At 38.5% G+C, this 230686-nt stretch carries 167 protein-coding genes, 4 tRNA genes and 1 riboswitch (2 of these 172 cut by a window edge); of the genes, 116 read left to right on the top strand and 55 right to left on the bottom strand.

Annotation, left to right across the window (positions count from 1 at the left end):
- The 22 genes from LQ201_RS02325 to LQ201_RS02220 form a co-directional block, all read left to right on the top strand.
- Positions 1–2701 carry the 3' portion of a SusC/RagA family TonB-linked outer membrane protein gene (locus LQ201_RS02325; RefSeq protein ID WP_230146589.1) on the top strand. The gene continues 620 nt to the left of window position 1, outside the view, so only the last 2701 of its 3321 coding nucleotides appear in the window; its start codon lies off the left edge, out of view; the stop codon is at positions 2699–2701.
- A gap of 25 nt (positions 2702–2726) precedes the next feature.
- Positions 2727–4160 carry a RagB/SusD family nutrient uptake outer membrane protein gene (locus tag LQ201_RS02320; RefSeq protein ID WP_230143806.1) on the top strand — a complete coding sequence of 478 codons (1434 nt, stop codon included), beginning with the start codon at positions 2727–2729 and terminating at the stop codon, positions 4158–4160.
- Between the two features lie 13 nt (positions 4161–4173).
- Positions 4174–4911: a DUF4843 domain-containing protein gene (locus LQ201_RS02315; protein ID WP_230143807.1), complete on the top strand. Its 738-nt coding sequence runs from the start codon at positions 4174–4176 to the stop codon at positions 4909–4911.
- An 11-nt stretch (positions 4912–4922) separates the two neighbouring features.
- Entirely contained in the window at positions 4923–6347 is a 1425-nt protein-coding gene (locus LQ201_RS02310; protein WP_230143808.1) for a PKD-like family lipoprotein, read from the top strand.
- Positions 6348–6356: 9 nt separating this feature from the next.
- Positions 6357–7565: a redoxin domain-containing protein gene (locus LQ201_RS02305; protein WP_230143809.1), complete on the top strand. Its 1209-nt coding sequence runs from the start codon at positions 6357–6359 to the stop codon at positions 7563–7565.
- 39 nt (positions 7566–7604) lie between these two features.
- The gene (locus LQ201_RS02300; RefSeq protein ID WP_230143810.1) at positions 7605–8822 is read left to right on the top strand and encodes a thioredoxin fold domain-containing protein; all 1218 of its coding nucleotides are present in this window, start codon (positions 7605–7607) and stop codon (positions 8820–8822) included.
- A gap of 475 nt (positions 8823–9297) precedes the next feature.
- Positions 9298–16134: a cellulose binding domain-containing protein gene (locus LQ201_RS02295; protein WP_230143811.1), complete on the top strand. Its 6837-nt coding sequence runs from the start codon at positions 9298–9300 to the stop codon at positions 16132–16134.
- Between the two features lie 198 nt (positions 16135–16332).
- Positions 16333–17508, top strand: a complete 1176-nt coding sequence (gene porV, locus LQ201_RS02290) for a type IX secretion system outer membrane channel protein PorV (protein ID WP_230143812.1) — start codon at positions 16333–16335, stop codon at positions 17506–17508.
- Between the two features lie 290 nt (positions 17509–17798).
- Positions 17799–20384: a helix-turn-helix domain-containing protein gene (locus LQ201_RS02285; protein ID WP_230143814.1), complete on the top strand. Its 2586-nt coding sequence runs from the start codon at positions 17799–17801 to the stop codon at positions 20382–20384.
- Between the two features lie 83 nt (positions 20385–20467).
- Positions 20468–22816: a TIM-barrel domain-containing protein gene (locus LQ201_RS02280; RefSeq protein ID WP_230146588.1), complete on the top strand. Its 2349-nt coding sequence runs from the start codon at positions 20468–20470 to the stop codon at positions 22814–22816.
- 116 nt (positions 22817–22932) lie between these two features.
- Positions 22933–24492 carry a glycoside hydrolase 43 family protein gene (locus LQ201_RS02275; RefSeq protein ID WP_230143818.1) on the top strand — a complete coding sequence of 520 codons (1560 nt, stop codon included), beginning with the start codon at positions 22933–22935 and terminating at the stop codon, positions 24490–24492.
- A gap of 575 nt (positions 24493–25067) precedes the next feature.
- Positions 25068–27068: an alpha-L-arabinofuranosidase C-terminal domain-containing protein gene (locus LQ201_RS02270; RefSeq protein WP_230143820.1), complete on the top strand. Its 2001-nt coding sequence runs from the start codon at positions 25068–25070 to the stop codon at positions 27066–27068.
- A 518-nt stretch (positions 27069–27586) separates the two neighbouring features.
- Complete coding sequence (locus LQ201_RS02265; RefSeq protein WP_230143824.1) at positions 27587–30550, top strand: SusC/RagA family TonB-linked outer membrane protein; 2964 nt, start codon at positions 27587–27589, stop codon at positions 30548–30550.
- A gap of 34 nt (positions 30551–30584) precedes the next feature.
- Positions 30585–32153 carry a RagB/SusD family nutrient uptake outer membrane protein gene (locus LQ201_RS02260; RefSeq protein ID WP_230143826.1) on the top strand — a complete coding sequence of 523 codons (1569 nt, stop codon included), beginning with the start codon at positions 30585–30587 and terminating at the stop codon, positions 32151–32153.
- 9 nt (positions 32154–32162) lie between these two features.
- Entirely contained in the window at positions 32163–33380 is a 1218-nt protein-coding gene (locus tag LQ201_RS02255; protein ID WP_230143828.1) for a carbohydrate-binding protein, read from the top strand.
- Between the two features lie 11 nt (positions 33381–33391).
- The gene (locus tag LQ201_RS02250; protein ID WP_230143830.1) at positions 33392–34435 is read left to right on the top strand and encodes a DUF5007 domain-containing protein; all 1044 of its coding nucleotides are present in this window, start codon (positions 33392–33394) and stop codon (positions 34433–34435) included.
- A gap of 23 nt (positions 34436–34458) precedes the next feature.
- A complete protein-coding gene (locus LQ201_RS02245) occupies positions 34459–37614 on the top strand; it encodes a SusC/RagA family TonB-linked outer membrane protein (protein ID WP_230143831.1) in 3156 nt (1051 codons plus the stop codon).
- A 25-nt stretch (positions 37615–37639) separates the two neighbouring features.
- Positions 37640–39172, top strand: a complete 1533-nt coding sequence (locus LQ201_RS02240; protein WP_230143833.1) for a RagB/SusD family nutrient uptake outer membrane protein — start codon at positions 37640–37642, stop codon at positions 39170–39172.
- A gap of 15 nt (positions 39173–39187) precedes the next feature.
- On the top strand, positions 39188–39892 hold the full coding sequence (locus LQ201_RS02235) for a fasciclin domain-containing protein (RefSeq protein WP_230143834.1): 705 nt from the start codon (positions 39188–39190) through the stop codon (positions 39890–39892).
- Between the two features lie 46 nt (positions 39893–39938).
- Positions 39939–41600: a DUF5008 domain-containing protein gene (locus LQ201_RS02230; protein ID WP_230143835.1), complete on the top strand. Its 1662-nt coding sequence runs from the start codon at positions 39939–39941 to the stop codon at positions 41598–41600.
- A 28-nt stretch (positions 41601–41628) separates the two neighbouring features.
- Positions 41629–43377 carry a LamG-like jellyroll fold domain-containing protein gene (locus LQ201_RS02225; RefSeq protein WP_230143836.1) on the top strand — a complete coding sequence of 583 codons (1749 nt, stop codon included), beginning with the start codon at positions 41629–41631 and terminating at the stop codon, positions 43375–43377.
- A gap of 122 nt (positions 43378–43499) precedes the next feature.
- Positions 43500–45965: a glycoside hydrolase N-terminal domain-containing protein gene (locus tag LQ201_RS02220; protein WP_230143837.1), complete on the top strand. Its 2466-nt coding sequence runs from the start codon at positions 43500–43502 to the stop codon at positions 45963–45965.
- Positions 45966–46111: 146 nt separating this feature from the next.
- Here the strand turns inward: LQ201_RS02220 and LQ201_RS02215 are convergent, their stop codons facing one another.
- Positions 46112–47086 carry an AraC family transcriptional regulator gene (locus tag LQ201_RS02215; RefSeq protein WP_230143838.1) on the bottom strand — a complete coding sequence of 325 codons (975 nt, stop codon included), beginning with the start codon at positions 47084–47086 and terminating at the stop codon, positions 46112–46114.
- Positions 47087–47382: 296 nt separating this feature from the next.
- Between LQ201_RS02215 and LQ201_RS02210 the strand changes: the two genes are divergently transcribed.
- Together LQ201_RS02210 and LQ201_RS02205 are read left to right on the top strand one after the other, a co-directional pair.
- On the top strand, positions 47383–47880 hold the full coding sequence (locus LQ201_RS02210) for a hypothetical protein (RefSeq protein ID WP_230032684.1): 498 nt from the start codon (positions 47383–47385) through the stop codon (positions 47878–47880).
- Complete coding sequence (locus tag LQ201_RS02205; protein ID WP_230143839.1) at positions 47873–49057, top strand: NAD(P)/FAD-dependent oxidoreductase; 1185 nt, start codon at positions 47873–47875, stop codon at positions 49055–49057. The genes LQ201_RS02210 and LQ201_RS02205 overlap by 8 nt, the downstream gene beginning before the upstream one ends.
- A 132-nt stretch (positions 49058–49189) precedes the next feature.
- On the opposite strand, the gene LQ201_RS02200 is transcribed toward LQ201_RS02205, so the two are convergent.
- Positions 49190–50080: a winged helix-turn-helix domain-containing protein gene (locus LQ201_RS02200; RefSeq protein WP_230143840.1), complete on the bottom strand. Its 891-nt coding sequence runs from the start codon at positions 50078–50080 to the stop codon at positions 49190–49192.
- 251 nt (positions 50081–50331) lie between these two features.
- On the opposite strand from LQ201_RS02200, the gene LQ201_RS02195 reads away from it, so the two are divergent.
- The 3 genes from LQ201_RS02195 to LQ201_RS02185 all read left to right on the top strand — a co-directional run bounded on the left by LQ201_RS02195 (position 50332) and on the right by LQ201_RS02185 (position 53015).
- Positions 50332–51180, top strand: coding sequence for a helix-turn-helix domain-containing protein (locus LQ201_RS02195; RefSeq protein WP_230143842.1), 849 nt, complete (start codon positions 50332–50334; stop codon positions 51178–51180).
- A gap of 128 nt (positions 51181–51308) precedes the next feature.
- Entirely contained in the window at positions 51309–52634 is a 1326-nt protein-coding gene (locus LQ201_RS02190) for an amidohydrolase (protein WP_230143844.1), read from the top strand.
- Positions 52635–52739: 105 nt separating this feature from the next.
- Positions 52740–53015, top strand: coding sequence for a hypothetical protein (locus tag LQ201_RS02185; protein ID WP_230143846.1), 276 nt, complete (start codon positions 52740–52742; stop codon positions 53013–53015).
- 478 nt (positions 53016–53493) lie between these two features.
- On the opposite strand, the gene LQ201_RS02180 is transcribed toward LQ201_RS02185, so the two are convergent.
- The 3 genes from LQ201_RS02180 to LQ201_RS02170 all read right to left on the bottom strand — a co-directional run bounded on the left by LQ201_RS02180 (position 53494) and on the right by LQ201_RS02170 (position 54558).
- Positions 53494–53928: a DUF4833 domain-containing protein gene (locus LQ201_RS02180; protein ID WP_230143848.1), complete on the bottom strand. Its 435-nt coding sequence runs from the start codon at positions 53926–53928 to the stop codon at positions 53494–53496.
- A 197-nt stretch (positions 53929–54125) separates the two neighbouring features.
- Positions 54126–54305 carry a hypothetical protein gene (locus LQ201_RS02175; protein ID WP_230143850.1) on the bottom strand — a complete coding sequence of 60 codons (180 nt, stop codon included), beginning with the start codon at positions 54303–54305 and terminating at the stop codon, positions 54126–54128.
- A 79-nt stretch (positions 54306–54384) separates the two neighbouring features.
- Positions 54385–54483: riboswitch (SAM riboswitch) on the bottom strand.
- A 4-nt stretch (positions 54484–54487) separates the two neighbouring features.
- Positions 54488–54558: transfer RNA gene (locus LQ201_RS02170), tRNA-Cys, on the bottom strand.
- Between the two features lie 1481 nt (positions 54559–56039).
- Here LQ201_RS02170 and LQ201_RS02165 point away from each other — a divergent pair.
- The gene (locus LQ201_RS02165; RefSeq protein WP_230143852.1) at positions 56040–56951 is read left to right on the top strand and encodes a hypothetical protein; all 912 of its coding nucleotides are present in this window, start codon (positions 56040–56042) and stop codon (positions 56949–56951) included.
- A 50-nt stretch (positions 56952–57001) separates the two neighbouring features.
- The gene (locus LQ201_RS02160) at positions 57002–57388 is read left to right on the top strand and encodes a luciferase family protein (RefSeq protein ID WP_230143854.1); all 387 of its coding nucleotides are present in this window, start codon (positions 57002–57004) and stop codon (positions 57386–57388) included.
- On the opposite strand, the gene LQ201_RS02155 is transcribed toward LQ201_RS02160, so the two are convergent.
- From LQ201_RS02155 to LQ201_RS02120, 8 genes are all read right to left on the bottom strand, one after another.
- Entirely contained in the window at positions 57389–59029 is a 1641-nt protein-coding gene (locus LQ201_RS02155; RefSeq protein WP_230143855.1) for a TldD/PmbA family protein, read from the bottom strand. It abuts the gene before it with no gap.
- 156 nt (positions 59030–59185) lie between these two features.
- Positions 59186–60502 (bottom strand): TldD/PmbA family protein, encoded by a 1317-nt coding sequence (locus LQ201_RS02150; RefSeq protein ID WP_230143857.1) that lies wholly within the window; start codon positions 60500–60502, stop codon positions 59186–59188.
- A 2-nt stretch (positions 60503–60504) separates the two neighbouring features.
- The gene (locus LQ201_RS02145; protein ID WP_230143859.1) at positions 60505–62139 is read right to left on the bottom strand and encodes a TldD/PmbA family protein; all 1635 of its coding nucleotides are present in this window, start codon (positions 62137–62139) and stop codon (positions 60505–60507) included.
- 377 nt (positions 62140–62516) lie between these two features.
- The gene (locus LQ201_RS02140; protein ID WP_230143860.1) at positions 62517–64304 is read right to left on the bottom strand and encodes a hypothetical protein; all 1788 of its coding nucleotides are present in this window, start codon (positions 64302–64304) and stop codon (positions 62517–62519) included.
- A gap of 2 nt (positions 64305–64306) precedes the next feature.
- The gene (locus LQ201_RS02135) at positions 64307–66439 is read right to left on the bottom strand and encodes a DUF4175 family protein (RefSeq protein ID WP_230143862.1); all 2133 of its coding nucleotides are present in this window, start codon (positions 66437–66439) and stop codon (positions 64307–64309) included.
- Positions 66426–67793, bottom strand: a complete 1368-nt coding sequence (locus LQ201_RS02130; protein ID WP_230143863.1) for a BatA domain-containing protein — start codon at positions 67791–67793, stop codon at positions 66426–66428. Before LQ201_RS02130 ends, LQ201_RS02135 begins: the two co-directional genes overlap by 14 nt.
- A 3-nt stretch (positions 67794–67796) precedes the next feature.
- Positions 67797–68684 carry a DUF58 domain-containing protein gene (locus tag LQ201_RS02125; protein ID WP_230143864.1) on the bottom strand — a complete coding sequence of 296 codons (888 nt, stop codon included), beginning with the start codon at positions 68682–68684 and terminating at the stop codon, positions 67797–67799.
- Positions 68684–69730, bottom strand: a complete 1047-nt coding sequence (locus tag LQ201_RS02120; RefSeq protein WP_230143865.1) for a MoxR family ATPase — start codon at positions 69728–69730, stop codon at positions 68684–68686. The genes LQ201_RS02125 and LQ201_RS02120 overlap by 1 nt, the downstream gene beginning before the upstream one ends.
- Positions 69731–69833: 103 nt before the next feature.
- Here LQ201_RS02120 and LQ201_RS02115 point away from each other — a divergent pair, with 103 nt between their 5' ends.
- Positions 69834–70463 carry a DUF4159 domain-containing protein gene (locus tag LQ201_RS02115; RefSeq protein WP_086545324.1) on the top strand — a complete coding sequence of 210 codons (630 nt, stop codon included), beginning with the start codon at positions 69834–69836 and terminating at the stop codon, positions 70461–70463.
- Between the two features lie 68 nt (positions 70464–70531).
- Here LQ201_RS02115 and LQ201_RS02110 read toward each other — a convergent pair whose 3' ends face one another.
- A complete protein-coding gene (locus LQ201_RS02110) occupies positions 70532–70777 on the bottom strand; it encodes a hypothetical protein (protein WP_230143866.1) in 246 nt (81 codons plus the stop codon).
- 116 nt (positions 70778–70893) lie between these two features.
- Between LQ201_RS02110 and LQ201_RS02105 the strand changes: the two genes are divergently transcribed.
- Together LQ201_RS02105 and LQ201_RS02100 are read left to right on the top strand one after the other, a co-directional pair.
- Entirely contained in the window at positions 70894–71439 is a 546-nt protein-coding gene (locus LQ201_RS02105; RefSeq protein ID WP_230143867.1) for a TetR/AcrR family transcriptional regulator, read from the top strand.
- Positions 71440–71482: 43 nt separating this feature from the next.
- A complete protein-coding gene (locus LQ201_RS02100; RefSeq protein WP_230143868.1) occupies positions 71483–72070 on the top strand; it encodes a pentapeptide repeat-containing protein in 588 nt (195 codons plus the stop codon).
- A gap of 36 nt (positions 72071–72106) precedes the next feature.
- Here the strand turns inward: LQ201_RS02100 and LQ201_RS02095 are convergent, their stop codons facing one another.
- Positions 72107–72574, bottom strand: coding sequence for an Lrp/AsnC family transcriptional regulator (locus LQ201_RS02095; RefSeq protein ID WP_230143869.1), 468 nt, complete (start codon positions 72572–72574; stop codon positions 72107–72109).
- Positions 72575–72898: 324 nt separating this feature from the next.
- Between LQ201_RS02095 and serC the strand changes: the two genes are divergently transcribed.
- The 4 genes from serC to LQ201_RS02075 all read left to right on the top strand — a co-directional run bounded on the left by serC (position 72899) and on the right by LQ201_RS02075 (position 76274).
- Entirely contained in the window at positions 72899–73996 is a 1098-nt protein-coding gene (gene serC, locus LQ201_RS02090) for a 3-phosphoserine/phosphohydroxythreonine transaminase (RefSeq protein ID WP_230143870.1), read from the top strand.
- A gap of 11 nt (positions 73997–74007) precedes the next feature.
- A complete protein-coding gene (locus LQ201_RS02085) occupies positions 74008–75129 on the top strand; it encodes a DUF1015 family protein (RefSeq protein WP_230143871.1) in 1122 nt (373 codons plus the stop codon).
- A 25-nt stretch (positions 75130–75154) separates the two neighbouring features.
- Positions 75155–75301 carry a hypothetical protein gene (locus LQ201_RS02080; protein ID WP_165456383.1) on the top strand — a complete coding sequence of 49 codons (147 nt, stop codon included), beginning with the start codon at positions 75155–75157 and terminating at the stop codon, positions 75299–75301.
- A gap of 187 nt (positions 75302–75488) precedes the next feature.
- Complete coding sequence (locus LQ201_RS02075; RefSeq protein WP_230143872.1) at positions 75489–76274, top strand: lacto-N-biose phosphorylase central domain-containing protein; 786 nt, start codon at positions 75489–75491, stop codon at positions 76272–76274.
- Positions 76275–76279: 5 nt separating this feature from the next.
- Here LQ201_RS02075 and LQ201_RS02070 read toward each other — a convergent pair whose 3' ends face one another.
- Positions 76280–76849, bottom strand: a complete 570-nt coding sequence (locus LQ201_RS02070; protein WP_230143874.1) for a DUF1543 domain-containing protein — start codon at positions 76847–76849, stop codon at positions 76280–76282.
- 370 nt (positions 76850–77219) lie between these two features.
- Here LQ201_RS02070 and LQ201_RS02065 point away from each other — a divergent pair, with 370 nt between their 5' ends.
- From LQ201_RS02065 to LQ201_RS01990, 16 genes are all read left to right on the top strand, one after another.
- The gene (locus LQ201_RS02065) at positions 77220–78938 is read left to right on the top strand and encodes an FAD/NAD(P)-binding protein (protein ID WP_230143877.1); all 1719 of its coding nucleotides are present in this window, start codon (positions 77220–77222) and stop codon (positions 78936–78938) included.
- Positions 78939–79901: 963 nt separating this feature from the next.
- Entirely contained in the window at positions 79902–82904 is a 3003-nt protein-coding gene (locus LQ201_RS02060) for a TonB-dependent receptor plug domain-containing protein (protein WP_230143879.1), read from the top strand.
- A gap of 30 nt (positions 82905–82934) precedes the next feature.
- Complete coding sequence (locus LQ201_RS02055; protein WP_230143881.1) at positions 82935–84518, top strand: RagB/SusD family nutrient uptake outer membrane protein; 1584 nt, start codon at positions 82935–82937, stop codon at positions 84516–84518.
- Between the two features lie 20 nt (positions 84519–84538).
- A complete protein-coding gene (locus LQ201_RS02050) occupies positions 84539–85216 on the top strand; it encodes a hypothetical protein (protein WP_230143882.1) in 678 nt (225 codons plus the stop codon).
- Between the two features lie 9 nt (positions 85217–85225).
- A complete protein-coding gene (locus LQ201_RS02045; RefSeq protein WP_230146587.1) occupies positions 85226–86248 on the top strand; it encodes a DUF5007 domain-containing protein in 1023 nt (340 codons plus the stop codon).
- 35 nt (positions 86249–86283) lie between these two features.
- Positions 86284–89439, top strand: coding sequence for a SusC/RagA family TonB-linked outer membrane protein (locus tag LQ201_RS02040; RefSeq protein ID WP_230143884.1), 3156 nt, complete (start codon positions 86284–86286; stop codon positions 89437–89439).
- Between the two features lie 10 nt (positions 89440–89449).
- Complete coding sequence (locus LQ201_RS02035) at positions 89450–90973, top strand: RagB/SusD family nutrient uptake outer membrane protein (protein WP_230146586.1); 1524 nt, start codon at positions 89450–89452, stop codon at positions 90971–90973.
- Positions 90974–90977: 4 nt separating this feature from the next.
- The gene (locus LQ201_RS02030) at positions 90978–91697 is read left to right on the top strand and encodes a fasciclin domain-containing protein (RefSeq protein ID WP_230143886.1); all 720 of its coding nucleotides are present in this window, start codon (positions 90978–90980) and stop codon (positions 91695–91697) included.
- A gap of 32 nt (positions 91698–91729) precedes the next feature.
- Positions 91730–93433: a DUF5008 domain-containing protein gene (locus LQ201_RS02025; protein ID WP_230143887.1), complete on the top strand. Its 1704-nt coding sequence runs from the start codon at positions 91730–91732 to the stop codon at positions 93431–93433.
- 23 nt (positions 93434–93456) lie between these two features.
- Positions 93457–95217 (top strand): DUF4983 domain-containing protein, encoded by a 1761-nt coding sequence (locus LQ201_RS02020; protein WP_230143889.1) that lies wholly within the window; start codon positions 93457–93459, stop codon positions 95215–95217.
- Between the two features lie 15 nt (positions 95218–95232).
- Complete coding sequence (locus LQ201_RS02015) at positions 95233–97164, top strand: M60 family metallopeptidase (RefSeq protein ID WP_230143891.1); 1932 nt, start codon at positions 95233–95235, stop codon at positions 97162–97164.
- Positions 97165–97175: 11 nt separating this feature from the next.
- Positions 97176–98870 carry an alkaline phosphatase family protein gene (locus tag LQ201_RS02010; protein WP_230143893.1) on the top strand — a complete coding sequence of 565 codons (1695 nt, stop codon included), beginning with the start codon at positions 97176–97178 and terminating at the stop codon, positions 98868–98870.
- 215 nt (positions 98871–99085) lie between these two features.
- Positions 99086–102250 carry a glycoside hydrolase family 2 TIM barrel-domain containing protein gene (locus LQ201_RS02005; protein ID WP_230143895.1) on the top strand — a complete coding sequence of 1055 codons (3165 nt, stop codon included), beginning with the start codon at positions 99086–99088 and terminating at the stop codon, positions 102248–102250.
- A gap of 160 nt (positions 102251–102410) precedes the next feature.
- On the top strand, positions 102411–103613 hold the full coding sequence (locus tag LQ201_RS02000) for a glycoside hydrolase family 27 protein (RefSeq protein ID WP_230143896.1): 1203 nt from the start codon (positions 102411–102413) through the stop codon (positions 103611–103613).
- A 28-nt stretch (positions 103614–103641) separates the two neighbouring features.
- The gene (locus LQ201_RS01995; RefSeq protein ID WP_230143897.1) at positions 103642–105150 is read left to right on the top strand and encodes a M60 family metallopeptidase; all 1509 of its coding nucleotides are present in this window, start codon (positions 103642–103644) and stop codon (positions 105148–105150) included.
- Positions 105151–105276: 126 nt separating this feature from the next.
- Positions 105277–105669 (top strand): hypothetical protein, encoded by a 393-nt coding sequence (locus tag LQ201_RS01990; RefSeq protein WP_230143898.1) that lies wholly within the window; start codon positions 105277–105279, stop codon positions 105667–105669.
- 120 nt (positions 105670–105789) lie between these two features.
- Here the strand turns inward: LQ201_RS01990 and LQ201_RS01985 are convergent, their stop codons facing one another.
- The 5 genes from LQ201_RS01985 to LQ201_RS01965 form a co-directional block, all read right to left on the bottom strand.
- A complete protein-coding gene (locus tag LQ201_RS01985; RefSeq protein WP_230143899.1) occupies positions 105790–106416 on the bottom strand; it encodes a M23 family metallopeptidase in 627 nt (208 codons plus the stop codon).
- Between the two features lie 272 nt (positions 106417–106688).
- Complete coding sequence (locus LQ201_RS01980) at positions 106689–108500, bottom strand: IucA/IucC family siderophore biosynthesis protein (protein WP_230143900.1); 1812 nt, start codon at positions 108498–108500, stop codon at positions 106689–106691.
- Between the two features lie 222 nt (positions 108501–108722).
- Entirely contained in the window at positions 108723–110063 is a 1341-nt protein-coding gene (locus tag LQ201_RS01975; protein WP_230143901.1) for a lysine N(6)-hydroxylase/L-ornithine N(5)-oxygenase family protein, read from the bottom strand.
- Complete coding sequence (locus LQ201_RS01970; RefSeq protein ID WP_230143902.1) at positions 110064–112523, bottom strand: GNAT family N-acetyltransferase; 2460 nt, start codon at positions 112521–112523, stop codon at positions 110064–110066.
- A complete protein-coding gene (locus LQ201_RS01965; protein WP_230143903.1) occupies positions 112468–114009 on the bottom strand; it encodes an aspartate aminotransferase family protein in 1542 nt (513 codons plus the stop codon). The genes LQ201_RS01970 and LQ201_RS01965 overlap by 56 nt, the downstream gene beginning before the upstream one ends.
- A 316-nt stretch (positions 114010–114325) precedes the next feature.
- On the opposite strand from LQ201_RS01965, the gene LQ201_RS01960 reads away from it, so the two are divergent.
- The gene (locus tag LQ201_RS01960; protein ID WP_230143905.1) at positions 114326–116761 is read left to right on the top strand and encodes a TonB-dependent receptor; all 2436 of its coding nucleotides are present in this window, start codon (positions 114326–114328) and stop codon (positions 116759–116761) included.
- Between the two features lie 124 nt (positions 116762–116885).
- On the opposite strand, the gene LQ201_RS01955 is transcribed toward LQ201_RS01960, so the two are convergent.
- Positions 116886–118106 (bottom strand): metallophosphoesterase, encoded by a 1221-nt coding sequence (locus LQ201_RS01955; RefSeq protein WP_230143906.1) that lies wholly within the window; start codon positions 118104–118106, stop codon positions 116886–116888.
- A 214-nt stretch (positions 118107–118320) separates the two neighbouring features.
- On the opposite strand from LQ201_RS01955, the gene LQ201_RS01950 reads away from it, so the two are divergent.
- The 13 genes from LQ201_RS01950 (at position 118321) to LQ201_RS01890 (ending at position 135747) form a co-directional block, all read left to right on the top strand.
- On the top strand, positions 118321–118767 hold the full coding sequence (locus LQ201_RS01950) for an Rrf2 family transcriptional regulator (RefSeq protein WP_029275042.1): 447 nt from the start codon (positions 118321–118323) through the stop codon (positions 118765–118767).
- Between the two features lie 831 nt (positions 118768–119598).
- Complete coding sequence (locus LQ201_RS01945; protein ID WP_230143908.1) at positions 119599–121689, top strand: HEPN domain-containing protein; 2091 nt, start codon at positions 119599–119601, stop codon at positions 121687–121689.
- Positions 121690–121792: 103 nt separating this feature from the next.
- Positions 121793–122563, top strand: coding sequence for a uroporphyrinogen-III C-methyltransferase (gene cobA, locus LQ201_RS01940; protein WP_086545364.1), 771 nt, complete (start codon positions 121793–121795; stop codon positions 122561–122563).
- Positions 122547–124058: a TSUP family transporter gene (locus LQ201_RS01935; protein WP_230143910.1), complete on the top strand. Its 1512-nt coding sequence runs from the start codon at positions 122547–122549 to the stop codon at positions 124056–124058. Before cobA (LQ201_RS01940) ends, LQ201_RS01935 begins: the two co-directional genes overlap by 17 nt.
- A 2-nt stretch (positions 124059–124060) precedes the next feature.
- Complete coding sequence (locus LQ201_RS01930; RefSeq protein ID WP_230143912.1) at positions 124061–124759, top strand: phosphoadenylyl-sulfate reductase; 699 nt, start codon at positions 124061–124063, stop codon at positions 124757–124759.
- Between the two features lie 129 nt (positions 124760–124888).
- Positions 124889–125794 (top strand): sulfate adenylyltransferase subunit CysD, encoded by a 906-nt coding sequence (gene cysD, locus LQ201_RS01925; RefSeq protein ID WP_057932867.1) that lies wholly within the window; start codon positions 124889–124891, stop codon positions 125792–125794.
- Between the two features lie 147 nt (positions 125795–125941).
- Entirely contained in the window at positions 125942–127192 is a 1251-nt protein-coding gene (locus tag LQ201_RS01920) for a sulfate adenylyltransferase subunit 1 (RefSeq protein WP_029275049.1), read from the top strand.
- A 380-nt stretch (positions 127193–127572) separates the two neighbouring features.
- Positions 127573–128583, top strand: coding sequence for a bestrophin family protein (locus tag LQ201_RS01915; RefSeq protein WP_230143914.1), 1011 nt, complete (start codon positions 127573–127575; stop codon positions 128581–128583).
- A 75-nt stretch (positions 128584–128658) separates the two neighbouring features.
- Positions 128659–129126: a hypothetical protein gene (locus tag LQ201_RS01910; protein WP_230143915.1), complete on the top strand. Its 468-nt coding sequence runs from the start codon at positions 128659–128661 to the stop codon at positions 129124–129126.
- A gap of 396 nt (positions 129127–129522) precedes the next feature.
- Positions 129523–130317: a uroporphyrinogen-III C-methyltransferase gene (gene cobA / locus LQ201_RS01905; RefSeq protein WP_029275052.1), complete on the top strand. Its 795-nt coding sequence runs from the start codon at positions 129523–129525 to the stop codon at positions 130315–130317.
- Positions 130318–130692: 375 nt separating this feature from the next.
- On the top strand, positions 130693–132105 hold the full coding sequence (locus tag LQ201_RS01900) for a glycogen synthase (RefSeq protein ID WP_230143916.1): 1413 nt from the start codon (positions 130693–130695) through the stop codon (positions 132103–132105).
- A gap of 8 nt (positions 132106–132113) precedes the next feature.
- Positions 132114–133382 (top strand): glucose-1-phosphate adenylyltransferase, encoded by a 1269-nt coding sequence (locus LQ201_RS01895; protein ID WP_230143917.1) that lies wholly within the window; start codon positions 132114–132116, stop codon positions 133380–133382.
- 580 nt (positions 133383–133962) lie between these two features.
- Complete coding sequence (locus LQ201_RS01890) at positions 133963–135747, top strand: glycoside hydrolase family 15 protein (RefSeq protein ID WP_230143918.1); 1785 nt, start codon at positions 133963–133965, stop codon at positions 135745–135747.
- Between the two features lie 241 nt (positions 135748–135988).
- Here the strand turns inward: LQ201_RS01890 and LQ201_RS01885 are convergent, their stop codons facing one another.
- The 3 genes from LQ201_RS01885 to LQ201_RS01875 all read right to left on the bottom strand — a co-directional run bounded on the left by LQ201_RS01885 (position 135989) and on the right by LQ201_RS01875 (position 141057).
- Entirely contained in the window at positions 135989–138178 is a 2190-nt protein-coding gene (locus LQ201_RS01885; protein WP_230143919.1) for a bifunctional alpha,alpha-trehalose-phosphate synthase (UDP-forming)/trehalose-phosphatase, read from the bottom strand.
- A gap of 85 nt (positions 138179–138263) precedes the next feature.
- Entirely contained in the window at positions 138264–139619 is a 1356-nt protein-coding gene (locus LQ201_RS01880; protein ID WP_230143920.1) for a PAS domain-containing sensor histidine kinase, read from the bottom strand.
- A gap of 67 nt (positions 139620–139686) precedes the next feature.
- Positions 139687–141057 carry a sigma-54 dependent transcriptional regulator gene (locus tag LQ201_RS01875; protein WP_167293586.1) on the bottom strand — a complete coding sequence of 457 codons (1371 nt, stop codon included), beginning with the start codon at positions 141055–141057 and terminating at the stop codon, positions 139687–139689.
- 181 nt (positions 141058–141238) lie between these two features.
- Between LQ201_RS01875 and LQ201_RS01870 the strand changes: the two genes are divergently transcribed.
- The 10 genes from LQ201_RS01870 to LQ201_RS01825 all read left to right on the top strand — a co-directional run bounded on the left by LQ201_RS01870 (position 141239) and on the right by LQ201_RS01825 (position 161620).
- Entirely contained in the window at positions 141239–142483 is a 1245-nt protein-coding gene (locus tag LQ201_RS01870; RefSeq protein ID WP_230143921.1) for an efflux RND transporter periplasmic adaptor subunit, read from the top strand.
- A gap of 120 nt (positions 142484–142603) precedes the next feature.
- On the top strand, positions 142604–143302 hold the full coding sequence (locus LQ201_RS01865; protein ID WP_230143923.1) for an ABC transporter ATP-binding protein: 699 nt from the start codon (positions 142604–142606) through the stop codon (positions 143300–143302).
- Between the two features lie 214 nt (positions 143303–143516).
- Positions 143517–145886 (top strand): ABC transporter permease, encoded by a 2370-nt coding sequence (locus tag LQ201_RS01860; protein ID WP_230143925.1) that lies wholly within the window; start codon positions 143517–143519, stop codon positions 145884–145886.
- A 77-nt stretch (positions 145887–145963) separates the two neighbouring features.
- Entirely contained in the window at positions 145964–148324 is a 2361-nt protein-coding gene (locus LQ201_RS01855) for an ABC transporter permease (RefSeq protein ID WP_230143927.1), read from the top strand.
- 77 nt (positions 148325–148401) lie between these two features.
- Complete coding sequence (locus LQ201_RS01850) at positions 148402–150774, top strand: ABC transporter permease (RefSeq protein WP_230143929.1); 2373 nt, start codon at positions 148402–148404, stop codon at positions 150772–150774.
- 147 nt (positions 150775–150921) lie between these two features.
- Positions 150922–153303: an ABC transporter permease gene (locus tag LQ201_RS01845; protein ID WP_230143930.1), complete on the top strand. Its 2382-nt coding sequence runs from the start codon at positions 150922–150924 to the stop codon at positions 153301–153303.
- A gap of 60 nt (positions 153304–153363) precedes the next feature.
- Positions 153364–155739 (top strand): ABC transporter permease, encoded by a 2376-nt coding sequence (locus tag LQ201_RS01840; protein WP_230143931.1) that lies wholly within the window; start codon positions 153364–153366, stop codon positions 155737–155739.
- A gap of 220 nt (positions 155740–155959) precedes the next feature.
- Positions 155960–158359, top strand: coding sequence for an ABC transporter permease (locus LQ201_RS01835; RefSeq protein WP_230143932.1), 2400 nt, complete (start codon positions 155960–155962; stop codon positions 158357–158359).
- A gap of 77 nt (positions 158360–158436) precedes the next feature.
- Positions 158437–160860 (top strand): ABC transporter permease, encoded by a 2424-nt coding sequence (locus LQ201_RS01830; RefSeq protein WP_230143933.1) that lies wholly within the window; start codon positions 158437–158439, stop codon positions 160858–160860.
- A 79-nt stretch (positions 160861–160939) separates the two neighbouring features.
- Positions 160940–161620 (top strand): ABC transporter ATP-binding protein, encoded by a 681-nt coding sequence (locus LQ201_RS01825; protein ID WP_215128636.1) that lies wholly within the window; start codon positions 160940–160942, stop codon positions 161618–161620.
- 98 nt (positions 161621–161718) lie between these two features.
- Here LQ201_RS01825 and LQ201_RS01820 read toward each other — a convergent pair whose 3' ends face one another.
- The 5 genes from LQ201_RS01820 to LQ201_RS01800 form a co-directional block, all read right to left on the bottom strand.
- Positions 161719–162156, bottom strand: a complete 438-nt coding sequence (locus LQ201_RS01820) for an L-rhamnose mutarotase (protein ID WP_230143934.1) — start codon at positions 162154–162156, stop codon at positions 161719–161721.
- 487 nt (positions 162157–162643) lie between these two features.
- A complete protein-coding gene (locus LQ201_RS01815; protein WP_230143935.1) occupies positions 162644–163942 on the bottom strand; it encodes an alpha-L-fucosidase in 1299 nt (432 codons plus the stop codon).
- Between the two features lie 13 nt (positions 163943–163955).
- Positions 163956–165608: a sodium:solute symporter gene (locus tag LQ201_RS01810; protein ID WP_230143936.1), complete on the bottom strand. Its 1653-nt coding sequence runs from the start codon at positions 165606–165608 to the stop codon at positions 163956–163958.
- 18 nt (positions 165609–165626) lie between these two features.
- Positions 165627–166847 carry an enolase C-terminal domain-like protein gene (locus LQ201_RS01805; protein WP_230143938.1) on the bottom strand — a complete coding sequence of 407 codons (1221 nt, stop codon included), beginning with the start codon at positions 166845–166847 and terminating at the stop codon, positions 165627–165629.
- Positions 166848–166861: 14 nt separating this feature from the next.
- The gene (locus LQ201_RS01800; RefSeq protein WP_230143940.1) at positions 166862–167626 is read right to left on the bottom strand and encodes an SDR family NAD(P)-dependent oxidoreductase; all 765 of its coding nucleotides are present in this window, start codon (positions 167624–167626) and stop codon (positions 166862–166864) included.
- A 209-nt stretch (positions 167627–167835) separates the two neighbouring features.
- Between LQ201_RS01800 and LQ201_RS01795 the strand changes: the two genes are divergently transcribed.
- The 10 genes from LQ201_RS01795 (at position 167836) to LQ201_RS01750 (ending at position 175704) form a co-directional block, all read left to right on the top strand.
- Complete coding sequence (locus tag LQ201_RS01795; protein WP_230143942.1) at positions 167836–168714, top strand: AraC family transcriptional regulator; 879 nt, start codon at positions 167836–167838, stop codon at positions 168712–168714.
- A gap of 87 nt (positions 168715–168801) precedes the next feature.
- The gene (locus LQ201_RS01790; protein WP_230143944.1) at positions 168802–169605 is read left to right on the top strand and encodes a helical backbone metal receptor; all 804 of its coding nucleotides are present in this window, start codon (positions 168802–168804) and stop codon (positions 169603–169605) included.
- Between the two features lie 76 nt (positions 169606–169681).
- Positions 169682–169984 carry a hypothetical protein gene (locus LQ201_RS01785; protein WP_215128623.1) on the top strand — a complete coding sequence of 101 codons (303 nt, stop codon included), beginning with the start codon at positions 169682–169684 and terminating at the stop codon, positions 169982–169984.
- 247 nt (positions 169985–170231) lie between these two features.
- Positions 170232–170313 (top strand) — tRNA-Leu (locus LQ201_RS01780).
- A 433-nt stretch (positions 170314–170746) separates the two neighbouring features.
- A tRNA-Leu gene (locus LQ201_RS01775) sits at positions 170747–170828 on the top strand.
- 168 nt (positions 170829–170996) lie between these two features.
- Entirely contained in the window at positions 170997–172346 is a 1350-nt protein-coding gene (gene tig, locus LQ201_RS01770; protein ID WP_230143946.1) for a trigger factor, read from the top strand.
- 53 nt (positions 172347–172399) lie between these two features.
- Positions 172400–172759: a four helix bundle protein gene (locus tag LQ201_RS01765; RefSeq protein WP_230143949.1), complete on the top strand. Its 360-nt coding sequence runs from the start codon at positions 172400–172402 to the stop codon at positions 172757–172759.
- 57 nt (positions 172760–172816) lie between these two features.
- Entirely contained in the window at positions 172817–173524 is a 708-nt protein-coding gene (gene clpP / locus LQ201_RS01760; protein WP_057932889.1) for an ATP-dependent Clp endopeptidase proteolytic subunit ClpP, read from the top strand.
- Complete coding sequence (gene clpX / locus LQ201_RS01755) at positions 173478–174746, top strand: ATP-dependent Clp protease ATP-binding subunit ClpX (RefSeq protein WP_371823028.1); 1269 nt, start codon at positions 173478–173480, stop codon at positions 174744–174746. The genes clpP and clpX overlap by 47 nt, the downstream gene beginning before the upstream one ends.
- A 94-nt stretch (positions 174747–174840) precedes the next feature.
- The gene (locus tag LQ201_RS01750) at positions 174841–175704 is read left to right on the top strand and encodes an AMP nucleosidase (protein ID WP_230143951.1); all 864 of its coding nucleotides are present in this window, start codon (positions 174841–174843) and stop codon (positions 175702–175704) included.
- Between the two features lie 92 nt (positions 175705–175796).
- Here LQ201_RS01750 and LQ201_RS01745 read toward each other — a convergent pair whose 3' ends face one another.
- Positions 175797–176456, bottom strand: coding sequence for an ATP-binding cassette domain-containing protein (locus LQ201_RS01745; protein ID WP_230143953.1), 660 nt, complete (start codon positions 176454–176456; stop codon positions 175797–175799).
- A gap of 485 nt (positions 176457–176941) precedes the next feature.
- Positions 176942–177802: an RNA polymerase sigma factor RpoD/SigA gene (locus LQ201_RS01740; RefSeq protein WP_010601359.1), complete on the bottom strand. Its 861-nt coding sequence runs from the start codon at positions 177800–177802 to the stop codon at positions 176942–176944.
- 424 nt (positions 177803–178226) lie between these two features.
- On the opposite strand from LQ201_RS01740, the gene LQ201_RS01735 reads away from it, so the two are divergent.
- Positions 178227–178433: a helix-turn-helix transcriptional regulator gene (locus LQ201_RS01735; RefSeq protein ID WP_029277191.1), complete on the top strand. Its 207-nt coding sequence runs from the start codon at positions 178227–178229 to the stop codon at positions 178431–178433.
- A 476-nt stretch (positions 178434–178909) separates the two neighbouring features.
- Here LQ201_RS01735 and sucC read toward each other — a convergent pair whose 3' ends face one another.
- The 9 genes from sucC to LQ201_RS01690 all read right to left on the bottom strand — a co-directional run bounded on the left by sucC (position 178910) and on the right by LQ201_RS01690 (position 185572).
- Positions 178910–180109: an ADP-forming succinate--CoA ligase subunit beta gene (gene sucC / locus LQ201_RS01730; protein WP_025142947.1), complete on the bottom strand. Its 1200-nt coding sequence runs from the start codon at positions 180107–180109 to the stop codon at positions 178910–178912.
- 163 nt (positions 180110–180272) lie between these two features.
- Positions 180273–180968, bottom strand: a complete 696-nt coding sequence (locus tag LQ201_RS01725; RefSeq protein ID WP_230143955.1) for a hypothetical protein — start codon at positions 180966–180968, stop codon at positions 180273–180275.
- A gap of 114 nt (positions 180969–181082) precedes the next feature.
- On the bottom strand, positions 181083–181391 hold the full coding sequence (locus LQ201_RS01720; RefSeq protein ID WP_230143957.1) for a hypothetical protein: 309 nt from the start codon (positions 181389–181391) through the stop codon (positions 181083–181085).
- Between the two features lie 126 nt (positions 181392–181517).
- A complete protein-coding gene (locus tag LQ201_RS01715) occupies positions 181518–182060 on the bottom strand; it encodes a hypothetical protein (RefSeq protein WP_230143959.1) in 543 nt (180 codons plus the stop codon).
- Positions 182061–182071: 11 nt separating this feature from the next.
- Positions 182072–182680: a hypothetical protein gene (locus LQ201_RS01710; RefSeq protein ID WP_230143960.1), complete on the bottom strand. Its 609-nt coding sequence runs from the start codon at positions 182678–182680 to the stop codon at positions 182072–182074.
- A 12-nt stretch (positions 182681–182692) separates the two neighbouring features.
- A complete protein-coding gene (locus LQ201_RS01705) occupies positions 182693–184261 on the bottom strand; it encodes a DUF4173 domain-containing protein (protein WP_230143961.1) in 1569 nt (522 codons plus the stop codon).
- A gap of 12 nt (positions 184262–184273) precedes the next feature.
- Positions 184274–184579, bottom strand: coding sequence for a hypothetical protein (locus LQ201_RS01700; RefSeq protein WP_230143962.1), 306 nt, complete (start codon positions 184577–184579; stop codon positions 184274–184276).
- A gap of 58 nt (positions 184580–184637) precedes the next feature.
- A complete protein-coding gene (locus LQ201_RS01695; protein WP_029277182.1) occupies positions 184638–184934 on the bottom strand; it encodes a transcriptional regulator in 297 nt (98 codons plus the stop codon).
- A 2-nt stretch (positions 184935–184936) separates the two neighbouring features.
- On the bottom strand, positions 184937–185572 hold the full coding sequence (locus LQ201_RS01690; protein WP_230143963.1) for a hypothetical protein: 636 nt from the start codon (positions 185570–185572) through the stop codon (positions 184937–184939).
- A gap of 227 nt (positions 185573–185799) precedes the next feature.
- On the opposite strand from LQ201_RS01690, the gene LQ201_RS01685 reads away from it, so the two are divergent.
- The 7 genes from LQ201_RS01685 to LQ201_RS01655 all read left to right on the top strand — a co-directional run bounded on the left by LQ201_RS01685 (position 185800) and on the right by LQ201_RS01655 (position 192238).
- On the top strand, positions 185800–186450 hold the full coding sequence (locus tag LQ201_RS01685) for an ABC transporter ATP-binding protein (protein WP_230143964.1): 651 nt from the start codon (positions 185800–185802) through the stop codon (positions 186448–186450).
- Positions 186451–186523: 73 nt separating this feature from the next.
- Positions 186524–187003, top strand: a complete 480-nt coding sequence (locus tag LQ201_RS01680) for a hypothetical protein (protein ID WP_230143965.1) — start codon at positions 186524–186526, stop codon at positions 187001–187003.
- A gap of 1 nt (position 187004) precedes the next feature.
- Entirely contained in the window at positions 187005–187613 is a 609-nt protein-coding gene (locus LQ201_RS01675; RefSeq protein ID WP_230143967.1) for an HAD family hydrolase, read from the top strand.
- A gap of 2 nt (positions 187614–187615) precedes the next feature.
- Positions 187616–189103: a S41 family peptidase gene (locus LQ201_RS01670; RefSeq protein WP_230143968.1), complete on the top strand. Its 1488-nt coding sequence runs from the start codon at positions 187616–187618 to the stop codon at positions 189101–189103.
- A 146-nt stretch (positions 189104–189249) separates the two neighbouring features.
- Positions 189250–189516 (top strand): hypothetical protein, encoded by a 267-nt coding sequence (locus LQ201_RS01665; RefSeq protein WP_029277171.1) that lies wholly within the window; start codon positions 189250–189252, stop codon positions 189514–189516.
- 51 nt (positions 189517–189567) lie between these two features.
- Positions 189568–190662 carry a DNA-processing protein DprA gene (gene dprA / locus LQ201_RS01660; RefSeq protein ID WP_230143970.1) on the top strand — a complete coding sequence of 365 codons (1095 nt, stop codon included), beginning with the start codon at positions 189568–189570 and terminating at the stop codon, positions 190660–190662.
- 214 nt (positions 190663–190876) lie between these two features.
- Positions 190877–192238: a pyridoxal-phosphate dependent enzyme gene (locus LQ201_RS01655; protein ID WP_029277167.1), complete on the top strand. Its 1362-nt coding sequence runs from the start codon at positions 190877–190879 to the stop codon at positions 192236–192238.
- A gap of 255 nt (positions 192239–192493) precedes the next feature.
- Here LQ201_RS01655 and murA read toward each other — a convergent pair whose 3' ends face one another.
- The 6 genes from murA to LQ201_RS01625 all read right to left on the bottom strand — a co-directional run bounded on the left by murA (position 192494) and on the right by LQ201_RS01625 (position 199020).
- Positions 192494–193819, bottom strand: coding sequence for a UDP-N-acetylglucosamine 1-carboxyvinyltransferase (gene murA, locus LQ201_RS01650; protein WP_230143971.1), 1326 nt, complete (start codon positions 193817–193819; stop codon positions 192494–192496).
- An 87-nt stretch (positions 193820–193906) separates the two neighbouring features.
- Positions 193907–194596 (bottom strand): DUF4290 domain-containing protein, encoded by a 690-nt coding sequence (locus tag LQ201_RS01645; RefSeq protein ID WP_230143972.1) that lies wholly within the window; start codon positions 194594–194596, stop codon positions 193907–193909.
- Between the two features lie 462 nt (positions 194597–195058).
- Positions 195059–195556, bottom strand: a complete 498-nt coding sequence (locus LQ201_RS01640) for a histidine phosphatase family protein (protein ID WP_230143973.1) — start codon at positions 195554–195556, stop codon at positions 195059–195061.
- A complete protein-coding gene (locus tag LQ201_RS01635) occupies positions 195549–196580 on the bottom strand; it encodes a glycosyltransferase family 9 protein (protein ID WP_230143974.1) in 1032 nt (343 codons plus the stop codon). Before LQ201_RS01635 ends, LQ201_RS01640 begins: the two co-directional genes overlap by 8 nt.
- 73 nt (positions 196581–196653) lie before the next feature.
- Positions 196654–197256, bottom strand: a complete 603-nt coding sequence (locus LQ201_RS01630) for a DUF4254 domain-containing protein (RefSeq protein WP_230143975.1) — start codon at positions 197254–197256, stop codon at positions 196654–196656.
- Between the two features lie 75 nt (positions 197257–197331).
- Positions 197332–199020 carry a helix-hairpin-helix domain-containing protein gene (locus tag LQ201_RS01625; RefSeq protein ID WP_230143976.1) on the bottom strand — a complete coding sequence of 563 codons (1689 nt, stop codon included), beginning with the start codon at positions 199018–199020 and terminating at the stop codon, positions 197332–197334.
- Between the two features lie 88 nt (positions 199021–199108).
- Here LQ201_RS01625 and LQ201_RS01620 point away from each other — a divergent pair, with 88 nt between their 5' ends.
- The gene (locus tag LQ201_RS01620; RefSeq protein ID WP_230143977.1) at positions 199109–199735 is read left to right on the top strand and encodes a hypothetical protein; all 627 of its coding nucleotides are present in this window, start codon (positions 199109–199111) and stop codon (positions 199733–199735) included.
- 260 nt (positions 199736–199995) lie between these two features.
- Here LQ201_RS01620 and sppA read toward each other — a convergent pair whose 3' ends face one another.
- Positions 199996–201762, bottom strand: coding sequence for a signal peptide peptidase SppA (gene sppA / locus LQ201_RS01615; RefSeq protein ID WP_230143979.1), 1767 nt, complete (start codon positions 201760–201762; stop codon positions 199996–199998).
- A gap of 40 nt (positions 201763–201802) precedes the next feature.
- On the opposite strand from sppA, the gene folK reads away from it, so the two are divergent.
- A complete protein-coding gene (folK, locus tag LQ201_RS01610) occupies positions 201803–202309 on the top strand; it encodes a 2-amino-4-hydroxy-6-hydroxymethyldihydropteridine diphosphokinase (RefSeq protein ID WP_230143981.1) in 507 nt (168 codons plus the stop codon).
- A gap of 106 nt (positions 202310–202415) precedes the next feature.
- Here folK and pssA read toward each other — a convergent pair whose 3' ends face one another.
- Both pssA and rho read right to left on the bottom strand, forming a co-directional pair.
- The gene (gene pssA, locus LQ201_RS01605) at positions 202416–203108 is read right to left on the bottom strand and encodes a CDP-diacylglycerol--serine O-phosphatidyltransferase (RefSeq protein ID WP_230143982.1); all 693 of its coding nucleotides are present in this window, start codon (positions 203106–203108) and stop codon (positions 202416–202418) included.
- A gap of 65 nt (positions 203109–203173) precedes the next feature.
- Positions 203174–204910 carry a transcription termination factor Rho gene (rho, locus tag LQ201_RS01600; RefSeq protein ID WP_230143983.1) on the bottom strand — a complete coding sequence of 579 codons (1737 nt, stop codon included), beginning with the start codon at positions 204908–204910 and terminating at the stop codon, positions 203174–203176.
- Between the two features lie 424 nt (positions 204911–205334).
- On the opposite strand from rho, the gene pyrF reads away from it, so the two are divergent.
- The 6 genes from pyrF (at position 205335) to LQ201_RS01570 (ending at position 209578) form a co-directional block, all read left to right on the top strand.
- Positions 205335–206174, top strand: coding sequence for an orotidine-5'-phosphate decarboxylase (gene pyrF, locus LQ201_RS01595; protein ID WP_230143985.1), 840 nt, complete (start codon positions 205335–205337; stop codon positions 206172–206174).
- 65 nt (positions 206175–206239) lie between these two features.
- A complete protein-coding gene (locus LQ201_RS01590; RefSeq protein ID WP_230143987.1) occupies positions 206240–206617 on the top strand; it encodes a GxxExxY protein in 378 nt (125 codons plus the stop codon).
- A gap of 48 nt (positions 206618–206665) precedes the next feature.
- Positions 206666–207574, top strand: coding sequence for a DMT family transporter (locus tag LQ201_RS01585; protein ID WP_230143989.1), 909 nt, complete (start codon positions 206666–206668; stop codon positions 207572–207574).
- 99 nt (positions 207575–207673) lie between these two features.
- Positions 207674–208957 (top strand): DUF2851 family protein, encoded by a 1284-nt coding sequence (locus LQ201_RS01580; protein ID WP_230143990.1) that lies wholly within the window; start codon positions 207674–207676, stop codon positions 208955–208957.
- A 52-nt stretch (positions 208958–209009) separates the two neighbouring features.
- Positions 209010–209225 carry a hypothetical protein gene (locus LQ201_RS01575; protein ID WP_230143992.1) on the top strand — a complete coding sequence of 72 codons (216 nt, stop codon included), beginning with the start codon at positions 209010–209012 and terminating at the stop codon, positions 209223–209225.
- A gap of 134 nt (positions 209226–209359) precedes the next feature.
- Positions 209360–209578, top strand: coding sequence for a PspC domain-containing protein (locus tag LQ201_RS01570; protein ID WP_047799560.1), 219 nt, complete (start codon positions 209360–209362; stop codon positions 209576–209578).
- A 78-nt stretch (positions 209579–209656) separates the two neighbouring features.
- On the opposite strand, the gene LQ201_RS01565 is transcribed toward LQ201_RS01570, so the two are convergent.
- Positions 209657–210313 (bottom strand): ankyrin repeat domain-containing protein, encoded by a 657-nt coding sequence (locus LQ201_RS01565; RefSeq protein ID WP_230143994.1) that lies wholly within the window; start codon positions 210311–210313, stop codon positions 209657–209659.
- Between the two features lie 896 nt (positions 210314–211209).
- On the opposite strand from LQ201_RS01565, the gene LQ201_RS01560 reads away from it, so the two are divergent.
- The 4 genes from LQ201_RS01560 to LQ201_RS01545 all read left to right on the top strand — a co-directional run bounded on the left by LQ201_RS01560 (position 211210) and on the right by LQ201_RS01545 (position 216377).
- Positions 211210–213801 (top strand): DNA translocase FtsK, encoded by a 2592-nt coding sequence (locus tag LQ201_RS01560; protein WP_230143996.1) that lies wholly within the window; start codon positions 211210–211212, stop codon positions 213799–213801.
- Between the two features lie 62 nt (positions 213802–213863).
- Entirely contained in the window at positions 213864–214514 is a 651-nt protein-coding gene (locus LQ201_RS01555) for an outer membrane lipoprotein carrier protein LolA (RefSeq protein ID WP_230143997.1), read from the top strand.
- A gap of 776 nt (positions 214515–215290) precedes the next feature.
- A complete protein-coding gene (locus LQ201_RS01550) occupies positions 215291–215563 on the top strand; it encodes a hypothetical protein (protein ID WP_057933024.1) in 273 nt (90 codons plus the stop codon).
- A 49-nt stretch (positions 215564–215612) separates the two neighbouring features.
- Entirely contained in the window at positions 215613–216377 is a 765-nt protein-coding gene (locus tag LQ201_RS01545; protein ID WP_230144000.1) for an MBL fold metallo-hydrolase, read from the top strand.
- Between the two features lie 34 nt (positions 216378–216411).
- Here LQ201_RS01545 and LQ201_RS01540 read toward each other — a convergent pair whose 3' ends face one another.
- Positions 216412–217050, bottom strand: coding sequence for a DUF6266 family protein (locus LQ201_RS01540; RefSeq protein ID WP_230144002.1), 639 nt, complete (start codon positions 217048–217050; stop codon positions 216412–216414).
- A 339-nt stretch (positions 217051–217389) separates the two neighbouring features.
- On the opposite strand from LQ201_RS01540, the gene LQ201_RS01535 reads away from it, so the two are divergent.
- From LQ201_RS01535 to LQ201_RS01515, 5 genes are all read left to right on the top strand, one after another.
- Positions 217390–217473 (top strand) — tRNA-Leu (locus LQ201_RS01535).
- Positions 217474–217899: 426 nt separating this feature from the next.
- Positions 217900–219459 (top strand): type I restriction-modification system subunit M, encoded by a 1560-nt coding sequence (locus LQ201_RS01530; protein ID WP_230144004.1) that lies wholly within the window; start codon positions 217900–217902, stop codon positions 219457–219459.
- A 1-nt stretch (position 219460) separates the two neighbouring features.
- Complete coding sequence (locus LQ201_RS01525; RefSeq protein ID WP_230144006.1) at positions 219461–221149, top strand: restriction endonuclease subunit S; 1689 nt, start codon at positions 219461–219463, stop codon at positions 221147–221149.
- A complete protein-coding gene (locus LQ201_RS01520; protein WP_230144007.1) occupies positions 221146–222846 on the top strand; it encodes a restriction system-associated AAA family ATPase in 1701 nt (566 codons plus the stop codon). Before LQ201_RS01525 ends, LQ201_RS01520 begins: the two co-directional genes overlap by 4 nt.
- 62 nt (positions 222847–222908) lie before the next feature.
- The gene (locus tag LQ201_RS01515) at positions 222909–223964 is read left to right on the top strand and encodes a hypothetical protein (protein WP_230144009.1); all 1056 of its coding nucleotides are present in this window, start codon (positions 222909–222911) and stop codon (positions 223962–223964) included.
- Between the two features lie 430 nt (positions 223965–224394).
- On the opposite strand, the gene LQ201_RS01510 is transcribed toward LQ201_RS01515, so the two are convergent.
- Positions 224395–225033 (bottom strand): hypothetical protein, encoded by a 639-nt coding sequence (locus LQ201_RS01510; RefSeq protein WP_230144010.1) that lies wholly within the window; start codon positions 225031–225033, stop codon positions 224395–224397.
- Between the two features lie 476 nt (positions 225034–225509).
- On the bottom strand, positions 225510–225833 hold the full coding sequence (locus LQ201_RS01505; RefSeq protein WP_230144012.1) for a nuclear transport factor 2 family protein: 324 nt from the start codon (positions 225831–225833) through the stop codon (positions 225510–225512).
- 139 nt (positions 225834–225972) lie between these two features.
- Here LQ201_RS01505 and LQ201_RS01500 point away from each other — a divergent pair, with 139 nt between their 5' ends.
- On the top strand, positions 225973–226338 hold the full coding sequence (locus LQ201_RS01500) for a helix-turn-helix domain-containing protein (RefSeq protein ID WP_230144013.1): 366 nt from the start codon (positions 225973–225975) through the stop codon (positions 226336–226338).
- 99 nt (positions 226339–226437) lie between these two features.
- Here the strand turns inward: LQ201_RS01500 and LQ201_RS01495 are convergent, their stop codons facing one another.
- Positions 226438–227232 carry an SDR family oxidoreductase gene (locus LQ201_RS01495; protein ID WP_230144014.1) on the bottom strand — a complete coding sequence of 265 codons (795 nt, stop codon included), beginning with the start codon at positions 227230–227232 and terminating at the stop codon, positions 226438–226440.
- A gap of 347 nt (positions 227233–227579) precedes the next feature.
- Between LQ201_RS01495 and LQ201_RS01490 the strand changes: the two genes are divergently transcribed.
- The 4 genes from LQ201_RS01490 to LQ201_RS01475 all read left to right on the top strand — a co-directional run.
- Positions 227580–228488 carry an alpha/beta fold hydrolase gene (locus tag LQ201_RS01490; protein ID WP_230144015.1) on the top strand — a complete coding sequence of 303 codons (909 nt, stop codon included), beginning with the start codon at positions 227580–227582 and terminating at the stop codon, positions 228486–228488.
- Between the two features lie 120 nt (positions 228489–228608).
- Positions 228609–229481 (top strand): helix-turn-helix domain-containing protein, encoded by an 873-nt coding sequence (locus tag LQ201_RS01485; RefSeq protein ID WP_230144016.1) that lies wholly within the window; start codon positions 228609–228611, stop codon positions 229479–229481.
- A gap of 93 nt (positions 229482–229574) precedes the next feature.
- A complete protein-coding gene (locus LQ201_RS01480; RefSeq protein ID WP_230144017.1) occupies positions 229575–230324 on the top strand; it encodes a hypothetical protein in 750 nt (249 codons plus the stop codon).
- Positions 230325–230452: 128 nt separating this feature from the next.
- A protein-coding gene (locus tag LQ201_RS01475; protein WP_230144018.1) for a response regulator transcription factor crosses the window boundary here: on the top strand, positions 230453–230686 show its 5' end (the start). The gene runs 390 nt beyond the window's last position; 234 of the gene's 624 nt are visible here — the first part of the coding sequence; its start codon is at positions 230453–230455; the stop codon falls past the right edge of the window.

The following is a 230686-nucleotide window of genomic DNA, read 5'->3' as shown; positions in this document are numbered from 1 at the left end:
AATTACAGGGATGGTTGACCGGAAGGTAAGTACCTACACCGGAGCTGCCAAAACCATAACTGCTGCCGAGCTTAAGGCGGTGAGTCCCGTAAATATCTTTGCCGGCATTGCTGCCCTTGATCCATCTTTCAGAATGATCCCCAATAACAAGATAGGCGGGAATATCAACGCGCTTCCGGAAGTGACCATGCGTGGGCAAACGTCTTATCCAACCCTGGGTTCGGAGCTTGTTGGCAACCCAAATACGCCATTATTCATTCTTGACGGATTTCAGGTTTCTTTACAGGCAATTGTAGACCTGGACATGAATCAGATTGCCTCGGTAACTTTATTAAAGGATGCTTCGGCCACTGCAATGTATGGCTCTCGTGGCGGTAACGGTGTGATGGTCGTTACAACAATTCTTCCTCCGAGAGGAAAAGTAGAAGTTTCCATTACCAATAACTTCACTTTATCATCTCCTGATCTTTCCGTTTACCATATGCTGAATGCGGAAGAAAAATTGGATTTCGAACGTCGTGTCGGTTTTCTCAACAGTTATAGAGGGCAAGCCATTAATGCCGAACGATATAAAGCAGTGGTGAGCGGTGTTAATACAGACTGGAAATCTATTCCTGTTCAAACAGGAATCAACAACAGAACCAACCTTTCATTACGTGGGGGCGACCAGTCTCTAACTTTCAACCTTACTTTTAGTGGGAATTTTTTACAGGGCGTAATGAAGGAACAGGACAGGAAAAATTATTCGGGAAGTTTTACGCTGAGTTATAAAACCAATAAATTAACGTTCCAAAACAATACGATTGCAACTCAGGTCATTTCTAATGATTCGCCTTATGGGGAATTTAGTCAGTACCTGGATCTGAATCCGTACTGGAAACCTTACGATGAAAACGGTAATGTAAACAAGTACTTGGAAAACATCGATTTGGGCTTCGGTGTAGGAAGTTCTGTAGTCTTAAACCCGTTAATGGATATTAATTATAACACCATTAACAACAGAAATAAGAACTTTAATTTAAGAAACAATACCACTGTACGTTACGACTTTAGTAAATCACTATGGTTCAATGGCGCACTTGGAATCACAAAAGTGAACGGAACAATAGATAATTTCTATTCCGCATTAGATAGCCGTTTCAATGGAATCGCAGATTTAAGTGCACGAGGTACCTATTCGAAAGATAACAGTGATGCCTTTACCATGGACGGAACAGGCTCTGTGAACTACAACAAGAATTTTGGAAAACATGGTATTACTGTATATGCAGGATTCAGGCTGGCCAGTACAAGCTTAAATTCATATAATGTATCTACGCAGGGTTTCCCATTCGATCGTCTGGACAATATCTTGTTTGCTGCACAATATTTGAACAGCAGGCCTACCGGAACTGAAAGTACAATTAACAATCTTTCTTATACAGGAACTGCAAACTACTCTTATGATAACCGGTATTTTACCGATTTTACTTATACAAGAGATGGCTCTTCTGCTTATGGAGAGAATAATAAATTTGGTAATTTTTGGTCTGCAGGTTTAGGATGGAACATACATAATGAACAATTCCTTAAGGATAGCAGAATAATTAACTTGTTGAGGATTCGCGGTAGTTACGGTTCTACAGGTACATCTGTACAAGATCCTTACGCCGCACAATTCAGGTACAATCTGGGTACGTCCACCGGTTATTTCGGCGAGGTAGGAGCTTTTCCCGGTGCACTTGGCAATCCCAATCTGAGCTGGCAGCAAGTACTGAAGTCGAACATTGGTATTGCTTCATCATTTCTGGACAACCGTTTGACTTTTAATGCAGAATTTTATAATGAAGTAACTCAGAATGCGTTAACTACAGTTTCGCTGGCACCTAGTACCGGTTTCCCTTCATATACCGAAAATTTAGGTAAAATTCAAAATAGGGGATTGCAATTTGACCTCGGCTATACTATACTGTCTGAACCTCGCAAAGGCTTAAAGTGGAATGTTTCTGTAAACGCCGCCACTAACAAATCTGTATTGAAAGAACTTTCTGGTAAACTTAAAGCCTTCAATGCCGCATTAAATACAAATAACGCCAATCAGACTTCCGAAAATGCACAGTTCATTGAAGGTCAGTCGACCACGGCTATTTATGCGGTAAGGTCGCTAGGCATTGATCCCGTTACCGGCCAGGAAGTTTACCTGAAAGCAGATGGTACCCCAACTTTTGTGTGGGACGTTAATGACAAGACCTATGTTGGTGATACCCGCCCCAAGTGGACAGGTGCCATCAATTCAAACTTCCTATATGCAGGTTTTGCCTTAAATTTTAGCTTCAATTATAATTATGGTGCTGATCTGTATAATAGTACGTTATTAAACCGGGTAGAGGCCGTTGATGCACGCAACAACGTAGACCGAAGAGCGTACGACCTAGGTTGGACGGGACCTGGAAGTTTGAGCCCATACCGCAGGATTACCACCTTCCCGACACCAACAAAGCTTACTTCACGCTTCGTTCAACGCGATAATAACATTCAGCTCAGCTCAATTAATTTGAGTTATCAATTTAAAACCGCATTGGTAAAAAAATTAGGCTTGCAAAACCTTAGTGTTAGTGCCACTACGAACAACCTGGGCACCTTTAGTTCCATTGAAATTGAACGTGGTACAGATAATCCTTTTGCCAGAGAATATACATTCGGCTTAAGTGCAAGATTTTAAATTCAAAAGATAAATTCATATCCCAATGAAAAGAACAATATTAATTATAGGAATTCTGGCAATAGGTGCGGTGTTTTCCGGTTGTAAGAAATTTTTGGATGTACAGCCCAAAACGAGTCTATCTGAAGAACAGCTGTTTACTTCAGAAGTTGGTTTTCAACAGGCTTTATCAGGCGTATACGGCCAATTGGCTGGTAGCAATCTTTACGGAGATAACCTTTCTATGGGCTTCGTTTCTGCCCTGGCACAAAATTATTCAACACTCAATACCAGTGCAGGTGTTTCGCTGCAACAAACACAACTCCTAAACTATGCTTCAACGGAAGTAGTAGGATACACCAATGCCATCTGGTCTTCGAGTTACAGTGCAATTGCTGCAGCAAATAAAATAATTGCAAATACGGAAATAAACCGTTCTGTACTAAGCAATAATTCATATGCACAGCTGCGCGGTGAAGCCTTAGCTTTAAGGGCGTTTATACATTTTGATTTATTACGGATGTTCGGTCCTGAATATACTGCGGGTGCTAATTTAAAAGCCATCCCTTATAAAAAAGATGTAAACGAAAACGCAATTATACCTGCTACAACTGCTGACTTGGTCAAATTTGCTTTAGCCGATCTGAAAGAGGCTGCAGATCTGTTGCTAGCGGTTGACCCGATTGTAACCAGCGATTTGAGGAGCAGACGGAATAAGTTAAATTACTACGGCGTAAAAGCACTGGAAGCAAGAATAAGATTATACAGTGGGGATAAAGCTGGTGCTGCTGCCGCTGCAAATGTAGTAATCAGTTCGGGTAAATATACGTTCGTAACTCAAGCTGCGGCAAGTGCCATTAGCTCAGGATTGGTGGTACGCGACCGCCTATATTTCAATGAGCAGGTATTCATGATCAGGGTTAGGGATATATTGCCAACTGTACAGCGTTACTTCAGATTTAGAGGTGCTGTAGATCAAACCCTTACGCGTACTCCTGCTAATTTTGCTACGCTGTACGAAACTTCATCCGGTGGTGGTACAGACATCAGGTTCGTTTACCGTTTAGAGCAGGATGGAGGAGGCTTGTTCCCATCTAAGTTCTGGCAAGCCTCAACCGCTACCACTACAATTACCGATAATTTATTAGATCAGTATGTACCGGGTATACGTCTTTCAGAAATGTACTACATCCTGGCTGAAACTGCAGAAACACCAGCTGCAGGCGTGGGGTATTTAAATACGGTGCGCCAAAACAGGGGGCTTTCCAATCTGGCAACAACGCTCACAGCCACCGATCTTACAGCTGCAATCACCAAGGAATACCAGAAGGAATTTTATGCAGAAGGCCAGTTGTTTTTTTACTATAAGCGCATTAAAGCACTAAGAATGCAATTCCGCAACATCAACATGACCCCAGCGGACTACAAACTCCCAATTCCAGATGCTGAACTTCAATTTAATCCGAATTATGGAAACTAATCAAACTCGTATTATGAAATACTTATCATATATATTGATAGTAACCTGTCTTTTTTCCTGCAAGAAAGAAGCAGTCGAAACCTATCAGGGAAAGGATGGCATCAGTTTCTTTGCCTACACTTACGAACTTTTGCATACCACTGCAGTAAGAAGCTACTCATTTGCGCTGCAAGCGACTCAAAAGCAAAGAGACACCTTATTTATACCAATGCGCATCACAGGTAAGTTAACCGATAAACCGCGCACGGTACTACTCAAAACAGCTCAGGGAACAACCGCGACTGCAGGCGTAGATTTTGAGCTGAAAGAATTTACCATTCCAGCAGGAGTATCGAAATTTAATTATCCGTTAATATTGCTCAATTCTGCCGGAATGGCCAAAAATGTGTACAGAATTGTGCTGGAGCCCGCAGAAACTAAAGACTTTATTTTGGGTACTTTAGGACAGACACCTGCTACGATCATCAATCTTGGTACAGAAGAAAACTTCAGGTATCTGAAGGTAGATGTAACCAGCCAATATATTGAGCCTGCTTATTGGATCTATCTCCAGGCGGATTTTGGAGAATTCAGTGCCGTAAAATACAAGTTTATGGTGAAGACATTGGGTATAACCGATTTTTCTTACGATAAGATTGGTTCTGATGGTTTACTGAACTTTCCGGTTACCCTAAGGAATGCACTGGCCGCTTATGAGGCTGCAAATGGTCCATTGTTAGATGAGAACGGTCAACAGATATCGTTCCCTTAATTTAAAATATTATGCATTTAAAATACTTTTTAAAGCTCAGCCCAGTTTTTATTCTAATTATGCTGGCATTTGCTGCCTGCAAAAAAGACAATCAATCGTTTAAATATGATCAAATCAACGACATTAAGATTACAGATGCTATAACCGCTTTCACGGTTCCACAACTGGATTCGCTGATCATTACACCAACATTGGCCCAAACAATGCCCGAAGGTGATTCATTTACATATAGCTGGACAATTGATTCGACAACGATTGCCAAAACTAAAAATTTACGCATTAAAGTAACCTTAAGTCCAGGCACTTATTCCATAATTTACAGAGTAACGAGTAATAAAAATGGTATTTACACGCTGAAGCGTTATACCATCACAGTAAATGGTGTTTACCCGGATGGCTGGTATGTGCTCAACAGCAGGGATGGAAAGGGTAAAGCTTCTTTGATCCGGACGGATGACGTGATTTTTGATAACCCTATGGAGGTGGCCAACAATAAAACCTATCCGGGAAAACCCTTGGCCTTATACAATTTTGGAAAAGGTGGTTTCTTTTATTATTTCACTGATCAAAATGTGTATCGCTTTAACATGAACGATTGGTTAGAACTTGGTGATAGAAGTTCGATACTTCCAGGATTGGCAACACCGCTTCCATTTAAAACTGCACCGGCATTTATCATGAATACCTCAAAATTTGAACAGTATATTGTTGCTGATGGTAGTCTGTATGTTGGTGTTTCGGGAACAAATTCTGAAAATCTGAAACCCTTATCACAACGCATCCCCGGCAATTATGATTTATTCCCAGGCGTTTTCCCAGGCAATTTTAACACGACCTATTTTTACAATAATGCAACGATGAGTTTTATGCAGATGGGAATTTTGTCTAGAGTCCTTGAGCAATCGCCTGCAACACCATCGAGACCTTTCGATATGGCAAATGTAGGTAAGAAAATGATTGCCTATGATCGTGGCGTAACTACGTTATCCCAGGAAGGTATTGAGTGGTATTACATTATGGAAGACAATAATGGTCGTTACCTGATGTCGTTAACAGGCGACTCAGACAACAGTTTCCCTGGCGTTAACCAAAAAATGACGAACAGTCCGGAAATAGGAAGCGCAACTAACTTCGCAACCTCATCAATTTTAAAACAACTTTACTACACTGTTGGCAACAAGGTTTATTTGTACGATATGCTTGCAAACGCCGCACGTTTGATTTACACTTTTCCATCAGGATACGTAATTAAAGACATTGAAATGTTGCGTAGCACCAGTAAACAATTGCTGATCGGCGTTAATAATGGTGCAGCGGGTGAAGTTTATTATTTCAGTATCAATGGTCAGGGGGAATTTAGTAATGGTACCTATACCAAGAAATTTACCGGCTTTGGTGAAATTATACAAATTGCTCCTGCCAGACAAAACCTATAAACAACCCAATTGAATTATATTAATTATTTAACATATACGATCATGAAAAAAATAGTCCTGCTCATTGCAATCCTGGCTATAGGAAAGTCTGCGTTTACCCAGCAGGCACAACCGGCTTATAAAGCAAGTCTCGATTCTATGAAGCTATTTATTGATCTTTCAAAGAAAGAAGCCATTGTTAATCGCCTTGTCAAAGCCCATCCAAACGAAAGCTTTGACCAATACAGAGCTATACTCGTAGATAATTTTATAGTAGCAAAAAATTCTGAGAAGGCTTTATACTATTTTAACCAGATTCAGGAAACTGCAAGAATTATGTATGTTGAAAATGTTACTACCGGTTTAATGACTTATGATTTGAAAGCAGCTGAAACTTTGGTTAAGCAAGAATTAAACAACTCAACAAACGCAAAAGAAGAGCGGTTGTATTTATTACAGCTATATAGTCAGGTGGCGGATAAACTGGGCGATCATGAGAAAGCTTTCGCTGCTATAAAAGAGTGTTATGAGCAGGCTAACAAAAAAAGTGCAGGATTGACTGCACAGTATTATTATTTGATGAGCAAAACCGGCAGGTACCAGGAAGCGCTTCCTGAACTGGAGAAAGCAGTTTTGTTAGGCTTGGCCGATGATGACTTTAAGAATGAACTGAAAAAAGCCTATATAAGTGAGCATCCGGGGAAAGATTCAAATGCTTACCTGGCTACTTTAACCAAGCAGTTTAACGACAAATATAAAGCAGAAATAGCAGCCAAAATGATGTCGGAGCAGGCACCTGAATTTAAAGTCAAAGACATAAATGGTAAAGAAGTATCCTTGTCAGACTTTAAAGGAAAAACCATTGTTCTTGATTTTTGGGCAACCTGGTGTGGACCCTGTAAGAAATCACTGCCGGCAATGCAAATGATGGTTAATAAATATAAAAACGACCCGACGGTGAAATTTTTGTTTATACACACTTGGGAAACGGTTCCAAACCCCAAGCCTGATGCGGTGAACTATTTGTTAACGCATAACCTGGATTTACCATTGTATATGGATGCTAAAGATTCCGTTACAAAAAAGAACCCTGCAGTATCGTCATTTGGCGTCTCAGGAATCCCCGCAAAGTTTATTATTGATGGCAATGGTAAAATACGTTTCAAGGAGCTGGGATTACTTTGGCCAAATGAGGTTGCCGTTAGGCAACTTTCAACCATGATAGAATTGTCCCGTTAAAATGTAATCACCCAAAGAAACTCATAGAAAACAAACTGTATGAAAAAATTATTTTTAATATTCCTGTTGCTGCCTTTTATTGGTACGGCTCAGGTTAAAGGCACACATTTTGAACATGGACTTTCCTGGCAGGAGGTAAAAGATAAAGCTAAAAAAGAGAACAAATACCTTTTGGTAGACTGCTTTACAACCTGGTGCGGGCCTTGCAAATACATGGCCAGTACCATTTTTCCGCAGGAAAAGGTCGGTGAATTCTTCAACAAAAACTTTGTAAATGTTAAGGTACAGTTCGACCAGACCAAAAATGACAGCGAAGAAGTTAAAAGCTGGTATGCAGATGCCCAATCGATGAGCAAAGCGTTCAAGATAAATGCCTATCCTACTTTTCTGATCTTTTCTCCGCAGGGCAATCTTGTACACCGTATTGTGGGTGGCGGTGAGGCAGATGAATTTATCGCCAAAGCGAAGATGGCGCTGAATCCGGAAACCCAATATTACACGCTACTGAAAAAAAGCGAGTCTGGAAATGCTGCTCCTGAGACCCTGAAACAGTTGGCAATTAGTGCCGAGGCCGCCTATGATGAGGAAAACTCCGAAAAGTTTGCCAGTGCTTACATCGCTACACAAAAAGACCTGTATACCAAAGAGAACCTGGAGTTTGTGAGCAAATACACCAAAAGCAGCCAAAGCAAGGGATTTGAACTGATGCTAAAAGATCCTGAAAAAGCAGATGCCGTTCTGGGAAAAGGAAAATCAAATGAAATCCTGAGCGCCGTTGTTCTGGAGGAAAACATTTATCCCGGACTTCGAAAGCCCAATGCTAATGTAGATTCACTGGTTGCCGCCGTACAGGCGAAATACCCAACAGTAGACATCAGCAAGGCTACCGAACTGATAAAGATTCAGGTTTTCCATGCCGACAAAAAATGGGATAAATTTCAGCCGGCCTTACTAAGTTATATGAAAAAATACGGTGCCGAAGTAACCGCTGATAGGTTGAATTTCTTTGCATGGGCGGTTTTTGAAAACTGTAAGGATACTGACTGTATTACTGAGGCGTTGAGTTGGAGTAAACGCAGCGTGGATGAGACCCAAGCCAAGGAGCCTGCCTACCTCGACACCTATGCCAACCTGCTGTATAAGCTGGGCAAAAAGGACCAGGCGATTGCCATGCAGCAGAAAGCGGTAGACCTGGTTGCAGCCGAAAATAAAGCGAAATACCAGGTTACGCTCGACAAAATGAAAAAAGGCGAATAAACCTTTAAGATTAAGTAAAAGGGATGCAGTTCATGACACTGCATCCCTTTTTTATTGTGTCCTGACATAAGCCTCAGCAATAGGCTTGTTCTGTAAGCAAGCATTTCCATACGGAAATAACGCGCCCGATTTACCATATATAGAATATGCTGCATTAAAAATAGTGCGCTGTTACCGAGGCATAACATGGTTGTGCGGTATTATAATGTAAAACTGCAATGGTATATTCTGGCGACAGTAAGTGCAGCTATCATAGTTTTATGCTTTGTCGTACGTGTTGTATGTTATTTAACATACATTAGTCGAATAATAAATACAAAGCCATCACGCGTCACAAATAGAATACTTTAGAACACTAATTATAGTTATTTCTAAAAATATTTTTTAAATACCTAAGTATCAAAGTTAATATCATGTGTCCTTATGGAAATCAGCGCTCAAAAATCTGATCTATAATCAACTAAATTACATCCTTATGAAAAAACTTTTACTTTATCAGCTAAAACTGATGGCAAAAAAGAACCTGTTTTTTTTCTTTTTTGCCGTTCTGACATTTATCGGCGCTCAGCAATCAAAAGCCCAGGTTCAGACCTTAGTCCACCCGGGTATCGCTTTAAACCAGGCTGACCTGAATCAGTTAAAAGCCAACATTACCCAGGAACCATGGTTATCGGCTTACAATGCATTTAAAAATGACGGCAAGTCTAAGTTGAACTACGTGATGGCAGGGCCATATGCTACGGTAAGCCGTGCCCCGCACTTGAATAACAATGCGTGGATAAACGATATGGTTGCTATCCGCAATCTGACCTTTATGTATGTTTTTACTGCGGATAGTGCCTATGCCCGAAAAGCAACCAACATGCTGGATGCCTGGGCAGTTACCAATACCTATTGGGGCGGTATTGAAAATAATCTGGACATTGGCGACCATGCCCAGGATTGGGGCGTAGCGGCTGAAATACTCCGTTATACGTTTCCCGGCTGGACCGCAGCCAATACTCAGCATGTTGAAAACTATTTCGCTAATATCTTATTTCCGACATCCTTTGTACCTAATCCATTACGCGACCAGAACAAAGGTGCTATTCAGCTAAAAACAGCCCTCGCAGCATCGATTTTCTGTAATGATGTAACCCGGTTTAACCAGGCGCTTGAAGTGTACAGGATGGATGCCGGCGGAGGCATGCGTAACTCGTTGCCCAATGGCGAAACAGGTGATACAGGCCGCGATGATCACTGGGGAGTGCAGGCTACTGCCCTGGTATGGGGTGCAGAAGTTGCCTGGAAGCAAAGGGTTGATATGTTTTCCGAGTTAAACAACCGGGTATTGGCTATCGCTGAGCTGTATCATAAATTTGCTTTTGATGGGGATACCATGACTTATATCCCTTTTGGGGGCTATGCCAGTTATTGGACCAACTGGGGAATTAAGCCTGGAGGAAGACCATGGGGGATGACCAATATTATTCATAACGCATATAACAGGCGTAAGGGAATACCTACTCCTCAAACCGATAGGATGCGGGCCGCTTTGGGTGGTACCCAAGGGGAGTTCTTATATCTAAAATCATCCGATACTTCTACTGCGGTTAGTTTGCCCCCTGTATTTTATCCTTCCGAGCATGTGCAGCCAGTAAGTAACCTGACCAATATTGACATCGGTAACCCCGGACTCGCAGGCAGCGCATCCTTCAATAATGGAATCTGGACCCTTAAGGGCGCCGGAAATTCCACCAGTAATGCCTTCACTTTCAACTTTAAAAAAATTAGTGGTGATGCTGGCCTTGTAATAAAAATTGAAAATATGTCGCTTACTACCGGAAGCTCGGGTGTTATGTTTCGCGAATCATTAGCGCCCGGTTCCCGTTTTTGGGATCTTGCGCTCGGGGCAAATGGCGGTGTAGGAAGGCATGGACAGCCGAAAGCCCCGTGGTGGTTAAAAATTGAACGTGTAAACACCCGCATATTTGCTTACCACTCGCAGGATGGCGTTAACTGGACGAATCTTAGTTGCTGGTATTCAGCAACCGGTTTCCCGGCAGAGTTGTACCTCGGTTTTTACACCATCTCTAATAATACATCGTTACATAATACAACCACGTTCAGTAATGTAGGCTATAGCCAATCTGCACCGGCGGGATCTCCGGTAATTAGCAGTGCTACCACTGCCACAACTACCATTGGCCAACCTTTCAGTTATAACATCAGTGCCAGTGCCAGTCCTACTGCTTATAGTACCAGCGGTTTGCCTGCAGGGCTTAGCCTGAATGCGGCTACCGGTATTATTTCCGGCACGCCTACCGGATTAGGACAAAGCGAAGTAACACTAACAGCTACCAATGCCATAGGCAGCGGCACTGCAACTTTGATCCTGAAAGTGCTCAATAACCAGGCTCCTGCAGCGATCACTTCTGTTGTGGCATCAGTTGTTAATAATACACAGATCAAACTGAGCTGGCCAGCTTCAGCGACCGCTACCGGTTATTCGGTAAAACGTTCATTAGCAGCAGGAGGCCCATATAGCACTATTCAGGCAGCTATTACCCTCAACAGTTTTACAGATCCTGCTCCTGTACCTGAAGTAAATAACTATTATGTGATTACGGCATTTACAGGTGATATGGAAAGTGCTAATTCGAACGTAGTTTTTGCTAACGTTCCTCCAGGTATTCCGGGGCGCCCTGTAATAACCAATCAAAGCGACCGGATCAATCTTCTATGGGATGCTGCCAACGGTGCTTCTTCGTATAAAGTAAAACGAGGTACTGTAAGTGGTGGTCCGTATACTACGGTCGCAACGGTAAGTACGACGAGCTATACCGACACAAATGTTACCAGTGGCAATCCATACTTCTATGTACTTTCGTCATTAGGGGCTACAAAGGAAAGTGCTAATTCGTTAGAAGCCTTTGGCTCACCGGGTGCGAATTCGGCAATATGGAGCCCAACACCACTTACCGATTCATTGAACCTGGCCGCTAACTGGACGGGAAATATGCTTCCTGCGAATCCGGCCATATTAACGTTTGGCTCGACTACGGATTCGTTACTAACGAATGACCTAACCGGTCTGGTAGCCTCAAGGATTCAATTTGCACCTGATGCGAATTCCTATACTATTGCAGGGAATGGGTTAACACTGAAAAACGACCTGGTTAACAACTCGTCAGGAATTCAGACATTTACGACTGCTTTACAATTGACTGATCAGGTAAGTGTGAGTACAGGTGGCGGCGTTGTTTTGAATGGGATAATAAGCGGTACGGGTTCTTTAAGGATGAACTCTTGGGGAAATTTTTATATTAAAGGAAACAATAATACTTATTCAGGAAATACGACGATTATTAGTGGTAAGGTAATTGCATCGGGCTACGGAACCGGAACGCCCAGCCATCCTACAGCAGGGCCATTGGGCACAGGCAAGATCATAATGAACGGAGGGCTGCTACAGGCTCCGCCCGATGCGGGACTATCGTTATATAACGACATAGAAGTGTTGCCCGGAACCAGGAGTAGTTTGTATGAAGATTACGCTGCAATAAACCTTTACGGAAAACTATTAGGTTCTGGTAACATAGCGCATGATGGAAATTACTATGCCGGTTTGAATTTGTATGGAGATAATAGCGAGTATACCGGTACCTTTACCTCGATATTTAGAAGCGGGGCCCAGCGGATTCGCTTCATGGTCCCCGAATCTGGAAGTGCAAAGGCAGACTGGTTACTTGATGCCAATGCGCCTGATTGCCAGAATCTAAGTTTTAAAACCGGAACGATCCATTTTGGAGCCCTTAGGGGACGTGGTTATATTCGTACCGCCGGGAGTAATTCGCCGGTTATCAGCATTGGCGCACTAAATACATATTGCGACTATGGAGGAACCATTGACGCTCTTGGTGGTAATCTGACGGTTGAAAAAGTAGGTACAGGTACTTTGCGAATGTACGGTAACCAGCTCTACAACGGAACCACTACTGTAAAAAAGGGAAGACTATTAATAGCTAATGATGCAGCCAGTGGAGTTTTCAACAGCCCGATAATTGTACAAGAAGGTACTTTGGCAGGCACGGGAGTAATTCAATCATCGGCTACCATTGGAACCGGAAGCGGACCAGGTGCGATATTGGAACCTGGAGCGTCAGCGATCGGTACGCTTAAAGTAGGAGCACTTACCATGAAGGCTGATGCCACTTACACTGCAGAAATTAACCTGGGAAATGGCACTGGCGATAAAATTACAGCAACAAGTGTTATTTTGTTAAACAGTCCGAAACTTGTGTTAATTCCGATTGCGGGAGTACTTCCTTCTGGAACTTCATATACCATCGTTAACAATACCGGAACCTTACCTATAAATGGTACTTTCAAAGATCTGCCTGAATTATCTCTTATTTCGGCAGGCGGTTACAATTTTCGTGTTACGTACAGAGGTGGAACTGGTAATGACGTGGTATTGCTTGACGATCGTACTATAGGTGTAACCATCACCAGTGCATTAACTGATACTGCAATCATTGGCAAGAATTTTTCTTATACAATTACAGCTATCAAATCACCGACCAGCTTTAATGCTTCTGGTCTTCCTGCCGGATTGAGTGTAAATGCCACTACAGGTGTAATATCTGGAATGCCGGCCGAATTTGGGCTTTTCCCAGTTACGTTAACCGCTTCAAACGGTGCCGGAGCAGATACAGCCGCTCTTTCTTTAAAGATTTCAAGCAATATTGTAGGTGGCTTGATCGCTGCCCCTGGTGATGCTCAAATCATCCTTCAATGGGACTCGGTTATAAACGCTAATTATTCGTATCGTATCAAACGTTCTGAAACACCGGGTGGCCCTTATGCAACCGTTGCAACCATCAAAGGTTCAGAATATTTAGATACGGGTTTAACCAATGGTGTTACCTATTATTATACAATCGCAACAATAGATGGTATAATTGAAAATCCCAACAGTGCAGAGATCAGTGCAAAGCCATCTGTAAGTAAATACAGTTACTGGCCTTTTGACGAAGCCAATGGCATAACCGCTACAGATGTTTGGGGTAGCCGTACAGGTACACTGAAAACCGCAGCAACCTGGACTGCGGGAAAGATTAACAATGGACTTCGTTTTGATGGCACGGCCAATGGTTATGCGACGCTTCCTACATCTGTAGTAAGCACCTTAAATGATTTTACTATTGCCACCTGGGTTAAAATGGATGGTATATCTAACTGGGCACGTATTTTTGACTTTGGTACAGGAACTACGAATTATATGTTCCTTACACCGAAAAGCAGCGCCGGGAACCCTCGTTATGCCATTAAAGCCGGTGGTGGAGAGCTGATTTTAAACAGTAATATTGCCATTGCAACGGGTGTATGGACACATATTGCCGTAACGCAATCAGGTAATGAGGCTATTATGTATATTAATGGGACGGAAGTTGGGCGCAACAACGCGATGACATTAAAGCCTTTAAGTTTGGGAAATACTACCCTGAACTATCTTGGCAAGTCTCAATGGCCTGACCCTATGTTAAATGGAACCCTGGATGATTTCAGGATCTACAGCAAAGCACTGACGGCAACGGAAATAAAGATGCTGAACGTAGTGCTTAGTCAAACCATCACGTTTAACGCCCTGGCTCAAAAAACGGTTGGTGAAGCTGATTTTGATGCAGGCGCAACAGCAAGCTCGGGTTTAACCGTAAGCTATAGCAGCTCAGACCCTAATGTTGCAACAATAGTGAATGGACAACTTCACATTCTAACTGCGGGTACTACAACAATCACAGCTTCACAGGCCGGAAATGCCCAGTACATGGCTGCAACCCCTGTATCACAGGTATTGACCGTTAAAAATGTACAGACCATAAACTTCGCTGCCATTGCGCCGAAAGTTCTTGGCGATGCAGATTTTACCCTTGAGGCTTCCGCTTCTTCTGGTATTCCTGTAAGTTTTAGCAGTTCTGACGAAAGCGTAGCTACGGTTACAAATGGCGTGGCGCGAATCTTAAAAGCCGGAACCACAGTATTTACAGCCAGTCAGCCCGGAAATGAAACATACAATGCTGCCAGTGCTACTCAAAACCTAACTATACTGCCTTTAAATTTAAAGGTTTTATCGGCTGATGGTGACAACGGACAGCAATCGAACAATGTAATCAGGCCAAAGTTAAAGATCGTAAATGAGGATACCACTTCAACCAGTTACAGCATGCTTACAGCCCGGTACTGGCTTACAGCAGAAAATTTTGCAGGCATTAATACTTGGATAGATTATGCGCAGATAGGCAACAGCAAGGTTAAAACCAAATATGTTGCGTTACCTCAGCCAAGGAACGATGCATATGGCTATATCGAATACAGCTTTGATGCTACCGCAGGAACACTTAGCGCTGGGGGCAGTTCGGGCATTATCGAATCGGGCCTTGCCAACTCAAACTGGGCAAACTTAACCGAAAATAACGACTTTTCTTATCGTACAGGTTCTACCTACGCCGACAATAGCAAAATTACTTTATACCGTAACGGAACCCTGATATGGGGAGGTGAGCCAGCGTTGATAACGGAAACCAAAAGCCTTAAAGTACTTACAGAGGGTAAAAATGCTGGAAGCAGCACAATCAGTACCTATTTAAAGCTAGAGAACACAGGCAATACTCCAGTAGATTACAAAGATATTTCCATCAGGTATTTCTTTACCCCTGAAAGTGCAGCAAGCCTGAACTTCTGGGCAGACTATGCCAATTTGGGAGCGTCTAAAATCCAGGGGCAGTTTGTGGCTATAAGTCCATCAATAGGCACTAATGGTGGTGCATACCTGGAACTGAAAGTAGATTCGAGTGCTGGTAAACTACATCCCTTAAGTGGAACAGGAAACATTCAGTACCGGATTGCCAAGTCAGACTGGTCAGCGTTTAATCAGTTAAATGACCATTCTTACCAACCTGGTAGTTTTGCTGAAAATAACCATGTGTGTGTTTACTACAGGGGAGACTTGATTTATGGCACTTTGCCTACCGGTACAAATAACCAGTTGGCCATTGCAGCACCAAAAGAATCCAGCATTAATTTAGCCAGCAGTACGGTAATTTATCCAAACCCGGTAACAAACAACAGGTTTAATATTACCACAACTGCAAACCTGTTAAAGAAGGATGTGGAAGTGAAGTTAGTAGATTTAACCGGACGCACCGTGTATTCAAAATCTGCGCTTAACAATTCTGGTAATATAGAAGTGCAGTTGCAGCGACAGGTGTCTGCGGGGCTTTATATTTTGCTTCTCAATAAACAGTATGCAGGCAAAGTGCTTATCAATTAGTCTTTGATTTTAATTTATATCCGTTCAGGAAGGGCGTTTTTAATTAATGTCCTTCCTGTTTTAAGTATGGCCAGTGGTATCTTAACTTACCTGTTAAAACCGGTTTGGTAAAGGTAATTCAGTAAAAAATGCTTTAACGATAATAAACGCTCATCAAAACTTAATGTGCAATCGATCCACATTTATATATCTAACACTATGAAAATACGATCAAACAAGGTGTCTACGAAAAAGTGGACTTTATTAATTCTGATTCTTTTGCATCAAACAGTATCTGCGCAGTCCATAAACGGCATCCAGACAGATGCCAGCGTGAGGAACAATATTTACACTGCGGTACCATTCCTGTTGATTACGCCACAGCCAAGGTCAGGAGCGATGGGAAATGCCGGCGTTGCCCTTGATCCTGATGCCAATTCTACTGTGATGAATACATCTGCGTTGGCATTTCTCACAGAGGGAGATTTCGGTATCTCCTGCTCTTATAGCCCTTGGCTCAAGCAGCTAGCCCCTGATATGAGTATTTCATATCTTAGTGGCTACTATAGGGTGAACCAGCGGAATACAGTATCTGCATCCATTAGGTATTTTTCTATGGGGGATATTAATTTCAGCGACGAAAATTTTCAGAATCTCGGCGTTTATAGTCCCAGTGAAGCTGCATTCGATCTTGGCTATTCGCTCAGGCTTGGTCCGGATTTCGCTCTCGGCGGAAATGTAAGGTATATCAGCAGTAATCTTTTCGGCGGAGGAACAGTTAATGGAAACAGAGGCTCGGGAAAAGCCCTGGCTGTAGATATTTCTGCTTTTCAGAAATCGGAAATAACGCTGGCAGGCACTCCTGCGGTTTTAAGCTTTGGCCTTAACCTGTCCAATATCGGTACAAAAATGACCTATCGCAATACCGCCCAGTCTTACTTCCTTCCTGCCAGTATGAAGTTAGGATCTGCGCTTAAAATAGGCGAAGGGCAGAACAAGCTTACCTTATTGCTTGATTTTAATAAACTGATGGCTCCAACGCAGCCGGTTTACGGTCCGGATGGGAATATAGTAAAGGGACGGGATCCTGACCGTTCGGTACCATCTGGGATTTTAGGCTCTTTTAGTGACGCCCCCGGAGGCTTTCGCGAAGAATTAAAAGAGGTTGGCATATCAACGGGCGCAGAAATGAGCTTCAAAGAGACGCTGTACCTCAGAGCCGGCTACTTGTACCAGCACCCTGAGAAGGCAAATACTTCTTATTTCACCCTCGGCCTTGGTGTTCATTACAGTAGCCTTTCCCTTGATTTTTCATACCTGGTAGGATCGGGCTATAATCCACTTCGGAATACCCTGCGGTTTGGCATACAAACAAAATTCAGGAAATTTAAGTAAGCCCAGATTTTTTAAGGGCATTTTCGGGATTCGCATATCTTAGAACTGTAGTGGCCTGTTGATTGGGATAACCAAAAGCTAATTGGGAGACTATTTGTTCAATTTCGACATGAGTAGCGTTAACTAAAATATTTTTGCGCAATCGATTGCTTAAATCGATTATTTTGCGAAATTCGTGTAACCAAATGTGTAAATAAAAGATGCTGTTGTCAGTATTGAAGTGGCAGCCTCATCTTCAACTAAATCTGTTCATAATTGCACCGATATTTTATGAGAACTCTGAAGCCAGAATGAAGCGAACAATCTTCCTTATTTCCATCTTTCTTTTCTTGTTCTCTTGTGCAAAATCACAAGAATTTGTATTTACACCACTTAATGTTCTTCACGGACTGAGTGACAACCAGGTTCGTTACATGCTTCAGTTACCCGACGGACGTATGGTTTTCAAAACAACCGGTAATATCAATATCTATGATGGGGCGGGGTTTAAGTATATTCACCGGGATTCGCAGCGAAAATATCCGTTAAAAACATACGATGGTTTTTACAGGATTTATCTGAGTGGCGATTCCATACTTTGGATAAAGGACTATAAGGAACTTTTGCGGGTTGATCTGCGCAAGGAGAAGTATACACAAGATTTAGCGGGCTATTTCAAAAAGATAGGTTTCCCTAAGCCAATAGATAATTTCTTCATGGATACAAAGCAACGGCTGTGGTTGCTAATTGGTGATAAACTTGTGCTTAGCGATCATACTCAAGAATTCGATCTCTCGCAGAATCAGGGGAGACTTCAGGATGTGAGCGCTGATGAAGAAAAGCTGCATCTTTTCTACAGTACAGGAAAGGTAATCTGTTACGATCTGAATTCGAAACGTAAGTTGTACAGTGCAGCTGCATATCCGGATACGCATTACGCTAGGTTTGGCAGTACTTCCCTAGTGGTCAAAGGGCGCAATGGTTTTTATCAGTTGAGAAATGGGACCCACGGCGGATTCTTTTTCTTTGATCTTCAAAAACAGGCCTGGAGAAAAATCCTTGAGACAGCATATACCTTAAATACCTTAGTGGTGGATGCAAAAGGTAAAGCATCTATCAGTTGCGCCAAGGGGATTTGGATAATTGATTGTTTTAGTAACGAAAAACGATATTGGCCGCTGCTAAACAAAACCGACGGAAGTAAACTTAATACAGAGATCAGTACACTGCTTTATGATAAGCAGGGCGGATTCTGGTTGGGGACCGTAAATCAAGGAATCCTTTACGATCATCCAGAGAGATATATTTTTAAGCATATCGGCGCATCGTATTTTTCAGGTGCCTTACTGGGCGATATCATCGTGAAAACATTTGCTGAGGACGCATCGGGCAACATTTACCTGAAATGTAAATCGGGCTTTTATCGTTACAAAGCCGCTTTAAGTAATGGTAATGTACTTGAGAAAGTTGATGTTTTTTCGATCCCCTCACCAGTACGTCGTAAATTGGAATATCCTCAAACGTTGATGGATTATAACATAGACCATACTGCAGAACTTACTGATTCGAGAGGCTGGAAATGGATAGGAACTGGAGACGGACTAAAATTATTTAAACCTTCCGGAGAACAGCATGTGTTTTATACTAAGGATGGGCTGTCAAACAATTTTATACAGGCGATATTACAAGACCGCCATAACAATATCTGGATCACCACCAGTTATGGAATCAACAAGCTTCAGATTGATTCAATCAGTGAAAATATTCATTTTACCAGTTTCGATTCGAATGCTGGCACATTAGACGGTGAATATACAAATCAGGCCGTTTACGAAAGTTTGAGTGGTGACCTTTATTTTGGAGGAATAAATGGATTCAGCATTTTGAAACCCAGTCGCCTTTTGCAACGTAAGCTGCCGTTTAAGCCTGTTTTTACTAATCTGTTCTTAAGGGGAGAAAAGGTTGAGCCGGGCAAAAGTTACGGTGATCGTGTAATTTTAATCAATAGTGCGCCGTATGTTAAGCAGATACAGCTTGATTATGATCAAAACTTTCTCACTTTTCAGTTTTCAGCGCTTAACTATCAGAATCCATCCCAAACCTTTTATCGATATCAGTTGATGGGGATAGACAAGTCCTGGCGTGAAACCTTCAGTCGCAGGGAAGATGGCGTAAATGGGCATGGTGTTCTCGAAATATCATATACCAATCTGCCTCACGGTAATTATAAGCTAAGGGTGATGGCTGCTAACAACAATAAAGAATGGAATGGGCCAATTTCTGAAATTGATCTAACCATTAATGCACCCTGGTGGCAGACATTGCCCGCAATTATCTGTTTCGGAGTATTGGCTTCAGTCTTGATATCGGCAGCAATATTTGCTTATATTTCTCACACCAGAAAATCATTGGAACGCAAGCATCGGGAAGAGCTTTTATTACTCAGGATCCGTAACTTAATTGATCAACAAAATGTTCTTCTCGCCGAAAAAGAAAACCTCCCTGCAACAGCTGAGGAGCATAGTAATGCTTCAGAATCCAAAACCGGTCTCAACCAGGCCGAATCTGAATTTTTAGAAAAGGCGATGAAGCTCGTAGAAATGAATATTGAGGTTACAGATTATTCAGTCGAGCAGCTCAGCCGTGATCTTAATATGGACCGTACCGGACTTTACCGGAAACTCATCACACTCCTTGATAAATCGCCATCACTGTTCATCCGCAATGTTCGCCTGGAAAAAGCGACGCAATTAATTTTAGAAGGCAAACTCAATATTTCAGAGATCACTGAAAGGGTGGGATTCAGCAGCTCAAGCTACCTGGGTAAATGTTTTTTTGAACAGTATGGCTGCAGGCCTTCGGAGTATGCCCGCAAGGTGAAAAATCAACGCCATTGATACTTTTTGCAACATGGTTGTTGTCTTAACATCACCGCTCAGCGCTATGTTTGTTATGATCAAATAAAAACTTTATGATGCTTATGAAATTTTACAACAAAGCCGGCGGTGTGTTTATGCTTTTTGCATTTTTGCTGACCATGAACGGATGGGCACAATCCATACAAAAGACTACAAAAGGGCTAAAGTTTGCAGCCCGGCAAATGGATATCTCAGTTGAGTTCTATACAGAAAATACGGTAAGGGTTTACAAAACACCCATTGGCAAACCTTATCCTAAAACCAGTCTTTCAGTTGTGGCGGCACCTAGTAAAGTAGCTGTGAGGTATGCAAAAAAAGGGCAGAATCTGGTGGTAAAAAGCAGTAAAATTCAGGTAGAGGTAAATGTGGAAACTGGAGGGGTTTACTTCTACGATGCTTCTGGTAAGGAACTCCTTCAGGATAAGGATGGAGGCACACTGTTTTCGCCTGTAAATGATGCCGGAACCCCATCATTCAAGGTCAGAAATGCTTTTTCGCTGGATAAAGACGAAGCCATATACGGTGTAGGTCAGATCATGGATAATAAATTTAACCGGCGCAATTCCTCACATCTGATGAAAAATGAAAATATGTCAACTTATTCGCCATATTTTCTTTCTGTAAAGGGTTATGCGGTATTCTGGGACAATTACTCGATTTCTAAGTTTGAGGATAAACCTGAAGAACTATCTTTTGAAAGCCTGGGTCACTGTGCTGATTATTATTTCATGTTTGGTTCCAATACGGATGGCGTAATTTCAGAACTGCGTGGACTAACCGGTAAAGCTCCAATGCTTCCGCTATGGGCTTATGGATTCTTTCAGAGCAAAGAACGTTATCATACACAGGATGAAAGTCTGAATGTGGTTAAAAAGTACCGGGACTTGAAAGTTCCACTGGATGTAATCATTCAGGATTGGCGCTATTGGCCGGAATATAATAAAACGGATAGCGCCTGGAATTCACAAACCTTTGATAAAGAACATTTTCCAGATCCAAAAAAATGGGTTGATGAGATTCATAGTTTGAATGCGAAGCTCCTGATTGTAACATGGCCGGGCTTTGGTCCGAAAACACCTCAGCGCAAGGAGTTCGACAGTAAGAATATGATCATTAATTTTGATACCTGGCCCCCGAAAAGTGGCGCAAGACCTTATGATGTATTCAATCCAAAAGCACTTGATATCTATTGGAAATACCTCAATAAGGGAATATTCAGCTATATTGGTAACGATGGGTGGTGGCTTGATTCAACAGAACCTGATCACATAAACGTTAAAGAATCTGATTTTGACCTCCCTACCCATTTAGGTAGCTACAGAAGTGTAAAAAACGGGTTCAGTCTGATGCACAATAAAGGGATTGCAACTAATCAGCGTGCTTCAAATCATGACAAGCGTGTGGTGATCCTTACCAGATCAGGCTTCATCGGCCAGCAGCGTTTTGGATCCAACACCTGGAGCGGAGATGTTACATCGAGCTGGGAGATGCTTCAAAAGCAGGTACCGGCGGCTTTAAACTATACCTTGATGGGAATCCCTAACTGGAATAGCGATATCGGTGGCTTTTTTGCCGGGCGCTGGCGAAATAATGGTGGGAATAAAAATCCTGAATTTCAGGAATTATATGTTCGCTGGATGCAATTCGGGGCTTTTAGTCCAATGATGCGTTCTCATGGAACCGACCTGCCACGGGAGATCTGGAATTTCGGTGAACGTGGTTCATGGTGTTTTGATGCTCAGGAGAAATCCATAAAACTGCGTTATAAGTTGTTGCCTTACATATATGGTACATCATGGGATGTAAGCGAAAATAACGGAACCTTTATGCGCCCATTGATTATGGATTTTATCGCCGACCAACGTACGCATGAAATCGGCACTGAATATATGTTTGGCCGCTCGATCCTGGTTGCGCCGGTAACAAAATATCAGGTAAGAAAATCTCCGGTTTATTTACCTAAAGGAAGTGGCTGGTATAACTTTTGGACAAATGAGTATAGCGTAGGAGGGCAGACTATTGAAACAGATGCTCCTGTTGACATCATTCCATTATATATGAAGACTGGCGCTATCATTCCATTCGGTCCTGATGTACAGTATTCTACCGAGAAAAAATGGGAGAATCTTGATATTCGGGTTTATGAAGGTGCAAATGGAAATTTTACACTTTATGAGGATGAAAATGATAATTATAACTATGAAAAAGGGGCTTACACTACCATTGTGTTGAAATGGGATCAAAAATCAAGGACATTAAATATTTCCGATCGAAAAGGAAGTTATACCGGAATGTTGGCAAAGAGAAACTTCAATGTTGAGCTTATCACTTTGAATGCTAATAAAACCGGCGCCAAAACAAATACCCGATCGGTTGAATATAAAGGGAAAAGTATTGCTATTAAATTCTAGTTGAAGCTTTTTATGTGCTCACGGAGTATATCAATTGGTATTTATTGTCAATAAGCTACATGCATTAGGTTAAAATGAGCGCGCTATTAAGAACACTGAATTTTTGGATAATTATAATGCTGGTTTCACTAGGTGTTTTTGCCCAGGATGGGCTTGAAAAAGTAAAATGGGGAGCATGGGATAAATGGGGAGATATGGGAGATGGAACTTATAGAAACCCCTTGCTGCCTGGTGATTATAGCGATATTGATTGTATCAGGGTTGGAGCTGATTATTATGCCATTTCTTCTACTTTTCAATTTTCTCCAGGGGTGGTCATTCTCCATTCAAAAGATCTGGTAAACTGGACGATAGCCGGCCATGCGGTAAATGATCTTACACAGATTTCTGAGAAACTCGGATGGGAGCGAATGGACAGTTACGGAAGAGGGATCTGGGCAGGGGCCATCAGGCATCACTTAGGGAAATTCTGGATTTATTTCGGCACACCGGATGATGGATATTTCATGACCTCCGCTAAAAGTATAAATGGGCCTTGGGCACCCTTGGTGAAGGTTTTGGCCGCAAAAGGCTGGGATGACTGCTGTCCCTTTTGGGACGATAATGGCCAGGGTTACCTGGTTGGAACAAATTTCGCAGACGGCTATAAGATACACCTGTTTAAACTAACTGCTGATGGAAAAGAAATTATTACCGGATCAGATCAGGTAATCTATCAATCAAAAGGGAGCGAGGCAAGTAAACTCTATAAAATCAACGGTATGTACTACCACTTTTTTAGTGAGGTAAAGGATGATGGGCGGGTAGTGATGATCAGGAAGGCGAAAACCATAGCAGGGCCATACGGACCCGCGAAACAGATCGGGCATGCACAAAAGGATTTTCACGAACCCAACCAGGGCGGTATCGTAGAGGCTCCTTGCCGGAAATGGTATTTTCTAACCCACCACGGTTCGGGCGACTGGTCTGGCCGGAATATGAGTCTCTTACCGGTTAACTGGGTTGATGGCTGGCCTATACTTGGTAAAGCAGGTGCAGATACCATTGGTACTATGGTGTGGGCTGATAAAAAGCCCATTCGATCTTTAAATAAAATTTTACCGCAATCCAGCGATGAATTTAATCAGGGCAAAATCCAGCCCCAATGGGAATGGAACTATCAGCCGCGCATAGAAAAAATATCGCTAAAAGAAAGGAAGGGCTGGTTAAGGTTAAGGGCTTTCAGTCCACTGGAGAAAGATAATTTACTTAAGGCCGGAAACACCCTTACGCAACGTTCCATGCGTACTGTAAAAAATGAATCAGTCGTTAAACTCGATCTGAGCGGGATGAGTGATGGCCAAAAGTGTGGCTTAGCCCATTTTGGATCTCCCTTGTACGCTGCATTTGGTGTGGGCCAAAAAAACGGTAAAAAGGTGCTCGAACTGAATTTAAAAAAGATTATTTCTACCGGCCCAGAAATTAAGGGCAATATGCTTTGGCTAAAATCTACCTGGGGTTTGGATGGGTTAAGCCAATATTACTATAGTACAGATGGGCTGCAGTTTATCGCCTTTGGTGCACTATACCAGTTAAGCTGGGGAAGTTATAGGGGCGACCGTATCGGTTTGTACAACTATAATAACGATAGCGACTCGGGGTATGTTGATATCGATTATTTCAGATATACTTACTAATCTATCAGGTCTGATTGGAACAGACTGAGGAGGCTGTATCATAAAATATAAGATTCTCATTCGAGGGATGATTTATTGTGTAAAAATCAATATAAATGACATGAGGATTTTTAGTGCATTTAGGTCGTGTGGAATCGTCATTGCGAGAAGGCTTTTTCAGCCGACGAAGCAATCTTACAACTATCGCTAGTAGCGAGTGCTTTAAGATTATTCATTTTTGCAGTTGTTTTTAAAGGCATTCATGAGCTTACTGTCGTTCGGTTATCTTCGTTCCTCGCAATGACGACCTTTCTTAAGAGATCTGTCATTGATAGCCTTGAAGAACCTGCCATAACACCGTCTAAGTCGTTTCGACAGGCTCTCCGAAGTAGTCCTTTGCAAAATTATATTTTTTGCCACAGGGATAGAAACGGTGAGTTATGAAAGTATAAATTGGATTTTCATGTTGATAAAATGGAGTCTACAGAGTATTAAATAGAGATTTGTATGTCTATAAAATATAACAAAACTATCCCCGAACAAACAAATGTTGCGGCGATATTTATTATGGTATATACCCTTACAAATTAAACCCTATGAAATTAAATTACCCTGTAAAAAGTGTGTTTTCTGCATGCATGGCTTATACAGCGATTGCAATCGGATACACTTCCGAAGTACAGGCACAAACTGCAAAAGTGATCAAAGTTAAAACAGACCATTCCATTGCCAAGGTACAGCCTAACATGTGGGGCGTTTTTTTTGAAGACATCAACTTTGGCGCCGATGGTGGCATTTATGCCGAACTGATCAAAAACCGCTCTTTCGAATTTACAAAACCGCTGATGGGCTGGACTTTCCAACCCAAAAAACCACAGGAAGGCGAGATATTGGTGGTAAACCGAAAAGAGGTGAACACCGCCAATCCCCGATATTTACAGGTGAAAAAACAAACCGGCGATTTTGAACTCGTAAACGAAGGTTTTAAAGGCATGGGCGTAAAAAAGGGCCTCCGTTACGATTTTTCAGTGATGTACCGTCAATCGAAGCCAGGTATTAAACTCGTGCTATTACTAAAAGATGCGAACAATAAAATTATCGGACAGGGAAGTTTAATACCTGATCAAGCCGGTAGCGACTGGAAAAAGCAATCAGCAAGTTTTACCGCGACAGAAACCGATCCAAAAGCCAGATTTTCAATTGTGTTTCAGGGAAAAGGAAATATCGATCTGGATATGATTTCTCTATTCCCAGGCGACACCTGGAAAAACCGTCCGCAGGGATTAAGGGCCGATATGGTACAGTTACTGGCTGATATGAAACCCGGTTTTATCCGTTTCCCTGGTGGCTGCATTGTAGAAGGCACCGACCTGGCCAACCGTTATCAGTGGAAAAAAACCATCGGCCCGATCGAAAACAGGCAACTGTTGATGAACCGCTGGAATATTGAATTTGCACACCGCCCCGCACCTGATTATTACCAGAGTTTTGGTTTGGGTTTTTTTGAATATTTCCAACTGGCAGAAGATATAGGCTCTGATGCCCTTCCGATATTAAACTGCGGCATGGCCTGTCAGTATAATTCGGCAGAAGTAGCTTCACTTGATGAACTCGATCCTTATATTCAGGATGCGCTGGACCTGATCGAATTTGCCAATGGCGATATAAATACCAAGTGGGGGAAAATGAGGGCAGATCTTGGTCATCCAAAACCTTTCAATTTAAAAATGATGGGGGTTGGAAACGAAAACTGGGGGCCACAGTATTTGGAAAGGCTAGCCATTTTCACCAAGGCCATAAAAGCCAAATATCCTGATTTTAAACTGATCAACAGTTCTGGTACCGGTCCGGATGGCGACCGTTTTGACTTATTGAATACTACTTTAAGAAACAATAATGCCGATTTTATCGATGAGCACTATTACCGCCCTGCTGATTGGTTTTTAAAAAATGCCGGCCGTTACGATAACTACCCGAGAAACGGATCGAAGGTTTTTGTTGGCGAATATGCGGTCCACGCAGACAATAGTATAGTTGGAAGCAACCGCAACAACTGGCAAAGTGCTTTAGCTTCAGCTTCGTTGATGACCGGTTTGGAGCGCAATGCCGATGTGGTACAGATGGCTTCATATGCGCCGCTTTTTGCCCATATCGATGCCTGGCAATGGGCACCCGATATGATCTGGGTAGATAACCTAAAATCGTACGGAACACCTGATTATTATGTACAGAAACAGTTTTCTACAAATAAAGGGACCGATGTGGTTTCGGTTACGCTTGATGAAAAGAATATTATCGGCCAGGATGGCCTTTATGCTTCTGCGGTAACCGATCAGGCAAAAAAAGAACTGATCATTAAAATTGCCAACAACTCCGATCAGGCACAGAATATTGATTTCGACCTGGAAGGAAAAATGAAACTAAAAAGTAAGGCCACCAATGAGGAAATAGCGAACAGTAACCTAAATCAACTCAACTCTTTCGAAAATCCTGAAGCGGTAAGCCCACAAAAAAGTATAATCAACCTAAAAGGCAAAAAACTCAACATCACTTTAAAACCTTATTCTTTTAACGTTATCAAAATTCCATTTAATTAATAGATTAACGATCATAATAAATCATATTATGATCTGATCGGATCTTTGGAAAGATGTTCAAAAGAAAATAAACCCATTTATCAGGTTAGTATTTAGTTAGCAAAGGGATATCCCGGATGAGGATGTCCCTTTATGTTAATTTCCCCTTCTCCGCTAACCAAAGTACAATATGTGAAGCCATAACTGAGCACATATTCATCCTGAAATATTAGACAGGAATAAATTTTCAGAAATAACTGGATCAGGAGAGTATAAGTTATACTGCATTGTGTCTTAACATAAACTAACCAACTATAAACTAAATTTTATGAAGCTTTTATACCTTAGAAACCCCGTTTTTGGGTTTTTAAACGTCTTTGTGACGTTTAAATGTTTTCTGGTTCAGGTAGAAATCCATCGGCGTTTTGAACTGTAATTTTAAAATCGATGTGGCTTCTTCCCAAGATTTTCTGATCGGCCCCAACTGTTCCATTAAAGGAACATTCATTTGAATCAATTGCACTTATAACACATTTATTATGCGTTTTGTATTTTTTTTATGCCTTTGCATTTCTTCAGTTTCAGTGTCTGCAATGGGGATTAACCATTATGGGTGGATCAGACAGGATACCACAGTAATCCAGAGGAGCTCAGCTCATATTTCCGCTAAAGATTCGCTCCAAAAGAAGGTAGCCAATATTGGGGGACTAAATAAGAGTGTGGTGAAATCTGCCCGGATATCTTCATTTCCCGGGGTTTCCCTACAACAATATTTAAAAGGACAGGCTGCCGGGGTAACTATTCAGGAACCAAGCGGTGAACCTGGAACAGAACAGCATATTTTTATACATGGCACACCTGTTCCACTCTTTTCGGCGAAAGATATTTCTTCATCGCAACCTTTGATCGTCTTGGATGGCGTACCATTGATTTCCAAGGATCATCCTTTTGCTTACGATATTCAACAATATGATTACAACCGCATCGGTCCAGCTACTAATCTGCTTGCCGGAGTTGATCCAGAGAATATCGAATCTATAGAAGTGATTAAAGACCTGAGCGAGGTAGCCAGATATGGCCCAAGGGCAGCGAATGGCCTTATTCTTATCCGTTCTAAAAAACCGCAGGCGAAGAAGACCATTAGCTTCAACTCCTATATTGGTCTGGCAACACGTGATGGCGTTAGCACCCTCAACGGAGCATCCGAGAGTAATTTCAGAAAACCGTTTTATAGCCAATATGCAACCGAAGAGCAAAAACAGAATACTCCGGCTTATCTGCGCGATTCTCTGTACAGCATTTATTACGGGCCAGCCAACTGGACGGATCTATATTATAAAAATGCCTTAATATATTCGGCAAATGCAAGTCTTGCCGGAGGCTCTGATAAAACTAATTTTCGGGCATCACTGGGAAATCAGAGGAATAACGGGGTGGCAGACGGAACCGGACTGAGCCGTTATAGCATTGGCTTTGTAATTAGTATGAAACCCCTGTCCTGGTTAAATATAACCACTTCAATTAATGGCAGCCAATTGGTACGCGATAGAAACAGGTACCAGCGTGACCGTTTTGCTGAAGAAAGGTATCTCCCGAATTTAACCAATCCAATTTCGCCGAACAAAGATTTCTATGCCAACTACTTAAGTGAATATGATAAATCATTTGATAAGAACAAAACCAATATTTTTGACGGTTATACAGAATTTGATTTCAGTTTTGGTAAACTAAATATCACTTCCAGGTTTTCGGCCGACTATAATGAAGGTTATCGCGATATATTTTATCCCAGTACACTGCTTGAAACGAATAGTTATGTATCCAACTACTTCGGATATAACCAGCGCCTGACGGCAGAAAATACAATAAGCTATTCATTTGATTGGAATAACGTTCATAAGCTTGATTTACAGGCAGGCCAGACATTGCAGTGGGATACTTACCATTACAACTATGGGTATGCTTACAGAGGTTCCAGTGATTACATTAAGATCAATTTACTTAATGATCCTAAAAATCCGCTTACCGCTTTCTTTTCGTATAACCCCAATACCGGATTTCTTAATACATTGATGTACAGGTTTTTGGATAATATTCAAAACAACTTGATATCCTTTTATGGAAAAGGTACTTATAGTTTTAAAGATAAATACAGTCTATCACTAATGCTTAGAACAGACGGTTCTTCAGCAGCTCAGCCTACAAGCCGCTGGTTCTTTTCGCCGGTGGTTTCTGCCGGATGGAACCTGAAGAATGATCTGTCACTTCAGGGCAGCAAAATATCTGAACTGAAATTACACGCAAGTTATGGCCGTATAGGCAGGGTGCAACTGGACGATCGTTATGCCGCAGGCCCTCAATATACGGTGGATATCGGTTATACCGGCGAACCCCGTGTAGGAACATACTCTGGTGTAGCAACGCTAAACAGGCCTTATAGTTCAGGATGGGTTGGATATAACATTCCATGGGCTTACAGCGAACAGATCGATATTGGAGCAAACATTGGTTTTTGGGACAATAGGTTAATGATTGCTGCCGATGTATACAGCAGATCAGATAAAGATCAGCTGATCGGTGTGCCTGCCTTTGCAGAATATGGTTATACGCAATCTTACCAGGCAGGAATGAATATCAACAATTCTGGGATTGATGCTAGCATCAACGCCAATATATTCCCCAATTCCAAAAAACTTCAATGGAATTCATCATTAAATATCAATTATAACAGAAACAGACTAAAATCATTACCGGGTGGACTTCGTGAACTTGTAGTGGGAAACCGATTGCTACAGGTGGGAAAGGCTGTAGATCAATATTGGCTGCTGGATAACGGCGGCATTTACAAGAGCGATGCCGAAGTTCCTGTAAATCCTAAAACCGGCCTGCCCCTTAATTTTCAAGGGATTCCGCTTAAGGCTGGCGATGCCATATGGAACGATCGCAATGGCGATTATACCATTGATGATGCTGACCGCATACTAACAGGACATTCTCTTCCATTAGTATCGGGTGGGTTTAACAATGATTTTAAATACGGTAACTGGACACTTGGGCTGAACCTTTATTATAATCTTGGTCGGAATATCATCAATCAGGACATGGCAAAAAGATTCGATTTCATCAATCAGGAAAGTGCCAACGATATAAATTCGGTCAAAGAAGTTACATTTTGGGAAAAACGCGGTGATTATAACAAATACCCGGTTTACAATCCCTGGAGTAGCGCAGTACCCTACCGAAGCGATCAAAATCTTTTTCTCGAAAACGCAGCTTTCCTGAAACTACGCGCTGTATCTGTAGGCTATGACCTGAAAGACCTGCTGAAACGTAAACGCTCGAAAATTGACAGGTTATATGTTTATGCTACGGCCAATAACCTATTCACCCTTACCCCTTATACAGGACGAGATCCCGAACTGACAGACTATGCAGGCTACGATACTGGCTACGGACTGCCTATTCCAAGAACCTTTACACTTGGAGTGAAAATGGAATTATAGCAACTGGAACTAATAAAGACTTAAAATTAAAGAAATGAAAATTCGCATTTTAATCGTATTGATTGCCACCTTAACGATATTCAGTGCCTGTAAAAAGATGCTTGATGTTCAATCGAGCAGATTGGTTGGCGAGGCCAATATGTACAGGACAGTTGAGGATGCCCGTGCAGGCCTGATGGGTGCATACGGACTGGCCAGAGCAGCGTTGTGTGACAATGACAGGCACTGGCTTTATGGCGATCTTAGGGCTGTAAACGGAGCCGGGGGTGATTTTAGGAGTGCTAACCGTTTGGATATGAAGTCTATAGCAGACAATAATCTTCAGGCGACTTTTCCGGTCGTACAGGCCTTGTCAAACTGGAGAAGATTTTATGCTGTAATCAATGCAGCCAATATATTTCTTGAAAGGGCACCGGCAATCGTTGAGTCGGATAAACGCTATTTACCGCAGGATCTTAAACTAGATGTAGCCCATGCAAGATTTCTCAGGGCTTTCATGTATTTCTACATGGTCAGGATCTGGGGAGATGTACCTTTCATCATCAGTTCGCATGACGGACAATTTGAAAACAAACCCAGAGAAAACCAACAGAAAATACTTGCTTTTGCTGAATCAGAGCTGTTGCTTTCGGCACCAGATTTACCCGTAGCCTACAACAAGAACCAACCCGAGCAGACCCGGACTCCCTACTATACTATTGAGGAAGAGATGGCTAAAAAGCATACTGTTTATGCTGTTCTGGCGCATGTATATGCCTGGCAGGGTAAATACGCAGAGTCAGCCAAATGGGCTAAATGGGTATTGGATAATATGGGCCTTGCAGAGATGGGAAATGAAAGGATGTTCTTTATGAATGTAGATCAGACCCGGCAGATGTTTAGGGGTGAATTTGGTAATAATCAATACAATATTATTGCCGGATTTAGCCATATGTTCCTAAATGCGGAGAGTGGTACTTCAGGTTTTATGGAAGAGCTTACGCTTGCTGCTCCTTATGTCATCAACAAAAGCTTACCAGCAATTTACGTTCCCAAAGATTCGATCCTATCCATATTCAGCCAGGAAAACGACGCGCGGTTCGGTATCGATAAGATTACCTCTACACCAACTTCCGATCGTTATTTTGGTGTTTTTGACAGACCTTTCCCTGTTTTTACCAAAGTATTTATCATCCGTGATAATAATCCGCCTTTAAATACCATAAACGGTGCCGGGTCTGACGGATCGATGACCCAATATGCAAGTTCTCTTGTTTTTACCAGACCAGAAGAAGTTGCGCTCTTACTTGCCGAAGCCAAAGCAGTGCTCGGCGATGTTTCCGGTGCAATCGATCTGTTAAATGCAAGGCGGATCAATCGTGGTCTTCTCGCATTTGATCAGACTAAAGATGGGAGCCTGATCGATGCCATATTCCTCGAGCGGAGAAAAGAACTGATGGGAGAGGGATGGAGATGGTACGACCTGATCAGATACAAAAAAATCAAAAATAACGATCCTGCGTTCAATGCGCTCATTCAAAACGGAGGTATTTATTGGCCCATAGCAAAATCTCTGCTTACCCAGAATTCATTATTAACTCAAACGACGTATTGGAACAGATAATTTATGGTTATGAAACGTATACAAATGATATCTAAATACATGAGTGTGCTCCTGCTGGGATCGATGCTTGTTGCCGGCTGTTCAAAGGATAAAGGCGATTACAATTACATCAACAGTACAGTAGCCTTTCCGGGAACTACATACGATTATTTGAAAAGTAAGAAAGGGATGTTTGATTCGCTCTTATTTGTAATCGATCGCCTAAAATTAACCGATACGCTAAGGAACAACAATGTAACCTTATTTGCAGTTACCAATCAGAGCTTTAAACAGGTAGTCGATAAACTGAATACCACGAGAAAATTACGGGGAAAGGCTCCGGTTTATCTTAAAGATATGGCAGAGGAGTCGCTCGACAGTATGATCTGCAGGTATGTAATCAGGGGAAGTTATACAGCCGATTCGCTGACACAGACTGATGGAAAAATGCTTAAGGCCGTTAGGTATGCTTATCCCATGAACGGTAAACTCGCCACTGCCAATGCGAGTGGATACAAGGGTGGCGGGCCAGCGGTAATTAAATACTTCTTTACCAAAAAAAGCAGCTTCGTTAAAGACTGGGTTTTAGCTACTGCTGATGCAATTAACATCCGTACTTCTAACGGTATCGTGCACGTACTGGAAACTACCCATCCTTTTGGATTCGGCGAATATACCAAACCTAAGGTCGAACCCTATGATAAAAGTACATTCAGGCCGGCAGGTTACAATGGACCGTTCATTTTGCCTTCAGTGGTCGGCGAAACTGTATTGATCGAAGCGGAAGATTATGACCTGGGTGGAGAAGGTGTTGCCTATCACGATGACTTAACTAAAAACGGGGGCAATTACAGGCCCGCTGAATATGTGGATATTGATGTCGCATTCGGGAGCCTTGGTCAGATGTATACCGATGCCGCTGGTACTTATACAGCCAGTTATTCCCTGGGATGGACAGTTGCCGGCGAATGGACTGTTTACTCTGTAAATGTACCGGTAGAAGGAGATTATAAAATTACTTCAAGGCTAGGTAACGGCAATGCTTCAACGCCTTTAAAGTTTCACATAGAATTTGATTACAAAGACGTAACAGGATCCCTGACTTTCCCAAACAATAAAGGCTGGTGGGTTTGGCAGTTGGTCGAGAGCCCTGTATTTCACTTGAAGGCAGGTAATCATGTGATGCGGTTTTTTCATGAAACCAAAGATATACAGGTGAACAATTTTGTCATCAAACGGGTCAACTAAACTATACGGATATGAAATTTAGAACAATATATATATATCTTGCTTTTGCAGCAGTTATAATAAGTACAGCAACGGGCTGTAAAAAATGGCTGGATATCCCTGCTGATGTCGATTATTTCAGCGAAAAAGTAGATTATACCACGAAAACTTTTTCGCCGGTATTGGGGCGTACAACTGTAATAACCAATATTTTTAACTACGATAATTCAAGTTTACCCTTAACTTTTCAGCTGCTGAACGTCAGAAAAGCAGATGGTACCCCTGCCGATAACCTCACAAAAATGCAGCCGGTCTGGGTATGGTCTACCGCTTATGATGGCAAAGAAACCAGCCTGCAGCAAATTCTCGATAAAAGAAAAAAAGAGGACCACCCCCTGTGGGAACTGAGAAAATCGGGTGATCTGATTCTCTGGCAGAGCGCAACCAATGCGTTGGTGCCTGCATATCAGGGTTCTACTAATCCCGGTGGCTATCTTTTCGATGTCAAAGTTTCCAATTCCGGAGGAGAGAGAACCATTAAGGATCTGTTACTTAATCCACTTAGGGAAATGCCCTATGAGCCTACCAATATGGACGTGATTTCAAGTCTGCCAAAAGATTCTATACTACCTTCTGAACTAAGTGGAATGATCGGCCAAAATACCAGAAAAGCACTTTCTAACGATAATAAAGATGTTTACATCTATTTTAAAAGAACGGGTAACGGCAATTCTTTAACCTTTAAGTTTCTCGACAAAAATAAAAACCCGATGAATGTAGATGCTTTTAAAGATACGAAATGGGGCGGATTGATACACGGCTTTAACATGCAAAAAACGGGTGATTATGTACGGTATGATGTGGCTTACCCGATTCCCCTGGTTAAACTTCCAACAAAATATACCAATGGTGATGGTTCCAGGGCCATGGTAGAGTTTAGTTACAGTCGGATCGGGTTTAATGGGATAAGGGAAACCGGAAAGCTGAAATTCAATTTCAGCATCTTCCGCGAGGGGGATTGGGAAATAGATTTTCATTTCCGCAATGACACGCCTAGGTTTCAGGACGAATATTAATGTGTAGGCTTAATATGATACAAATGACAAAGAGAATATTATTGCTCACGGTTTTTATAGCCGGCCTGTTGGTTCCGGGCTACCTGGCAGCACAGGTACAAAAAGTAATTGTTAAAGGAACTGTTATGGACAGGGAAACCAGACAGGGCATACCAGATGTAACAATTTTATTGGACGGTAAGCCACCAAAACCAACTTCTTTTACAGATCGTGATGGCAGATACACCATTGCAGTAGCTCCAGAATCAACCCTTATTTTTAGGTATATCGGCTATAACGAGAACCGGGTTAAAATTAAATCCGGACAGACTTTGTTGAACATTACCTTAGGCGCAAGTTCTTCTGATATGGAAGAGGTGGTTGTTCGGGGTTATCAGAAACGGTTAAAAGAAACCAGTACGGGATCTTCCTACGTGATCAGCGGAAAAGAAATCCAGGATATTCCTGTTTCCAATGCAGAGCAGCTGCTACAGGGTAAAGTTCCCGGCCTTAATATACAGGTAAATACCGGGGCACCCGGTTATCGTGGATCTGTAGCAATACGCGGTGTATCCGGAATTGACATTTCGGGTTCGGGAACCAGTTCGTTTTTAACGCCTACTTCTCCGCTTTATGTAATAGATGGCGTACCTGTAGAGGCTGATGCAAATTTCGAATACGGCTTCAATTCTGCAGGTCCAGGCGTTAGTCCGCTCTCGCTGATCCCGCCTGAGGATATTGGCAGTATTGAAGTGCTGAAAGATGCGCAGGCCACCTCACTTTATGGTTCAAGGGGCGCTTTTGGTGTTATCCTGATTACCACAAGGCGTGGTAATTCTAAAGTGCCAAGAATCCGCTATACCGCTAATTTTTTCGTTAACAAAAGTCCAAAACTCCGTGAAACCCTTGGAGGTAAATCTGAACGGGATGCCAAGATCAATGAAATTTTAACCATGGGGAATTATGTAGATGTGATGAAAATTTCCACTACACCAATCCTGGCCGACAGTTTAAATCCATATTATAACAATTCTACAGACTGGCAGGCGGTATTTTATCGCACAACCTATAATACCACACAGAACCTGAACATCGATGGAGGTAATGATAAATTCAATTACAAAACCAACTTTGGATATTATGGAGAAAAGGGAATTATAGAAAATACAGGGTATAAACGCTACAACCTAACCACAAATATGAACTATAAGCCAAATGATAAGTTTGGTGTATTTATAAATCTTGCCGGTGGTTTGGGAAAAAAGAATAAAGGCGATGGACAGGGGCTTTTTCAAACAGGCGTAGCAACCAATGCTTCGGTCTCCTCCTTGCTTCCGGGGCCATCATTATTTCAGACAACTAGCGGGGTACTATCGGCGCTGACCGTCAAAAATGACAATGTTGCCAAAAACCTGCGCTCCAATGTTGATGTGAACTTTATGGTGTTTCCTGGCTTTAGGGTTTCTTCAAGCGGTAGTTATGATTATGCGGTAGGAACAGAAGAAACATTTACACCAGCTGCTGCCAATTATTTGTACTCAGGTATTTATTCCTATAACGAACGGAATTCGACCTTGTATAACAGGAGCGGGTTCACTTATGCTAAGAGTTTCAAAGACGGTACGCATAATTTCTTTGTAAACTCGTTCGGTGAGGTGTACCTCAAAGATTATCAGGCGTCGTTTATTATACAGCAGCGTACACCGAACGATCAGTTTCAGGGCCCTTTGGGTGCGAGTAGTTTCGCTTCCAGGGGAGGAGGGGTGCTCGGAAATTACAAAAACGAACATGTGGTATCTTTCGCCAGTGCTTTTTCTTACGATTATAAGAAAAAGTATGTACTCGATCTTACCTACCGGCTTGATGCGTCATCTGTTTCTGGTTTTGATAATCCTTTTGCTAAAAATCCTTCTATTGGATTTAGATGGAATTTTAACAAAGAAAACTTTTTGGCTAATTCCAAATGGTTGTCATCCGGTGATATCCGCATGAGCTGGGGCAGGAATATCCAGCCTACTGGAAATATTTATTCCCTGTACGGAACATACGCACCAAACGGCAATTATGTAGGTGTTCCCCGTATCGGTATAAATTATGGCAGTTTACCCAATAGTGTTTTACAGCCATCAACCAATACTACGTATAATTTTGGTGTAGATATGGGCTTCTTCGATAGCAAAATAGAGTTTATGTTCGATGCCTACTATAAAAAAGTGACCAATCTAAAACGCGACATGACGCTTTCGAGTATGACCGGTTTTGGAAGTGTATCTAGTAATGATGCCGGCCTGATCGATTATGGTTATGAGCTGTCAGTGGTGCTGCGGCCTCTACCTAAAAATAGTCCCGTAAATTGGAGTATTTCTGTAAATGGTGCCATAAACCATGATGTGTTAACCCGCCTGCCTGGTAATATAAACCAGATCGTAATCGATGGAGACCCGACAAAAAACAACCCTGCAACCGTACTGCGAGTTGGCCGGAATACCCTGTCAAATTTTCTGTTGAACAATCAGGGGGTTTATGGCAGCAATACTGCGGTTCCTGTTGACCCTGCCACAGGGCTTTTGTACCGCACAGATAACAGTTCTACTGCATTTTTTAGGGCCGGAGACCCGATCTGGCAAGATTTAGACGGAGATTATGTATTAACGAATAAAGACCGGATGGTGTTGGGTAACTCACAGCCAATTGTAACCGGAGGATTAAATACCTATCTGTCCTACAAAAATTTCTCGCTGAATGTGAATGGTTCATTTACCTTAAAAAGAGATATCATTAACGATGCATTAGCCTCCAGGTTAAGGTTGGTTAGCAATCCTTTTGGATCGAGTGTATACTTACCACTTACTGATGTCAATTACTACGGTTCCTCTAGCGCAGGGGCGGCTTATCCAAACCCGTTTGACTATACCCGATCGGGCATAATTAACCCTTTCCGGTCTAACCAGTCACTCTTTCAAGAGGATGGCAGTTATTTTAAGTTGAACAATGTAACCTTTGGTTTTACCCTGGGAAAACAACTTGCAAAAAGAATGGGCCTTAATATGGCCAGGGTTTACCTCTCGGCAAATAATGTGGTTACTTTTTCTTCATATTCAGGGCCGAATCCGGAGAATGTTACCGCTTTAGGTTATGATTCTTCTGCAGGATATCCCGTTTCCCGCACCTATAACCTGGGTGTCAATGTAGAATTTTAATGATTTAACCCACAATCAAAAGAAAATGAAAACACACTCCTTTTATATACTACTTCTGGCAGTCTGCATCTCAAATTCTGCCTGTAAGAAATTTCTGGATGTAAAGCCCCTGGATAAATTAAGCGGCAATGTCTTTTGGCAGTCACGGTCTGATGTCGAATCATTTACCAGTGATCAATACGCTAACCTTAGAAACAAGTTTACCAGCACTTCTTTTATTCCCGCTACAGGCGAACTGCGTTCGGGATACATCCTGCCAGCTATATTAAATAATTCCAATTCTGTAGGGGAAAAAAATATCCGCCTGGTTTATACACAGTTTGCAACGAATAACCTGAAAACAAATACAGGTGTACTGTCATCTACCCAGGCCTGGAACGGGCTTGGCTTTGACTCAATCACCAAGTGGTATGAGTTTTATTCTGTTATACAGGGAGCCAACATCCTGTACGAACGGGTTAATAATGGCGTCCCTGGCCTCTCAGGTGATGATAAGAAAAGGTATCAGGCAGAGGCTGTGTTTCTGCGCTGCCTGACTTATTTTTTCATGGTCAGGTTATACGGCGATGTGCCATATTATACAAAAGCCTATCAGCAGGCCCCGTTGCCCAGGGAAAAAGCCGTATCTGTGATCAACCAATGTATCGCTGATCTTAAGGCAAACCTGGATGATTTACCATTGGTTTACCCTGATCCGGCATTAAGGGCTGTTAGGGCAACGAAAGGGGCGGCACTTGATCTGCTGATGAATATGAATATGTGGAATGCAGGCTTTGATAGTGGTAATAAGTTGAAATATTATCAGCAGACAGCAGATTTGGGCAGTGAATTAATAGGCAGCAACGTATACCAGTTACTTCCCCTTGATAACTTTAGTGAGGTAATGAAAGGCAGGAGCAATGAAGGGATCTTTGAATTCAACCAAAGTATAAATTATGAGTCTGCACCTAATTTTCGAGCTTTTTTTGGAGAGATGATGCTTAGATATCCGAATAAAAATAGCGGAACAGACAACAGCTCAAGCCACGCTTATTTTAGGGCAGATTACCTGCTGCGTTTGTATCCGGCAGGTATAGCAGATAAGCGTAAGGATCTTTGGTTTGACAACAGTATGTTCAGCCAGGATGGGAATTTTCAACTGCTCAAATTTAAAGGCAACCTGGCATCTAACCAGAGTAGCCCGGAATGGGGCCTGATCATTTTTAGATTCGCCGAAGCAATTTTGCTCAGGGCTGAAGCGCTTGCAGAGCTGGGCGGACAGGATGCAGAAGCAATAAAAATGCTGAATATGATAAGACGCAGGGCCGTGGCACCTGAGTATGTAGGAATTGGTGGACAAGACCTGAAAAATGCAATCTTCAATGAGCGCTGTAAGGAACTGATGGGTGAAGGACACCTGTATTTCGACCTGATCAGGACCGGACGGATCTTAAACCCGCAATGGACACTCAATCCGCTTTCAGCTGATCAGTTTGCCAGGGGCGGATGGACCTGGCCGATAGACGTTTCCGCACTATACAACAATCCATACATGAAATTAAACGAGTACTGGCAATAATAAATGCTAAGCGATATGAGAAATTATTTTAAAAAAATAAGATGGGGGCTGGGATTATTTTCTTTGATCCTGTTATTATTGGCTTCCTGTAAAAAAGATAAATATTATTTTGACGGTGGTAAATCTGATCCCAATTTCAAAGGGACTATGCTTCAATACTTGCAGTCAAAGCCTCTGCAGTTCGATACAATTGCACAGATTATAAAAATTGCTGGTCTTGAAAAGGAGTTTCAGCAGGATGAGCTGACATTTTTTGCACCAACAGATCTGTCGGTCAGGTCGGCTTTAAAAAATGTCAATAACTACCTCTACCAAACCGGTAAAGACACGCTTAAAGTGCTGACTGACATTCAGCCACAGATCTGGCGTAAGTACCTGATGATGTATATGTTCAAAGGTGCAAACAGCATGAAAGATTATTACCAGCTGGATATCAATCTTAAATCGGTTTATCCCGGACAGAACTATTATTCTTATAACAATGTGATTTTTAACATCGGGGTGATATTTGAAGACATCAACGGGATCAAATATGCAGGTTACAGGCATCTTACGATCGGTTATATCACAGATCTCAATAAACCTACTGATAGCTGGGTTAGTGCCGATATTTCATCATCAGATATTAAACCGCTTAATGGTGTGGTACATACATTGAATACCAATCATATTTTCGGATTTGATTACGGATTTGTTTATGATGTTTATGCCGGTAAATGATGAGGATATTCAAATTTTATAAAGCGGATTATTTAAAATTAAGATAATGAATTCAAAATATATCAGTTTAACACTGGCTTTTTTAACCATACTTTTTATTACGGCCTGTAAGAAAAGTGAAGTTTATGAAAATCCCTATGAGGGTGGAAAGCAACCCTTGGGGATTAGTCTCAGTCTCAGCACGGCTCCTGTGCCTCAGGAAGCAACTGGCGGAAGTACGGTTACATTTGCGGCAACAGGTTTATTGCCGTATAAAGACCTGGCTGTATTTTCCTTCAATGGGCAGAAGGCTGAAATACTCAGTATTACGGCAACGGGCATTACCGTCAAAGTGCCTGAAGATGCCAGTACGGGCGTTGCTACCCTATCTATAAACGATCAGGTGTTTTTTGGACCAAGGTTTAAGGTCGGTGGAAAGATTAGTATCGATCCGGAGTTTAGGGTTAGCGGTGGCGCAAACAGAGACATTTTTGCTTATTACCCATTAACAGATGACCGCTTTATTTTTCTTGGCGCATTTACCGATTATGATGGCAAAGGCATCATCACTCCGGTAAACCGCATTGTACGCGCATTTAAAAATGGGGGTGCCGATATTTCTTTCCGTTCGGGCGGCGCAGACGGCTCATTGTACGGCATTGCTCCCCTGGGGGATAAATATATAACCGCAGGCAGTTTTTCGGGCTTTTACTTTAACGGCGGAAGATCCATTTTGACAAATATTAACAATATTACCCAGCTTAGCGCCAGTGGCGAAATAGATTCGGTGCTTGTAGACACCTATAGTACCAACCATAGCTTGGCTCCGGGCATTCCGGCTACAGGAAAGAAAAAGGCCGTTCCTGCTTTTAATGGAGGGACTAATTCTACCATTGGAAAAATTTATAATTACCAGAATAAATTAACAGCAACCGGTAATTTCAAATATTATATCAGCAAACGATATGATATTTCCAGGAAGCCTGTCGTAATCTCTGGCGTCACCCTTTATGCCGATAGTATTGTTATCGACAGTGTGGAGACCCCTCAGGTTGTCCGTTTCAATGCCGATGGATCACTGGACAAAACGTTCAGGTTCAATAGTACAAATAATATGGGCTTGCCTGCCGGAAACGGGTTTGTATCCAGCTCCTATATGCAGGCTGACGGAAAGCTGATTGTGGTTGGATCTTTCAATAAGTTTGATGAGCTTCCTGCCGGGCGCATCGTCCGGTTGAATTTAAATGGAACAGTAGATCCCGTTTTTAACTCCGGTACAGGCGCAGATCAGTCCATAGGTTCGATAACCTACAATCCGCTTAACCGGAAGTATTTAATTACTGGTTCTTTTACCAGCTACAACGGCGTTCCAGCCAAAGGAATCGCCTTGCTTGATGAAGATGGTTCCATCGATCAGTCATTTGTAGCAAAAGGGTTCTCTGCTGATGGCGGTGCCAATTTTGCCAAACAACTCTCAAACGGTATGATCGTAGTGAGCGGTGTCTTTTCCACTTATAATGGAATCAGGCGATCAGGCTTTATGGTGTTAACACCTACGGGAGATCTGGCTAGGGGGTACAATGCGATCGGAAGCATCAAGGGATATGTGAATGATCTTTATGAAACAACCAATTCAACCGGGCAGATGGCTGTTATGCTTATCGGATCTTTTAGCCAGATCGATGGTACGGGAGCAAACAATATTACCCGCTTAGTATTTGAAAAATAGACCTGAAAATCTTTTAATAGTTAAGAAAATGAAGAATTATAGATTGATAACAGGCATGATAGCACTTTTTACCCTGGGTATTGTGGTATTATCATGCAATAGTGGATTTGATAAGCTGCTGCCTTCAAAGGAGTACAGCGATTCGACATCAGCGGTAGCAAAAAGCAGGAAAGTTTTATACCTGATTGTGGATGGGGCAAGAGGCTGGTCGGTACGGGATGCGCAGGCTCCTAATATTACTGCATTGACTAAAAATGCGACCTATTCGTGGAATTCGCTAAGCGATAGTCTGTCAAATAATGGCAATGGCTGGGCAGATTTACTTACGGGTGTTAATAAAGCAAAACATAAAATTATTGACGATTCTTTTACCGGAAATAAACTGGATCAGTATCCGGAAATCTTCCAGCGGGTTAAATCTATAAAACCAGATACAAGAACAGCCGCATTTGCTGCCTCGGCATTGTTTAAAGATAAATTAACTACAGGTGCCGATATCAGTCAATCCTACAGTACTGATGCAGAAGTTAAAACCGCAATTATTTCTGAACTTGGAAACGATGCCTCTGCTCTGATAGTAGGGCAGTTTGGAGCGGTTAATGCAGCGGGAATCCAATTTGGGTACGACAATTCTTTTCCGGCTTATAAAAGTGCCATTTTACAGTTTGATCAATATCTTGGAGAAATCCTCATGGCATTGAAATCCAGAAAGAACTATGTAAAAGAGGATTGGCTGATCGTGCTGACTTCCAATCACGGCGGACAAGCAGTAATCCCGGTTGAGCAGGATGACAAAACCATTTTTAGCTATCCTAAAGCCAATACATTTACAGTTATAGCCAACATCAGTTATAAGCCGTATCTGGTTGATAAACCGTTCACCGGTAATAAGTATACGGGTAAATTTTTGCGCTTGTATTCCAATCCCGCCAGTTCAGCTGCAACTCCGGCGACCTCGGTCCGGGCTGAAGTCAAGAACAACAATAACATTTATAATTTCGGAGATACCATATCTTTTACGATCGAATTAAAGGTCAAAAAAAATATTCGCGGTACCAGTTATCGATATGAATGGCCGGTATTTTTCTCTAAAAGATTTGATAAGACCAAAAAGGTCGGAAACGGATGGGCATTTGGTTGGGAGTCGGATAAATGGCGGTTTTTTATGGGAACACCCGGCCAGGATCATCAAGCGGCCGACGATCCAACGAATCTTATCGATGGAAATTGGCATAGTCTTGCTGTTGTGGTTCTGAACCGCGATTTTAAAAGAGTAATCCGCTATTTCCGCGATGGCAAATATGTGGCAGAGAAAATATTGCCAGACAATTTCGGAACAATGAATAACTCCGCACCCTTACAAATGGGCCTCATTCCCGTTGATCTTAATAATCCTTTTGATGGTTACCTTAGTGATATCCGCATCTGGAAAGCGGCACTACCGGATGCTGTGATTTTCCAATTTTCCTGCGATACAAGGGTCAATCAATCGCACCCGTACTGGAACCGCCTAATTGGTTACTGGCCGGCAAATGATGGCAGTGGCCTAATTATTAAAGATGAAAGCCCAGCCAAGAACGATTTTTATATTTCCGTTGGTACCGGTACTACTTTACAGTGGGATACTTTAAATGATATCATCTGTCCGCCTCCCACAGGCGATTTGGCCTTACTGGTTCCTAAAACAACAGATCTTACACGCCAGATCCTGAGCTGGCTGGCCATTGCGCCACCTGATAGCTGGAAACTGGATGGAAGGGTCTGGTTAAATCAATAGAATCTTTATCTGCTTTGATGAGAACGAAGAAATTCCGTTCATCCATCAAAACAGATTTTTAAATACATTTAAAATCAACTTGGCCAGTCCTGATAATGGCCGTGAATTAATTTAATCACAATATGAAGTATTTATTGACCTGCTTTTTGTCTTTTTTCTCTCTCTATGGTTTTTCTCAACATAACAATAGTTTAAAATTGTGGTATAACAAACCGGCAGAGAAATGGGTAGAGGCTTTACCGGTTGGGAATGGAAGAATCGGGGCCATGGTTTTTGGAGGAATAGAACAAGAACTTTTGCAGCTTAATGAAAGCACATTGTGGAGCGGTGGCCCCGTAAAAAAGGGTGTAAACCCCGAAGCTAAAAATTACCTTCCCATATTGCGCGAAGCATTATTGAAAAATGAAGATTATACACAGGCAAACCAGCTTTCAAAAAAAATGCAGGGACTGTATTCAACGTTCTATTTGCCAATGGGCGATATAATGATCAAACACGATTTTGGAAGCTCGAAAGCCGATAATTATTACCGGGATTTGAATCTGACAAACGGACTGTCTACTACGCAGTTTACTGTTAATGGTGTAGAATATACGCGGGAGATTTTTACTTCTGCCCCAGATAACATAATGGTAGTCAGAATCAGGGCAAATCAGGTTGGTAAACTCAAATTTACGGTAGCTGTAAATAGCTTGCTTAATTACCGGTTATCCACGCAGCTTAATAACGAACTAATTGTAAGCGGCAAGGCACCGGTCAATGTAAATCCGTCTAATCCTAAAGGTGTAGAGCCGCTTATTTACGGAGATACGGGCCGATGCAACGGGATGCGGTTTCAATATCGGATAAAAGCAATAAGCAAAGATGGAAGTGTGAATACGCAAAACGATCATTTGCTCATATCTGGTGCTACAGAAGTCTGGTTATATGTAGCTGCGGCGACAAGCTATAATGGCTTTGATAAATGTCCGGATAAAGAGGGGAAAGATGAAAAAAAACTGGTTTCCGATTTGATTGATAAAGCCTCCAAAAAGACTTATCTAAATGTTTTTAATGCACATGTTGCCGATTTTAAAAAATATTTTGATCGGGTGTCTTTCCATGTTAAAGATACTTTGGTTAATAATCCTAATGCTAATCTGCCCTCTAATGAAAGGTTGAAGGGGTATGCTTCTGGAATTTATGATCCAGGCCTGGAAACGTTATATTTTCAATATGGAAGATACCTGCTGATGTCCTCATCCCGCCCGGGCGGACCGCCGGCTAATCTTCAGGGAATCTGGAACAAGGAGCTGCTGGCACCATGGAGATCAAATTATACCATTAATATCAATACCGAGATGAATTACTGGCCTGCAGAAATAACCAATCTTTCAGAAATGCATATGCCGCTTTTGAACTGGATACAAAGTTTGTCAAAAACAGGAAAGGTAACTGCAAGGGAATTTTACAACGCAAACGGTTGGGTTGCACACCACAATTCAGATTTGTGGGCTTTAAGCAATCCTGTAGGAGACAAAGGTGCCGGCGATCCCTCTTGGGCAAACTGGGCAATGGGTGGAAACTGGCTTTGCCAGCATTTGTATGAACATTACCGGTACACAGGAGATAAGAAATTCCTTGCAGAAAAAGCCTACCCCGTGATGAAGGAAGCTGCACTTTTTACATTAGACTGGCTGGTTGAAGACAAGGATGGTTATCTGGTTACAGCGCCTGCAACCTCTCCTGAAAATAAGTTTAAAGACATGGCAGGAAATCAACAGTCGGTGTCTGTAGCAACCACAATGGATATGTCCATCATCAGGGATCTTTTTGCAAACGTGATTGACGCTGCAAATGTTATAGGTACTGATCATACTTTCCATGATTTACTGATTTCAAAACAAAAGAAACTCTATCCGCTAAAGATCGGAAGTAAAGGACAGATCCAGGAGTGGTATAAGGATTTTACTGAAACAGATATCCATCACAGGCATGTTTCTCACCTTTTTGGTTTATATCCAGGCAGCGAGATCTCACCCTTAACACCAGGGTATTTTGCGGCAGCACGAAAATCCCTTGAAATACGGGGAGACGATGGTACCGGCTGGAGTAAAGGCTGGAAGATTAATTGGTGGGCAAGACTACAGGATGGAGACCATGCTTATAGCCTGATCCGGCAATTGTTAAACTATGTTGAAACCACTGGAGGCAGTGTTAAGGGCGGTGGTACCTATCCGAATTTTTTTGATGCACATCCGCCCTTTCAGATTGATGGCAATTTTGCCGGTACTGCCGGAATGGCTGAAATGCTGATGCAGAGTCACCTTGGCTTTATCCAGTTATTGCCAGCATTACCAAAAGCCTGGAATGAAGGTGAAATAAAAGGCCTTAAAGCCCGGGGAGGATTTGAGATAGCGATTACCTGGAAAAATATGAAGTTGCAGGCCGGGTCAATAAAATCAATAAATGGAAACGAATGTATTTTGCAGACAGATCTGCCAATAAGGATAAATGGAGCAAAGGCCAGCTCCAAAAAAAATACCGGAGGTTACGAGACTAAGTTTAAAACCAGTAAAAATAAAACCTATCAATTTACCGCTTTATAGCAAAATTTGCGATAGGTGCGGCCTTAGCTTTAATTTGAAGACGAGCGCAATAGACTGCTGGCTAAATTAGGCCATTTGCCATATGGTTTTTTGGAATTTAACAGCCTATTTTATTTAGAACATTTTTATCTGGTAGTTCTTTGTCTTTAACGTCTCACCCGGCTTGGAGGGATAGCGAACTTTCTCTTGAATGCACTACTAAAATGCTGCAATGAACAGTAGCCCAGTTCAAAAGCGATTTCGGTAGCTTGTTTTTTACCTTCGAGCAGATCATTTTTTGCAAGATCCAAACGTAAGTCGGATAAATAAGAAAAAGCCGTCTGATTAAACATTTCTTTAAATCCCCGCTTGAGTTTATATTCATTTATCCCCACTATTTTTGCCAATTCTACCAGCGTTGGTGGCGATTCAATGTTTTTAACCAAATAATCACGGGCAAATACAATCCGTTCTTTGTCGTAATCATGTTTTATGTATTCAGATTTTGAATTTTGAAAGTTATTAAACGATTCGGCTTGCAAAACAAGTAGTTCAATCGTTTTCGAAAGAAGAAACAACCGCTTTAACCCACTTGTATAATCACAGTTCAAAATTGAATTAATACAGGTCTGTAAGGGTAGATCAATATTTAGATTAGCATTTGAAAAAGCTATAGGTGTTCCCGAAACTATTTTCTCCGCAAACTGCTTAAGGGAATCATTCCCATCTTTTGACATCGTTAAAAAAGAATCCTTTGCAAATTGAATCATAAATGATTTCATCCGCAACTCATCAAACTTCATTTTACCTTCAGCACTGGTGCCATAGAATAAATTATGCTGATTCCCGTTCAACTCAAAAGAATTGCTCATCCCATCCTGTTTTATTGAAGTTCTTCCCTGCAAATTAAAGTGCATGGTTACCAATTCCGTATCTCCTCTCCAATCCAGTTCGGTTGGTTTATCCAGCTCGGTTTCGGAATATATAATCTTGATACCATCAAAAAGCCACTGTTTTGCCGTCAAACGTCCAAAAGGGATATTTATTTTAAAGGCATCTTCTTTAAAACCGTGATTATTAAAGTCATTTTCATCAAAGACCGTTTTGAATGTCTTTTTATCATTTCTTAATTCAAATCCCATTGCTCCCTAATATATCAGTTTAACTCCTTTTTTTACAAGCTTATCTTTTGATCGTGCGATAATTTTGCATCATAAGGTATGTATGGAATATACAAAAATCGAAGTTAGAAAAAAATCACTGGCCTAATGACTACCCCAAATGATAAAATGGAAACATAAGTATATGCCAACAAAACAATTGAAATTAATCAATTGGGAGATGGGCCTATTTATTACTCCGTAAATGCTGTGCTGTATGATATAAATAAAAGAGGAGAAGGTAAAGTCGAACACATTTAGCAACGATAATTTTAAACATGGAAAATACACAACAATATTCGAAATCCACCCAATGGTTATTTTATTCCATCTGTGCTTACTTTATAATGAACGGCGCTCAGGTGTGGGAAACTGCGCTAATGGTTCCTGCGTGGACAGCAGCCCCGCCTTCCTCCTTAATCTTTTTTCAAAAACCCTATGGCTTGGATTTTAAAGTGTTCTGGATAATTGTACATGGGATACATGAAATAATATTTGTTGCAGCTTTAATTTTTAACTGGAAGATAAAGAAACGCAGAAGGATGATTGCATTGGTTCTTATCGGACATATTGCAGTCAGGGCATGGACATTAATGTATTTCGCGCCAACTATCATGGAGTTCCAGCGAATACCCTATAGCGATACTGTTAATATATTCCTGCAAGAAAAAGCAGCACAATGGCGCAATTTAAACTATGTGAGGGTGGCGATATTTTTTACACTAAACTTTTTACTGATACCAGGATTAAAAATAAAAGAGAAAAACAATGAATAAAAAAGCAATAATAATTGGTGCAGGTGTTGCAGGACCAATACTGGCTTTACAACTGAAAAAAATAGGCTTTAATGCTGAAATATTTGAATCGAGATCAGAAGACAATACAAAAGAGGGAGCCTTTTTGGGACTTACCCCCAATGGCTTGAATGTATTGAAAGAATTTATTGATTTGAGGATGCTCAAAGATGACTATACGCCTGGCGCAATGAGATTTTTCAATTCCAAAGGAAAACAGATAGCAGAACTGGGTACAGCTTATCAGAAAAAGCAATACGGTGTAGAAACATTGCAGTTAAAACGGGCAAATCTTAATAAATATGCCCAGATAGCAGCTGCTGACGCTGGCATAAAAATAGGATATGATAAGAAATTTGTCCGTTATGATGAAACAAATGACCAGGTAACAGCGTATTTTGCTGATGGAACTATGGCGACTGGTGATATTATGATCGGCTGTGATGGAATGTTTTCTGAAGTTAGAAACCAGTTGTTTCCGGAAGTTTCTGCAATCAAATACACAAAGCTTATCTCTACCGGTGGTTATGCCAAGATACCCGAACTTTCAGCACCCCTGGATACCATACGAATGGCTTTTGGAGAAAGGGGATTTTTTGCCTATTCGGTTTCTGATAAAGGGGAAGTCTGGTGGTTCAATAATTATTTTAGAGCGCAGCAGCCAAAGCCACAGGAAATAGAGAAAACATTAAAAACTGAAATTCAGGACCATTTAATAAATGTCCATAAAAATGATGATCCTTTATTCTCCAAAATAATCAGAAACAGCCACGAGATTATTGCCTACCCTATTTATGATGTACCCAAACTTTCGCATTGGTATAAAGGCAGGGTCTGTCTTATTGGAGACGCTGCACATGGTATTTCTCCACATATTGGCCAAGGAGCATCACTGGCATTAGAAGATACTGTTGTAATTGCGGAGCTGTTAAAATTACATGAAGACTATAGAACTGTATTTCAGATTTTCCAATCCAAACGCCAGCCCAGGGTAGAAAAAGTGATAAAAAGTGCTAGAAAATTAGGCGATACTAAAACAAAAACTAACCCGATAGCAGCATGGTTCCGCGACTGCTTAATTGGGTTCTTTATTGGTAAACAAATTCAACAGCTTGATTGGATTTATGGCTGGACTTATTCAGACAAGAATAACAGTTAGTACAAGAGCATCAGATAGAATTTAAATTTAAAAAGTATAGACTCTTTTTAATGATAAATCATATTAGTAGTTCCCAATAAAGTTTAAAAATGCCAAATTGAATGCTAAAATATCACATCAGGAAGATTCTTCTTAAGTGTTAATTTCAAGCTTATATCCTTTGCCGCGTACAACGACAATATTGATATTCGGATCATCTTCAAGCTTTTTTCTAAGTTTTGATATGAACATATCCAAACTTCGGCCCACAATAACACCATCATCTTCCCATATCTCTTTTTGTAACCGGCTTCTGTCTATAGTTTCATTGGGTGACAATGCGAAAATAAGCAATACACGGGTTTCCGTTCCGGTTAGTTCTATTGTTTTTCCATTTATTGTAAGCTTCCGATTTTTCGCATCGAACAATACCGAGCCCAAAGTGAATAGGCCAGTATACTCGCCGTTAGGTAAAGTTTTTCGCCGCTTAACAGCGCTCAAGAAAATAAATCCAACAAAGGCTAAAAGTGGCAGGCCAACCAGAAGATATCTATTTTTGGCTGTATTTATGCCGGTCGGTTTGAACTTAATGTTGATCATGTAACATGCCTTAGGCTGTTTTCTTCCTCTGCAGGTTACAATGTCATCTTTTTTGTTTTTGGATATGGCATATCCATAAGCTACACTGGCATTGCCACAGTTTAGTACATTAACAACATAATCACTTGTGAGCGGATCTTTGGTAAACAAACGCTGAGTGGTATTCACCAGGGAGTCGGGTTGAAAAGTCAGCTCATTCTCAAACGCGATCTGGTATTCATTTTCAGCGATCTTTTTTATGGGAAGAACCCTCGATATACTGTCGCCCGATTGGAGGAGTAGTTCATGTCCTATCCGGCGGAGCAAAACTTCCCTTCTGGCGATATCAAAGTCGTTACAGCCAGCCATACTGAAAGCTACACAGATTGCAGCGATAAACAAAAGTATTATCGATCCAAACAAGTATTTGCGTTTCTCGAAGAGGAGATTTCGGCTAAGATGCATGGTGTCAGGTTTTTATTTACAAAGGTTGCATTTTTATTTACAATCCTTGTTCTTCAGCCGGAAAGATATCAAAGTAATTTCGATGAATCAATTTTATCCGATATGAAACCATCATGATTTTGCCGAAGCTACAGGATATAAAATTTAAATCATGATCCTTCATCTCCATAAAACCTGCGTAATAATACTCCTTCATTCACTTTCCATCTTCTTTTTTCGTAACTTCTATACAAAAATGGTATTTTTCGCCGATGGATGTGATTGCAAATTTTCCTATACTCGATATCAGTGAATTCTGGCCCGAGCAAGATTCGGGAAATAACTTGCTGTATCATGAAATAATTGGAAAAAGGCATATCGAAAAACCACATAAACATGATTTTTTCCTTTTTATGCTTTTTGAGGAGGGAAGCGGCATACACACCATCGATTTTGTAGATCACCAGGTCACTGGGAATCAGTTGCACTTATTGTTTCCCGAGCAGATCCATAAATGGGAGCTCGGCGAAGAAACCCTTGCCCATCAACTTATGATCAGTAGGAGCATATTCGAAACGCTGGCCAATTCTTTACGCTTTTCATTAATCTTATACCAAAATTATCCGGTAATAAACTTAAGTACCGAAGCTTATGGAAAAATCCTGTATGAATTTCAGCGCATCAGATCCGAACTCGCAAAGCCTGCCATACTTTGGGAAATTATCAATGCCAGGATCAGGCTTATTGCGCTGATGGTTAGTGAAGAAGCAGAAACATTGTTCAATAACCAAACGGTTTACCAAACCAAACCGATGCTTTTTAAATATCGCTCGCTGATCGATATGCATTTTAAGAAGGAAAAACTTGTTGGATTTTACGCCGATCAGTTAAATATTTCGGCAAACTATCTGAACATGCTCTGTAAAAAGCATTTTCATGTATCAGCCACTGCACTCATTCACGAACGTTTAATCCTCGAAGCAAAACGGATTTTATTAACGACCGAAAGACCCATTAAAGCGATTGCCTTCGATCTTGGGTTTTATGACGTCGCTTATTTTTCTAAATTCTTTAAAAATCAAACCCGAATTACCCCACGTGCATTTCGCGAACAGTTATGAATTGAGCAAGATATAAGCTGTAAATTCGATAAATAAGTATGGATAGTTATAAATGATACAAGTTTTAATATAAATCCTACTATTCATAAACATAACAGAAGGTTATTTTTGTAACAAATAATCCTGTTATGATAAACCCAAATTCGATCTCGAGAAAAGACTTTATTAAAAGCTCATCTATTTTGCTTGCAAGCACTTGTTTACTCTCAGCAGAACAGGCCATTGCAAATGAAAATGTAAACCGTTTTTCAGGAAAAACCTTGACCTTAAAAAATGTTAGGCTCGAAACGGGATTCGAATATGATCAGGACGAGGTAGTCAAAACAAAAACCGAACTTTTCATTATTGAGATTGAAGACGGTAAGGTGAAGCATGTTCTTCCTAATAAGCCTGATGCAAAAGCAATCGACGCAAAGGGATTGTTAATGCTCCCGGCTTTCAGGGATATGCACATCCATCTGGATAAAACCTATTATGGATTGCCGTGGCAGGCGCATTTGAAGAAGAATAGATCTGTAAAGGATATGATTGCTTTTGAGCAACAGATAATTCCTGAGCTGTTAAAAACTTCTATACCACGTAGTGAAAAATTAATTGAGTTACTTCAATCTTATGGAACAAGTTATGCAAGGTCGCATGTAAATATCGATCCTACCTCTGGATTAGACTCGCTGAAACATTTAGAAACAGCACTATTGCATAAAAATAAATCTTTTCGGGCCGAGTTGGTGGCTTTCCCACAGCATGGCATATATTATACTAAATCTGCAGAACTGCTGAAAGAAGCAGCCAAAATGGATATAGACTTTATTGGTGGCCTTGATCCAACTTCAATTGATGGCGGTATTGAAAAACACATGGATTTTGTGGTACAACTGGCATTGGACAATGGAAAGGGGATTGATATCCACCTCCACGAATCAGGCGAATCTGGTTTGAAAACAATCGAATACCTGATTGATAAAGTAATGGAAAACCCATCGCTGAAAGGAAAAACCTATGTAAGCCATGCTTTTGCATTGAGGTATCTCGATAAGGCCAAAACCGAAGAAATTGCTGAAAAACTTGGCGCTGCAAAAATGGGAATAGCTTCAACGATTCCGCTTTCTGGTAATCCAATGCCCATCCCTGCACTGTACAAGTATGGTGTAGAAGTGGTAGCGGGGAATGATTGTATCGTTGACCATTGGAATACTTTTGGTACAGGAAGCATTTTGCAAAAGGCCAATATAGCTGCTCAAATTTATGGCTATCGTACAGAATTTGAACTTTCAAGGATCTTGAAACTGGCTACAGGTAATATTCTTCCCTTAGATGATAAGGGAAATAGACAATGGCCTAACACAGGCGATAAAGCCAATCTGGTGCTGGTTGATGCCAGTTGCTCTGCAGAAGCCGTATCAAGGGTATCACCTGTTAAATCACTCATCCATGCTGGAAACCTGGTTTTCTGATTAAATGAAGATGGATTGAAATATTTCTGATAGAATAAGCTTATGACCTGTGTTTTTTGTAAAAAAATCTTATCTTGATTTTACACACAAATAAATCTTAAGGATATGAAAATCACATTAGACACAAAATCCCTTTTATTAGGATTCTTGGGCGCAGGCTTAATGTTTACGGCCATCAGTTTTAAAAACGGACAAGATCAAACCGGTGGAAGGTACCGCACCGAAGTAAACGCCAACAATCTTGTCGTTATCCTCGATACTGAAACCGGAAATTATATCATTGGCTCGGGCATGCAGTCGTTTGGAAAAGTACAATGGATAAAGGGAGAGTTTGACAAAACATTTAGTACAGCGTTAGACAATAAAAAAGAGCCGAAATAATCAACTGTATCATAAACGAGATGAATCCATGGTCTGTGTCTCACAGACCATCTTTGTTTTTTACCATAAGAAAAGTCTCATAAGGTTGTCATCCTGAGAGGGTAATTTATTTCATAATGATCAAAATAAATGACGTTGAAATATCAGGCGGTATATAATTCCCCTCTTTTAGAGGGGTGTCCGCAGGACGGGGTGTTTATTCGTCCTGGCCGGACAGGCCTTTTTCTTTTGGCACCAAAAGAAACAAAAGTGTCGGCTGAAAATTTTTGTATTGAAGTTTCTGCATGGGCTTGGCCTGTGGATTCCCAAAAATTTGTTAGGCCGATTTAAGTAGAACGGGGATACAGCGCTATGGCCTAGCTGGATGGAAATGCGATAGCGGCTAAAATATTAATTAATAATGATTTGTAAAATAACGTCAATGGTAGCGGAGTCGAAGGACCTTATTACAATTAACTAAAGGTAATGAAGAATAAGTTTACTTCACACTTATCCGTTCCACTACTGGTTTGCCTGTCGATTCTTCTGTGCCTTCCACTTCCGCATATTTTACATTCGGAAGCCAGAAACTGCCACCCTGTATCCTGATAAACAAGCGCGTAACCCTGACGGTCCGGTTATTTAGGGTTACCGAAACGTGATAGCTTTTATCACTATACTTCTGTAGATAAAAAGGAAGTTTTTTATGCGATACAAACCTGAATTCATATTTATCTGACCCCAATTCCTTCGTATCGATACCATATGCAAACTTCCTTTGGATGTAGCCTAGGTCTTTTTTCTGTCCTTTTTCACCATAGCGGATCCAATAAACCTGAATAGGCGCATTAGCATTAATGCTGCCATTTTCTTTCAGGTTTAGTGCATAGATCAGGGTATTGGTATTCGGGTCACGTTGAAGATAAAATAACATGTGATCTACATTTCTAGGCGTAGGAAAACTGATAGGGGAAGGATCTTTCGATTGTGCCCTTGCTTGGGTCGAAAAGAGGAAAAAGATTAAAACTATAGTGAATAAGGTTTTGAGTAAAATGGGTAGTCTGGGAGGTGTTGAATACATTTTAGGCTTGTTATTTAAAAGAGCGTTTAAACTAAAGGTTTGAATATTTTTTATGTGCCGGTTTTGGGTTGATCATGTGGAATTTCTTCATTGATCTCATTAAGTTGTTCATTATAAAGCCGGTCTGATTCTGCCTTACAATGTTCATAATCATCTAATTTTTCGCAAGAAGTGTTTCCGTGGATCTCGAAAAAATCCCTGATGGATGGATAATCAAAATAAACTGACATATTATTAAATTTAGGTTACCAATTTTGGAAGGGATAGCCATTGATCGTTCGCCGAAAACAGTATAGGGATCTGCTTTCAAACTCATCTTTCTGCCATTGCAGAAGGAATTAGCACCTTGTTAATCAACAGGTTGCTAAGACATCAAAGGGCCATTCCCTACGTCTTTCTTGATAAGTATTAGACGTCATGGACGGAATCGAACCGCCGTACTAGGTTTTGCAGACCTTTACCTAACCACTCGGCCACATGACTATATGATCTTTTCAAGCAGCTTTAGATTCACTTTTTGAAGAAGACTTAGCAAAAGTAAAAATAATTACTATAATTTCTATAGAAATAGTAGTTTTTTGCAATGTCGTGATATTTAATTTTTATTCTGTTGGTTAATGTATTGACTTTTAGTCTTTAATCTGTCATCCTTAGGGTTAATTAAATGTTTAAAATCAACATGAGTGACGTACAATTGATGTCTTTTGCCATACGTCACGATCTTGCCTCGGCTCACCGCCGCCGAAGGGCTCTTTCTTTTCGGCATCAAAAAGAAACAAAAAATGCCGGCTGAAAATTTTTCTTTCGAAGCTAGTGGGTTGGCTTGAGGAGTGCGGCCCGAAAAATTTGTTAGGCCGGGTTTAAGTAGAACGTGGATACGGTGCTGCAGCCTAGTTGGGCGGAAATACAAAATCTGTTAAAAGATTGATTAATAAAGTCTTGTAAAATAACGTCAATGGTAGTATGACGAAGGATCTTTTAGCCGTTACTTTTTTAGAATAGAAGATCCTTCACTGCGTTACCAAAGACAGATTTAGAAAATCGGTCGTCATTTCGACTGAAGCGCAGTCCCGAGTCTTCGGGAGAGAAATCTTTAACATACTCAAAGATTTCTCCACTGCGGTCGAAATGACGATTCGTTTATCATACTTTCTTGAATTATAAATTATTTCTCTGTAAATCAATTATTTAAAAATAAAGTCTATAAAGTCTATAGTACTACTTGTTTAAATTGAACGAAATTTATACTTTTACAAAAAAATAAAATAATTCACTAGCAAATTTACGTTCAATATGAAACTCCGCAGACAACCTCAGCCATATTCCCTGATCATTTGTTCAGATCAGTATAACTGCTGTTGCCGCTAATATAAGCTAAGATACGGATCACCTGTTAAAGGTTTTCATTAAGATATTCTTATTTAAAAATCCTGGTACCCCGGGGCCTTTTGATAGAATATTATGGTGGTCATGTATTTCAGTCAATAAGTTGCCGGGGTATCAGGAACGGCCTAACTAATCACCACCACTAGTTTAGGTTATTACGCTAATTAATTCACCACTATAAATTAGTTGATTTATACAGAAGAAGGGAGAGTCAGTACTCGTTGAACTTCCTAGCAACTTTCCATAGGGAAAAGTGCTCAAATTGATCTAGCAATAGATTATAAATTAACTAATAACAAGTAAACGCAATGTTTCTCTTAGGATTTCATTAAAGCATAACAGTTGTTTAAACAGCCTGTTTCCATGCTATAAGGTCTTCTGTGGGCTAGTGTTAATACGCATCATTAACATCGCCAAGATGTATAAAGAAACTCCTGGTTCATAACAGGTTTATATTTGGTTAGAAAAAGGGGCATGTCTGGATAGAATGCCCCTTTGTTTTTAAATTTAATAATTTTATTTTCAATAATTTTTGAAAGTTTAAAAATATATTTTACTTTTGATCAAACATAAATAATATGAAAACGTTTCTCCAATCAAAATTACTTCAAGGGATCATTATCTCAAATGTAATCGTCTTAATCATTATCTGGTTAAATAATTGGCTTCATAGTGAAAAGGATGGTATTTTAGTGTTTTCAGAATTTGTTATTTTACCGCTTTTGATGGGGGTAATCAGCTCCTGGTTTTGGAGAAATCTGAATCTGAAAAGTAAATTGCTCATCTGGTATTCAATTTTAAATGGTCTCCTTGCTATTCTTTTAAGCTATATCTTTTTGGGAGAGGGAACAATTTGTTTAATTATTGTTTCGCCGCTTATTTTTGCTTTTGTAATCACTGGGGCATTTATTGGTAAAACAATGTTCAGGAAAAATAACCAAACTTTAAATGTAAGTATCGTTTCCATATTACTCGTGATTTTTACCGTTGATTCCATTTCTGACCATCATTATAGCAACATGGTAAGTGATGAAATAATAGTCAAAGCAGCACCAGAAAAAATTTGGAAGAATGTTGTTGCGTTTGAGAAGATCAAACAGGCAGATACCTATTGGCTTTTCAAAGCGGGGATGCCAAGCCCCATGCAAACTACTGTTACCGCTTATAAAAAAGGTGCAGGAAGAAAATGTATTTTTAGCAATGGATATGTTTTTGATGAAAAGATTGTAACTTTTGATGTCAACAAGGATTTAACATTCGATATTACCGGGCAGCCTAAAGATCCTGAAATTATGGGACATATTGATATTGAAAGAGGTCAGTTTTTATTGAAAGATAATGGTGATGGAACCACCACTCTTGTTGGGAACAGCTGGTATAGCTTAAAGGTATTCCCAATTTGGTATTATGATTTATGGGCAGAAAGTATTACCAGAAATGTACATTTACGCGTAATGCATCATATTAAAGAACTTAGCGAAAAGAATTAGTCATGTTTTCATTTGTGGTGAAGAGATTGGATTTTCTTAAATCAATACCATTGCTCGCACTGGTATTTGATAGCTTATTGAAAATGTGGATGTTGATCACAAAACCCGAAAGGCTGGATCAAATTGACAAAATAGAAAACGAAGTTTTAAAATGGAAAAATACTTCTCTAAGTCTGCATAAATTTGGCGGTTCACAGTTCAACCATAACCAGCGAGAATTTGCGCACATTCATAGTAATGGCCTATTGGACATTCTTTTTACGCAGAAAGTTAAAGCAGAGTTAATGCTCTACGGAAGGGTAGAACAACATCATGTATTTAAAAAATCGGGATGGATAAGTTTTTATGTTCATCATACTGAAGATGTAGATTATGCTATTTTTCTTCTCAAACTATCTTATAATAAAATTGCCGGTAACGAGTACCGGCAGTTTTAATTACCCCAATTTCCTTCCTGTATTAATCACATTAACTCCGTTAAAACGGGTAGTGGCACTTCCGTGTGAAACCGCACTTGCTTGTCCTGGTTGGCCTTTTCCATCTGAAAATGTCCCACCCAACCTGTAGTCGTTTTTATCGCAGCGTTGTACACAGGAGTTCCAGAATTCTTGTGTATTGGCTTGGTAGGCAGCATCTTTAAACATGCCTACAATTTTACCATCCTTAATTTCGTAGGCCAACTGTGCGCTAAACTGGAAATTATAACGTTGTTGATCGATAGAATAAGAGTTACGGCCAAACATATAAATGCCTTTCTCTACATTTTTAACCATATCTGCCGCACTTAAAGCAGCATTTCCAGGTGCTAATGAAACGTTTGGCATTCTTTGGAACTGAATACTATCCCAGCTATCGGCATAGCAACAACCCTGCGATTCTTTCAAACCTAAAATATGTGCCTGATCTCTTATGGTCTGGTAATTCACTAAAATTCCATCTTTAATAATATCCCATTGGCCACATTTTACGCCTTCATCATCATAACCCACGGCGCCTAATGAACCCACTTCCAGTTTATCGCCAACGATGTTTACCTCTTTACTCCCGAAGTTGAATTTTTTGCTTTCCCATTTATCCAGCGTTAAGAAACTGGTTCCTGCATAATTCGCCTCATAACCTAAAACGCGGTCTAACTCTGTCGGGTGACCAACAGATTCGTGGATGGTTAGGAATAGGTGAGAAGGATCTAAAACCAGGTCGTATTTGCCAGGGGCAATAGGTTTGGCCTTTAGTTTTTCATCAACATGTACAGCTGCTTCGCGTACATCCTCCAAAATATCGTATCGTTTTTTGTAAAGTGTTACAGGGCCACCTTTAATTTTTTCTTCGTCTTTTGGTTTAAGGTATTCAAAACCCATACCCATTGGTGCACTTAAGGCATTTCTGGTTTCGAACTTACCACTGGCCGCATCTGTTTTGGTTAGGGTAAAGGTTGGCCATATCCTATGGATATCCTGATCGATATAAGAACCATCGGTTGATGCAAAATATTTCTGTTCATTGATCATAAACAGATTGGAACTGATGTATTTTGCACCGCCTTTCATGGCCTCACTATTTACCTTTAAAAGCAGGTCAACTTTGTCGGCAATGGGTACCTCAAAGGCATTAATTTCGATTGGTGTTTTCCAGCTTACCTCCCCATATCCTTTTTGTGCCGCCAATTGAACAGGTTCTTCCATGAGTTTAGAATTTCCTTTGGCAATGGCTACGGCAGTTTCTGCAGCTTTGGCGATGCTGGCATTGTCCATGTTGTTGGTAGCGGCAAAACCCCAGCTTCCATTGGCGATAACACGAACACCTAAACCATAAGATTCGGAATTAGAGATGTTTTCTACCCTGGTTTCTCTAGTAGCCACTACCTGATTTAAATACCGTCCAATGCGTACATCGGCATAAGTTGCGCCTTTGCTTTTTGCAGTATTGAGGGCAACATCGGCCATTTTTTTCTTTAGGGCAATATCAACAGGCGTTAAAGATTCTTCAACAGAAATAATTTTGCCAAAGGCAGGTATATTGGGCATCATGCTGGTACCAAGGCCAACACCTGTCATGTATAAAAAATCTCTTCTTCTCAATTTTTTGATTTTTATTAAAAATAAAAGGTCGTTATCGTACTACAGTCGTCATTGCGAGGCACGAAGCAATCTTAATGCGCACGCTGGTAGCGATCGTTGTAAGATTGCTTCGTCGTTCCTTCTCGCAATGACGGAGCTTGTTATGGAGTTATTTCCTTAAATCGCATCCGATAGTGAAGTAAACGTAAAATCGCGGATTTTCATTGGTGGGATCAATCCGCTTCCTGTTCTCACCGGTTTACCCAAAGCTTCAACATTGTTGAGCATAATTACCGGGCTTTCATTGAACCTGAAATTCTTGATCGGGAATTTAATTTCGCCATTTTCGATGTAAAAAGTACCGTCACGTGTTAATCCGGTGAGTAATAACGTTTGCGGATCTACTGAACGGATATACCAGAAACGGGTAACCAATATGCCTTTTTCAGTACTTTTGATCAGATCTTCCAACGATTGTGTTCCGCCTTCGATGACCATGCTACGACTAAAAGGAAGCGGCTGAACATTCTTTTGTGCAGCCCAATATCTTGAATAAGACAGGTTTTTAACTACCCCTTTTTCAACCCATTGCGTTCTTTTTACTGGTAAACCTTCGCCCGTGAACGTAGCAGACGGGATTTCAGCATTCATTGGATCAGAGTAGATATTTACGTTTTCTGAGAACAATTGCTCCCCTAAACGTGTACCACCACCCTTTTTGCTCATAAAGCTCCGGCCTTCGTCAGCACTTCTGGCATCAAAACCCCTAAACATATTGCCGATAATATCGCTGGCTGCAAGTGGTTCTAAAATAACAGTATATTTTCCCGGTTCTATGGCCTTTGCACCTGCAGAACCATTGGCTTTGCTTGCTGCAATTTTGCTAAGTGCCAGGGTATCCATTTTGTCGAGATCATTAAAGCCTTGCTCAACGTAACCTGATCCTGTTCCTTGCTTGTTTCTAACAGTTACTGAGAAAGAAACATCGGTACCTTTATTGTAGGCGAACAAACCTTTAGAGTTCATGATCGCGTTAAAACGGGTTGAGTTTTCTAAGAAACCGGCCGCATCTAAACCAGCTGCTTTTGATACACTTAAACTTTTTCCCACCATTTCTGCCCTGGTATCAGGAGTCATGGCGGCAGTTTTAGCATTGTATGTATTCGATTCTGGAAAAGTCTGTGGGCCTAAAGGAGGCATAAACTCAGGATTTTCTGGTGCCAGCATGGCCAGTTCTTCTGCTCTTTTTACGACCTTTTGTAAGGAAGCATCATCAAATTCATTTATCGTTGCCGAACCAGTTTTTTTACCAAAAGTGGAGCTTACGCCTAAGCTCATGGTACTTACCTGCCCTGCAGTAGAAACCGCATTGCGGGCATAACGGATATTCCCGCCATCAGAACCGTTTAAACCTACTTCACAGAAATCGGCTTTCGAATAACCGATTACTTTTTTTAATATCGCCTGGGCTTCTTCTTTACTTAATATGGCCATAATTATATTTTTCTTGCTGTATTGATAACATTAACTCCATTAAAACGGGTAGTGGCACTGCCATGCGATACGGCACTGCTTTGAGAAGGCTGTCCTTTTCCATCATTAAACGAACCACCTAAACGGTAATCACTTTCATCGCAAATGGCATTACACGAATTCCAGAACTCTTGCGTATTGGCCTGGTAGGCCACATCGTTAAGCATGCCTGCAATTTTACCATCCTTAATTTCGTAGAATATCTGTCCGCCGAACTGAAAATTGTAACGTTGCTGATCGATAGAAAAACTTCCGTCGCCAATAATGTAAATGCCTTTTTCAACATTTTTGATCATATCATCAACACTCAGTTTTTCTTTTCCTGGCTGCAGCGAAACATTTGGCATCCGCTGAAACTGAACATCATCCCAGCCCTGCGAATAACAGCAACCATTTGATTCGGTTAAGCCGATAATGTGTGCCTGATCGCGTATGGCCTGGTAGCTTGTGAGTATTCCATTCTTGATCAGATCCCATTTTTTGCATTTTACGCCCTCATCATCGTAGCCAACAGCACCTAACGAACCTACCTGGGTTTTATCGGCTACAATATTTACTTTATCACTGCCAAATTTGAAATTTTTTGATTCCCATTTATCTAAGGTAAGGAAGCTGGTGCCTGCATAATTGGCTTCGTAGCCTAAAACACGGTCTAATTCTGTTGGGTGACCAACAGATTCATGGATGGTTAGCCAAAGGTGTGAAGGATCTAAAACCAGATCGTATTTACCTGGCTCAACCGATTTTGCCTTTACTTTTTCTGTTGCTACGCGGGCTGCTTCTTTAACATCTTCCAGCATATCGTAACGGCCTTTATAGCGGGTTACAACACCAGTAACCTTATCTTCAGGGCGGGCATGCATGTATTCATAACCCTTTCCAGAAGGCGCACTTAGTGCATTACGTGTTTTAAATTTACCCGATTCGCGATCAACTTTGGTTACGTTAAAAGTTGGGTAAATGCGGTGAACATCCTGATCGATGTAAGAACCGTCAGTAGATGCGAAGTATTTTTGCTCATTAACCGCGAAAATAACGGAATTTACAAAATTGGCTCCATTCTGCATGGCCACGTCGTTGACATTCAGAAGCAGGTCTACTTTCTCCTTTACCGGAACTTCGAAGGCATTAATTTCAATTGGTGTTTTCCAACTTACCTCGCCGTAACCTTTCTGAGCGGCCAGTTGAACTGGTTCGCCCTGTATTTTCGCATTGGCTTTTGCAACGGCAACCGCTTGTTCGGCTGCTTTGGCAATGGCATCTTTGGTTACATTGTTTGTAGCGGCAAAACCCCAGCAGCCATCGGCTAAAACGCGAATGCCTACACCATACGATTCGGTATTGGCTACGCCTTGAACACGTTTTTCGCGGGTGGCTACAAACTGGTTTAAATAACGCCCAATGCGGATATCCGCGTAAGTTGCACCTTTCGATTTTGCCGCATTTAGTGCAACATCAGCCAGTTCTTTTTTAATTTTTACATCTACTCCATCTAAGGCCTGTAAAGGGTCTATGGGAGTTCCGAATGCAGAAAGGTCGGGAAGGAGTAGGGCACCCATACCCATTCCGGATAAGTAGAGGAAGTCTTTTCTTTTCAATTGGTTGAATTTAGTTAGTTTACGTTCTCAATATAGCCAATTGTGTCCCTAAAAAGGCGAATTGATTATAACATTTTAGTTTCAATGCTGAAAAAGGAGCTGTTTTTTGTGAAAAGATGTTTTTAGCAAAGCTAATTTCGTCATTTCGACTGACGTTGCTGATTTTTCATCAGTAGCGGAATGGAGAAATCTATAGTAAGAGATTTTTTGTTAGAACTCCTAATGCTTGCGCTCGTTTCCAAACGAGTGCAGAAATAGTTATACGATGGTTTATTAAGATTTGTCATTCTGAACGCAGTGAAGAATCTTTATCAGATTGCACTGTTTCATTGGAGGAGGATTCTTCACTGCGCTCAGAATGACAGCAATCGCGCGGCTTATTTAACGGCCAATATCCTCGATTCGTACCATAAAAAGCTAGCTGCAAGCAGAAACCCTCCAAAGAACCACCAGAGTGATACTTCTTCCTCTACAATGGTATCTGTTAATTTGTTTTTGGCTTCAGTAGTCTTCAGGTTTTTGATAAACTGATGGGTTTCATCAAGCTTTTGTTGGTTTTTGAGTGCTTCCCAATCTGTTTTTTTGTAGATATACACTGGCTCAATGGCTTGATTTACTTTTAAATTAGTCCAGCCTGATTTTTGAGGCCAGTATAAAGCATCCCATTGGAAAGGAAGCTCCATATTTTGTCGCGGACTGAGTAAAATACTATCTATTTTTAATACTGGTACCTTATCTGATGCTGCCAGATCTGTAATAATCCTCATTTTTTGGTGCACAACAGGGAATTGAGGAATGATGTTTACAGACTGAATATTGTTTCTTTTCCTTGCTGCATGGGCCAAAAGTTTAGACCAATAGGTTGCATAATCAGTTTTTTGCCCTGAAAGTAGCCAATTATAGGTGGCGGAAAGTGTAGAGACCAATACTTTGCCATAACCACTGATGCTGCTGTTGACCACTGTTTTATCGCTGGCATCGGAAATGATGGGCTGATCAGTTTGGTTGGCCCTTAAAAATACAGTTTGTTCTAGTGGTAACGGATTAAATTTGTGATGATCTTCTATCATAATTAAATTTAATGCTTTGCCTTTTAAAACAGGAGATTCGAAACGGACAAATTTACCACTGAGTGTTGTCAAAGCTTTGCTATTTGCAACCCTGATCAATAATCCCATTCCGTTATTAACCGCAAAATTTATTGATGACCTTTCATTTGGGCTAATAGCGGCTAATTCTTCTTCATCAATGATCAGGATGTCGAATTTTTTTAAGGATGACGTATTGATCTGATTAAGGTTTATGCTGTCTATGTTAAGGAAATCGAAAGCAAATTTGTTTTTACTGATCTGACTTCTGAAAGCCAATGGATATTGATTTTCATATAACCAGTTTTTTAAAAATTTATATTCAAAGTCAGGAAAAGAGGCTAAAATCAGCACTTTCATCGGTGTCTGATCGCTAACCAGAACCGGCACAGGTTCTTTGGCCAGGGTATCGTTTTTTTGTAGTGCAATTAATTCGTAAATGGCTTTTCCTGTTTGTTTGGGATTCGTTTTAAATGAAAAAGATTTATTCGATTTTGCCTCGATAGCGATCGAATCTACTGTTTTGCCCAAACCTTTGAGCAGGAGTTTAACTGTTTCGCTCCCTGAGTTTTGATAAGTTCCCTGAACCTGAAGCGGCTCACTGGTTTTTAATTTGGCTGGCCAGTTGGCAGAAATAATCCCGCCAGGATTTGCGGAAGGATGAAAAGTGATCTGGTATCCTTTGAGGTTCTTCAGTTCAGCTGCACTTAAACCATAACCGTAGACATTCAGTTTTTGAATATTGGGATTCGATTTTAAGAAATAGGAGAGATCGGAAAGGGTTGTGGCCTTCGTATTTTTTAAATTTACTGATGGAAATGCATATTTTTTCCCTTTTAGTTTTGCAACAGAATCAGGGTTTGTGCCGTCGGTGAGTAAAATAACTTCATCTGCATTTTGTTTTACATGTGTTTTGTATCTGATCGGTACAATTAACAGCATAAAACAGCCCACGGCAATGATATTCGCTAAAATTCGCCATATTAATCTAGCTCGATTTGTCCGGTTTACCTCTTTGTAGAGCAAAAATGCCAATAAAACCAAGCCAACCAGAATAGCGATGTATTTAAATTCCATATCTATTTGCCGGTTTTGTTGAGGTTGTTAAAATAGTTTTGATACAATGCAGAAGCTGGGCCAGCGCTTTGTGTCTGCGGTTTTGCTGCTTCGTTATTAATCATTTTTTGGATAGCCTGTTGAACCAGGTCAATATCCCTCATTATCAGTTTATTGCCTGTGCTTAATTTTCTTAAACTGCTTAAGGCATTTAAATAGATCGATGGATGATCGGCTGCGGCTCCGATCATGTATTTCTCAGTTTCGCCAAGTAAGAATTGATCTTGTTCGATGAACTTTTTCCCTGTTTTTCTGCTCTCCAGTAAGGCGAGCGCCGCTTTTAAAAAGGCAGTTCTTTTTTCTTTTTGCTCAAACGACATTTTCTGAACCGGCTGTGTAATCTTATCCAGTTCCCCGGTTAAACGTTTCTCAGGTTTTAATGCTGCCGTTTTTACGGTGGTTTTGGCTACATAAGCCCGCGATTTTTGCTGCAGATCTTTCAGTAACCTCAGCGCTTTATATTCGTAAGGTAATGCTTCCTGGGGTTTATAGGTTCTCAAACGAAGTTCGGCATTCCACATTTCAGTTAAAACGGCCTTTAATTGCGCCTTCATTTCCGGTTCGAAAAAGGTAGCATCTTCAGCGATATCATGTTTATGGGCATATTTGTCCATAATGCCAGTCACATCACCGAACTTTTCGCCCTCACGCTTATGTTCCGCATGTTCATCGTGGTCGTCATGATCACCGCCGATTTCAGTTTCGTTCTCTTCGCCCAAAAACTGTCCGTAACGTAATCTCAATAACTTTTGATCGATACCCAGATCGTTGCTTCTGGTTTTAAAAGTTGCAGGAGGCAATGTCGATTGTTCTTTCAATAATTTCTCTGTATCGATAATGATCTGCCTTTCACTCCTGAAATATTCCGGAACCAGGTTAACGCCATTGGTCATCCCCGCCAAACTCATTAATTCGGCAGTATCTACAATCGAAACAAAATAAACATCTGAACGGCTCGATTGACCATGGTTATCCATCGCTTTGATGAAAAAGTAGAGTTCATCACCTGGTTTCATGCCAAGGCTTTTTAAGTCAATCAGTTTACCTAGCGTGAGGTTCTTTTTGTTATCAAACCCGGTATTAAACGATAGTTTTTTCTCTGTGAAACTCACACCTTCGCCTTTACCACTGGCCATGGTTGCCGATATATAGGCATCGTTGATGCCGTAATCGTCTGTAAGTGATACGTTCAGATCGATCTTTTGCGGCTGACCGATATCAATAGTGGTGTGCTGTTTGGGTTTTGTAATCTTAATCGTAACGGGTAAATCAGGAATGATCTCGATCTGGTAGAGGTCTGATTTTTTACCGTCCAGATCCAGTTGATAAAAGCCTGATTTGTTGACGGTTTTGCTATATGTCCATTGCGTATGCGATGCATTTAAGGCTTTTAGCGGGACAATTTCGTTATCGTTAAAGATGATTTTCAGTTTTTTAACACCAATGTTCGTTTCGATTTTCCAGTTTATTTTGGCACCAGTTTCGGCAGCGATTGTCAACTGTTTTTGTTTGCGCTCAGCTTTTTGAGTGTAGGCAGGTGGAATGATGGTAGCGCTGAAATCGGAAATTTCTGCGGGAATATTTTCTTTGATTGCCGGAATTTGACTTGCTTTTTCGTGAAAATTTAAAGGTTCACTTTTATTCAAAGAGATTTGGCTAATACCAATGCTGATGAGCAATCCTACAAGAAGGGTAATCAAGCCGAAATATAATTTCTTGGCTGGTTCTTTTGGCTGCGATAGGCTGGGGATTATATTTTCGATTTTGTTGCGCTGCAATTGTTGCAGCATAGACAATTCATCTTGATTTTGCAGCAGGAGATCGGCGCTCTCTTCCAGTTCGGGGTATTGGTTGTTTACAAAACGCGAAACATCCTGTTCGGTGGTTTTCCAAATGGGTTTTATGAATAAGAAGATGACCAGAATAACAGGAAAAACAATTGTAAAAAGCCATGGAGAAAAATGCAGCAGGTAAATGCCAATAACCGATAAAACCAAAGCAATGGCCAAAGCAATTGCAATAATGCTAATCAGATAAAAGCTAATCCACTTTTTCCTTAGGTTACTGATCCAATTTTTTCCTTCAGCTTTTAACATAATTCGGTTTTTTTCTGAATGATAAAATACGTTCGGTAACAAAAATCAAAAGGGTAGTTATCCAGAATAAAGTTGCAAGTTCTTCATTTTGAGTATTTTGTGTAGATTCTGCTTTGGTAATCACGATAACTTCTTTTTGCTGAACTGATAAGCTCCGCTGATCGGCAGGATTGTCTTCGAAACCGAAGTCTATTGAGTTTTCCGCTCTGATCACAATCGGCATCAACGCTTTTACAAATAAGCCATCCCAAACAAGTTCGTTCCATTGCGGGTTAAAACGGCTGTAAAAGTGAAAGATATGTAAGGAATTAGCCTTTTCATTTGTCAATACTGCATTTCCAAAACCATCAGTCCATATTTTTTCGGCTTGGCTGGTTGAGGCAATTCTTTTACTCAATTTAATATGACGACCATAAATGTTAATCGTAGATGGTATAGCAACTACTTTCCCGTTTTCGTATTGAAATAATGCTCCACCCGGTGCAATTGATGATTTGAAATCTGATGAAACCGGATTATCAGATAACCAAAAACCAATGCTTGCTTTTTCTGCAGCTGCATTGATGATAATTTTCCGTTTGGTGAAACTTTCAATGGCTTTTAAGGCTGCAATGAGGTATTTACTGTCTGAAATACCTGAAGTTTCGTGTATGGCGACGTTTATTGACGATTCGTCTGCCGAATTTAAAGCCTGATAAGTCGTGCCTGAGGGATTGGACTTTGCTTCATATTTCTTTCCTGCATATCCGGCAATCCAGCTGCTAAGCGTATCGGGTTGGTTTAGCGGAATGTATTTCAGTTCATAACTAACAGTTGGCAGTTCGTTACCAAAACGGTTTAAGTGCCGATCGGCAAAAAAATAAACTTCAGTTCCAGGAGGAACAAATTGATTAGCTGCACTCAGTAAGGCTGTATAGCTTAAAGTATCGCCCTGTTTTGTTTCATTAAGAACGGTGTCTTTTAAGGTTAATGGTTTAAAACCCACATTAAAATCGTGAATTTCGTAACCCTTTTTCAGTAATGAATCTATCGTTTTTTTATTAGAATTGAAAACCTTTTGGAAAATAGTTTTATCAACCAAAATCCATCCGGCTTTATTTTTTCCCGAGATTATTTTTTTAAGGTAAGGTTGTGCCAGAAGAAATGTCAGTAGTGCCAAAAGTAAGCAGCGTAAAACCAATAAAAGCCAATCGTTAATTTTAAAGCTTTTCGAACTTGCCCTCGAACTTTCGCCCAGCAAGGCAATGCTGCCAATCTTAACCGTTTTGCCCTGCTTAACATTCCACAGGTGTATAATGAGCGGGATAATTAAGCCTGCAAGCGCCAGTAAACCTATGGGGTATAAAAAATGCACGGCTTAAATTCTAAGTTTACTTCTTTGTTTTAAAAAATCCCTCAATGCCTGGTCTAAAGGTTCATCGGTTGTAATTGTCCGGTAAAAAATCCTTCTATCAAGCAGCTTTGTCCTGGTTTCTTCCAGGTAAGCATTAAGCTTGTTTTGATAATTGGCCCTCGCTTTGGTTTGATCAATCTGAATGGTTTCTCCTGTTTCCAGGTCTTCGAAAGTGCTGTAACCTTTAAAATCAAGATTCAGTTCATTTCTTGATAACACATGAAAAACCACGATCTCGTGTCTTAAAGTATTCAATGTATCCAATAACTTGATTATTTCATCTTCTTTTTGATAAAGATCGGTGATGAAAATCAGCAATTCGCGTTTTTGGGCTCCGGCAAACAATTCTTTATAATGAATGGGTTTGGTGAATGCTCCATTGGGATTGATCTGCTCCAACTGGTAAAACAACCGGGCCAAATGCTGGTAATCCTGCTTTGGGGTCATGGAAAAAATCCCTGAATTTTTCAGTACATATAAACCAATGGCATCGCCCTGTAAATTGGCGAGGTAAGCTAAAGATGCACTAAGATATTTTGCATAATCTATTTTGGTAAAATCGCCATCACTATGGTTCATCGAGGCACTGGCATCTATTAATATGCGAACGGCAATATTCGTTTCCACTTCCGATTCGCGGATATAATAACGGTCGGAGCGGGCAAACATTTTCCAGTCGAGCGATCGTAAATCATCGCCGGGTTGATAACTTCTGTATTGGCTAAACTCCAATCCCGGTCCCTTTACGGTACTTTTATTAATGCCGTTCATAAAACCATCAATCGTCATTTTAGCCGATAATGAAAGGTCTTTAATGGCCATCAATACTTTTGGATCGAGCAATTTACTCATTAAATATTGGCTTTTGGTTTCGAAATGGCTTTAATCAGTTCTTCTGTAACTTTATCGGATGAAACATTTTCGGCTTCTGCCTTAAAATTCATCAATACCCGATGGCGAAGTACCGGATAAGCCATGGCCTGTAAATCCTCCATTATTACAGCATACCTGCCTTTAAATAAGGCTCTTGCTTTTGCTGTTAAAATCAGTGCCTGTCCGGCCCTTGGGCCTGCACCCCAACGCACCCATTCTTTTACAAAATTTACAGTGGTGGTATCAGGTCGGGTAGCGCGGATGATTTCGCTTACATAAGTAATTAAATCATCGCTGATGCTTACTTCGCGGGTAATGGCCTGCAGTTCTTTGATTTCTTCTGCACCGATAATCGGGTTGACCACCGCTTTTTTACTGCCCGTTGTACTGCTTAAAATCTGAGTTTCTTCGGCTGCCGTTGGGTAACCGATTTTGATGTACAAAAGAAAACGGTCTAACTGTGCTTCAGGCAGGGGGTAAGTTCCGGCCTGTTCAATCGGGTTTTGCGTAGCCAGAATAAAAAATGGCCGATCTAAAGGATAAGTTTGTCCACCGTAGGTTACTTCAAATTCCTGCATGGCCTCTAATAGTGCCGATTGGGTTTTTGGGGGCGTTCTGTTCACCTCATCTGCCAGGATAATATTGGCAAACAAAGGACCTTTGTTAAATTTAAAAAAACGTTTTCCCGTTACGTGGTCTTCTTCCAATATTTCGGTGCCCACAATATCGGTAGGCATTAAGTCGGGTGTAAACTGGATTCTTCTAAAAGAAAGATCTAAAGCCTGAGACATTGTTCTTACCATTAAAGTTTTTGCCAAACCCGGTACACCTTCCAGTAAACAATGTCCGCCAGCCATTAAAGCGATCAGCATTTCTTCAATGATCACATCCTGACCCACAATTACTTTTTGTATTTCGCTTTTTAAAAGGGAGATCTTATCGATCAATATTTTTAGGTTGCTTTCTGAACGCTCCAAAACGGTTGATTTTTTAGTATAACGATATTGTGCTTCAATATAGGGCATATTGATAGATAGTTTTAGCCTTATAGAAAAGAATATCAAAAAATTTACATGATAATTAAGATAAAAAAGCAGAATAATAAAAAATGAAGGTAATTTTAGGGTGATGCAGAGAGCTAAATTTACATTTGCGAGGTTAAAATATAATTCAGGCGATTGGGATACCGATCAACGCATGCCTTCTAACCTCTTAAATTCTCTTCTCGAGTATACAACCATTCCGTTGGATGAAGAAGAGAAAATTGTAGAGCTGAGCAGCCGCGATTTATTTAAATATCCTTTCTGTTATTTAAGCGGGCACAAACTGGTTCAATTTAGTCAGCAAGAAGCAGTAAATTTTAAAACCTATGTGCATAACGGAGGTTTCGTTTTTGTAGATGATTGCAATCATGATATTGATGGTTTATTTGCCCGTTCGTTCGAAACACAAATGAGCAACCTTTTTGGCCCTCAGGCTTTGAAGAAAATCCCTAATAACCATGGTATTTATAGTTCTTTCTTTAAGTTTGAGAAGGGACCACCAACCACTTCTTTCGAGTTAAACGGCTGGGGCGATGATCTTGTGCACGATTACCTGAAAGCAATTACCATTAACAATAGGATAGGAGTGCTTTATAGCAATAAAGATTATGGTTGCGAATGGGATTACGATTTCAGGAACAAACGTTTTTTAGCTGAAGACAATACCAAGTTCGGCGTAAATATTATCCTGTACGCCATGGGGATAAACAGTTAGCAATTGGCAATTTCCAGTTGACTGTTTTTTCGTGTTGTCAGATGTTACCATCTGACAGGTTTAGCGCACTACATCAGGTGATAACGATCATCAAAAATCTGCATTACCGATGCTTTTATCCCAAACAGCGCCAATTTTTCGCAACATGCTGTACTGATATCCCACACTGAAACAATCCGTATTACTTTGTCAATGTCGTCCAGATCGATAGACCATTCAGAAACGCCATCCAAGCCTGCAATGGCCAGGGCAACAAGACTCTTATCGTTTGCATTTTCGATAATGGTAGAGATGATGGTGACGTATCTGGACATATTTTTAGGAATAGTTAATGGATTTTCAAGATCAATCCATAGCTGAAGCTGATCTTTTGTCTATGCAAACGTAATAATAATTTGTAAACAAACCAAACGTTCGGTATCTTTGTTGTATGGAAAACCCCTATAAAAGAAAAAAAGAGCCTGAGGTAAGCAAACAACTTATTTTAGCAGCAGCGGCAGAAATCGGCGCATCAGATTGGCATCGTGTTACGTTTCAGGCAATTGCCGATAAAACGGGTTTGAGCAAGGGGGGGATTATCCACCATTTCCGTAACAAAGAAGATCTGCTAAAAGAATTGATGAACCAAAGTTTGGTCGAGCTTACTGAGTGGATTGTAGAAGAAAAAAAGTCGTCGGGTAAGGAGGTGGGAAGTTTGGCTTTCCTGCGCTTTATTATTGGTAAAAGTAACGACCTGTTTTATAGAAGAACGATGAAAATTATTACTCAGGTTATTCTCATCAATCCAGCGTACCGTAAAGGCTGGGGTGAATGGTTTAGTACGCACATTGGTCATGGTGATGATAGCGAGCAGGGCATAAAACACCTGATTGTGATGCTTGTTGCCGATGGATTATGGTATTCGGATAACCTTGGAGTTTATGATATCAGTGACAAGAAAAAGCAACGGATTTTAGAAACGCTCATTAAACTTTAAGCTGAAATATCTTTTTCTGCCACAGTTGTCAAACTATAATTTTATGCAAGAACCCAGCGAAACAACCGTTCATCAAAATAAAATTTTTACCGATATCAATTACGCGGGTAAACAGCTGCAAAAGCGAGAGTTTATTAAGTGTGAATTTATAAGGTGCGATTTTTCTAAAAGCAACTTAAGCCATAACGATTTTGTTGACTGTGAATTTAACCATTGTAATTTCTCGCTCACTCAGGTAACAGGTACAGGTTTTAGTAACATTACATTCACAGACTGTAAAATACTGGGTATTGATTTTTCTACCTGCAATAAATTTATGTTCTCCTTTTCTTTTAAGGGTTGTATTTTGGATTATTCTGTTTTTTATGGTGCCAAGCTCAGGAAAACGAATTTTATTAACTGCTCGCTAAAGGAAGTCGATTTCGAATCTGCCGATTTATCTTCAGCTGTTTTTAATAATTGCGACCTCACGGCAACCTCTTTTAACCGCACAATTCTGGAAAAAACTGATTTCCGCACCGCAAGGAATTTTTCTTTCGACCCCGCGTTGAACAACATGAAAAAAGCTAGATTTTCATCCACTAACCTTTCGGGTTTATTAGACCACTTCAAACTGGATATTGAGGATTAGGCAGCTAATTTGGAATCGATTAACCGGTTAACCAGTCTACAAAGCATACGCGGTTTCGGCTTTAGATTGATTAAGCACCAAAAAGCTCTGAATATTGCCAACATAAGCCAGTGCGCCTATATTATCTCTCAGGAAATTGTTGTAAGAGACCATATCGGGCATGGCTACTTTAAGCATAAAATCGAAATGCCCGGTAAGGTGATAACATTCCATCACTTCTGTGTATTTTTCCATTTCGGCCTTAAATGCCCTTACAATATCTTCCGAATGTGTGGTAAGCTGAATGTGCGGAAAGGCTATAAAATGCGACCTCAGTTTATCGATGTCTACAATGGCAACTGTTGATTTGATGTAGCCATTTGACCGCAGTTTTTTAATGCGGTCTACAATATGGGACATGCTTTTTCTAAGCTTTCCCGAAACTTCTTTATAGGTTAATAATCCATCACGTTGTAAAAGATTTAGGATTTCGATATCAGTCTGATCAACTTTTTGAGGTTGCATGTAAATACTTAGTGTATAATTGTTTCTTTTTTGTTCGCCTTTGTAAAGCCTAAAAATAGTTAAAATAAGGTATATTTAGGTTAATTTATTCTCGTTTTTTAAAAACATACTTAGTGTATATATTACAATAATGGTGGAAATTATGGAGCGGGAATAAAAATTATATTCTGTCAGCTTATTTTCCTGATATGATAAACCAAATTTTTAGGATGTTTAGGGTTTGATAAAAAATAATTTTTACCAAAAAAATAAGTTGTTGCGGTATAATTTGCTTAACTACTGATCTTTACACTATAATTAATTTAACCGAATATTATTTTTCTCATGCATAAAAAACACAATTTCGGTGCCGGCCCATGCATATTGCCGTCATCTGTAATGGAGCAAGCTGCTCAGGCCGTAATCAATTGGGGAGGGATGGGTTTATCTATTTTAGAAGTTTCTCATCGATCATCAGAATTTGAAGATGTGGTACTTAAAACTCAGCTTTTGGTGCGCGAGTTATTGTCTGTTCCAGATCAGTATTCGGTGCTTTTTTTACAGGGTGGGGCCAGTACACAATTTGCTATGGTTCCGATGAATTTTTTGAGTGAAGGAAAAAAAGCTGCTTATCTTGATACAGGATATTTTGCGCAAAAAGCCATTAAAGAGGCCAATTTGTTTGGCGAAGTAGAGATCGTGGCTTCTTCGAAAGATAAAGATTATGCTTATATCCCAGCTGAGTTTAATAACGATAAGCAAGCTGCATACCTGCATTGTACTTCAAATAATACGATTGAGGGGACAGAAATATTTGATTTCCCTACTGCGGGTGTGCCGTTTATATGCGATATGTCATCAGATATTTTTTCCAGAAAAATTAACATCACCGATTTTGATCTTATTTATGCAGGAGCGCAAAAGAATATGGGGCCAGCTGGGATGACCTTGGTCATTGCTAAAAATGAATTCCTTAACCAGGCCAAAAAAGAAATCCCGTCAATGTTGGATTATCGGGTATTCCGCGATAATATGAGCATGTACAATACACCACCGGTTTTTTCTATTTATGTGGCCATGCTTAATTTATTGTGGCTGAAAGATCAGGGTGGTGTTAGTGGAATAGAACAAAGAAATATAGAAAAAGCAAAATTATTATATGCCGAAATAGACCGGAATCCGCTTTTTTACGGTACGGCCGATGTTGAGCATCGTTCTCGAATGAACGTTACTTTCTTAGCCATTAACAAAGAGGTAGAGACCGGGTTTTTAAAATTTGCAGCAGACCAGGGAATTGTAGGCATAAAAGGCTATAGAACAGTTGGTGGATTTAGGGCTTCACTTTACAATGCGCTTCCATTATCGAGCGTTGAAGTATTGGTAAATGCAATGGTCAGTTTTGAAAAAATATACAGTGATAAAACAGTTCTTGAACTCGAATAATCCGTTAAACGATGATAAAAATCTCTCCATTAAAGGCATTACAGCCAGGTAAAGACATCTTTGATCTGATGATTTCTGATCAGGTAAACGGTAAGGTGCATAAAAATGAGCAGCTGTCGTTTGAAGACCTGCTTAATCTATTCGGATGTCCTTTGGATGATCGGCCTGCTATTTATATTTACGAGTTCCGTAGCGAATTTGGTATAATGAGGGGGATTTGGGCAGCTACCGATCTCTCTCAAACACCGGTAAATGCAATAAAAAGGCACGAAGAAACGGTATCGTCGAAAGTAGAATCACTTAAAATAGATCTTAAAAATAAAGCAACGCAAAAATCACCAATTTTATTGGTCCATAAAAAAGATAAAACTTTAGATGCGCTTATCGATTTTGTGGTGCGTACGCGTAAACCTTTGGTAAGCGAATGGTCGCAAATGGGACATTTTCTTTATCAGGTATTGGAAGAAGATGTTATTGAAAAATTTGTTGAAGCGTTTATGAAACTTCATGCGGTTTACCTTGCCGATGGTCATCATCGTTTGGAAGCTGCCTGTTCGTTGCAGAAAAACACAGCTCAGCAGATCAGTTCGCTATTTGTTTCTGCCGATGTAATTTCGATAGGTGCCTTTCACAGAATGGTTTCGGGTGTAGATATTTCTTATTCGCTGCTGATGGAAAAACTGAAAGCTTATTATTATATCTCAAAAATTCCCAATAACAAAGCTTATAAACCTGATCAGAAGAACAGGTTAGGCCTTTTTTTTAAAGGCGAATGGTACCAACTGGATTTAAATAAAGCTTCTACTGCACTGTCAGAAGTGCCAGATACGGTGATTTTACAAAATAAAATCCTGTCGGCCGTGCTGGGTATCAATAAACCAAAGGAAGACGAAAGACTAGTCTGCTTTCCGGATTGCAAATGGTCTCAATTTCTTGAAGCGCTGAACCACGATGAAACGTCAATTGGTTTTTCTCTTTTTCCGATGACAGCGGATGCATTTATTACTACAGCAGAAAAGGGTGAGTTTTTGCCGCCCAAATCTACCTGGATAGCGCCTAAGATCCCTCAGGGATTTATGGCGAGTAGCCCGGTGGCCATAACGGCGAAAGGAGAACAGGTAAGGGTAAATTAATAGTTAAACCTATAAAAGAAACGATATGTTCGATCTTGATTTAGAAAGTATTGCGCAGATAGGTGCTACCTTTCTGATAATTGCTTTCTTTTTAGTGGCTTTGTACAAAAAGCGCCTTAAAGTAAATAAGAAAAAAAATGATGGAGAGCAAGATTACCTGCATTGGCTCTAAACCTGTTATATTGATTTTAAGGGTGGCACGGTATTTTTTTTGTTGTGGTAAATCAATTTAGCTTTACGTTGAGTAAGTTTTATCCTTAATTATGCCTATAGCGTTGACTATCGCAATTTCATTATGGTTAAATTTTATACTTTTGGGTTATTGATATTTACAATTTAACCCGATATAATTTATGAAAATGCTTTTTAGAGTTTGCACACTTTCTATTTTAATCTGCTCATCTGTTCTGGCGAGTGCACAAACCGTTACTTTAGATTATTTTTTTAATCGCGAAACCCGAAAAAATAAAGCTGGAGAGGTAGAGCGTTTTCATTATTTATGGGGCAAAAGCGATTATGGGAATTTCTTTATTTTAGGAAACATTTTTAAGAAACAAGGCTTTAAGTTAGATTCTTTAGAAACAGCCCCTACTGCAGCCAAGCTAAAAGGAACTGATGTATATCTAATTGTAGATCCTGACCGACCAAAAGAAAATCCAAAACCAAATTATATACAGGCAGCAGATATTACAGAAATTTCTGCATGGGTAAAACAAGGAGGCATATTGGTAATGTTTGCTAACGATAGTGCAAACGTTGAGTTGCCACACTTCAATAAACTAGCGAATGTATTTGGTATGCACTTTAGCAATGAGATGCAAAACCATGTTATTGATGATAAACATTTTGAAGATGGTGCCATTTCTACCAAAAACAACCCTGTATTTAAAACGGCACAAAAAATATTTATGAAAGACGTTTGCGCTATTGAAACCAAGAATGATGCAAAACCTGTTTTGAAAAATGCGGCTAATGCAACAGTTATTGCTTCGGCTAAATATGGTAAAGGAACAGTAATTGCCATTGCCGACCCATGGCTGTACGATGAATATGTTAACGGACGTTTACCAAAAGAAATGGGTTTCGAAAATGATAAAGCAGCTGCTGATGTAGTGGCGTGGTTAAAAAAACTTTCGAAAAAATAACGCTATTAAAGTTTATCTAGTTTAAAATAACCCAAATGAATTTCATCTTCAGGTAAATCGCCTGAAGATGTTTTTATTTCGATATGGTATTTTTCTTTCGATTCTTCGCTTAAAATATCTTCAATTTTATAAATATCGTCTACATCAACACCATACTTTTCATCGATGTGGGCATTGGCGCCTTTTATCGAATTGGTTTTAAAGAATACCGTTTTCTTCGCCTCCTGTATAGCTTTGGCCCTTTCATCATGTACAGATAAAACAATATAATGTTGTTCGTATAGTTGGTGCGATTGGTAGCCACCAAGGTTAATGAAAAATAGTTTATTAGCAGAAAGGGCAGTATGGTTCTCTCTTAATTTAATGTTGATTTCATAATTATCCACCTTATTCACTTCCCGCCAGCCATCTATATGTATACTGGTTCCAGCTTCGGGCCAAAAAGCTTTAATTTCGGGAACAAGCGCTTTAAGCGAATGGGCAATGCCAAAGAAATAATCGTGCTGTTCTACATTTCTTTTTGGTGCTTTCGATCCCAGTAAAAGCATGTATAGTTTAGGTTGCTGTTCGTCCATATTTAATTGCCTTTTCTTTTAACAGCTACAATCATAATTGGTTTGTGATTTCCTATCTTCTTTTAACCGCGGAGAACACAAAGAACAAAAAGCTAGATGCCGAAGTTCTTTCTACTGTCATTCTGAACGCAGTGAAGAATCTTTAATTTATAGACATATATGTGTTATAGCGACCGCATTAAGATTGCTTCATCCAATGAAAAATTGGCTTCGCAATGACGATTCCTCATCGCTTATATTAATTCTTATATGATAAATTAACCCTCAGGAAGACAACCAGGACAATTATTCCGTGTTTCTGTGGTAAAAAGGCAAAACAATTTCACCTTTTTAAGATTATATGAAGGTGCACAAATAAAGGTAGCGATAAATGGATGTTAAAAAAGCAAAAAAGAAAATCGCTATTATAGGCGGTGGGCCAAGTGGCCTTTTCATGTATAAAAGATTAACAGAAGCTAAAGCCACCAACTTTGAAATAGACATCTTCGAACGCAAAAATTATTTGGGAGCAGGTATGCCTTATAGTGCCGAAGGGGCTAATGTAGAACATATAACCAATGTATCAGACAACGAAATTCCGATCATTTTTAATTCTATAGAAGATTGGGTAAAAATAGCACCTAAAGCGATTTTAAAAAAGTTTAACATCAGCGAAGAGAAATTTGACGAATACAAAGTATTGCCCAGGCTATTTTTTGGCGAATACTTATCTGCTCAGTTTAATCTCCTGAAAAAAGCTGCGGCTAAAAAAGGAATCAAAACCAATGCCCACTTAAATTGCATTGTAGAAGATATTATTGATGTTCCTGATGACAATAAAGTAGCCGTATGTGTTCAAAACCATGATAAACTTTATTTCGATCAGGTTATTATCTCTACCGGGCACAATTGGCCTAAAAAATATGAGGGCAGGATTCCTGATTATTTCGATTCTCCATACCCACCTAAAAAAATATCGTTAAAACTTGACCACGCTGTTGGCATTATGGGTTCATCGTTAACGGCGATTGATGCCTTAAGAACGCTGGCAAGGCAAAACGGAAAGTTTACAGACAATGAAGATGGAACCTACGCTTATGATTTAGAAAGCAAGGGATTTAAAATTGTAATGCATTCGCGTAGTGGTTTATTACCTGCTATCCGCTTTCATCTGGAAGATTCGCATTTAGGAAAGGAAGAAACGCTCAGCAAAGCCGAAATTCAGGCGAGTATAGCTAAGAACGGAGGGTTTTTACCCTTGGATTTTGTATTTGAAAAGAATTTCAAAGAAATGTTCATTGAAAAAGATCCTGTTTTTTATAAGCAGATTAAAGAAATGAACCTCGAGGAGTTTGTGGGGGGCATGATGGCATTTAGAGAAAAAATAGAACCTTTCGACCTTTTTAAAAAAGAATACGAGGAGGCCGAAAAATCAATAGAAAAGCGGAAATCTATTTATTGGAAAGAGGCCCTGGCTGTTTTAAGTTTTGCCATGAATTATCCTGCTAAGTACCTTTCTGCCGAAGATATGAAGCGGCTCCAAAAAGTATTAATGCCTCTTATTTCTATTGTAATTGCATTTGTACCCCAAAGTTCGTGCAGAGAATTATTGGCACTTCATGAGGCTGGTGTGTTGAGCATTGTTGCAGTTGGAGATGATGCTGAAGTTGAACCCTTAAAAACAGGCGGTGCAGATTATCATTATAAGGTAGATGATCAAAAGATAACCGTTCACTTCGACACCTTTATCGATTGTGTTGGTCAGCCACATCTTTCTTTCGATGATTTTCCATTTAAAAGTTTAATCAAAAATGGAACAGTTAGTCCGGCCATGTTGCAATTCCAGTCTGCTAAGATCGGAAAAGCAGAAATGAAGCATAATGATTTAGTGATAAGAAAAGGCAATACTTACTTTTTAACTGTACCTGGTATCACCATCAACGATCATTTTCAAGTGGTTAATGAAGCGGGACAAGTGAATGAAAGAATCTATATTATGGCCGTTCCGTACATTGGTGGTTATAACCCCGATTATTCCGGAATCGACTTTTGTGAGGCTGCATCTGAAGCTGTATTGAAGCGTGTTTTAGAAGAGAACGGGCTTACTTAATAAAATCTCCTACTTAGAAATATTACTAAATATATTTTTTGCTGAAACGAATGCTGCAGCTAAGAGAAAGCTTGATTTATGAAATCAATTAGTGTGCTTCTACAAAAAACAGCTGGTAAAATGGATTATTAATTGTTTTTCAAGGTTATAGACAGCAGCTTTTTTAAAAAGTTGGTTATTATGTTGATGTTTGATTTATTTGATAATTAAGAACAGAAATTACTTAAAATAGTATACCTTATTTAATTGCTTTTAAAGAAAAAACTGCCTAACGGAGTGTTGGAGCTTGTTTTGTGTAAAAAAACAAACGTTTGCGCTTAATTTGCGCAATGTCTTTTTAGAATTACAAAATTTATAAAAATGATATAGCATTTCTGGGCACAAGCGAGGCTGAATATGATTCTTTAAGCCTAATTTCAGTAACCTATCAAACTATCATTTAAAGCTTTTTCCTTAACAGTTATTGATTATTAGAATATCGTTTATAAAAAAAACAAAAATTAGTTGATTAATACCGCCGTTCAATGTGTATAGCCATTTATGGCTTAGCTTATTACGCATTTTTTAAGCAAACGTTTGCGTTAAGAAAAAATAAAAAACAACTTTCTTAATATATACCTTGCATTAACAAATCATAACTAGCCGATATTTTATTTTAGTATTACGAGCGTAAAGAATCTTGTCAACTAGCAAGAAAACAAATAATAAGTAAAATAACCAAAGAACCTCTAACCAAGGTATATAACAAACAAGCAAACAAAAACTAATCATTCTGATGCACGATTAGGTTGCATTAAGAATTAATATTAATCAATCTTAAACCACATTCCATGATCAAAAATTTTACTTTTTGTCTTCAGGCATTGCTTTGCCCAAAATCTCAAATAGGGACAATTTCTTAACTGTATTTTACCAAATCGAGTTTCTTCTTTAAACACTTAAACTTTTAATTAAACTAATAAAATGGCTAAAATTTATACAAGCGTTTGTATTGCCTTGTTTTTATCTGTTTTTGGATTACAATCTTTACATGCCCATGGGGCATGGCTTAAAACGGCTAATGGCAGTTATTTTGTTTTTCAACAAGATACAACAAAAGCTAAAAAAGATTCGTCCGCTTATTCCATTAAAACCGATACAATTGGCCAAATGGTTAGAGCATTACAGAAATTTAAAACGGTACGCGATACGATTAACATCCGTTCCTCAACACCTGTTCCGAATTTATCATTACAGCAAATTGTTAAAGGTAATTTGGCTGGAGTTTATGTACAGGAACCAAACGGCGAACCTGGAACTGAGCAAAGTATTATTGTGCAGGGTGCATCAGGTGTATTGTTTACTAAAAAGGATATTTATGCACTGCAACCGGCAGTGTACCTAAATGGTGTTCCATTGGTTCAGGATAATCCTTTTGCTTTTGATGTACAGAAATACGATTTTAACAGGATTGGCCCTGCTACTAATTTACTTTCACAGATCAGTATAGATAATATACAGTCTATCTCTGTAATTAAAGATCCGTTTGAATTGGCTAAACTTGGGCCAAATGCAGCAAATGGTGCTATTTATATTACTACGAAAAATGCGAGAGCAGCCGGACTTAGAGATATAAGTGCAAATGCCTATTTTGGGTTTGTAACCGCGCCAAAAGTAAATACTGTTAATGGTGTTTATGAAAATAATTTCCGTAAACCTTTTTATCAGAAATATGCCTCTGCCGAAAATTATGCAGGTTATGCATCTTATTTAAGAGATTCGACTAATACTGCATATTATGGGCCATCAAACTGGAATGATTTATACTATCAGAATACACCAACCTTTTCTGCTGATTTAGGTATTACAGGTGGTGGTGATCGGGCAAACTTTAGATTTTTTGGTTCGGGTACCCAAAATGCGGGTAGTGCTGATGATACCAATATCAATAAGTACAATTTATTTTTTGGTATTAATATGGCGCCATTTAAATGGCTTACTGTTTCGAGTAGTGTAAATGCTGCCCGTTTAGATCGGACCAGAAATAAAAGTTTACGCGATCGTTTTGCAGAAACAAGGTATATCCCCGATTTAACTAGTCCTTTATCTCCTAATTCTTCTATTTATGGAAGTTTCCTAAATGAGAATGATAAAAATGTAGACAATAACCGCAATACCATTTTAAATGGGAATTTGATATTAAGCGCCAGGGTTAACAAGTTTATTATTTCATCTAGTTTGATTTTTGACTACAATGAAGGGGTTAGGGATTATTTTACACCTTCTACCTTAATGGATGGTGTAAGTTATGTATCAAACTATTTCGGTTATAGCCAACGTTTATTGCAAAGTAATACCGTTTCTTATAAATATGAAATTAACAAAGCGAATACTGTTGATTTCGAAATAGGAGAGAGCTTTCAGGGCGATACCTATAAATATAATTATGCCAGAGCCTACAATGGTCCTAACGATTATGTAAAACTAAACTTTGTTGATGGTCGGGAGTTTATTAATGGAGCCTATAACGAAGATTACCTGAATACTTTAGCCAGAGGTGAGTTTTATGTTTTCAGGTATATAGATAAGGAAAGAAATAATTTAATGTCTTTCTATGGCTCTGCCAAGTATAGCTATAAAAACTTGTTAAATATAAATGCATTGCTAAGAAGAGATGGAGCATCGAATGGCCAGCCTGATAGCAGATGGGTAACTACGCCAGCTTTCAATGCTACATTTAATTTAAAAGAACAGTTTTTAAAGAACAATACTTTTTTTGATAACCTTAATCTTAGTGCTGGATGGGGTAGAAACCTGAGAATTTTTCTTGATGACAGGTATGCTGCTGGTCCTCAGTACCGTTCAGAAAATGGCTGGTTTGAAGAACCAACTATTCCTGGGTATGGTGGAAGGTTAGGAATTAACAGACCATATGAGAGCGGGTTTATTGGATATGGTATCACCTTACCTTTTTCTGATCGTACCAATATTACTTTAGATGCATCTTTCTTGAAAAATAGAATCAATGCAGCTATCTCGGCTTATAACCGCAACGATAATAACAATATTATTGGCGTTCCGGTTCCTTTCGAAACAGGTTATAGTGTTAACTACCAATCAGGATTGGACATTAATAATAAAGGTTTAGAATTAATGTTGAATGGTGTGATTATTAGCCAACCAAAAGGGTTAAACTGGAATACTACCTTAAATATCAACTATAACAAGAATGAAGTTAAGGCATTACCAAATGGTTTAACAGAGGTAATTAGTGGAGATAACAAATTAGCTGTTGGTAAACCTGTTGGAAGTTATTGGTTATATACCAATAATGGTATTTATAATACCAATACAGAGGTGCCAGCTGGTAGGACTTTTAATGGTATCCCGATGAAAGCTGGAGATCCAAATTGGGTAGACTATAACGGCGACAACCGCATAGATAGCAAGGATAAGGTTTTAACTGGAGATAGGTTGCCGAAATTTGTAGGTGGATGGAACAATACAATCGCTTATAAAAGTTTCGACCTGAATTTCAACTTTATATTTGCACTTGGACAAAAAGCCATTAACCAATACGAAGCTACCCGCTATGGTTTTATCAACCGCGAAGCTGGTAACGATATCAACTCGGTAAAAGAGGTTTCTTCCTGGCAGATATTCGATAACGAGAAAACATATCCAATTTATAACCCATGGAGTGATGTTGATGCTTACCGTGCAGATCAGGATTTATTCTTAGAAGATGCATCATACCTTAAACTAAGGTCGGTAACACTTGGTTACGATTTTGGTAAAACAGTAATCTTCAAACAATCAGGAAAAACGGTTAAAAGGGCATATTTATATGCAACAGCTATGAACCTGTTTACCGTTACTAAATTTTCTGGTGTAGATCCTGAGTTGGTGAACTACAATGGATATTATGATGGTGCCAATTTAACCATCCCAAGAACATTTGTATTGGGCTTTAAATTGGATTTATAAAATAATTATACAATTAACATGAATTATATAATGAATAAAGAAAATAGGTTTTGCAAAACTGCTGTCGCAATTTTTGTATTACTGATCGGCTTGGGTAACTTTTCTTGTAAAAAGATAGATGATGTACAATCTACAAGATTATCTACAGAAGAAACCAATTGGAAAACCTTAGAAGACGCAAAAGCCAACCTTTTATCTGTTTACGGCTTGCTTCGTTCGGCAACCGTTGCCGATAACGGACATTGGTTAATGGGAGATTTAAGACAAGGCGATTTTACCATTACTACACGTGCAGATTTAAAAGCTATTGTAAATGGGCAGCTTAATGCTTCTTACCCGGTAATTAATAGGATTACCAACTGGAGAAGGTTTTATGCAGCGATAAATTCTGCAAGTCTTTTTGTAGAGCGTGCTAAAGAGATTAAACAATTAGATCCTCGTTATACACAACTGAATCTTGATGTAGATGTAGCTCAAGCCAGAATGTTAAGAGCCTTTGCTTACTTTTACATGAGTAGAATTTGGGGCGATGTGCCTTTACTTACTTCCTCTCACGATGGTGAGTTTATAAAACTAAGCAGAACGCCGCAACAAAAAGTTTTAGCATTTGCAACCAATGAGTTATTGGCCGCGGCTAAGGTGGTACCTTTTAGGTATGGTGGTACCGATCCCATTATGCCGGGTTTATATTATGGAGCTAACTGGCCATCATGGAACGGTATTGTTTTTACCCGATTATCTGCATATATCCTTTTAGCGCATATCGCCGCATGGCAGGGTAATTATATCGATGCAGCCATCTATTCGAAATTCGTTTTAGATAATCAATCAACCCAATATTTTGTTGATGGTGCAAATCCATTAGATTATATTGATATGAATGCGCTAACCGAAAATCAGAATAACTACAGCCCATTTGCCTATAAAAGGGCAAACTTAATGGTTGGTTTTCCTTTTGAGGCGGGTAACGGTTTATCAACCGCTAACGGGCACTTGGAGCAACTAACCTTAGCTTTTCCATTTATTCCAAAAACACAGCCAGAGATGTTTGTATCAAAGGACACCATTATTCGTGCCTTTACCACTCCGTTTGATCTTCGTTTTGGCGTAGATCCTGTAACGAACTTATACAGAACCAATTATTTCTATGGGTTTGAATCGGAGCGCCCGATTTTTAATAAAGTAAAAGTTATTTATCCATCTAATACATCAGGTAATGTAACCTTATTCAGTTCATCGATGGTGTTTAGCAGGATGGAAGAAATTACTTTATTAAGAGCCGAGGCCCTTGCTGTTTTAGGTTTAAGAGACGAAGCACTTACCGCACTGAATAGGGCATGTGCATTGAGGGGTTTCAGTTTTACAACTGCTACCCCAGATTTAGTTGCCGCAATTTTTCAGGAGCGTAGGAGAGAGTTAATGGGTGAAGGTTGGAGATGGTATGATATTATCAGATATAACAGAATTAAAAACCCTCAAACTGTTTTTGCCACTAAAAACGGTACTCCAATGACCTTTAAACAGTTTGAAAATGCTGGTGGTATTTACTGGCCGGTATCACAAGATGTAATTAATGCAAACTCATCAATTACTCAAAATCCATATTGGCAATAACCTACCTAACTAGTTATAAAATGAAAAATTTATCATATAATAGAATTACATTTTTTCTCTTAGGGCTTATTTGCTTGTGCTTTACCGCCTGCAAAAAAGATGATTCGCCTTATCACGATTATGTAAATACACAGCAAACTTTTAATGGTTCGGCAATGGATTACTTAAGGGCACAGCCTAAAGGTACATTCGATTCTTTGCTATTGGTTTTAGACCGTTACCCTTTCCTAAAGGATTCCCTAACGAACCAAAAAGTAACACTTTTTGCACCAGTGAACAAAAATTTTGAGGCCGCTGAGAAGTATTTAAACATGGTACGTAAAAACCAGGGGAAAGCACCAGTTTATTTATCAAATGCAGATCCCAACGAATTGGGCTATATGCTTTGCAAATACATCATTAGAGGAGATAGAACTACCGATGCGTACATCAACAATGTAGATGGCATGTTATTGAAAAACATTGTAATCGACTACCAGATGCACATTAAATATGTGAAACTGAGTTCTGCAGGTTATATAGGCGGTGGGCCAGCAACATTGAATTTTAGCGATACTTATGGTTCTATTTTTACAACCTATTGGGTAACCACTACAACCAACGCAGTTAATGTTAAAACCAATAATGCCATTATCAATATACTCACACCAATACACAACTTTGGTTTTGATGAATTCACCTACAGATTGAACAATTAAAAAGTGATGATGAAAAATAATATAAATCTATTACGAATATTCTTAACCATATTGATTGGTGGCATAGTCTTATCGTCATGCAAAAAGAATTTACCCGAAGAGCGTTTATCCATAGCCAACGATTCTCAGTACATACAATACTTATATCAACCTGTTCTTGGTAGAAATTCCTTGTTTGCCAATAATTTCCAATACGGAAATTCGAGCAGGCCGTTGGATTTTAAGATTGTAAACATGCGCACTTTTACTGGCGAGCCGGCACCAGAACTAACCAATAATTACCCGGTGTTAGTTTGGAAAACGGCTTACAATGGTACAGAGAAATCGCTAAATGAGATCAATGCGAAAAGAGTGATAGAAAACCATCCATTATTTGAGGTAAGACCACATTCTGGAGAATTTTTAATGTGGGCCGCGGCAAATTCTAACATGATAAAAGCACAACCAGATTCTGGTTATGTTTTCGATGTCGAAATGTCGAATTCAGGCGGAAGAAAGTATTATCAGAATTTTCGTCTGCGCCCACTACGCGAACGACCTTACGAGCCATCTAATCTAGATCCTGTTACAGGTCAGGGCACTTCGGTTTCTGTGAATCCTACCAGTGTAAATATTACGGGCGAACGTGGTCAGCCTTTAAGTACCGGAAGTGATATTCAGGTATTATTTAAAAAAGCGGGTAACGGTAATAGTATTACATTCAAGTTTGTAGATACGCTATCCAATCCGATCAATCCAGATAAGTTTGCCGCTACCGATTGGGCAAATCTCGTGCATGGATTTAACATGATTAAAGACGCCACCAAGGTGAAGTATGATGTTGCATACCCTATACCGTTAAGTGCATACCCAACCAAATACACTACACTTTCTGGAGATCAGGCCCGAATAGTTTTCAGATTTAACAGACAGGCTTTTGGTAACGTGCTTCAACAATGCTTCTTAGCATTCAATTTTAATATTTATGAAAAGGGAGACTGGGAGGTAACTTTCTGGTTTAAGCGGGACAAACCAAAATTTGATAATGATTAATGGAACAGTATAAACTAAAACAAAACATATTTCCGATGAAGTATTTTTACACCATAGTTATTTTATTGATTTTTGGTTTCCAAAATTTAGCTATTGCCCAGCAACGTATTGTTGTAACCGGGATAGTTATAGATGGTTCATCAAAGTCAAAAGAAACAATACCCGGAGTTAGTGTTACCAGTGGAGGCAGTTCATTAGGTATTACAGACAATAATGGTAAATTTAGGGTAACCGTAGCTGGTAACGCTTCTTTAACATTTAGTTATGTGGGTTACGAGTCTACTACAATAAAAGTAAACAACCGAACCAATATTTCGGTTACTTTGGGTACTGATAACAAAACCTTAAAAGAGGTAACGGTTACAGCCGGTTACCAAACCAAAACAAAAACGTTAATGACCGGCTCTGCGGTAACCATATCTGGTAAGGATATTCAGGGTCAGCCAGCTGGCGATGTAATGTCGTTACTGCAAGGTAAGGTAGCGGGTTTAAACATCCAGAATAATACTGGTGCTCCTGGTTTTAGGGGTAATGTAACCATCCGTGGTATTTCGAATATTAACGTTTCTGGTTCAGGAAATGGTTCATTTTTAACACCAACCTCTCCATTATTTGTAATAGATGGGGTACCTGTTGATGATAATACCGATTATTCTTATGGCTTTCAACAAGCAGGCCCCGGTGTTTCGCCAGCCTCACAAATTCCACCAGAGGATATTGAAGATATTACAGTTTTAAAAGATGCAGCAGCTACAGCGCTATATGGATCTAGAGGTGCTTATGGTGTAATTTTAATTACCACGAAGCGAGGTAACTCGAAAGTACCAGTAGTACGTTATAATGGTTCGGCATTTATGTCAACTGTTCCTCAATTGCGTTCGGTAATTGGTGGTAAGGGCGAGCGCTTGTTAAGAATCGATCAGATTTTGCGTTACGATACCACATTAAATCATGCTATCGATTTAATCAATTCTACTCCATTTTTATCTGATAGTTTAAATGCTTATTATAATAACTCTACAGATTGGCAGTCTTATTTTTATCGTCAAACTTTTAACCAAACCCATAATTTAAATATTTCTGGGGGAGATGTGAAGTTTAACTACAAGGTTGCATTAGGAGCTTACGATGAAAAGGGTATCCAAGAAAATACCGGATATTCTCGTTATAATTTGAATATGAATATGAGTTATGCACCAAGCCGAAAGTTTAAGCTAGAGGGGCAGTTGAATAACTCCATACAGAAACAACAAACCGGCAGTGGTAACGGACTCCAGAATTCGGGAGTGGCGTCCGGAGGAAGTTCATCCTCCTTGCTGCCTGCGCCCTCGCTCTACTCTTCAGTTAATTCAGTCCTAGGGGCATTAACTACGGATAATGATAATAAGGTATTAAATACTTCAGCACAGTTAAATGCAGAGTATGAGATTGTACCAAATCTGAAATTAGGTTCGTATTTAAATTATACCGCAAAATCGAGCACGAAAGATAATTTTTCTCCGGCGGCACTAAATTCGAATCAGGCAGAATATTATACCTATAACGATCGGGCCACTACCTTGTATAACCGTAACCAACTTACCTATGTATACTCATTAAAAGAAGCTGGTGAAGATGCGCATAACTTTTCTGTGTTTGCGTTCTCAGAGTTAAGAGCATCATTCTTTAAATCGGATGCAATATTAAACGATAGGGTAGTAAATGATCAGTTGAGAGGACCGTTAACCAACATGACAGATTATTTAACGTCAAAAGGTGGAACAATTGGTTACACAGATTTAAGAACAATAGCCTTTGCTGGTGCATTCTCTTATAACTATAAGCAAAAATATGTAATCGATTTAAACTATCGTGTGGATGGACTTTCTACTAATGGGCCGAATGCAGGTTACAAGAAAAATCCGGCCATTGCAGTTAAATGGAATTTTGACAGGGAAGAATTTTTAGGAACTCCAAAATGGTTAGATTATGGTGATTTCCGTTTAAGTTATGGTTCTAACATTACACCTAATGGTAATATTTATCAGGCCTATGGTAAATATTCTGGCGGTAACCGCTACAATAATAGCAACACGGTAATATCCAACTTAGATTTCTTGCCAAATTTAAGTTTAGAACCAACTAAGGCTACCACTTACAATGCAGGTTTTGATATCGGTATTTTTAACGGTAAATTCACCTTAGCTATGGATGCATATTATAAACAGACTGATAATATTTTCCAGGAAAAAGCACTTTCTACAGCTAATTCATTTAATCAAATTGCTTCTACAGAAATTAGTAACGTTAATTACGGCTGGGAGTTTCAGGTTACCAGTAGACCATTAAATGCAACTAGTCCTTTTAAATTGACCTTAAGTGCAAACTTAGCGATTAACCGAGAGATACTTGCGGCCTTACCTGATGGGTTAAGGGAGAAAATTCGTTTTGATACAGATTTAGGACAAGATATTTATTACCGTTTGGGTATTAACTCTTTGTCTAACTATTTGTATAATACAAAAGGTGTTTACAGTACAAATGCTCAGGTTCCTGTAGATCCACTTACTGGTTTGCCTTATCGTATTGGTTCAAACGGTCTTTTGAACTATTTCAGGGCAGGCGATCCAGTATTTACCGATTTAGATGGTAACTATGTTTTAAACGAGTTCGATAGGGTTATTGCAGGAAATTCACAACCTCAAATTACTGGAGGGTTTTTCACATTAGTTCAATACAAAAACTGGAGTTTAGAGGTTAACACTTCATTTACCTTACAAAGAGATATTTTAAACAACAGTTTGGCATCGCAATTTGCACGTTTTGGCAATCCAAATCTTTTGGGCAATCTGGTGCCGTTATCGGAGTACAGTTACTGGGCAGCACCTGGCGATATGGCTACTTATGGTAACCCATTGGATTTTGTTAGAGCGCAATTGTTAAGTCCATTCAGGTACAACCAAACCTTGTTCCAGGAAGATGGATCGTACTTTAAATTAAACTCGGTAAAAGTATACTATATGTTTAATCAAAAGTTTACGCAACGCTTTGGTATGAACAGGGTAAGCATTAACGCTACGGCTTCTAACCTAGGTTTTATTACGCGTTACAGAGGACCCAACCCAGAAAACGTAACTGCATTGGGTAGAGACGATTCAGGAGGTTATCCTGCCTCAAAACAATTTGCATTGGGCTTAAATATTGAATTTTAAATCGGAAATGATGAAAGCGAAAAATATAAAATATTTACTGGTTGCTACCTTACTATTTATCGTAGCGCCTGGATGTAAGAAGTTTCTTAATGTTGAACCAATTGATGCGCTATCTGGAAACAATTTTTGGCAGACCAGAAATGATGTTGAAGGTTTTACTAACGGAATTTATTCTCGATTAAGAGATAAAATAGGTTTTAGTGTAATAATGCCTGCACTTGATGTGAGAGGGAACTTTGTAAAAGTTGTTGGTACCATTGATAATAACGGAAATAATGTATTTAACAATTTAATTGCTAATAATTTAAAACCTGCAATAACTGGCTCAACAACATACGATGGTAGGTTAAGAGCCATTATGGATTGGAAAGCCTGGTACGATATTATTGCGGCAAGCAATATATTGTACTACGAAGTAGATAATGTTCCTTCTTCTGCCTTATCAGATGCAGACAGAAAAAGATACAAGGCGGAAGCGGTATTTACACGTAATTTAAGTTACATGTTTATTTGTAAATTATTTGGCGATGCCATTTACTACACAGAACCTTATAACAGCAAAGCCCTACCACGTACGCCACAGGTAGAAGTAATGAAAAAGTGTATTGCAGATATGAATGCTGCAAAAAATGATCTTCCAGAAGCTTATACCGATGCATCGTTAATTGGATTGAGACCTACAAAAGCCAGTGCAGTTGCGCTGTTAATGCATTTAAACATGTGGGCAGCAGCCTGGGATACAGGAGATAAAACTGGATATTATAAATCGGTTTTAACACTGGGAGAAGAGATGGCTAACTATAAAAATTATTCATTGTTGCCAATTACCGTAGAAAATACACAAAGGATTTTTAAAGGCCGCTCTAGCGAAAACTTATTTGGTGTTTTGCAGGATTATAATTATGGTGAAACATTCTCAACCTTTTCCAATTATTCTTATTTCTTTTCTCATTTTCCTATTCGTGGTGGTATAACTAAAACCACCAGTTTTATGGCCTATGATAAAGATTACATCAACAAACTTTTTCCTGCTGGTACACCTGATGCCAGGGTATCCGTATGGTTTGAAAACTATAATGCTGATAATAATACTTTCCAGTTTAAGAAATACATTAATGTATATGCAACTGGATCTGGTGCAAGTTTGAGTATAAACAGTGATGATAGTGCGGTGATTTTTCGACTACCAGACGTGTTGTTACTCGCTGCAGAAGCTGCAGCAGAACTTGCTGATGATGCTACAGCACGTACCTATGCTAATCAGGTAAGAGCAGCAGCAGCGGCACCGGCATTTACCACCAGTGGTGAAGAATTGAAAAATGACATTTATAAGGAACGCTGCAGAGAATTAATTGGCGAAGGACAATTCTTTTTTGATCTGGTACGTACAAAAAGAGCTGTAAACACAGAGTATTCGAAAGCAGTAATCAGTGTTGGTAATTTTAACAATGGCGCATGGACCTGGCCTTTAATCATTAGTAGCACTGAGCGTTCTGCTAATCCATATTTAGTAGGTAATAACTTTTGGAATTAAGACGATGAAAATACAAAACAAAAATAAAGCATTTTTACTGGTATTGATCGGTACTCTGCTCATGTTTGCGAGTTGCAAAAAATACTATTTCGATACTGGCGTACACGATCCAAAATACAATGGAAGTGTGTTACAGTATATGAAGGCAAAACAACCATTCTTTGATAGTACGTTAACAGTGATCAACTTAGCTGGAATGAATGACGTATTGGACAAGGAAACGATAACTTTTTTTGCGCCGCCTAGTGGTTCTGTTTTCAAAAGTATTAAAAGACTTAACGAGTATTTAAGAAGTAATGGTAAGGATACGGTATCGAAACTCAGCCAGATTAAACCAGAAGTATGGAGAAACACGCTTTCTCAGTATATTTTTAAAGGTGCTAACTTGTTAAAGGATTATCCACAAAGAGATACGCTTTCGTATCTTGCTTATCCAGGGCAAAATTATACTTCTTATGGAGGGCGTATCATGAATGTCGGTGCAATTTTTAGCGATGCAGGTGGGGTTAGTTATGCCGGTTATCGTCAGTTATTTTTAGCTTATATCCCAGACTTATCTAATCCACAAGTAGCCTTGCAGAATAATCCTATTGCTACTTCAGATATACAGACTACAAATGGTGTATTGCATGTATTAACAAAAATTAAACATAACCTTGGTTTTAATACCGATACGTTTATAGATCAAGTAGTTGCAGCTGGCATTTTACCCCCTACACCATAGCTAATTATTTATTAATATAAATTAACAGATACATGTTAACAAACATAAAATATAGAACAGGCTTATTGGTAGCAGTGGTGATTAGCCTTGCTAGCCTAATGGTTTCTTGCGAAAAAAGTAAGGGACTGGCCGATGATCCATACGCTGGTGGGAAACAGGTTTTAGGGATTACTTTTATTTCTAAAACTACCGATCCTGATATCGTAAATGCTGGAACAACTTTAAATCTTCAGGTTAAAGGCTTAATGAAATATAAAGATAATTTTAAGCTGTATGTAAATGAGATCGAAGCAGAAGTGCTAAATTATACTGATAGTACCATTCAATTCAAGGTTCCACTAACGGCGAGTACCGGAAGTGTTTGGATTACTTCTCAAGGTCAAAGCTTTTTTGGACCAATTGTTAAGGTTGGAGGAAAAGTAGCTGTAGACCCCACTTTTAAAATAATAAACGGAGCTGGCAATGTTGCTGCTGCGGGTATAACAACAGTTTTTGATATCGAAAAACTACCTTCTGGGAGGTTTTGGTTAGGAGGAGGATTTACAAGTTTTGAACAAAGAGGTACACTGCTATCACCTAATGGGGGTATAGCTCAAATAGATGCAGATGGTACATACATTACCTCAGATATTAATTTTGGAAAAGGGGTAATGGGAGGAATTGGAATTATTACTTCGATTAATAGAATATCTAGCGGTTCACAGAATGGCAAATTTATTATCGCAGGTAGTTTTTCTTCTTTTAATTCTTGGCGTTTAAACCGACAAACACTAAATAATATCACTAGATTAAATGCCAATGGTACTTTAGATACCATTAAAACTGCAGATAAAGATGCTCTTGGTAATTCACTAGTGCCAATTGTTAACCCTAAACCTGGAGAAACCTGGAAAAATGGTGATACTGTTGCTGCATTTAATGCAGGGGTAGACGGTTTGGTGAGAAAAACCTTTGTCTTTGGAGAGCAGATTTATATTGTAGGTAGTTTTCAGAACTTTAAAAGGATGTATTATCCAAATTCTAGTTATGATGAGAAAGTTTACGATGTAACCCGGATGAAACAGATTGTGCGTGTAAATGCAGATGGATCTATGGATTCTACATTTCATTATAATAAAAACACACGTCAAAGTGCTGCTGCAGGAAACGGTGGTATTTCCGACGCCACGATGCAGAGTGATGGTAAACTTATTTTAGTAGGTGGTTTTACCACTTTTAACGGGGTAACGGCTAACAGGATTGTTCGATTAAACTTAGATGGTTCTGTAGATCAGAGCTTTAGTGCAGGTGCTGGTGCTGATGGAGACATTTATTCGATAAGGTACAATAGCACTACCGATAAAATTGTGGTGAGTGGTAATTTTACCACTTTTAATGGAAAAGCTTCTTCTGGCATTGCTTTACTAAATTCAAACGGATCATTAGTAAGTACATTTATCGGTGCTTCTATTACTGGCGGTATAGCTACTTTCGCTGGCCAACTTAATAATGGTAAAATAATAGTTGCAGGCTCATTCAATAAATATGGTGATTACTTGCGCCAAGGCTTTATGATATTGGAACCTAATGGCCAGTTGGCTGTGGGCTATAACAATACAGGAGGTTTTCAGGGTAGGATAAGTGACATGATTGAAACACCAATATCAAATGGTTCGCAGGTGATTTTGGTAGGTGATATCATCAGGTTTAATTCCATATTGCCACATAACGTACTTAGATTAATCATTTCTAATTAACTGTACACTTTAATTACACAGATATGAAAAAAAATATAATATCAGTTTTTAATGTAAAAACTATAGGTACTGCACTCGTTTTGGGCTTTGTTCTACTCCAATCGGCCTGCAATAAAAATTTTGATAGTGTACTTCCTAAATCATTCAGAAATGATACGCTTGGTTTAGGTACCAATGCTAAAAAAGTGTTGTACATTATATTGGATGGGGTAAAGGGTTCGGTTGTTAGCAGCCTGGCACCGAGCAACCTGACACAAATTACTACAAATTCGATTTATTCTTATGATGGAGTAGCCGATTACCAGAGAAATGTGATCACCAACGCAGCATCCTGGACTACCATGCTTACTGGCGTAGATTATACTAAACATAATGTTACCACAGAGGCTTTCACAGGCTTAAATTTGCAGCCAACTCCAACATTATTTAGCGGAATTAAATCAACTATACCCAGTGCGAGAACGGTTTCTTTCGGTGCAACAGCTGCATTTAACGATAACCTAGCGACTGATGCAACCGTTAAACAAACCCTGTCTGATGATGCTGCAGTTAAAACTGCAGTTATTACTGAGTTAACCTCAAGCAATCCATCACTATTGGTAGCACAATTTCACAGCGCAGAAACGGCTGGAGCAGCTAATGGATATACTGCGTCTACAGCAGCATATACTACAGCTATTAATACATTAGATAGCTATGTTGGAGAAATCTTAGCAGCCTTAAGGGCGAGAAAGACTTATGCTCAGGAAAACTGGTTAGTGGTAATAGCATCTAATAAAGGCGGTGGTCCTACTTCGGGTGGTGGTGCAGGCTCAAATATCTATGCCGACGATTCCCGTAATACTTTTGTGGCTTTTTACAATCCTAAATTTAAACCGAACCCTGTAACAAAACCTGATGTAAGTAATCTTCCATATGCCGGAATCGGTGCAAAGTTTAACGCAACCAATGGTGCAGTACAAAGCGATCCTAATTTTTTAAATTTAGGTACAAATGTCGAGGCTACCATACGTTTTAACATCCGCTGGGATGGAAGTGCCGGGAATTCAGGTTACTGTGCTATTCTCCAAAAAAGAGGCCTTACTAGTGGAATAACCGGAGGCGTACCGGGTTGGGCCTTTATAAAAGACGACGGTGGCATTATTACTTTTAACGCGAGTTTCACCGGGACTACTGGTAACAGCCAAACAAAAGGGCCAACATCACAAAAGATAGATGATGGAAAGTGGCACTCTGTTGCGGTAAGGTTTTTTAACAATGGTACTACCCATACGGCCAGTATGTTTGTTGATGGTATAGCTGCGCAAACCGCTAATTTAGCCTTAACTGCAGGTAGTGGAAATTTAAATACCACAGCGCCTTTACAGTTTGGAAAATATACTAATGTGGATTGTTTTATTACCGAATTTGCAGTTTACAATATAGCTATTCCGAATGCAGATATTATAGCGGCAAGTAAAAAAACGCCTTTAACGCCAATAACAGATCCATATTACAATAATTTAATAGCCTATTTTAGAGGTAACGAAGGTGTTGGAAGTGTAATAAATGATGTGACTGGCAAAGCACCTCAAATGAATTTAGTAGGAACACCTAATTGGACTAATTTTGCTGATATTTCTCCAAATCTGTCTCCTTCAATATCCGAAGCAGCTTTTAAAGCTGTACCTAATGGTGTTGATATTCCCGTATTAATCTATAATTGGATGAATATTGCCGTACCAGCGCAATGGAGTTTAATGGGTAAATTTTATAACCCTTCAGTTACTTTGCAAACAAACTAATTAAATATTAGAAATATGAAACTCAATCATTTCACAATATTATGCGCCGTTGCCTTAGTGTTAGGCGTAACAGCTTGTAAAAAATACGGTTACAACATTCCGGATGGTTACCCTGACGATTCTCAGAATGTTGCTGAAGGCAAGATTGATACCAACATGAAGGTGATCGATAAGTCTATGTATGCTAAGGCTAGGGTATTTCCAGGTTTGGTAGATCAGTCAGAGCCGCGTGTACAAAATGCTAAATTTACCTTAGATTTAAATTTTACCGATCAAACTGCTGAGAATCTACGCATTTCAGTAGCTCCAGAGCCGCAGTACAGCACTGGTTATTACGCTGCTCCAGGTGAACTGGTTAAAATAGAAGTTCCGGCAGGTATCGAAGGTTTAACTGTTCAGGTTGGTGGCCATACCGATAATCTTTCAGGAAAATCGCCATTGTTAAGAGATCCGGTAATTTATATGCGCCAACAGTTATATGCTGGTGCTAACTATGTACGTAATTTATATGGCGGTACCATTTATATCCGGGCAGGCAGAGCTTATCCAAATCCTGTTGAATTTACCATTACCAATGCTTGTGTTTCTCCTGATTTTATTCTTGGCCAAACCGTAGATGCAGACTGGGTAAATAAGGTGAAAGCTTCGCAGGTACCTTGGTTGGAGCTACGTAGCAAAAGGGTAATTTTCTTGGTGCCGAGAGATAAAATTATCGCTACATTTTCGTCAGCCGAACCCTATACGAATCCAACAGTTGCTTTGGGCAAATGGAACGACGTATTTGATTTGGATTACAACGCCTGGATGGGTTTATCAGATAATGCAGTAGATGCAAGAGATAAAAGCCCGCAGGGGCCGTGGAGAGGGATCTTGGATATTCAATTATCAGTAGGTTACGGCCACAGTGGTTTCCCTTTTGTGGGTTTGAACGATAGTGAGTGGTTTAAAGGTTTTACAAGTCTAACAAACATTACTACCAGTAACGGGATGTGGGGTTCCTATCACGAATTCGGACATAATTGCCAACAAGGTAGGGTATGGAGTTGGAGTACCTTAGGCGAAACCACCAATAACCTGTTCAACTTTAAAGTGGCTAACAGAATTGGCGCCAATTATAATATTTTGCATCCTGCAGTTTCAAGTGGTTTTCCTCAGGCCATAACCTATGCATCTGGTACAGGTACAAAAAATTTCGATACCGATGGAGCAATGAATGATCCGTTTAAAAGGATGACACCTTTTGTTCAGATTTTTGAGAAATATGGTTATGGAGCCATGACCTATTTGTATTCGGAAGCCAGGCATGCAGCACGTTTAAACTCTAGCGATATTACCATGCATAATTTTGTGTATGAAAAATTATCTGACTATGCCCAAACCGATTTAGCTCCATTTTTTGATGCCTGGGGTATTAATTATAGTGATGCTGTAGCTGTTAAAATGTCTAATAAATATCCTTTATTAACAAAACAGCTTTGGACTTATAATCCTTTAAATAAAACTGGAGGAACAGGTACTATTACTTATACTACCACTGTTGTGTCAGCAAGTTCTCCTGCGCAAGAGGGATCAACCGCTGCTTTGGTAGATAATAATTTAACTACCTACTACCATTCTCAGTATTCAAGCCCAACACCCGCACAATCATTTCCTTTTACCTTCATATTTAATGCGGGTGCTAATATTGCAATTAAGGGTATGTATTTTAATGGTAGAGCTGGTACCAATAGGGCTGGGGATGCTAAAGACATAGAAATTTTTAGCAGTAGAGATAATATTAATTACACCAGCATTGGTACCACTACTTTGCCTAATACAGCCAACAGGTTCGAATATATTTTCCCTAATGGAAATGTAAATGCCAAATTTTTCAAAGTAATTGTTAAAAACGGATATACCACTAATCCTTATGTGGTATTTGCTGAAATGAATTTAATTAAGCCATAATTTAAGAGATCATGAAATTAGATAATAAAATTTTTAAAGTCCTTTCATTTGGGCTTCTAAGCGTCTTAATTTATTCTGGCTGTAAAAAGTACGATAATCCACCGCCAGTATACGAAGATCTAAAAAGGGCCACAGGTTTGCAGCGTAAGGTGTTAATTATCAGTATTGATGGGTTAACAGGAACTGAGCTACAAACCGTAGCACCCACTAATATTACACAACTACAAAAAAACTCAAAGTACAGCTATAATACCTTAAAAACAGCATCTGATGCTGCAGGTTGGGTATCTTTGTTAACTGGCACGGGTTTTTCAAAACATCAAATCAGTGGAGATAATTTCGAACGGGTTGCAGATCCAAATGGAGATGATCACGCGCAAATTGTATCTTACCGTAATGTTTTTGATTATGTAACGCAGTACAAAGCGGTAAAAACAGCCTTAGTTACGCCTTGGGCTAACTTGCGCAATTACATGCGTAATGCTGATTTTTCTCCTGTTGTAACCACCGACCAAGCAGTTAAAGACAGTACGATAAGCATCTTAAATAGCCAATCAGGTTTGGGCACAATTGCTGTTAATTTAAGGGAAGTAGAAGCCGCAGGCGCTAACGGGGGATACCTAGCCACTAATGCGAATTACAAAAATGCAATAATAAAAGCTGATGAATATGTTGGTAATATTATGACGGCTTTAAAAGCCAGAAAAAATTATTCAAATGAAGATTGGCTTGTGATCATAACCAGCAATCATGGTGGCAGTAGCGCCAATCCAACTAATGGTTTTACATTAGTTTATAATTCTGCTTTTAAAGCTTATGAACTAAAGAAAACAGGTTTTAATCCAGTTTTATTCAACAATGCTACTGGCAGAGCTACCTTAACTAATGACAATAATCTTTACGATGCTGGCGAAACAAAAAGCTTTACAGTACAGATGGATGTGAAATTTAATTCAGTTCCAAGTGGCTACTCGAGCTTTTTTAGTAAGAGTACTAATCTAAGTGGCCAGGCAATTACAGGTTGGCAATGGGCACTTTATCCTGGTGGCAAGTGGGTAATTACTACTGGAGGAACTTTAAATGGAGGTGGTGGAAAGCAAGATGTAACATCGACAGATTCTCCAGGAACAGATTGGCATACCTTAACCATGACGGTGGAGTACATCAATTCAACAACGCGGAACTTAATTATGTATATAGATGATAAACGTCAAAACGCAACTGCGTTAAATATTACTGGCAGAAAAAGTTTAAGCACAACAGAAGGATTTAGAGTAGGCCATAGAACTGGTGATAATGATACACCTACATCTTTTTATGGTGCTAATTTAGCATATTTTAATACCGTTTTAAGTGAGGCAACTATTAAAAGCAATTTGGGCTTGAAAGATATTACGAAGCATACTAATTATGCAAATCTGACTGGTTTTTGGCCAATGGATGAAGGAGCAGAGGGCAGTTTCTATAACAAGGCTCCCGGTGGTTATAACATGGCACTTTCAGGTTTGTATAGCTGGGCGAATTTAGGGGCTTCGTACCCTCCAGGTACAACACCTGAGCCTGTAACATCATCCTTATCAATTCCATCTACAGTTAGTGATGTTTCTGCACTTACTTTGTATTGGATGAAAATAAATATCCTATCTGATTTCGGTTTTGATGGTAAAACTTACCTCAGCAACTTTGAAATAGAATTTTTAAAATAGTAGTAGTTCAGTTAGTAAAACCCTTTCCGCCTGAGGTGGCAAAGGGTTTTTTCTGTTTTAGGTGTTTGCAATGCATACTAAGACATCAGTTTATCCTTATAAATTTCTCTCCTCCGTAACATATTTAAAACTCAAACGTTTGCGCTAAAACAATTTCATTATTATCAGTTAATCATCAGTAATTTGGAGCAGCAAACCAAAATCATACACACAGAATGAAGCGAAAATTAGCCATTTTATTTACATCATTATTTATCACCGGGCAAATCAGTGCACAAGATCTGCCCTCCGAACTGCAAACGCCCGAAGTGGTTTCGGTAAACCGTTTGCCTATGCGGGCATCGGCTTTTGCTTTCGAAAACCAAGATTTAGCAACTAAAAGAGCCAAAGAAAAATCAGCATATTTTTTATCATTAAATGGTACCTGGAAGTTTAACTGGGTAAAAGATCCACGTAAAAGACCTACAGATTTCTATAAGGTCGATTTTGATGATAAAGGCTGGGATAATTTTAAAGTACCTGCCAACTGGGAAGTGAATGGTTATGGTACCCCAATTTATGTAAACCAACCGTATGAGTTTGCTGGCCGGCAACTCACCGGTGCGAAAATGAATCCCCCATTCGATATTCCTGCCGATAATAATCCGGTAGGTTCGTACCGGAAGAAGATCAATATTCCGGCTAACTGGAGCGGTAGACAGGTGTTTATCAGCTTAGGTGCAGTTAAATCTGCTTTTTATATTTGGGTAAATGGTAAAAAAGTAGGGTATAGTGAAGATAGTAAACTGGCCGCTGAATTTGATATTACCAAATATGTTATGCCAGGAGAAAATACCATTGCACTACAAGTTTACAGATGGAGCGATGGCAGCTATTTAGAATGCCAGGATATGTGGCGCATATCGGGAATAGAACGTGAGGTTTATTTATATTCTACACCAAAATTAGCTATCCGCGATTTTAAAGTTGTAGGGAATCTAGATGCCACTTACACCAATGGATTACTAAATGTAGACTTAGCGGTTGAAAATTATAAAATAGATCAGCGCACCAACCATAGCCGCCCAGATAGTTTTTATGTAGCATTAGATTTAGTTGATGCCAAAGGAAATAACATTTGGAAAGATGCCACCACAATCCAAAAAGTGTTGGGCAATTATAAAACCGATCTTTCATTTAAAACACAGATCAGTAATGTGAAAAACTGGTCGGCAGAAATTCCTTATTTATATACGCTTTACATCACTTTAAAAGACAAAAACAATAAAATAATCGAAGTAATTCCACAACGAGTGGGTTTCCGTTCGGTAGAAATTAAAGGAAGCGATTTATTGGTTAATGGTAAACGTGTATTTTTAAAAGGTGTAAACAGACACGAACACAATGCCACTCAAGGCCATACTTTAACCCATTCCGATATGGAGAAAGATATGGAAATGATGAAAAAACTGAATGTAAATGCAGTTCGTCATTCTCATTATCCACCAGATCCTTATTGGATGGAACTTTGTGATGAATACGGTTTGTACGTAATCGACGAAGCCAATATCGAATCGCATGGCCGTTATTATAGTTTGGAAACTACTTTTGCCAATGATAAACAATGGCGTATTCCTCATCTTGAGCGCATTACCAGGATGTACGAGCGTGATAAAAACCATGCATCGGTCATTACCTGGTCCTTAGGTAATGAAGCGGGTAACGGTGTTAACTTTTACGAGGCTTATCAATGGCTTAAAGGAAAAGATTTCCGCCCGGTGCAGTACGAAAGGGCTGAGAGTGATTTCAATACCGATATGATTGTTCCGCAATACCCTTCGCCAAACTATCTGCCGCGCTATTCGAAACAGGATAAAGAAACGCGGCCGTTTATTATGAGTGAGTATGCGCATATTATGGGTAACAGTCTGGGTAATTTTAAAGAATATTGGGATGCCATAGAGAACAATCCTAAACTACAGGGCGGTTTTGTTTGGGAGTGGATAGACCAAGCGATCGATACCGTTAAAAACGGTAAACGCATTATGGCTTATGGTGGTGATTTTCCGCTAAGTGGTCCGGTTGACGAAAACTTTAGCGATAACGATTTCTGCGTAAAAGGTGTGGTTACCGCCTATCGTGGCATGACACCAATGGCAGTAGAATTAAAAAAAGTGCATCAATATATCAAAACTACTTTTAACGGTACCAACCAGATTAATGTAAACAACAGCTATTTCTTTAAAGATATCAGCAATGTACAGTTAAACTGGGAATTGGTAGAAGATGGAAAAGTGATTCAGAGTGGAGTGGTAAGTAACCTGAACGTTGGTGCACGTCAAACGCAGCTGTTAAGCTTACCATTTAAAACGAATTATGCGGCAGGTAAAGAATATTTCTTAAACGTTCGCTACCGCTTAAAAACAGCTGAACCCTTTTTAGAAAAAGGGTATGAAATTGCCTACGAGCAGATTGCACTGGCCGGGACGCCAAAGGCCAATGTTTATAGCAGTAACAAGAAATCTTTAAAGGTTGATAAAACGCCAGAAAAAATTACGGTAAGTGGAAATAACTTTTCTGTAAGTTTTGATTTAACAAAAGGTCTATTAAGCAGTTATCTCATTAATGGACAAGAGGTTTTGGCGAAAGGTCCTCAACCAGGCTTTTACCGTGCACCAACTGATAATGATATTGGTGCAGGCTTAAACACCAAATTGCGTATGTGGCGCAATGTTTATGATGAAAATAGAACAATTATAAAGAAAACTGTTGTAAGTGCTGATAACTTAACTGCTAAAATTACCATTACATCTTCCTTATTAAATGGAGATGCAGAAACCACACAGAAGTTTGAAGTTTTACCTGATGGTACGGTTAAAGTTGAAACCCAATTTAAAGCCGTAAAGGGCAACTACAAAAGTTTAATGCGTATCGGTAACGATCTGCAGCTAAAAAATGATTACAGCAATATCCAATGGTATGGTCGTGGGCCGGGCGAAAATTATGTAGATAGAAAAACGGCTTCATTAATCGGTACTTATAAATCAACGGTTGCAGATCAGTATTTTCCTTATGCACGTCCACAGGAAAGTGGTAATAAAACCGATGTACGTTGGGTAACTTTTACCAATAAAGCAGGTAAGGGCTTACGTTTCGAATTTGCCGATCAGTTATTGAGTTTTAATGCATTGCCATATTCGGTGGAAGATTTAGATCCGGAGGCCGAGAAAAAACAATATCACTCTGGCGAACTGGTAAAACGTAACCAGATTTATGTACACATGGATATGCAACAACTAGGTGTTCAGGGGATTGATAGTTGGGGATCTATGCCGTTAATTCAGTACCAGATTCCATTTAAAGATTACCAGTACAGCTATTATATCAAACCGATTAAATAAGCTGTCAAAGGTTATTAAAAAAATATTGGATGAAAATATAGGCGGTTCGTCATTCCCAACCGTATTGGGAATCTTAAACCAAAAGCATTAAGATTCTCACCTTCGTGAGAATGACGACCGTTTTTTTGTAATCAAACTAACATTACCTAACCAAAATAAAATGAAACTTATCAAAATCTGCTTTAGCTTGTTGTTGTTTGCTCAAATCAGCTTTGCACAGGAATCAAAATTAGCTGCTACACCACCAATGGGCTGGATGAGCTGGAACATCATGTCCGAAAATCCGAACGAAAAAGATATTAAAGAAATGGCCGATGCAATGGTTACCAGTGGGATGGTGAAAGCAGGCTATCAGTATATTTTTTTAGATGATTGTTGGCAAGGCGGCCGCGATAATAAAAACAAAATCATTGCCGATCCTAAGAAATTTCCTTCAGGCATTAAAGCCCTGGCCGATTACCTGCATAACAAAGGGATGAAATTGGGTATCTATTCTGATGCTGCTCCTTTAACCTGTGGTGGCTACACTGCAAGTTTAAATTTCGAAGATCAGGATGCTAAAACTTTTGCTTCATGGGGAATAGATTATTTAAAATACGACTATTGCAATGCCCCAGAAGATGTTGAAACTGCTAAAGCCCGTTATGGTAAAATAGCTCAGGCGCTACGCAAATCGGGTAGAGAAATTGTATTGGGAATCTGCGAGTGGGGTCCACGCGAACCTTGGAACTGGGGTGCACAGGTTGGCGGACAGAGCTGGCGTACCACTTACGATATCAGAGATAAATGGAATGATGTAGAAGGTAAGGGAGGAGTAGGCATTTACAATGTGGTAGATAAAACAGCAGGATTGGCAAGTTTTTCTGGCCCAGGTAAATGGAACGATGGAGATATGTTGGTTGCGGGTTTACATGGCACAAAAGGCCCATCATCGGCCTTTAATGGCAAAGGTTGTACCCAAGCTGAATATCAAAGCCAAATGAGTTTATACAGTATGCTTAATTCGCCATTATATGCGAGTTGCGATATCCGTAAAATGGATAATGAAGCAAAAACCATTTTTACAAACGAAGAAGTAATTGCATTAAACCAGGATGTTTTGGGCAAACAGGCCGAAAGAAAAATCAAAACTGATATCTGGGATGTTTTTGTCCGTCCTTTAGCCAATGGAGATTTCGCCATAGCAATTTTAAATAAATCGACAGCTGCCCAAAATGCAAAAATAAACTTTGCCGAATTAGGCCTGACTGGTAAATACGAGATCAAAGATTTATGGCAACATAAAGTAATTGGCAAAAATAACAAGTGGAATGGTGAAGTAACTGCTCACGAAACGAAGGTTTTCCGCTTAAAAAAAGTATAATTCTTAAAGAACAACAAACCAAACACAAATGAAATCACTATTATCCCTTGCATTAGTAGCAGCATGCTTAAGCACCTTTGCCCAAGATGTAGCTAAAGATCCCGCAACAATTGTCATTACACCACAACACACGCTTTCCAAAAGCGACACGGCATTTAGAAAAGCCATTGCGAAATGGAGTGATGAAACTTTAAAAAGCACCGATTATAAGAATATCAAAGCACAACCATCAGCTGATGTCTTTCCAGGTACGGTAAAGACTGGTTTTCAGTTTATAAGTAAAACGGTAAGCATCGAACATAAAAAAATGGCCGATAGTTTAGTGTCTATCGTGTCAACCCTAGGCTACTCTGGTTACGATAATGCTACCATGTACAGTACAGGTTTATATGCAAAAGCTGGCGAGTATATAGAAGTTGATGTACCTAAAAACACCAATGTAAACGAGCTTGAAGTTCAGATCGGTGCACATAGCGATCGCTTAAACTATTGGGTAGCAGGCAAGGAAGATTGGCGCAGGATGCCGATTATAACCAAGAAACAGCAATTGGTAATTGGTAAAAACAGATTAGCGTCGCCTTTCGGTGGACTGATCTACATTAATATTAAACCTAAGGCCGAAAGTAGAAAAATTGATTTCAAAATTAGCCATGCTGTTGCAGCTCCACTTTTTGTGCTGGGCAAAAGCACGCAAAGTGATTGGGAGAACCAATTAAAAAACAATAAAGCACCTTGGGGCGAGATGGCCACTGAAAATGTGATTTTAACTTTGCCTGATAGTGTATTGCAAACCATCAAAAATCCTGATGAAGTATTAAAACTATGGGATTTAGTTGTACTTGGAGAATTAGATCTGGCAAATATGCCAGCGCCGTTTTATAGGGCTCAACGGATGGTGCCCGATGAGCATATTGGCGGAGGATACATGCATAGCGGTTATCCGATCATGATTCACCATTCACCATCCAGAAAGATGCTCTCTAACGAAATTATGGCCAACCCTGAGTTGCTGATGAAACCAAGTAAGGGAGGTGCAAATTGGGGCTTTTTCCACGAAATTGGTCACAACATGCAAAATCTGAACTGGGTTTTTGGTGGCACTACCGAAGTGAGCAATAACTTCTTTTCAATTTATATGTTCGATAGGTTAATGGGCGGACGGGACGATTCGCATACCGGCGTATCAAGTGCAAATACGCAAAAGATGATGAAAAAATATTTTGCCGAAGGTGCGAGTTATGAAAAATGGAAGGGTGATGCCTTTTTAGGCCTGATCATGTTCCGCCAGATGCAGGAAGGTTTTGGATGGGAAAGTTTTAAAGCGTTTTTTAAAGAATATCAAAAAATCGGACCAAGTATAGGCAGGTTAAACGATCAGCAAAAACGCGATTTATGGGTTAAAACGTATTCTAATGTGGTAAAAAGAAATTTAGTCCCATTTTTTAATACCTGGGGTGTAGGCATAAGCGAAGAAACACAGAAAGAACTGAGCGTGCTTCGTGCATGGAAACCTTATAATTTTCCACCGGTAAACTAACTGTAAAGCTTCCCTGACCTATGAGGTTTCCTAAGCATGTTGCCGATAAACCTCATAGGTCTTAAGAATTCTTAAGGAATGTAGCGTTTTTATTTTAATTCCCGTTTTAGATTAAATTAACAAACGATGAAACGGACGCTATTTATTTTAACTTCAATTGTACTGATTATAAGTTTGATGTGGGCGTGTAAAGACCGAGAAGATTCTATGCGAAATGTTGATTCGTCAGAGTTGGATAGACTTTATAAAGACATTGAAAAATCAGCCCAGCAGTTTACCTGTGAAAATGCCGGCGAATGGAAATTCACCGCCATTGGATCTAAAGCTTGCGGAGGCGCATCAGGTTACATTGCTTATTCTGTAAAAATAGATGAAAGCACTTTTCTGAAAAAGGTTGAACAATTTACCAAACTACAAGCTGATTATAATCAAAAATACGGTGTGTATTCTGATTGTGCATTGGTGATACAACCGAAAGGGGTAACCTGCGATAATGGGAAACCTAAATTTACGTATTAAGATTTAAATGCTGCGTCAGATATTTCTGTTCTGACGTTAACAATATTTATAACCACTTATTTTAATTCTCGTAGCGCATTTTCGAAGTATTCGGAAATGCGCGTTTTTTATTTTACAACGCTATTTGATATGTTCTTTTATAAATACCTGAGGGTTATAAAACCGTTCGTTCAGTTGTTTATTATTAAAAGTTAGCCAGCTTGCACAGCCATAATCATCAAATTTTTTTCTGATCTCTAAATGAAGATGATGGTAATCGCCCCCATATTTTTTACTTTCCTGAGGCGTAAATAACCTGGCCAGTTTGGTGTTTTGGTCAACATTCTGGCCATTGCTTACATAAACTTCTTTTAGGTGTTTATAGGTGGTAAACATGGTTAAACCATTTGGTAATTTATGTTTTAGCACAACTGTACGTTGGTTTTCACCTAAATGGACAGAGCATACTATTCCATTGGCCATGGCATAAACATTAACCAGTTTCGCTTTAGGTTGTGCAGGATTAATATCAATAGCCGTGTGGATGTGACCTTTAACATAACTATCTCTATGATCGCCAAAAATGCTGATGATTTTAATGTTGTTTATTTTCTTACGGTTAGCTACATCAAAAGGAAGAAACCAGTTATCAGCTGTTTTTGCTGGAGCAGTATCTGTATAATAAGGCTTCCATCGATCACGATCTTTTTCAATCGTTGGGGTTTCTAATAAAAGTGTTGATAAAAAGATAAATACTAATGTTTTCATGCTAAAGATTTATAAAGCAAGATAATGATTTTATCAATATAAACTATTTTTATAGTTTAAAATGATTAGATCGTCATTGCGAGAAGGCTTTTTCAGCCGACGAAGCAATCTTAATGCGGCCGCTAGTAGCGATATCGTTGTAAGATTGCTTCGTGCCTCGCAATGACGATTTATCTTTCGTGGTGTCAGATGTTACCATCTGACACTGAAACGAATTAACTTTAGTAAACATTTTGATTTACGAAATTCAGATAAAAACATCTGACTTCACATTACGCCAGCATATCTTCTTTCAAAGCCTCTGCTGCAGGGTTAACTAACGTTCCAATCAATTCAGGAACCGGAACATCAGTGCTTTCGCTATAACCATGGGTTAACAACCTTACCCGATTAATGCATACCCTGATAAATTCGGGCACAAACAGGTCAAATTTTTCGAATTTCGGAGCCAATTCTAGGTTTTCCTGTTGAAATTCTAAAATTACATCTGCTACCTGACGCCAGAACTGTTTTTCATCCAAGCCAACATAACTATGAAAAATGTTACTGAGGTATCTAAATACCGCATCGAATATCCCTGAGAGGATAAATAAAGGGGCTAATTCATCATCAATCTCCCTTAAAACATCTACCAGATCATTTGGTAATTTCGCTTTCGATTCTTCTGTTAATACAATTTCTTCAACAAAATCTTTAATAATAATGCGCTCTGGTACGCCGTTTTTCATTACCAAAATGGTGTTTTCGCCATGCGGACTAAAGAAAAAAGCATGTTTGTAAAAAATCCTTAAGACAGGTTTTAAATATGCAGACAGATAGGCATTTAACCAGCTTTCTGCATCCAGGCCAGATTTTTCTATCAAAGCCTCAACCATGCTTTTTCCATTGTCGTCTACATAAAGCAGACTCGCCATGGTCATGATGTTTTCGCTTTCCAGCAAATAATTTTCGGCACTCTCACGCCAAATCGCCCCTAAAAATTCCTGATATTGATATGGAGAATCCGGTATTTTACTGTATTGTGGATGGGTATAGGCTACAGTAGCCACTTCACCCAAAAGCACCACACGGGTCTGTTTTAAATACTCATCGCCCTGAAGCATGTCTTTTGCCCACTGGGTTACTTTTGGTGCAATAGCCAGCTTTTTAGGTGAAAGTCCCCTGAAAATGGAGGTGTTTAAAATAGAAATAGCCGTTTTTACATAATGTTTTTTAGGCTCACTTACGTTAAAGAAGGTACGTATACTGTTTTGGCACATGTATTCATCATTGCCTAAACCGACAGGCACGATTAAATTATGCGCAATATCGTGTGCCAGTTGTAATACGATTTTATTGTTCCACTGCCATTCGTGCACAGGGATAAAGAAATAATCTTCAGGCTGTAACTGCTGTTGAATTAATACCTGATTAAAATCGTGAACCTGCTTTAAGCTGAGTTCTTCATTATAAAAAGAAAATGAAGAAATACTTTCGATACTTTTAAATTCTGCTCTTGTTTTATGTACCGCTAACCAAGCCAATTGCGTTTTTTGAGCAGCTTCTGGCGCGTATTTGCCTTGATCGCTATGGTTAAAGCCGATCCGTCCTTTGTTAATGGTGGCCCAGGGATGCCCATCCATTTGATGCTCGATGGTTTGGTAATCAGCATTGGCTAATTCATCAGCGGTTAATCTGCCTTTTTGATGAATGTAAGCATCGGCGTATAAGGTATTTAGGGTTTCTTCAACAAAATGAGCCAAAGTAAATGGTTTAATGCCAAAAGTTTGTTGCAGTTCGGTGTAAAAGGCAGGAGCGTTGTTTACGGCTACACTGTCACCATTTACAAATTTTTTGATGCTCTGTTTATCTATATGTAGATAATCTAAAGCACGTTGCTGCCCCGAAAAGGTATAATAAATGCCTTCAGCATCTGTGGCAAGACGAAAATCAGAATTTCCTTGTTTATCTGTATTGATCAGCGTTGGTTCAGCTAATTTTTCGTGCATCAACTCTACGATCGATTTTGCAATATAATTGCGGTTTACTTTATCCCAGATTTCTTTATTTAAGGGGCTTATGTGATTGAAATTGTTGTAGTTCATGGTATATAATTTTTTGTATTAGTCCAGATTTGTAATCTGGACTTTTCGTGCCCCGGATTTCAAATCTGGCTTTCTATGATCGGGATTACAAATCCCGACCAACCAGTAGTTTATAATTGATTGTCATCCTGTCCATAGGACTCCTACGGAGAGCCTTTCGAAGGACAGATTAAATCTTTTTTAAGCGTTTCGACAGGCTCAACGTGACAGACCTGAATTAATTTAATCTTCAGATAATTGCAGTTCGGCGTTAGACAATTCATTTTCCTGTATTTCATCTGGTACGCTAAACTGCTGAAAAGCAATGCGTTTTTCTATCTTGTAAATTTCGAAGCCTAAAATGGCATTGATAATGGATGCATTGCGATAGGCACCCATGCCCAAATCAGGTGTTACGAAACCGTGGGTGTGCAGTTCTACATTTTGAACAAAAATTTCGTTTCCGTTTACATCAATAGCATAGTTGCGGTGTACCTGAAAAAGTCCGTCGGCATTGCGTATGATGCGATCGTTTATTCCTGATAAGAAGCTTGGCTCGTTATATTTGTAGCCAGTCGCCAATACCACACAGTCTGTTTCAACCGCAAAATCCTTTTCGCTTTCAGTATGATAAAAATCGAGCTGATATTTGCCGTCGGTGTTTACTGTTAAATTGTTCAGTTGACAGTTCGGCATCAATTCTGCATTTACCTTTTCGCCATCAACACTCAATTCGTACAGTTTATCAAAAATCTGGTTAATCAGTTCGAAGTTTATGCCTTTAAACAGCGAATTTTGTTTTCCTAAAAGCTGTTTACGTTTGGCATCACTCAGGTTATAAAAGTGGTCTACATATTCGGGTGAGGTGAGCTCCAGTGTTAATTTCGAATACTCCATCGGGAAAAAGCGATCAGGTCGGGTAAACCATTTTAATTTCAATCCATTTTCGGTTTCAGGCAATAAATCGTAAAAAATCTCTGCAGCACTTTGTCCTGAGCCAATTATCGTTACGGTTTTTTGCTTCAGCAGCGTAGATTTAAACCTTAAATATGCTGAAGAATGTATGGCATTCTTATGCTCAGCCGGCCTAATAAAATTAGGTACTTTTGGTGCAGTTCCCGTTCCGAGTACTATTTTTTTAGTGAAAATGGTCTCGCTGATTCCGCTTGATTGATCGACTTTTTCTACCTGATAAACACCATCAACGTAATTTACACGGGTTACTTTCTGTCCGAAATGGCAGTTTTGCAGGTGATTAATCGTCCATTTACAATAAGCATTATATTCCTTACGTAATACAAAAAAATCTTCTCTGATATAGAATTTATACAGGCGATCTGTTTGTTTAAGATAGTTTAAAAAGCTGTATGGACTGGTTGGATCGGCCATGGTTACCAGATCGGCCATAAATGGAACCTGTAAAGTGGCATCGCTCAACATCATGCCAGGGTGCCAGTTAAATTCGCTCGCCTGATCCAAAAATAAAGTCGTTAAGCTACTGATAGGGGCACACAATGCAGCTAAACCCAGATTGAACGGGCCTATACCGATTCCTACAATGTCGTATATTTTTTGATTCTGCATTTAAATTTCCTCCGTTTCAAATTCTGATGATTTAGCCATGGCGTATGCCTTCGCCTCAGGGAATTTTTCCCAATACCAATTGCGGTGACAAAAGGTAAGATTGGCCATTTTGTAAGGCATCTGGATCACTTTCTCCAATTTGAAGCCCAATCTGGTTACAAAAATGTGCATCGCACGGCTTTCAACAGCTGCTTCACCAATACATTTACCTACTTCAGGTTGTTCGAAAATGAAATCCATTAATGCCTGACCAGTTTCGAAACTGAATTTTTTATCTTTATCTGTTGGCGCAATCAGTAAATGTGCACCATAATCGGTCGTTAAAGCTTCGTAGCATGCACCTACACCATCGCGCATAGGCCAGTAAGGCTCTATGGTAAAGGTGGGTTCGCCATTTATCTCGCCAATAAAGCTGTGCGATGAATCGTTTGGCAATAAAGTTCTATAGAATAGTTCTAAACCTCTGATCGGTCCATCCATCTTCCAGATCGGTTTTGCATGTTCCTGGTTAAACCAATCGTGAACCATTTCCAGATCGCGGTCGATATTAAACGGCCGGATATTGATTGTTACATTTTCTTTAGGGAAAAACCTGCTGTAGAGCACCTCCTTGGTTTTTGGCTTAATCAGATTTTCAGAGAAGAAATATTTAGATAAAGGATTCGGAAACTCACGGTAAATAGCTGGATTATCAATTGGGGCACTGGCCTCGTCGATATTGCAGAGGTTGGTTAACAGGTTACCTTTTACCTCCCAGCTGCGACGGTTGATGATATAATCGACTAAACCTGTAGTATCGGTGTTTTCGAATTGTTTAAACTCCAGGTAAACGAGATCGATCAAGGTTTTTTCATCGGCGAGATTGTTGCTTGCAATGGCATTTACCACACCTAATATATTATTGATGAGCAGATAATAAGTGAGCTTAGGGATAATGTATTCGTTCGGTACAATCGAACCACTTTCTGCAGCAATACCAGGAGATGCTTTTTCCAATACCTCGGCTTTGGCATCACTAAAGAAAAAGCCCTGATTATCCCTGAAATAAAGTTTGGCAGGATAATAATCTTTACCCAGTTCTACCATCACATTTTGCTGATGGAACTCAAAAGCCATCCCAAAATTGTTGTAAAGCCCAACAATCGGTGCAACACAAAGGTGCAGGTATTGTTTAAACCAATTTACAGCTGTATGAGCAACCGTTTTGTTTTTGCTGATCGCTGCTTCTTCAATGATGTTTACAATTCTTGGTTTTTGGCCCAGTAAAGCATCCTGACAAAGCGCTGCCAAAAGCGTTACATTTTTTTCGGCTCCTTCTCCCTTAAAAGGATTATGCCTGATACTGATGTTGAAACCATCAATGGTTTCGCCTTTATAATTTACGGTGATAAATGCAGGGTCGGTAATGAATTCAATTTCAGGGAACTCGGCTTTGGCCGCTTTGCCGTATTCGGTTTTTAAAAGTTTACTTACATCATAGCCACGGTGAAGCTCTCTAACCAGGTTAACCCTTTGCGAGTTGGTTATTTTTACGTGTAACGAAAATTTAAGCATCCAATCGCTCGATGCATTGTAAACCGTCCTTACTGAAGATGTTGGTGTATAGAATTCTCCAAAATGCCCAAGATAGAATAGAAGCTTTTCTTCCTGCATCGCTTTTACTGTAGGGAGGCTAAGCAGGTATTCGGCCTCCCAGGGGTGCATGGGCACCACTTTATGGTCTGGATGTTGATCCAGTAAATGAATGATTTCATCATGATCGCTATCTAGCAATTCAATTCTGAAAAGATCAGTCATGTCAAAACCTTCCGCGTTTTTCTCCACAATATTTTCTGCAGAGATCAGGAAATAGGCCAGCTGGAAACGCCCCTGTGTTTCTGGTGAATATTTAAAAAGCTCTTTTTTACTGTTAAAGCCAGATCTCCCTTTTGGAAGTGGATGTGCATTGTGACCTAAAAACAAGGATTGCTCTGCCTCAATAAAATTCATTTTAGCAAAATTTGCAGGCCTGCCATTCTGTTTGAAGAACGATAAAAATGCTTCAAGATTTTCCACACTGTTGGCTAAACGTTGCTTTACCAGATTAGCATCAACATCAGGAAATTCTTCAGCACTGAACTGGATGGCCAATTCCATAAACCTGTAAATGCTGATCGGGCTGATGACATCTGTAGCAACATCACGTTCGATTATCGGAAAATTAAATACGTGCCTGCCACTGTCTGCATAAAATTTTAAAGGTGCATATACTTCGAAACCAATGGCCGTAAAATCGAACCGGATGTGCAGGCGATCGGTAGTGGTAGTCAAATAGTTTGCTAAAGACTCATCATATTTAGGTATGCCTATATAACGGCTCCAGTTGTTAAATTCTCTGCAATAACTATTTAGGAGTGCATTAAAGTTAGTTTCTTCTGAAATCTGCTGAAGCCTGATTGAGTCTAAAGTATTCGTTTCCATGTTTTTTAATGATTTTAATAATGTTTTCAATATCGCTGATGGTAGTAAGCGGGTTAAGTAGGGTAAATTTGAGGTAGAATTGCTGGTTAATCTTGGTGCCGGCAACCAATGCCTTCCCTTGATTAAACATCGCTTTTTTGATGTACTGGTTCATGGCACAAACATCTAAGCGCACGTTTTTTGGTCGGTAACGGAAAACCAATGCACTGATATCTGATTCGTTCATTAGCTCAAAATCACTATCTGAATGTAACAGATCAGCAATTTTGGCTGCGGTTTCGATAATGGTGTCAAAATAACCACCCAATTTGTTCCTGCCCATCATCCTTAGTGTAAACCAGAGTTTTAAAGCATCAAAGCGCCGGGTGGTTTGTATCGACTTGTTTACCTGATTGGGTAAACCATCCTCATCATGATCTTTTGGATTTAAATAATCGGCATGGTGCGTAATCAGGTTGAAAAAGTTTTTATCGCGCACCAGGAAACCGCTGCTGCTTACCGGCTGGAAGAAAGATTTATGGTAATCAACCGTAACCGAATGGGCCAGTTCGATCCCATTCAACAAACTGCGGTACTTATCTGTTAGCAGTAAGCCACAGCCATAAGCGGCATCGATGTGAAACCAGGTGTTGTATTTTTTGCAGATAGAAGCAAGTTCTTTCAGTGGATCAACATTTCCGAAATCGGTAGTTCCTGCTGTGCCTACAATGGCAATAGGAATGTTGCCCTGATTAATTTCCCGTTTAATGGCGTCTTCCAATAAAACGGTATTCATCCTAAAGCTGCGGTCGGTTTTGATCTTGATTACCGATTTTTCGCCTAAACCTAAAAGGGAAGCATTTTTCTGAATACTGAAGTGCGCTTTTTCAGAAACAAAAATCCTGAAACGAGCTGCTTCTTGGGGCAATCCATCTACTTTAATGTTGTGGTTTAGTGCCGTGATGGAATAATGATCGCGGGCCAATAAAAGCCCCATTAAATTGCTCTGGGTGCCCCCGCTGGTAAAAATACCATCCGCTTTTTTGTTGTAACCGATCTGGTCGCAGGTCCATTCGATCAGCTTTTGCTCGATTAGTGTACCGCCTGCACTTTGGTCCCAGGTATCGATTGACGAGTTGATGGCCGAAATCATGACCTCGGCAGCTACTGCGGGAATCACAATCGGACAGTTTAAGTGTGCAATGTAAGCTGGGTGGTGAAAGGCAACCGCATGACTGGTGTAAAGCTGTTCAACTTCTTTAAGCAAAGCATCGTAATTGTCGTGCGTTTTTTCAAATTCGATCGAATCAAACAGCGGCCTTAATTTCGACGGCGATATCCCACTAAAAGGCTGTTGATTGGTGTTGAGGAATTTTTTTACCGCCTGGGTAACTTTTCCTATTGCATGCAGGTACTCTGCTTCATTTTCGTGGTGAAAGATTTCCTTCGTCGGACTTTCCGTAAGGAAATCAATAAGTTCATGTTTTTCGAGGTCTGATGTTAACATTAGTTTTTTAATTTTTCAAAAGGTTAGGTTTTAAGGCAATAATTATAGGGGCGTTACAGGTCTAAATTTTCATTATTAATGGAATATTAGCGCTTAAAAAAAGCGTGTGCTTCGGGCAATAATTTTGATTGCTAAGGTATATTTTTATTTAGATTGATTAAAAATAATATTTTAAATATTTTTAACATTCTGTTGATAAGTCTGTTATGTAGGGTTGCTTAAACGTTTTAGGAGAATCGCTTATAAAATTTTAATTTATTTATTTGGATTTGATCTAAATAAATGATTGCTTTGCGCAAAAAAATAATAATCATTAATGAAAAATCTATACTTAATTGCAATCTTAATCTGTGGATTTATCTTAAACGGTAAAGCACAAACCGTTACCGGAAAGGTAATTGGGGAAACGGCACCGCTTGCAGGAGCAAATATTAAAGTTGAAGGTAAAGATGCCTCAGCTACAACAGGTGCCGACGGTAGTTTCGAGCTGAAACTAACTGAAGGATCTTACAAATTACAGGTGAGTTATGTAGGTTATACCACCATATTACAAAAAGTGAGTTTGGCTAAAAATCAAACAGTTAACTTAACCCTTAACTTAAGTCCTACATCAAACATGCAGGAAGTGGTCGTGGTATCGTCACGCAAACCGACTAAAATCAGTGAAATACCGGGTACCGTTTGGGTGGTAGATGGTGCTAAAATTCAGGAACAGGCCAGGGCAGGGATTCCACTTAAGCAAACCTTGGCACAATTAATTCCAAGTTTAGATGCCGGTCCGGAAGGACGTACCAACTACGGACAAAACCAGCGTGGCAGAGATGCATTAGTAATGATTGATGGTGTATCATTAAACAGTACCCGTGGTGTAAGCCGTCAGTTTGAATCGATAGATCCTTTCAACATCGAGCGTATTGAGGTTTTATCTGGAGCAAGTGCAGTTTATGGTGGTGGTGCAACAGGGGGGATTATCAACATCATTACTAAAAAAGGACAGGACAGTCAGCCAAGTTTCACTACACAAGTTGGTGTACGCAGCGGTTTAAAAGAAAAAAGTGATCATGATGTACGTGTAGCACAAGCTATTTCTGGTGGGAGCAAAGATTGGAACGGACGCATTGGCATTGCTTTCCAAAAAAACAATGCAGCTTATGGCGCAGATGGAAAACAGATTTTTACCGATATTACACAAACCGATTTACAATATAACCAATCGTTCGATTTTTTCGCAAGTACCGAATTTAAATTGACTGAATATCAAAAACTATCGGTGAATGGTCAATATTACAATTCGGGTTACCGTGGCGATAAAGACCTTTTCCTGGGTGCAAATTATGGTGGATTATTATCAAATCCAGCGCTTTTAGAAATGAGAAATGGCTACTCATCAGATGTTGATCCAAAAACAAGCAGAGCCAATATAAATGCCAATTATCAGGCTAGCGATATCCTGGGTGGGCAAACACTTTATGTACAGGCAGCGGCAAGAAACGAACAATTTAGCTTTCACCCATTCCCAGGCCAAGCGGCAATACCGCAGCGACTTTACAGTGGTTCATCCATCCAAAATACAAACTACAGCGCTTTAAAACTGGTATTGAACAAAGACTGGAACAGACTGAACCTTACGTATGGTATTGATGCCGATAATGAAAATTTTAATGCACAGCAAGCCCTGTTCGATAGAACAAAGGCCTTTGCATCTGGTGGTTTAAATAACACCATTATAGCTACAATTGCCCGTTATCCTAATTTCAGGGTAAATGGTTTATCAGGTTTTTTACAGGCACAGGTTAAAGTAGCCGACTTTTTAAGCCTGTCGGGAGGTGTACGTCAGCAACGTATGTTTGTTAAAGTTGGCGATTTTGTAGGCACCGCTGCTGCTGTACCTTTGGCTTATGGTGTAGGTAGAACAGCTACGGCCATTGCTGGTGGTGAAAACCATTACGATGTGAATTTATTAAACGGTGGTTTGGTATTTAAAATCAATGCAGCTCAACAAGCATGGCTTAATTTCTCGCAAGGGTTTAACCTGGCAGATCCGGCAAAATATTACGGACAGGGCACTTATACCTTGGTAGGCAACAACTATAATTTAGGCAACTCGATCAATGTTGGAAGTTCTCCCTTAACCGGTATAAAAACAGAACAGTACGAAGCCGGTTACCGCTACCGCACAGGTGTATTTAATGCACAGGTTGCTGGTTTTTATGCCTTATCTGATAAAAATGTAAAAACCAATAGTACATTCAACATCGAAGTTTTTGATGAAAATGTAAGGAATTTAGGTGTTGAAGGTTCATTATCATTAAACCTGAAAAATGGTTTCGAAGCTGGTGTAAATGGTTTGTACATTAAAACACAGAAACAAAATGCTGATGGTACCTGGTCATTACAGGATGTAACTGTTGCAAGTCCATCAAAAATTGCGGGTTATCTGGGTTATAACGGAAAAGTTTTTGGAATAAAGGCACAGGCTTTCCACTCATTTGATTCGAAAGGTTATGCTACAGTTGGAAATGTTGTGGTGCAAAATGAGTTGAAAGGTTTCACTACTGTTGATTTATTGGGCTCAGTGAAATTATTTACCGGAAGTTTATCATTTGGTGTACAAAACCTGTTGAACAAAAATTACCAAACAATTTGGAGCCAGCGTTCGGTATTGTTGTATCAGGCTTTGGCAAAACCAGAAACTTTTTATTATGCAGGCCGCGGCCGTACGTATAATTTAACGTATACGCTTAATTATTAGTTTTTAAGCTAAATCGTCATTGCGAGGAGGAACGACGAAGCAATCTTACAACAATAGCTATTAGCGAGCGCATTAAGATTGCTTCGTCGGCTGAAAAAGCCTTCTCGCAATGACGATACTACTTTTACTTCCTCTTCAATTCTATCACCGTAATCTCTGGCCAGATCCCAATCCGGCCTGAAAAACCCAGGAAACCGAAGCCTCTGTTTACATTAAGGTATCTTCCATTTTCGGTTTTAATACCCGCCCAATGTTTATAACGGTATTTCACCGGACTCCATTTAATGCCAAAAGCTTCGATACCAAACTGCATACCATGCGTATGACCTGCCAATGAAAGTTGGATTTTTGAAGGATAATTTTTTACCTGCGCATCCCAATGCGAAGGATCGTGCGATAACAGGATTTTAAAATCATCGACATTAGTGTTTTGCAAGGCTTTGTTTAAGTCTCCACGTTCTCCAAAACCGATTCCCCAGTTTTCTATTCCGGCGAGTATTATTTTCGCGCCGTTTTTATGCAATTCTACATGTTCATCCAATAATAGCTTAAAACCAAGTTCTTTATGGTAAGCTTTTAACTGATTCAGATTCTGTATTTTATCGGCTTCCGTAGGCCATTTAATATAATCGCCATAATCATGGTTACCCAGAACAGAAAATTGTCCGAAAGGGGCTTTAATCTGAGAGAAATGGCCAATATAGGGCACAATCTCCGAAGAAGCATTGTTCACCAGATCTCCGGTAAAAACAAATAAATCGCTCTTTTGGGCATTAATCATATCAATCCCTTTTTGCACGGCTTTAGGATTGGTAAAACTTCCGGCATGTACATCAGAGATCTGTGTTAAGGTAAAACCATCAAAACTTGCAGGCAGATCATCAAAATACAAAGTATGTTTAATTACGCGGTAGGCATATTTTCCTTGAGTAATGCCATAAGCGAATAAGGCAATGGTTAAACAGAACATCACAAATGCAAAATCGACCCAGTAATTGCTGCGGCCTAACATGTGGAAACCTTCGGGCTGGAAATTAGTCGATAAACCTAAAAGTAAGCGGTAAACATCACCGAGCAGGAGGAAAAAAGCGAACACGAGCTCTGCGGTAAAGATGATTAAAAAAGCATGACTGATGATCTGAAAAAATCGGTTTATGCCTTGAATTCGCATTTGCTGAATTGCGTATAACAGCGCAAATGTCAAACCTACAATAACGACCCAGAAAATAGGACTGAGCCAGGTAGATTGATTAATGGTACCCAGGCCCGATAAAACATAAGCGTTAAGGGCAAAAAATATGATTGCAACTATGATGAGCGGCAATAGATTGAGTTTTCTTTTCATTATTGAAATCTGTAATTCAGCGTGTAGGTAAAAATAGATTTTAAACGCCGATAAATGTTGTTCTGTTTTGTGTCGTGGTTATTTTTACGCTGCTTTGATTAAAGCATTATCGTTATTATGCATTATATTTATAAATATCATAGTATGTTGAATTAAAATCAACTTCCTGTTGCGTATTTTATAATTTACTTTCTTTTATTAGCTTTGTGCGAATATGCTATCCAAAAAAACAAAGTATGCCATTAAAGCGCTTGTTGCGCTTGGTAAAAATTTAGATAAACCACCAATGCAGATTTCGAAAATTGCAGAGGAGGAGCATATCCCGAAAAAATTCCTGGAGCAAATTCTGCTCGATCTTCGTAACGCTGGTTTTTTATACAGTAAAAAAGGTGCAGGCGGCGGCTATAGCTTAAACAAAAAACCTGAAGAGATTTTATTGGTACACGTAATGCGTGTAACGGATGGGCCTATTGCCATGGTTCCCTGTGCAAGTTTAAACTTTTACCACAAATGTGATGAATGTGTAGACGAAAAAACATGCGGAATCAGAAGCGCCTTTATCGATGTTAGAGATGCTACCCTTAAGGTTTTAACCGAAACCAGCATTGCTGATGTAATTGGTAGAGAGGATAATCTGAAAATCGGTATCGTTAATTTATAATATTTATTTTCACGTGGCCCAATCCGTCATGCTGAACTTGTTTCAGCATCTATGAAGATATGTCTAACACATGGCAGATTTTAAAATATTAATCCTAAAATTCATTTTATTGAGTTTGGGATTTTTTTTTGGGGGGAAATGAAAGTTCAGTTTTTCATAGTGGTTTTCAGTCCCGCTTTCCGTTTTATTCCGATAAAGGATCGGAATGTTCACTTCAATCGGGTTTATTTAACAGAGAGAGTAGCATAATCGGGGGCAGACCTCGCAGGTTTTCGAAACCTGCGAGGTCTTGCTTCCGCGTTAGGGATTGTAAGGGTTCAGTACCGATTTTTCATCGGTACCGAAGCGAAGCGCAGCCCTGCAAAGCCCGACCCTTGCGTAGCTTGGGGAACGCCCAAATCAGTTAGCAGTTTTCAATTCGCAGTCTTTAGTTAGCAGTTTAGCCGTTTTTATTCTTCAGTTGGCAACTTTCGGTTGCCAGTTATCAATTGACGGTTTTTAGTCCCGTTTGATTAAGTGATTTAACATTGCAGATTTAGCTTGGCTGAGCACTTCATGGTTTTCGACTGCGTTACACTCCGCTAGAAATGACGACCTTACATGGTTTTAACAGGATATCGTAAATTTTTTCATAATAAATTACGACTATTCCTATATACTTTATATATTTGGCATATGAATTTCAATTTTATACCTAACAAATTAATCGCTATGCAGATAATATGTTGTTGTAAAACGCAGTAATAGGAGCCTACAGATAATTTTAAGTATAAAATATGGAATGCTTCTCGGTAATAGGGAAGCATTTTTTGAATAAAGCTAACAACACATATGCAAAGTTTCAGAACAGAACTCGAAAATCCGATTGTCGAGCAGGACATTATCGATTTAGAGAATAAGATTAAAGCTTTTAGAGATGGAACGATCCACGACGAAAAGTTTAGAAGCCTCCGTTTAGCACGCGGTGTTTACGGTCAAAGACAACCTGGCGTACAAATGGTGCGTATTAAATTGCCTTTTGGTAAGGTAACTTTTAAGCAGTTGTTGCGCATTGCAGATATTGCTGATGAGTATGGAAGTGGGAACTTACACCTAACCACCCGTCAGGACATTCAGATTCACTATGTGAGTTTAGACCGTACTCCAGAGCTTTGGGCTAAATTAGAGCAGGATGACATTACGCTTCGCGAGGCTTGTGGAAATACGGTACGTAATGTAACGGCATCTCCAAATTCTGGAATAGATGCTGATGAACCTTTTGATGTTTCGCCTTATGCGCAAGCGGTATTTGCGTACTTTTTGCGTAACCCGATCTGTCAGGAAATGGGAAGAAAGATTAAAATTTCATTTTCTTCGAGCGATAGAGATACTGCCTTTAGCTACATTCACGATTTAGGTTTTATTCCTAAAATTAACGAAAATGGCGAGCGCGGATTTAAAGTTTTGTTTGCAGGTGGTTTAGGTGCACAGCCATTTTTGGCCAATGCGGTACACGAATTCTTGCCTGAAGATCAATTGATTCCGTTTACAGAATCTGTTCTTCGCGTATTCGATCGTTATGGCGAACGTACCAATCGCAACAAAGCCCGTTTAAAATACCTGGTTCAGAAATTAGGTTTAGAAGAAGTTTTACGTTTGGTTGCCGAAGAGCGTATTGCCAACAAAGTAAAAACCTTTAAAATAGATATTAATACTGTACCTCAGCCAACTTTGCCTTTAGCGCAAGAGTATCCTGCGGTAGAAATATTAAACGAAGCCCACTACAAACATTGGTTAGCCACTAACGTAGTTGAGCAGAAACAGGCTGGGTTTTATGGCGTTTATGTAAAAGTTCAGGTAGGCGATATCAAAACAGATAAAGCAAGAGCTTTTGTAGATGCCATCAGGTTATATGTGGCCGATGAAATCAGGATTACCCAAAACCAAGGCTTGCTGTTAAAATTTGTACGCAAAGAAGCATTGCCTTCTTTATATTCGGCCTTAAATAAAATTGGCTTTACTACGGCAGGTTTTGATAGTTTAGCCGATATTACCACTTGTCCTGGTACCGATACCTGTAATTTGGGTATTTCGAACTCAATGACCTTGGCCGAAGTTTTAGAAGAGGTAATTTATACCGATTTCCCTGAGTTTATCTACGAGAAAAACATCAAGATCAAAATCAGTGGATGTATGAACTCCTGCGGTCAGCATGGTTTGGCTGAGATTGGTTTCCACGGAAGTTCGGTAAAAGCTGAAGGAAAAGTTGTTCCGGCAGTTCAAGTGATGTTAGGCGGTGGTACTGTAGGTAATGGTGTGGGTAGAGTAGCAGAACGCGTAATTAAAGTGCCTTCTAAAAGAGCAACAAGTGTTTTACACTTCATTTTAAATGATTTTAAAGCCAATAACCTGGAGGATGAGAACTTTCACCAATATTATGATAGAAAAGGTAAAGATCATTTTTATCAGTTGCTAAAACCATTGGCCGATTTAACCAATCTTAAAACAGAAGAATTTGTAGATTGGGGGCATGTAGAAGAATTTGTTACGGCAATTGGTGTTGGCGAGTGTGCCGGGGTAGTGATCGATTTAGTGGCTACTCTGTTATTAGAAGCCGATGAAAAATTTGATTGGGCAAAGCAAAACTTAGATAAAGGTGCTTATGCCGATGCCATTTATCATACTTACAGCACTTTTGTAAGCGCTGCAAAATCGTTACTGTTAGATAAAGGCGTAAACAGCAGCACACAGGTAGGTGTGATCCGCGAATTTGATAACCATTACGTAGAAACTGGAGAATTTAATTTATCGACCAATTTCTCTGACCTGGTTTTACAGATCAATAAAAATGAACCGACTGCTGAGTTTGCTCAGAAATATTTTGAAGAAGCAAATCAATTCTTAAATCAGATTAAGGAAAAAAGGGCGGTATTGGCGAAATGAGATTTGAGACAATAGAAATGAGATTTGAGAACCGTAGACGTTAAACGCCACGCGCCAAACAACTCTTCATCTAGTCATTCAAAATTCAATAATTAAAAAGAACATGGTTAATCAAAATAAAGAATCAAAAATAACCCTTTTAGGTGCAGGTCCTGGAGATCCTGATTTATTGACATTGAAAGGAGTTAAAGCTTTGCAAACTGCTGATGTGGTTTTGTACGATGCATTAACCAACGAAGCTTTATTGGAACATGCTCCGGCAGAAGCCATTAAAGTTTATGTAGGAAAACGTTCAGGTGAGCATTCTTATCCTCAGGATACCATCAATAAATTAATGATCGATTATGCTTTAAACTACGGTCACGTAGTGCGTTTAAAAGGTGGCGATCCGTTCGTTTTTGGCAGAGGATATGAAGAGTTGGATTACGCAGCTTCATACAGCATTCCGGTAAGTGTAATTCCGGGTATTTCGAGTTCTATCGGTGTACCAGGTTTGCAACAGATTCCGGTTACACACCGCGGCATGAGCGAAAGCTTTTGGGTAATTACCGGAACAACCACTTCTGGAGAAGTTTCGGCAGATATTTACCAGGCTGCACATTCGAATGCAACTGTTGTGGTACTGATGGGACTTAAAAAATTACCTAAAATTGTGGAGATTTTTAAAGCCGCAGGTAAACACCATTTACCAACCGCAGTGGTTCAGAACGGATCGGCAGAAGATGAAAGATTGGTTGTTGGCGTGGTTGAAACCATAGAAGGTTTAGTGCAACAAGAAAATATTAAGGCACCTGCTTTATTAATTTTTGGAGAAGTTGTATCATTACATCCATCATTTAAGAAATTAATTAAACAATATGCAAGTATTGCCTAACCAACCTGATAATGCAGCATCTTTTTCTGAAGAAGAAAAAGGTAACCAGCTCTTTCCAGTTTTTGTAAAGCTGAATAAGCTGCGTACATTATTAATTGGTGCAGGAAATATTGGGCTCGAGAAATTAACTGCGATCGTAAATAATAGCCATAGTGCCACCATTACGATTGTTGCAGAGTTGATATCACCAGAAGTTTATGCGCTTATCGCAAATTATCCGCTGATAAAAGTTAAACAGAAATGCTTCGATGTAGATGATCTGAATGACATTGACATCGTTTTCGCGGCAACCAATAACAATATTTTAAATGAAGAGATCAGAAAGGTGACGCATGAGCGTGGCCTCTTGATCAATGTGGCAGATAAGCCTGAACTGTGCGATTTCTATCTGGGATCGATTGTTCAAAAAGGTGATTTAAAGATTGCCATTTCTACAAACGGCAAATCGCCAACCATAGCCAAACGTTTAAAGCAGATTTTAAACGAAGGTTTACCTGCGGAACTGGATGAAACCTTGCAGAACATGAGCGCTTTGCGCCAAACTTTAAATGGCGATTTTTCTGCAAAGGTTAAAAAACTGAATAAGGTTACCCAAAGTTTAATTAACCCTAAAAAAAGTTTTGCCGAACAAAATATTAAATGGCTAATCTGGGCGGCCTCAGTTTTACTAATTGGTGCTATCGGGTTTTCTTTGTGGAATACCGAACCAGAATTTCAGGCTTTTTTAATCCATATAGATCCACTATTCTATTGGTTCTTAGGCGCGGGATTTGTGTTCGCATTAATTGATGGTGCAATTGGCATGTCTTATGGTGTTACTACTGCGTCGTTCTCATTAGCGATGGGTTTACCTCCTGCATCGGCAAGTATGGCCATCCACATTTCTGAGGTAATGAGCAATGGAATTGCAGGCTGGATGCATTACCGTATGGGTAACGTAAACTGGAAATTATTCAAAATTTTAATCCTTCCTGCCATAATCGGAGCAGTTTTAGGTGCCTATATCCTTTCTTCATTAGAGCATTATAGTGCTTATGTTAAGCCTATCGTGGCGGTTTATACCTTGTTTTTAGGTGGAGTCATTTTAATGAAAGCTTTTAATGTAAAAAGAAAAAAAGCTGATCAAAAAATTAAAAAAATTGGTTTATTGGGCTTTGTTGGTGGTTTTATCGATGCTGCCTTTGGTGGTGGCTGGGGTTCAATCGTATTATCAAGCTTAATTGCAGGTGGCAGGCATCCATTGTTTTCTTTGGGTACGGTAAAAATCAGCCGCTTTTTTATCGCCACCTTAAGTTCGCTTACCTTTTTTACCATGTTAGGTGGCAAACACTGGGAAGCTGTTGTGGGCTTGATTATCGGTAGTGCAATCGCATCACCAATTGCCGCAAAAGTATCGAACAAAATATCTGCAAAAACCATTATGGTTGCCGTGGGGATTATTGTAATGATTGTAAGCTTACGCAGTGTAATTATGTTTATTTTAAAATTAATTTAGTAATGGAGAACCTAGAGGAGATAAAAGCAGCACTGGCAGGTTTAACTACAATTGATAAACTGAAATTTTTGGCTGATAAATATGCCGACCGTATTATATTTTCGACCAGTTTTGGCTGGGAAGATCAGGCGATTACGCATTTAATTTTTTCAAATAATATTCCGATCAAGGTTTTTACTTTAGAAACCGGACGTTTGTTCCCAGAAACTTATTACGTTTGGAACCGAACCCTGGAAATTTATAACAAACCCATTCACGCCTATTATCCACAAAATGAGCTGTTACAGGATATGGTAAATACAAAAGGCCCGAGCAGCTTTTACGAGTCGGTAGAGAATAGGAAAGAGTGCTGTTACATCCGTAAAATCGAACCTTTAAAAAGGGCATTAAAAGGTAATGAGATATGGGTAACAGGAATCAGGGCCGATCAAAGTGCTAACCGTGAGGATATGCACGATTTAGAATGGGACGAAGGTAACCAGTTGATTAAATTCCATCCCATATTCGATTGGACTTTAGATGATGTGAAAACCTACATTAAAGAAAACAACATTGTTTACAATACCCTGCACGATAAGGGTTTCCCGAGTATAGGATGCGCCCCATGTACAAGAGCAGTACAACCAGGCGAAGATTTTAGGGCCGGAAGATGGTGGTGGGAAGACCAGAGTAAAAAAGAATGCGGTTTGCACGCTACTTAAGGTATAAGGCGGAAGGCTAAAAGGTAGAAGGTTTATATTTCTTATTCAATGAAATGTTGGAACATCCCAACATTCAAACCTTCCAAACATTTTTAACAACAATAACAACAGCAAAGACAACATTTGATAATGAGTACATATAACTTTGATTATTTAGATGAACTAGAGGCCGAGGCCATTCACATTTTACGTGAAGTAGCAGGTCAGTTTGAAAAACCAGCCTTATTATTTTCGGGTGGAAAAGATTCAATTACTTTAGTTCGTTTGGCAGAAAAAGCTTTCCGTCCTGGGAAATTTCCTTTTCCTTTAGTCCATATTGATACAGGCCATAATTTTGAAGAAACCATCACTTACCGCGATCAGATGGTGGAGCGAATTGGCGAAAAATTAATCATCGGTTCAGTGCAAGAATCAATAGATCAGGGGAAAGTTGTGGAGCAAACCGGTAAAAATGCCAGTAGAAATGCTTTGCAGACCGTAACCTTGCTTGATACCATTGCAAAATACCAGTTTGATGCCTGCATCGGTGGTGCGCGTAGAGATGAAGAAAAAGCAAGGGCTAAAGAACGTATTTTCTCTGTTCGTGATGAATTTGGCCAATGGGATCCAAAACGCCAACGTCCTGAACTCTGGAACATTTACAACGGTAAAATCCACAAAGGAGAAAATATTCGTGTATTCCCCATCAGTAACTGGACAGAATTAGATGTTTGGAATTATATCCGCAGAGAGAAAATAGATCTGCCAAGTATTTATTTCTCGCATGAACGCGATTGCATTACCAGAAATGGACAGCTGATGGCTGCTTCACCATTTTTAAATATGGATGATGAAGATGTGGTAGAACGTAAACAGGTTCGTTTCCGTACCGTGGGCGATATGTCTTGTACTGCCGCGGTAGAATCGGATGCGACTTTGATTGATGATATTATTTCTGAAATCAGCGCTTCTAAAATTTCAGAGCGCGGTGCCCGTATGGATGATAAAGTTTCTGAAGCCGCAATGGAAGACAGAAAAAAGGGAGGATATTTTTAAAGAGTATTCAGTCGTAAGTATCAGGTAGCAAGTTGGCAATGAGCTTTAATACAGATACTAGACATTGATACACTAATTAGTATGAAAGTTTTTAAGGCGCATTTAAGTCTTAATACTTGATACTTATATCTTAATACTAAAATTAAAATGAACATATTAAAATTTTTCACAGCAGGCAGTGTAGATGATGGTAAAAGTACCTTAATCGGCCGTTTGTTATACGATACAGATTCTATTTTAGCCGATCAATTAGAAGCTTTACAGAGCTCTAACCGCAAAAATGATGATGGAACAATAGATTTAGCCATTTTAACCGATGGTTTAAGGGCAGAGCGCGAGCAAGGTATTACCATTGATGTAGCTTATAAATACTTTCAGACCGAAAAACGCAAATTTATTATCGCCGATACACCTGGCCATATTCAATATACAAGAAACATGGTTACAGGCGCTTCTACAGCCAACCTGGCCATTATCTTAATCGATGCCCGTAACGGCGTGGTAGAACAGACCATCCGTCACTCGTATATCGTTTCCTTATTGGGTATTAAACATGTAGTGGTTTGTATCAACAAAATGGATATGGTCGACTATAGCGAAACCGTTTATAGTGCCATCATAGAGAAATACAAAGTTTTGGCGCAGCAATTAAAACTTGCTGATGTAACCTATATTCCGGTTAGTGCCTTAAAAGGCGATAACATTGTGCAAAATTCAGGTAACATGGATTGGTATGAAGGAGAGAGCTTGTTACATTTCTTAGAGAAGGTTGATACCGACAATTTAGATAAATCGCAATTAGCCCGCATGCCGGTACAGTGGGTAATACGTCCGCAAACTGAAGAATTGCACGATTATCGTGGTTATGCCGGGAGGGTACTAAGTGGTACTTTTAATTTAAATGATAAAGTTACTGTATTACCTAGTGGTGCGAGTTCTACTGTCGAGAAAATTGAATTTTTTGATCAAACACCCGATGCAGCTCACGCTGGCCAGTCAGTTATTATTCACTTAAAAGATGATGTAGATATTAGCCGTGGCGATACCATTGTTAATGCTTCGGCATTGCCGCAGGAATCGAAGCTGATTGAAGCAGACCTTTGTTGGATGGATGGCCGTGCGCTGGATACTTCCATCATGTACAATATTCAGCACAATAGTAAAATCACGCGTTGTAAAATCAGCGAGATTCTGCATAAAGTTGACATCAATACACTTGAAAAACATGCTGCTGACGAATTTAAATTGAATGATATAGGTCGAGTGATTATTAAAACCGCTGATGCTTTAGCTTTCGATTTATACGATGATAACCGGGCAAATGGTTCAGCCATTTTAGTCGATACGCGCACAAATTTAACGGTTGGCGCTTTAATGTTCAGGGCAGCAGTAGAATAAAATAGATAATGGAGGATGGAAATTGATCAATGACCAATAGCGAAAGCTTCAAGGAATATAGAAAATCTTAATCTTCTTAATTCCTTAATGGTGGAAAAATTGATGATGAAAATGGTGAAACGATAAGGTCTTTATTTCAGTTTATTGATCCTGAAATCATACAATCCTGAAAATCTTACAGTAGAGAACCACAACCAAATATAATAATGAAGACTTTAGGTTTTTAATCTAAAGTGAAAGCAATTTCAGCGGGGCGCCAGATAGGGTAGCCCCGTTTTTCGTTTGGTGATTTTTTTTAAACGTTTTTAAATATAGGCGCTTTAAATTTTTTATACCTTAGTTCAAATCACTCAGCTAATTTTCCGAATAAACCAAAAACTATGCACGCTGGAAAGAAATATACCTTTTTCGAATTTATTGTATGGACCCGACGAGATATTTACCGTTTAACCATTCTTGCCATTATCCCTACCGTACTTTATCATTTTTGTAAATTCACCTTTCTCTCCATTTCATGGGTTCCGGTAGCACTTTTAGGTACCGCTGTTTCCTTTATCATCAGTTTTAAAAACAATGCCAGTTATTCGCGACTTTGGGAAGCCAGGCAGATTTACGGCGGGATTATCAATGCAAGCCGTGCTTTCGGGGTGATGGTGCGCGATTACTTAGCATCACAAGATAAAAAAGCAGATGTTCAGATCATTTTTTACCGCCATTTTGCCTGGTTAACAGCCTTACGGTTTCAGTTAAGAGAGCCGAGAGCCTGGGAAAACGCAAACGATCCCCGTAATATTGAGTACGCCAGATTGTACCATGTTTCCGAAAAAACTGATAAGTTAGAAGATAGCTTATCGGAATATCTTTCGACAGATGAATTGAAGTACATTTTAAGTAAGAAGAATAAAGCCACCCAATTAATGGCTTTGCAATCGAGCCACATTAATAAGTTAGCAACTGCCGGAAACTTGTCCGATTTACAATTACAGTCGTTGCAAAATTCTATTACCAGTTTTTACGATAATCAGGGTAAAGCCGAAAGAATTAAAAATTTTCCTTATCCACGCCATTTTTCATCAATAGCCACTATTATGTTAAACCTGTTTGTGTTTTTGGTGCCCTATGGTCTATTAAACGAATTTAACAAATTGGGCAATGGTACTTTGATTGAAGGTTATTCCATTTGGTTAAACGTTCCATTTGCGATTTTACTCACCTGGGTTTTTAACTCTTTGGATATTGTGGGCGAAAGTTCTACAAATCCTTTTGAAGGAAGTGCCAATGATGTGCCAATTACCAATATCTCGCGGACAATAGAAATCGATATGAGGGATATGCTTGATGAAACTGATCTGCCTCCAGTACTAACACCCGAAAATAGTATACTGATGTAAATTCGCATTATGGAAATGATGGAAAATAATCATCGTATTTGTATATTGATTATAAAACAATAAATTACAATTACCATGAAAAGAAACATCCTTTACCTTGCTTTGGCTGCAATCCCTTTTGCTTATGCCTGTACCCAAAATAATAAAACAGCTGGCGCTAAAACTAAAACCGATTCTGTGGTTAATGAGAACTGTTATGCAGCAGGTTTTGAAAAAGACAGCGCTGCCATGAATGTGAAAATACTGGCCTCTGGTAAAGTTACAGGTTCTTTATTGGTTAATTATGCCGAGAAACCGCATAACAACGGTACCATAAACGGAAAATTTAACGGCGATACCTTACTGGTAGATTACCGTTTTAAAACTGGCGAGGATACCGTAAAAGTTTACACCAACCCATTGGCATTTTTAAAGAAAGATGGAAAACTAATTATGGGAGTGGGACAAATAGAAACCACACTTGGCAGATCTTATTTTGTTAAAGATAAACCCATTAATTTCGAGGCTGGGAAGTTTATTTTTCAGGAGGTTGATTGTAAGTAAAACCTGATGCTGTGATAAAATGGAAATTACTGGTCTTAGCGTCTCGCTAAGATTAGTGGTTAGTGTTTGTGGTGGCGATACATGAAATTATTCGTTCAATTTGTCATCCTGTCCGAAGGACTCCTGTGGAGAGCGGAGTCGAAGGACCTTTTAATAGATCCTATGTTTCACTATTAAGATTCTTCACTGCGTTCGGAATGACAACCAATTCCATGTTGGTGATTTAAAAACATATACGTTCCCTATAGGATAAGTCTCTCATTAAAGCCCAGATCCCTTAAATCAACACCCACTAAAAAGCTAAATAAAATTATTTTAAAATAAATTACTACAATTCCCATAGACTTTATATATTTGTATTATTAACAAACGTATAACGAGCTTAAATTATCTGTTATGATTTTGAATAAAGTAGAAAAAGCGAACATTGAACCAAGAATTACTTTAATAGGTGCAGGTCCTGGCGACCCGGATTTATTTAGTTTAAAAGGTGTTAAAGCATTAAAGACAGCTGATGTTGTTTTATATGATGCAAATGTGAACGAGGCTTTATTGTGTCATGCGCCAGATGGTATACCGAAAGTTTATGTGGGCAAACGTTCAGATGATGAATCGTTTTCTCAGGATGCAGTTAACAAATTGATTGTTGATTACGCTTTAAACTACGGTCACGTGGTACGTTTAAAAAGCGGCGATCCGTTTTTCTTTGCAAAAGGATACGAAGAAATAGATGCTGCAGAATCGTACAGTATCCCCACCGAAATTATTCCGGGTATTTCGAGTGCAACCGGTGCGCCAAGTTTGCAAAAGATCCCGATGATTTATAAAGATTTGAGTGAAAGTTTTTGGGCAGTAACCGGAACAAACTCAAAGGGTGAAATCTCTGAAGATTTATACATCGCAGCAAAAACGAAAGCAACTATTGTTGTTTTAAACGGAATTGAAAAAGTAAAAGAAATTGCTGCTATATTTCAGGCAGAAAATAAAAACCTTTTGCCAGTAGCGGTAATTCAAAATGGTTCTACACCAGAAGAAAAAATTGCAGTTGGTATTGTTGATACGATTGCTGAAATTGTTGAAGATAAAAGAATAACTGCCCCGGCTTTATTGGTTTTTGGAGATGTAGTATCATTACACCCGCAGTTTCAGCCAATCCGCGATTTTTACGAAATTATCGCCGAAGAGTACTAAGATATTTTTTAACCAAAAATATATTTGTTTTGTTGTTAAAAACCGCTTATGGATTTAAGCGGTTTTTTTGCGTTTAGTAGAAGGAGCCCCTGTGTTTCTAAGCCTGATTGAAGCGAAAGCCCGGAGCGCAGCGAGGAACTTGTAGCGGAAAGCAGGGCTGTAGGCCGCCACAAAGAACTGAATATTCACTTTCTCATAAAAAACGCTGCAGGTATCTACAAAATCAGCGGGAAACCATAGGCATCATTCTCCCGCCGATATGAGCTAATTATGCTTAATAAAAACTTAAAACAATCAACTAAAAATATAATTTTCATTATTTGCAAAACTCAAAACAATTAGTAACTTACTTAGGTTATCTACACCAAATATTTGATGGAAATTATACATATAAGCGCCGAGTGTTACCCAGTTGCAAAGGTTGGTGGTTTAGCCGATGTAGTAGGGGCCTTACCAAAATATCAGAATAAATTAGGCCACATTGCCAAGGTGGTTGTTCCTGCGTACGATACTAAATTCATTCGCGAAAGCGAATTTGAAGTAACTTACGATGCATGGGCAAACTACGGTAATCACCACTTTCAGTACCGCATTTTAAAAGAAAAAACCAATAAATTAGGCTTTGATTTATACGTGATCCATATTCAGGGCTTAACCGACCGCCCAAATGTATATGGTTATAGCGACGATACAGAAAGATTTGTGGCTTTCCAGATTGCTACACTTGATTGGATTGTACAATGGGAGCACCGCCCGGATGTGCTTCATTGCCACGACCACCATACAGGCTTAATTCCGTTTATGGTTTCAAATTGCGTAAAATATAAAGCAATTAGCGGTGTCCCGACGGTTTTAACCATTCACAATGCGCAATACCAAGGTCAGTTTGGCTGGGAAAAATTATATTATATACCTGCATTCGATTTGTGGAAAGGTGGTTTACTAGGTTGGGAAGATGCCATTAACCCTTTAGCATCGGCCATTAAATGTGCCTGGAAGGTAACTACGGTTTCGCCAAGTTACCTGGATGAGATGATGAACAATGCCCGTGGATTAGAAAGTTTGTTAAGACAAGAGCGCTGGAAATCGGTAGGAATATTAAATGGAATCGATAGTGAGGTTTGGAATCCGGAAACGGACCCGATGCTGGGCAAAGGTTACAATTTAAAAACAGTTGAAACTGGTAAACTGGCAAACAAAACAGCCCTCTGTGATGTTTTTCAATTAGATCCGTCTAAACCACTATTTACTTTTATCGGTAGATTGGTTGATGAAAAAGGTGCCGATTTATTGCCAGATATTTTTTACACAGCTTTGCAACAGCATGGCGACAACATCAATATCCTGGTTTTAGGATCAGGCGATAACTGGGTGGAAGGCCGGTTAAATCAGCTGAAAGACATTTTTACTGGTAAATACAATGCTTACATTGGTTATAATGAGCAGGTTTCGCACGAAATGTATGCTGGTGCAGATTTTCTGATCATGCCATCGAGAGTGGAACCTTGTGGTTTAAATCAGCTTTATGCGTTAAGGTATGGAACTGTTCCTATTGTTCGCCGGATTGGTGGATTGAAGGATACGGTAATTGATATAGGCGACGGAGGTTTTGGGATTTGCCACGATCAAACGAGTATTTGGGATGTTACTCATGCCATTAACCGTGCTGTTGAGTTATATAACGATAAAAAGGCTTTTAAAGCAGTGAGAAAAACAATGATGAAGATAGACCATTCGTGGGATAACGCAGCATTAAATTATATAGAATTATACCAAATATTAAAATAAGCTTAAACATGACTGACAAAGTTTTAGGCGTTATCCTTGGCGGTGGCCAGGGCTCTAGATTATCGCCGCTAACACAAACACGTTCTAAACCGGCAGTTCCAATTGCTGGTAAATACCGATTGGTGGATATTCCGATTTCGAATTGCTTAAATTCTGGAATTCATCGAATGTTTGTGTTAACCCAGTTTAATTCAGCATCCCTAAACAAACACATTAAAAACACATATCACTTTAGCCATTTTAGTACGGCCTTTGTTGATATTTTGGCGGCTGAACAAACTGTACAAAACTCAGGTTGGTTCCAGGGTACAGCAGATGCTGTTCGTCAGTGTATGCATCACATTGTTTCGCACGAATTCGATTACATTTTGATTTTATCCGGCGATCAACTGTACCAGATGGACTTTAAGGATATGATCGAAAAACATATCGAAGCCAATGCAGAAATTACCATTGCTACTATTCCGGTAACGGCAAAAGATGCAACAGATTTTGGTATTTTAAAGGCCGATGATGAAAACATGATCACTTCTTTCATCGAAAAACCTAAAACTGGTTTAGAAGAATGGGTTTCGGATACTGGTGCTGAAATGCAGGGCGAAGGACGTAATTTCTTAGCTTCAATGGGTATTTACGTTTTCAACCGCGAGTACCTGATCAATATCTTAAATGAGAACGAAGAAGAAAAGGATTTTGGTAAAGAGATTTTGCCCAGAGCAATTTCTCAGAGCAGGGTTTTAAGCTTTCAGTATGAAGGTTATTGGACCGATATTGGAAATATTTCATCTTTCTTTGAAGCCAATTTAGGTCTAACGGATGAAATTCCTAAATTTAATATGTTCGATAGCAACCATGCTATTTTCACCAGGGCACGAATGTTGCCTCCTTCAAAAATTTCGGGTACCACTTTGGATAAAACCATTATCGCTGAAGGCTGTATTGTTCAGGCCAGCAGAGTAGAGCATGCTGTTTTAGGGATCAGGTCTAGAATCGGACAGGATACAGTAATTACCAATGCCTATATTATGGGGAGCGACCGGTACCAGACGCTTGAAGAAATTCAGGAAGAAACCAATAAAGGGAATTCATTAATTGGTATCGGAGATCGCTGTCACATCAATAACGCTATTATTGATAAAAATTGCCGTATAGGAAATGATGTTAAAATTAATGGCGGCGATCATTTGGAAGACGGAGACTTTGAGCTTTATGCCGTTAAGGATGGTATCGTGGTAATTAAAAAAGGTGCTGTTGTACCTAGTGGAACAGTAATTTAAGATAATCATTATTCATTAACTAGGCCAGTCGCGATTTTTCGTGGCTGGCTTTTTTATTGCCCGACTATCATTCTGAGTGTAGTGTTCCAAAGGAACTCCTTCGGAGAAGAATCTTTTATCAGACCGCTAAGGTTTTAAAAATAAGCCGTTTTAAGAAACTACCAACTGAAAACTGCAAACTGGAAGCTGAAGATTGCAAACTGATTTGGGCGTTACCCTAATCCCGATGAATCGGGAAAGGGTCGGGCTTTTCAGGGCTGCGCTTTGCTCCGGTACCGATGAAGGATCTGTACTAAACCCTTACAATCCCTAACGCGGATTTATAGCGTATCATCAGACTTCAGAAGTTCTCCGTCGTTATGGCCCCTTTGAAACTTCGGAAGTCTTTGCTAAATAAACCTGATAGCAAAAAGCCCACAATGAAGCAAGGACTTGCAGCGGTAGCAGGGACTATCGCCACCGAAATGTACAGAACCCTGCTTTTCAAAAAATAAGTTCTTAATCGTTTTAACGGCTTTTTGACATTTCTCCCTAACATTTTTCCGATCGGCTTGTTAGTAAATAAACAAAATTATAGTCTATGGCCGAACAGCACCTTTATCAAACAGGAATTATAGGAAATTGCGCTTTCATTGCACACGTAAATAAAAACACTGATATATCTTGGCTTTGCTGGCCACGTTTCGATAGCCCTTTTGTATTTGGCAGTTTATTGGATGAGAAAAAGGGAGGAGAGTTTTCGATTTTACCACAGGGTGAATTTACCTCTAATCAATATTATATTGAAAATACCAATGTTTTAAGGACGGAAATTACCGCTGAAGACGGGAAATACCGGATTACGGATTTTGCACCACGTTTTCACCTGTACGATCGCTATTTTAAACCGTTAATGTTCATCAGAAAGATCGAACCTTTGGAGGGGAACCCGCGCATTACTATCAAATGTGAGCCGGTGTGCGATTATGGGAAAGGTAAAATGAAGTCGAGTAGGGGCAGTAATCATATTGATTATCTGGGTTGTGATGAAAATATCCGCTTAAGTACCAATGTATCACTTACTTATATTTTTGACGAAAAGGCATTTGTACTTAATGAGGCCAAGTACCTCGTTATGACTTATGGCCAAAATTTAGAGGCTCCCGTGGTAAGTACCGCCGAAAATTTTTTGCGGGAAACCATTGCCTATTGGCGATTATGGATTAAACACTCGTCAATAGCGGGTTTTTACCAACCTTTTGTAATCCGATCAGCCTTGGTGCTGAAAATCCATCAATATGAAGATACCGGTGCAATTATAGCAGCAAGTACCACTAGTTTACCAGAATCGCCGGGCAGTACCCGAAACTGGGATTATAGATATTGCTGGTTAAGGGATTCGCACTATGTATTAACGTCATTGAACCATATTGGCCATTTTGAAGAAATGGAGAAGTATTTTAATTACCTCTCTGATATTTCGCATGCTGAAGATACACGCTATCAACCCCTGTACGGTATTGCAGGAGAAAGGGAAATTACCGAGCATACATTAAATCATCTGGAAGGTTACAAAGGCGAGCAACCCATTAGAATAGGAAACCAGGCCTATGAACACATTCAGAATGATATTTACGGTCAGGTTTTAATTTCGATGTTACCACTTTATACCGACCACCGTTTTGTTTTTTCCGAACGTAGCGATTCGGTAAAGTGGATTGAAAGTGTGCTTTCTAAAATTGAACGGACAATTGATGAAAAGGATGCCGGAATTTGGGAATTCAGAAATATTGCCAATGTACATTGTTATAGTAACCTATTTCAATGGGCAGGAGCACAGGCTGCTTTAAAAATGGCTAAAACTATTGGTAATGAGGATTTCGAGAAGCGTGCGGAGATTTTGATTGATAAGGCTGCGGCGCACATAGAAGCCTGCTACGATCCGGAAAGAAAGGTTTATACCAATGCGGTTGGAAGTCCACATTTAGACGCGAGCACCCTACAATTGATCATGATGAATTATTTGGATCCGGCTTCAGATCGGGCGAAAGATCATTTAATCGCTTTAGAAAAGGAGTTGAAAACGGAAGATGGGCTATTTTACCGTTACTTACATGCTGACGATTTCGGTAAGCCAAAAACAACATTTTTAATCTGTGCTTTTTGGTATGTGGAAGCTTTGGCCTGTGTTGGCCGTACGGATGAAGCGATTAAGGAATTCGAAAATATTATTAAATATTGTAATCACCTTCTTTTGTTCAGTGAGGATGTTGATGCTAAAACGGGTAGCCAATGGGGTAATTTCCCTCAGGCTTATAGTCATGTGGGTTTAATGAATGCGGCTTATCGCATTGCAATTAAACTGGATAGGCCGATATTTTTGTAGGAATAGGGTGGATTACAACAAAAAAGCTTTGACAACTTTTATCTGCACACTGCATGTTAAAGTTGTCAAAGCTAAATGTCTATGGAGACACAGACCTTGGCATTAATTTTATAATAAATTCGTCATTGCGAAGTATGAAGCAATCTTAATGCGCACGCTGTAGCGATCGTTGTAAGATTGCTTCGTCGGCTGAAAGAGCCTTCTCGCAATGACGATTTATTTAGTGAAAATGTAGGTTGCATTAACTCCGGCCTACAAATTCTTCTTTTACTAAGCTCCAAAGCAGTTTTCGCACTTCATTAAAATCATTTAGGTAATATTTTGCTTCCGAAATGTTGTTGCCAACTTTAATGGTAAAAGCGTCATCTGGTAATGCCCTGAAAATATCTTCGTCGGTATGGTCATCGCCAAGAGCCAAAATAAAATCTGGTTTTTTATCGTACAACCAGTTAAGGGCAGCCTTGCCTTTGTTAACCTCCATATTTTTAAACTCAATTACCTTATTGCCCGGCATAAGTTGCAGGCCTTTATCTGCAGCTAAGATTTTCATATGGCTGATAATTTCATTGGCCCTTAATTCGCCAAGCCCTTCTTCTGCTTTCCGATAATGCCAAACCAGTGAGTAACTTTTTTCTTCAATAAACGATCCTGGGGTACGGTCTGTATAAGTTTCCAATAACGTTTTTATTTCTTGTTTCCACTGGTCGGTTAAAAGTGGCAGGCTGTTCCATTTATCTTCGAACGATTTTTGCCAGGCACCATGTTCTGCAATCATATCTACCTTTAGGTGTCCAAACCACTTTTCGAGGGTTTCATTTCGTCTGCCACTAATAATAACCACTTTATTTGCCTTATCGAGTGTTAGGTTCTCAATCAAATCGTACAATTCGGCATCTGGCGAAGCGTCGTCAATATTTCCGGTAAAATCTACAAGGGTACCGTCATAATCTAAAAATAGCACACGATTTTGCGTTTGCGCATATTTAGTTACTATTACTTCATTAATAGCATTTACTGCATGTTTTGTTAATAACGATTTTTGAGAATCTTTCACTTCGTTTAATCTTAAAATAAAATTGTTAACCCAATGTTTAACATTGAATTTTTCTACAATTGCACGCATGGCTTTCATACGCATTTGTTGTTCTGATGGCGACATTTTAAGCGCTGTTACAATAGCCTCCATAATATCACCAATGTTATTGGGATTTACGATTATGGCATCAGTTAATTCTTTGGATGCTCCCGCCATTTCACTTAAAATCAATACACCATCATTATTGTTTCTGCTGGCTACATATTCTTTACTTACCAAATTCATTCCATCGCGCATAGGCGTAACCAAACAGATATCTGCTGTGGAGTAAAGGGCCGATAGCACTTCAATAGGGAAGGAGCGGTAAAAATAATTTACCGGAATCCAATTCATTGAACGGTACCTCGCATTTAAATTTCCAACAAACTGATCAATCTGATCTCGGAGTTCGCTATATTTTGGTACCGTATCCCTGGAGGGCACAACAATCATAAAAAGCTCGATTTTGCCAATATACTCTGGGTGGATCTGAAGCAATAGCTCTAAAGCCTTTAATCTTTCTAATATGCCTTTGCTGTAATCGAGCCGATCGATAGACAAGATTACTTTCATATCTTCTTTACCTGTCCTGAAATAGTCGATCTCTTGTTGCACTCGTTCAGTTGCTGGTAAACCTGAAAATTTATCGAAATCAATTCCCATTGGAAAAGCTTCCACAACAATTTGTCTTTCGTTACTGCTGAGTATGTTTGATGATGAGTTTACAGGGAGCAAACGTGTTGCCGTACTAATAAAATGGCGAACATCATCAAAAGTATGGAAACCGATTAGATCGGCACCAATTAAGCCGTTCAATAGTTCTTCGCGCCAAGGGATTAAACGGAATATTTCGTATGATGGAAAAGGAATATGCTGGAAAAAACCAATCGTAGCATTTGGGAGTTTTTCCCTTAAAATGCCAGGAAGAAGGAGTAACTGGTAATCTTGGATCCAGATTTTATCTCTTCTGTTAAGTACCTGCATGGCACTTTTTGCAAATTTCTCATTAACGGATTGATAGCAATCCCAATAACTTTGTTCGTAATGGGCGTAGGTAACAAGGTAATGAAATACTGGCCATAATACTTCGTTTGAGAAACCTTCGTAATATAAATTGATTTCGTTTTGAGTAAGGTAAACTGGGTATAGGTTTAACGCGGCAAGTTTTTGAGTAACTTCTTCCTGACGTTCTTCTGGTACTTCTATGCCAGGCCAGCCGATCCAAATGGAATTGCCTGATTTATAAACGTCTCCTAATCCTGTGGCAAGGCCGCCCTCACTTGGAATAAGGGTGTATTCGTTGTTTTCTTCAATGATTTTAACGGGTAGTCTGTTCGATATTATAACTGTCTTCATGCTTGTATTTGATGTATCCACATCATTAAAAGCATATCAAAACTGGTTTTGTTTGATTTTTTAGCTCAAAAAAACATTCAAATGATTAAACGTAATTAAATACCAGAGAAAAAGTGCTGCCATTATCTGGCATTGAAACAACTTCTATGCTGCCTCTATGCATTTTCATAATGTTGCGGCTAATGGTCAATCCTATTCCTGATCCATTTTTCCTGGTGGTATAAAATGGAACAAAAATCTTTTCAAGATCACTGGCATCGATGCCTTTTCCGTTATCGGTAACATCAATATATAGCTTAGTGTTTTCTAAACGGTAATTTACGTTGATATGTGGGTGTTCTCTGTCCTCTACAGCATAAATACTATTGGTAATGAGGTTGATCAGCACTTGTTCAACTAATTTCAGATCGAGCTGAATGGTGATTTTTGAAGAGGTTTGTTCTACATCCAGTACCACATTTTTAACTTTGGCAAATGGCTGCATCAATACCTTAATGTGTTTCAGTATTTCACCAATGGTATGCGATTCGAGGTTTGGTGTAGGCAGCTCGGCAATTAGGCGATAATCCTTTACAAAATCTAAGAGGCCAGAAGATCTTCTTTGTATGGTTTGTAATGCCGTTTTCAGGTCGTCCATTTCATCTTCTGTAAGGTTCTCTTTATCAGTTACCATCCTGTTGATCGTATCCGATAATGAACTTATGGGAGTAATTGAGTTTAAGATCTCGTGTGAGATTACACCAATTAATCTATTCCATGCTTCCGTTTCTTTTTGCTCAATTTCGTCTTTAATGTTTTGGAAACTGATAATGGTATAATTGTTTCCGTAAAGATTTAACGGAATAACTTCGGTAGATAATTGAATCAGTTTATCCTGGATTTTCAATTCCAGAAACCTTTTTCCACCCGATAAGATCTGCTCTATTTCCGCTGCAAAGGTAGGGAGGTGTTGCTTTACCCTGTGCCAATACTTATACGCCGGAATACCTAAAAGATTTGAAGCGGCCTGATTAAAAAATGCAACCTCTTCATTCTCTTCCTGATTGGTATTATTTACCACGATTACACCAACGGGAACCTGTTCCAAAATGGTTTTAATCAGCTGAAACATCGCTTCCTGTTCCAATCTGATCTGTTTATGGACCTGTAAAATATCGCTAAACGATTCGTATAACTCAGGGAAACTGCCTTTCGTTACTTTGTTTTTAAAGTTTAAGGTATGATCTCTCGTTTTAACGGCTAAAATGAAACGGTTGATATCTGATCGGATCTGATTGATATAGTAATAAAGGGAAATAATCGTACCCAATAAAATTAAAGCTACGCCAATGATGGTAAACCAAAGCTGGGTATTTTTAATCAGGTAAAATAGGAGATAGCCCAACAGATTGATAACCAACAGGCGAAATATTAAACGGAAAGTAAAACGTTGATAAAACATGTTTTTAATGCTGAAAGCTTAACGGCGAAAGACTAAAGCTTTAAGCTCTGGTCTTTCAGCTTTCAGCTTATATTCCAAATTTCTCGATTCTTCTATACAGTGCAGCCCGTGTTAAACCGAGTTCTGCCGCGGCTTTTGATATATTTCCTTTGTGTTTGTCAATTGCTTTCTGCACCATCATTTTTTCCATATCCTCAAGTGCCATTTCATCTGGTATGGCGTTGTTCTGTGCGTAGCGCTGCGGACTTAATTGCAAATCTTCTTCTGCAATATCGGCACCATCGCTCATAATAACGGCTCTTTCTAAAACGTGCTGTAACTCACGTACATTTCCTGGCCATTTATACTGTAAAAGTGCTTCTTGGGCCTTATTACTTAGTTTTCGTATGTCCTTATGGTATTTTGAACTAAAAACCTGCATAAAATGATTGGCCAAAAGTAGAATATCTGTTCCGCGTTTACGTAAGGCTGGTAATAAAAGCTCAACAGTATTAATACGGAACAGTAAATCCTGCCTAAATGTATTTTTAGCTACCATTTCATTCAAAGGCATATTGGTGGCCGTTATTAAACGGACATTCACCTTGCGTTCTTTACTTTCACCTAAACGGGTAACTGTACGGTTTTGCAAAACGCTTAAGAGTTTTGCCTGAAGTGGTAATGTTAAATTTCCAATCTCGTCTAAAAAGATCGTTCCTCCATCGGCCAGTTCAAAGCGACCGGGTTTATCTTCTTTGGCATCGGTAAAAGCACCTTTAGCATAACCGAATAATTCGCTTTCAAATAAATTTTCGTTTAACGAGCCTAAATCAACATGCATAAACACCTGGTTTTTCCTTTGCGAATTACCATGGATTTCATAGGCAAAAACTTGTTTTCCCGTTCCGTTTTCTCCCAGAATAAGCACATTGGCATCAGTAGGGGCTACTTTTAAGAGCGTATTCTGTAATTGCTTTATTTCATCTGCCTGCCCAACAATATTCTCAAAACCACGGGTAAGGTCTTTTTGGAGCGACGAATGTATTTTTTCTAGTTTCTTTACCTTTTTGGTCGATTCGCGAAGTTTAGATGCCGAAGAAATGGTGGCAAACAGCTTCTCATTTTCCCATGGTTTCAGAATAAAATCGGTTGCTCCTTTTTTAATCGCCTTTACTGCCAGTTCAACATTGCCAAAAGCAGTCATTAGTATTACAACATAATCTTTATCAATCGATAAAATATGTTCTAGCCAATAAAGACCTTCGCGGCCATCACTTGCACCTTTTTGGTAATTCATATCAAGCAGAATGATATCAATTTCATTTTTGCTCAATAAAACATTGATCTCTTTAGGCGATTTACAGGTAATTACCTGCTTTACCTGCTGCTTTAGAAACAAACGGGCACTGAGCAGGATATCGTCATCATCATCGATAATTAAAACTGTGGCGTCTAGCATAAAGTTAAATTTGATGTGCTAAAGTAATAAAACTGTCCGCTCCCGCACACGAACTGTCCGATAACGAACATATGAAAATAGTAAAAACTTTTAAATTACTGATTATTAATGTTTTAATTGTGTTTGTGGCTTTTGGCACAAGCTTGGTTATTAGTGATTCCAAACAGTACAACCGAACACAATGGATAAGAAAATAGAGAAAAAAAGATTTAGCACTAAAACCCTGTTGATTATAGGTGGAGCAATTGCTTTTGTGGCAGTTGTAATTTATGGCTATACTTTATCCCTCAAAAAAGTTTACAGTGCAGATGCCGATAAATTAACCATCAGTAAAGTAGAATATGGAGATTTTGAAGATGTAGTGTTATTAAATGCCAGTGTAGTTCCGTTAACTTCGGTAATTGTAAGTTCATCGGAAGGTGGAACAGTTGCCGAAATTTTTACAGAAAATGGTGCTTCGGTAGTTAAAGGAACCCCACTACTAAGAATCTCCAACTCAAATGCCATGTTGAGTTATACTTCAAGTCAAACAGCAGCTACCGAGCAGATTAACCAGTTGCGGAAATCGCGGTTGGATTTAGAGCAGAATCAAAGGGTTTTAAATCAGGATGTTTTAGATGTAGAAAATAGCTTAAGAACAGCAACCCGTCAGTATAGATTAGATAGCTCACTATTTTCTAAAAAAGTAATCACACTTCAGGAATTTAATAAATCGAATCAGGATTACGAATATTACCAGGGTAAACTGAAAATTGTGCGTCAAGCGATTAAACAAGAAAATCAAAGCCGTAAGATGCAATTGGCTCAAATCGATCAATCCATGGGGCAAATGAACGAAAGTTTAGAGATGATCCGTAAAAACATCGAAAATATGACCATTAAAGCACCTGTATCTGGTAAATTATCTTCTTACGATCCGGTAATCGGAAAATCTTATAACTCTAACGAAATGATCGGAAAGATTGACGTGTTGCAGGGCTATAAGCTTCAGGCAGGAGTTGATGAATATTATATCAATCGGGTAAAAGAAGGACAAACCGCTAACTGTGAGTTTAATGGTAAAACTTATAGCTTAACCGTAAGTAAAGTAATCCCTGAGGTTACAGCAGGTCAGTTTCAGGTAGAAATGGTTTTTAAGGGTGCAGCACCTGAAGGTTTACGTCGCGGATTATCGTTACAAACAAAATTAACCTTATCTGACAATAGCAAATCGCTGCTTCTTGCCCAGGGACAGTTTTTCCAGAGTACAGGCGGCTCTTGGGTATTTGTAGTAAATAATGGTAAAGCCACCAAGAAAAACGTTAAAATCGGGCGGAAAAATTACTTGTACTATGAAATATTGGATGGTTTGCAGAAAGGCGACGAAGTAATTACTTCATCTTACGATCAGTTTAACCAATACGATCAGGTGGAGATTAATAAATAAAGCGGATGGCGTTTGGCGCCAATTAACCGATTAACAAATTAGACAATAATAAAATCAGTCTTGATACTTGATACTAACTACATGTACAAGATACTAAATACTAGAATAATACTTGATACTATGATTAAAATAGAAAATCTGGAAAAAGTTTACAAAACTGAAGAGGTAGAAACCACTGCGCTGAATGGTATTAACCTCCATGTTGGAGCAGGAGAATTTGTTTCCATCATGGGGCCATCGGGCTGTGGCAAATCTACTCTATTAAATGTAATGGGTTTATTGGATAAGCCCGAAAGTGGAAGCTACAAATTTATCGATACCGAGCTTTTAACGCTTAACGATAGGGAACGTTCAAATTTCCGTAAAAGAAATATGGGGTTTGTTTTCCAGAATTTCAATTTGATTGATGAATTAACTGTTTTCGAAAACATCGAACTGCCACTAATTTATAATAAAATTCCTACAGGAGAACGCAAGAAACTGGTAAATGAAATTATCGAAAGAATGAATATTGTAAACCGTAGCGGTCATTTTCCACAACAGTTATCAGGTGGACAGCAGCAGCGTGTGGCCGTAGCAAGGGCTTTGGTTACCAAACCGAAGTTGGTTTTGGCCGATGAGCCTACCGGAAATTTGGATAGTTCTCATGGTAATGAAGTGATGGAGCTACTTTGCGAACTGAATGAAACTGGAACTACCATTGTAATGGTTACGCACTCCAGTCATGATGCCAGTTTTTCGAACAGAATCATCAACCTGAAAGATGGTCATGTGATTTCTGAAAAGATCAATAAAAGCAGAAACGAAGAACTGATATAAGGGGAGAAGGCTGAAGGTTTTAAGGTAGAATTATGTCAACCTTTAACCCTCTACCTTCCTACCTTCAACCTCAAAAAAATTTTAGTTTAGTTAATAATAAGTCTGCCCAAAAATCTTCCTGGATAGGAAGATTCGGGAAGACGAAATAGTGAAAACCACCAGATAGGTATTTTGACCGCCACACCCCAAACACCTATCGCCAAACAATAAAAACATGTTCAAATTAAACTTAAAAATCGCTTTGCGAAACCTCTGGAAAAACAAGGGATTCTCTTTGATCAACATTGGGGGTTTAGCCATTGGCTTAGCCAGCTGTATGGTTTTGTTACTTTATGTTGCTTACGAGTGGAGCTACGATAAACAATTCTCCAATCACGATAAAACTTATGTAGTTTATCAAAATATGGAGGCAAGTGGTAAAACTTTTAGCTGGGCGTGGACACCTAATGTGATGGCTAAGGAAGTGCAAGAAAAAATCCCTGGCGTTAAATATGCTTCTCACACTACTTATCCGAGGAAACAATTAATTACCGTTGGTGACAATAAAATAAATAGCAGTGCAATATTTGCCGACCAAAATTTTATTAAAATATTGGATTATAAATTTCTTGAAGGTAATTCAGCCAAAGTTTTAAAAGATGTAAATACCATTATTCTTACCAAATCTTTTGCGAAAAAATTATTTGGAAATGAAGATCCACTTAATAAAATGGTAAAGCTTGAAAATCAGGAAGCATTAAAGGTTGAAGCTGTAATAGAAGATGCACCAGCAAATAGTAGTTTAACTTTTGAGTGCATCATGCCCTGGGCATTGTTCGAAAAACGAGAAAACTGGGTGAAGGAAGGCAATTGGGGGAATAATATGTGTTTAACCCTTGTTCAGTTAAAGGATAATAACTTTTTTACTGCTGCAAATGATTTGATGCATGGCATTTACAAACGCAATCAAAAAGATAATACGGCAGTAGCTTTATTACATCCTTTAAACAAATGGCACCTATACGATGATTTTGTAAACGGTAAATCGGTAGGTGGAAAAATAGATCAGCTTAAAATATTCTTATTGCTGGCCTTTTGTATCTTGTTAATTGCCTGTGTAAATTTTATGAATTTATCTACAGCACGCTCAGAACGTAGGGCAAAAGAAGTTGGCGTTCGTAAAGCAATCGGATCAACACGTAAATCGTTAATTAATCAATTTTTTTTAGAATCCCTACTCCTCACATTTATTGCCACAGTTTTAGCTTTTATCTTAATTGAGGTGAGTTTGCCATATTTTAATGGTCTGTTAGATATTAAATTAACAATAGATTATCATAACAGCCTATTTTGGTTAACACTAGTGGGACTAATGATTTTAACCGGATTAATTGCGGGTAGTTATCCAGCGCTTTATCTATCCTCTTTTGAACCTATCAAAGTGTTAAAAGGTTTCACCCTTAAAGCAGATTCATCTACTTCGGTGAGAAAAGTATTAGTGGTTGGCCAATTCGTTTTTGCGGCAAGTTTAATTATTTGTACAGCAGTAATTTATCAGCAACTTAATTATGTTAAAAATAAGCCTATTGGTTATGATCAATCCAATTTAATTCAGATAGCAGTTGTTGGCAAAATGAACGATGCAGCAAAGCTAGAATTGCTTAAAACGCAACTAATAGCAGCTGGTGCTGCAAGCGATGTTACTTTCTTTAGTACAGATTTTACTGAAGGTGGAGATAATACTACGGGTGTACAATGGGAAGGTAAAAACCCAAACGAAGCTATTTCTTTTAATCATAGAACAATAGGGTATGATTTTGTTGAAACTATTGGCACTAAAATGATTAATGGTAGGGAGTTTTCTGCGAAATTCCCTAATGATACAGCTAGCGTATTGTTAAATGAGGCGGCTGTGAGAATGATGCAATTAAAAAATCCAATTGGCAAAGTAATTACTTTCTGGGATAAAAAGTTAACTATAGTTGGTATTGTAAAAGATTTTGTAGTAGAAAGTGCCTATCAAAGAGTTGCCCCAATGATTTTTAGGGCAAATGGAAAATACGATGCGAGGGTTATCATTGCGCGTTTAAATCCAAATCAAAATATCAGTTCATCATTGGCCAAAATTGATGATTTAGTAAAGCAAATGGAACCTAATTATCCTGTTAACCGCAAATTTGTGAACGAATCTTTTGAAGTAAAATTTAAAAATGAACAAATTCTAGGTTCACTTTCAAACTGGTTCGGTGGCTTTGCCGTTTTTATCTCCTGCCTGGGTTTACTTGGTTTAGCGTTATTTATGGCAGAGCAACGTAAAAAGGAAATCAGTATCCGTAAGGTTTTAGGAGCTAGCACCAGCAATATCCTCGTGTTGCTAAATAAAGATTTTATAAAATTGGTGGCCATTGCCAATCTTATAGCATTCCCATTAGCATATATCATTGTAAATAAATGGCTTTCGGCTTTCGAGTATCGCGTCTCTATATCTGCATTGCCGTTTATAGCCGCAATTAGTCTTTCGGTAATCATTGCCATACTCACTGTGAGTATTCAATCGGTTAAAGTAGCGAAGGCAAACCCTATTGATGCACTTAAATACGAATAAGACCTGCGAGGAGCGTTTGGCATTAAGCGATAAAACCTCGCCAAACACCAAACGCTGTGCGCTAAACCCTACACCTTATGTTCAAATTAAACTTAAAAATCGCTTTGCGAAACCTTTGGAGAAATAAAGGATTTACACTGATTAATTTGGGAGGATTGGCCATTGGCTTGGCAAGCTGTATGGTTTTATTGCTCTATGTTGCTTATGAGTACGGTTACGATAAACAATTTACCGATTATGATAAAACTTATTTGGTTTATAATAATCAGAAAACAGCAAAAGAAACTTTCAGCTTTCTTGCGGTGCCGGGTTTAATGGAAAACGAAGTACGTTCTAAAGTTTCGGGTGTTTCGAAGGTTGGTCGATTATCTTATCCAGAATATAAAATGCTTTCTTATCAGCAGAACAACTTTAAGACGAGTGCCGTGTTTGCTGATCCTGACTTTTTAAAAATGTTTGATTACAAGGTTTTAAAGGGTAATCCTAATACTTTTCTAAAAAACCCTGATGGCATAATTTTAAGCGAAACTCTGGCGAAAAACCTTTTCGGTAATGAAGATCCTTTAAATAAGGTTGTAAAACTCGAAAATAATCGAAGTTTAAAAGTAGAGGGTGTAGTTGAAGACAGACCGAAAAACAGTAGTCTGGAAATAGATTACCTAATGTCGTGGAAATTATACGAAACATTAAACCCTTGGACAAAAACCAGTGGGTGGACTTCTAATTACTGCGTGTTATTTGTTCAGTTGCAAGATAATTCTTTTTTCGAGCAAGCTAATAATCAAATGCATGGCATGATTAAGGCCAATGACAAGAATTCGAATGGAGAACCTTTTCTTCATCCACTATCTAAATGGCATTTATATGAAAAATTCGAAAATGGCAAAAATGTAGGCGGTAGGATAGACCAGTTAAAGATATTTTTTCTTTTAGCTTTCTGTATTCTATTAATAGCCTGCGTTAATTTCATGAATCTTTCTACAGCAAAATCAGAAAAAAGAGCCCGTGAAGTTGGTGTCCGTAAAGCGATTGGTTCGTCTAGGAATAATCTGATTAACCAGTTTATGTTTGAATCGATTTTACTTACAATGTTAAGTATGCTGGTTGCTTTTGTATTAATAGAGGTAAGCTTGCCATATTTCAATAACCTGTTGGGAATCTCATTGCAAATAGATTATGCCGATTGGAAATTCTGGGCTGTATTTTTAGGGTTAACATTATTAACCGGCATTATTGCTGGCAGTTATCCGGCTTTTTACCTTTCATCATTCGATCCGGTTAAAGTATTAAAAGGATTTAAGCTTTCTGGTGGCTCATCGTTATCTATTCGCAAGTATTTAGTTGTTTTTCAATTTGTATTTGCTGCATGTTTGATTGTTTGTACAGCTGTTATTTATCAGCAACTGAATTTTATCAAGAATAAACCGATTGGTTATAACATCGATAATCTTGTTCAGATCCCTGCCGAGGGCGAATTTGCCAACCCAGGTAAGCGTAATATTCTAAAAGATGAACTTCTAAAATCTGGTGCAGCAACTGCGGTTACAGAATACAGTCAATCGTTAACTGCTGGCGGTAATAATACGTATGCAGTAAGCTGGCCGGGTAAAGATGAGATTGAAAAAATACTGGTAAACTACAGATTTACGACGGTTGATTTGACTAAAACCACCGGGATGCAAATTCTTGCTGGGCGCGATTTTTCGAAAGACCGGATAGATACTGCAAATGTTTTAGTTAATGAGGCTTTAGTTAAAGTGATGGGCATGAAAAGCCCTGTTGGTAAAGTGATTAGCTGGGGCCAGCCCCTAACTATTGTTGGGGTAGTGAAGGATTATGTAATGGAGTCGCCTTATCAAAGTCCGAAACCATTAATTATTGCACAAAATAAGCAGGCAACAAGCACTATAATTATGAGATTAAATGATCAAAGCAATGTTACCTCGTCTATTAATAAAATAAATGAAATTATAAAAAAACTAAATCCTGCTTTTCCAACCGAAGTAAAATTTGTGAATGAAAATTTCCAATCAAAGTTTAAAAATGAGAAACTTTTGGGCACACTTTCAAACTGGTTCGGTGGTTTTGCCATCTTTATCTCCTGCCTGGGTTTACTTGGTTTAGCTTTATTTATGGCAGAGCAACGCAAAAAAGAAATCAGTATCCGCAAGGTTTTGGGCGCCAGTACAGCCAACATCCTTACTTTATTGAACAAAGATTTTATCAAACTGGTTGCAATAGCCAATGTAATCGCATTTCCGTTGGCCTATATTATTATCAATAAATGGCTCTCGGGATACGAATATCGCATTTCTGTTTCTGCCTTGCCGTTTATAGCCGCAATTAGTCTTTCAGTAATTATTGCCATACTCACCGTAAGTATTCAATCGGTTAAAGTGGCCAAAGCAAATCCTGTTGATGCATTAAAATATGAATAAGACTTGCGAATAGCGTTTGGCGTTAAGCGATAAATCCTCGCCAAACGCCAAACGCTGTGCGCTTAACCCTACACCTTATGTTTAGATTAAACTTAAAAATTGCACTGCGTAACCTTTGGCGAAACAAGGTAAGCTCGCTTATTAACGTAATTGGGCTGGCCATTGGTTTGGCTGCCTGCTTAATGTTGCTCTTGTATGTTACCTACGAATGGAACTTTGATAAGCACTATAGAAACTCAGAAAATCTGTATACGGTTATGACTAATATTCCTGATGGAAATGGCGGTGTATCGAAGACATTTGAAGGAACAACAACGGCGCTCGGACCATTATTAAGGGAACGCATTCCCGAAATAAAAAACCTTGCAAGGATGAACTACATCAAAAAAAGTTTAATTGCAAATGGAGAAAATGGATTTAAGAAAGACGGAAAATTCGCTGAACCCGATATTTTAAAGCTGTTTAATTATGAATTTATTGTGGGTAATGCCAAAACCGCAATGAAAAACCCGAAATCTGTAATTCTTACTGAGACAATGGCGGAAATTCTTTTCGGTACAACAAATGTATTAAACAAATCTGTCCGTTATCAGGATAGTGAAAATTTGACGGTAACCGGTGTAATAAAAGATATACCTCAAAATAGCTCGCTTAAGTTCGACTTTTTAATGCCTTGGGCCTTTTACGAGAGGGTTGATGAAAGCGCGAAGAATTTGGGATGGGGTAATTACAGTTTTGTAACAATGTTTTCTCTTAATCCTAATGCAGACATTGATGTTGTGAACAGGAAAATTGATGAGACTGTTAAAGCAAATAATAAACAAACCGACCAACCTTTCGTAGCATTCCAATATGCTAAACTGCACTTATTTGGTAAGTTTGAAAATGGTAAAAGTGTAGGCGGCGACATTGAACAAATATGGCTTTTTACTGGTCTTGCTTTTGGTATTTTACTTATTGCTTGTATCAATTTTATGAACATGGCTACGGCCAAATCAGAAAAACGGGCGAAAGAAGTCGGTATTAAGAAGACAATTGGCGCAAATCGAATTTCATTAATTCTTCAATTTTTAACAGAATCAATGGTGCTTACGTTAATTGCGGTTGTGGTCGCAATTGCGCTGATCGAAATCTGTTTGCCTGCATTTAATGGTCTTTTAAATATCAATCTCAGCATATCTTATTTTAATTTAACCAGTTGGATTGGCATATTGGGAATAGTTATCGCTACAGGTTTAATCGCAGGAAGTTATCCCGCATTTTATTTATCTGCTTTTAACCCGATCCAAACTTTAAAAAGGAAAATAAAATCGAAAGGTTTGGCATCTGTAAGCTTAAGGCAAGTCCTTGTTGTAAGCCAGTTTTGTTTTGCTATCGTTCTGATTATTTCAACGCTGGTTATTTATCGTCAAATTCAATACATTAAAAATAGACCACTGGGCATAGATACCAAAGCATTAATTGAGATTCCTCAAGATGGACAGCTAAAAAATCAGTTTGAGGTTTACAAGCAAAAATTACTGCAATCTGGTGCTGTAACAAGTTTAAATAAATCTTCAACAAAATTATCACACCACGGTTCAAATTTTACCGATGTTCGCTGGCCTGGAATGGTTCAGGAGAATAATGATAACCTGTTTAACAAGGTTGAAGCCAGCTATGATTTCATAAAAACTAACGGGATAAAATTATTGGAAGGAAGGGATTTTTCTAAAAAATTTGCATCTGATTCTGCAGCCGTTCTTATTAGTTCTGCAACCGCAAAAGTAATGAATTTAAAAAAACCAGTAGGGCAAATTCTAACCATTTTTGGTGATAAAAGGGTGATTATTGGGGTTTTTGATGATTATGTATGGGATTCGCCTTATAAATCGAATAACCCAATGATACTTTATTTTAATGATAAGTATACAAGTTATATCACGATGAGGCTAAATACTTCGAATACCATTCAGCAAAATATTGAAACAATTACCCGAATTACCAAAGATATTAATCCTGCTTATCCGGTTGAAATCTCATTTTTAGATGAGGTATACAGTGATTTGTTCCAAAGGGAGAAAACTTTAGGCATCCTTTCAAATCTTTTTGGCGGACTGGCCATATTCGTTTCCTGTTTGGGACTTTTTGGTCTGGTGGCCTATAGTGCAGAGCAGAGAACAAAAGAATTTGGTGTACGCAAAGTATTAGGTGCCTCATTATTTAATTTGATGCAATTACTGTCGCTCTCTTTTGTGAAGATGATAGTTGTTGCTATCGTTATCGCTATTCCTTTGAGCTATTTCATGATGAATAAATGGCTGATGAAGTTCGAATTCCATACCGAAATATCATGGTGGATTATGCCGATAGCAGGATTTGGGACTTTGCTAATGGCATTAATCACTGTAAGTTTTCAGGCTTATAAAACTGCAAACGCCAATCCTGTTGATGCACTTAAATACGAGTAAGGCATAAGGTTTAAGGTAAGAGGCGTAAGGTTGATGCGCCAATGTCTTAAACCAAAGTAATGTATTTGAATATGAATAAAGGCTGAAAGATTAAGGGGTAAAGCGAGATGTTGATACCCTAAACCTTACACCCTAAACCTTAAACCTATGTTAAGATTAAACTTTAAAATAGCACTACGTAACCTTTGGAAAAACAAAGGCTTTACATTGATCAATGTAGGCGGCCTAGCCATCGGAATGGCCTGTTGTTTAATGTTACTCTTGTACGTTAACTACGAATGGAGTTTCGATAAGCAATATAAAAACGCCGATAAAGTATATTTTGCCGCATTAAATTTAAAGTTTAACGGCAAGCTGGCTACTACGATGGCCGTTCCGAATAAATTGGCCAAAGCTGGAGTTTCAGAATTGCCAGGCATTAAAAGTGCAGCCCGCATTTCAATGAACAATGGCCAGAAATTATACAGCCATAACCGGAATAATTTTAAATTAATAGGATTTAATGTAGATCCTGATTTTTTAAAAATCCTTGAACAGAAATTTATCTATGGCGATCCAGGTACTGCTTTATCTGAGCCTAATAACGTATTGATAAGCGAATCGACAGCAAAGAAATTATTTGGCGACCAGAATCCAATAGGACAAAGTATTAAATACGATAACAGGGTAGACTTAAAAGTTAGTGCTGTAATACAAGATTTGCCAAAAAATCAAAGCATGCAGTTTGATGTTCTGCAACCATGGGCTTTTTTTGAACAGGAAAATCCTTCCGAAAAAGAAAATGGATGGGGAGCAATTACCTGTTTAACCTTCTTTCAGCTTAAAGATAATGCTTCTTTAGATGCAACAAATGCAGCACTAAAACACTTCATCGTAAACAAAGAACCCGATTTAAAAGAAATGACCTACGAACCTTTTCTTTTTCCTTTAAGCAAATTTCACTTATATGGTGATTTTGACAATGGAAAATCGGTGGGGGGTAAAATTGATCAGTTGCGATTATTTGTTTTTCTGGCCATCTGTGTATTATTTATCGCCTGTATCAATTACATGAATCTTTCAACTGCTAAGTCGGAGAAACGTGCCCGTGAGGTAGGGGTTAGAAAGGCTTTAGGTTCTACCAGAAATACAATAATGGGACAGTTTATGGTAGAGTCAATACTGCTGTCTTTTTTAGCAATGTTAATTGCCTTTACGTTGCTTGAAGTCTCATTGCCTTACTTTAACAACCTGCTCGATATTGCGATCAAAATTAATTACAATGCTTATCAATTTTGGGGCTTATTACTTGTTATGGTACTGGTAACCGGTTTGCTTGCCGGCAGTTATCCTGCATTTTACCTTTCATCATTTATACCCGTAAAGGTATTAAAAGGCTTTAAAGGTTCAACGGGCTCATTATCAATCCGCAAAATACTGGTAGTAGTACAGTTTAGCCTTTCTATCTGCATGATTATTTCGGCAATTGTAATTTACAGCCAAATTCAGCACCTTAAAAATAAGCCCTTAGGCTTTGATCAGACTGCGCTGGTACAGATCGATTTAGAAGGAGAGTGGACAAAGCCACAGAAATTGCAGACTTTTAAAAATGAATTGCAGCGGGCAGGTGCTACAATTGCTGCAACAGAATATGCTGGCTCGTTTACAGATGGTGGTTCAATTACCAGTGATATTCAATGGCCAGGCAAGCCCAAAAATGATGTCTCGATTATTAATTATAGAAGTACAGGTTTCGATTTTGCCAAAACAACTGGTGTGAAAATTCTTGCGGGCAGAGATTTTGATCCTAAATTTTCGGCTGATACAGCTACATCTCTGCTCCTCAATCAAACTGCCGTTAAAATAATGGGGTTAAAAAACCCTGTGGGTACTGTTATCCATTGGGGCGATAATCCGCCACTTAAAGTGGTAGGCGTGGTGCAAGATTATTCTAACGAATCACTTGCTTCTAAAATACAGCCAACAGTTTATTATTACAATGTTAAAACGAGTCGGGTTTTACTGCTTAAACTCAATCCTAAGCAATCGCTTACTAATTCAATCGAAGCGATAAAATCGGTAAGTCAACGTTTAAATCCGGCTTATCCAATTGAAGTGAAACTGGTTAGTCAGGGCATGGCCGAAAAACTTAAGAGCGAAAGGTTGCTCAGTGTACTTTCCAATATTTTTGGAGGATTTGCCATTTTTATTTCTTGTTTAGGTTTATTGGGTTTAGCGCTATATACCGCTGAACAGCGCAGCAAAGAAATCAGTATCCGTAAAGTATTGGGCGCTAATCTTTCTGATATCCTGGTCCTTTTGAACAAAGATTTTATGAAACTGGTAATCATATCCAATGTGATTGCTATCCCGGTAGCTTATATTCTTGTTGCCAAATGGCTGGAGAAATATGATTATAAGATTACCATTAATCCATGGCCTTTTTTGCTTGCCCTTTTAACCTCGGTAATTATTGCCATTTTAACGGTAAGCCTGCAAACCTTTAAAGTGGCCAAAGCAAACGCTGTTGATGCACTTAAATATGAATAAGACCTGCGTGAGGCGTTTGGTGCTAAGCGTTTAAACGCTACACGCCAAACCCTACGCCTTATGTTTAAATTAAACTTAAAAATTGCACTACGCAATCTCTGGAGAAACAAGATAATTACCTTCATCAATATTGGTGGCTTAGCTATTGCTTTAGCTGCATTTATTTTGGTAACCATGTATTTTACCTACGAAACAGGTTTTGACAAAGAAAATCCAAACTACAACGAAATTTACGTAGTAGGAAGACAGTTGCCTGATTTTAAGACCAATAATACTCCGCCACCATTGGGTAAAGCTATTAAAGCAGAAATTCCAGAAGTAGTTTCAGTTGGTACCATGAAAATGAGTTTTTTTGAATTTCCGGTTAGCAGCGATCACGGTGTTGTTTTTTTAAGTAAATGCCTCTATCTTGATTATGCTGCGGCAAAAATGTTTAACATTAAACCCAATGTCGGTTTAACTCAGCCGGAAAGTACAACCGAAAATCTGTTTTACCTCAGTAACGAAAATTATAAAACGCTTTTCCCCCATAATAAAAACGGTCAGCCTGAAATGATTTGGCTTGGGAGTAAATCGGCTAATATGACAGGTAAGTTGAGCGGAAGTATTTTTGCCGATCCCCACTCTAATATTACTTTCGATGCCATTTCATTGATGAAAGAAGTTGGGATAGGCGAAAACTATGGATACAACAACTACAAGACTTATATCCAGGTAAAACCGGGCACAGATATTCAGGCACTTGAAGCTAAAATTAATGCCCTTTATAAAAAGGAATTGCTTAAAGATGGAGAAGATCCCAATAATGAGACTTTTAAAGCAACAAAAGCCTTTCTTGATCCTTTAAAAAACCAACACCTTAAACCAAAGGCCGGTACCGATGCCAATTATAAAGTACTCGTAGCTTTGTCTGTTTTAGGGATCCTGATCTTGGTAATCGCCTGTATCAACTTTACCAATCTGAGTATAGCGCAGGCAACCAAACGGGCAAAAGAGGTAGGCGTTAAAAAAGTGATGGGTGCTTATCGCTTTCAGCTTGCTTTTCAGTTTTTAACAGAAATATTAATTCAGTGTTTAGCAGCGACGATATTAGGACTGATTATGGCCGAAATCATCTTGCCAAAATTTAATAACCTGTTCGTGGTCAATTTATCCATTTGGGTAGCCAATAGTGCTTTATTCTGGCAATTGCCACTTATATTAATTTTTATTACGCTGATAGCTGGTATTTATCCTGCCATGGTACTATCTGGATTTAAACCTGCACTTGTTTTAAAAGGTAATTTTCAAACCAGCAAACAGAGCTATTGGTTGCGCAACAGCTTATTGGTGGTGCAGTTTAGCGTAGCGGTAGTTTTTATTATAGGTCTGCTCATCATCAGTTCTCAACTAAAATACATGCGTACTCAGGATATTGGTTTCAAACCCGAACAAGTGGTGTACATTAAAAACCTCGCCTATTTCGTCTCGCCAAGCAAATTCGATCCTATAAGGGATAAAATGGTTAAGATTCCGGGGGTGAAATCGGTTACTGTTACCAATGCATTGCCGGACGGTTCTGATGGTGGAAAAAATAAATATACGGTTGATGGAAAAGAACAAAGTTTAAGTTTTACAGATGTAGATTTTGATTATTTTGAAACATTAGATATTAAGATTAAAGAAGGCAGAACATTTTCCAGAGAATTTAAAACCGATACGGCAAATTCTGCTATACTTAATGAAGCTGCAGTAGCGAAGTATGGATTAACCAACCCTGTAGGTAAAACCATAAAAGGCTGCCAGAATAAAGAATATAAGATTGTAGGCGTGATAAAAGATTTTAAAGCACTTGGATTTGAGAAAGCAGTACAGCCTACCATTTACGCAATAAATGATCCCTGCGGAAACCCTAAAACAGAAATTATGCTAAAAATAGAAGAAAGCAGGATGTCTGAAGTGCTGAGTACCTTAAAATCGCAATGGCCAGAGATTAACAAGTTGGATGGAGATAATTTCCGTTACCAATTTCTGGATGAAATGTATGGTAAACTCTTTAAAAAACAAGAACAATTACAATCTGTATTTTTTGCTGCTGCAATCCTCACCATTTTTATTGCAATACTGGGTTTATTTGCCTTTGCAAAATACATTACCACTGGTAGAATGAAGGAAATTGCAATAAGGAAAATTCTTGGTGCAAGTCATTTACAGATTTTCAAACTCATTAATAGTTCATTCTTTGTTATGGTGCTTATAGCCAATATTATTTCCTGGCCATTGGCGTACATATTAACCAAAAAGTGGCTCGAAACCTTTGCATATCGAATCGATCTGCCACTTTTCCCTTTTTTAATCAGTGCAGCGCTAACCATTTTGTTAACCATTATAACCGTAAGTATCCAGGCAAACAGTGCTGTAAAAGCAAACCCCGTTGATGCACTTAAATATGAATAAGACCTGCGTGAGGGCGTTAGGCGATCAGTGCGAATTTATCGCCTAAGCCCAAACGCTTAGCTATTCTCCGTTCGGAACCGTACAGGTACTGTTCATAAACGGACATTTTTTCTTTTTGTTTATTTGTATATGGTTGATATTTAGTTATTTATGTTTTGTTTTGCTCTTGGTATAAAATTGGCATAAACACTTGCAGATTTCATTTTACTAATTACTTGATATGTTTAAATTAAATTTGAAGATCGCTTGGCGAAACCTTTGGAAAAATAAAGGTTATACTTTTATCAATATTTTGGGCCTTTCCATCGGAATGGCAAGCTGCATCCTAATTTTTATTTTTATCCGTTATCAGCTAAGTTTCGATGAAAACTTTAAAAATGAAGACCGTATATACCGTGTAATAACCGGTTGGACAACACCCGATAATTTTTTCGAATCTGCAGGTACACCTCGACCTCTTCCGCCAGCGATGCGAAATGACTTTAAGCAGCAATTTGATAAAGTTGCTGCTATTCAGGCCGGAGGTGGAATTATTAAAGTAAAAGACGAATCCGGAAAAGAAAGAATTAAAACCTCCGAAAGCGTACATTATGCAGAGCCAGATTTCTTTGAGATCTTAAGCTTTAAATGGCTTGAAGGAAATCCGCGCCAATCACTAAGTCAGCCTAATACTGTTGTGTTATCAGATGAGATGGCCGATAAACTTTTCGGAAATTGGCATAAAGCAGTTGGGAAAAGCATTAATTTTCAGAACAAAGTAGACCTTAAAGTTACCGGTATTATAGAAAAAACACCCGATAACAGCTCTTTCCCACTTAAAGTAATCATCTCTTATAAAACTTATCAAAATCAGGGAAGGCCAGAGTCGACTAATTGGGGTACAGTTTCTTCTACTTCTGAATGTTATGTATTACTAAAAGAGGGTGCTTCTATTGATGATGCAAGTAAAAGCCTCCCTCAGTTTATTACTAAATACTATAAAAGAGATAATGTTTCGAAAGAAAGCCATAGGTTTCAACAGCTAAGAGATATCCACTATAATGCAGATCTGGGCAATTTTGCGAACAAAGTAATGCCGAAGAAAGAACTTTATGGATTGGCGATAATTGGTGCTTTTTTATTGTTGACTGCATGTATCAACTTTATCAACCTTGCTACTGCACAGGCCGTAAGCAGGGGGAAAGAAGTTGGTGTACGTAAAGTAATGGGTAGTTTGCGCAGGCAATTAATTGTACAGTTTTTAACAGAAACTTTAACAATAACGGTTATTTCGCTACTGGTAGGTTGCGTTTTAACAGAAGTAGCCTTGCCGGGCATGCAAAGTTTGTTTAAAGATCATATTTCATTTAGTATTATCGAGCACCCCATCATATTTGTGTTTATGGTTGTTTTGGTGTTGCTGGTAAGCTTTTTAGCCGGTTTCTATCCGGCAATGGTCATGTCTGGCTATAGCCCCGCATTAGCCATTAAAAATAAAATTACTGCGAATGCTGCAGGTTTAAGTTTGAGGAAGATTCTTGTTGTGGTCCAATTTGCAATTACTGTTATTTTGATTATAGGTACTTTGGTTGTACTAAGGCAAATGAGTTACATGCGAGAGAAACCCCTTGGTTTTATTCCTACGGCGGTAGCTCTGGTTGATGTTCCTTCTGATAGCATGGCAATTACCCGATACCATACTTTGCAGGATCAGATCAACAAAATTCCAGGTGTATTATCAACCAGCTATTGCAGTGCAGCACCATCTTCTGATTTCAATAACGAGAGTAATTTCAGGTACAATGGAACAGTAAAATCAACTTTTCAGGCCAACACCAAAACAGGAGACGAAAACTACTTTAAAACATTTGGTTTAGAAATTATTGCTGGTAAAGGTTTATCTAAGAGTGATACACTCAAAGATATTGTAGTAAACGAAACCATGTTAAAAAAGCTCAATGTAGTTAATTATAACGATGCGATTGGGAAATCCATCAGGATCAATGATAAAACAGGCAATATCATCGGTGTAGTTAAAGATTTTAACAACATGAGTTTGCATGAGCCTATTTCTCCGATTGTGATTAACAGTGATAAAGAATCGTACACCACTATAGCTGTAAAGCTTGATAGTAAAAGTATTTTACCTGCTATGCGGGCTATAGAAAAAACATGGAACACAGTACTGCCCGAATATGTTTATGGATCTACTTTTATGGATGATAAAATCAGTGAATATTATCAAACCGAAAAAATAATGGGAGCCCTCTTTAAGGTGTTTGCCGGGGTGATCATTTTTATTTCCTTTATTGGCTTATTTGGACTGATCTCTTTCGTGGCTACACAAAGAACCCGCGAAGTTGCCATCAGAAAGGTTTTGGGTGCTTCTACATTAGAATTGGTTAAAATGTTAAATGGTTCATTTCTATTGATGGTTTTTCTTGCCAATTTGGTAGCCTGGCCACTTGCTTATTTATTTGTTGCCAAATGGCTGGCCACTTTTACCTACCGCATTGATTTGAATATCTGGCCTTTTGTATTTGCCATGATTATTTCTATGGTCATTACATTGATTACCGTAAGCATCCGCTCGTATAAAGCAGCAGTTGCCAATACCATTGATGCACTTAAATATGAATAATACCTGCGTAAAGTGTTTGGTGGCCAGCGTGGATTTATCGCATTACGCCAAACGCATTACGCTAAATCATTTACCTTATGTTTAAACTCAACTTAAAAATCGCACTGCGAAGCCTGTTTAAAAACAAAGTTTATGCAGCCATTAATATTGGCGGTTTGGCTATCGGCTTAACAGCTTTCATACTGATGCTTTTATATGTCAACCACGAAGAAAGCTACGATACCTGGTCACCACAATTAAAAGATGTGTATCAGGTGAGAGAGAAACACAGTTTTTTTTCGCCTGATAATGAAGATCATTGGCAGGAGATAAACGATAGCCGGATGGCAAACCTGGTAAGGGAAAATATTCCACAAGCCCTTGCTGTTACCCGCGTAACGGCAGATTGGGGTTTTAGCAGTGGTTATTCAGTTAAAATTGCTCATGCCGATCCGGTTATGGTTACGGGGATGAAAGATGCAGACAGTAGTTTCTTTCAGGTATTTCCGTATGAGTTTTTACAGGGCGATAGCGAATCGGCTTTAAATGCTCCAAAATCGGTGGTATTAAAAGAAAGTTTAGCCAGAAAGTTATTTGGAACAGAAAAGGTATTGGGGAAAACGTTAAAGGTATTGATGTGGCGGAACGACCCAGGTACAGATTTAACGATTACAGGAGTAGTTGCTGATCCTGTAACGCCCCAAAGTGTTGGCTTTAATGCTTTAATGCGTACCGGTGAGGAAGATAAAGTTCCCGAATCTGCCGGTAACTTTCATTATTGCCAGATTTACACAAAATTAAACCAGGTAGCGGATACAGGCGCGTTAAATCAAAGTTTGTTGAAAATCTATACCGATTACCAAAAGAAATCATTGGTGCAGCGCAAGTTACAGTATAATGAGATCTATAAAAATGGTAAAACACCGGGTTTAAAGGTTATCCCTTTAAAGGATGTTCATTTAAATCCACCTTTTAAACTAAGTTGGGTAGAAAAGTTAAGGCCAGTAATTGGTATTTCCATCTTTTTGCTTGTTGTTTCGATCATAAATTTTGTAAATCTTGCTACAGCCCAATCGGTTCAAAGAGCTAAAGAAGTAGGAGTTAAAAAGGTTTTAGGAGTTTATAAGCGTGAACTTATTGCTCAATTTTTAGTCGAATCGGCCTTGCAGAGTATGATTTCTTTATTCTTATGCGTAGTGTTGATCGAAGTTGTGCTTCCGACTTTTAACCATCATTTTAATGTTCAGTTGAGTTTTTGGCTCAATCCACAGCTTAAAACGATGTTGATTCAACTAATTGGCCTTTTTAGCGTGGTGACTTTGCTTGCTGGTTTTTATCCTTCATGGGTATTGTCGAACTATAATCCGGTTGCAGTGCTAAAAGGAAGTTATGAAAGCGGATTAAAAGGTGTTGTGCTAAGGAATGGACTGGTTGTTTTTCAATTTGTGATTTCAATTACCTTCATTATAGCCATTGGCATTATGCATAGGCAAACCCAGTTTATGAGCAATAAAGATTTGGGTTTTGAAAGAGGGGAGCTGGTAAACATTAAGACTAATTATGATGAAAGCTTTGCAGAAAAACTTAGAAAAATTCCAGGTGTACAGTATGTTGCAACAACCACTCAGGTAATGGGAAATGCATTTAATGTGCCAGAAGAAATCATATACAAAGGCAAACAACTTAATATGAATACCGTTACCGTTAGTATGGATGCCTTGCCAAGCTTGGGTGTAAGGGTTCTTCAGGGTAGGTTATTTGCTAAAACCTATAAACAAGATACCATCAACACCGTTATTTTAAATGAGGCTGCAGCTAATCTGATAGATAAAAAACCGGTCGGAAAGTCTTATAGCATCAAGGACGGAGATAAAAGTTATGTTTTTCAGATTGTTGGTGTAATCAAAAATTACCATAATGAAGGGTTTGATAAAGCCGTTTTACCTACCATCTACAAGGTTACACATTTAGGAGGAACATCTTCTACCAATAATTTATTGTTACGTTTAAATACCTCCAACACTGGCGAAATTATGAAAAAAGTTCAGTCAGAATGGAAGCAGGCCTACCCCGATTATCCGATGGAATACAAAGCCATGGATGACGTTTTTGCTGATGTTTTAAAAGAAAACAATCGGTTTATAAATATGATCGTGCTATTCAGTATCTTGTCGGTGTCCCTTTCGTTGTTAGGCCTTTTCGCACTTTCTACTTTTGTAGCCAAACGTAGAACTAAGGAAGTAGCTGTAAGGAAAGTACTCGGCGCATCTAACCTGCAAATTATAAACTTGCTAAACAGATCGTTTTTGCTATTGGTGTTAATTGCAAACCTAATTAGCTGGCCTATTGCTTATATCCTCGTTAAAAAATGGCTCGATGGTTTTGCCTATAGAATTGATATGCCTGTTTACCCATTTTTGATTGCTACAATAGTTTCATTAGTAGTATCAGCATTAACGGTTAGTATTCAGGCCAGAAAAGCAGCCAATGGCGACCCTGTACACGCACTTAAATACGAATAAGAACTGCGTGTAGCGTTTGGCGTTTAGCGATAAAAATTTACGCTACACAGCCAGCCGCTTTACGTTAAACCCTAAAAATATGATACAACTTAATAACATCGAAAAATATTACGCAAACAAGGGCATTAAAAATTACGTGTTGCGTTTGGTTACCACAACAATTAAACAAGGAGAATTTGTTTCTATTATGGGCCCATCGGGTGCAGGGAAGTCTACTTTGCTCAATATTATTGGCATGCTTGAAGAACCAACTTATGGTTCGTATGAGTTTCTGGGCGAGGATGTAACTTCGTTGAATGAACGTAAACGCATTGAACTTTACCGAAATCATATCGGTTTTGTTTTTCAGGCCTACCACTTAATTGATGAAATGACCGTTTACGAAAATATTGAAGCCCCATTGCTGTACAAAAAAGTAGGTAGCTCAGAACGCGCAAGTAGAATTGCCGATTTATTAGACCGTTTTAATATTGTGGCAAAAAAAGATTTATTCCCGAATCAACTTTCTGGCGGGCAGCAACAATTGGTTGGTATCGCAAGGGCATTGGCCGCTCAACCATCTATAATTCTAGCCGATGAGCCAACAGGTAATTTGCAGTCGGCACAGGCAGAAGAAATTATGACATTGTTTAAAAAACTAAATCAGGAAGATGGAATTACCATTATCCAGGTTACACATTCCGAAAAAAATGCACAATACGGAAATAGGATTTTGCACATTGCCGATGGTGTAGTAAAAGAAGATGTGGCAGTAGGTTAAAACCAATTTATTAATTTAAGCTTTTGCTTAAGAGATAAACACAGCCTTTAATATTTCAGCTGTGTTTATCTAAATAGCATTGACTGTATACCGTATTATTAATCTTTGTGAAAAACTTCTTCCATATTGCTCCAGGTTTCGCCTTTAGCAGCAGCATCTGGTAGTGGGATCTGAGTTGGTGCGGTTTCTTTCCACCAACGTTGCGTAGTGGTATCAGCAGCCATCTTTTTCATATCAGCAGCAAAATCGTTTCCCGTATACTCGAAATAACTAAAAAGATACTGTTTGCCCTCAATTTCTTTTAAATAAATGGAATAATTATGGATGTTGCATGCTGTTATTTTTTTTAATACCCCTGGCCATACTGCAGCATGTAACTTTTTGTAATAAGCCATCTTTTCGGGTTTCAAACCTGTAATACTGCCATAACGTAACACTTTGTTTGTCGCATTTACTTCTGTTTTTATGGGTGTACAGGCAGTAACCATTAGGACAAAAGCCAAGACCAAGAAATACATTGTTTTTAAATTTTTCATGAGCATATAATTTGCTTTTTAATGGTTATAAAGAGGCTTTCTCATAACTTGTAATTTACTTCGAATTCGTCACGTTGTCCAAAGGACTCCTACAGAGAGCCTGTCGAAACACCTTTTAATACCTTAAAAAAGGTCCTTCGACAAGCTACCATTGACGTATTTTGCATATTATTAATCAATATTTTAACGGCTTTCGCATTTCCATCCAGCCGGGCCATAGCATTGTTTCCCCGTTCTACTTAAATCCGGCCTAACAAATTTTTCGGGCTGCACTGTTCTGGCCGCACAACTGGCTTCAAAAGAAAAATTTTCAGCCGGCATTTTTTGTTTCTTTTTGATGCCAAAAAGAAAGAGCCCTTCGGCGGCGGCGAGCCGAGACCCTGATGTATGGAAAAAGAAAACAATTGTACGGCACTCATATTGATTTTTATAAAATAAATTCCCCCTCAGGATGACAATTCTTTATTTATGATACAGCCTCATCGATCTATTCAATAACTGGAATGTTTTCGGCGTTTCCGTTTAATTCTAGGACAACAATATAATCTGATTGGTTGGACTGGTTGCCGGGAAGTTGTAAAGAAATGCCATCTTTTTGCTCCATATTAATGGTTTGTTTATTTAGCAGATATGCTTTTTTAACTTTTAAACCTGGGATAGCCTTTAAACTCAGCTTGGCCAGATTGGTGTTTAATACATGCACGTAAATTTTATCCCCTTTTCTGGTCGTTGCGTAATCATTGTTCGGTTGGAATGGGCCACCTTTTGTGCCATAAACGGCTTCACCATTGGTTTTTAACCAATCGCCGATTTCTTTTAAGCGTTCTGTTTGGCGGGCTTCAATTCTACCATCTGGCATAGGGCCTACATTTAATAAAAGATTGCCATTACCACCTGCTGTTTTCGAAATAATTTCGAGACATTGTTTTAGCGGTTTCATTTTATCGTTTGGTTTCCATGCCCATTGGTTACAGATAGTAAAACAGCTTTCCCAGGGCGTAAACATATTTAATTTGCCTACTACCTGTTCTGGCGTGTCGTAATCGCCTATCATTTTAGAAGCATCAATGTTTTTATTTTCCATTGCTGCAAATTCTTTTCCCAAGCGGTTATTGGTAATGATATCGGGTTTTAGCTGTTTTAGATATGCATATAAATCTTTACCCATTTCGTCTGTCCAGGGTTTTTCCCATTGGCCGTCAAACCAGAGCATATATGGATCATATTTGGTAATGAGTTCCTTTAACTGGTTTTTCATGTATAGCGCATATCGGCTCATATCTGATTTTGGATCGATCGTTTGGTTTTTTGGAGAATGGATCGGGTAATCTGGATGGTGCCAGTCTAATACCGAGTAATAGATACAGAACTTAATTCCCTGTTTTTTACAGGCTTCGTTTAATGCACCAACAATATCTTTTTTATAAGGTGTGTTGGTAATATTGAAATCAGTAAATGCAGTCGGCCATAAGCAGAACCCGTCATGATGACGTGCTGTAATGGTCAGATATTTCATTCCGGCATCTTTTGCTGTTTTTACAATAGCATCGGCATCAAATAGAACAGGGTTAAATTCTTTGTAGAGATTGTCGTAATCTTCTGTTGGAACCTGATCGCCACGGCTCCAGCCAATCTCAGTGCCGCGTACACTCACTGGTCCCCAATGAATAAACATACCAAACCGTTTATCCATAAAATCGTTCATTACTGAGGCATTTGTTTTGGTTTGCGCGTTAACACTGAAAAAGGTAATTAGTGCAACGAAGAACAAGAGAAATCTTTTCATATTCATATCAATTTTATTTAAAGTAGACATATAAAACACCCATTATCACCAGTAAAAGCACCGACAGAAATTTGTAGTTGCCTATCCCGCTCCAGCCTTTACTTTTAAGGGGTTCCCAAATAGAATTCCAGTAGAGGGCTTCACTTTGGGCGGTGTGTTTTACAGGGTAGATGTAAGAAAATATAACCTGTATAAATACACAGATGCAGAACAGGTAAAATGCCATCATCATGAAGGGGATTTTGCCGATTATAGTTTCTGTACCATATAATTTGTTTACCACAAAAACACTCGCCCCAATAATAGAACCGACCAGCAAAGTATATTGCGCCCCTGTAGCCGATGCTCTTTTCCAAAATACCCCTAATAAAAACACACAGGTGATAGGAGGGGCAATATGTGCGATTACATCATTTATACCTTCGAAAAGACTTTGATAGCTATTTAATAATGGCAACAGGCCTATTGAAACGGCTAAAGCAATGCCTGCCGACCAGCGACCTACACTAACTAATTTTTTATCGCTGGTTTCGGGCTTAAATCTTTTGTACAAATCATAACTGCTTAAGGTGGCGATAGAATTTAATGCACCCGCAATTTGACTCATTAAACCAGATAATAATGCGGCTACTAAAATACCCACCAATCCTTTTGGTAAAAGCTGGGTAATCATTAAGGTATAAATGCCTTTTGTATTTAATACCGTTTCGCCATTGGTGCCAACAGTTTGCAAACTCGATAAATCCATAGTTCCCGATTTATACAAGATATAAGCAAACAAACCGGGCAGCACGAAAATAAACACGGGCAAAATTTTGATGAAACCGCAAAACAAGGAACCTACACGGGCATGGTTTTCGTCTTTTGCGCCTAAAACACGTTGTACTATGGTTTGATCAGCACACCAGTACCAAATACCCAAAACCGGATACCCTAAAAATACGGCTATCCAGCTCATTCCACTCTTATCGCCAATCGGGCGTATCATACTGAGCTTATCCATGGCATTTTCTTTTTGCAGTATAGCCGTCATATGATCCCAGCCACCAACTTTATTCCACGCAAAAACTGTAATGATAATGGCGCCGGTAATCAACACCAAACTCTGTATGGTTTCGGTAACTACCACGGCCCTTAAGCCGCCAATAATGGTGTATAGTCCGGTTAGCGAGGCAATTACCACTATACTTACATACATATCTATGCCGAATAGGGTTTCGAGTACAATACCACCCGCTAAAAAAGAAAAGGCAATATGAATAATGATGGCCGATAGGATAGAGATGAATGCCAACCAGTCTCTACAGGCGCGGTTATACCTTCGCTCTAAAAAATCGGGTAAAGTAGAAATGCCCGAACGGATATAGAAAGGAATAAATAACAAGGCCAAAAGAATAAGGGTAAATGCCGCCATCCATTCAAAATTGCCATTTAAAAGGCCGCTGTCAAATCCGCTCTGTGCCAAACTTACCAAATGGAGACACGAGATGTTTGTTGCGAACAGCGCCAGGCCAATCATAGGCCATTTAAGCGATTTGCCCGCCAAAAAGTATTCTCTGCTGGTGGTTTCTTCGTTTTTCTTTTTTCTCGTTCCCGTCCATAAGCCTATGGTTACAATAAAAAGTATATAAGCAATGGTAATTACGATATCGGTTGTACTGATCATATTTGGTTAGATTTTGGGTTATTTTAAATCACAGCTGCTTCCCGCTTCTTGTGGAGTGATGTAAACTCCGTTTTCAATTTTAATCGGATTTTTAAAGTGTTGTTTTAAATGGGGAATATGTTCCAAAAATAAAGCTTCGTGGCCCATGGCAATATGATTAAACAGTACCAGATGCTGATGTAACTGCCCCATGTCGCCAACATGGGGTACAACCGGCACGCCAAATTTTTTGCACAATAAACTAATTGTAATGAATTCGCTAACGCCGCCTACACGTACTGCATCTACCTGCGCAAAACCCGTACAGCCACTTTGTAAATAGTTCTTAAAAATGATACGGTTGGGTACATGTTCTCCCAAAGCCAATTTAACAGGTGCTATCTCTCTGGCCAAAGTCTGGTGTGCCAGTACATCATCCGGGTGTGTAGGTTCTTCTACCCAGAAAGGATTCATATTTTTAAGCTCATTACATATTGAAATGGCTTGCGGTAGGGTCCATTGCTGGTTGGCATCTAACATTACTTTTGAGGTTTCGCCAGCAACTTCACGTACAATGTTTGCCCTTCTGATATCACGCTTCGGATCGGCAGATCCTACTTTAAGCTTCATTGCTGTAAAACCATTGGCAATAGCTTTTTTGCAGTTTTCGCGCACCTTTTCATCATCGTAATTAAACCAGCCTACAGAAGTATCGTATCCTGGATAACCGATATCAAGAATAGCTTTCCTCGATTTTTTGAAATCGGTTTGGCTTTGCAGCATGGCAATCGCTTCTTCTTTGGTGAGTACATCTTCCAGATAGGAGAGATCGAGCGTATTCACAATTTCTTCCGGACTTAAATCGATTAATAGTTTCCAAAGTGGTACGCCACGTTTTTTTGCCCATAAATCGTAACAGGCATTGGTTACAGAAGCTAATCCTAAATGTACAACACCTTTATGTGGCCCTAACCACCTAAATTGCTGTTCATTTGATAACGTGCGAAAAGTCTGTCCAAAATCGCTCATCAGTTCTTCAATATCTTTTCCCTTTAAGGTATTAGCATAAAACTGAGCGGCATTGCAGACTAAATCGTTACCAGCACCCAGGGTAAAGGCTAAGCCTGTTCCTGTTACGCCGTTTTCGTTGGTTAAATTGGTAACTGCATAAGAGTATTGAGGATCTTTATGTATAGCATCGCTGCCGGCTCCGGTTGATAGTTCAAATCGTTTGTCGCTAATTTCTATTTTGTTTATCATGTTAATAATCTGGATTATATGATGGTTCTGTATCCTAGTTCGGCTCCACCGCTTACCGGTAAAATAGTTCCTGTTATAAATCTGGCAGCATCGCTGAGTAAGAATAAGCAAGCATCTGCAATTACATCACCAGCTGGCATGTTACCCAGTGGTTGAAGTTTATCTAAGTAATGTTGTATTTCTTCTTTGTTGGGCTGTTCTTTGCTCCATGATTGCAGGGTTGGAGTATTAATCGCTGCGGGCGAAACGGCATTAACGCGAATTTTGTATGGCGCATAATCTAAAGCCATTGCTTTTGTTAAGGCATTAATTGCACCCTTTGTAGCTACATAGGCAGCATGACTATCTTGCCCTATGGTGCCTACCATCGAACTGGTATTTAAAATACAGCCCTTTGTTTTTTTAAGATGCTCGATGCCATGGCGGGTGGTATATAAAATGCTTTTTAGGTTAACATTCATCAACAAATCCCACTCAGCATCTGTAGTCTGATCGAGCGTTTTTGAAGGATGCGCAATCCCTGCATTGTTATGTATAGCATCTATAACACCAAACTTTTCGATGATCGTTTTAAAAGCATCTTTTACATCATTTTCGTTAACTAGATTGCAGGTTATGGCTATTTTTTGCGCGGTTTCGAATTCATTGAGCTTATTTTCGGCTATTGGGTTTTTATCAAGAATGCAAACAGTAGCACCAGCTTTTGAATAAGCCTTTGCACATTCCCAGCCAATACCATCGGCACCTCCTGTTAGTACAATAATTTTATGATGAAGCATGTTAGTTATTTGGTTAGCATTTGTAATAGCTAATTTATTAAGGAAAAAAGAGATTAACTGAGGTATAATTCGCTAATAGTGATGTTATATTAGCTGTTTTATTTAAATTATTTGTATTAATTGGTAATTTAAGATGTAAATGGTAAATTGGTTTTTTCATACCCAAATAGCCATCATAACTGAATGGTAAAGAAGATAGTCTATATCAAATGAAACCGATTTTTGCCAAAATACTCGATGGAAAAGTAAATGATGTTTACGGCATAAAGATTGTAAACGCGCCTTACTTTTCTACCGAATTCCATTTTCACGAAGAATGCCAGCTCACCTATAATGTTGAGAGTGAAGGGCGCCGCATGATCGGTGATAGTATTGAAGATTTTAATAACGAAGACATGATTTTTGTAGGCGCTAATTTGCCTCATGTATGGCACAATAGCCAGCAATATTTTAGCGATTTGACACCAAATATCCATGCACATTCAATTTCGCTTTTTCTCCATCCCGAAAAAATACTGGATATTTTTCATGAGCCAGAGCATATCCAGAAGCTTAAAAATTTTTTCCAACTGGCTAAACGCGGAATGAAATTCAACTTTTCGGCCAGAAAGGAAATAAAACCTTTGTTGTTAAAAATTGCTCAGGCAACAGAAGAAATAACCCGTTTAATTGGGGTGCTCGAAATTTTAAACCTGCTTTGTCAAAATAAAGATTATGTGTTACTGGCGAGTCCGGGCTATACCAATAACTATCAGTTAAAAGATAATGATAGGATGGACAAAATTTTGAAATATGTTTTTGATAATTTTAATAAAGAGATCTTGTTGGTAGATGCTGCCGAGATGACCAATATGAATAAACAGGCTTTTTGCAGGTATTTTAAGAACCGTACACAGAAAACTTTTGTCACTTTTGTTAATGAAGTAAGAATTGGGCATGCCTGTAAATTAATTGCCGAAAGTGATCACCAGATAAGTGAAATGGCTTATATATGTGGTTTTAACAGTCTTTCTAATTTTAACAAATTTTTTAAGCTCGCAAAAGGCGTTACCCCAAAAGAATATAAAAAAATGTTGATTGCAGATTGATGAGGTAAAAAATTACTGAATGAAGAATGTTCTTTTAAAAGACCTCCTTTAAACAGACTAATCTTTACTAAATCCTATATTTGCAACATGCAAAAGTCCTTTATCGATCAAATGGGCAGGGAAATTTCCATCAATTTTCCACCTAAGCGGATTGTTTCTGTTGTACCCTCACAAACAGAATTGTTATTTGATTTGGGATTGGATAAGGAAATTATCGGATTGACCAAATTTTGCATCCATCCGATAGAAAAGTTTGCAGAAAGAATCAAGGTTGGTGGAACAAAAAAGCTTAACATCGATTTAATCAAAGATTTAAAACCTGATTTGATTATTGGCAACAAAGAAGAAAATACGCAAAGTGATATAGAAGAGCTCGCAGCAGGTTTTCCGGTTTGGATGAGCGATATTTTCACTTTGGATGACGCGATGAAAACCATTGGACAGATAGGGGAGCTTGTAGATCGTGAGCCAGAAGCTAGTTACCTTAACCATTTAATTTCTGCCGGATTTAATGATCTGAAAACACTTGCACTTCAACAGCATATTGATAAAAAGGTTGCCTATCTCATTTGGCGCAAGCCCTACATGGCTGCTGGAAAAAATACCTTTATTGATGATATTCTGCTGGTTAATGGTATGACGAATGTGATTACGCAAGAACGTTATCCATCGGTTACACTAGAGGAACTGAAAACTTTAAATTGCGAACTGATCCTACTGTCGTCCGAGCCTTATCCTTTTGGAGAAAAACACATTGAAGAAATAGAAGAGGCCATTCCTGAAGCAAAAATTATACTGGTAGACGGAGAAATGTTTAGCTGGTATGGAAGCAGATTGGTTAAAGCCGTGCAATACTTTTTTGAGTTTCAGAAGCAAATTATTAGCTTTTAAAGGCAAATTTTCATAATTTGTAGCAGACCGTTAAGTTATCCCGTTATCATACCATTACAATAAAAATCATAATCCGATGAAAAAAGTATTAATACTATCCCTGTTCGTAGCCGTAATTTCCAGTTGCAGTTCAATGAAAAACGGAGGAAACTCAACTACAGTTACTGCAAGTGGAACAATTGAAAAATTAGGCATGACTACGTTTCAGTACGGTACACATTTATTAAAAGCCGACAATAAAACTTACGCCTTAAAAAGTGCAAGTATAAATCTAGATACCTATTTAGATAAGAAGGTTACTATAAAAGGGAAAAAGGTTTCTGGCTATCCATTAGAAGGCGGACCTGAATTTATCGATGTAACGCTAGTGAAATTTTGATACCTATCTGGTTACGATAATGGCGTCATCTCCGTGAAAACGGGAATCCTAAAGCTTCACCCATTGTTCATTAACTTTCTGCTGCATTAAGATTGCCAGTTAAGCTGGCAATGATGGACAGTGCTTAGGGGACTGCAAAGATGTACGCAAGACCATTGAAATTAAATTTTGTTTCTTCATAAAGTATTGCAAAGATTTGATTGTTCAATTTAGTTTATATCTTTGCAATCCTTAAAACATCCTATCTGCGGAAGTGGCGTAATTGGTAGCCGCACCAGACTTAGGATCTGGCGCTTCACGGCGTGGGGGTTCGAGTCCCTTCTTCCGCACAACAAGATCAACCGTTCCGATTTAAACATCAGAGCGGTTTTTTTATGTTTCCGCAGGAACGTTTGATATTTTAACCATTGATAGTTCACCTATCCTTGCCACCTAAACCCGATGGGAGCGACACGCAGTAAAGCGTACAGCGGGATTGCATTACCCTAAACGCTACCGAACCTGCTTTCCAAAGAAATAAAGGCTTAATTTATTATGATAAACAAACGCCATGTTTTATTGCAGCAATAACGCTGTTTCAAGTTACAAGTCTCATGGTCTCTATCACGACAAATCATTGCGAAAGTCTCTGTTATTAAAATTTTTCTCCTTAAAAATTAAAGAGTTAGCGGTTTTTGATCGAAATAATCAATAAAATATTGCCGATGCCTTTTGATTATTCAATCTTGTTTCTATCTTTGCAGTCCTTACAACATCCTAACTGCGGAAGTGGCGTAATTGGTAGCCGCACCAGACTTAGGATCTGGCGCTTCACGGCGTGGGGGTTCGAGTCCCTTCTTCCGCACAACAAGATAAAGGCCGTTCCGATTTAAAAATCGGAACGGTTTTGTTTTTAAAAACATTGATTAATAAAAATTGATGTGCTGTGCCGGTTGTGGCGATATATGGTTTTTCTCAAATCTCATATCTCATATCTCCCGTCTAAAGCACATCTTACTATATCTCAGAAAAAATGAATATTACACAGGAAAAAACCGGCAACTTAAATGCTGTTGTAAAAATCAAAATCGCACCTGCTGATTACACTGGAAAAGTAGAGAAAGCCATTAAAGATCAAGCTAAAAAAGCACAATTACCTGGTTTCCGTAAAGGAATGGTTCCTGCTGCCCACATTAAAAAAATGTATGGCAAAAGTATCTTGGTAGAAGAGGTTAACAACTTGTTAAACGATACTTTATCTAACTATATCGCGGAGCAAAAATTAGAAATTTTAGGTCAGCCACTTCCTAAAATGGATGATGAACGCGAATTTAAATGGGATAATACAGATGATTTCGAATTTGATTATGAGTTAGGTTTAGCACCTGCTTTTGATGTAAATCTTTCATCTAAAGATAAATTTACCGAATACGTAATTAAAGCTGATAAAGAAACTTTAGAAAGCCGTATCAAAAATATCCGTCGTAGCTATGGTAAAATGACTAATCCTGAGGTTTCTGCTGATGATGATGTACTTTACACTGAATTAACTCAGGTAGCTGCAGATGGTACTGCTGTTGAAGGTGGTATCACCAGTACTGCAACTGTTCGTTTAGATCAGATTAAAGATAAAAAAATCCTTAAATCGTTAATCGGTTTAAAGAAAGATGATGAAGTAACCATCGATATCCAAAAAGCATTAGAAGATGCTGCGGTAATCGCTAAAGCTTTAAATATTTCGGAAGAAGAGGCTGCTGAGTTAAAAGCAAACTTTAAACTTCATGTTAAAAACGTTAACCGCTTAGAAGAGTCAGACTTAAACCAAGAGTTTTTTGATAAATTATTTGGTGAAGGTACTGTAACTGACGAAGCTGGTTTCAGAGCAAAAATTACTGAAGAAGTAGAAGGTATGTTTAAACAAGATGCTGAGCGTAAATTATCTAACGATATTTATGAAGCACTTTTAACTAAACACAATTTCGAATTGCCGGATGAATTTTTACGTCGCTGGTTAAAGGCTACAAACGAAAAATTAACCGACGAGGAGTTGGCAGAAGGTTATGATGATTTCGCTAAAAACCTTAAGTGGACTTTAATCGAAAACAAAATCATCAAAGATAACAGTATCGAAATTAAATATGAGGATGTAGTTCAGGCAGCTAAAGCTAAATTAGATGCACAGTTTAGAATGTACAGTCCAAGCCCACTTCCTGAGGATCAATTGGCTCAATATGCCGTTCAGTTTTTACAGGAAAAAGAAAATGCAAACCGTGTTTTCGAAGAGGTAAAAGCATTAAAAACTTTCGAACAAATCAAATCTGTTGTTACTTTAGAGCAAAAAGATATTGATTACGATAAGTTTATTGCGCTGGATAAAAAGTAAGGCGTTTGGCGTGAGGCGCTTTGAAAATGACTGTGCTATTCCTATATTTAGTTATGGCTCAATTTAAATTTCAATCGCTCGAAGTTTGGCAGTTGTCAATCGCAATAACTGATAAATTACTTGATATAGCTGACCGATTGTCAGTTGATAAAAAATACAGATTTGCAGAGCAGCTCAATGGGGCTGCTCTTAGCATATCTAATAATATTGCCGAAGGCTCAGGCTCGGTTTCCAATAAGGAATTCGCTCATTATCTGAATATTGCGCACCGTTCTGCATTTGAGAATGCAAATATTTTAGTAGTTTTAGAAAGAAGAAAATATATTTCTGACATAGAACTGAATGATTATCTAGAAGAATTAGATAAATTGGCACGGAAATTAACCAACTTCAGGAAATATTTATTAAAATAACTCGCGTATTTGGTTTAGGCTTAACCCGCTTATCGCAAAACGCCAAACTCTATAAACATGAACATAGATTCACAAGAATTCAGAAAATTTGCCGTTAAACATCAGGGGATTGGCGGTTTACATGTAGATAAATTTATTGCTCAGGCCAATCTGAACCCGAAGAGCATGACACCATATATCATTGAAGAACGCCAGTTGAATGTAGCGCAAATGGATGTTTTTTCTAGGTTAATGATGGACCGTATTATCTTTTTAGGTGATGCGATTTACGATCAGAATGCCAATATCATTCAGGCTCAGTTGTTGTTTTTGCAATCAACAGATGCCGATAGAGATATTCAGATCTACATCAACTCGCCAGGTGGCTCGGTTTACGCAGGTTTAGGTATTTATGATACCATGCAATATATACAACCAGATGTAGCTACAATCTGTACGGGTATGGCCGCATCAATGGGGGCAGTTTTATTGGTGGCAGGCGCAAAAGGAAAACGTGCTGCATTACCCCACTCAAGAGTAATGATTCACCAACCATCAGGAGGTGCACAAGGTGTAGCATCTGATATGGAGATCAACCTGAGAGAGATGTTGAAATTGAAAAAAGAATTATACGATATTATTTCAGAGCACTCTGGGCAAACATATGATTGGGTAGAGAAAGCTTCAGATCGTGATTACTGGATGACAGCTGACGAGGCAAAAGGATTTGGTATGGTTGATGAAGTGTTATCGAGAAACGCAAAAAAAGATGGCGAAACAAAATAAAGAATCCCGTTGTTCATTCTGCCATTCTGGCAAGCATGAAACGTTAATGTTGATTGAAGGCATGGATGCGTTTATCTGCGATAAATGTGTAACCCAGGCCAATCAATTGCTTGCGCAAGAATTAGGGACCAAAGGGACAAAAAATATTCAAGAGGCGATAAATTTATTAAAGCCTCTTGAAATTAAACAACATCTTGATCAGTATGTTATTGGTCAGGATGATGCTAAAAAGGTATTATCCGTTGCCGTTTACAATCACTACAAACGTTTAAATCAAAAAGTTGATAAAGACGAGATCGAGATCGAAAAATCAAATATCATGTTGGTGGGCGAAACCGGTACTGGTAAAACCCTTTTGGCTAAAACCATTGCGAAAATTTTGCATGTGCCATTCTGTATCTGCGATGCAACTGTTTTAACGGAAGCAGGTTATGTAGGTGAAGATGTTGAAAGTATTTTAACGCGCTTGCTTCAAGCTGCCGATTATGATGTAACAGCTGCTGAACGTGGTATCGTTTACATTGATGAGGTTGATAAAGTAGCGCGTAAAAGTGATAACCCATCCATTACACGTGATGTATCGGGAGAAGGTGTTCAACAGGCTTTATTGAAAATTTTAGAAGGTACAGTTGTAAACGTTCCACCTCAGGGCGGACGTAAGCACCCGGATCAGAAAATGATTCCGGTAAACACGAATAACATTCTATTTATCTGTGGCGGGGCATTTGATGGTATTGAACGTAAAATTGCCAACCGTTTACGCACACAGGCTGTAGGTTATAAAGTAAAGAAAGATGAGACAGTTTTAGATCTTAAAAATCTTTATAAGTATATTACACCTCAGGATTTGAAATCTTTTGGATTAATTCCGGAATTAATTGGTCGTATACCAGTTCTTTCTCACTTAAACCCATTGGATAAAGAGTCTTTAAGAAACATTTTAACTGCACCTAAAAATTCATTGATCAAGCAGTATGTGAAGCTTTTTGCTTATGAAGACGTAAAGCTTGTTTTTGATGAAGATGTTTTAAATTTTATTGTAGATAAAGCAATGGAATATAAATTGGGTGCACGTGGGTTAAGATCGATCTGTGAAGCGATTATGTTGGATGCGATGTTTGATACACCAACACAGACGGATGTCAAGGAATTGCACATCAATCTCGATTACGCGATAGAGAAATTTGAAAAGGCCGACTTTAAAAAGTTGCAGGCCGCTTAAAAATTCAATCCTCTCGCGAAAGCGGGGGGATTTTTTTTTAATACAATATTTGTTAACGCTAAGCGCCAAGCGCTATGCTCAAAACTAAAAGAATATGAACGAAGAAAAAGACGTAAAAAAAGACGATGAAATAGTAGAGAAATCGAAAAAAGTAAAAGAAGTAGAAACACCTGTTAAATCGGGATTAAAATCGAAAGATGAAATTGTTAAAAATTGGTTGCCACGTTATACTGGCAGACCCTTAGATCAATTTGGTGATTATATTCTGCTGACTAATTTCAGTAAGTACGTAACCATGTTTTCCGAATGGAACGATAATGCACCGGTTATGGGGTTAGATAAACCGATGCAAAGTGTTACCGCAAATGGCATTACGATTATCAATTTTGGTATGGGAAGCCCCTTGGCCGCAACCATGATGGATTTATTGACGGCCATTAAACCTAAAGCTGTCTTGTTTTTAGGTAAATGTGGTGGTTTAAAGAAGAAGAACCAATTAGGCGATTTAATTTTGCCTATTGCCGCGATCAGGGGTGAAGGTACATCGAATGATTACCTGCCGGCAGAAGTACCTGCATTGCCAGCATTCGCCTTGCAGAAAGCGATTTCTACAACCATACGCGATCATGGCAGAGATTATTGGACCGGAACCTGTTATACCACCAACCGGAGGGTTTGGGAGCACGATAAAGAGTTTAAAAAATACTTGAAAACTTTAAGGGCTATGGCAGTAGATATGGAAACAGCTACGATTTTTACTACGGCTTTTGCCAATAAAATCCCAGCAGGCGCATTACTATTAGTTTCCGATCAACCGATGATACCAGAAGGTGTTAAAACTGCCGAAAGCGATAGTACTGTAACTGAGAAATATGTAGAAACGCACTTAAGAATTGGTATTGACTCGTTGAAACAGTTAATCAATAACGGGTTGACGGTAAAACATTTGTTATTTTAATGCGTAATAATTAAGCAGACCACAAAGACTCAAAGCACACCAAGATAATTTAATCCTTGTGTCCTTCGTGTCTTAGTGGTAAATCGCTATGCTTATGCTATACGTCCCGGCAAGTAGCCGTATAATATCAAATCAGCTTCATTCTGGATGGTGTAATTGCACCTGTTATGCAGCAGTACAATCCGGTCAGAAATAGCTAAAATGGATTTATAGTAATGATCTGTAATGATGAAACCTTTATATGCTTTTGCACTATCAATGTGGTTCTTTAGCTCATCTACCCACAATGGTGATAATTGAGAAAAAGGCTCATCAAGCAATACATATTCGGCATTGCTATAAATCATCAAGAGGCATTCTAAAAAACGGCGTTCTCCACCAGATAAGTTGTAAAATTTTGAGTTTAAATGATTTTTGACAAATTCGACCTGATGAAGTTCGGCTCCATGTTTTTTACAAAAGATATCAATGGCCTGCGAAACATTAATCTGGTCTGGAATGAAATTATCCTGTGGTAAATAAGAAAGGTTTTTAGATAAGTAACCTTTAGTATAAACCCTATTATTTATATTGAGGTATTTAAAGTTGGCTTTTACACTTCCAAAAATAATTTTTAACAAGGTCGATTTACCCGACCCATTTCTACCTAATAAGCCAACCACTTCACCAACTTCGCAGTTTATATAAACGCTGCTTAATACTTCCCGATCTGCAAAAGATTGGTTAACACTGTCGATAAAAAGTCTTTGCATATAGATGAAATGATTAAGATTCCGATAAAAACAATTAAATCATATAAAATCAGGTTTGTCATGATTTTTCTGAAGCCTATACCCTGATTTTTGAAAAAGTATGTAGTAGATTGATAAAACATGAAATATATAGCAACAGAAAATAGCCAGCCGATAAGTTTGATGAATAGGGCAAAGGAATAGATTCCTGGCTCCTTAAAGCCATTTAAAATGAAAAATACCGATGTGAGCAAGCTGACCAGTACATTCCATAAAAAAATGGGTTTGTATATAGTTAAAGATTTTTTGAGTAGACCAATCGACATGACTTAAAGATATAAAATCATAACGATAAACTTAGTTATAACTAAACAAAAAAGATTGCCAATGTGTAATCGTCATTTCGACCGTAGCGTTCCAAAGGAACTCCTTCAGAGGGAAAATCTAATAACAAAAAAAAGATCGGCTAATAGCCGATCTTTTTTTGTTTATATGAACTTAGTCTCTTATCCTAAATAAGATTTTAAGATTTTACTTCTTGAGGTATGACGTAAACGCTGTAACGCTTTATCCTTAATCTGACGAACACGTTCGCGGGTTAAATTAAATTTCTCTCCAATTTCTTCTAAAGAAAGGGGATGGTTAGAACCTAAGCCGAAGAATAAAACGATAATTTCTCTTTCTCTTTCAGTTAAAGTAGATAAAGAACGTTTAATTTCTTCTGATAAAGATTCATTAATCAATGAGCTATCTGTATTTGGTTCGTGGTTTTCCAATACATCTAATAATGTATTTTCTTCACCTTGAACAAATGGAGCATCCATTGATACGTGGCGGCCCGAATTACTAAGTGTGTCCGAAATTTTATCCACTGTAGTTTCTAAAATATCGGCAAGTTCTTCAGGAGAAGGCTCACGTTCGTATTCTTGCTCTAATTTAGAGAAAGCTTTACTGATTTTGCTTAATGAACCTACCTGGTTTAAAGGTAAACGTACAATACGGCTTTGCTCGGCAATTGCCTGCAAAATAGATTGACGAATCCACCAAACAGCATAAGAAATGAATTTGAAACCTTTAGTCTCATCAAAACGTTTTGCCGCTTTAATTAAACCTAAGTTACCTTCATTGATTAAATCGCCTAAGGTTAGGCCTTGATTCTGATATTGTTTTGCAACAGATACAACGAAACGCAAGTTGGTCTTAGTCAATCGCTCTAATGCAGCCTGATCGCCCTCACGAATCTTCCTTGCTAAAATTACTTCCTCTTCTGCTGTTATTAAATCTACTTTGCCAATTTCGTGTAGGTATTTATCTAATGACTGACTTTCACGGTTGGTAATGGATTGCGTTATCTTGAGTTGTCTCATTTATACGAATTGTGTGCTCTTTAATTATTGAGTGTGCAAAGTTACGAAATTGTATAGCAATCCGAAAGGATAAAATGCTGAAAATGTTACTGTTTGCACAAGTTTTTTACAGTTTTACTTATAGCAAAAACCATTCCAAACAAAATTCTGACATTGTCTGTCTGAATAACTGCATAATAATTGTGTTGCGAGTATTATTTGTTGTAAATCAATAAATATATTTTGAATTATAATAATTTATTATGTATGTTTGTATTATAAATGATTGAATAAATATGACGTTTCTTGATTTTTCAACTATTTAAAGCAAATAATAAAAGTCATTATTATTGGGTGTTTTTAATCATGTAGTTTTTGTCAGGTTGTACAAGTTGTAAATAGAGAATAGAAATTCAACAAGAAAACGATTTAACGATATAAGCCCATGCCCATAATTGTAAATTTAGATGTAATGTTAGCCAGGCGTAAAATGTCGTTAACCGAATTAAGTGAAAGGGTAGGGATAACGATGTCTAATTTATCGATACTCAAAACAGGTAAAGCAAAGGCTGTCCGTTTGGAAACGTTAGAAGCGATTTGTAAGGCTTTAGATTGCCAGCCAGGTGATATTTTAGAATTCCGCGTAGATTAACATACAAAGTCTAGAAGGGGTCGAGCGCAGGAAAGACTTTGTAAGTTTAGCGATAGGTTTTTTGCCGGAGTACGGCGGACCCATGTTAAATAAACCTGATAGAACGAAAATACTTTTTAACTGTAGTGCCCATAAATTTTGTAGCCATGCTGAGGTACGAAGCATCTGCACCCGATTAAACAGATGCTTCGTGCCTCAGCATGACAGTTGTTGTTTAAAAAGATTGATTGATAGCAGGGCTTCCGAAACTGAAATGTGCAGAGCTTGCTTTCCAAGAAAAATATTGACCACCTAAGACACCTTAGTACATTTAAGTCGATTGCTATTGAATTGCTGGTAATGGTAGGTTAGAGAACACCCCGTCCTGCGGACAGCCCTCTAAAAGCGGGGAATAAAAAAAAACCTTCCAGTTTTCACTGAAAGGTTTGTAAATTATGATTAATGCTTTAAGCTTTAGTCTTTTTGCTTTAAGCTTATTAAGCTTGTTCAGCCAATACTTTAGTAACTAAATCTGCAGCTTCTTTTAAAGCGATTGCTGAGTAAACCTGAAGGCCAGACTCATCAATTAATTTTTTAGCTTCTTCGGCATTTGTGCCTTGTAAACGGCAGATAATTGGCACTGGAATGTTGCCGATTTCTTTATAAGCATCGATTACACCTTGCGCAACACGGTCGCAACGAACAATACCGCCAAAAATGTTGATCAAAATTGCTTTAACGTTAGGGTCTTTTAAAATGATGTTGAAAGCTGCTTTAACTGTTTGTGCATTAGCAGTTCCGCCAACGTCTAAGAAGTTAGCAGGCTCACCACCGGCCAATTTAATAATATCCATGGTAGCCATGGCTAAACCAGCACCGTTAACCATACAACCTACGTTACCATCAAGGTTAACGAAGTTTAGGTTAGAAGCACTTGCTTCAACTTCCATTGGATCTTCTTCCGTAACGTCGCGCATTGCTGCATAATCAGGATGACGGAATAAAGCGTTTTCATCCAGATTCACTTTAGCATCAACTGCAATTACTTTATCATCAGAAGTTTTTAATACCGGGTTGATTTCGAACATTGAAGAATCGGTAGCTTCGTAAGCTTTGTATAAAGCGGTTACAAATTTAACCATTTCTTTATGTGCAGCACCACTAACGCCTAAGTTAAAAGCTACTTTACGGGCTTGGAAGCCTTGTAAGCCAACTTTAGGGTCGATTTCTTCTTTGAAAATTAAGTGCGGCGTGTGCTCGGCAACTTCTTCGATATCCATACCACCTTCCGTACTGTACATGATGATGTTACGGCCTTTTGCACGGTCTAACAATACCGAAATGTAGAATTCTTTGGTTTCAGAAGCACCCGGATAATAAACATCCTGAGCAACTAAAATTTTACTCACTAATTTACCTTCAGGACCGGTTTGAGGAGTCACCAACTGCATACCAATAATATCGGTTGCACGTTGTTTAACTTCTTCAAGGTTTTTGGCTAATTTAACACCACCACCTTTACCGCGGCCACCTGCGTGGATTTGCGCTTTAATTACAACCCAGTCAGAATTGTAATCTATTTTCAGTTGCTTAGCAGCCTCAACAGCTTGCTCAGGAGTATCGGCAACTATTCCTTCTTGAACGTTAACACCGAAACTTTTTAATATTTGTTTACCCTGGTATTCGTGAATATTCATTTGCTACAAAATTTGCCCAAAGCTACAATTTCAAACCCTTTAAACAAATAGCAATTGCTGATTTTTTCAGAAAATGAACGTTTTATGTTAATCTGGAAAAGTGATGTGGTACACAAGCTGATTATTGGGCCTTAACCTCAATAAAGAAGCAGATGTAGCTATTCTACAATACTTTTTTTGCTAAATTTTTAATTTCATCTTTGAAGTTCTTGTCGAAGACAGTTTTTAAAGCCCCTGTTTTTAAGTTGTATGTAAAATATTCAACCTCATCCTTATCATCAAATTCTTTATCTCCATTAGTATCCTTTATCAAATCCATTAATATTAAATCATGTTTGTCGTCTATTTTCCAGCTACTTACATCATAGTTGTTTGGAGATATCCGGATAAATGATTTTCCCTCCAGGTTGGAGAGGTAAAGTTTACTAGGATCTTTGTCTGTTAGCTTTTTATTGCCATCATAGTCAGAATCGGTAATGTTATAGTAGATAAACTGATCGGATAAAGTATTTTGATTATTTGGACTATGTTCTGAATGACCAATATTGAAGGAATTGATAATAATTTTTTCTTTAGTCAATAATTCGCTTTTACCTGAAATAACGTTGTGAAAGATGAGGTTCCAATGATTGGAATTCACGTCTCTTTTATAACTATCGTAATCGCCATCATTTAATCTTAATGGGTATAGCAGAATATCTGTTTTACCAATGATAATTGGAGAATCATATTGTATTTTAGGCTGACTTTTCGTTTGAATGTTACTTGTTTCATCCGTAGAAATGGTTTTAATTTCCTCAGTGCAGGATGATGCCAGTATGGTAAAACTTAATAAAGTTATTGAGCTAATTTTTTTCATTGTCGTTAATTTTGATTTAAGGTGAGTATAGCCAATAAAAGTGCTTATTGGCTTAAGATCAACCATATTAGGTCGTACTTGGAAATGGCATTATACATTTGTTTTAAAAATGTGCTAACTTCCTGCAATTGGCGACCCAAAAATTCCAACAGCCATTTCTGCCCAGATTAAAAACAATGCAATTAAAATTACAATTAGGACTATGGTTCTGCTGGTGCCTGTTTTCATGTTTCTAATTACAAGTTCAATGGCTAAACCTGTACTAAGCAATAATATTCCAGCGGCAACAAAATCCCTTAAGTCCCACTGTACCTCATTTGTAAATTGCATGGCTATTAAAGGAATAGCCAGTATTGATGCTATTACGCTTAAAATAATGATGATTCTTAGTTTGCCTGAATTTAATGTTTCTTGATTTTTCATGATTTTTATATTTATAATGTGTTTTAATTAGTCTACTTAGTTTGATTCCTTTGCTTCCCGATGCGAAACAGCACCAGGAAGACTAAATCCAACAAAAGTTTAGCAAAGGAGAGAGGTTAATTATTGTTATGAGTTAACAAAATAAATAAGGATGCTTTTCCGGTCGTTTAAAAAACCGATGTAGCAATTTTGGCCTACATAATTTGTTTTGTGCTGTTTGATCATTATAATATTTTTTATCTGTTCTTTGTCTAAAATATCGTTCAATGTATCTGAATAAATAAAGTCTGCATTGTAAAATGATTTATCATTAGAAATTTTTTCATACAACCTCTTATAATCACCAACCGATAGTTCCATCAATGATGCAGAACAATAATCACCATGTAAATCGGGGTAACTAGCAGACTTTTTAACAATTTTGGCGGATGCAGGAGCAGCGATTCCAATTACAGTTTTATATTCTTCCGTATAGAAAGAATCTTCTGGATAAAAAGCCGTGAAGGCTGAATAAAATATCCACAACTGTAAAATACTTAATGAAATGATTAAAGTATATTTTAATCCCTTTACCAATTTCCTTTTTAATATTATGCAAATAAAAATTATTGGAAGTAGAGAAATGAAAAAGATTAATAAAACCGCCATTATTAATAAGAAATAATTCATAATTTATTCGTTTAATTTTCAAAATAACCTTCAAAGCATTGTTGCCCAATAGCCCCACCGCCAAATTCTAGTGCAACTTTTTTATTATACAAAATGTGTGTACAACCATCACTATATTCTTTTTTCAGGCTATCCGTCATTGGTTTATCGAAAAGATTATAGAAATACATACCCATGCCGCTTCTTTGATAACCAATTGTAAAGGGCTCTTTATTCTCTACAGAAATGCAGTTAGCATAGTCTAATTTCTTTTTTACAGTTGCCAATGTTTCCTTTGTCCAATGCAATACACGCAGCAGAGAGTCCGTTTTTTTTGAATTAATATTAATATCCCAGTTTCTCGAATCTCCATTTTTGTCAGAAAGGTGAAAAATGAACAATGAATTATTGCTTTCAAACTCTAATGTTACTGACTTGCCAACTGGGATTATGGATTTCATATATTTTTGTAATTTATTAATCTCTTTACTTTTAATTTTGTAATTTTCTATTAAATCCTTCTTGCTGTAGCTTTGGTCGAATGATGACACAAAAGTTATGAACCCCCAAACCACATAGCTAATAAAGATCAGTGCTCCAATACCTACAGAAATAAGCCCCCACTTCAAAATTTTATTCACGTTATACTTGATCTAATTTTTATTATCTCCAAAATATTCTGCTGTATTCCAATCCTGCAGGTTCCATGATAGCCAGCTTACGCTTTCGTAACGTTCTTTAAAATAGCCAATACGTCTGTCCAACTGGTCTCTATAAAAGTCTGCTGTTTGGGGCTTGGCAATTTCTCTTCCGTTTAGATCTTTAGAAGGAGTATAATCCAGTTTTGATCTGTTTTTATATAAAATGGGCAGGGTCTTGTCTGATAATGATAGTAGGTAATCGGCATCGATACCAACCTTATCACTTTGTGCTAAATTGTATTTCACAATAAAAACATCCCAGTTTATTAGACTAAAAGCCAATAATAGGGCAAACCAGATGTTACCATTTACTTTGAAAAGGTAGAATATAGTTTTTTGTTTCGCTACTTTAAAATAAACCGTTGCCAAACCGATGATGCAAAGTGTAGCGAAGACCAAAACACCGATTCTTTTATGGGTTAAACCGTGGAATTCGATATAATAACCATCGCGGATAAATACAGAAATAATCAGGATGAAATTTTGAACCATCCAGGTAAAGGCAAGCGCCCTTAATGTTTTGCTTTTACGATAAAAATTTAGGTTTCCCCTGAAAAAGTAAAGGATTACCGCCATGGCCATTACAATACTAAAGATTAGTGTATTGGTGCCCTGGTGTAGCTCTCCAGAGAAATTTCCTGAAGGTTTATAACCGAACCAAAGCGTGGTAATATCGATGGCATTTAATAACAACAATAGGACGTTAAGGGCAACAAACGAAATTATGCCTACAATGTATTCGGTTTTTAAAGCCATTTTCCGTGTTAAGAGATTACCGCTAAATGTTTCTACAATGTGGTACCAAATCGTTTTTTGACCTGATGTTCTTCTGATCCTTACTAATTGTTCCTTGCATGTCAGTTCTGCTTTTTCTAAAGTTTTATCAAAAAAAGTGAGTAATAAACCTCCTGTTAAGGCTAATCCAAAGCAGAAGTGTATGATACGTTCGATACTTAAATCTTTGAAAAAGAAATGGAGGATATCTTCAAAAAATTGACCGATGTTAGTTAATACACTTTCGGCATAATGTGCAAAAACATTATTCGCTGCAGAATACAAACACGTAAAAAAGATTACGGCAATAACAGGTATAAAAATGTACTTGATCAATTTAAAAAAAGGTTTCAGGTTAAAATTGCCTATGCTTATTTTACTTAAATGTTTTACTGCATTAAAAGGAACCGTGATCATTTGTAAGATACTGGCAAGAAAAGCGGCAAAAATAGTTCTGATCTGCTGGTTATGACTAAAACCGATAAATAACAGCAAACTGATGTAATAAGTGGCAACGGATAAATCAGAATTATTAACCACCACCAGTACTGCGGCCAAAAGATGTGCTAAGCCGTAAATTTTTAGTTTGGTACTTTTAACTACATCTGGATTAATAAAGGTGATAGCCAGTAAATAAATGCTATAAATAAGCAGATTGAGCGCTAATCTTTCCTGCCAGAAGAGAAAAGTAAACAGTAGGCCACCCAGCAGAACAGAGAGTGATAAGAGGTTGGATCTATTTTTCATTTTGTTTAAGGTTTAAGAATTGAAATAACTTATAATAAGTATGTAGATAATGACTAAGGGAATATTTAATAGCATGCAGATGATGGTAGCGACAGTGTTCCTCCAGGAAGTTTGATCACAAATGAGCTCAATTAGAACTATAGCTAACACAAAGAGATTTACAATTGCAGCACCAAGCGTAAAAACAGCTCCTACTATCATGAGAAAAAAAGAGTCTGATATTAAGTTTGCTATTAGAATTAACGTGCCGATAAGTGCAGAATAGTAAGCCAGCCTTTTGCCTAAGTAATTCATTTGAGGTTCTAATATTTCTTCCATTTTTTTTGCGATTTAAAAGTGCTTTGAATTTCAAAGTGAATAGTTAAAAAAAAATGACTTATAGTTTTTTGATCATTTTTTCAAGTGCATCTAAATGTGCTTTAAAAGCCTGTTTGCCCAAAGCCGTAATAGCGTAGGTGGTACTGGTTTTTCTGCCGATAAAACCCTTGTGTACCTTGATAAATTCTGCCTGCTCTAAAGTATTCAGGTGTGAGGCCAGGTTTCCATCTGTTAATTCGAGCATTTGTTTCAGGTCGTTAAAGCCAATTTCATCGTTTACCACCAGAATAGACATTACGCCCAACCTGATCCGGCTATCGAATATTTTATTTAAATCTGCTATCGGGTTTTTCATCCTTACTGACCTCTCTCATATTTAAAATACATTAAAAGACCATAAACAATGTGCAATACACCAAAGCCAAAAGCCCAAAAAATTAAGCCATAACCTACGTAAAACATGCAGATCAGACCAAGTATTACCTCGCAAAGCCCCAGGTAGCGAATGTCGCTGTAAGTATATTTACTGGCATTAATAAGCGCCAAACCATAAAAAATTAAACAGCTTGGTGCAACAATAGCATAAGTATTCGGATGGTTAATCAATAAAGCAATAATAAACAAACCTCCGGCAACCAATGGGACAAATAAATTAATTAAAAGTGATTTAGAGGTTTTATCCCAGATTGGAAGATTGTTTTTCTGACTTTTTCTATAGGTAAATAAAACTCCTCCAGCCAGCGCAATCACCAAAACAAAAATACCAAGTTTTATTAAGTTAAACTCCAGGTCCATTTCTCCATCAACGCCATAACCGTAACCGCGTTTGCCGATGAATTTGTTAATTTCATCGTTTGCAAAATAAGCCCCAATTAAAGCGATAACGCCTGCAAAAACACCAGATAAACCGCTTAAAGAAATAAATCTCGACGACCTGTCCATCATTTGTCTTATATCTTTTAAGGTATTTAATTGTTCTTCCTGAGTGCTCATTTTAAAAGTGCTTTGTTTTTCAAAGTTAAATAAGAAATTGATATTTCCAAAATTATTTTTTTTCCTTCGGGATGATTACACGGATTTAGGGATTACACAGATTTTAAAGTTCCGGTGTTAGGCATTTAGTCTTTGTGCTTTAGTCTTTGTGCTTTAGTCTTATGCTTTGGTCTTTAGTCTTTTTGCTTTAGTCTTTACGCTTTAACCTTTTTTATTAAATTTGAAGCATGCTAAAAGCCACGGGAATAAGAAAATCGTACGGAAATCTACAAATTTTAAAAGGCGTAAATTTTGAAGTGCAAAAAGGGGAGATTGTAAGTATTATTGGGCCATCTGGTGCAGGTAAAAGTACTTTATTGCATATTTTAGGAACATTGGATAAACCTGATGCCGGGTCTGTAGAACTAAAGGGTACTGTTGTTAATAGATTGAACGGCGATCTGCTGAGTACTTTCCGCAATCAGAATATCGGTTTTGTATTTCAGTTTCATCATTTGTTGCCAGAATTTAGTGCCATTGAAAATATTTGCATTCCGGCATTTATTGCCAAAACCAATAAAAAACAGGCCGAAAGCAGGGCATTTGAACTGTTAGATCTGTTTGGACTAAAAGACAGGGCCCAGCATAAGCCCAATCAGCTGTCTGGCGGTGAGCAGCAGCGTGTAGCCATTGCAAGAGCGCTGATCAATAATCCTTCAATTATATTGGCTGATGAACCATCAGGGAATTTAGACTCCGAAAATGCAGCCGGATTACACCAGTTGTTTGTAAGTTTGCGCGATAATTTCCATCAAACTTTTGTAATTGTTACGCACAATGAACACCTTGCAAAAACCAGCGACCGTGTAGTGAGTATGAAGGACGGTTTAATCGTATAAGATCATATCATTCGCTAATTCTATCATTCTTTCATTCAATTATTAACTAACTTATTCATTCAATCATTATACTTTGAAAATACTGATAACAGGAGGGAACAATGCTAAGGCTTTGAAGCTGATGAAAGCGTTTCCCAGTCATTTTGTTTTACTTGCCGATTATGGTGATGTACCGGGGATTGTAACTGAAAATTATGCCTTTTCATCGTTAGGTGTATTAAATAAAGACAGTATCGCTCATATTCTATTAAATTTTTGTATCACTGAGGCCATAGATTGTATTATCCCTTTGCACCATTATGAGCTTGAGCCATTGGCTAAATCTGCTGTACTTTTTGGCGAGTATGGAATCCAGGTACTATTGCCTGATGCAGCTATAATTGCCGACTATCTGGCAGAACAAAAGCTCCCTTATCAAAATTTTGCAGTGTTTATTCACGGCGATCAGATTTTTTCAACCGGGGAGGCTTCTCTACCTGCAAATGTATCTCCCAAATTAAATGGAGTATTTGGTTATAATGATGCCAATGATTTAAAACTTTTTACAATTTAACATGGATGCATATCAATACGTTAAGGACAAGCAGATCGTAATTTTTGAATTGGACGATGTGCTATTTCCAGAGAAGGATTATTTGCTACAGGTTTATTATCTGTTTGCGCAGTTTATAGAATATACCGAGCAAAAAAGTGCGCAGCCTATTATTGAATTTATGCGTGCAACATACGAAAATAATGGTACTCAAAAACTTTTTGAGAAAACAGCAGATCAGTTTGCCATTGATATGAAGTACAAGCATAATTTTGATCTTCTACATCAGAATGCCCGTTTACCTTTAAAACTTTTGCTTTATAAAAATGTGCTGGAGTTTATGCAGGAACTTGTGGTAGACCGCAAACAAATATTTATTGTAACTGCCGGCAACCCTGAGCAACAACTTAATAAAATTAAGCAAACAGAGTGGAATGGACTAGAGCAATATCTTACAGTATATTTTGTTGAGGAGCTAGGTTTAACTAAAGTGGAAATTTTTCAGAACATACTAAACAGCAACAATTTATCGCCTAACCAGGCGTTAGTTGTTGGTGCAAATAAATTTGATGAGCAACAATCTAAATTAATTAATTTGCCGTATATTGTGTCACTAGAAATTTACAAGTAAATATGCTTAGAAAATTTATTTCGCAAAATACATTTTTGTGTGCTTTGCTTATTGTGGTTGGATTTACAGTATCATGTAAAAAATCGAATAATAATCCTGATGGGGAAGGTGCACCGCAAGGCACTCCAGGGACCCGGGCAGAATTAACCAAAGATTCTATTTATCTGTATGCACAGCAAACTTATTTGTGGAATGTGGGGATGCCAAGTTACTCATCTTTTAATCCAAGACAGTATGGTTCAAATGAGGCAGTTTTGGCGGCAATAAAAGCTTTGCCAAGCACAGGGGGGAAAGATAAATATTCTTTTATTGATGACGGTAGTGTAGCCACCCAACTTGGTGGGGCGGGTGAAGATTATGGCTTTTCTGCAAATTTTGATGTTACCGATTTATTAAGGGTAAAGTATGTTTATCCGGGTTCTCCTGCTGATGTGCAGGGATTAAAACGGGGATACCAGATTACTAAGGTTAATGGTGGCGGAACTTCCAGGTCAAGCAGTACTGATATAGCTAATTTAAATGCCTCAATATTTGGCAACAATCCATCCATTTCGCTAACGGTTTTAAAACCCGATAATACTACACAAGATATTGTGATTAACCGTGGTAAATATGATATAAAACCTATTTTATTTAGCAATACTTATACAGTTGGTGCCAAAAAAGTTGGGTATATTGTATTTAATAGCTTTACTACCAATGCAGTAGATGCATTGGACGCTGCTTTTTCCAAATTTTCAACTGACGGGGTAACCGAGCTTGTTGTAGATTTAAGGTATAACGGTGGCGGTTCGGTGGCTACTTCCGAAGCATTTACCAACCTTATTGCACCTGTATCTCAAAATGGGAAAATAATGTACACTACTTATTTTAATAAAACGATGCAAGATGCACAGGCGAGAATTCTTGAAAATCAAAAATTCTACTATACCTTGCCTAACGGAAAAACAGAACTTATAAGTGCTTTTGATTATAGCTTTAAACCTACAATTGCAGCAGGGAACCAAGAAGTTTTTAAAAAAAGAGGCGCTCTTGCCGTTACAAGAGTTTATTTCATTGTAACAGGTGGTACGGCGTCTGCTAGCGAACTTTTAATCAATAATTTAAAGCCTGTTATGGATGTTAAATTAATTGGTAAAACTACATATGGGAAACCTGTAGGCTTTTTCTCTTTAAGAATTGATAAAAACGACTTATACATCCCCCAATTCCAAACCAAAAACCAATTAGATCAAGGTGATTATTTTTCAGGGATGACCGTTGATAAGGATGTAACAGATGATTTAACTAAGGATTTTGGAAATCCAGCTGAAAAGATGTTGGCCCAGGCTTTATATTATTCTGGGAACAACACCTTCATGGCTTTGGCTAAAGATAATACATTAAGCAGCACTTCAGGAGCAACAAAGGTTCAGATAGCTGCCGCAAATGAAAAGCTTGATCATGAATTTAAAGGTATGGTTGAAACTAGAAAGCTGAAATTTAAGTAATTAGCTTTAAAATTTACTAAAAAGGCCAGTTTTGTATTTCAAATCTGGCCTTTTTTATGTGATTATTGCTTTATTTGAGAAAATATTGTTGTTTTTTTTATAAAAAATTGATAAGCTTGTTTAACATTAATCGTTAAAGAGATACCATGCCAATAGAAATTGTAGAAAAGGAACATATCAGTTATTTAAACATCATCAATGCAAAAGAAGATCATACTACAGAATTAAAAACAAAACTTGATGAAGCACAACGGCTGGGGAATGAGTTTAAATCAAAAGCCGTCATTACTTTTAATACTACCATTGGGCCAAAACGCGTTGATACTACAGTTTGGGCTGTTACAGAAAAATACATCCAGCTAAAGAATAATATTCATATTCCGTTAAAAAGTTTAATCGATATTGATTTTTAAGCTTGCTTTAAGGAAATAAATCATCCCGCATTTATTTAACCTTATCAGATCATGAGCATGCTCCATAAAATTGCCTTAACTTTTATTAAATCTATAGGCCCGGTAACGGCCAAAAATCTTCTTGCCTATTGTGGAAGCGCTGAAAATGTGTTTTCTGCGAACAAAAAGCAGCTTTTGCAGATTCCGGGTGTTGGAGAGAAAACAATTGAAGCCATTCGTAGTACCGATGCTTTGGTAAGGGCCAGGCAAGAATTAGATTTTATTGAAAAACATGGAATAGAAGTATTGTTTTTCGCTGATGAAAAATACCCTAAAAGGTTAAAGAATTGCATCGATTCGCCAATATTGCTTTATGCCAAAGGCACAGTTGATTTTAACCATCAGCGCATCATCAGTATCGTTGGAACCCGTAATGCAACAAGCTATGGAAAAAACCTCTGTAAAGAATTGTGCGAAGTTTTAGCACCGTACAATGTTTTGATAGTGAGTGGCTTGGCCTATGGTATCGATATAACGGCCCATAAAGAATGCTTGGTAAATAATATTCCTACCGTTGGTGTGCTTGGTCATGGCTTAGATCGATTGTATCCAAAAATTCATAAAACGATTGCTCAAAAAATGGTTTTGAATGGAAGCCTGCTCACCGAATTCCCGATCCTAACCAATCCGGATCGGCCTAATTTTCCACAAAGGAACCGGATTATTGCAGGGATTGCAGATGCTACCATTGTAGTTGAAGCATCAATAAAGGGAGGTGCCCTAATTACCGCAGAAATCGCAAATTCTTACAATAAAGATGTATATGCTTTTCCGGGTAGAACAAATGATGTTTTTTCGGAAGGCTGTAATTTCCTGATTAAAACCAATAGGGCCGGATTAATAAATAATGCTCATGATCTGATTTATTACCTGGGTTGGGATGATGAGGTGAGAGAAAAGAAAAACGAAGCGCAAACCATGCTACACCTTAGCCTTACCCCTAATGAACAGCGGGTCGTAGATGCATTACAAAGCGGCCAACTTAGTATAGATGAGCTTTGCATTCAATTGAATATTCAGCAAAGTAAACTGGCAATTGTAATCCTTACATTAGAGATGCAGGGGATTATTGTTTCGCTACCAGGCAAGATTTACAAGTTGGTGTAGTGAGAACTAGATTTTAGATTTCTCCATTCCGTTTCACTACAGTCGAAATGACGAACCTACTTTCGGAATTGCGTTTTGCCCAATAATCAATCTATAATGCCCATCATAATTATAGATTATGAAATTAAATTCTTTTAATTTGTTGTTTTCGAAATTATGTTTCAAATAAAATATAGTTTGTAAAATACTTAATGCCTTTGCTTAATTTTGTAACATGTGGTACAATAATATTTTAGAAACCATTGGCAACACGCCATTGGTAAAATTAAATACGATAACAAAAGGAGTTCCGGGAACAATTCTGGCGAAAATAGAGACTACTAATCCAGGCAACTCAATTAAAGACCGCATGGCGGTTAAAATGATTGAAGATGCCGAGAAAAGTGGTAAATTAAAACCAGGTGGAACAATTATAGAAGGAACATCCGGAAATACAGGTATGGGCCTGGCTATGGCAGCCATTATTAAAGGTTATAAATGTATTTTTACCACTACAGATAAGCAATCAAAAGAAAAAGTTGATGCTTTACGAGCCTTTGGTGCCGAAGTAATCGTTTGTCCTACAAATGTTGAGCCTGAAGATCCCCGTTCTTATTATTCTGTTTCTTCGCGTTTAGAACGCGAGGTTCCAAATTCATGGAAACCTAATCAGTATGATAACTTAGCCAACTCACAGGCGCATTATGAGCAAACTGGTCCCGAGATATGGGAGCAGACGGAAGGAAAAATTACACACTTAGTGGTTGGTGTGGGTACCGGTGGAACCATTTCTGGAACAGGAAAATATCTGAAAGAAAAGAATCCGAATATTAAAGTCTGGGGAATCGACACCTATGGCTCAGTTTTCAAGAAATACAAAGAAACAGGCATATTTGATAAGGATGAAATTTATCCTTACATCACAGAAGGTATTGGCGAAGATTTCCTTCCGGCAAATGTAAATTTCGATGTAATCGACCTATTTGAAAAAGTTACAGATAAAGACGCTGCTTTAATGACACGCGATATTGCGCGTAAAGAAGGCATTTTCGTGGGTAACTCTGCCGGTGCTGCCATTGGCGGATTAATACAGCTAAAAGATAAACTTAAGCCAGAAGATGTTGTTGTCGTTATTTTTCACGATCACGGTAGCCGCTACATGGGCAAAATGTATAATGAAGATTGGTTACGTGAACGCGGATTTTTACAGGATGAAAAATTAACCGCTAAATCCATTCTGGCTAAAAAAGAAAGCACAGAGATTGTGACACTTGATGCACAAAAATCGGTACTTGAGGCCATCAATACCATTAAATCGATGAATATCTCTCAAATTCCGGTAACGCAACAAGGAATGATTGTAGGTAAAATTGCAGAGAGTGATATTTTAAGTGCATTACTTGAAAATCCAGGTTTAAAATCGGCGCCGATTTCAGAAATTATGACGGCTACTTTCCCATTTGTTGATTTGAACACCTCGATTGATAAAATATCTTCATTGATCAATAAAGAAAACTCGGCCGTTTTAGTAGAAGATGAATCTGGAAAGATCGAAATTATCACACAATACGATATTATTAACGCAATATCAGGGTAAGGGTGTTTAAATTCCTGCGATCGTCCTCCTGAACTTGTTTCAGGATCTATATGGCATGGAAGATGCTGATCCAGATGCAATCTCCTTGTCGTCATCCCTGAATTTATTTCTGGGTCTTGAATGATTAATAGATGCTGAAATAAATTCAGCATGACGATTCGTATTAATATTAACGCAAAACGTCCGGGTAATTATTACCCGGACGTTTTTATTTATGCTATTTTCGCTTTAAGCTTTAGTCTTTCTGCTTTAAGCCTAATGACTAGGTGCATCAGCATTTACACGTTTAATCTGCGCACCTAGGGCACGTAAACGGGTGTCGATATCCTGATAGCCACGTTCAATCTGTTCGATGTTGTAAATGGTCGATTTGCCTTCAGCAGATAAAGCTGCAATTAACAATGAAACTCCAGCTCTAATGTCAGGAGAAGTCATGCTGATTCCACGAAGTTTATATTTTTTATCAATACCATTAACGGTTGCGCGGTGTGGGTCGCATAAGATGATTTGAGCACCCATATCGATCAATTTATCCACGAAGAATAAACGGCTTTCGAACATTTTTTGGTGGATTAAAACGTTTCCTTTTGCCTGTGTAGCCACAACCAGCACAATGCTCAATAAGTCAGGCGTAAAACCTGGCCAGGGAGAATCGGCAATGGTTAAAATCGAACCATCGATAAAAGTATCGATTTCATAATGTTTTTGTGAGGGAACATAAATATCATCGCCACGGCGCTCTAATTTAATGCCCAGTTTTCTGAAAACCTCTGGTATTACACCCAGTTCATCATAACAAACATCTTTAATGGTAATTTCCGACTCTGTCATTGCAGCCATACCAATAAAAGAGCCAATTTCGATCATATCCGGCAACATTCTGTGCTCAGTTCCGCCTAAAACGCTAACGCCTTCAATGGTTAACAAGTTCGAGCCAATGCCCGATATTTTTGCCCCCATGCGGTTAAGCATTTTGCAGAGTTGCTGTAAATAGGGTTCGCAGGCAGCATTGTATATCGTAGTAATGCCTTTTGCTAAAACAGCCGCCATTACAATATTTGCCGTTCCCGTTACCGATGCTTCGTCTAATAAAATATATGCACCCTTTAAATTAGTTGCATCTACATTAAAGAAAGCTTTTTTGCTGTCGTAAACGAATTTTGCACCTAATTTTTCGAAACCTATAAAGTGTGTGTCCAGTCTTCTACGACCAATTTTATCACCACCTGGTTTCGGGATTGCTGCTTTACCAAAACGTGCCAACAATGGTCCAACAATCATAATCGAACCACGTAAACCACCACCTTTAGCTTTAAAAGTATCAGATTCAAAGAAATTCAAATCAATATTTTTAGCTTCAAAGGTATAGGTGTCTTTATTGATGCGCTCAACGGTAACGCCTAAATCGCCAAGTAACTCAATCAGCTTGTTAACATCCTTAATGTCGGGAATATTACTGATGGTTACTTTCTTTTCGGTAAGCAATACAGCCGATAAAATCTGTAAAGCCTCGTTTTTGGCTCCCTGAGGGGTAATTTCGCCTTTTAATTTAATTCCGCCTGTTATTTCAAATGCGTTCATGTTTTTTTAGTATCAAGTACAAAGTATCAAGTATCAAGATTGGGCGGATATTTTAACCTTCCGCCTTCTGCCTTTTACCCTTCACCTTTAATATTTAGGTTTATTGTTGTTATTGCGTTGACGGTTATTATTGTTGTTATTTTGACGGTTTTTTCCGTTGTTGTTATTATTGTTGCTTCTGCCCCGGTTATTGTTGTTGTTATTACTTTGGCGAGGGTTTTGCGCTCTAAATTCTACCTTGGCCAGGTTAACACCTTCATCAAGAGATAACAATCCGCCAGAAAGGTACTTTAAGTCCTTAATAATGGTATCATCACTCACATTATCTTTATTCCAGGTAACATAAGCCATTTTCATAAAATTTGCGATGCTTTGAACCATTGCCTTTTTTATTTCGGCATTTTCTTCGCGCATGGCTTTTTCAATTAAATTCTCAACCGTTTTACCATAGTGTTTGTAGGTAATTCTTTGTTGAGGATAGGCCAGGGGCTCTGGTTTAATGTAAGCATTCTCAATTAATGGTTTAGGATAAGGACTGTCTACATCAATCTGGTAGCCAGAAATAATGTGCAGGTGATCCCAAAGTTTATGCTTAAAATCGGCAACATCACGTAAATGTGGTTGCAAAAAACCCATCAGGTCGATAACCGCCTGGGCATATTTATTACGTTCTTCAATGGTGGGTAATTCGCAGATATACTTCACCATATTTTGTACGTTACGGCCATATTCCGATAAAATCAAATGGCTACGCGTAGTATTATAGTCAAAATTCATGTACAGATAAATTAATGGATAAATTTTCTGGCGATACGAATTATGAAATAACCAGAGGAGTTTAGGTTATGAATTCACCGAAATGTCTATTGCCAGATTTTCGTTTTATATATTCAAAGGTAATAAAATTATTTGATTAGAGATGTTAATATTGGATGTGAAATATATGCTTTAGTTTTTTGGAAATGTTCGTTCAGGAGTTCTTGGCGCATTCAGTCCCGTTATTCGCTTTAGCCCCGATAAAGGATCGGGAGCTGCCGCTACTACCGGGTTTATTTTACGTCAGGTTGTGCTTATCGGGAAAACCTTTCCAGCGCCAATGAGCTAAAGCCGTTTTAAGTATTTATGGAGTTGGCCAAAGCCGATCTGTATTGAGTTAATGTAAACACACAATAATTTCCGTGTAATCTGTATTTCCGTTGCAAGTAATTAACTGACTACTAGCCTTAATGTTAAAAAACCTTAAACCTCGTCACTATTCTTCGGGTAATCAAAAAACACCAATTCTCCTGTTCCTTTGCTTACCATTTGCCATGAATCAAAAGGAAAAGAAATTAACACCATGCCTGCAGTTGGAATGTTGTAAATGTCGGCATCGCATAACTCGTTCGCAAAATCTGTAAAACCGGGGTTATGACCAAACATCACTACATGGTCTGCGCCATTATTTAACCCATTTACCACTTTAAGTAGGGCTCTGGTATTGGCTTCGTAAATAGATTCTTCAAATTGGATATGGTCGATATTATAGGCCTCTGCAAAGTATTTAGCTGTAGATTTAGCTCTTTTCGCCGGACTACTTACAATCAGATCTAATTTGAAACCTTTATTAATCAATCTTTCAGCCATTTCCGGCGCATTTTCTTTGCCACGTTTGTTTAGCGGTCGGTCGAAATCTTTTAAATCTAAATTTCCCCAATCCGATTTACCGTGACGGACCAAAAGTAATTGCTTAGCCATTTAATTTCTCTTTAATTTTATCTACAATTGTTTCAGGCTTAATTAAGTCTATACAGTTTTCAACACCGCAAAGGCAGGGTTTGTTTCCATAAATAGAATTGGGCCTGTTAGGGTGATCAATCTGGATGCAATCGCTTTCCAATTGCCCGTAACCCAAAAAGCCGGCATATGGATGTGTTGGTCCCCAAACTGAAATTACGGGCACACCAACAAGCGATGCCATGTGCATGCCGGATGAATCCATACTTAACATTAAATCCAAGTTTGAAATAATGGCAAGCTCTTCCGTTAAGTTAAAATTACCGATTAAATTATGAGCGTTTTTATAGGTTTTCGCCCAGTTTTCGGCAGTTGTTTGTTCTGTTTTACCACCACCAAATATGAAAAGCTCATAACCTAATCCGCTTAACAAGGCAATTACCGCCTCCATTTTTTCTAAGGCATATATTTTATAAACATGTTGCGCAAAAGGGGAGATGCCTATTTTTTTTGTCGCTTTATTGGCAAATAAATCTAGTGCATTTGCTGGAATTTTCTGAGGGGATTTATCTATTTTATAACTGAGTTTAACCGCAAATCCCAATTCGCGGAAAACATCAGCATAACGCTCTACCGTTTTTCTGAGGGGTTTAAAAACTTTGTTATTGTTACGTGTTAATCTCTTTTTCTCTGCTCTTCCTTTATCTATCCGCCTAATTTCTGTTCCGGTTAAACGAAAAAAAGTTGAAATTGCCCTGCTTCTCAAGTTATCGTGCAGGTCGGCTATTGCATTTGGTTTATAACTGCGGAGCTCCTGATAGAGTTTGTATAAACCATCAATTCCTTTATGAACGGTTTTGGGCTCGATAGGATGGAAGATCAGGTTCGGAATGCGATCAAAAAATGGCTTAAAAGCAGATCTGCTCACCATGATGATCTCTGTATTTGGGTTCTGTTCTGAAAATTCGTGTAAAACAGAGGCTGCCATGGCCACATCGCCCATTGCCGAAAAGCGTAAAACGATAATTTTTTGGGTTGCGGCCATAATGTTTTACCACGGAGGCACAAAGAGCACCAAGGGATTCTTTGTGTTCTTCGTGTCTTTGTGGTTGATTAATTTATGCTTTATTATACAATACCGGATTCAAACTCGGATCGTTGTACATTTTCATTTGTTTATATACTTTCATGTATTTTTTACCCGCCTCAATATCTGCCAATAACTCATCGATACTGGTTGAAAGATCCTCGCGTTGCGATAACAATACATTTAATTTAGCCTGACATTGTGCACGGTGCTCAGCTGAGGCACTTTCGCGTTCAGCTTCTTCCTGCATATGGTAAATTTTCAATGCCAGAATAGAAAGCCTATCTATCGCCCATGCTGGGCTTTCTGTATTGATTTTTGCATCTGGCAAAGCCGAAATCCCCTGATAAAGATTTGAGAAATAACCATCAATAAACTCAACCATATCGGTACGTACCTGGTTTTGTGCGTCAATGCGTCTTTTCCAGCTCAAACCTTCAACAGGATCAATTTGAGGGTTACGCACCACATCCTCCATATGCCATTGTGCTGTATCGATCCAGTTCTTAAGATAAAAGAGATGCTCTAAACTTTCGGCATCATATGGGTTTTCAACCGGATGGTCAATATCATCAAACTTATGGTAGTCTGTAATTACTTGATTAAATATGCGGTTGGCAATTTCACTTATCATGGGGCAAAGTTATGGTTTTTTACCACAGATTTTCACAGATGAACACAGATTTAAACTTATCCGTGTTCATCCTTTTTATCTGTGGTTAATTTGTTTTTTGCGGTTAAAGTAAGCTGTAATCTCCTCCAAAGAAAAAGCATTTAAACATTTGTCGGCACTTAAACCACCTTTGCGGGCAACTAGAATGCCGTAATGCATATCATGGAAACCTTCCGTTCTATGGGCATCTGGATTTACAGAAAGCAATACGCCTTTATCTAAAGCATAACGGTGCCAGCGCCAGTCTAAATCCAAACGTAAGGGATTCGCATTGATTTCGATCACTACTTTATTTGCTGCACAGGCATCAATAATCTTTTTATAATCTATCGGGTATCCGGCTCTGCTTAACAATAAACGGCCTGTTGGATGCCCTAAAATGGTGGTATATGGGTTTTCAATGGCTTTTAGTAAACGTGCGGTTGCTTTTGCTTCGTCCATGCGTAAATTGCTATGTACCGAGGCCACTACAAAATCGAACGTTTTTAAAATATCATCCGGATAATCCAATGAGCCATCACTTAAAATATCGCTCTCAATACCTTTGAAGATTTTAAAGGGAGCGAGTTTTTTATTGAGTTCGTCAATTTCCTGGTGTTGTGAAAAAACACGTTGCTCATTTAAACCTTTCGCATAAACAGCAGTTTTAGAGTGATCACAGATCCCTAAATACTGAAGATTTAAGTTTTCTTTACAATATACAGCCATTTGCTCCAGGGTGTGTACGCCATCGCTCCAGGTAGAGTGGTTGTGCAAACTGCCTTTTAAATCTTCATATAGGATTAAGGTAGGGAGTTTACCTGCTTTCGCCAGGTCGATTTCATCAAAATCTTCACGAAGTTCAGGAACAATGAAAGATAAACCTGCTTTACTGTAAATTTCTTCCTCACTTGTAAAAGGACCATTACCTGCTAATACTAAAACTTTCTCTACATGTTCGGTATTTCCGGTGTGTTTGAACCATTGTAAATAAAATTCAGCTTTTTCAACTGCATAAATTTTTATCCTGAAACCAGCTTCAGTGGTGCAGATGTAAGCATTTTCCGCTTCAATCAAAGAAAGTGCTTCGAAAGCAGGCAAATTTTGTTTAAGGGTATCAATTTGTTCAGCACCGATCACAATTTCCAGTTCATCGATAATCTCACAAGCGCGTCGGTACTGACCCGCAAAGCCCAAAAGTGCACTGCTGTCAATTTTTCCAGTCCAATCAGCAAGCTGTGTAAATAAAGTTTTGGCAAAACCCTCAACCTGTGCGTATAAAAACCGTCCATTGGCCGCGAGTTTAAATTCGATTGCATTCTTAATTTCTTCCTGGGTTTTTAAACCGAAACCTTTGGCTTCAATTAAGCGGTTTTCGTTACAGGCATAATACAATTCACCTATACTTTCTATACCTAAGGTACGCCAGATAATGAATATCTTTTTCGGTCCGATGCCCTTTATGGCCAGCATTTCTACTACACCTTCGGGTGTTTTCTCGCGAATTTCATTAAGCTCTTTTAGTTCTCCTGTTTGGAGAAGTTCAATGATTTTGGAAGCCAGTCCTTTACCAATACCTTCAATTTTATCCAGTTCATCTAAAGGTTTATCCTTTAAAGCAAAGGGTAATTTATCTACCTTAAAATAGGCATTTGCAACAGATTTAATTTTGAAGGGATTTTCTTCGTGCAGTTCCATAAGCTGCGATAGCAGGCGTAAGGTGCGGGCGATGGTCTTGTTTTCCATAAGAGGTAAAATTAGGAAATAATGCCTCAAATCCTTCTTGTGCTTATAAAATTAAAACACAAATTTATTAAAGTCTTGTTTTACAATCATGAAATCTATAAAATTCGCCCTCTTGGGATTAAGTATGAGTGTAGCCGCTTGTCAATCTGCCAGTAAAACAGATCATAATGCCGATTCTGTAAGTAATTTAGCATCAGCCCCAACACAAAGTGTTGATGAGCGCTTCCTGGTTGTCGCTGGTCGGTCAGTTGGAGAAATTGCACTTGGAGAGGATATGGAAGAGGTAGGTAGAAAATTAGGCAGGCCAAATGCCGGTGATGCCGCAATGGGGAAAGCCTGGGGGATTTGGTACAGTGACGATTCTACTGCGAAACACCGAAACGAAATTGCGGTATATTCTTCTTATCGGGACACGAGTATGCGTGCAAAAGATGTAAAACAGATTAGAATTACCTCCAATAGGTTTAAAACAAAGGATGGCCTGGCTACCGGGAGCACGTTGGAAGATGTGAAATTGAAGTTCCCAACCATTGAAAAACTTTCTGCCTATTTAAATGAAGATAAAGATACCGTTACGGTTTATGATGCCAAAAAAGATGGAATTGGCTTTGAATTTTTAAAAGGAAAAAGTATTTCCTTAACGGTTCATCAGGTGAATATTCCGGTTAATGCGACTTATCTTACTTTGCATCCCGAATGGAAAGTGATAGAGTAGGAAGAAGAATTGAAATAAAATGTATGGTCTAAAGGTCTTTCAATCATTCTTAATTTGATCCTCATTTTTTAAGGAAAAAACTAACGCTTATTTTTTTGGCGTTACCCAAGCTACGCAAGGGGCGGGCTTTTCAGGGCTTCGCTTCGCTCCGGTACCGATGAATCGGTACTGAACCCTTCCAATCCCTAACGCAAACCCAGAGTGAAATAAAACTTTAATATTAAACCTTGCAGGTTTTAGAACACTGCAAGGTTTAATTATTACTTAATTACTGCTTCAAATGGCATTCTGGCCTGAATGCCAGAGCTTGCAATTACCTTTTTCATTTGTTGGTAAAGCATGTAGTTATCGCCAAGTTCTTGTTTGGTGTAATAGGTTTTAATCCTGTCTGTACCCTCATCCATTAACGATTTCCATGGGTCAATTACATCTGGATATTCTACAACCTTATAATTCTTTAATTTAGCCTTTTTAGCGGCTGCCTTAATAGCATCGTTAAAACTACCTATTCTATCAGCTAAACCAATTTGAACGGCATCTGTACCGATCCAAACGTGGCCACCACCAATGCTATCGATATATGCTTTGCTTTTCTTTCTTCCATCGGCTACACGGCTTACAAAACCGCTGTAAATTCTGTTTAATTCATTTTGGATAATGAATCTTTCACCTGCAGTCATAGGGCGGTTAGTGGCCATAATATCGGCGTATTTACCGGTTTTAACGCCATCAAATGTAATTCCCAGTTTGTTGGTCATTAAATTTTGGAAGTTCGGGATGATACCGAATACACCGATCGAGCCTGTAATGGTATTCGGTTGCACAAAGATACTGTCGGCAGCACAACCAATGTAATAACCACCTGATGCGGCAACATCGCCAAACGATGCAATAACTGGTTTTTCTTTTCTGGTCAATACAATTTCTCTCCAGATCACATCCGAAGCAAGTGCGCTACCTCCGGGCGAGTTTACACGTAAAACCACCGCTTTAATGTTATCATCCAAGCGTGCTTTTCTAATTGCCCTGGAAATACGTTCCGAACCGATCTGGTTGTCAGAACCTTCGCCGCCATTAATTTCGCCATTGGCATAAATTACCGCTACTTTATCTTTTCCTTCGCCGGTATCAGTATTGTTTTTCGCATAGTCGTTAATCGTTACCGAACGGATATTTTCACCCCTGGTTCTTCCAGATAATCCCCTCAGCTCTTCTAAAATCTGATCTTTATATTTCAGGGCATCGATCATTTTAAAGTTTACGGCATCTTGTGGCTGTTGTACTTTGTAATTATCGGCAATGTTATAAAGACTATCTTTTTGAATGTTTCTGCTTTGCGCAATATCAGTTAAGAAAGTATTGTACAATCCGCCAACATAAGCTGTAACCTGTTTGCGGTTATAATCGCTCATTTTATCTAAAATGAAAGGCTCTACTGCACTTTTATAGTTTCCTACACGGATAACCTGCATTTCTACTCCAACTTTTTCTAAAGTTCCTTTAAAGAAAGTTAATTCAGAGCTGAAACCTTTAAATTCTAAAGCGCCTTCGGGATTTAGATAAACTTTATCAGCAACTGACGCTAAATAATAAGCGCCTTGTGTATACACTTCGCTGTAGGCAATAATTTTTTTGTGAGATTTTTTGAAATCGATCAACGCATTCCTAACTTCGCGCAAAGTTGCAAAACCTGCATTCGGACTGCTCACATTCAGGTAGATGCATTTGATATTATCATCTGTTTTGGCTTTTTGTACCGCTTTTAAGAAATCGTTTAAGCCAATACCATCTTTTTCTTCACTACCAACAATTGGCAGGTTTCCGAATGGATTCTTTGGTGTACGTTCTGTAATGGCCTGGTCTAAATTTAGGAATAGTACCGAATTGTTAGACACAACAACGGTTTTGTCGCTATCAATAGAAGATATTAAACCCACAACAACTACGAAGCAGATCACAAATACAATTACTATTGATAAGAAAAAGCCCAGCATAGAGGCAAATAAATACTTAAAGAATTCTCTCATTTAAATGTTTTAATTTTGTGTTGTAAAGATATAAAAATACATGATGCTTAATAAAGCTTTAGAGTACAACACGGCTTATTTGTTACTGGGTGGAAATTTAGGCGATAGGGAGGCGAATTTGAAAAAAGCCATCGAACTATTGAACGATAAAATTGGTCGTGTGATCGCCATCTCATCTCTTTATGAAACCGCTGCGTGGGGTAAAACCGACCAACCTTCTTTTTTGAACCAAGCTGTAAGTTTACGAACCCCTTTAACGGCGCTTGAAGTTTTAGAGTATGCATTAAGTATCGAACAGGAATTGGGCAGGGTAAGGAAAGATAAATGGGGAGAACGGTTAATAGATATCGATCTGATCCTTTTTGGAGAAGAAATTATCAATATTCCGGATAAACTTCAGGTACCTCATCCCCATATGCAAGATAGAAAATTTGTAATGGAGCCTTTGGCTGAAATTGCACCAGAGGTGATACATCCACTGTTGGGCGAAACGATGCTCGATATTTGCAGAAATATTACAGATCCGCTTGAGGTTAAAAAACTGTAGCGCATTAATCTTTGATTTTTGCAGAAAAGGAACACAGATTTAAAGGATTAATCTAATGCGCTATGATCTGCGATTTTAATCTTCTTAATCTGCGGGAAAAACTTAGTTATATTTTATGATTAGTCGCACCCCTAAAATGCAATACCGATAAAGCAATATATAATACCAGGACAAAAGGAATTGCTGCAAATTTTAGAAAAGCTATTAATATGGCCGATAGGATGAGGAAGATAAATTTGATTTTATTTTTCGCCCAGCTTAAATCGCTGAATTTTAAAGAGAATATTTTGATTTCGCTCACCAGTAAAAAACTTGTAATTGCTGTAATGGCAATCAGTAAAATACTAGAACCAATAACCTGTGGATAATCGTTGGCAATAAAAGCTAGAGAACAGATAAACAAAGTATTCATAGGTGTATTCAAACCAATAAAATCTTCCGTTTGCCTGGTATCGTTGTTAAATTTGGCCAGCCTGAGTGCCGAAAAAATAGTAATGATAAATCCAAGATAAGGAAGGTATTCAGATGAATAATCGCTTGCCTTTAACAAATGAAACATGATTACCCCCGGTAAGAACCCAAAACTTACCATATCTGCTAAAGAATCAAGATCTTTTCCAATTGCCGATTTTACATTTAATAAACGCGCAACCATACCATCAAAAAAATCGAAAATTCCAGAGAAAATAACGAAATAGGCTGCGGTTTCTAAATTGCCTTTAAATGCAAAAACGATTCCGATACAACCTGAAAAAAGGTTTGCACAGGTAATCGCATTAGGGAGATTCTTTTTAAGCATGGAGGTGGGCGTTAAGCGCATGGGGTTTGAAATGCATTACTCCAAACCCCAAACGCCAAACTTATTTAGCTGTTCATCGAAATTAAGAACTCTTCGTTACTTTTTGTTCCTTTTATTTGAGATTGAACAAATTCCATCGCCTCTTGACTGTTCATATCGGCAAGGTGATTACGTAAAATCCATACACGTTGTAAAATATCTCTATCTAACAATAAATCATCGCGACGGGTACTTGAAGCCGTAATATCAATTGCAGGGAAGATACGTTTGTTAGATAATTTACGATCTAACTGTAACTCCATGTTACCTGTACCTTTAAATTCTTCGAAGATAACTTCATCCATTTTAGAACCTGTATCGGTTAATGCGGTAGCTAAAATGGTTAATGAACCACCATTTTCGATGTTACGTGCCGCACCGAAAAAACGTTTTGGCTTGTGTAAAGCATTTGCATCAACACCACCTGATAATATTTTGCCTGATGCTGGTGCTGTTGTATTGTAAGCCCTGGCCAAACGTGTAATCGAATCTAAAAGGATTACCACATCATGTCCGCTTTCTACCAAACGTTTCGATTTCTCTAAAACAATATTGGCAATTTTAACGTGGCGCTCAGCTGGCTCATCAAAAGTAGAGGCAATTACCTCTGCTCTTACACTACGGGCCATATCGGTAACCTCTTCCGGGCGCTCATCAATTAATAAGATAATTAAATAAACTTCAGGGTGGTTTTTAGCAATTGCATTGGCAACCTCTTTAAGCAGGTTGGTTTTACCTGTTTTTGGCTGTGCCACAATTAAACCCCGCTGTCCTTTACCAATAGGTGTAAATAAATCCATAATACGGGTAGAGTAATTGCTGTTATCCGTAAATAAATTTAATTTTTCTGTTGGAAAAAGTGGTGTTAAATAATCAAAAGGAACACGGTCGCGAACCTCAGCAGGAATTCTGCCGTTAATGGTTTCTACACGAACCAGTGGGAAATATTTTTCGCCTTCTTTTGGCGGACGGATGCTACCTTTTACAGTATCACCGGTTTTCAAACCAAAAAGTTTTATCTGAGACTGCGATACATAAATATCATCAGGAGAAGTTAAATAGTTGTAATCTGCAGAGCGCAAGAAACCGTAACCATCAGGCATAATTTCTAAAACACCTTCATTTGTAATTACGTTATCGAAATCTAAGTTGGAGTAACTGTTTTCGTTTTTGTGGTGATTGCCACCACCCGGTTGTTTTTGCTGGCGGTTTTCGTCGCGCTGTGGTTTTTCCTGCTTTTCTTTAGGCTCTTGTTTTTGTTTTGGAGCTACCGGAAGTACTTCTGCACTTTCTTCTATTAAAGCTGAGATTGGTTTTACACTTTCTTCAGATTCAATAATTCTATCTGGTTGTCTTTCTGGTTGTTGCTGGTGTTGAGGCTCGTCAAATAACGTTACAGCATCTCTTCTTCTTTCAATTGGCGCTGCAGGCTCGTCTTTCGTTAACCTTGCTCTTTTTTTAACAGGCTTGTCGGCTGTAGTAGCTGGTTTTTCAGCGGCCACTGCAGAGGCGGCTGCTGCGGCTGCGGCAACTTTTGGTGCTTTTGCAGCTTTGGTTTTAGGTGCAGGAGTAGCTGCAATAGGTTCGATTTCGCTATAAGGGTCTGCACCGGCTTTAGCAGCATTTATAATTTCTTGTTGGTGTAAAAGTACTTCAACAAGGTCGATTTTTCTTAGGGAGTCGGCACCTTCAATGCCATAGCTTTTAGCTAGCTCACGTAATTCTGTTGTGAGCTTATCATTTAATTCTGTTTTACTAAACATTCTAAATATATATGTTTCAAGAAATTTTTCATTTGTTTATAACGGATGTTTTCTGTTATAAATCTACACAGGCTTAAATATATTTGTGTTAGTGTAGGCCTGGCGTTTCATTGTGTATAAATTCTTAAGGCTATAAAACATTAAATGAGTTCATTATGGAAAATGCTCAAATTGTTTCATAATTGTTTATAAGCTGAATAAAAAGCAACATGTGCTTTTAAAAAATGGTAACAAAAAACAAGTCTTGATAAATTTTTCTGGGATATTCAGATAAACGGTTGAGAAATTATGTTGCAATTGTATGTATTTGAAACGTAATCTGCAAGCAAAAGTTTAAAATGTTTATAAAAATAATTAATGTGAGCATTATTTTGTCGCTCAGAAAACTTAAAAATCTTCATATTTGCAGCAAATAAGCCCATATATGACAAAGCAACAACTTTTCGAGCAGATACAAAAAAAACGTTCATTTTTATGTGTCGGATTAGATTCTTCGTTAGATAAGATACCAAAACACTTATTGAAGTATGAAAACCCGATTCTGGAATTTAATAAACAGATTATTGATGCCACAAAAGATTTATGTGTAGCTTATAAACCCAATACTGCTTTTTATGAGTGTTATGGAAAAAAGGGATGGGAAACTTTGATCGAAACCTGGAAATATATTCCGCAGGATGTTTTTTCTATTGCTGATGCTAAAAGAGGCGATATTGGCAATACTTCTGCCATGTATGCCGAAACGTTTTTCAATGCTGCATCATCAGAGATGAGTTTCGATTCGGTTACGGTAGCACCTTATATGGGGAGCGATTCGGTAACGCCGTTTTTAACTTTTAAAGATAAATGGGTAATTCTTTTGGCTTTAACCTCGAATGCCGGCCATGCCGATTTTCAATTACAGGAAATTGGCGAAGATAAACTTTTCGAAAAAGTACTTAAAACATCGCAAACCTGGGCTACAGATGAACAGATGATGTATGTGGTAGGCGCAACCCGTGGGGCAGCTTTTGGTGATGTACGTAAATTAGCACCAAATCACTTTCTTTTAGTGCCAGGTGTTGGCGCACAGGGAGGAGATTTAAATGAAGTGTGCAAGTATGGTCTAAATGCACAATGCGGATTGCTGATTAATTCTTCGAGAGGAATTATCTATGCCAGCCAGGGAGAAGATTTTGCCGAAAAGGCCAGGGAAGAAGCGTTGAAACTTCAAAAAGAAATGGAACAGATCCTACTTAAAGCTGAATTAATTAACCACAGATAAAAAGGATGAACACAGATTTGGGTTTTTCAACACTTGTGTCGAAATATTTTTTATAAATTGGTTTCATGGATAATCTAAATGAAATCACTGAAAGAATAATTGGAGCTGCATATAAAGTTTCAAATACTTTAGGAAGTGGTTTTTTAGAAAAAGTGTATGAAAATGCATTATTCATTGAAATTAAAAAAGCTGGATTAATCGTCACAAAACAACACGCATTACAGGTTTTCTATGATGATCAAGTTGTAGGAGATTATTTTGTCGACTTGTTTATTGAAAATGAAGTTGTTGTCGAACTAAAAACAGCTAAAGTAATAACGGATATCCATCAGGCACAATTAATGAACTATTTGATCGCTTGTAATAGACGCTGTGGTTTAATCATAAATTTTGGTAAGCCAAGAGTTGAAATAAAAAGAATGCTCAACGGCTATAGTCTCTAAAATATCTGTGTTTATCCGTGTTCATCTGTGGTTAAACATATATCAATCATGAAATCAAAAATAGATCTTAAACTCATCCTCGCCCTATTTGGCGTGGCCTTGATATGGGGCACAACATATTTAGGAATAAGGATTGCCGTAGAAAGCATTCCGGCCTGGTATGTAACGGCCATTCGTCAATCTGTTGCTTCGATAATTATATTGGTTCTGTTAATTAAACAGCAGGAACTAAAATGGATTGGATGGTCGAGTTTTAAACGACAGATCTTATTGTCTATTTTAATGGTGGTGATTGCCAATGGCATGACAACCGTTGCCGAAAAGACTATTCCAAGTGGATTGGCGTCCTTAATTAATGCCACCTCTCCCTTGCTCGTATTTCTCGGATGCGTATTTCTGGGGATTCAAAAGGCTAGTTTAAAGGGATTCATTGGTGTTTTTATCGGGTTTTTAGGTATTGTTTTTATTTTTAGAGATGGTTTGAATGATTTGCTTGAACCAGGTTACCGAAATGGAATTTTATCGTTGATTATTGCAGTTTCAGGTTGGACAGTCGGCACCATTTATTCGAAGAAACACAGTGGTAAACCTCAATACATTTTCTTAAATCTATTTTACCAGTTTGTGTTTTCGGCCATTATTCAATTGGGCTTAGCAATGGTATTCTCCGGCAAGGCTGATGTAAGTTCCTGGAAAACAGAAAGCATATTTGCCACAGTTTATTTAGCTGTTTTTGGGTCTGTTTTAGGTTATTTCTGTTATCATTATGCCCTAAAAAAGGTTTCAGCATCCGAAGTTTCCATCTTAACTTACTTCAACACCATTATTGCGATATTTTTAGGTTGGTTAATTTTAAATGAAAAGGTGGGTATAGATTTAGTCGTTGCAACCGTTTTAATTATTGCAGGAGTTTTTATTACCAATTATAAAAAGAAGGCCGAAGTTAAAGCAACTTAATCTTTAGGGATGTGTTGTAATTAAGACTGTAGCATAAATTTTAAGTGACAAAATATGTAATTATTTATAGCTTTTCAGAATATTTCACTACATTGAAGAATGAATTTTCCAGAAGATTTTCTTCATTACGTATGGCAATTCAGGTCGTTTGACTATAGCGGGCTGCAAACCACTGCTGGAGAAAACCTGAAAATTATAAATCCAGGCTTACTAAACAAAAATGCTGGTCCGGATTTTTTTAACGCGAAAATCGAAATTGGCAATACCACATGGGCTGGTAATGTAGAAATACACCTCAGGTCGTCAGATTGGTTAAAACACAGTCATCAAATTAATCCCGCCTACGAAAATGTAGTCTTACATGTTGTTTATGAGCATGATGCGGAAATAAAAAGAATAGACAATACTGTTTTGCCCGTTTTGGAATTAAAACACCGTATCTCTACCGATCTCATCAAAAAATACGAAAACCTATTTCTCACCTTAACTGATTTTCCTTGCATTGCACAAATTGGAACGGTAGATCAATTAATTGTCGATTCTTTTTTATCAAGAACCTTAATAGAGCGTTTCGAGCAAAAAACGAATGCTGTTACTGAAACCTTAAACGAATTAAATGGGAATTGGGATGAGACTTTTTACCGTTTCCTGGCGCGTAATTTTGGCTTTAAAATAAATGCTTTGCCTTTCGAGTTGTTTGCCAAAGCCGTTTCGCAGCACATTTACGCCAAGCATAAAAATAACCCAAACCAAATTGAAGCACTGGTTTTTGGTGCCGCTGGTTTTTTAAACGATCAGTTTGAAGAGGAGTATCCTAAAAAGCTAAAGGCCGAATTCCAGTTTCTTCGAAAGAAATACAATATTAAACCTATAGAAGTTTCGATGTGGAAATTTATGCGGATGAGGCCGCAAAACTTTCCTACGATCAGATTGGCGCAATTTGCAGCGTTAATTGTAAAAGCCAATCATCTTTTTTCTAAAATAATGGAAATCAAAGATACAGCTCAATTGCATGCTTTGTTCGAAAACCTACCGGTAAACGATTACTGGAAAACACATTATCATTTTAAAAAAGAAACTTCTGGTGTAAATACACAAATTGGAAAAACATCCGTTGATAATGTTTTGTTAAACACGGTGGCTTTGTTTTTATTCGCGCATGGTAAACACACAGGTACACAATATTATATTAGCAGGGCGATAAAATTGTTGGAGCGTTTGCCAGCTGAGCAAAATGCGATTACAGATAAATTTACCGGAGCAGGAGTGAAGATGGATCATGCATTTGCTTCGCAAGGAATTTTGCAGCTTAAAAAGCAATACTGCGATGAGAAAAAATGTCTATATTGTGGTATTGGAATTAAAATTTTAAAGCAGGCCTAACCAAATGCTGATTTCAAACAAAACTTTCTACACTATAATCTGTTTTTAAATTATGGAATTTCCACACGAGCTTAAAGAAGTATATCCTAATCAGATTATTGAGGTTAGGGGTAATGCCGATGCCTTAACTGTTATTTTAAACAAAGATGTCGATATCCATAAATTTAAGGCAGACCTGATCAAAAAGTTTTCAGGACTGGAAGAACAACAAACGCTTTTTATTAAACACGAGGATAAACAGGATTTTGAAAAATTGGTTCTGGAATAATCGGGATAGAATATGCTATTGAAATTTAACCGATTATTATTGCTAAATTAGAGTTTGGAAATCAAATTATGATTTGGGTTTCCAATGATTTTATCTTGTGGTATTGTTATTAAGATTTTTAAAATAAGCTTAAAATGTTCCAAAGAATTATAACCTATTTTGAACAACAGAGTTTTGGCGTTTCTACTTATTTGGCTAACAAGTTGAACATGAGCACAGCGAAAGTGCGTTTGTTTTTTATTTATTCGTCGTTTTTAGCGGTGGGTTTTCCAATATTGTTCTATTTTTTGGCAGCTGTAGTGCTCGATATCAGGACGTACATGAAAAGAATGCGATCAAGGATTTGGGAATAAAATGTAAGAGCTAGTATGGATGGTGGAAAATGGTTGCTAAATCAGACTCTTGACTAAAGACTCACGACTCCAGACTAATTAATCATCGTCTCTTAAAATCTCAGCAATTTCATTAAAGCCTTTTTCTGCGGCTAAATCTGCAGGTAGTTTTCCACCTTCCATGCGCAAAGAAACTTCTGCTCCGTGTTCTAACAATAAAATAATCAATTCTATATTTCCTAATTGTGCGGCGGTATGTAAGGGCGCCAATCCTGCCTTCTGACAAACATTCGGGTAGGCGCCTGCATCTAACAGTATTTTAGTAATATTGAAATTATTAGCAGCAACTGCCGAGTGGATCGGAAATACATTAAATCCATTTTTTGATGGCAGGTTAACATCCGCACCTTTTAAAACTAAAAAACGGGCTAAATCTTCATGGCCGAAATAACAGGCTAAACCTAATGGTGTAAAGCCATCTTCCGAAAATTCGTTAATACTATTAGGACTTTGAAATATTAATTGCGATGCTGCATCAAATTTGCCCACTGCACAAGCTTCGAACAAGGTTAGGTCATCTACAAATTCAGCAATTAAATCGGCTATTTCCTGTTTTTTATAATAACAGGCCAATAACAGTGGCGAAATGTGATGAGAAGTATCAACATTTGCCAATTTTGGGTTTTCAACCAAAATTTCTTTTACTGCTTGTAAATTTCCAGCCTCAATTTGCTCTTCGAGTTGCGCTATGCCCATAGTATTGTTTCAAAAATCGCTTTAAATTAACAAAAATTAAGAAATTGTAAACTTTATTGCTTAAATATATATAGTGTAAGGCAATCTACCAAGACCTCAGCGGTCAAAAAAACATGATATCTGAAGAAAAAGAGCCACCGGTCGAAAAATTGCCGACTGAAAGCTGTTAGCTCATTTGGGCGTTACCCAATCCCGTGAAAAACGGGAAAGGGTCGGGCTTTGCAGGGCTGCGCTTCGCTCCGGTACCGATGAAGGATCGGCACTGAACCCTTACAATCCCTAACGCAAACCCACTGTCTTAAGTAACCATTAGGTTTAAGCCCTAAGAACTACAGACTCAGGTTGAATAAACCTGATAGAACGATCCCGACGTAAAGAAGTCGGGAGAAGTGATAGCAGGACTATGATAACCGAAATGAACCGAACCCTGCTTTTCAAAATAATAGGAACTTAATTCACCTAGTATTTCAAACCTCATAGGTTTTTAAACGGCTTCAGCCCTCAACGAGACCTTTAAAAATAAATTAAACGACGAGTTAAACCTAAGGTTTATAAATAAAAAAATCCCGTTTAACCTCTCCAGGTAAAACGGGATAAAACCTAAAACAAAATCCGTTTCATTTGATAAAACGTAACAACTTGTGTGTTGTTAAAATAATAGACAATAATTTCTGTTTAAGGTTTAATGCCCGATGAATATTTTTATTTAATTTAAGGCAGATTATAAAACCAATAGATAGCGGTGCAAATTTGGCTCTTCTTGAAAATAGTGAGTGGTATAATAAAAGCCCTGGCAGCAATGCTTACAATTTGTGATTATTTTTTTTGTTAGGCTTTCGTTAATGCTGCGCAGTTTTATCTAAGTTTGTTCAATATTAAATTATTTAGGATAGAAAATGTCGGTAAGGGGTAACCAGTTTAAAACCAATACATTCAGAGATAAAGGTGCAGAAAGTGCACCTGGCAGATCATCATCAGGTCGGCAGCCGAAAGAAAAAGGAGATTTTTTGCCAAGCTTCGATTTGGCAGATGGCCGTGCAGTTAAAATTGCAGGTCTGTTTTTTGTGATATTGTCACTTTACTTTTTAATTGCTTTTACCTCGTATTTATTTACCTGGCAAGATGACCAGAGTTATGTAATCGATGCAAATGGTGGCTGGGGCAATCTTTTTAAAACAACAGAAGAACTAAAAGAAGCTGGTGTTTCCATACCGGTAGTTCAAAACTGGTTAGGTAAGTTTGGCGCCTTGTTATCGCACCAGTTTATTTACGAATGGTTCGGTATTGCATCTTTCCTGTTTGTTTTGGCCTTTTTTATTATCGGTTACCGTTTATTATTTAAAGTTAAAATCCTTTCCATCTCTAAAACATTAGGTTATAGCTTTTTCTTTTTACTGTTTATATCCTTAACCTTAGGTTTTGCACATAGTTTCTGGTCAGAATCGCCACATTATTTAGAAGGTGAGTTTGGCTATTGGAGCAATAAATTATTAGGTGCCCAAATTGGCGCAGCTGGGGTGGCGGGATTAATTGCTTTTGCGGGATTAACCATTTTAATCATCGCCTATAACATCGATTTTAAATTTCCGGAGCGCAAAGAGAAAGAGGTTTACCTGGATAACGAAACGCCAGATTATGTGAATGATATCAGAGAGCAGGCCGTAAAGAACAAAACTTTCGACGAGCCATCATCACCCATTGAATTTCCGGTACGTGATAAGCCGGTAAGTAACGAGCGTAAACAACAAAATGTAGTATTGCAGCCAAGCCGTTTCGAAGAAAAAGAAGAGGAAGAAGCTATTGCACCTGTTGTATTATCTCCGTTGGCTACCAATTTGCCTTTGGCTACTGCTGCGGCAGCAACACTTCCATTAACGGTAGAACCACCAGTTGAAACCGAAAAGGAGCCTGCTTTTACGATCGAAAAAACTGAAGAAGAAAAAAAATCGGATGATCTGGTAGAACAGTTTGGTAATTATGATGAAAAACTAGATTTATCTGGTTATAAATATCCAACAATAGATTTGCTCGAAAATTACGGCACCAATAAAATTTCGGTAAATGCCGAAGAACTGGAAGCCAATAAAAATAAAATTGTCGAAACCCTTAATCATTACAACATAGAAATTGATAAGATTAAGGCAACCATTGGCCCAACGGTTACCCTTTACGAAATTATTCCTGCCCCTGGGGTAAGGATTTCGAAGATTAAAAATCTGGAGGATGATATTGCACTTTCGTTGGCGGCCTTAGGCATCCGTATTATCGCACCAATGCCGGGTAAGGGCACAATTGGTATCGAGGTACCTAACCAACACCCGGAAATGGTGCCCATGCGCAGTATTCTCAATACCGAAAAATGGAGCCAAACCACTATGGATTTGCCAATTGCATTGGGTAAAACCATTAGTAATGAGGTTTTTATCGCAGATTTGGCTAAAATGCCTCACTTATTGGTTGCAGGGGCAACTGGTCAGGGTAAATCGGTTGGTATTAACGCCATTCTGGTTTCGCTGTTGTTTAAAAAACACCCTGCACAACTTAAATTTGTACTGGTCGATCCGAAAAAAGTAGAGTTAACTTTATTCAATAGAATTGAAAGACACTTTTTAGCTAAACTACCGGGAGAGGCCGATGCCATTATTACCGATACCAAAAAAGTAGTAAATACTTTAAACTCACTTTGTATCGAAATGGATCAGCGTTACGATTTATTGAAAGATGCGCAGGTTAGAAATTTAAAAGAATACAACGATAAGTTTGTTAAACGCAAGCTTAATCCAAATAACGGCCACCGCTTTTTACCATTCATTGTTTTAGTGGTAGATGAGTTTGCCGATTTAATGATGACTGCGGGTAAGGAGGTGGAGGCACCAATTGCTCGTTTGGCACAGCTGGCCAGGGCAATCGGGATCCATTTGGTTCTGGCTACACAGCGCCCATCGGTAAATATTATTACAGGTACCATTAAAGCCAACTTCCCGGCCAGGTTAGCCTTTAGGGTATTGTCGAAAATCGATTCAAGAACCATTCTGGATAGCGGTGGTGCCGATCAGTTAATTGGCCGTGGTGATATGCTTTTATCTACAGGTAGCGACTTAATCAGGCTACAGTGTGCTTTCGTTGATACACCTGAGGTAGACCGGATTTCTGAATATATAGGTAACCAACGCGGTTATGCTGATGCTTATCAACTGCCAGAATATATAGATGAAGCAGGGGAGGGTAGTAAGGCCGATTTTGATCCTAACGAGCGTGATAAGTTTTTTGAAGATGCAGCCAGACTGATTGTGATGCATCAGCAGGGTTCTACGTCATTAATACAGCGTAAACTAAAATTAGGCTATAACAGGGCCGGAAGAATTATTGATCAATTGGAAGCTGCGGGAATTGTTGGTCCCTTTGAAGGAAGTAAGGCGCGCGAAGTCTTATACCCGGATGAATATTCTTTGGAACAGTTCTTGAATAGTATGAATGACAAAGATTAGATTAAACCAATAACAAAAAATCTACTCTAACGTTTCAAAAGGAAAAATTTAAAAAAGAAAAGATGAAGAAATTAATTTCAGCATTAATGGTTGTAGTTGCTTTTACAACTTCAACTTATGCTCAAACTGATGCGAAAGCTAAAGCCATTTTAGCTGAGGTGAGTAAAAAATACAAATCGTATAATATTGTAAAAACAGATTTTACCTTCACTTTGGATAATCCAAAAGCTAAAGTAAAAGAAACCCAGCAAGGTACTTTGTATGTTAAAGCCAATTCTAATAAGTATAAAGTGGCGATGACCAATCAAGAATTGTTTAGTGATGGTAAAAGTCAATGGACTTATTTGAAAAAAGACAAAGAAGTACAAGTGAGTAATGTAGATAACAGTGGCGATGCCATTAATCCTGCTAAGATTTTTACAGTTTACGAAAAAGGATTTAAATACGTTTATACCGGTGAAGAAAAAGCTGGTGCCAAAACTTATCAAATGATTGATTTAACACCTGTTGATGCTAAAAAATCGATTTTTAAAGTACGTTTAAGCATCGATAAAGCGGCTAAACAAATTGCAAACGTGGTATTGTTCGATAAAAACGGAAACAAATACACTTACAATGTGAAAACTTTTTCGCCAAACGTAAATATACCAGAAACTACTTTTGCTTTCGATGCTAAAAAATATCCTGGTGTTGAAGTAGTAGATTTAAGATAATTGTTATTACCGCTAAGGCGGGATGAAACCTGAAGGTTCAGCTGGAAACAGCTGAACCTTTTTTGTTTTATTGAAATCAGATTTTTAGGTTTATCGTAGAGCACTTCTTTTTTAGAATAGTTTAGGCGTCGTGCTAGCTTGCTTTAATAACACACAGGTTTTACCGAAGAACGCCGTCAATCCCAGGAGCCGGAGAAATCAAAAAAACAGGTGCAGTTCAGGTAAATTGGCACTAACAAACCTGAAACGCAGTGGTTTTGTGTTCATAAGAAATGATTTAAAGGTTAAAAAACATTGAACACAAAACGAAGTGCCGCTGTTTTTTTGATGTGGGTGGGATTGTGCAAAAGGCTCATTGCTGGATTGACAAAGCGCTTTGGGTACTTTGGCGCTCCAAAGTACCATGCCCCGCGGCAGAGAGCGGAAATAACATTGCTCTAAAATTATTATTTGTTAAGTAATCAAGGCAAATTAACAGCAGGAAAGATGCTGACCACGAAGTAGCTATTAGACCTTTAAAACAATAAAAACAGCTAATAAAACAAGTTCAGCATGACGATCGCCTTGGTAATACGTGCTAAAAAACAAATCCAGGCTAACAATAAGGTCTTACGCGATAGGACATTGTTCAGTATAAGTAAAGCAGATAGCAGGAATTCGCAACCGATTGATCCAGAGCCCTGATTTTCCAAATGTTTTAGAAATGAACATATTGGTTGATAAATTTTTCATCATGTGTTTATGAATGCTGCGCAGATTTATCTAAGTTTGTTCCAATGTCATTGCCACTAACAAACCATACCTTAGAGAAATTAGAAACCCTGCTTTTTGCTATGGGCTATAAAGTTCGTTACGAGAAAGGGAACTTTAAAACCGGTTCTTGCCTGCTCGAGCACAATAAGGTTGTTGTGGTAAACAAATTTTCAAATCTGGAAGGAAAAATTGCTGCGTTGGTAACTTTGGTTAAGCAAACCAATACAGATGAAAACCTGTTAGAAGAAAAACAGCGCCAATTCTACCTATCCTTACAGCAAACCGAATTATTTTAATGAAGATACAATTCCAGCATTACAATTATAGAAAGGAAAGTTTAAGCAGATGAAAGTTACTTTTTTAGGTACCGGTACATCACAAGGCGTTCCTGTAATTGCTTGTAATTGCGAAGTTTGTTTATCTGCTGATAAAAGAGATAACCGCTTACGGACTTCAATATTAATTGAAACAGCTGACAAAACTATTGTGGTAGATAGTGGACCTGATTTCCGTTACCAGCTTTTACGCGAAAAGGTGAAAGATCTTGATGCGGTATTGTTTACCCACGAACATAAAGATCATATTGCGGGTTTAGATGATATCAGGCCCTTTAATTATCTGCTGCATAAGGTAATTGATGTTTATGCGACAGACAGGGTTCAAGCGGCTTTAAAAAGAGAGTTCTATTACATTTTTGCCGAAACCAAATACCATGGCTTGCCGCAGATTAATCTGCACACCGTAACCAATGGCGAAGATTTTAAAATTGGCGAAAGTACCATTATTCCGTTTGAAGTGATGCACCATTTATTGCCCATTACAGGGTACAGAATTGGCGATTTTACGTATATCACAGATGCCAAAACCGTATCGGAAGCAAGTTTTGAGAAAATAAAGGGAACAAAAGTATTGGTGCTTAATGCTTTACAGAAAGAACCGCATATTTCTCATTTTACTTTAGGTGAGGCCATTGCCTTTGCGGAAAGGGTAGGTGCAGAAACCACTTATCTTACACACATCAGTCATAATCTGGGTAAACATGCCGATGTAGAAAAAGACTTGCCGTCGAACATCAGGCTGGCTTACGACGGGCTTAGTTTCGAATGTTAGTGTTATTTAACGTAAAAGCTTCATTCTTTTGTGATCAAAAAACGAAACTGCCGCAATACGTACTCGCAGATATCCCCATTCTGTCGTCTGCAATGAAAGCCATCCAGGTGTGAAATGCCTTTCCTTTATAAAAGGACGGAATTTCCAGGCTTTCCCTTTCTTTTGACCGCCTGGCACCACCTGTTTCGTAGATGGCCGTTTTGTTGTCCACATCATAAACCATTAACATCACCTGGTCATGTTTCCTGGTGTAATCGCCGTTAGAATTATCCGTCCAGCTGAAATGTACACCCGCATCGTCGTGTTCCAGCTTAACCCCCTCCGCACCGGTGAGGTTTCCAAAGCTTAAACGTACAGCGGCATAGTCGATTTCGCCGGCGGCATTTTGGGCATTCAGCATGTTATAGGATTTTGCAACATTATGGGCGGTCATCATGCGTTTTTTCGACTCCAGGTTAAAACCAATCCGGATAAAACCCACAATAGGGCTTAAAAAGGTCTGCATCATGGTAAAACGGGATCTGCAGGTCTTTTGATCAGCACTACCGGTTTTGTTTTTGATAGACTTTCTCCGTTTGCTCCTGATGACCCATTTCCCGTTCAGGTAATAACCAGTCACGGCGCCCACCGTCCCGGTGAAGCCACCGTTAATTCCGTTTTCTATTTTTCCCATGATTGCATTAATTTATGTTATACAATATAGTAAATTGCTGATTGATAAACTAATAAGTTGTGTTTGCTTCTGATTTACGTCGGCTTTCATTCGGGCACAATTGTCATAAGTCCGACGAAACCCCGACTTAAGTGCGACGAAAGTCCGTCTAAACAATTACTTTGCTATAGCTGTCTTATACGATTTACTATAGTAAGTCGTGTTACTTTTTGTAATTGATTTGGTGTTACTTTATATGGTTTACCATGTTAAGATTTGCTTTCCGGAATTTCAGTTCAAAAAATATTTTATGAATGTTGCAGCGCAAGATGGTTAATTTATATATTTGCAATTCTTCAAACCCAGGTGGCGAAATTGGTAGACGCACCAGCTTGAGGGGCTGGCGCCTGTATGGGTGTGGGAGTTCGAATCTCCTCTTGGGTACATTTTAAATAGCTAACATGTTTATTGTTAGCTATTCGTTTTTTATAATTCTTCATGTTGACGTTTGTTTACTAAACTTATCAACTTTTTAATTTTTAAATTGTCAATTGCTTCAAAGTCTGTGGCTCTATTTTTTGTACTAATGATTTTGCATTGTTATATGGATTTTTTAAATGAACTAGCAATTGAGAAATGAGAAAATCCTAGGCTAACCTTGAATAAATTCGATATTTAGCGTTACTGATGTTCAGCCTCTTCGATGATGAAAGTGAAAAAAACATTATATTATACTTGAATGAAATCATTAAATACTAATTTTATAGATTATTGAATATTTATTTTAGTTCAGCTATGTGTCTGAAAAATAGAAAACGTCTGTTATAAAAAAAACAATATTCATAATAGTATACACCAAAAAATAAAGTCATGTTAACGAATAACTTAAAGTCACATATAGATCGGCTATGGTCTAAATTTTGGGGTGGAGGTATTGTAAATCCATTGACCGCTATTGAACAAATAACCTATCTCCTTTTCATGAAGCGTATTGATGAGATGGATACAAATATGACAACCAACTCTGTAAAGAGAAAGTCTCCTTACATATCTATATTTGAGGGTATGTATCAACCCTATGGTACAAAGACCAAAGCGAAGTTACGTAGTCGGTCGGAACTACGATGGAGTCATTTTAGAACATTGACTGCAGACGTTATGCTTTCACATGTCGAACATAATGTGTTCCCGTTTATTAAAAATTTAAATGGGGAAAATAGCCCCTTTGTAAAATCCATGCAAAACGCGGTGTTTATCATGCCGAAGTCTTCTTTACTAAAAGATGCAGTAGATATTATCGAAGATCTCTACGTCGAAATTGAAACTGGACTTAAAGGAAGACAAACTTTTCAGGATACTCAAGGTGATGTTTACGAATATCTATTGTCTGAAATTGCTACGGCTGGTAAAATGGGACAGTTCCGAACCCCTCGACACATAATTAAGCTAATATGTGATTTAGTTGAGCCGAAATTAGGAGATAAGATTGCCGATCCTGCATGTGGTACCGGGGGGTTTTTACTTGGAGCTTATCAATACATTTTGACGAAATTTTCGACTAAAGTTGAGATCGACGATGATGGATTTAAAAGAGCGACTGTCGCAGATAAACTAACTGAAGAAAATTCAATATCGAAATTAGAAAAAGAGACCTTTTACGGATACGATATTGATCCTTCAATGGTCAGAATTGGATTGATGAACTTAATGATGCATGGAATCACAGTACCGCATTTAGAAAATCGTGACACCCTTTCCAAGTCATATAATGAAGACAGTGCTTTCGATATCGTATTGGCAAATCCCCCATTTACTGGTAGTATTGATAAAGGGGATTTAAACCCCAATTTAACTTTGGGAACTACTAAAACGGAACTATTATTTATTGAACGTATTTATAATATGTTAAAAGATGGTGGCACAGCTGGAATTATTATTCCCCAAGGTGTGTTATTTGGTTCCGGCATAGCGTTCAAAAAGACAAGAGAAATCATGATAGAAAAGTGTAAGCTCGAAGCAGTGATAGCTATGCCCAGTGGAGTCTTTAAACCTTACGCAGGAGTTGCCACAGCAATTTTAATTTTTAAAAAAGCGGCAATAACAGACAATGTTTGGTTTTATGAAATGCAGTCTGATGGCTACTCATTTGACGATAAAAGGACTAAAATAGTCAACAGCGACTTGCATGATATTATTGAAAAATATCAAGTTAGAAGTAACTCTAGTCAAAGTGATAGGGCCTCTAAGCACTTCCTTGTAAGTAAAAAAGAGATCGTTGATAAGGATTTTGATCTCAGTATTAATAGATATAAATCTGATGTTTATGAGCCAATAAGCTATGGCGATCCCAAAAATATTCTAATTAAAATTTCTAAGCTAGAAAAGGAATTGAAGACGGGAATCAAGCAACTAGAAAATCTTTTACATTAGTATGCCAGACAAGGAGTATAGCATAAGCGAGTTAATCAAGACAGGCGGTCTATTTAACGATGGAGATTGGATAGAAAGTAAAGATCAAGATCCTAATGGAGAGGTAAGGTTGATACAATTAGGTGATATTGGAGACGGAGTGTTTATTGATAAATCTGATCGCTATTTATCATTTGAAAAAGCAAACGAATTGAAATGTACTTTTTTACGGAAAGGTGATATTCTCATTGCTCGTATGCCTGATCCAATAGGCAGATCATGTGTTTTTCCTGGGTTTGAATATCCATGTGTTACAGTGGTAGATGTCGCAATAATTCGACCTAACAATCCCTCGGTTTATAACGATTGGCTAAAATATAAGCTGAATAGTCCCTATTTCCGACACTTGTTAAAGGAATACACTAATGGGACTACTCGGACTAGAATATCACGGAAAAATTTAAACAAAATTAAGTTTCGGCTTCCGATCTTCGATGATCAGGTGAGGACAGCAGTTATGCTGGAAAAGAGTGAAGATCTTATTAAAAAACGGATTAAATCGATCGATAGCTTTGATGAGCTTATACAAGCTCAATTCTGGAAAATGTTCGGTGATACAGCTTTAAATGATAGAAACTTTATTACTAAACCATTGTCTGTTATCACATCAAAAATTGGAAGTGGTACAACGCCCAGAGGTGGAAAGGAAGTCTATCTTCAAGAGGGAAGAAATTGTTTTCTTAGAAGTCAGAATATTAGGATGTTTGAAATAGATTTCGACTCTGCATTATATTTGACTGAACAGACGCACAAGAAAATGAAGAATTCTTGGGTCAAATATGGAGATGTACTCTTAACCATTACTGGAGCTTCAATTGGCAGGGTAGCTTGGTATCAACTGGAAGATGACGTTGCCAATGTTAATCAACATGTTTGCATAATTCGACCTATTATTTCAGAAGTAAATCCTGTTTATTTAAGTTATTGCATTGGTCAGAGCAACTATCAACAAAAGATACTCAGTAGAAACGTTGGTGGAACACGTCAGGCTTTTAACTTTTCGCAGATTAATAATTTTGAGATACCACTTCCATCAATCGACGAGCAAAACAGATTTCAATCTTTTGTTTCTGTCGTTCAAGAGTTAAAGCTAAAATCAAAAGAATATCTAAATGAACTAAAGGAACTAACTAATGCCCTGGCTGAAAGAGCATTCAATGGCGAACTTAATCTGGAAAAAATTGAATTGAAGAAAAGTTCAATTGTTTCATATTCTGCCTTCGAAGACAGACCAGAACTTTCACTAGCTGCGATTAAAAGTCTAAGTAAACATATTACTAGCAATGTTCCAACGATAGAGCCATCATCTGATAGTCAACATATAAATAATAAGATTCAGTTACTGAAATATGAAAAACATTTAACCGGCAAAATCCCCCTTGACATAGATTATCTAAAGTATTTAATTAAATTGAAATTCCGATTAGCTTTTCGAGCCGAAACGTTACATAAATTTTTGTTAAAGGAGCAGATTGAGCATTCTTATGATGTCCTAGTAAATCTTGTTTTTGAAATGTTAAAGGGAAAAAAACCGTTTTTAAAGCAGATATATTATACAGAGAGTGTCTTGACGATTGGACATTCTGAAGATTTGGAATTAATTGAAGTTAAGGGAGTGGGTTTACATATTATCTTATCAGATCATCAATGAAATTAATACGACTTAAGCTTTGTAGCGACTTTCGAGGTATCAAAAAAGATTTTGAGATTGATTTTTTTAATGTAAACACAAATAGAAATCCTGCAGATTTTAACCCATATTGCTTTGTAGGTCGAAATGGAAGTGGTAAATCCAACGTTCTAGAAGCAATATCTAATATATTCTATCACATTGAATGTATTTACCTTAATTATAAGCCAAGGGGATTTGAAAAGACCCCAAAAAGTATTAAGGGATTTGATGCGACACAATGCTCGCCTGACGCTTTTGAACTGGAATATTTAATACCCGTCAATTGGAACAGAAATAAGGATAGGATAGGAGTCGAAGATTTAAATTGGCAAAGTAAAAACTATGCTCAAATAAGAGTTACAAAAGTTATCGGAGAACGTCCATTGCTGGAAATAGTAAATTATGAGTTTTACAAAGGCATTGATCGATATCCAGATCGAATACTTGCAAAACAAATTTTGCCTGAAATAATTATTGGATACTCCTCTGGTGAAAATGAGGTGCTAAGCCTTCCTTTCTTTAAGATGAGATTTATTCACTTTGATGAATATTCTGATATCTTGACTAAACGTTATGATTATCAAAGGCCTGAGGGACGAATGATTTACGTTGATAATCAATATTCACAAACCATTTTACTCGCGAATTTTTTAATGCAGGATAAAAAATATCTTAAGCCATTCACGGATCCGATCAATGGAATAGGTATTTTGGGCATCGAACAAGCCAGAATAATTTTACAAAAACATGTTTACCAAAAATATAAGAATGAAGTAATTGAAACTTTTTCTACTGAGGACCAGGCTGACAAGTTTAAATCGCAAGTGGAATTGAGTACGCTAGTTAGGCCAGCAATTGATAGATTAATAAAATGTTGCACAATTCACCATGAAGATGAAGAGAATCTCGTTTTGGACTTTTGGGTAGATGAATCACTAAAGACAGCTTTTAAAAATGAATTTGCATCACCTTTAGATCTTTTTAGAACATTTCAAGTGTTGCATACTTTAAATTTATACGATGTTCCTTACCAAACCAAAAATGACATTTATAACTCTAATAGTTTGTATGTAAATGAAACTGTACCTGTCCTCCCTTCGCACAAACGCGTATTTAGGATCAAAGATTTTACAGTCTACAAAAGGGGCGCTGAAAAAACTTTACTGACTAAATCATTGTCCGATGGAGAACATCAGTTTCTTCATACGATGGGTATCTGTTTGCTTCTAAGAGAATCTAATGCATTGTTTTTGCTCGACGAACCAGAGACTCATTTCAACCCCGATTGGCGCTCTAAATTTGTAAGTACTTTAAAATCATGTTTTAAAATAGATAGAAGTTCTTTAAGAGATATTTTAATTACTACGCATTCGCCATTTATCGTATCTGATTGTAAGCAAGACAATGTTAAATGGTTTGTAAGAGAAAATAGGTCTGGGCCTAAGGAAGTCAATATTAATACCTATGGTACCTCCATAATTAAGTTAATGAATGAGTTTTTTGGAAAAAATAGACAGATTGCTGACTTATCTTGGAATGAAATGTTGCAAGATCTCAGATCGGAAAATGTTAATGAATTGAACGAATCTTTATCCAAATTTGGAGACTCTTTTGAAAAAAATATGATAGTGCAAAAGTTGAATAAAATAATTATCGACAAAGGGTTAGAAAAATGATATATGCGTTAAAATATACTTCACATCCAATAGAGAGGGTAAACCAAGTAATGTACCTCTTCTTGGAAAGATCTATACCAAATGGAGTATATTCTCATGCATTATTCCCCGATTGGTTTAAAGAAGTATTAGCATTGTCTCAGGCCAAAGACGGAAATTTAAGTTTCGACGACAAATTTAGGATTGTTTTCGACGCTATTCAAGGACTTTCAATGCAAAGAAGAATTGATTTGTTTGATGAATTTAAGGTCGGCTTGGATATAAGATCAATATGTACAGATACACAGCTCCCTGTTATTTTAACAGAGCTATATTCAAATGAATTGCATAGTGCACTAAATATTTTGAAAGATCATTTTTATGGGGTGGCATTAAGCACAAATAAAACAATTCAGAGTCAGTTAAAAACAACTCTTTTAGACCATTATCAAACCTTCAAGAACACGAACAACAGCGGCAGAGTCTGCCCATTCTGTGGCCTTCATGAATACTCATTGCTCGAAGGAGAATCTAAGGATGATTATGATCACTGGTTGTACAAAGCGAAATACCCAATATATTCTGTGAATTTTTCAAATCTAGTACCGATGTGTGGTAAATGCAATCAAACAGGTGTTAAAGGGGTGGCAGACGTTCTATATAATAAAACAACCGGTCTACGCCGCAGGTCGTTTTATCCCTACGACGACAATGCAGGAATCGATGTCAAGGTGGCAAATTTTAATCCCGTTTCTTCTCTGCCTGATGAAGAAAAAAGTAAATATCCCTATGGGTATTTCAATTTAGCTATATCCCACAATGCCTTGGGTGAAAGTGATCAAGTTCAAACTTGGATAGATGTGTTTAATATCCAAGTTCGGTACAACAGTTATTTAAGTCTTTATTATAACGGACTGCAAACTGAATTTCATGAACAATATTTACCAGACCACCCAGAAATTATTTTAACTAATAACTTAGAACAATTAAGGACAATCGTATCTTCTTTTAGAAGTCAACTTGGAAACTTGAAGAGAAGGACTGGCGTAGAAATCGACAAGGCCTATTTAGATTTTATTTGTAAAGACGAAAACTCATATATGTTGTTTACATTTTGTAATATCGTTTTGACGGTGTAGTTCAGAAAGTCTTTAACATTGACTTCCTATACTTCGAAGATGTAGCGCACTAGTAAACCATCAAGGATGATTCATCGTGGATTTCTCACATTTTAATTTATATAGATAACTGCAGTTTTTTAACTATTCAGACTTCCCATTAATATCACTTCTCAAGTTGACTGAGTTTTTTTGCACAAATTTTCTTCTACCTTGGGATTTATATGGAATGTTCCTATTCCTTTTTAGAAAATTAAAACGTAGTTGAGCTTTAGCAAATAGTTTTTAAATATGCCAGCTTTTCTGATCTAAGATAATCTTGTCAAGGTAGCGCGTTCTTTTACAAGACTTAATTTTTTTATCGTCGAACACTCAATATAGGCTATATGAGCAATATAAAGCCCTCACAATCCGCAAGGGCTTAAATTTAAATTATCAATTTCATTTTACCTCACTCAAAACTTCCTCTTTCATCAACACTATAACTGTAAATTACCATATATTCGGTTCCGTTCTTTAGAAAATACCCAATAGGCGTATCTCCTTTTTCAAAATAGGCTGATTTACTTTCGAATGGAATACCGCAAAGCACAGTATTAGGCTCTATTTGATGATAAACAACATCATTTCTAGTGCCTGCAATAGCGATTAATGTTGATAAATTTTTACTCGATCCTTTTTGGTTATATTTTGGATGGTGCGGATGCTGATTGGCCGATACCCAGTCACCGGGTGCCATCGGTTTATAAAATTTGCCTAAAGGGATATCGAACCTGCGTGGTAAAAAACAAGAAGCTATGGTTCCATTGGTGGTAATGGTTCCGGTTTCTATAAAGAAATGGGTAATCTGAATCCAGTGCCTGGTGAGCTGGTATACATATTCCCTTATGGAATTTTGTCCATCTTCTAAAAATTCTGCCCAACCGGTGTAGCGTGGCAATGTCATCATGATTTCAGAAACATTACCATCAATATGATGTAAGGTAGCCTTTACCCCGCAAATGGCAGGTAATACATTCATGTTGGCTGATTCAGCTGCAACCTGAGCAGGGAGCTGTGTGTTTTGGTTTTTACTTTTGGTAGTTCGCATAACCGTAAAATAAAGTATCCTGGTCGCTGCGAACTACCAAATAACTCTTCACAGAGAAATTGAAAATGTGGGGCTACCACTCGACCAGGAATATTGTTAAAGAAATTTAATTGATTTTAGCTCTGTGTTTAAGTGAATGATGATGTTAATTAGTAATTCGCATCAGCAATTTAGAAACAATATTTTAAACCACAAAGAAAATTATTAATTAATTCCCGGTTGCTGCAAACCGCCAATTAGATTATTGAAAAATTAATTGGTGCATCATGTTGAGGGATAATTAATTGCATAAAATCAAACATCAATGACAGCGTTTTAAAGGGATAAAATAACCCGCGGTACTGTTGTTACAGTAAAGCTTTTTCTGTCTTATCCTGAAATAGCTTGTCATTAAAAACAACAATAGCAATGCTGCAAAATATGTAAAGCTAATATTGCAGCATTGCTAGAATTTTACAGGCTCTGGATGTTTAGCGTTAGCCGGTAATTTTAAGCGATTGAATTAAACCCTGTTGAAGAACGAGGTTAAAGTTAAGAATGACCGGGCTACCTGGAAATGTTCCCGAAATCTCACCTGTAAATACCGAACCCTTTTCATCTTCCTTATAACTAACCGGTTTTAAAGTAGCTTGATATTGTTGGTTCGAATTTTCAATCCATTTTTGAATTGCTGCCCTTCCAATATGGTTCTTCCCTTCGTCGAATACTTCGGCATTTTCTGAAAAAAGTGATGAATAAGCTACAGCATCATGGCTGTTTTGCGCTTCGATTAGGTCTGTTATAAAATTTGGTAAGTTCATGATATTTGTTTTTAGATTTAACTTATTGTTGTACAAATTTCGGTGGTACTGGCGTGATGCACAAGTAGGGCATTACGATTCGGATAGGGAAAAATTTATCCGTATTGTTTCATTAATGGCCTGCATGTATCTTTGTTAGATGTACGAGAAAAAAACTTTTCCCAATTTAAACTGTGGCCTTGATTTAGTTGGAGAGGTGCTTTATGGCAAATGGAAAATTCGGTTATTGTGGTTTATCAATGAGGGGTATTTGCGCCCGAGCGAGCTGCAACGTAAAATACCAGATGCAAGTCGAAGGGTAATCAATATTCAGTTAAAGGAACTCGAGGACCATGAATTGGTTATCAGAACAATCTATCCGGTGATGCCACCAAAGGTAGAGTATTCGCTTACTGCTTTTGGCAAAACCTTGATCCCGGTGATCGCTGCTATTGGAAATTGGGGAGATGAATATCAGGACAGTTTGAAGCGTGTGATTCTGAAAGGATATCCGCAGTTAGCCTGATTTTTTCTGAGTGAGTGCTAGCTAAATTATGCCCAGGTTGATTTCGGTCAGTATTTTAAACTCATTCCAAATGCAACCCAGGCTGGTATTGTTATAATTTTAAATGGTGGGTATGGTACCTCCATCAATTACAAATTCGGTTCCGGTAAGGTAACTTGCCCTTGGCGAAACAAGAAACCCAACCATTTCTGCAACATCTTCTGGCATGGCAGGTCGGCCGTATGGAATGCCGCCAAGTGCATCCATTACACTTTGTGTGGCCTGTTCTATCGAAATTGCTTTGGTTTGCGATATGCGTTCCATCATTCTCTTTGAGCTGTCTGTCATGATCCAGCCCGGTGAAACCGTTAAAACCCGAATTCCTTTTGGAGCAACTTCGTTAGAAAGTCCTTTGCTGTAATTGATCAGTCCGGCCTTCGCTGCCGCATAGGGTAGTGTGCTTTCATATAATGGAAGTTTACCTTGAATAGATGCGATATGGATTACCACACCTGTTTTTTGTCTGATCATTTGCGGCAAAAATGCCCTGTCTAATCTTACTGGCGCCAAAAGATTGGTTTGCAATGTTTCTTCCCAATGTTCATCGGTTAAATTAGCAAAACCACCCGCCGGCGTTTCTGAACCACCAAGGCTATTGATCAGGATATCGAGCCTGCCAAATTTCGATAATACCGCTGTTACTACTTTTGCTGTTCCAGCAGACTTGCTCAGGTCTGCCGAAATAAAATACAGCTTTTCATTGGGCTCTTCAGGCAGGTTTCTTGCAGTAATGATTACTTGTGCCCCGGCTGCCAGTAACCTTTCGGCAATTGCTTTTCCGGCGCCTTTGGTTCCACCTGTTACCATGGCAATCTTGCCAGATAGTTCGTTGTTGAAATTAAATTCCCTTTCCATTGTATATATTTTTATACAAAATTCAGGTATACTATAGTTTCCTACAAGTACGGTATTACGATTCAGATCGCGTAAAATTTATCCCTATGCAATTGGCATTTCCGTAATTACTTTAACTAAATGTTCCCGGGATATTTGCTTTGGTATTATTAAGTATGATAGGTGGGATAGGGTAAAAATCCAATCATTCGTTGGTAATGGATTAGAATAAGTATCATAAATATCCTTTGAGGGAAAAATGTACAAGATTGTTGTCTGTTTATCCATTCCCTGGGCCTGGCGTTCTCCCCATCTTTGTATGGTCAACAAACAACAAATATTTCAAACATTAATTTTAAAAAATAACAATGAAAAATCTAATCTTAACCGCAAGTGTGATCATCACTTTATTAACAAACCAATTCGCTTTTTCACAAAGCAAAAGAGTCCCAGCTTCAGCCGGAAGGGCGGAATATATCGAAGTTGAGCCAGGTGTAAAACTTCACGTAACCGATCTTGGTGAAGGCCAACCCATTGTATTGATCCACGGATGGCCACTTAGCGATGAAATGTACCAATATCAATATCAGTACCTGGTAAGGAAAGGTTTCAGGGTAATCGGCATTACACTACGTGGTTTCGGTAAATCTGATAAACCTTATGGAAAGTATAATTTCGATGTTTTTTCTGATGACATTTATGCCGTTCTCCATACCTTAAAAATAGAAAATGCTGTACTGGGTGGCTTTTCTATGGGTGGTGCCGTTACCATTCATTATGTAAACAAGTATAAATCTGCACATGTGAGCAAACTGGCACTATTTGCGGCAGCTGCTCCATCATGGAAACAACGTGCAGATTACAGCTACGGAATATCTGAGGAAGGTGCTGCCGGACTGATCAAACAAACCCTGACCAACAGGGAAGAGCTGATAGGTGGATTAGGTGCAGCATTTGCGGCCAAAGGTACCACACTTCAAAAAAATACAGAGCAATGGCTTGAAAATATCAACTTATCTGCAAGTCCATATGTAGTTACTGAATCAATTAGTGCCCTTGGCGATCTGGATTTGCGTCCGGTGCTTAAGAATATAACCATCCCTGTAGCCATATTTCAGGGTACAAAAGATCAACTGATTGATTTTACCCTGGCTGAGCAATTGCATAAAGGCTTAAAAAACTCATACATCGTGAAATTTGAGAACAGCGGACACGCACTTTTTGTGGAAGAGATGGATAAATTCAACTCAGCGCTGGAGCAGTTTGCCAAAAAATAATTATAAGATAAGATTACTTGCAGGTTTAAATGCCCGCAGGTAATTTTTGCTTTAACCAAATATTGAAATCGTCACCAATAATGGTAATTTTATTTTTTAATCTATTTTATTAACCCTTTCATGAAACAAAGCATTTTTGATGTAAACCTTAAAACCATCGGCATGGTAAATGTTGATTTAGAAAGTATTGAGGCCATCAATTCTGAAGCATACAAATCTTATATCAAGGTGCTTTATCTTAATAAAGGATTTGAAATAAAAGTGGATTTCAACGTTTACCACACTACCAGTCCAACTTTATTCTTTATCAGCCCAAATCAGGTACTCAGCATCGAAAAACTTGGCGAGCAATCAGGTCGCCTGGTGTTCTATAACCGCGATTTCTATTGTATCCAGTTGCATGATGAAGAAGTTGCCTGCGATGGACTCCTGTTCAATAACATCAATAATATGCCAATGACGGTGATACCCCAGCAGGATACCACATTTATTGAATACCTGTTTTCCAGGATCGAGGATGAATTTGAATTGAAAGACGGATCGCTGGAAGAAATGATCAGGACTTACCTTAAACAGCTTTTAATTAAGTCTACCCGGTTATGGAAGGTGCAACACCTGGAAGGGGTGATGGCCGCCAGACCGAACAATGATCTTGAGTTTTTTAGGAAGTTTACCCAATTGGTCGAAGCGAACTTTAAAGAAAAACATCATGTTGCCGATTACGCCGATCTGCTGGTGATAGCCCCCAAAACCCTTACGCATAGGTTCAAGCGGCTTAAGCTTCCTCAGCCGAACGAGATCATCAAAAACAGGATTATCCTGGAGGCAAAAAGATTGCTTATACATACAGACAGAACGGCAAAGGAGATTGCCTATACCCTTGGTTATGACGATCCTGCCTATTTCAGCAGATTGTTTTTTATCAAGACTGGTGAACCTCCATCTGGTTTTAGATCTAAATACCTAAGTATACACGAACCAAAACAGATTTAATCTTCAATGATCTTTTTATGTCATCGAATAAAAATAGGGCACTTTTGTTAGGCATTGCGGCAGCGTTAAAAGAAAAAAATCAAATAATTAAACATGAAAACTAAGCTTATTGTATTGGTGGCCACCCTTATTTTAACATCGGTGAAAACCTTTGCCGGTTGGTACAATATTTACAATTACACGGGGTTAATCGACAGGTATCCGGTTACTTTATCTTTTCAGGTAAAAGAGGGCTATTTTGGCGAACCTGCAAAAAAACACTATAATGTTATTGGGGTCTATAAATACGATAAAGTTAATCATCCCATCAGGCTTGAGGGCGTTTTTACCCAAAGTACCCAAGAGCTTAAAATTTATGAAATTGGGACTAATGACAGGATTTCTGCCACTTTTCACCTTAATTTTTCACCTCAGCAGCTCACAGGTAGCTGGAGCCGTGGTAAAAGTAAACTGAAGGTAAACCTGCGGCTTGTAAACAGACTCAGTGATCGCTCAGATGAAGCGTTCGATAATATCCAGATCCTTCAGTTTCCGTCTTTGCAGCATTATTATTTTATCGGTGTTTATGCTAAAAAGAGCAAATCTACCGAAGCACACATGCGCGAATTAAAGATCATCAATAAGGAAACTAATAAAACCTTTCAGATCCTTAATTTTGAACCTATCGAAACGCCCACAGGCAATGTCATGACCATAATTTATGATAACATTACGACGGGGAAGGGCAATGATTTTTTGATTTCCAATCAGATTGGCAGGGTTGGGGGATACCTTAACGTGAATTTTAATGTAAAGAACAAACAGTTTGTTCTAAATCCTGAACCGGTTGCAGAAGGAGGGTAAAGGTTGAAAAATGCAATGCTTTTAATTCGTGCCTATTGGTGTATTCTGATATTTTAGTTGATGATATTAGATGATAAAGAATATTCTGCTAGCGTGGTTATTTAATGGTATTAGCCAATTGATTTAAAATGATTAAAGTAATTATTATAGACGACCATCCCATTGTATCTGACGGATTGAAAAACCTGCTTACTAACCGCGATGATATGGAGGTAATAGCCTGTTACGATACCGGACAGACAGGTTTGGAGGGGATAAACAATTTAAAGCCAAATGTGGTATTGCTTGATATTAGCCTGCCAGATATAAGCGGCGTAGAAATATGCAAACAGGTACGAAAGACCGATAAGCAAGTTGGGATT

Source organism: Pedobacter sp. Bi126 (genome assembly GCF_918698245.1).
Lineage (GTDB): Bacteria > Bacteroidota > Bacteroidia > Sphingobacteriales > Sphingobacteriaceae > Pedobacter.
Note: the sequence above shows the minus strand (reverse complement) of the source record. Positions and strands in the feature narration are given on the sequence as shown.

Bases quoted from the DNA above. Each gene is read 5' to 3' on its own strand.
- LQ201_RS02320 (WP_230143806.1), top strand. From the start codon at position 2,727: ATGAAAAGAACAATATTAATTATAGGAATTCTGGCAATAGGTGCGGTG.
- LQ201_RS02315 (WP_230143807.1), top strand. From the start codon at position 4,174: ATGAAATACTTATCATATATATTGATAGTAACCTGTCTTTTTTCCTGC.
- LQ201_RS02310 (WP_230143808.1), top strand. From the start codon at position 4,923: ATGCATTTAAAATACTTTTTAAAGCTCAGCCCAGTTTTTATTCTAATT.
- LQ201_RS02300 (WP_230143810.1), top strand. From the start codon at position 7,605: ATGAAAAAATTATTTTTAATATTCCTGTTGCTGCCTTTTATTGGTACG.
- LQ201_RS02295 (WP_230143811.1), top strand. From the start codon at position 9,298: ATGAAAAAACTTTTACTTTATCAGCTAAAACTGATGGCAAAAAAGAAC.
- porV (WP_230143812.1), top strand. From the start codon at position 16,333: ATGAAAATACGATCAAACAAGGTGTCTACGAAAAAGTGGACTTTATTA.
- LQ201_RS02285 (WP_230143814.1), top strand. From the start codon at position 17,799: ATGAAGCGAACAATCTTCCTTATTTCCATCTTTCTTTTCTTGTTCTCT.
- LQ201_RS02280 (WP_230146588.1), top strand. From the start codon at position 20,468: ATGAAATTTTACAACAAAGCCGGCGGTGTGTTTATGCTTTTTGCATTT.
- LQ201_RS02275 (WP_230143818.1), top strand. From the start codon at position 22,933: ATGCTGGTTTCACTAGGTGTTTTTGCCCAGGATGGGCTTGAAAAAGTA.
- LQ201_RS02270 (WP_230143820.1), top strand. From the start codon at position 25,068: ATGAAATTAAATTACCCTGTAAAAAGTGTGTTTTCTGCATGCATGGCT.
- LQ201_RS02265 (WP_230143824.1), top strand. From the start codon at position 27,587: ATGCGTTTTGTATTTTTTTTATGCCTTTGCATTTCTTCAGTTTCAGTG.
- LQ201_RS02260 (WP_230143826.1), top strand. From the start codon at position 30,585: ATGAAAATTCGCATTTTAATCGTATTGATTGCCACCTTAACGATATTC.
- LQ201_RS02255 (WP_230143828.1), top strand. From the start codon at position 32,163: ATGAAACGTATACAAATGATATCTAAATACATGAGTGTGCTCCTGCTG.
- LQ201_RS02250 (WP_230143830.1), top strand. From the start codon at position 33,392: ATGAAATTTAGAACAATATATATATATCTTGCTTTTGCAGCAGTTATA.
- LQ201_RS02245 (WP_230143831.1), top strand. From the start codon at position 34,459: ATGACAAAGAGAATATTATTGCTCACGGTTTTTATAGCCGGCCTGTTG.
- LQ201_RS02240 (WP_230143833.1), top strand. From the start codon at position 37,640: ATGAAAACACACTCCTTTTATATACTACTTCTGGCAGTCTGCATCTCA.
- LQ201_RS02235 (WP_230143834.1), top strand. From the start codon at position 39,188: ATGAGAAATTATTTTAAAAAAATAAGATGGGGGCTGGGATTATTTTCT.
- LQ201_RS02230 (WP_230143835.1), top strand. From the start codon at position 39,939: ATGAATTCAAAATATATCAGTTTAACACTGGCTTTTTTAACCATACTT.
- LQ201_RS02225 (WP_230143836.1), top strand. From the start codon at position 41,629: ATGAAGAATTATAGATTGATAACAGGCATGATAGCACTTTTTACCCTG.
- LQ201_RS02220 (WP_230143837.1), top strand. From the start codon at position 43,500: ATGAAGTATTTATTGACCTGCTTTTTGTCTTTTTTCTCTCTCTATGGT.
- LQ201_RS02215 (WP_230143838.1), bottom strand. From the start codon at position 47,086: ATGGGATTTGAATTAAGAAATGATAAAAAGACATTCAAAACGGTCTTT.
- LQ201_RS02210 (WP_230032684.1), top strand. From the start codon at position 47,383: ATGGAAAATACACAACAATATTCGAAATCCACCCAATGGTTATTTTAT.
- LQ201_RS02205 (WP_230143839.1), top strand. From the start codon at position 47,873: ATGAATAAAAAAGCAATAATAATTGGTGCAGGTGTTGCAGGACCAATA.
- LQ201_RS02200 (WP_230143840.1), bottom strand. From the start codon at position 50,080: ATGCATCTTAGCCGAAATCTCCTCTTCGAGAAACGCAAATACTTGTTT.
- LQ201_RS02195 (WP_230143842.1), top strand. From the start codon at position 50,332: ATGGATGTGATTGCAAATTTTCCTATACTCGATATCAGTGAATTCTGG.
- LQ201_RS02190 (WP_230143844.1), top strand. From the start codon at position 51,309: ATGATAAACCCAAATTCGATCTCGAGAAAAGACTTTATTAAAAGCTCA.
- LQ201_RS02185 (WP_230143846.1), top strand. From the start codon at position 52,740: ATGAAAATCACATTAGACACAAAATCCCTTTTATTAGGATTCTTGGGC.
- LQ201_RS02180 (WP_230143848.1), bottom strand. From the start codon at position 53,928: ATGTTATTTTATCTTCAACGTGACCCGAATACCAATACCCTGATCTAT.
- LQ201_RS02175 (WP_230143850.1), bottom strand. From the start codon at position 54,305: ATGTCAGTTTATTTTGATTATCCATCCATCAGGGATTTTTTCGAGATC.
- LQ201_RS02165 (WP_230143852.1), top strand. From the start codon at position 56,040: ATGAAAACGTTTCTCCAATCAAAATTACTTCAAGGGATCATTATCTCA.
- LQ201_RS02150 (WP_230143857.1), bottom strand. From the start codon at position 60,502: ATGGCCATATTAAGTAAAGAAGAAGCCCAGGCGATATTAAAAAAAGTA.
- LQ201_RS02140 (WP_230143860.1), bottom strand. From the start codon at position 64,304: ATGGAATTTAAATACATCGCTATTCTGGTTGGCTTGGTTTTATTGGCA.
- LQ201_RS02135 (WP_230143862.1), bottom strand. From the start codon at position 66,439: ATGTTAAAAGCTGAAGGAAAAAATTGGATCAGTAACCTAAGGAAAAAG.
- LQ201_RS02125 (WP_230143864.1), bottom strand. From the start codon at position 68,684: ATGAGTAAATTGCTCGATCCAAAAGTATTGATGGCCATTAAAGACCTT.
- LQ201_RS02120 (WP_230143865.1), bottom strand. From the start codon at position 69,730: ATGCCCTATATTGAAGCACAATATCGTTATACTAAAAAATCAACCGTT.
- LQ201_RS02115 (WP_086545324.1), top strand. From the start codon at position 69,834: ATGCAGAGAGCTAAATTTACATTTGCGAGGTTAAAATATAATTCAGGC.
- LQ201_RS02110 (WP_230143866.1), bottom strand. From the start codon at position 70,777: ATGTCCAGATACGTCACCATCATCTCTACCATTATCGAAAATGCAAAC.
- LQ201_RS02105 (WP_230143867.1), top strand. From the start codon at position 70,894: ATGGAAAACCCCTATAAAAGAAAAAAAGAGCCTGAGGTAAGCAAACAA.
- LQ201_RS02100 (WP_230143868.1), top strand. From the start codon at position 71,483: ATGCAAGAACCCAGCGAAACAACCGTTCATCAAAATAAAATTTTTACC.
- LQ201_RS02095 (WP_230143869.1), bottom strand. From the start codon at position 72,574: ATGCAACCTCAAAAAGTTGATCAGACTGATATCGAAATCCTAAATCTT.
- serC (WP_230143870.1), top strand. From the start codon at position 72,899: ATGCATAAAAAACACAATTTCGGTGCCGGCCCATGCATATTGCCGTCA.
- LQ201_RS02085 (WP_230143871.1), top strand. From the start codon at position 74,008: ATGATAAAAATCTCTCCATTAAAGGCATTACAGCCAGGTAAAGACATC.
- LQ201_RS02080 (WP_165456383.1), top strand. From the start codon at position 75,155: ATGTTCGATCTTGATTTAGAAAGTATTGCGCAGATAGGTGCTACCTTT.
- LQ201_RS02075 (WP_230143872.1), top strand. From the start codon at position 75,489: ATGCTTTTTAGAGTTTGCACACTTTCTATTTTAATCTGCTCATCTGTT.
- LQ201_RS02070 (WP_230143874.1), bottom strand. From the start codon at position 76,849: ATGGACGAACAGCAACCTAAACTATACATGCTTTTACTGGGATCGAAA.
- LQ201_RS02065 (WP_230143877.1), top strand. From the start codon at position 77,220: ATGGATGTTAAAAAAGCAAAAAAGAAAATCGCTATTATAGGCGGTGGG.
- LQ201_RS02060 (WP_230143879.1), top strand. From the start codon at position 79,902: ATGGCTAAAATTTATACAAGCGTTTGTATTGCCTTGTTTTTATCTGTT.
- LQ201_RS02055 (WP_230143881.1), top strand. From the start codon at position 82,935: ATGAATAAAGAAAATAGGTTTTGCAAAACTGCTGTCGCAATTTTTGTA.
- LQ201_RS02050 (WP_230143882.1), top strand. From the start codon at position 84,539: ATGAAAAATTTATCATATAATAGAATTACATTTTTTCTCTTAGGGCTT.
- LQ201_RS02045 (WP_230146587.1), top strand. From the start codon at position 85,226: ATGAAAAATAATATAAATCTATTACGAATATTCTTAACCATATTGATT.
- LQ201_RS02040 (WP_230143884.1), top strand. From the start codon at position 86,284: ATGAAGTATTTTTACACCATAGTTATTTTATTGATTTTTGGTTTCCAA.
- LQ201_RS02035 (WP_230146586.1), top strand. From the start codon at position 89,450: ATGAAAGCGAAAAATATAAAATATTTACTGGTTGCTACCTTACTATTT.
- LQ201_RS02030 (WP_230143886.1), top strand. From the start codon at position 90,978: ATGAAAATACAAAACAAAAATAAAGCATTTTTACTGGTATTGATCGGT.
- LQ201_RS02025 (WP_230143887.1), top strand. From the start codon at position 91,730: ATGTTAACAAACATAAAATATAGAACAGGCTTATTGGTAGCAGTGGTG.
- LQ201_RS02020 (WP_230143889.1), top strand. From the start codon at position 93,457: ATGAAAAAAAATATAATATCAGTTTTTAATGTAAAAACTATAGGTACT.
- LQ201_RS02015 (WP_230143891.1), top strand. From the start codon at position 95,233: ATGAAACTCAATCATTTCACAATATTATGCGCCGTTGCCTTAGTGTTA.
- LQ201_RS02010 (WP_230143893.1), top strand. From the start codon at position 97,176: ATGAAATTAGATAATAAAATTTTTAAAGTCCTTTCATTTGGGCTTCTA.
- LQ201_RS02005 (WP_230143895.1), top strand. From the start codon at position 99,086: ATGAAGCGAAAATTAGCCATTTTATTTACATCATTATTTATCACCGGG.
- LQ201_RS02000 (WP_230143896.1), top strand. From the start codon at position 102,411: ATGAAACTTATCAAAATCTGCTTTAGCTTGTTGTTGTTTGCTCAAATC.
- LQ201_RS01995 (WP_230143897.1), top strand. From the start codon at position 103,642: ATGAAATCACTATTATCCCTTGCATTAGTAGCAGCATGCTTAAGCACC.
- LQ201_RS01990 (WP_230143898.1), top strand. From the start codon at position 105,277: ATGAAACGGACGCTATTTATTTTAACTTCAATTGTACTGATTATAAGT.
- LQ201_RS01985 (WP_230143899.1), bottom strand. From the start codon at position 106,416: ATGAAAACATTAGTATTTATCTTTTTATCAACACTTTTATTAGAAACC.
- LQ201_RS01980 (WP_230143900.1), bottom strand. From the start codon at position 108,500: ATGAACTACAACAATTTCAATCACATAAGCCCCTTAAATAAAGAAATC.
- LQ201_RS01975 (WP_230143901.1), bottom strand. From the start codon at position 110,063: ATGCAGAATCAAAAAATATACGACATTGTAGGAATCGGTATAGGCCCG.
- LQ201_RS01970 (WP_230143902.1), bottom strand. From the start codon at position 112,523: ATGGAAACGAATACTTTAGACTCAATCAGGCTTCAGCAGATTTCAGAA.
- LQ201_RS01965 (WP_230143903.1), bottom strand. From the start codon at position 114,009: ATGTTAACATCAGACCTCGAAAAACATGAACTTATTGATTTCCTTACG.
- LQ201_RS01960 (WP_230143905.1), top strand. From the start codon at position 114,326: ATGAAAAATCTATACTTAATTGCAATCTTAATCTGTGGATTTATCTTA.
- LQ201_RS01955 (WP_230143906.1), bottom strand. From the start codon at position 118,106: ATGAAAAGAAAACTCAATCTATTGCCGCTCATCATAGTTGCAATCATA.
- LQ201_RS01950 (WP_029275042.1), top strand. From the start codon at position 118,321: ATGCTATCCAAAAAAACAAAGTATGCCATTAAAGCGCTTGTTGCGCTT.
- LQ201_RS01945 (WP_230143908.1), top strand. From the start codon at position 119,599: ATGCAAAGTTTCAGAACAGAACTCGAAAATCCGATTGTCGAGCAGGAC.
- cobA (WP_086545364.1), top strand. From the start codon at position 121,793: ATGGTTAATCAAAATAAAGAATCAAAAATAACCCTTTTAGGTGCAGGT.
- LQ201_RS01935 (WP_230143910.1), top strand. From the start codon at position 122,547: ATGCAAGTATTGCCTAACCAACCTGATAATGCAGCATCTTTTTCTGAA.
- LQ201_RS01930 (WP_230143912.1), top strand. From the start codon at position 124,061: ATGGAGAACCTAGAGGAGATAAAAGCAGCACTGGCAGGTTTAACTACA.
- cysD (WP_057932867.1), top strand. From the start codon at position 124,889: ATGAGTACATATAACTTTGATTATTTAGATGAACTAGAGGCCGAGGCC.
- LQ201_RS01920 (WP_029275049.1), top strand. From the start codon at position 125,942: ATGAACATATTAAAATTTTTCACAGCAGGCAGTGTAGATGATGGTAAA.
- LQ201_RS01915 (WP_230143914.1), top strand. From the start codon at position 127,573: ATGCACGCTGGAAAGAAATATACCTTTTTCGAATTTATTGTATGGACC.
- LQ201_RS01910 (WP_230143915.1), top strand. From the start codon at position 128,659: ATGAAAAGAAACATCCTTTACCTTGCTTTGGCTGCAATCCCTTTTGCT.
- cobA (WP_029275052.1), top strand. From the start codon at position 129,523: ATGATTTTGAATAAAGTAGAAAAAGCGAACATTGAACCAAGAATTACT.
- LQ201_RS01900 (WP_230143916.1), top strand. From the start codon at position 130,693: ATGGAAATTATACATATAAGCGCCGAGTGTTACCCAGTTGCAAAGGTT.
- LQ201_RS01895 (WP_230143917.1), top strand. From the start codon at position 132,114: ATGACTGACAAAGTTTTAGGCGTTATCCTTGGCGGTGGCCAGGGCTCT.
- LQ201_RS01890 (WP_230143918.1), top strand. From the start codon at position 133,963: ATGGCCGAACAGCACCTTTATCAAACAGGAATTATAGGAAATTGCGCT.
- LQ201_RS01885 (WP_230143919.1), bottom strand. From the start codon at position 138,178: ATGAAGACAGTTATAATATCGAACAGACTACCCGTTAAAATCATTGAA.
- LQ201_RS01880 (WP_230143920.1), bottom strand. From the start codon at position 139,619: ATGTTTTATCAACGTTTTACTTTCCGTTTAATATTTCGCCTGTTGGTT.
- LQ201_RS01875 (WP_167293586.1), bottom strand. From the start codon at position 141,057: ATGCTAGACGCCACAGTTTTAATTATCGATGATGATGACGATATCCTG.
- LQ201_RS01870 (WP_230143921.1), top strand. From the start codon at position 141,239: ATGGATAAGAAAATAGAGAAAAAAAGATTTAGCACTAAAACCCTGTTG.
- LQ201_RS01865 (WP_230143923.1), top strand. From the start codon at position 142,604: ATGATTAAAATAGAAAATCTGGAAAAAGTTTACAAAACTGAAGAGGTA.
- LQ201_RS01860 (WP_230143925.1), top strand. From the start codon at position 143,517: ATGTTCAAATTAAACTTAAAAATCGCTTTGCGAAACCTCTGGAAAAAC.
- LQ201_RS01855 (WP_230143927.1), top strand. From the start codon at position 145,964: ATGTTCAAATTAAACTTAAAAATCGCTTTGCGAAACCTTTGGAGAAAT.
- LQ201_RS01850 (WP_230143929.1), top strand. From the start codon at position 148,402: ATGTTTAGATTAAACTTAAAAATTGCACTGCGTAACCTTTGGCGAAAC.
- LQ201_RS01845 (WP_230143930.1), top strand. From the start codon at position 150,922: ATGTTAAGATTAAACTTTAAAATAGCACTACGTAACCTTTGGAAAAAC.
- LQ201_RS01840 (WP_230143931.1), top strand. From the start codon at position 153,364: ATGTTTAAATTAAACTTAAAAATTGCACTACGCAATCTCTGGAGAAAC.
- LQ201_RS01835 (WP_230143932.1), top strand. From the start codon at position 155,960: ATGTTTAAATTAAATTTGAAGATCGCTTGGCGAAACCTTTGGAAAAAT.
- LQ201_RS01830 (WP_230143933.1), top strand. From the start codon at position 158,437: ATGTTTAAACTCAACTTAAAAATCGCACTGCGAAGCCTGTTTAAAAAC.
- LQ201_RS01825 (WP_215128636.1), top strand. From the start codon at position 160,940: ATGATACAACTTAATAACATCGAAAAATATTACGCAAACAAGGGCATT.
- LQ201_RS01820 (WP_230143934.1), bottom strand. From the start codon at position 162,156: ATGAAAAATTTAAAAACAATGTATTTCTTGGTCTTGGCTTTTGTCCTA.
- LQ201_RS01815 (WP_230143935.1), bottom strand. From the start codon at position 163,942: ATGAAAAGATTTCTCTTGTTCTTCGTTGCACTAATTACCTTTTTCAGT.
- LQ201_RS01810 (WP_230143936.1), bottom strand. From the start codon at position 165,608: ATGATCAGTACAACCGATATCGTAATTACCATTGCTTATATACTTTTT.
- LQ201_RS01805 (WP_230143938.1), bottom strand. From the start codon at position 166,847: ATGATAAACAAAATAGAAATTAGCGACAAACGATTTGAACTATCAACC.
- LQ201_RS01800 (WP_230143940.1), bottom strand. From the start codon at position 167,626: ATGCTTCATCATAAAATTATTGTACTAACAGGAGGTGCCGATGGTATT.
- LQ201_RS01795 (WP_230143942.1), top strand. From the start codon at position 167,836: ATGAAACCGATTTTTGCCAAAATACTCGATGGAAAAGTAAATGATGTT.
- LQ201_RS01790 (WP_230143944.1), top strand. From the start codon at position 168,802: ATGCAAAAGTCCTTTATCGATCAAATGGGCAGGGAAATTTCCATCAAT.
- LQ201_RS01785 (WP_215128623.1), top strand. From the start codon at position 169,682: ATGAAAAAAGTATTAATACTATCCCTGTTCGTAGCCGTAATTTCCAGT.
- tig (WP_230143946.1), top strand. From the start codon at position 170,997: ATGAATATTACACAGGAAAAAACCGGCAACTTAAATGCTGTTGTAAAA.
- LQ201_RS01765 (WP_230143949.1), top strand. From the start codon at position 172,400: ATGGCTCAATTTAAATTTCAATCGCTCGAAGTTTGGCAGTTGTCAATC.
- clpP (WP_057932889.1), top strand. From the start codon at position 172,817: ATGAACATAGATTCACAAGAATTCAGAAAATTTGCCGTTAAACATCAG.
- clpX (WP_371823028.1), top strand. From the start codon at position 173,478: ATGAAGTGTTATCGAGAAACGCAAAAAAAGATGGCGAAACAAAATAAA.
- LQ201_RS01750 (WP_230143951.1), top strand. From the start codon at position 174,841: ATGAACGAAGAAAAAGACGTAAAAAAAGACGATGAAATAGTAGAGAAA.
- LQ201_RS01745 (WP_230143953.1), bottom strand. From the start codon at position 176,456: ATGCAAAGACTTTTTATCGACAGTGTTAACCAATCTTTTGCAGATCGG.
- LQ201_RS01740 (WP_010601359.1), bottom strand. From the start codon at position 177,802: ATGAGACAACTCAAGATAACGCAATCCATTACCAACCGTGAAAGTCAG.
- LQ201_RS01735 (WP_029277191.1), top strand. From the start codon at position 178,227: ATGCCCATAATTGTAAATTTAGATGTAATGTTAGCCAGGCGTAAAATG.
- sucC (WP_025142947.1), bottom strand. From the start codon at position 180,109: ATGAATATTCACGAATACCAGGGTAAACAAATATTAAAAAGTTTCGGT.
- LQ201_RS01725 (WP_230143955.1), bottom strand. From the start codon at position 180,968: ATGAAAAAAATTAGCTCAATAACTTTATTAAGTTTTACCATACTGGCA.
- LQ201_RS01720 (WP_230143957.1), bottom strand. From the start codon at position 181,391: ATGAAAAATCAAGAAACATTAAATTCAGGCAAACTAAGAATCATCATT.
- LQ201_RS01715 (WP_230143959.1), bottom strand. From the start codon at position 182,060: ATGAATTATTTCTTATTAATAATGGCGGTTTTATTAATCTTTTTCATT.
- LQ201_RS01705 (WP_230143961.1), bottom strand. From the start codon at position 184,261: ATGAAAAATAGATCCAACCTCTTATCACTCTCTGTTCTGCTGGGTGGC.
- LQ201_RS01700 (WP_230143962.1), bottom strand. From the start codon at position 184,579: ATGGAAGAAATATTAGAACCTCAAATGAATTACTTAGGCAAAAGGCTG.
- LQ201_RS01695 (WP_029277182.1), bottom strand. From the start codon at position 184,934: ATGAAAAACCCGATAGCAGATTTAAATAAAATATTCGATAGCCGGATC.
- LQ201_RS01690 (WP_230143963.1), bottom strand. From the start codon at position 185,572: ATGAGCACTCAGGAAGAACAATTAAATACCTTAAAAGATATAAGACAA.
- LQ201_RS01685 (WP_230143964.1), top strand. From the start codon at position 185,800: ATGCTAAAAGCCACGGGAATAAGAAAATCGTACGGAAATCTACAAATT.
- LQ201_RS01675 (WP_230143967.1), top strand. From the start codon at position 187,005: ATGGATGCATATCAATACGTTAAGGACAAGCAGATCGTAATTTTTGAA.
- LQ201_RS01670 (WP_230143968.1), top strand. From the start codon at position 187,616: ATGCTTAGAAAATTTATTTCGCAAAATACATTTTTGTGTGCTTTGCTT.
- LQ201_RS01665 (WP_029277171.1), top strand. From the start codon at position 189,250: ATGCCAATAGAAATTGTAGAAAAGGAACATATCAGTTATTTAAACATC.
- dprA (WP_230143970.1), top strand. From the start codon at position 189,568: ATGAGCATGCTCCATAAAATTGCCTTAACTTTTATTAAATCTATAGGC.
- LQ201_RS01655 (WP_029277167.1), top strand. From the start codon at position 190,877: ATGTGGTACAATAATATTTTAGAAACCATTGGCAACACGCCATTGGTA.
- murA (WP_230143971.1), bottom strand. From the start codon at position 193,819: ATGAACGCATTTGAAATAACAGGCGGAATTAAATTAAAAGGCGAAATT.
- LQ201_RS01645 (WP_230143972.1), bottom strand. From the start codon at position 194,596: ATGAATTTTGACTATAATACTACGCGTAGCCATTTGATTTTATCGGAA.
- LQ201_RS01640 (WP_230143973.1), bottom strand. From the start codon at position 195,556: ATGGCTAAGCAATTACTTTTGGTCCGTCACGGTAAATCGGATTGGGGA.
- LQ201_RS01635 (WP_230143974.1), bottom strand. From the start codon at position 196,580: ATGGCCGCAACCCAAAAAATTATCGTTTTACGCTTTTCGGCAATGGGC.
- LQ201_RS01630 (WP_230143975.1), bottom strand. From the start codon at position 197,256: ATGATAAGTGAAATTGCCAACCGCATATTTAATCAAGTAATTACAGAC.
- LQ201_RS01625 (WP_230143976.1), bottom strand. From the start codon at position 199,020: ATGGAAAACAAGACCATCGCCCGCACCTTACGCCTGCTATCGCAGCTT.
- LQ201_RS01620 (WP_230143977.1), top strand. From the start codon at position 199,109: ATGAAATCTATAAAATTCGCCCTCTTGGGATTAAGTATGAGTGTAGCC.
- sppA (WP_230143979.1), bottom strand. From the start codon at position 201,762: ATGAGAGAATTCTTTAAGTATTTATTTGCCTCTATGCTGGGCTTTTTC.
- folK (WP_230143981.1), top strand. From the start codon at position 201,803: ATGATGCTTAATAAAGCTTTAGAGTACAACACGGCTTATTTGTTACTG.
- pssA (WP_230143982.1), bottom strand. From the start codon at position 203,108: ATGCTTAAAAAGAATCTCCCTAATGCGATTACCTGTGCAAACCTTTTT.
- rho (WP_230143983.1), bottom strand. From the start codon at position 204,910: ATGTTTAGTAAAACAGAATTAAATGATAAGCTCACAACAGAATTACGT.
- pyrF (WP_230143985.1), top strand. From the start codon at position 205,335: ATGACAAAGCAACAACTTTTCGAGCAGATACAAAAAAAACGTTCATTT.
- LQ201_RS01590 (WP_230143987.1), top strand. From the start codon at position 206,240: ATGGATAATCTAAATGAAATCACTGAAAGAATAATTGGAGCTGCATAT.
- LQ201_RS01585 (WP_230143989.1), top strand. From the start codon at position 206,666: ATGAAATCAAAAATAGATCTTAAACTCATCCTCGCCCTATTTGGCGTG.
- LQ201_RS01580 (WP_230143990.1), top strand. From the start codon at position 207,674: ATGAATTTTCCAGAAGATTTTCTTCATTACGTATGGCAATTCAGGTCG.
- LQ201_RS01575 (WP_230143992.1), top strand. From the start codon at position 209,010: ATGGAATTTCCACACGAGCTTAAAGAAGTATATCCTAATCAGATTATT.
- LQ201_RS01570 (WP_047799560.1), top strand. From the start codon at position 209,360: ATGTTCCAAAGAATTATAACCTATTTTGAACAACAGAGTTTTGGCGTT.
- LQ201_RS01565 (WP_230143994.1), bottom strand. From the start codon at position 210,313: ATGGGCATAGCGCAACTCGAAGAGCAAATTGAGGCTGGAAATTTACAA.
- LQ201_RS01560 (WP_230143996.1), top strand. From the start codon at position 211,210: ATGTCGGTAAGGGGTAACCAGTTTAAAACCAATACATTCAGAGATAAA.
- LQ201_RS01555 (WP_230143997.1), top strand. From the start codon at position 213,864: ATGAAGAAATTAATTTCAGCATTAATGGTTGTAGTTGCTTTTACAACT.
- LQ201_RS01550 (WP_057933024.1), top strand. From the start codon at position 215,291: ATGTCATTGCCACTAACAAACCATACCTTAGAGAAATTAGAAACCCTG.
- LQ201_RS01545 (WP_230144000.1), top strand. From the start codon at position 215,613: ATGAAAGTTACTTTTTTAGGTACCGGTACATCACAAGGCGTTCCTGTA.
- LQ201_RS01540 (WP_230144002.1), bottom strand. From the start codon at position 217,050: ATGGGAAAAATAGAAAACGGAATTAACGGTGGCTTCACCGGGACGGTG.
- LQ201_RS01530 (WP_230144004.1), top strand. From the start codon at position 217,900: ATGTTAACGAATAACTTAAAGTCACATATAGATCGGCTATGGTCTAAA.
- LQ201_RS01525 (WP_230144006.1), top strand. From the start codon at position 219,461: ATGCCAGACAAGGAGTATAGCATAAGCGAGTTAATCAAGACAGGCGGT.
- LQ201_RS01520 (WP_230144007.1), top strand. From the start codon at position 221,146: ATGAAATTAATACGACTTAAGCTTTGTAGCGACTTTCGAGGTATCAAA.
- LQ201_RS01510 (WP_230144010.1), bottom strand. From the start codon at position 225,033: ATGCGAACTACCAAAAGTAAAAACCAAAACACACAGCTCCCTGCTCAG.
- LQ201_RS01505 (WP_230144012.1), bottom strand. From the start codon at position 225,833: ATGAACTTACCAAATTTTATAACAGACCTAATCGAAGCGCAAAACAGC.
- LQ201_RS01500 (WP_230144013.1), top strand. From the start codon at position 225,973: ATGTACGAGAAAAAAACTTTTCCCAATTTAAACTGTGGCCTTGATTTA.
- LQ201_RS01495 (WP_230144014.1), bottom strand. From the start codon at position 227,232: ATGGAAAGGGAATTTAATTTCAACAACGAACTATCTGGCAAGATTGCC.
- LQ201_RS01490 (WP_230144015.1), top strand. From the start codon at position 227,580: ATGAAAAATCTAATCTTAACCGCAAGTGTGATCATCACTTTATTAACA.
- LQ201_RS01485 (WP_230144016.1), top strand. From the start codon at position 228,609: ATGAAACAAAGCATTTTTGATGTAAACCTTAAAACCATCGGCATGGTA.
- LQ201_RS01480 (WP_230144017.1), top strand. From the start codon at position 229,575: ATGAAAACTAAGCTTATTGTATTGGTGGCCACCCTTATTTTAACATCG.